Origin of the sequence: Pelistega sp. MC2 (genome assembly GCF_900099475.1) — a bacterium.
GTDB classification, from domain to species: domain Bacteria; phylum Pseudomonadota; class Gammaproteobacteria; order Burkholderiales; family Burkholderiaceae_B; genus Taylorella; species Taylorella indica.
This window is the reverse complement of the sequence record NZ_LT628274.1, coordinates 230,685-398,871: the sequence shown is the minus strand read 5'-3', so window position 1 is coordinate 398,871 and position 168,187 is coordinate 230,685. Positions and strand designations below refer to the sequence as shown.

The 168,187-nt window shown below is 38.2% G+C and carries 157 protein-coding genes, 1 tRNA gene and 1 pseudogene (1 of these 159 running past the window's edge); 93 read left to right on the top strand and 66 right to left on the bottom strand.

The window, feature by feature from the left end:
- The first annotated feature begins 289 nt into the window (after positions 1–289).
- Genes BQ4443_RS03625 through BQ4443_RS03615 form a run of 3 tightly spaced genes read left to right on the top strand, consistent with a single transcriptional unit; the run spans position 290 to position 2,587 of the window.
- Positions 290–889 carry a hypothetical protein gene (locus BQ4443_RS03625; RefSeq protein ID WP_143000544.1) on the top strand — a complete coding sequence of 200 codons (600 nt, stop codon included), beginning with the start codon at positions 290–292 and terminating at the stop codon, positions 887–889.
- Positions 890–930: 41 nt separating this feature from the next.
- Positions 931–1,842 carry a hypothetical protein gene (locus BQ4443_RS03620; protein ID WP_071058093.1) on the top strand — a complete coding sequence of 304 codons (912 nt, stop codon included), beginning with the start codon at positions 931–933 and terminating at the stop codon, positions 1,840–1,842.
- Positions 1,808–2,587, top strand: a complete 780-nt coding sequence (locus BQ4443_RS03615; RefSeq protein ID WP_083331841.1) for an HlyD family type I secretion periplasmic adaptor subunit — start codon at positions 1,808–1,810, stop codon at positions 2,585–2,587. Before BQ4443_RS03620 ends, BQ4443_RS03615 begins: the two co-directional genes overlap by 35 nt.
- 332 nt (positions 2,588–2,919) lie before the next feature.
- On the opposite strand, the gene BQ4443_RS03610 is transcribed toward BQ4443_RS03615, so the two are convergent.
- The 4 genes from BQ4443_RS03610 to BQ4443_RS03595 all read right to left on the bottom strand — a co-directional run bounded on the left by BQ4443_RS03610 (position 2,920) and on the right by BQ4443_RS03595 (position 8,297).
- The gene (locus tag BQ4443_RS03610; RefSeq protein ID WP_071058092.1) at positions 2,920–3,900 is read right to left on the bottom strand and encodes a siderophore-interacting protein; all 981 of its coding nucleotides are present in this window, start codon (positions 3,898–3,900) and stop codon (positions 2,920–2,922) included.
- Between the two features lie 94 nt (positions 3,901–3,994).
- Positions 3,995–5,563, bottom strand: coding sequence for an ATP-binding cassette domain-containing protein (locus BQ4443_RS03605; RefSeq protein ID WP_071058091.1), 1,569 nt, complete (start codon positions 5,561–5,563; stop codon positions 3,995–3,997).
- The gene (locus BQ4443_RS03600) at positions 5,564–7,159 is read right to left on the bottom strand and encodes an ATP-binding cassette domain-containing protein (protein WP_083331840.1); all 1,596 of its coding nucleotides are present in this window, start codon (positions 7,157–7,159) and stop codon (positions 5,564–5,566) included.
- A gap of 13 nt (positions 7,160–7,172) precedes the next feature.
- Complete coding sequence (locus BQ4443_RS03595) at positions 7,173–8,297, bottom strand: histidine decarboxylase (protein ID WP_071058295.1); 1,125 nt, start codon at positions 8,295–8,297, stop codon at positions 7,173–7,175.
- An 89-nt stretch (positions 8,298–8,386) separates the two neighbouring features.
- Between BQ4443_RS03595 and BQ4443_RS03590 the strand changes: the two genes are divergently transcribed.
- From BQ4443_RS03590 to BQ4443_RS03580, 3 genes are read left to right on the top strand one after another with little or no spacing between them, the layout of a single operon-like run.
- Complete coding sequence (locus tag BQ4443_RS03590) at positions 8,387–9,691, top strand: condensation domain-containing protein (protein ID WP_071058090.1); 1,305 nt, start codon at positions 8,387–8,389, stop codon at positions 9,689–9,691.
- A complete protein-coding gene (locus BQ4443_RS03585) occupies positions 9,688–10,911 on the top strand; it encodes a condensation domain-containing protein (RefSeq protein WP_071058089.1) in 1,224 nt (407 codons plus the stop codon). The genes BQ4443_RS03590 and BQ4443_RS03585 overlap by 4 nt, the downstream gene beginning before the upstream one ends.
- Before the next feature lie 16 nt (positions 10,912–10,927).
- Complete coding sequence (locus tag BQ4443_RS03580) at positions 10,928–12,250, top strand: SidA/IucD/PvdA family monooxygenase (protein ID WP_071058088.1); 1,323 nt, start codon at positions 10,928–10,930, stop codon at positions 12,248–12,250.
- A gap of 83 nt (positions 12,251–12,333) precedes the next feature.
- Here BQ4443_RS03580 and BQ4443_RS03575 read toward each other — a convergent pair whose 3' ends face one another.
- From BQ4443_RS03575 to BQ4443_RS03555, 5 genes are all read right to left on the bottom strand, one after another.
- Positions 12,334–14,484: a TonB-dependent receptor gene (locus BQ4443_RS03575; RefSeq protein WP_083331874.1), complete on the bottom strand. Its 2,151-nt coding sequence runs from the start codon at positions 14,482–14,484 to the stop codon at positions 12,334–12,336.
- A gap of 400 nt (positions 14,485–14,884) precedes the next feature.
- Positions 14,885–15,844 (bottom strand): siderophore ABC transporter substrate-binding protein, encoded by a 960-nt coding sequence (locus tag BQ4443_RS03570; RefSeq protein ID WP_143000542.1) that lies wholly within the window; start codon positions 15,842–15,844, stop codon positions 14,885–14,887.
- On the bottom strand, positions 15,834–16,616 hold the full coding sequence (locus BQ4443_RS03565) for an iron ABC transporter ATP-binding protein (RefSeq protein WP_071058086.1): 783 nt from the start codon (positions 16,614–16,616) through the stop codon (positions 15,834–15,836). Before BQ4443_RS03565 ends, BQ4443_RS03570 begins: the two co-directional genes overlap by 11 nt.
- Positions 16,609–17,559: an iron chelate uptake ABC transporter family permease subunit gene (locus BQ4443_RS03560; protein WP_071058085.1), complete on the bottom strand. Its 951-nt coding sequence runs from the start codon at positions 17,557–17,559 to the stop codon at positions 16,609–16,611. Before BQ4443_RS03560 ends, BQ4443_RS03565 begins: the two co-directional genes overlap by 8 nt.
- Entirely contained in the window at positions 17,553–18,521 is a 969-nt protein-coding gene (locus tag BQ4443_RS03555) for an ABC transporter permease (RefSeq protein WP_071058084.1), read from the bottom strand. The genes BQ4443_RS03560 and BQ4443_RS03555 overlap by 7 nt, the downstream gene beginning before the upstream one ends.
- A gap of 121 nt (positions 18,522–18,642) precedes the next feature.
- Between BQ4443_RS03555 and BQ4443_RS03550 the strand changes: the two genes are divergently transcribed.
- Together BQ4443_RS03550 and BQ4443_RS03545 are read left to right on the top strand one after the other, a co-directional pair.
- Positions 18,643–20,214 (top strand): condensation domain-containing protein, encoded by a 1,572-nt coding sequence (locus BQ4443_RS03550; protein WP_071058083.1) that lies wholly within the window; start codon positions 18,643–18,645, stop codon positions 20,212–20,214.
- Between the two features lie 10 nt (positions 20,215–20,224).
- On the top strand, positions 20,225–21,769 hold the full coding sequence (locus tag BQ4443_RS03545; protein ID WP_071058082.1) for an AMP-binding protein: 1,545 nt from the start codon (positions 20,225–20,227) through the stop codon (positions 21,767–21,769).
- Between the two features lie 7 nt (positions 21,770–21,776).
- Here the strand turns inward: BQ4443_RS03545 and BQ4443_RS03540 are convergent, their stop codons facing one another.
- Positions 21,777–23,354 (bottom strand): (2,3-dihydroxybenzoyl)adenylate synthase, encoded by a 1,578-nt coding sequence (locus tag BQ4443_RS03540; RefSeq protein ID WP_218118018.1) that lies wholly within the window; start codon positions 23,352–23,354, stop codon positions 21,777–21,779.
- Between the two features lie 80 nt (positions 23,355–23,434).
- Here BQ4443_RS03540 and BQ4443_RS03535 point away from each other — a divergent pair, with 80 nt between their 5' ends.
- The 4 genes from BQ4443_RS03535 to BQ4443_RS03520 all read left to right on the top strand — a co-directional run bounded on the left by BQ4443_RS03535 (position 23,435) and on the right by BQ4443_RS03520 (position 26,465).
- Positions 23,435–24,157, top strand: coding sequence for a thioesterase II family protein (locus BQ4443_RS03535; RefSeq protein WP_083331838.1), 723 nt, complete (start codon positions 23,435–23,437; stop codon positions 24,155–24,157).
- 15 nt (positions 24,158–24,172) lie between these two features.
- A complete protein-coding gene (locus tag BQ4443_RS03530; RefSeq protein WP_071058079.1) occupies positions 24,173–24,397 on the top strand; it encodes an acyl carrier protein in 225 nt (74 codons plus the stop codon).
- Positions 24,398–24,428: 31 nt separating this feature from the next.
- Positions 24,429–25,766, top strand: a complete 1,338-nt coding sequence (locus BQ4443_RS03525; protein WP_071058078.1) for an MFS transporter — start codon at positions 24,429–24,431, stop codon at positions 25,764–25,766.
- Positions 25,767–25,850: 84 nt separating this feature from the next.
- A complete protein-coding gene (locus BQ4443_RS03520; RefSeq protein WP_143000541.1) occupies positions 25,851–26,465 on the top strand; it encodes a 4'-phosphopantetheinyl transferase family protein in 615 nt (204 codons plus the stop codon).
- A 141-nt stretch (positions 26,466–26,606) separates the two neighbouring features.
- Here the strand turns inward: BQ4443_RS03520 and BQ4443_RS03515 are convergent, their stop codons facing one another.
- Both BQ4443_RS03515 and BQ4443_RS03510 read right to left on the bottom strand, forming a co-directional pair.
- Positions 26,607–26,957, bottom strand: coding sequence for a hypothetical protein (locus BQ4443_RS03515; protein ID WP_071058076.1), 351 nt, complete (start codon positions 26,955–26,957; stop codon positions 26,607–26,609).
- Positions 26,958–27,027: 70 nt separating this feature from the next.
- Positions 27,028–27,945, bottom strand: a complete 918-nt coding sequence (locus tag BQ4443_RS03510) for a hypothetical protein (RefSeq protein ID WP_071058075.1) — start codon at positions 27,943–27,945, stop codon at positions 27,028–27,030.
- Between the two features lie 206 nt (positions 27,946–28,151).
- Between BQ4443_RS03510 and BQ4443_RS03505 the strand changes: the two genes are divergently transcribed.
- Together BQ4443_RS03505 and BQ4443_RS03500 are read left to right on the top strand one after the other, a co-directional pair.
- Positions 28,152–28,412, top strand: a complete 261-nt coding sequence (locus BQ4443_RS03505) for a hypothetical protein (protein ID WP_176752448.1) — start codon at positions 28,152–28,154, stop codon at positions 28,410–28,412.
- Between the two features lie 93 nt (positions 28,413–28,505).
- On the top strand, positions 28,506–28,784 hold the full coding sequence (locus tag BQ4443_RS03500) for a hypothetical protein (protein ID WP_256330870.1): 279 nt from the start codon (positions 28,506–28,508) through the stop codon (positions 28,782–28,784).
- A 393-nt stretch (positions 28,785–29,177) separates the two neighbouring features.
- Here the strand turns inward: BQ4443_RS03500 and BQ4443_RS03495 are convergent, their stop codons facing one another.
- The 5 genes from BQ4443_RS03495 to BQ4443_RS03475 are packed head-to-tail and all read right to left on the bottom strand — an operon-like array spanning position 29,178 to position 33,738.
- Positions 29,178–29,852, bottom strand: coding sequence for a LicD family protein (locus BQ4443_RS03495; protein ID WP_071058072.1), 675 nt, complete (start codon positions 29,850–29,852; stop codon positions 29,178–29,180).
- A gap of 1 nt (position 29,853) precedes the next feature.
- On the bottom strand, positions 29,854–30,837 hold the full coding sequence (locus BQ4443_RS03490; protein WP_071058071.1) for a methyltransferase: 984 nt from the start codon (positions 30,835–30,837) through the stop codon (positions 29,854–29,856).
- A gap of 9 nt (positions 30,838–30,846) precedes the next feature.
- A complete protein-coding gene (locus BQ4443_RS03485) occupies positions 30,847–31,425 on the bottom strand; it encodes an NAD(P)H-dependent oxidoreductase (RefSeq protein WP_071058070.1) in 579 nt (192 codons plus the stop codon).
- Positions 31,388–32,719: an MATE family efflux transporter gene (locus BQ4443_RS03480; RefSeq protein ID WP_176752447.1), complete on the bottom strand. Its 1,332-nt coding sequence runs from the start codon at positions 32,717–32,719 to the stop codon at positions 31,388–31,390. Before BQ4443_RS03480 ends, BQ4443_RS03485 begins: the two co-directional genes overlap by 38 nt.
- 29 nt (positions 32,720–32,748) lie before the next feature.
- Complete coding sequence (locus BQ4443_RS03475; protein ID WP_071058068.1) at positions 32,749–33,738, bottom strand: formylglycine-generating enzyme family protein; 990 nt, start codon at positions 33,736–33,738, stop codon at positions 32,749–32,751.
- Positions 33,739–33,838: 100 nt separating this feature from the next.
- Here BQ4443_RS03475 and BQ4443_RS03470 point away from each other — a divergent pair, with 100 nt between their 5' ends.
- The 19 genes from BQ4443_RS03470 to BQ4443_RS03390 all read left to right on the top strand — a co-directional run bounded on the left by BQ4443_RS03470 (position 33,839) and on the right by BQ4443_RS03390 (position 58,870).
- A complete protein-coding gene (locus BQ4443_RS03470; RefSeq protein ID WP_071058067.1) occupies positions 33,839–34,249 on the top strand; it encodes an FAD synthase family protein in 411 nt (136 codons plus the stop codon).
- A 1-nt stretch (position 34,250) separates the two neighbouring features.
- Positions 34,251–35,549, top strand: coding sequence for an aminotransferase family protein (locus BQ4443_RS03465; RefSeq protein ID WP_071058066.1), 1,299 nt, complete (start codon positions 34,251–34,253; stop codon positions 35,547–35,549).
- On the top strand, positions 35,533–36,144 hold the full coding sequence (gene ribA / locus BQ4443_RS03460) for a GTP cyclohydrolase II (protein ID WP_143000539.1): 612 nt from the start codon (positions 35,533–35,535) through the stop codon (positions 36,142–36,144). Before BQ4443_RS03465 ends, ribA begins: the two co-directional genes overlap by 17 nt.
- A gap of 18 nt (positions 36,145–36,162) precedes the next feature.
- On the top strand, positions 36,163–37,869 hold the full coding sequence (locus BQ4443_RS03455; protein ID WP_083331837.1) for a WD40 repeat domain-containing protein: 1,707 nt from the start codon (positions 36,163–36,165) through the stop codon (positions 37,867–37,869).
- A gap of 579 nt (positions 37,870–38,448) precedes the next feature.
- Positions 38,449–38,571, top strand: coding sequence for a hypothetical protein (locus tag BQ4443_RS12590; protein WP_256330869.1), 123 nt, complete (start codon positions 38,449–38,451; stop codon positions 38,569–38,571).
- 8 nt (positions 38,572–38,579) lie between these two features.
- Positions 38,580–38,750 (top strand): Abi family protein, encoded by a 171-nt coding sequence (locus BQ4443_RS12740; RefSeq protein ID WP_218118031.1) that lies wholly within the window; start codon positions 38,580–38,582, stop codon positions 38,748–38,750.
- 448 nt (positions 38,751–39,198) lie between these two features.
- Positions 39,199–40,986 (top strand): ShlB/FhaC/HecB family hemolysin secretion/activation protein, encoded by a 1,788-nt coding sequence (locus tag BQ4443_RS03450; protein ID WP_071058064.1) that lies wholly within the window; start codon positions 39,199–39,201, stop codon positions 40,984–40,986.
- A 23-nt stretch (positions 40,987–41,009) separates the two neighbouring features.
- Entirely contained in the window at positions 41,010–49,274 is an 8,265-nt protein-coding gene (locus tag BQ4443_RS12520; protein WP_071058063.1) for a two-partner secretion domain-containing protein, read from the top strand.
- Between the two features lie 137 nt (positions 49,275–49,411).
- Positions 49,412–49,924, top strand: a complete 513-nt coding sequence (locus tag BQ4443_RS03440) for a hypothetical protein (protein WP_071058062.1) — start codon at positions 49,412–49,414, stop codon at positions 49,922–49,924.
- A gap of 64 nt (positions 49,925–49,988) precedes the next feature.
- Complete coding sequence (locus tag BQ4443_RS03435; protein WP_071058061.1) at positions 49,989–50,423, top strand: hypothetical protein; 435 nt, start codon at positions 49,989–49,991, stop codon at positions 50,421–50,423.
- Between the two features lie 61 nt (positions 50,424–50,484).
- The gene (locus tag BQ4443_RS03430; protein WP_071058060.1) at positions 50,485–51,102 is read left to right on the top strand and encodes a polymorphic toxin-type HINT domain-containing protein; all 618 of its coding nucleotides are present in this window, start codon (positions 50,485–50,487) and stop codon (positions 51,100–51,102) included.
- A complete protein-coding gene (locus BQ4443_RS03425; RefSeq protein WP_218118017.1) occupies positions 51,102–51,953 on the top strand; it encodes a hypothetical protein in 852 nt (283 codons plus the stop codon). The genes BQ4443_RS03430 and BQ4443_RS03425 overlap by 1 nt, the downstream gene beginning before the upstream one ends.
- Positions 51,954–53,513: a VENN motif pre-toxin domain-containing protein gene (locus tag BQ4443_RS03420; RefSeq protein WP_071058058.1), complete on the top strand. Its 1,560-nt coding sequence runs from the start codon at positions 51,954–51,956 to the stop codon at positions 53,511–53,513.
- Positions 53,514–53,782: 269 nt separating this feature from the next.
- Positions 53,783–54,454 carry a hypothetical protein gene (locus tag BQ4443_RS03415; protein WP_071058057.1) on the top strand — a complete coding sequence of 224 codons (672 nt, stop codon included), beginning with the start codon at positions 53,783–53,785 and terminating at the stop codon, positions 54,452–54,454.
- Positions 54,455–54,539: 85 nt separating this feature from the next.
- Positions 54,540–54,959, top strand: a complete 420-nt coding sequence (locus BQ4443_RS03410) for a hypothetical protein (RefSeq protein WP_143000538.1) — start codon at positions 54,540–54,542, stop codon at positions 54,957–54,959.
- Between the two features lie 19 nt (positions 54,960–54,978).
- Complete coding sequence (locus tag BQ4443_RS03405) at positions 54,979–56,019, top strand: Imm49 family immunity protein (protein ID WP_143000537.1); 1,041 nt, start codon at positions 54,979–54,981, stop codon at positions 56,017–56,019.
- A 91-nt stretch (positions 56,020–56,110) separates the two neighbouring features.
- Positions 56,111–56,728, top strand: a complete 618-nt coding sequence (locus tag BQ4443_RS03400; RefSeq protein WP_256330909.1) for a polymorphic toxin-type HINT domain-containing protein — start codon at positions 56,111–56,113, stop codon at positions 56,726–56,728.
- The gene (locus BQ4443_RS03395; RefSeq protein WP_218118016.1) at positions 56,728–57,582 is read left to right on the top strand and encodes a hypothetical protein; all 855 of its coding nucleotides are present in this window, start codon (positions 56,728–56,730) and stop codon (positions 57,580–57,582) included. Before BQ4443_RS03400 ends, BQ4443_RS03395 begins: the two co-directional genes overlap by 1 nt.
- A 253-nt stretch (positions 57,583–57,835) precedes the next feature.
- Positions 57,836–58,870 carry an IS481 family transposase gene (locus tag BQ4443_RS03390; protein ID WP_071057811.1) on the top strand — a complete coding sequence of 345 codons (1,035 nt, stop codon included), beginning with the start codon at positions 57,836–57,838 and terminating at the stop codon, positions 58,868–58,870.
- Between the two features lie 147 nt (positions 58,871–59,017).
- On the opposite strand, the gene BQ4443_RS03385 is transcribed toward BQ4443_RS03390, so the two are convergent.
- From BQ4443_RS03385 to BQ4443_RS03225, 35 genes are all read right to left on the bottom strand, one after another.
- Positions 59,018–59,899 carry a BspA family leucine-rich repeat surface protein gene (locus tag BQ4443_RS03385; RefSeq protein WP_071058053.1) on the bottom strand — a complete coding sequence of 294 codons (882 nt, stop codon included), beginning with the start codon at positions 59,897–59,899 and terminating at the stop codon, positions 59,018–59,020.
- Between the two features lie 224 nt (positions 59,900–60,123).
- Positions 60,124–60,621, bottom strand: a complete 498-nt coding sequence (locus BQ4443_RS03380; protein ID WP_071058052.1) for a hypothetical protein — start codon at positions 60,619–60,621, stop codon at positions 60,124–60,126.
- A 17-nt stretch (positions 60,622–60,638) separates the two neighbouring features.
- Positions 60,639–61,136: a pentapeptide repeat-containing protein gene (locus tag BQ4443_RS12585; protein WP_083331836.1), complete on the bottom strand. Its 498-nt coding sequence runs from the start codon at positions 61,134–61,136 to the stop codon at positions 60,639–60,641.
- On the bottom strand, positions 61,055–61,915 hold the full coding sequence (locus BQ4443_RS03370) for a pentapeptide repeat-containing protein (RefSeq protein ID WP_071058050.1): 861 nt from the start codon (positions 61,913–61,915) through the stop codon (positions 61,055–61,057). Before BQ4443_RS03370 ends, BQ4443_RS12585 begins: the two co-directional genes overlap by 82 nt.
- Positions 61,916–61,982: 67 nt before the next feature.
- Complete coding sequence (locus BQ4443_RS03365; RefSeq protein ID WP_071058049.1) at positions 61,983–63,185, bottom strand: relaxase/mobilization nuclease domain-containing protein; 1,203 nt, start codon at positions 63,183–63,185, stop codon at positions 61,983–61,985.
- 9 nt (positions 63,186–63,194) lie between these two features.
- Positions 63,195–63,863, bottom strand: a complete 669-nt coding sequence (locus BQ4443_RS03360) for a BspA family leucine-rich repeat surface protein (RefSeq protein ID WP_071058048.1) — start codon at positions 63,861–63,863, stop codon at positions 63,195–63,197.
- Positions 63,864–63,968: 105 nt separating this feature from the next.
- Positions 63,969–64,913 carry an ArdC family protein gene (locus BQ4443_RS03355; RefSeq protein ID WP_071058047.1) on the bottom strand — a complete coding sequence of 315 codons (945 nt, stop codon included), beginning with the start codon at positions 64,911–64,913 and terminating at the stop codon, positions 63,969–63,971.
- Positions 64,914–64,984: 71 nt separating this feature from the next.
- A complete protein-coding gene (locus tag BQ4443_RS03350; RefSeq protein ID WP_071058046.1) occupies positions 64,985–69,238 on the bottom strand; it encodes a YadA-like family protein in 4,254 nt (1,417 codons plus the stop codon).
- Between the two features lie 130 nt (positions 69,239–69,368).
- A complete protein-coding gene (locus tag BQ4443_RS03345; RefSeq protein WP_071058045.1) occupies positions 69,369–70,670 on the bottom strand; it encodes a pentapeptide repeat-containing protein in 1,302 nt (433 codons plus the stop codon).
- Between the two features lie 65 nt (positions 70,671–70,735).
- Positions 70,736–71,809 (bottom strand): PriCT-2 domain-containing protein, encoded by a 1,074-nt coding sequence (locus BQ4443_RS03340; protein WP_071058044.1) that lies wholly within the window; start codon positions 71,807–71,809, stop codon positions 70,736–70,738.
- 67 nt (positions 71,810–71,876) lie between these two features.
- Positions 71,877–73,844, bottom strand: a complete 1,968-nt coding sequence (locus BQ4443_RS03335) for a type IV secretory system conjugative DNA transfer family protein (RefSeq protein WP_071058043.1) — start codon at positions 73,842–73,844, stop codon at positions 71,877–71,879.
- Between the two features lie 2 nt (positions 73,845–73,846).
- A complete protein-coding gene (virB11, locus tag BQ4443_RS03330; protein ID WP_071058042.1) occupies positions 73,847–74,872 on the bottom strand; it encodes a P-type DNA transfer ATPase VirB11 in 1,026 nt (341 codons plus the stop codon).
- A 59-nt stretch (positions 74,873–74,931) separates the two neighbouring features.
- On the bottom strand, positions 74,932–75,372 hold the full coding sequence (locus tag BQ4443_RS03325; protein WP_071058041.1) for a pentapeptide repeat-containing protein: 441 nt from the start codon (positions 75,370–75,372) through the stop codon (positions 74,932–74,934).
- Positions 75,373–75,540: 168 nt separating this feature from the next.
- Positions 75,541–76,545: a JAB domain-containing protein gene (locus BQ4443_RS03320; protein WP_218118015.1), complete on the bottom strand. Its 1,005-nt coding sequence runs from the start codon at positions 76,543–76,545 to the stop codon at positions 75,541–75,543.
- Between the two features lie 174 nt (positions 76,546–76,719).
- The gene (locus BQ4443_RS12385; protein ID WP_176752446.1) at positions 76,720–76,881 is read right to left on the bottom strand and encodes a hypothetical protein; all 162 of its coding nucleotides are present in this window, start codon (positions 76,879–76,881) and stop codon (positions 76,720–76,722) included.
- Complete coding sequence (locus tag BQ4443_RS03315; protein WP_143000536.1) at positions 76,874–77,086, bottom strand: hypothetical protein; 213 nt, start codon at positions 77,084–77,086, stop codon at positions 76,874–76,876. Before BQ4443_RS03315 ends, BQ4443_RS12385 begins: the two co-directional genes overlap by 8 nt.
- An 18-nt stretch (positions 77,087–77,104) precedes the next feature.
- Positions 77,105–78,274, bottom strand: coding sequence for a type IV secretion system protein VirB10 (gene virB10 / locus BQ4443_RS03310; protein ID WP_071058038.1), 1,170 nt, complete (start codon positions 78,272–78,274; stop codon positions 77,105–77,107).
- 1 nt (position 78,275) lies between these two features.
- On the bottom strand, positions 78,276–79,115 hold the full coding sequence (gene virB9 / locus BQ4443_RS03305) for a P-type conjugative transfer protein VirB9 (RefSeq protein WP_256330863.1): 840 nt from the start codon (positions 79,113–79,115) through the stop codon (positions 78,276–78,278).
- A gap of 21 nt (positions 79,116–79,136) precedes the next feature.
- Positions 79,137–79,814, bottom strand: coding sequence for a VirB8 family type IV secretion system protein (locus BQ4443_RS03300; RefSeq protein ID WP_071058037.1), 678 nt, complete (start codon positions 79,812–79,814; stop codon positions 79,137–79,139).
- Positions 79,807–79,971: a putative periplasmic lipoprotein gene (locus BQ4443_RS12380; RefSeq protein WP_176752445.1), complete on the bottom strand. Its 165-nt coding sequence runs from the start codon at positions 79,969–79,971 to the stop codon at positions 79,807–79,809. The genes BQ4443_RS03300 and BQ4443_RS12380 overlap by 8 nt, the downstream gene beginning before the upstream one ends.
- A gap of 89 nt (positions 79,972–80,060) precedes the next feature.
- A complete protein-coding gene (locus tag BQ4443_RS12735) occupies positions 80,061–80,345 on the bottom strand; it encodes a type II toxin-antitoxin system RelE/ParE family toxin (RefSeq protein WP_071058036.1) in 285 nt (94 codons plus the stop codon).
- Positions 80,338–80,598: a type II toxin-antitoxin system RelB/DinJ family antitoxin gene (locus tag BQ4443_RS03290; RefSeq protein WP_071058035.1), complete on the bottom strand. Its 261-nt coding sequence runs from the start codon at positions 80,596–80,598 to the stop codon at positions 80,338–80,340. The genes BQ4443_RS12735 and BQ4443_RS03290 overlap by 8 nt, the downstream gene beginning before the upstream one ends.
- Before the next feature lie 129 nt (positions 80,599–80,727).
- A complete protein-coding gene (locus BQ4443_RS03285; RefSeq protein ID WP_071058034.1) occupies positions 80,728–80,988 on the bottom strand; it encodes a hypothetical protein in 261 nt (86 codons plus the stop codon).
- Between the two features lie 51 nt (positions 80,989–81,039).
- Positions 81,040–81,498: a hypothetical protein gene (locus tag BQ4443_RS03280; protein ID WP_071058033.1), complete on the bottom strand. Its 459-nt coding sequence runs from the start codon at positions 81,496–81,498 to the stop codon at positions 81,040–81,042.
- Positions 81,499–81,500: 2 nt separating this feature from the next.
- A complete protein-coding gene (locus BQ4443_RS03275) occupies positions 81,501–82,424 on the bottom strand; it encodes a TrbL/VirB6 family protein (protein ID WP_071058032.1) in 924 nt (307 codons plus the stop codon).
- 12 nt (positions 82,425–82,436) lie between these two features.
- Positions 82,437–83,081, bottom strand: coding sequence for a TrbJ/VirB5 family protein (locus BQ4443_RS03270; protein ID WP_256330861.1), 645 nt, complete (start codon positions 83,079–83,081; stop codon positions 82,437–82,439).
- A gap of 238 nt (positions 83,082–83,319) precedes the next feature.
- Complete coding sequence (locus tag BQ4443_RS03265; protein WP_071058031.1) at positions 83,320–83,706, bottom strand: HepT-like ribonuclease domain-containing protein; 387 nt, start codon at positions 83,704–83,706, stop codon at positions 83,320–83,322.
- Positions 83,703–83,993 (bottom strand): nucleotidyltransferase family protein, encoded by a 291-nt coding sequence (locus BQ4443_RS03260; protein ID WP_071058030.1) that lies wholly within the window; start codon positions 83,991–83,993, stop codon positions 83,703–83,705. The genes BQ4443_RS03265 and BQ4443_RS03260 overlap by 4 nt, the downstream gene beginning before the upstream one ends.
- Before the next feature lie 133 nt (positions 83,994–84,126).
- Complete coding sequence (locus tag BQ4443_RS03255) at positions 84,127–86,421, bottom strand: VirB4 family type IV secretion/conjugal transfer ATPase (protein ID WP_256330860.1); 2,295 nt, start codon at positions 86,419–86,421, stop codon at positions 84,127–84,129.
- Positions 86,422–86,464: 43 nt separating this feature from the next.
- Positions 86,465–86,863 carry a VirB3 family type IV secretion system protein gene (locus BQ4443_RS03250; RefSeq protein WP_071058028.1) on the bottom strand — a complete coding sequence of 133 codons (399 nt, stop codon included), beginning with the start codon at positions 86,861–86,863 and terminating at the stop codon, positions 86,465–86,467.
- Between the two features lie 16 nt (positions 86,864–86,879).
- Positions 86,880–87,188 (bottom strand): hypothetical protein, encoded by a 309-nt coding sequence (locus BQ4443_RS03245; protein WP_071058027.1) that lies wholly within the window; start codon positions 87,186–87,188, stop codon positions 86,880–86,882.
- Between the two features lie 118 nt (positions 87,189–87,306).
- Positions 87,307–88,011 (bottom strand): lytic transglycosylase domain-containing protein, encoded by a 705-nt coding sequence (locus tag BQ4443_RS03240; RefSeq protein ID WP_071058026.1) that lies wholly within the window; start codon positions 88,009–88,011, stop codon positions 87,307–87,309.
- A 9-nt stretch (positions 88,012–88,020) separates the two neighbouring features.
- Positions 88,021–88,818 (bottom strand): hypothetical protein, encoded by a 798-nt coding sequence (locus BQ4443_RS03235; RefSeq protein ID WP_071058025.1) that lies wholly within the window; start codon positions 88,816–88,818, stop codon positions 88,021–88,023.
- A gap of 20 nt (positions 88,819–88,838) precedes the next feature.
- Positions 88,839–89,492, bottom strand: coding sequence for a TrbM/KikA/MpfK family conjugal transfer protein (locus BQ4443_RS03230; protein WP_071058024.1), 654 nt, complete (start codon positions 89,490–89,492; stop codon positions 88,839–88,841).
- A gap of 48 nt (positions 89,493–89,540) precedes the next feature.
- The gene (locus BQ4443_RS03225; RefSeq protein WP_071058023.1) at positions 89,541–90,272 is read right to left on the bottom strand and encodes a nucleotide-binding protein; all 732 of its coding nucleotides are present in this window, start codon (positions 90,270–90,272) and stop codon (positions 89,541–89,543) included.
- A 260-nt stretch (positions 90,273–90,532) separates the two neighbouring features.
- Between BQ4443_RS03225 and BQ4443_RS12115 the strand changes: the two are divergent.
- Positions 90,533–90,694, top strand: a pseudogene (locus tag BQ4443_RS12115) (type II toxin-antitoxin system YafQ family toxin); the annotation flags it as partial.
- Positions 90,695–90,924: 230 nt separating this feature from the next.
- Here the strand turns inward: BQ4443_RS12115 and BQ4443_RS03220 are convergent.
- Positions 90,925–92,214, bottom strand: a complete 1,290-nt coding sequence (locus tag BQ4443_RS03220; RefSeq protein ID WP_023952209.1) for an NCS2 family permease — start codon at positions 92,212–92,214, stop codon at positions 90,925–90,927.
- Positions 92,215–92,891: 677 nt separating this feature from the next.
- Between BQ4443_RS03220 and tsaD the strand changes: the two genes are divergently transcribed.
- From tsaD to BQ4443_RS03205, 3 genes are all read left to right on the top strand, one after another.
- Entirely contained in the window at positions 92,892–93,914 is a 1,023-nt protein-coding gene (tsaD, locus tag BQ4443_RS03215) for a tRNA (adenosine(37)-N6)-threonylcarbamoyltransferase complex transferase subunit TsaD (protein ID WP_071058022.1), read from the top strand.
- Positions 93,915–94,138: 224 nt separating this feature from the next.
- A complete protein-coding gene (locus BQ4443_RS03210) occupies positions 94,139–94,861 on the top strand; it encodes an ESPR domain-containing protein (RefSeq protein WP_071058021.1) in 723 nt (240 codons plus the stop codon).
- On the top strand, positions 94,780–96,756 hold the full coding sequence (locus BQ4443_RS03205) for a YadA family autotransporter adhesin (RefSeq protein WP_143000535.1): 1,977 nt from the start codon (positions 94,780–94,782) through the stop codon (positions 96,754–96,756). The genes BQ4443_RS03210 and BQ4443_RS03205 overlap by 82 nt, the downstream gene beginning before the upstream one ends.
- Positions 96,757–96,933: 177 nt before the next feature.
- Here BQ4443_RS03205 and plsY read toward each other — a convergent pair whose 3' ends face one another.
- On the bottom strand, positions 96,934–97,569 hold the full coding sequence (gene plsY, locus BQ4443_RS03200) for a glycerol-3-phosphate 1-O-acyltransferase PlsY (RefSeq protein WP_071058019.1): 636 nt from the start codon (positions 97,567–97,569) through the stop codon (positions 96,934–96,936).
- Positions 97,570–97,913: 344 nt separating this feature from the next.
- On the opposite strand from plsY, the gene surE reads away from it, so the two are divergent.
- The 25 genes from surE to BQ4443_RS03075 all read left to right on the top strand — a co-directional run bounded on the left by surE (position 97,914) and on the right by BQ4443_RS03075 (position 122,707).
- Positions 97,914–98,669, top strand: a complete 756-nt coding sequence (surE, locus tag BQ4443_RS03195) for a 5'/3'-nucleotidase SurE (RefSeq protein ID WP_071058018.1) — start codon at positions 97,914–97,916, stop codon at positions 98,667–98,669.
- Positions 98,662–99,543: a protein-L-isoaspartate(D-aspartate) O-methyltransferase gene (locus BQ4443_RS03190; protein WP_371128773.1), complete on the top strand. Its 882-nt coding sequence runs from the start codon at positions 98,662–98,664 to the stop codon at positions 99,541–99,543. The genes surE and BQ4443_RS03190 overlap by 8 nt, the downstream gene beginning before the upstream one ends.
- A 54-nt stretch (positions 99,544–99,597) precedes the next feature.
- Entirely contained in the window at positions 99,598–100,329 is a 732-nt protein-coding gene (locus BQ4443_RS03185; RefSeq protein ID WP_071058017.1) for a peptidoglycan DD-metalloendopeptidase family protein, read from the top strand.
- 31 nt (positions 100,330–100,360) lie between these two features.
- Positions 100,361–101,134 carry a 3'-5' exonuclease gene (locus BQ4443_RS03180; RefSeq protein WP_071058016.1) on the top strand — a complete coding sequence of 258 codons (774 nt, stop codon included), beginning with the start codon at positions 100,361–100,363 and terminating at the stop codon, positions 101,132–101,134.
- A gap of 230 nt (positions 101,135–101,364) precedes the next feature.
- On the top strand, positions 101,365–101,952 hold the full coding sequence (locus tag BQ4443_RS03175) for a Spy/CpxP family protein refolding chaperone (RefSeq protein ID WP_071058015.1): 588 nt from the start codon (positions 101,365–101,367) through the stop codon (positions 101,950–101,952).
- Between the two features lie 277 nt (positions 101,953–102,229).
- Positions 102,230–103,627 (top strand): 23S rRNA (uracil(1939)-C(5))-methyltransferase RlmD, encoded by a 1,398-nt coding sequence (gene rlmD / locus BQ4443_RS03170; RefSeq protein WP_071058014.1) that lies wholly within the window; start codon positions 102,230–102,232, stop codon positions 103,625–103,627.
- Positions 103,620–104,183 (top strand): DUF2889 domain-containing protein, encoded by a 564-nt coding sequence (locus BQ4443_RS03165; protein WP_071058013.1) that lies wholly within the window; start codon positions 103,620–103,622, stop codon positions 104,181–104,183. Before rlmD ends, BQ4443_RS03165 begins: the two co-directional genes overlap by 8 nt.
- A 107-nt stretch (positions 104,184–104,290) precedes the next feature.
- The gene (sucC, locus tag BQ4443_RS03160; protein ID WP_023949203.1) at positions 104,291–105,454 is read left to right on the top strand and encodes an ADP-forming succinate--CoA ligase subunit beta; all 1,164 of its coding nucleotides are present in this window, start codon (positions 104,291–104,293) and stop codon (positions 105,452–105,454) included.
- An 11-nt stretch (positions 105,455–105,465) separates the two neighbouring features.
- Positions 105,466–106,347 (top strand): succinate--CoA ligase subunit alpha, encoded by an 882-nt coding sequence (gene sucD, locus BQ4443_RS03155; RefSeq protein WP_071058012.1) that lies wholly within the window; start codon positions 105,466–105,468, stop codon positions 106,345–106,347.
- A 340-nt stretch (positions 106,348–106,687) separates the two neighbouring features.
- Positions 106,688–107,425, top strand: a complete 738-nt coding sequence (locus BQ4443_RS03150; protein ID WP_071058011.1) for a TerC family protein — start codon at positions 106,688–106,690, stop codon at positions 107,423–107,425.
- A gap of 129 nt (positions 107,426–107,554) precedes the next feature.
- Positions 107,555–108,508 (top strand): hydroxymethylbilane synthase, encoded by a 954-nt coding sequence (gene hemC, locus BQ4443_RS03145; protein WP_071058010.1) that lies wholly within the window; start codon positions 107,555–107,557, stop codon positions 108,506–108,508.
- A 4-nt stretch (positions 108,509–108,512) separates the two neighbouring features.
- Entirely contained in the window at positions 108,513–109,361 is an 849-nt protein-coding gene (locus BQ4443_RS03140; protein WP_071058009.1) for a uroporphyrinogen-III synthase, read from the top strand.
- Positions 109,362–109,451: 90 nt separating this feature from the next.
- A complete protein-coding gene (locus tag BQ4443_RS03135) occupies positions 109,452–111,731 on the top strand; it encodes a uroporphyrinogen-III C-methyltransferase (RefSeq protein WP_071058008.1) in 2,280 nt (759 codons plus the stop codon).
- A 15-nt stretch (positions 111,732–111,746) separates the two neighbouring features.
- A complete protein-coding gene (locus BQ4443_RS03130; protein WP_071058007.1) occupies positions 111,747–113,081 on the top strand; it encodes a heme biosynthesis HemY N-terminal domain-containing protein in 1,335 nt (444 codons plus the stop codon).
- A 46-nt stretch (positions 113,082–113,127) separates the two neighbouring features.
- Entirely contained in the window at positions 113,128–113,658 is a 531-nt protein-coding gene (gene ppa, locus BQ4443_RS03125) for an inorganic diphosphatase (protein ID WP_071058006.1), read from the top strand.
- Between the two features lie 333 nt (positions 113,659–113,991).
- The gene (locus tag BQ4443_RS03120) at positions 113,992–115,335 is read left to right on the top strand and encodes a Na(+)-translocating NADH-quinone reductase subunit A (protein ID WP_071058005.1); all 1,344 of its coding nucleotides are present in this window, start codon (positions 113,992–113,994) and stop codon (positions 115,333–115,335) included.
- 2 nt (positions 115,336–115,337) lie between these two features.
- A complete protein-coding gene (locus BQ4443_RS03115; RefSeq protein ID WP_023950834.1) occupies positions 115,338–116,573 on the top strand; it encodes an NADH:ubiquinone reductase (Na(+)-transporting) subunit B in 1,236 nt (411 codons plus the stop codon).
- Positions 116,566–117,333, top strand: coding sequence for a Na(+)-translocating NADH-quinone reductase subunit C (locus tag BQ4443_RS03110; protein ID WP_023950832.1), 768 nt, complete (start codon positions 116,566–116,568; stop codon positions 117,331–117,333). Before BQ4443_RS03115 ends, BQ4443_RS03110 begins: the two co-directional genes overlap by 8 nt.
- A complete protein-coding gene (locus tag BQ4443_RS03105; RefSeq protein ID WP_023950831.1) occupies positions 117,333–117,959 on the top strand; it encodes an NADH:ubiquinone reductase (Na(+)-transporting) subunit D in 627 nt (208 codons plus the stop codon). The genes BQ4443_RS03110 and BQ4443_RS03105 overlap by 1 nt, the downstream gene beginning before the upstream one ends.
- A gap of 2 nt (positions 117,960–117,961) precedes the next feature.
- Positions 117,962–118,558: an NADH:ubiquinone reductase (Na(+)-transporting) subunit E gene (nqrE, locus tag BQ4443_RS03100; protein ID WP_071058004.1), complete on the top strand. Its 597-nt coding sequence runs from the start codon at positions 117,962–117,964 to the stop codon at positions 118,556–118,558.
- 12 nt (positions 118,559–118,570) lie between these two features.
- Positions 118,571–119,794, top strand: a complete 1,224-nt coding sequence (gene nqrF, locus BQ4443_RS03095; RefSeq protein ID WP_023950827.1) for an NADH:ubiquinone reductase (Na(+)-transporting) subunit F — start codon at positions 118,571–118,573, stop codon at positions 119,792–119,794.
- 522 nt (positions 119,795–120,316) lie between these two features.
- Positions 120,317–121,312 carry an FAD:protein FMN transferase gene (locus BQ4443_RS03090; protein ID WP_218118014.1) on the top strand — a complete coding sequence of 332 codons (996 nt, stop codon included), beginning with the start codon at positions 120,317–120,319 and terminating at the stop codon, positions 121,310–121,312.
- Between the two features lie 222 nt (positions 121,313–121,534).
- Positions 121,535–121,888: a DUF5339 family protein gene (locus BQ4443_RS12110; RefSeq protein WP_052019310.1), complete on the top strand. Its 354-nt coding sequence runs from the start codon at positions 121,535–121,537 to the stop codon at positions 121,886–121,888.
- Between the two features lie 314 nt (positions 121,889–122,202).
- Entirely contained in the window at positions 122,203–122,397 is a 195-nt protein-coding gene (gene nqrM / locus BQ4443_RS03080) for a (Na+)-NQR maturation NqrM (protein WP_023950823.1), read from the top strand.
- Between the two features lie 34 nt (positions 122,398–122,431).
- On the top strand, positions 122,432–122,707 hold the full coding sequence (locus BQ4443_RS03075) for a hypothetical protein (protein ID WP_023950821.1): 276 nt from the start codon (positions 122,432–122,434) through the stop codon (positions 122,705–122,707).
- A gap of 94 nt (positions 122,708–122,801) precedes the next feature.
- Here the strand turns inward: BQ4443_RS03075 and BQ4443_RS03070 are convergent, their stop codons facing one another.
- Positions 122,802–125,645, bottom strand: coding sequence for a valine--tRNA ligase (locus BQ4443_RS03070; RefSeq protein WP_071058002.1), 2,844 nt, complete (start codon positions 125,643–125,645; stop codon positions 122,802–122,804).
- A 196-nt stretch (positions 125,646–125,841) separates the two neighbouring features.
- On the opposite strand from BQ4443_RS03070, the gene ndk reads away from it, so the two are divergent.
- The 25 genes from ndk to rpoD all read left to right on the top strand — a co-directional run bounded on the left by ndk (position 125,842) and on the right by rpoD (position 149,534).
- Positions 125,842–126,246: a nucleoside-diphosphate kinase gene (ndk, locus tag BQ4443_RS03065; protein WP_023950817.1), complete on the top strand. Its 405-nt coding sequence runs from the start codon at positions 125,842–125,844 to the stop codon at positions 126,244–126,246.
- A gap of 15 nt (positions 126,247–126,261) precedes the next feature.
- Positions 126,262–127,416 (top strand): dual-specificity RNA methyltransferase RlmN, encoded by a 1,155-nt coding sequence (gene rlmN / locus BQ4443_RS03060; RefSeq protein WP_023950815.1) that lies wholly within the window; start codon positions 126,262–126,264, stop codon positions 127,414–127,416.
- 2 nt (positions 127,417–127,418) lie between these two features.
- The gene (locus tag BQ4443_RS03055) at positions 127,419–127,913 is read left to right on the top strand and encodes a helix-turn-helix domain-containing protein (RefSeq protein ID WP_023950814.1); all 495 of its coding nucleotides are present in this window, start codon (positions 127,419–127,421) and stop codon (positions 127,911–127,913) included.
- A complete protein-coding gene (ispG, locus tag BQ4443_RS03050) occupies positions 127,913–129,199 on the top strand; it encodes a flavodoxin-dependent (E)-4-hydroxy-3-methylbut-2-enyl-diphosphate synthase (RefSeq protein ID WP_023950812.1) in 1,287 nt (428 codons plus the stop codon). The genes BQ4443_RS03055 and ispG overlap by 1 nt, the downstream gene beginning before the upstream one ends.
- Positions 129,200–129,229: 30 nt before the next feature.
- Entirely contained in the window at positions 129,230–130,519 is a 1,290-nt protein-coding gene (gene hisS / locus BQ4443_RS03045) for a histidine--tRNA ligase (RefSeq protein ID WP_071058001.1), read from the top strand.
- Between the two features lie 5 nt (positions 130,520–130,524).
- Positions 130,525–131,172, top strand: a complete 648-nt coding sequence (locus BQ4443_RS03040) for a YfgM family protein (RefSeq protein WP_071058000.1) — start codon at positions 130,525–130,527, stop codon at positions 131,170–131,172.
- A 1-nt stretch (position 131,173) separates the two neighbouring features.
- A complete protein-coding gene (gene bamB, locus BQ4443_RS03035; RefSeq protein WP_023950806.1) occupies positions 131,174–132,337 on the top strand; it encodes an outer membrane protein assembly factor BamB in 1,164 nt (387 codons plus the stop codon).
- Complete coding sequence (der, locus tag BQ4443_RS03030) at positions 132,334–133,767, top strand: ribosome biogenesis GTPase Der (protein WP_023950804.1); 1,434 nt, start codon at positions 132,334–132,336, stop codon at positions 133,765–133,767. Before bamB ends, der begins: the two co-directional genes overlap by 4 nt.
- On the top strand, positions 133,768–134,853 hold the full coding sequence (gene hisC / locus BQ4443_RS03025) for a histidinol-phosphate transaminase (protein WP_071057999.1): 1,086 nt from the start codon (positions 133,768–133,770) through the stop codon (positions 134,851–134,853).
- Between the two features lie 87 nt (positions 134,854–134,940).
- Positions 134,941–135,180 (top strand): RNA chaperone Hfq, encoded by a 240-nt coding sequence (gene hfq, locus BQ4443_RS03020; RefSeq protein ID WP_023950800.1) that lies wholly within the window; start codon positions 134,941–134,943, stop codon positions 135,178–135,180.
- A 95-nt stretch (positions 135,181–135,275) separates the two neighbouring features.
- Positions 135,276–136,379, top strand: coding sequence for a GTPase HflX (hflX, locus tag BQ4443_RS03015; RefSeq protein ID WP_023950798.1), 1,104 nt, complete (start codon positions 135,276–135,278; stop codon positions 136,377–136,379).
- Positions 136,366–137,712, top strand: coding sequence for an FtsH protease activity modulator HflK (gene hflK, locus BQ4443_RS03010; RefSeq protein ID WP_023950796.1), 1,347 nt, complete (start codon positions 136,366–136,368; stop codon positions 137,710–137,712). Before hflX ends, hflK begins: the two co-directional genes overlap by 14 nt.
- 11 nt (positions 137,713–137,723) lie before the next feature.
- Positions 137,724–138,590 (top strand): protease modulator HflC, encoded by an 867-nt coding sequence (gene hflC / locus BQ4443_RS03005; protein WP_023950793.1) that lies wholly within the window; start codon positions 137,724–137,726, stop codon positions 138,588–138,590.
- A gap of 204 nt (positions 138,591–138,794) precedes the next feature.
- Complete coding sequence (locus BQ4443_RS03000) at positions 138,795–139,025, top strand: hypothetical protein (RefSeq protein WP_071057998.1); 231 nt, start codon at positions 138,795–138,797, stop codon at positions 139,023–139,025.
- Positions 139,026–139,125: 100 nt separating this feature from the next.
- Positions 139,126–139,908, top strand: coding sequence for an MbnB/TglH/ChrH family RiPP precursor modification enzyme (locus BQ4443_RS02995; RefSeq protein ID WP_023950789.1), 783 nt, complete (start codon positions 139,126–139,128; stop codon positions 139,906–139,908).
- Positions 139,881–140,162, top strand: a complete 282-nt coding sequence (locus BQ4443_RS02990) for an HvfC/BufC family peptide modification chaperone (protein ID WP_071057997.1) — start codon at positions 139,881–139,883, stop codon at positions 140,160–140,162. Before BQ4443_RS02995 ends, BQ4443_RS02990 begins: the two co-directional genes overlap by 28 nt.
- A complete protein-coding gene (locus tag BQ4443_RS02985) occupies positions 140,116–140,622 on the top strand; it encodes a DoxX family protein (protein ID WP_256330854.1) in 507 nt (168 codons plus the stop codon). The genes BQ4443_RS02990 and BQ4443_RS02985 overlap by 47 nt, the downstream gene beginning before the upstream one ends.
- On the top strand, positions 140,600–141,175 hold the full coding sequence (locus BQ4443_RS02980; protein WP_143000534.1) for a sigma-70 family RNA polymerase sigma factor: 576 nt from the start codon (positions 140,600–140,602) through the stop codon (positions 141,173–141,175). Before BQ4443_RS02985 ends, BQ4443_RS02980 begins: the two co-directional genes overlap by 23 nt.
- Positions 141,176–141,177: 2 nt before the next feature.
- Positions 141,178–141,384: a hypothetical protein gene (locus tag BQ4443_RS02975; RefSeq protein WP_071057995.1), complete on the top strand. Its 207-nt coding sequence runs from the start codon at positions 141,178–141,180 to the stop codon at positions 141,382–141,384.
- Between the two features lie 115 nt (positions 141,385–141,499).
- Complete coding sequence (locus tag BQ4443_RS02970; RefSeq protein WP_071057994.1) at positions 141,500–142,663, top strand: ATP phosphoribosyltransferase regulatory subunit; 1,164 nt, start codon at positions 141,500–141,502, stop codon at positions 142,661–142,663.
- Between the two features lie 72 nt (positions 142,664–142,735).
- Positions 142,736–144,031 carry an adenylosuccinate synthase gene (locus BQ4443_RS02965; RefSeq protein ID WP_023952412.1) on the top strand — a complete coding sequence of 432 codons (1,296 nt, stop codon included), beginning with the start codon at positions 142,736–142,738 and terminating at the stop codon, positions 144,029–144,031.
- Entirely contained in the window at positions 144,031–144,582 is a 552-nt protein-coding gene (locus tag BQ4443_RS02960; RefSeq protein WP_023952410.1) for a phosphoribosyltransferase, read from the top strand. Before BQ4443_RS02965 ends, BQ4443_RS02960 begins: the two co-directional genes overlap by 1 nt.
- Before the next feature lie 224 nt (positions 144,583–144,806).
- A complete protein-coding gene (gene rpsU / locus BQ4443_RS02955; protein WP_023952408.1) occupies positions 144,807–145,019 on the top strand; it encodes a 30S ribosomal protein S21 in 213 nt (70 codons plus the stop codon).
- A 9-nt stretch (positions 145,020–145,028) separates the two neighbouring features.
- Complete coding sequence (dnaG, locus tag BQ4443_RS02950) at positions 145,029–146,897, top strand: DNA primase (protein WP_071057993.1); 1,869 nt, start codon at positions 145,029–145,031, stop codon at positions 146,895–146,897.
- A gap of 129 nt (positions 146,898–147,026) precedes the next feature.
- Entirely contained in the window at positions 147,027–149,534 is a 2,508-nt protein-coding gene (rpoD, locus tag BQ4443_RS02945; protein WP_071057992.1) for an RNA polymerase sigma factor RpoD, read from the top strand.
- A 170-nt stretch (positions 149,535–149,704) separates the two neighbouring features.
- Here rpoD and BQ4443_RS02940 read toward each other — a convergent pair.
- Positions 149,705–149,781 (bottom strand) — tRNA-Val (locus tag BQ4443_RS02940).
- Between the two features lie 150 nt (positions 149,782–149,931).
- Between BQ4443_RS02940 and BQ4443_RS02935 the strand changes: the two genes are divergently transcribed.
- Together BQ4443_RS02935 and BQ4443_RS02930 are read left to right on the top strand one after the other, a co-directional pair.
- Positions 149,932–150,597 (top strand): tetratricopeptide repeat protein, encoded by a 666-nt coding sequence (locus BQ4443_RS02935; RefSeq protein WP_071057991.1) that lies wholly within the window; start codon positions 149,932–149,934, stop codon positions 150,595–150,597.
- Positions 150,598–150,682: 85 nt separating this feature from the next.
- Positions 150,683–152,125 (top strand): NAD-dependent succinate-semialdehyde dehydrogenase, encoded by a 1,443-nt coding sequence (locus BQ4443_RS02930; RefSeq protein WP_071057990.1) that lies wholly within the window; start codon positions 150,683–150,685, stop codon positions 152,123–152,125.
- A gap of 152 nt (positions 152,126–152,277) precedes the next feature.
- Here BQ4443_RS02930 and murJ read toward each other — a convergent pair whose 3' ends face one another.
- From murJ to lpxK, 6 genes are all read right to left on the bottom strand, one after another.
- On the bottom strand, positions 152,278–153,897 hold the full coding sequence (murJ, locus tag BQ4443_RS02925; RefSeq protein WP_023952396.1) for a murein biosynthesis integral membrane protein MurJ: 1,620 nt from the start codon (positions 153,895–153,897) through the stop codon (positions 152,278–152,280).
- A gap of 60 nt (positions 153,898–153,957) precedes the next feature.
- Positions 153,958–154,716 carry a 3-hydroxyacyl-CoA dehydrogenase gene (locus BQ4443_RS02920; RefSeq protein WP_071057989.1) on the bottom strand — a complete coding sequence of 253 codons (759 nt, stop codon included), beginning with the start codon at positions 154,714–154,716 and terminating at the stop codon, positions 153,958–153,960.
- 10 nt (positions 154,717–154,726) lie between these two features.
- Positions 154,727–155,380: an adenylate kinase gene (adk, locus tag BQ4443_RS02915; protein ID WP_023952394.1), complete on the bottom strand. Its 654-nt coding sequence runs from the start codon at positions 155,378–155,380 to the stop codon at positions 154,727–154,729.
- 91 nt (positions 155,381–155,471) lie between these two features.
- Positions 155,472–156,254, bottom strand: a complete 783-nt coding sequence (kdsB, locus tag BQ4443_RS02910) for a 3-deoxy-manno-octulosonate cytidylyltransferase (protein WP_023952392.1) — start codon at positions 156,252–156,254, stop codon at positions 155,472–155,474.
- A gap of 3 nt (positions 156,255–156,257) precedes the next feature.
- Positions 156,258–156,458 carry a Trm112 family protein gene (locus BQ4443_RS02905; RefSeq protein WP_023952390.1) on the bottom strand — a complete coding sequence of 67 codons (201 nt, stop codon included), beginning with the start codon at positions 156,456–156,458 and terminating at the stop codon, positions 156,258–156,260.
- The gene (gene lpxK / locus BQ4443_RS02900; RefSeq protein WP_143000533.1) at positions 156,397–157,680 is read right to left on the bottom strand and encodes a tetraacyldisaccharide 4'-kinase; all 1,284 of its coding nucleotides are present in this window, start codon (positions 157,678–157,680) and stop codon (positions 156,397–156,399) included. The genes BQ4443_RS02905 and lpxK overlap by 62 nt, the downstream gene beginning before the upstream one ends.
- Positions 157,681–158,115: 435 nt before the next feature.
- Here lpxK and xseA point away from each other — a divergent pair, with 435 nt between their 5' ends.
- Together xseA and sodB are read left to right on the top strand one after the other, a co-directional pair.
- Positions 158,116–159,510: an exodeoxyribonuclease VII large subunit gene (gene xseA, locus BQ4443_RS02895; RefSeq protein WP_023949659.1), complete on the top strand. Its 1,395-nt coding sequence runs from the start codon at positions 158,116–158,118 to the stop codon at positions 159,508–159,510.
- Positions 159,511–159,570: 60 nt separating this feature from the next.
- Positions 159,571–160,155 carry a superoxide dismutase [Fe] gene (gene sodB, locus BQ4443_RS02890; RefSeq protein WP_071057987.1) on the top strand — a complete coding sequence of 195 codons (585 nt, stop codon included), beginning with the start codon at positions 159,571–159,573 and terminating at the stop codon, positions 160,153–160,155.
- Positions 160,156–160,412: 257 nt separating this feature from the next.
- Here sodB and BQ4443_RS02885 read toward each other — a convergent pair whose 3' ends face one another.
- On the bottom strand, positions 160,413–160,553 hold the full coding sequence (locus BQ4443_RS02885; RefSeq protein ID WP_071057986.1) for an entericidin A/B family lipoprotein: 141 nt from the start codon (positions 160,551–160,553) through the stop codon (positions 160,413–160,415).
- A gap of 231 nt (positions 160,554–160,784) precedes the next feature.
- Between BQ4443_RS02885 and BQ4443_RS02880 the strand changes: the two genes are divergently transcribed.
- Positions 160,785–162,860 (top strand): PhoX family protein, encoded by a 2,076-nt coding sequence (locus BQ4443_RS02880; RefSeq protein ID WP_023949664.1) that lies wholly within the window; start codon positions 160,785–160,787, stop codon positions 162,858–162,860.
- Positions 162,861–163,537: 677 nt separating this feature from the next.
- Complete coding sequence (locus tag BQ4443_RS02875; RefSeq protein ID WP_023949666.1) at positions 163,538–164,644, top strand: high-affinity branched-chain amino acid ABC transporter substrate-binding protein; 1,107 nt, start codon at positions 163,538–163,540, stop codon at positions 164,642–164,644.
- 217 nt (positions 164,645–164,861) lie between these two features.
- Here the strand turns inward: BQ4443_RS02875 and BQ4443_RS02870 are convergent, their stop codons facing one another.
- From BQ4443_RS02870 to BQ4443_RS02860, 3 genes are all read right to left on the bottom strand, one after another.
- The gene (locus tag BQ4443_RS02870; protein WP_143000532.1) at positions 164,862–166,475 is read right to left on the bottom strand and encodes an IS66 family transposase; all 1,614 of its coding nucleotides are present in this window, start codon (positions 166,473–166,475) and stop codon (positions 164,862–164,864) included.
- 86 nt (positions 166,476–166,561) lie between these two features.
- The gene (tnpB, locus tag BQ4443_RS02865) at positions 166,562–166,954 is read right to left on the bottom strand and encodes an IS66 family insertion sequence element accessory protein TnpB (RefSeq protein ID WP_083331833.1); all 393 of its coding nucleotides are present in this window, start codon (positions 166,952–166,954) and stop codon (positions 166,562–166,564) included.
- 401 nt (positions 166,955–167,355) lie between these two features.
- A protein-coding gene (locus BQ4443_RS02860; RefSeq protein WP_071057985.1) for a sn-glycerol-3-phosphate import ATP-binding protein UgpC crosses the window boundary here: on the bottom strand, positions 167,356–168,187 show its 3' portion. The gene runs 251 nt beyond the window's last position; only the last 832 of its 1,083 coding nucleotides appear in the window; its start codon lies beyond the right edge, outside the window — the gene reads right to left on this strand; its stop codon occupies positions 167,356–167,358.

The following is a 168,187-nucleotide window of genomic DNA, read 5'->3' as shown; positions in this document are numbered from 1 at the left end:
TTTGTTTTAATTTTTTTTTTTTTTTTTTTTTTTTTTTTTTTTTTTTTTTCATATTTTCTTGTTGAATAATTGTATGAGGTCAGATTTGATTCATACTTATAACACTCTGTTTTATAAAAATTTATTGATTATTTCGAGTTCATTATGTAATATGCTTAGAGTGAAATTATTTTTAACAAAAAGTTGATTTTTGGCTTTTAAGTTACTTCATAACTATCTTCGGGTAAATAACGTAACATCTCTCTTGTTGAGCGTAGCTAGTTGCGACATGAAGGTCGTAGATTAAAGGATGATGATGGGTGTAGCGACGGTATGTAAAAAAATTTTTGGCTGGTTTTTGATTACTATTCTGGTGGGTATTATAGGTAGTTGCAGCTATATTGCGTATGGTATGTGGGAACCTTATCTAGATGATATTTATTATCCTATGCCATTAAAGGCGGATGGTAGTCAGTTTGAGTTTGAGTATAGACCAGGATGGGCGATATTGCGCAGGCAGACATTGGCACTAGGTATGAAAGCGAGTGACTTTTATGAGCATGTACAAGGATCAGGTCTTGGCGTTAAGTTAAAACTAGAAATCTATCAAGGTGGTGAAAAGCAATATGAAAATGTTTTTCTATTTAGGGGATGTAATGGGAAATATACAGAAAAGCCACAAGGAGTTCAAAAACCATTTTCTATGATGTACTGTACAGGTGATTCGTTAATGAAAAAGATAGATGCGTATGGTACAAGTTTTTTTAAGTTTCAGCCATATAAGACTTATCGTATTGTTGTGACAGATTTGGAAAACGAAAATCCTCAGTTATCACGTATTCCAATTTTTGTAGGGTTGATGGGGGCTTATGCGTTTCGGACAGTGAAATTCGCAGACTTTAGGTTTTGATGATGATTATAGATGTTTTCATGTAAGAGGAGAGTGGTTTCATGGAATATTTTTTAACAGTAAAAACCGCTAATCCTGGCACACCTTATGGTGATTCAGGTAAATCAGATGCGGGACATGTATGGTTTGAGCTTAGCCAACTACAGGAAAATGGGATACCAGTTCTATTTGAGGATAAGAAAGGTAGATTGAGACCATTTATTAGTTCTGGATTTGCTTCTAAAGCAGGTGGAGACGCTATTGGAGCGGGCTCGGTGTTTGATACAGATACCGATAATTATGGCTATGCTAACCAATCCATAAGAATCAAGATTACGGAGCAACAATTCAATGATCTACGTCAGTTTCATACAACACAATCAGTTAATGGTGTTACCTTTGATGCAAGTTACTACAATGTAGCGAACCATAACTGTGTAACTTATTTAAGTGCTGCTTTGGAAGCGGCAGGACTTAACAAAAATAATGAAGTGCTAAGTTTTAATGGTGCAGTTGGAAAGTTTAATTATCAGAAAAGATTTTTCTTCCAAAATCCATTTGGAATAAGCGAATCTGCTTGGATGTTGGTTGATGCCATAGAAGGTGCTCCAATGAACGTCAAAGATGATCTTTTAAGAGTATTAAAGCAAAACAATGCAAATATTGCTTATGTGACGGACAAGATAGACGACAAATTTGTAACAAGAGATATAAAAACTGATAGACCTATTGCTACCTCCTTCAAAGAGCCTGACAGATTTAGCGAGGCTACTGTCCTTAGCATCAAGTTGGCTAGAGATTTGAAGAACATCGCACCTAAAAATACTTTTGAAATAAGTAATCCCCGAAGCGTTGTTCTCAAAGACTTGCATGCACAAGGTTTAGATATTCCACTCATTAGCTCAATTAAAACAACGACAAGCAGAGAAAGAAACATTGATGTTTCAAATTCAGAAATATCAGGGTATTGTTAAAATTGAAAGCTCCAGGCTAAAAGACTTAGATAGACTTCAAAAACAAGCCGCTATTTCTAAACATGAGTTTTTTATTCATCAGACTAAGGTTATTGATTTGCAAAATGAACTGAAGATGAATCAAAATAAATTGCTTGAGATAGAGGAGAGCATTCGTCAAGCTGAAAGTGCTTATGATTTATTGCTATTGTCTTTTAGACGAGATACACAAGATAGTCTTCGTCAAGCTAGAGAAGATGTGGAACAATTGTTGTACGAAGAACAAAAAATGGAACAACGTCAAAAAACAACGACGATTACATCACCTGTCACAGGGACAGTGCAACAACTAGAGATTCATACTGTCGGTGGAGTAGTGACCGAAGCACAAAACTTAATGGTAGTGGTTCCAGAGCAAGATAGGCTAGAAGTAACAGCTTTAATCACAAATCAGGATATAGGGTTTGTAGGGGTTGGCCAACCTGTAACGATTAAATTAGATGCTTTTCCTTATTCTCGATATGGTTATGTGACTGGTGTAGTGAAGTCTGTGAGTTTTGATGCGATAGAAGACAAAGTATTGGGACTGGTTTTTTCAACGGTGATTGGTATCAACCAGGATTACTTGATGGTGAACGATCAAAAAGTTCCTTTTAGTGCTGGGATGCGAGTAACGGCTGAAATTAAGACGGGAGAAAGACGAGTGATTAGCTATTTATTAAGCCCATTGAAGGAAACAATTAGTGAAAGTATGAGGGAACGATAATATAAAGAGTTTGTATTTTTACCATTTTGATTGTATATATAGGTGTAGGTTATTTTTTAAAGTGAAAACTTATTAAAGCCAATATTATGAGGATGGTTAGAAGAATAAACTCTAACCATCCTATTATGCTCTTTTATGCTATATTAAAAAGATTGTTTGAATGCCAGGGTAATGGTGCGTCTTCGTCCATTGAAATCAAATTTGGTATTTTTGTTCACTTAGCCATGAGAGCATGAGTCGTAAGTAGTTATGCAATTGGGTAAGTAATACAATCCAAATACAAGGTTATTCTTAGCAAAAAATTAATTATCTATGTTTTAGTATACTTAATACTACTTCCTTTGATTATTCCAATAGGCACGAATAATCATATTAGAGGAGGTTAAATGATATTTCTGTTCAAAAAATTGTCTCAATAATTTCATTCCAGATCTGTTAAATGCTCCCCAGACCTTTTCAATAATTAAAGGTTTTCTTTCTAAGAAATGTTTTATTTGAGTACCATATTCTTCTTCATTTGTGATAGTAAAAGTATGGATTTTAGTTCCAGGAGGAGTTTCACAATCATTGAAGTAATTTAGGTCTGCCTCATTGCGCATTTCTAGCAAAACAAGAGGTGGGCGTATATTCATCCAATTGTTTAGAATTTCAGCAATGGCAGGAAAAGCAGTTTCATCCCCACATAATAATACAATACCAGTATCCAAGTGAGTGATAGATTCGTTTTTTTCTCTTATCGTTGTGATAATACTTCCCTTTTCTTGGTGTTTTAACCATTCAGAAGTTGGCGTAACACCATGATTGAAAAAGTCAATACTGATAGATTGATTGAAATAATTTATTTGTCTGTATGTGTACGCACGAAATATATTGTCATTTATAGATATAGCGGCAAAGAATGCTGGTTGTATATTAAAGTGCAAACCGTCCAAAGATTGTAATTTTATGCGTGTAAATGAAGGACTAAGAGTATATTTTTCCTTAACGATAAATCGTCGAGTATAGCTTATGCTAGTATTACCTTGTTTTGCAAGAAATTCGTTGTATAAATTAATAAAGTAGTTTAGAGGTGAGGTTTGATATTTGGGAAAATTATAAAAATAAGGTGTACTGCGTTGATCTGTTTTGTGGGAGATATTAACTAAAAAGCCTTCATGGAAAATATCTTTGATAGTTACTTTTTGAGTCTGTTTAAAAGGAGTAACTAATCGGATGAAAAGCAAAAATTCATAATTGTTATCGTGGTTTAAACTGTCAATCCAGTAATTTTTTAAATCTGATTCAAAAGAAGTATAACAATTTAATTGAGTCATTATATTGTTCCGTATACAAATACACAGTGCTCTCTCTAGTAAGAATATATAAACAATAATTTACTTAGAGAGAGCTGTTTTAAAGAGAATTTATTCATAGGGTGATTACAGCATCACGTTCCCACAAGTGTTCATTTCTGTGTGTTGTGAATATGACAGTTGTTGGTAGTGTTTTTATGTAGCTAATCACCATTTTTTCAGTAGCTTCATCTAGGGCTGAAGTAGCCTCATCCAGTACTAAAATAGGAGTGCTTTTCAGTATAGCCCTAGCGATGCAAAGACGTTGTTTTTCTCCACCTGATAGCATGGAACCATTTTGCCCTACACACTGATTAATGCCTGCAGCATTTCTTTTAATAATAGAGGATAGCCCTAACTTAGTTAATACCTCAATTATTTGAGAGTCCGTAATTGATCTTTGACTAAGACGAATATTATCAGCAAGTGAACCCGTAAATATCATAGGGTTTTGTGGAACATAGGAAATGAGTTTTATGAATTCGTCATAATGGTATTTAGTAACGGATTTTTCTCCTAATTTTATGATTCCTTGTTCTGGATCATCAAAACGCATAAGCAATTCAAGTAAAGTAGTTTTCCCTGAACCACTTTTCCCCTTTATTTGTATTCGTTGGTTTTTCCAAATATCAAAAGAAACGTTATTTAGTACTCGGTTATGACTAATATTGTGGGCAGATAAAGGAAATATTGAATTTGGTAGATCATATTCTGCTTCATTTTTTAGCGTAGGCGCATGTGTTAATTCATCGTATTGAATAAATGCTCCCCTGATTGATGTTAGAGTTAATATTGCATTTGCCAATGCTTCAAAAGGCGAGGATGCTCTGGTAACTAAAATAGCCAATATCAGGATATTGATCTGTGAATTATCTATAACTAGTAGGTATGCAGAGGTGATAATAACAGGTAGCAGACTGCTCGTATAAGCAAAAAAAGTAGCGATTGCTGAACCAAAATTTAGTTTACCTAGAACTTTTTCATTGTCTCTCCATACTTGTTCAAGTTGCCTTGTTGAAGCTGACATACCTACGTAACTTCTTTGTACTTCAATGTTTTCAATAAATGTAATAATCTGTTGAGCTATTTCATTGTCTAAAGTTTCTTGAGATTTTGCGGCTTTTTTTAAGAATTTTTGCCCAAGCAATTGCATACCAAAGGCAGATATGAGTGCTATTGTAACTAGAGTAGCAATTTCAGTTCCCCAAAAAATGGCGATACCCAAGGTAATAAAAATAGGTAAAAAAAGGGCATGAATAAAAGTTTGTAATTGATGAGCTGGTAAACTCATAAGAAAAGGAATTTTTTGAGATGTCATACTATTGACTTTGGCCTGAGTTTCAAGACAAAACCAAGATAGTTTAGCTGTCGATAAGGTATGTTCTAGTCCTTGGTACAGGATGCCAGCAACCTTTACTCCTGTTAAATATCCATTTCTAACAACAACAGTAGTGAAAATGATGTACAAAAGAGCCAACATCAATATTTCTGAAGGTGCTTTTTTGTACATTATGAATAAACATAAAGTGATATAGAACATGCTTTCAACAAGTGCAACTAATATCCAACCAAGGGATATTTTTGCTAGTAAACCGTGAATTGATGTGGGTATCAATGCTACAAGATTTTTATTTTTGTGAGTCATTTAGGTATTTCCTAGAGTTATTTGATGATCTGCCATAGCTATTATTGAGGGACTATGGCTTATGATAATAAGCGTTTTATGAGTGGCTTGGATATCCTTACGTAATTCGGTAATAATTGCCATAGCTGTTTCTTCATCTAAATTACTGGTTGGTTCGTCTAACAAGATTACTTTTGATTTTGTTAGAAAAACTTTCGATAGTGCTAATCGTTGAAGTTCCCCCCCAGAGAGTGAGTTTAGTTTTGTGGTTAGAGAATGGAATAACATTGCTTTATTTAAAGCCCCTATAAAACTGTCGTTACTAAAGTTAGGGAAAAAAACTCTAAGATATTCCTCTATTGTTGTTGTAGATGTTTCCGTAGTTTGAATATTTTGCGGAATGTGCAATACCGTAGAATAGAAAAAATCTTCAGAAAGTTGGTGTATTGAAATTCCATTAATTTTAATAAAACCAGAGCTAAGTGGTTGTACACCTGCAAGTGCTTTTAGGAGCGTTGTTTTTCCTGTTCCACTTGGTGCAGAAATGGCAGTTATTTCGCCAGAGACAAAGGTTTGATTAAAATTTTTGATAAGTATTTTGTTTTGTACTTGTATGCATGCATCCTTTACAGAAAATATGATACCTTCTCGCATGTTGGGAGGGTGTTTTTCCCCCCAACTAATTGTTTCCTCTAGTAGAAGATTATTTAACCGATTAAGGGCTGCTTTTCCTAAGCTAACATAGTCTAATCCATGTCCTAATCTGAGAACTGGGATTACAAATGCTAGACTAAAAAATAATGAACCGAATATGGTTATATAATCTTCCTTGTAAGTTAGTAAATAGGTGATAGTAAATGTGGCGACGGCTTGCAATAAGGAAGTAGCAATGGCAGATAGTGTTGCTACTTTTTTTACCCAGGTTAGCATTTCAGTTGTAAATTTTTGGCTTTCTTTTTTATATTGCTCAATAAAATTCTTCTCAGAGCCATAAATTCTTTGAATTTTAATCCCTTTAAAATAATCATCGACAATAGAAATGATATTTTTGATAACCTGCATCCTCGCCTCTCCATCTCGTGCATTTGTATATGGCACTACTATTAAGTAATAAAGAGATGCAATGAGAGCAGGAGTAAGAATAAATAAGGATTTTAATCCGATAAGGGTTATAAGAAAATAGACAGATGTACCAGGAACGACAATGAAACAAACAAATTCACTGGGAAAATGTGCCATCAAGTAATGTATGTGATGCACATCTGTGGTCAATAGAGATTTGAGCTCTGTATTGCCATATTTGGCTAATGTAGTAGAAGGAAGGTGTGCTATGTGCTGTGCTGCGTTTAAGCGAATTTTCTGAGCAAAATTCAATTCTGCTGCGTGTGCATAATAGCTAGATAAAGCATATCCTCCTCCAGCAATAATCCAAGATAGTATACAAAACAATAGGTGTCTTGTATTTTGTGAGTCTACAAATGCTAGTAATTTCCAGAATCCATATAAAGTCGATATACCAGCAAAGGTTGCTAAAAAAATACTAAGCAAAAGAGGGAAAAACTGTTGTTTTAAATCTTTTTTTATCTTAGGTGATAAATTTTGAGGTAGTATTAGCATGATGATACGTTTATCAGGTGAGGTCAAGTATAATGTCTGAAAGAATACCAGAAAAACAGTTGATATCCTGATGGTGGGGTAATGCAATTAAGTGAGACCAATTATTTGTCGTAGCAAGGCAATGTTTCTTCCAGACATTTTCTGATGGTTTTGGAAAGGCGACAGTAATGGAGTTTCTGTTTCGTAATGTTTTAATGTTAAAACAGTTGAGTTTGCTTTCTATGCATTTTGCAAGATTTAAACAGTGTCTTATTCTTTTTTTCCATGATTCTACGGAGTACTGTTGAATAGCATACCAAAACATCAATACAGAGTGAGCATTTCGTGAACCACTAATTGTGTGATCTAGTGAATCTATATAGTCAATATGTTTAGAAATAGTGTTCAAAAAGCGTTGACGGGTAAGGACTATTCCACATGGAATAGGCATTCCAATCATTTTATGACCAGATATAGCAATTGAGTCTATACCATCGTTAAAATTAAATGGATTCGGGTTATCAACGAATGGTAAAATCATTCCACTAAGGGCTGCATCAGCGTGTAGGAAATAATTTTGTCTGGGGATTCCTAGATTTGATAATGCATTTTGTATTAGATTAATATTATCAATTGCACCCAGCATAGTACTGCCTATATTAGCAAAAATAATAGGTGTTTTATCGTTGTGTTCCTTGATACTTCTTGCTAAAAGATCATAACGAATTTCTCCGTTTGCCGAGGAGGGTATTTCTATTAGATTTATTCTGAGAAGGTTGGCTATTTTTAGTACAGAGTAGTGAGTTTGATCTGAACAATAAAGATTTCCTGTGGGAAATAAGGATCTTGCGATGTAGCATGCGAATAAATTACCTTCTGTTCCTCCGTTTGTGACATATCCCCAACTCTCTTCAATAGGCAATGAAAATAAGTTTGAAAAATAGTGAATGACCTCTCTTTCAAAAGAAAAAGTATTTAGAGCATAGTTGCTGTCTGTACGCCAATCACCACAATTGTTCATTGAAAACTGAAAAAAGCGGAAAAGAGGAGAGTAGTCAAAAGAAGCTGATTCTGGATATCCTTTATTGAAATATTGGTTTTCTTTACAGTATTCCCAGAAATTATCCAATATTTGTAGAGTTTTTTTAGATGCTCGCATAACAAAAACAAAAATAAAAATAAAAACGATTATCATTTATTTTATATGATAAAATGGTTTGCTAATAGTGTCAATTTTGGAATAATGTGATGAATAATTTGACTCCAATGCAACAGGCATGCTGGTTTGGACGAGTTAATCAACTTATTAATGCTGATGGACAAGAAACAGTATCATCTCATCTTTATATCGAATTTTTAGGTAGGAATATAGATGTCATGAAGTTAATTCAGTCTATCAAGAGACTGTATTCAATTCATCCTATGATGCGACTTCGGTTGAGTCAAGAAGGAGAAGTAGATTTTATTGATGAAGATAAAATTCCTGCGGTAGTTTGTGATGATTTGCAGGGTAAACCTGATTTAGCAAATTTATTTATTTTTGAAAAAAGAAAAAGTTGGGAACACCAAGTCTTGAATATTTGGGATGGTGAGGTTATTAAATTTTCAATCACATTACTAGATGAAGGGCAGTTTATTTTACATATAGATGCGGATATGCTGGCTTTAGACCCATCGTGCATACCTGATATGTTGGAGGATTTATGTAGATTATATAGGGGAGAAGAATTGGAGGCGATGCCTAGTAATATATTTTTTGATTTCATTTATGGTAGAACGCAAAGTCATCACAGTGGTTTCTCTTCTGCTCAGAAGTGGTGGGGTAATAAGGTTAATAAAATTGCACCATGCCCTTTAGAGAAAATAGGTAATTTTGAAGAAAAAAGAAAAGTAAAGAGTGTTAGATTGTATAAATGGTTGACAGAGCAGGAGTACATTGTTTTAGAAAAAATCGCACGAAGTAATGGTTTTACGCCTAGCGTTCTTACCATGAGTTTGTTTGCTTATGCCCTAAGTGAATATATTGGTGAAAACTATCGTTTGAGCATTCCAGTTTTTAATAGAAGGCCACCAAGGGAAGATAAGGATAGGTGTATCGGGGAGTTTGCGAACTTTACTATAGTGAATGTTAATTTAGAAAATATTAATTGTTTGCGCAATTTATGCCAGGACATAGCAGTGGATTTGTATGAGAAGTTAGATTATAGCGATTATGATGGTGTTTTAATTTTACGTGATTTGTCTCGGAAAACAGGAAGAATCGAATCTGCTCCTATAGTGTTTACTTCTGGGTTGGATATAGAAACAGGCAATTTGTATTCAGAGAGAGTGAAAGAGGTATTAGGATCATTGAATTGGACTATTTCTCAGAGCTCTCATGTTGCATTGGATGCTCAAATAGTAAGGGTCGAAAATAATGTATTGATTAACTGGGATGTTAGAGTAGATATTATTCCTGAATACATTGCCAAGGCAATGTTTCGCTCCTTTTGCCAGTATATGTTTTCAGTAATCCAAAACCTTGAGTTTCTTGATGAGGATATCCGTAAATGAGAAAAAAAGAAGGTGTAAGACAATTAACCTCTTTACAAATGAGCTATCTTTTGGGGAGAAAGTCTGTACTGCCACTAAGTGGAGTCTCAATGCAAGAGTATAGAGAATATTATGGACGTATAGATAATTCACGGTTACTTAGTAGAATAAAAGATATGATAGGCTATCACGAATGTTTACGTACCTATATTGATGAGGAAAATTATGAACAATATGTTGTTGATGAGCCGGTGCTTAATGTAGATGAAATAGACTTGAGAGAGAACTTGGGAAACGAAGAATGTTTTATACAAGATTTTAGGGAAAAATATAGTCATGAGGTTCTGGATCTTGGTAAGCCATTGTGGAATATTACTTTAATACAGCGCAGTAATGGGTATACAACTATATTTATAAAGTTTGATGCTTTAATTGTTGATGGAAGGTCTATTTCTATCCTCATTAAAGAATTATTTGAGGACAACTTTTGTATCAAAGATGTCCATGAATCCGAACAGAAAAAAATAAAAAATATAGAACATATCCGTCGAGATAAAGCATATTGGGTAAATAAATTCTCTGATTTGAGATATAACCCAATAAAATGGAATGTACCTATTACGGAAATTAAGGAGTCTAGATTCAAAAGAAAATCCTTATTAATTAATAATAGCATTGAAGAAATTAATAGGTTTTGTAGTAGGAATGGACTATTTGTTAATTCTTTTTTGATTGCTGTAATAATGGAGGTGCTGGCAACATGGAAGAATACTGAGTCTATTTGTTGCGCTCTTCCTGTATTACCGTTATATAAAACGAAGTTGTCCAATAACTCTTCTTTCATCGTAGTAAATTGGGAAAAAGAAACAAGAGGTATTACTCTGGAGTCTATAAAAGAATTACAGGTTGAAATTATGGATAGAATGGAGCATCTCCATTTTTCTGGAGTTGAGTTGGGTAGGTATTTAGCGCACAAGAACAATATACAGGCACCTTTGCCGATTGTTATTACTAGTGGGCTTTCGTGGATATCGTTATCAAAAGACTGCGGTGTGTCACAAATAAGTGGATTAACTCAAACACCCCAAATCATAATGGATGTTCGTTTTCAGGCAAAAGAACCAGAAGGGTGTTTAAATTTTGATGTTGATTTTGTTGAGCAAGCTATCTTTGATGAGGATGTTGTTTGCTTATTAAATCTAATCCAAGAGCAATTAAACACTGTGATTACAGCTTCATGATACTAGGAGTGACTATATGGATAGTATGGATATTATAGGGATAGGAATAGGACCTTTTAATCTGGGACTCTCTGCGCTATTGACAGAGCATAAAAGTATATCAAGTCTATTTTTGGATAGAAGAGAGGAGTTTCATTGGCACAAAGGCTTATTAATCAATAATACTACTTTACAAGTTCCTTTTCTTGCTGATCTGGTAACTATGGCCAATCCAACTCATAAACTGAGTTATTTGAATTATTTACATCAAAGGGGTAGATTGTACCAGTTCTATTACTATGATAATTTTTTAATTCCAAGGACAGAGTATAATGATTATTGTCGATGGGCTTTATCTCATTTGAGTAATTGTAAATTGCAGCATGATGTATATCATATTGAATATGATAAGTTACAGCAGAGTTTTGTTGTGCACAGTCGATTTTTAGATAATGATGTGCAATTTTTAGCTAAAAATTTGTCTATAGGTATAGGGACAAAACCATCATTGCCTCAGTGTATTATGGATCTGAAAATAACGCATCCACGAGTAAGGCATAGTGCTGATTTTCTGGATATAAGGGAAGATTTAAGGCGCTGCAAAATAATCACTGTCATAGGCTCAGGTCAAAGTGCAGCAGAGTGTGTATTTTCTCTTTTATCGGAGATGGATGATGAGTCTATCCAGAAGGGGGCTCGTATCCAGTGGATAACACGTTCACCTGGTTTTCATCCGATGGAGTTTTCTAAGCTGGGACAGGAGTGTTTCACTCCTGCATATATGGAGTATTTTCAATCATTAAACTTGTCTAAGAGAAAAAATATTTCAAAAACACAGGGGTATCTGTATAAGGGGATTAGTTTTACGACAATTGCAGATATCTATGATTTGATTTATGAAAAAACAGTTGGAGGAAAAGATTCAGGATTGTTGCTTTGCTCAAATTGTGAGCTAAAAACTATAGAGAATATTGATAGTAAACAAGGTAATTTACGGTTATTGTTTGAACATATACCATTAGAAAGAGAATTTAGTCTTGATTCTGATGCGGTTATTTTGGCTACTGGTTATAGTCATCAATGGCCGGACTGGTTTGAAAACCTTAAAAAGGACTTGTTAGTAACAGATGAGTATAATAATTATATAATTGACACAAATTTTTCATTAAGGTTGCAAAGTGGAGTTCAAGGGCGCATCTTTATGCAAAATGCCGACATTTTTCAACAAGGTGTTGGGGCTCCTGACTTAGGGATAGGTGCTTATAGAAACGCAGTTATTATCAATCAATTGTTATCTCAGAATTATTATCATATTCCAGAAAGAACGTCATTCCAAAATTATGGATTGCCCGAGTTATAACTGCTTGCTTTGGACTATTTAGTGAAAAACCTCTGCTGGATAAGACATATTATCAGCAGAGGTTTTATTTTTTGGGAAAGATATTAGAAGTTAATAGTACTAGAGAGTAAGAATGTTCGTCCTTGTCCTACGGTTAAGAATCCACTTCCTCCCCCTAAGACTTGGCCTTGTCCCCAATAGGCTTTGTTTGTCACATTATTGACTAGAGCTCTAAAAGTAACTTCTTTACCTGCAATTTTGGTTTGATAGCGTGCTCCAATATCAAAAATGGTTCTACTAGGAAGAGTAATTTTATTAGTTGCGTCAAAGTATTGTTTAGAGCTCCAAGTTGCGTTAGCCATTAAAGTTAGACCTGGCGTAAATGGGGTATCCCATTCAATCCCCAGTTTTGCTTGTTTAGTAGGTATACCAGGAGCTGTATTTCCTTGATTAATTCCGCCAGCTGTTTTAGTTAACTTAGGCTGAATAAACGCCAATCCTCCCATTAAACGCAAATGTTCTATTGGTTCTCCAACAAAAGTCCATTCTAGCCCTCGGTTGCGTTGCTCTCCACCAAAAGAGAAAACATTAGTATTTGGGTCTGTATAACTACTTGGTTTTTTAATCTCGAATATACTGATGGTATTTGAGAAATTAGCAATATCAAACTTTACCCCAGCCTCCATTTGTTTTGTTTTATAGGGAGCAAAAACTTCTCCTGCATTAGCTGCCGTCAGAGGAGCAGAGGCTCCTTGGCTTAAACCTTCCATATAGTTTGCGTATACAGAAACCTGAGGTGTTACCTTATAAAGAATAGCGAATGCAGGAATAGTTGCACTCTCATCATAAACTGTCTTAATATTCGTAAGAGGGTTGGTTGATTTATCAATCACTTGTTGATGGCGAAGACCTAGAGTAAACTGTAACTTATCATCAAACAATGAGATGTTATCAACAAATCCAATGCTTTTCAGCGTAAGTCCTCTTTTTAGAATGTGCATAGAAGGATCGACATAAATCTCATTTCCCCAAACTGGATTATAGAGATTAGTTTTAATCATCTGACGAGACCTTCCACCATATTCATTTTGATCATGGTGATAATAGGTGGTGTTTAAGGCGACTTCGTGTCGTACATTTCCTGTCATGAAATTACCACGAATCCCTACATCAGCAGACGTTTTTTCTACGTCAAATCCCAGACCAGCTAATGAGGTCGTGAAAGTTCCTGATGAATCATTGATAGTTGCTCCAGCTGCGCCATTATAGTGATAATCTGACTTACTATGTCCAATTTTTCCATAGATTGATAATCTGTCATTAAAATTATATTGTGAACTTAATATCACGGCTTTGTCCTGCATCCTTACAAAAGACCAATCAGGAGTTAATAACGTATCAGGATCAGGAGGAGATGGTATACGCTCTAATGTTCCTAGACTAGATATACCTCGATTAACCCCATCCACATGATTTTTGCTGTAATAACCAGTTAATAACACGCTGCCTTTTTCTCCTGTCCAATCTAAAGACAAGGAGGCTAGTTGATTTTTTTGCTTTTGATCCTTAATAGAACCCTCTCCACCTCTGGTTAGCCCATTGAACCTGATACCAAATTGCTTTGTATCCCCAAACCTTCTCCCAATATCAGTATGAACCCCGACGTTTGCATTAGACATATAACTTGTGGTTAATTGTGTTAAAGGTTCACTTCCTGCTCGTTTAGGCATTACATTGATAACCCCACCCACAGAGCCTTTTGGTGTCATACCATTTAATATTGCAGAAGGTCCTTTTAAGATTTGTATGTTTTCAAATAGCTCTGGCGATGTACGATAAAAAGGAGCCATACCTATAAGCCCATCAACTGTAACATCATTAGGATCCACGTTAAATCCTCGTATTGAATAGTTTTCACTCCATGACCCACTGGCTTTATTACTAAAGAAGCTAGGATCAGTTTTATCAATAACCTCTGTGATATCTCTAGCCTGGATATCACTTACATACTTTTCCGTAAAATTTATGACGTTGAAGGGGGTGCTTTTATCGTCTTTATTGCCCCAAAAACCTAATTGATTAACTTTGCTTACTTGCCCTCCAGGATAATAAGCATCGGAAGTATCAGCAACGATAGTATCCAGTTGTGAAACTGAAGAATTAGTATTTTTTTCTTGAGCAAAAGTGCTGCAAGCGAAAAAAGAGGAGATAATTGTAGCCAGTATAGGCTTCATTTTGAATGATATATGATTCATAGACATATTTTTCCTTATGAATGATAATAAAAATGATTATCATTGATATTATATTTTAAATAATATAAATTTACGAATTATGTCCATGATGTTGTAAAAAAACAAATTTTGGAGAAATGAAAGAAAGTAGTAGGTATCAAATTGTTGAGAGTACAAGTCAAAATTACATTGGTTAATTAGGGGGGAGGATGCGTGATAGCGAGTTTTGATATATCGAGTTTTATATATAAATATGAATGATGGTAGACAGGTAAAAGAGTATTTTCTAGTGAATGCAAGTGCAACAGAGGAAGGGCAGTAGCAGGAGCCTGTCTACCATGGTAATAGTTAGGAAAAGGATGGATGTTTGGGATTGTCTACCTGCACGCCCGATAAGTAGTTAAATTATTTCAGTGATGTGTCATTGTTGATACCCTTTTAATACATCGTGAATTATTATTTTTATCGCTGAAGGACTTGCTGCTGCAGTGTACCAGGCTTCGGCATCCACAAAAATAATATTTCCAGATTTCCATGCCTTTGTATTTTCTAGTAGAGAATTTTTGATGGAGTTTTTACTTATCACTGACTTTTTTTCCATTACTGCTGTTCTATCAATAATGTAGATAATATCAGGATTCGCTTGATTGATTAACTCACTAGAAATAGGGTAGCCATGCAAACTGTTCTGCTGAAGGTTGATGGCCGGTTTTACCCCCAAATCCTGAAATACGAAACCATATCGTGAGTTAATTCCAAAATTACTAAGACTCCCATTATTATGAAGAATAATAAGTGCTGTTTTAGGACTGTTTTGAGTAACCTTTCTTACTTCCTTAATTTCATTATCTAGTTTCTTGATAAGTTCTTTTGCTTGATTTTCCTTTAAAAAAATGAGCCCTAAATCTAGGAGATGTTTCTTTATGATTTCTACTTGATTTTGACTGTTTTTATAGTTTATATCATAACGAAGAACAGGAGAAATTTCTTTGAGTTTTTCGTAGATACTATCATGTAATGGAGACGCTAAAATCAAATCCGGTTTCGCTTTATAAATTTTTTCTATGTTGGGCTGGACAATTGCCCCAATATCTGAAACAGTTTCATTGTTTTGATATGTTTTTAGGTAATGTGGAATGAAATCCTTTGGCATGGCAATAAAAGGAACGCCTAGGCTATCTAAAAAATCTACGTCATTCATATCAAGGACAGCTACCCTTTGAGGATATTTAGAAATGACAGTATTACCCAAATCATGAGTTATACTCACCGATTGGTATGTATGAGTTTCTGTTGTTACATTTTTCCCATCAGTAGAATCTTTGCAGCCAGATAGTATTGCGAGAATTGTTAAAGATATAATCCATATTTTAGATTTCATGGTAAACCTCAGTTTGTTTAAAATAATTACAAAAAATTGAGTTGTTTTTCTGAAAAATATCAAAATTAATGCCATATAAATCAGATAGTGTGGTGTTTTTGATGATTTCTGCTGGAGTTCCTTGAGCAAATATAGTTCCCTCTTTCAAAGCCACAATATAGTCGGAATAATTACTAGCAAAATTAATATCGTGGATGACTAAAATTATGGTTTTTTTCTTGGTTGTGCAGAGGTAATTCAGGGCTTGCATTAGTTCTACTGAGTGTTTCATGTCTAAATTATTTAGTGGTTCATCAAGTAGTAAATATGGGGTATCTTGTGCTATAGCCATTGCCAAATAAGACATTTGTTTTTGTCCACCACTTAACTCATATAGTTGTTCGTTAGCAATTTCGTTTAGTTTTAGAAAATCTATAGCTTCTTCTATTATTCTTTTATCTTGATTATTTAAAGATCCTTTCCCGTAAGGAAATCTACCAAATTCAACTAACTCCCTAACGGTTAGTCGAAACTTATTGTCTAAACTTTGAAGCTGTGTTGCCACCTTCTTTGCATAATCCATAAATGCGATATATTCAATATCGCTCCCATTTAATAGTATTTTCCCTGAGCTGGGGCTGATGAGTTTAGCCATCATCATTAATAGAGTTGATTTTCCTGCACCATTGGGGCCAATTAATGATGTGATAGACATTTGGGGAAAAGAAACAGAAATGTCTTTTAATACAAATCTATTTGCGTATTTTTTTGAAATATTTTGGATTTCAAACATGATTTTTTTTAAACAGTAAAATGAGAAAGAAATAAGTGCCACACACTAGATTCACAAGAATATTGACAGTTGTTTTATAGTTGAAAAAGTGTTCCACTAGTAATTCGGTAATAATAAAAATGAGTATCGTTAATAGCGAGGCTAAAGGTAAGATATGTTTGTGTTTTGCACTGTTTGTTAAGGAATAGGTGAGATTTGAAATAAAAATGCCTATAAAGGCAGTTAATCCTATTAAGCTAGTAGATATAGCTGTTAGTATGGCGATGACTACTAACCATAAGTTAAGATAAGAGGAATAATTCACTCCAAGAGACTTTGCATGATATTCGCCCAAGGCTATAACATCTAGTATCCGCAATGAGTTTTTTATGATAAAAATAGATACTGCTGTAATTGTCATTGTAATGACTAAGGTTGTAATGTCTGCTCTATTAAATGAAGTTTGGATCATGCCTTGCAATACTGAATATTCTCCAGGGTTAATGCTAAGTTGAATGATTTGTGAAGAAGTTATTAGTACGAGGGAAATAATAAATCCAAATAATAAAAAGGTATACATATCGCCTTTACATAAAGGGAAAATGTATTTGTGTAGCGCAAGGGCATACACTAGTACTATGATGGTAGAGCTAATAAATATTCCTAAGGAACCCAATAATGAAATGCTTGTTGTTCCGAAAAATAAAATTAACAGTGACTGCCATACTAAATAAATAGCTTCATATCCCATAACCGAAGGAACCAGTAGATGGTTATTTGTTATGGTTTGGAATATTATGGATGAATTGGCGATACAAATACCACTAACAATTATTGTTGCTAATCTTAGCATCCTATGGGGTATGATGTAGCTAAAATCCATGTCAGAATCGTAGAACAGGAAAATTATTGCCAGAAATAGGGTTCCAACAATGATGCTTATTTCTAAAAATTTTTTTAACATTTTTTGTTCCCTTTTAGAATAAGAGTAATAAAAATAAGCCCTCCTGTGACTCCTGCGGTTAACCCTATAGGTATTTCGAGGGGATAAATAATTAATCTACTCAAAATATCACAGAAAACCGTGAAACATGCTCCTCCTAGTGCAATGAGTGGTAAGGTTTTGGATAGATTATCTCCGTATTTTAGTGTGATGATGTTTGGAATTACTAGGCCAACAAAAGGAATCGAACCTGCTATTACAACTGATATTGATACCATGCAGGAAGCTAGGATTAATCCCAGAATGGTGATGGTTTTGTAACGTAACCCTAAACTAGACGCTAAGTCTTTGCCAAGACGTAGTAACGTAAAATGTCGAGTGAAAAATGCAATGACAATAGTGATAGGAACTAATAGAAAAATGGCTTCATATCGGCCTTTAACTACTTTTGAAAAGTCTCCTATTAGCCAATTTTGCATATCTTGTAGCATATTATTGTGGTATGCATAAAATTCTGCGATCGAACTGAGGACGCTGCCAAACATAAGTCCAATAATAGGGACAAGAATTGTATTGTTTAAGATAATACGCTGACTGATTATGGTAAAAGTAAAACTAGCAATGAGACAAAAGCATACTGCAAACAGTATCTTAAACGTCATGCTTTCTGTCTGAAGCATAGTCAGAGATACTAAAATACCTAGTTTTGCGGCATCCATTCCTCCTGTTGTGCTTGGTTCAGCGAAACGGTTATGAGTTATATGCTGGAGTACAACTCCAGACATTGCTAGACCTGCTCCACATAATGATAAAGTTATTAATCTGGGTAAGCGGCTAGATAACAGTATTAACCATAAATTAGACGGTATATGGTGAGAAAATATTATGTCAGTGGCACCAATAAGAATGGAGGCAGTACCAAGAAGAATAAATACTGTCCATAGAGCTAAATGAGGAAGTTTCAATTTTACCAAGTTTGACATAAATGATTTTATATTAAATAATAATGATATTGATATTTATTATCAATTATAGCATTCTAAAATTTAAATAGATTTATATTCAATTATGAACAGTGAAAATACAAACGTAGGTGGAATAAATATGTCCTCATCAACAGATATTTTAGGAATAATTCTTGATGAGTTTAGGAAAGCTCTTAGCGTTCCAGAAATGAATGAGGATGACGATTTTTTTGATTTTGGTGGGCATTCTTTGCTGGCTACTCGGATACTGGTTTCTCTAAAAAAGAAGAATATTATGGTAAGTTTCAATGACTTTTTCCAATTTCCAACAGCACGTGGCATTGCTAGCGTAGCAAAAACAAAACAAGATCCAAGTGAAGAAAAATCAGCTAGTGATTCAGGTCTGAGTGATTCATCACCTTTAACGTTTACTCAACAATTTTTATGGGATGCATATGAGGCATTTGATTTCAGTCCTATATACAATCTCCCGTTTGCTATTGAATCTCAGGGTGATATAGATGAAGAGACTTTTGCGCTGTCTTTTTGCGACGTAGTAGAAAGACATCCATCATTAAGGACGATTTTCCACAAAGAGAATGGTAGGGTAGTGCAAACTATTATTCCTATGGAACAATTATCTAGATTTAAATGGTATTGGGGGAGTAATGAAAATAAAGAATTTTCGTTAGAGAAAGAATCCACTTATAAGTTTGATTTATCCAAAGAGTTGCCTCTAAGAGTTCGTTTTGTCAAATATGATAAGAGAATATTGATTTCACTATTGATACATCATATGGTTATTGATGAATGGTCTCTTAATACATTAATGCAAGATTTAAAACATGCGTATTCATCAAGAATAAAGAATCTGTCTGTAAAATGGAATCGCAATCCGAAAACGATGGTTGATTTGTGGAAGGAAAAAAATGTCCAAGGACTTAATAAACAACATTTGCAGTATTGGGTGGAGATGCTGGATGGGACAGTAGATAGGTTGAAGCAATTACATGCATTATCTGCAGATTCTATTACATTGACAGCGGCTAATTCTACTGGAATTTTTTGGGACATAAATTCATATAATCAAATTTATAGTTATGTACAAAAAAGAAAAATTTCGATTTTTACTCTTTTTTACTCTATCATTAGTATTGCTTTGATGAAATCTTATGATATGAAAGAGGTTATCGTTGGTACATCATCGTCGGGAAGAGATGATAGTCGTTTTTTTGATACAGTTGGGTATTTTACGACCATGATTGCTCATCGTTTATCATTACGAGAAAACGATAAACTTGATGGTTATATTACTAGGGTGGCAGAATTGGTAAATGAATCACTGGATTTTGCTTCTATTCCTATTGATATAGTGCAGAAACACCTGAGTAATGATAGTTTAGGATTGATATTTGATGTGTACATTCATATACATGTTAATAATGCCTTACATGGTTTTATGGATGAAGCTCAGTCAATTTATTACAAACAAATTCCTCCGCCTAAAAATATATCAATGTTCGGTATTCACTTTGAACTTATGGATAACATCACGGCATCTAATCAGCATGAATTGAGTTTGATTGTGACTTATCAAAAAAATAGATATTCAGATCAAGAAATAGAAATTTTATGTACGAGGGTTGAACAAATATTATCTTTTATTCTTCAGGGAGAAGAAGACATTTTGGTTAGTAAACTTTTTTCATAGGTGGTAAAGAATGGATATAGAAAACCTTGGGTTTGGTAACTACCTAGAAAAGATTTACTCCAACTTGTTTTGTGATGAACTTGATAAAGTCGCAATCATTTGTGGTGACAAAAAGATTAGTTATAAAGAATGCTCCCAAAATGTCTATAACATAATGTCCTTTTTGAGTAATCGACAGAATAGACAAGATATTATTATTGTTAAATTACATAAAAGTCCCGAATTTATTTTTGTGACCTTAGCGTGTGCTTTGATGGGGGTAATATGGGTTCCTATTGATATGGATTCACCTGATAGTAGAAAGGAATACTTTGTCCAGAATTGTCGAGGGACTCTTATTGTTAGCGAACAGTCTGCTTCCCACTTTGCTGGAGTGGAGAATGTGAACATACATTCCTTATTGCAGATATCAACAGCAAAAATAGACAATGTTTCCAATAAAATTCCTAGTTTGGATAGATTGGCAGCATATTACCTTTATACATCAGGTAGCACAGGTGTCCCCAAATGTGTAGTACTGAATCGGCAAGCAACATCGAATGTAATTCACGAAACAGTAAAACGCTGGGGGTTGAATAATGATGATGTATTTATTGCTATTACTCCGTGTCATCATGATATGTCCATTTTTGATATTTTTGCACCATTTTCTTTGGGAGCCACATTAGTGGTTCCTACTAAAGAGCAATTCAAAGATGCTGAAGCATGGGCTAAGTTAGTTGCTACGAATCGTGTTTCCGTATGGGTCAGTGTTCCTGCCATTGTTGAAATGTTATTTATGGTGACAGGGAAAGAGGATATAAAATCATTGCGAATAATTGCTCAAGGAGGTGATTATATTAATCCATCAATGGTATGTGAATTGCAGAAAACTTTACCTGATTGTCAGTTATATTCCTTAGGAGGGCCTACAGAAACCACTATCTGGAGTATTTGGCACAAAATTTGTTTGGACGATCAGCATTGTATTCCATATGGGAAACCATTACAAAATAATGTTTATTATATTCTTGATGATAGGATGCAGAGTTGTCCTCCTTTTAAAGAGGGAACCATGTATATGACAGGCATTAATTTATCTAATGGTTATTTAGTCGATGGAGAGATACATCATCAAGATTTTGTAGAGCTACATTTAGATAATGATAATCCACCAGAGCTAGCTTTAAAAATGAGTGATAAGGGGTATTTTGATGAAAACGGAACTATTATCTTTTGTGGAAGAGATGTTTGGTATCTTAAGGTAAAGGGTACAAGGATATCTGCTTTGGAGGTGGAAAAAGCACTGAACAGCTATTATTTAATTGCTACTAGTGTTGTTGTTTGCAGTAGAAATCCCTTAACAGGGGAAAGTGATTTGGTGAGTTTTTTAACTCTAAAACACAAAGGAGAATTTTCGCATTCTCAGTTACGAAAATATCTCCGAGAGATTCTTCCTATATCTCATATTCCTAGCAAATTTATCGTTCTTGACAAGATGCCTCTATCTAATAATGGAAAAGTAGATAGGGCATCTATTCAGAAAAAGGCGGACGAACTTTATACTAAGGAGTGAGTAGGGCTTATTTCTTGATTTTACCTACAAGAGTATACTGGAATATATCAACGATTGTGATGGAGTCTGGCATTTTATAGGCATCAATGTTTTGTGAGCTTAGAAACTCCCGGACTTCTTGCAATGTAATATATTTCTCAGGCTGCTGCAGGATGATATTGGCATGGATTCTTTCGCCTAATAGCTCGTCAGGAATGCCGACTACAGAGACGTCTTTTATTTTGATGTTTTTCAGTAACAGAGTCTCTAGCTCGCTAGGAATAATTTTTTCTCCTGCTCTGTTAATAATTTCTTTGCAACGACCAGTCACTACTATATTTCCTTTTGAATCAATAAATCCTAAATCCCCCGTTCTGTAAAAACCATCAGGGGTGAAAGATTTTTTGTTGATTTCTGGAGCATTGTAATATCCATTGATTGTATACGGGCCTTTGGTGATAATTTCGCCTATATCTCCCTTGGGTTGGGGTTGTAAATTTTCATTTATGATTAATATCTTATCATGTGGAGAAATGGGTCTGCCTTGTGTATTGGTTATGGTTTCGGTGTCGTCATCCAGTCTGGTGTAATTTACTAATCCTTCTGCCATTCCATAGACTTGTTGAAGTTTCATATTAGGGAAGTTTTTTGTAAATTTTTTGGCCAAGGTAGGGGATAATTTAGAGCCTCCTACTTGAATGACTCGTAAAGAGCTTAAATTGTAGTATTTTAGTTTTGTGCTATTTACCCAGAGAGTCACAAGGGAGGGAACTAGAGATACTTGGGTCACATGATGTTGTTGAATTAATTCAAAGCAGGTATCTGGACTACCATCACGTGCAATTACTATTTTCGCTCCTGAATATAGAGCTCCTAAAATGCCAGGTGAACTCATTGCAAAGTTATGAGAAATAGGAATAGCCACTAGTTGCACTGATGATTTATCTAAACCAGCTATTTTGGCACTTTCACGAACGGAGTAAAGATATTCATCATGTGTTCTGGGAATTAATTTGGGAATTCCTGTGGTTCCTCCTGAAAGTTGCAGAAATGCAATAGAGGTGGAGTTGTTGCGTACTGGATTTATAGTGTGATTTTGGTTGGTGAGAGTAGTGTATATTTCTCCGAGTTGAAAGTTTTTGATGACTCGTAAAGATTCAAGAGCGGCAGGCATGTTTTTTATAATTTCTTCTGCTGTATTGTTCTCATCAGGCAAAGATACTCTAACATATCCTTTTGCTGAAGCTAATTTTGCTATATGATAGATTTCATATGAATTGTGCATATGCATACAAAAAATGGGTTTAGCTCCGGTATAAAATATTCCAAATAAAGCAATAACAAAATCGGCACTGTTTGGAGCTTGTAATAGCACAAAATCATCCTTTTCAATACCTATAGTCTTTAGATACTCCCCAAAATTCACGGATAAGTTAAGTAGTGTTTCGTATGAAATAGTATAGTTGCCATCCACAATGGCGATATGATCTGCATATTTATGGCAGCTTTGTATAAGAAAATCAAAATGAGTTTGTCCTGTCCAGTAGCCTAGGGACTGGTATTGTTTAATTCTATTTTCATCGAAAGGGATATATAAGTTATTCAAAATATTCACCATAAATAATAATGATAATAATTATCATTATCTGATATAATGTCGATAATTGCAATGAATCAACGGATTTTATGAGTACGACATATAACTTATTTTGTCTTCCTTCTGCAGGTAGCAGCGCATCAATGTATGGTGAGTGGAGGAAAAATACCCCAGAGTGGCTTAAGGTTTTTCCTATTGAATATGCAGGTCATGGGGGTCGCTGCAATGAATCCTTGGCAAGCAGTACTGGAGAGATAATAGATGACATCTTACAGTGTATTTTATCTGTGGCGAGGGAAAATATCATCTTATTCGGCCATAGTTTGGGTGCAGCTTTAGCAGTAAGATTAGCTAAAAAAATGAGAGAAATTGGTATTGAGCAATCGGTAAGATTAATGATATTAAGTGGTAGACCAGCTCCTAGTTGTTTGCAAAGTTCACAAACACATCCTTCTCTTTGGTCTCATGAGGAGCTTGTTAATAGAGCGAAAAGATATGGAGGCATCCCAGAAATTATCTTAAATGAGCCTGATATCCTTTCCTTCTTTTTACGTATTTTACAAAGTGATTTATGTATAAATGAAGAGTTAATCAAAGAAGATAAAGTAATTTTTAGCTTTCCCATTTGGGGTATGACAGGCGAAGATGATTATGTTGCACCGCATAAATCTGTGCATCAATGGAAAGAATGGACAAATTGTTGGAAAGGAGTATCAATCTTTCCTGGTGGGCATTTTTTTCTAAGAGATGAAATGAGTGTTCAGCAAATTATTGAGGGGATTAGCAATATTGTATCCTCATTTGAGCAATAAATTAGGAGAATATATATGAAAAAAGAGTTAGCCACTATTGTTTCAGAAACTTTAGGAATTCCTGAAAATGAAGTGCCTTATGATACAAATTTAATTTCAGTTGGTTTACATTCCTTAGCGTTGATGAGTATCGCAGAGAAACTAACTGAAAAGTATGATCGAAATATCAAGTTTTCCGCGTTAATGGCTAATCCAACGATTGAAGGATGGGAAGCGTTAATAAAAAATTTAATAAATTAATTTAGTAAAAAGTACCCAGGGAGAGTCAAAAATGAGTCATAGGAGTTATCCTTCCTCAACTTATAGTCAGATTAGATCATTAATTGATGGAAGGTCAATCAGCCGATTTCAGTGGAAAATTATAGCCATATGTTTTTGTATTGTGCTACTCGATGGCTTTGATATTGCAATAGTTGCTTATATTGCACCTTTATTAAAAACAGAATTGTCATTAGGTTCGCAACATCTTTCGTATTTGTTTATGTCAGGTGTTTTAGGGCTTATGCTTGGTAGCATGATATTTGGATCGTTGGCAGACAAATTTGGGCGAAAAAGTGTGCTCCTTGTATCAATGTTGTTATACGGAGTAAGTACTTCTCTGTGTGGTTTGGTTGGCAATATAGACTCTCTAATATTTTTAAGATTTATTACAGGCCTTGGCTTGGGTGGTGCAATGCCAGTTAGTATAGCATTATGTGCTGAGTATTCTCCTGAAAAGCATAGAATGCTGTTGTGTACACTAGGATGGAGTGGTTTTACAGTGGGTATTGCTGCAGGAGGATTTTTTTCAAATTTTTTACTTGAACAGCTAAGTTGGAGTTGGTTATTTTATATAGGAGGAGTCCTCCCTCTACTTTCTATGCTTGTCGTGCTAAAAGAGCTTCCTGAATCTTTGGAATATTTAGTGAGGATAGGGGATAATAGGAAATTATCAATGATTTTGAAGAAAATTAATCTTCAAATGAATGATATAGTCCCCTCAAAGGAAAATATGGTTTTGAGCTATATAGAGAAGGTTCCTACAGTTAGATGTTTATTTACTAGGGACAATATATTGTTAACTTTATTATTATGGGTAGCTTTTTTCTTCTCTTTGATGGTTTTTTATTTATTAACCTACTGGATTCCTTTACTATTCGATGAGCTCTATTCTTTAAAAGAGGTAAATGTTCTTACTGCTATGATTCCTTTAGGAGGAACTGTAGGTGCTTTTATATTAGCTGTATTCATTGATAGGAAAAAAGCAGCTTTTCTGATACTGGCAATATCATATCTTGCTAGTTTTGGCCTTTTATTGTTTGTACCTTCAGTAAGTGGTGACTATTATAGTTTGCTCATTTGCTTATTTTTTATTGGTTTTACTATAGCAGGAGCACAAAACGGGCTAAATTTGGTTTCTGCTACTATTTATCAGGCATATGCTAGAGCAACAGGTGTCGGATGGGCAATGTCGAGTGGTAGATTGGGATCGATTGTTGGATCATATATAGGAGCACTTCTTGCTCAAAATAGTATAGAAACTTTCTTTAATTATCTGTCTATTGGCGGAGTAGTTTGTTCTATGGCGTTATTAGGTATTTTTCTCTATAGGAAATTAGTAGTTATCTAAAACATATGGAACAATAAATTGGTTGGGAAATATCTTAAACAATATGTTAATGCTCCAGCATACGTAGATGTCTGGTACTGTTCATTGAAAAATGATGTTGTTGATGAACTGGCTGATGAGTGTATTTCATTTCTGTCAGAGAGAGATTTAAATTCTATTACAATGTATCGTATACCGTCTTTGGCAAGGCGGATGATTGTGACGAGGGGACTGACAAGGAAAATTCTATCTTTTTATGTAGATGGAGTACCGCCTGATAGAATTTGTTTATATACGACAAGTTATGGAAAACCTTATCTGGAACCATCCTTGAATGTTTATTTTTCTCTTTCTCACTGCTCTGATGCCTTGGTTGTGGCAGTAAGTAGAAAATTTGATGTTGGGGTTGATATAGAGGATATTTATGGTCAATCTCACCAAAATATTGTTCCGTTTGTTTTATCTGATAATGAATTGGAAATCTATACAGGAGCAGATGCTGGCCATAAGGAATCTATATTTCTAACATTTTGGACTAGGAAAGAGGCTTACGTAAAATGCCTAGGGATTGGGCTAACAGATAATCTTAACAGAATAGATACTAGCAACTTCTTATCGAAACAAATAGTTTTTCAGGGAAAATATTTTGAATGTTTCTCTATTGATGTTCCTGAAATGAACTGTATATCTCATTTAGTTGTCAATGCAAATTCAACTTAAAAGAGTGTGTTAGTTATTTTGTCGTTGGTTGGTAGTTATTAGCCTTCTTATTGGAGGGATTAGATATTTTCTGGTAGGACTCATATGTTTTCCCTTTATACACAAAGAGAGTTACTTTATATAAGGAGAGTTAATATATATTTAAACTAATTCATCAATTGACTTCTTCTTTGGCCAATCAATGGTTAAGTGATTGTTTGTTTCTGTAGCAGTCGTTATTTGTTGTTCTTTTATTTTTTTGGTGGGAGGGGTAGATTGAGAGCTCGTTGGTGAAATATCTGCACCTTCCTCTTTGTGTTTTCTAATAAATTTACTTATAGCGTCAATGGTTACTTGTACTTCTTTAGTTGAAAGGTACTCTTGAATATTTGCTAGTGATAGTCCATTCTCTCTCATTAGAAGAATCTCTTCTTTGAAACGCAGCATTCTATTTCTTGCATTGGGTTTTAGGGCTAATTTTTGTTTTATAAAGGCATGAACATCTTGTTCCATACGATATCCTAGTAAAGTATATTTTTATGGTTGATGGGGTAGTTTGATCCTAAAAGGATTGATTTATTCTTTAATAAAGGGTTTTAGGTATATCAATTTCTAGTTTCTCTAAAATTGCCGTCAGTGCAGTGCGCATGAATCGCATATGCTGTAATATTTCATCCATATAGATGTCAGGATGTTGTTTTTCTGGTGTATGTTGTGCATTTTGTTCTAGGTTAGGTGAAGAATTATTAAGTAAATCCATCAATTCTACTTCAAGAAAAAAATGTCTTTTAAATGTTTCTTTTTTGATGTAGTTAAGTAAGTTTGTACAAGACTCTTGCGTGCGGTATTGATATTCATTGAAGGAAGGTAGTGATTGTAATATGCTATGGCTGTTTATTATAGATAGATGAATTATTTGTACTTTTAGTTCTGCTATAGCATCAGATAAGGGAGAATTTGGAAAGGTATCCTGGATATTCTCAATATGCTCAGTATAGAAGCTGTGAGTATGTAAAAAAGAAGAAAAGAATTGGTGTATTAACGTACAAAAATCATTGTTTTCAGTCCATTCATTCAATAGATCACAGCGGATATCGCTATCATCCTGTATAAAGTTATCTAATTTATCGGGATAAGGAATAGGGAGGGGATAGTTTAAATCGTAGAGAGTCTCTAAAAATTGTGCTGTGATGGTTTCTATCTCTTGATTGGAGAGATGGGGTAATTGGTTGTTATATTCTTTTTCCACTTTTCTTGTGATTGCAATTATAAGTTCTATCCAATTTTTTGCTTTTTCTGTGGATAAAAATGACAATATGAAGATGGGATTAAGAGTACCAATATCTATCAGCTCTCTAATTTTTTCTTCCATCTCGATTGACATATATTCGTTTTGTTTCCACTTTGTAATTTGTGTTGGCGATACTGATAGCATTGTAGCTAGTTGCTGTTGTGAGCAAGAAAGTAGTTGCAATGTTAATTTAATGAGGTGTGCATTCATAATATTTCCTTATATTTTATATATTAATTATAATAAAAATATTATTGTTATAGTTAATATAGTAAAATTTATTATAATATTTTCAGGTAAAATTATGTTGTTAAATAGTCAATATGAAGAGTAATTTATTAGTTAGTTCATTCACAAGCAGTGAAAAATGTTATACTGACAGACCGTAGTTTCATACTACCAAGTATTGGAGATTGATGATGGCAAAGAGAGTTGCAATGTCTTCGATGTTTTTCCTGACAGCGGCTGGTCGTTCTGCTTCTCGTGTGCATATGCCAGTTAGCCGACTGAAGAAGTCGGCGAGGAATATATCAAAGACTATTAGACCTCTCCGCAGTAGAATGGATTATATTAACTTTAATTTGCGTGAGATGGAAGATCGTGTAAACGGTAAGTTCGTTGAATTACCAGATGATTTACACGGAGATCAATTGATGAAATGGCTGGAGACTCGTTAATTGTTTTCGGTTTCATTTGGTGAAAAGTTTCTCCAAGAATTTAAGTGCTTTCCCAAAGCTGATCAAGAGAAGATTATTCAGTTCGTTGATTATGTGCGAAAGCATGGTTTTGTTGGTCTGGAGGGGCGGAATAAATCTTCTATCAATGTATTGAGTACTGATCCTGAGTTTTTAGCCAAGGTTTCATACGCAAGAGAACATAATTTGTGGCATTACCACATTGGAATCCCTGAATATACACCTGACACTCCATTTGGAGACCGAACGTCAGAATGGGTGTTACATTACATCCGAACTGATGACACTATAAAAATCATTGAGTTAGGTAGTCATCCTCCCTTTAAATTACCTAGGCAAGAGTATTTAAAATAAATCAACAGTCTATTGTTTTTGAATTAATATAGTTATTTATAATTATTATAATAATTATAAGCACAGCATATACTACCTCATACCTTATTGATATTTTACTAGAAGAATGGTATTAGAGCGTCTAAATGCAGGATAGGCTATCGCCGGGAAAAATGGACACATTTTTCCAAAAATTTGGCTTTGCCAAAAAACATTTTGCGGCTATGTGTACTTTTGACTCATGGAAAAAATCTTTACTTGATAGTGTCAAGTTTAAAACATCTACTTTCCTGCTATCTTAATTTAGGAAATAGTTACACTATAATTGTAGCTATTTTTCTTAGGTGTATATTTGAAAGTATTTTATTTCTTTAGCTATCATTGATTAAAGCAAAGTGAATGAAAGAGAAGATGTTATTTTTTTAAATAGCGGGAATGGTATGCGCACTTGAAATCTGATAATATCAACTCATGCGCTAAAATTTCTTTTTCTGCATGGTGATCAAAAGTTTTTATTGCATGCGTCATATAATTATCACCATAACTTACTCGTAAGTATCGATGTGCATCGTTCTTAGCAAGAGCTAGAACCGTGATATCTCCAAACCTCTGCGCATCAATTTTTTTCCACTCATTAATAAAAATATATTCATTGGGCCAGATATTTTGAGCAGTTTTTTGGGAGAAATGTAGTAACTTGTCATTTATCGGCTTGATGGGGAACAAATCAATCCCTGGATGTTTATAGTCGTCATGTCCAGATAACATTTTTAACCCGTGCTCTGGGTATAGCTTGATAGCCCCCCATTTTTCGTAAGTCTTTGTACAGGTTTTGTATCCGTTTTCCTTAAACTCATCCTCTAATCTCAATATGCGATAGAAATCATCTTGTAGAAACATGACATCCGCATCATCGTCCCAAGGAATCAATCCTTGATGGCGAACTAATCCAAGCAAACTTCCCCCACTTAATGTATACCTGATACCATGCTTATTGAAAACCTTATGGACCACCTCAAGACCTTCATAGATTAAGTCCACAACATATTGCTCAGTTTGGTTAAAAGCGTTTCTTAAATTTTGACTCATTTTAACCCCTTTTCATCTTGAAGACTAATAGATACGAGTAATTACTGACTTTATAGTCGTCGAAAAGACTAAACCCAAGACTAGTTACTAATTTCTTCAATTCGTTCTTTTTATATGGAATCCTTCTATTATTTGCGAACATGTCAAGATGCATGAGAGAACCTACTTTTGTTTTTTCATCAAACTCATGGATTATCAGCACACCAGAATCATTAAGTAATCTTTTGCTATTTGAAAGTATTGTAAGCACATCGTCTCGAGAAAATCCCATTAAAAAACGAGAAAGCAAAACTAAATCACTCTTCAAATTTTTGAATGAATATTTTTCCTTATGCAAAATGTCCATTAAGAAAAAATTAATTTGTTTGTTTATCTTCAAGGTCGCCAAGAAATTCTTGTCTTGGAGAAGTTTTCTATTGTTGTCTAGTACCTTAATACTGATGTTAGGCATCGTTTGAAGAATATGAGTGATGACACCTCCTTTAGCTCCCCCCACATCACAAATACTATCGATTGTAGGAAAGTTTTTAAATATATAATCACAAATTTTTATAGGAAAATGATACAAGCCTTCTGACATGGCCTGATAATACAACACATCATCATCTATCGTTTTTTTAGGCTTTTTATTCTTGATTTTTTCAGATAATGTATCCCAATTTTTGCTTCTTGTTGCATCAAAAAGCAATAGATTTTTGATACTTTGAGAGCTGCTGCAGTCAAAATAATTTAACAAATGAGAAGGTAGTAAATATTTACCACTTTCTTGTATCTCTAGAATGCCCCAAGCGACTAGACAGTTCAAAACCAATTCTATGCTGGTTTTGTCTGTTTGAGTGTGTGTAGCTATTTCCTCTAAGCTGCTAGCATTATGACTAACCAATACATCAAACACCCCCACCTCTAAGGCTGACAAAACAGCCCTAGACAATCTAAAATTAAATATCAGTGAATGTAATTGGGGTACATTAAGGTGAGAATTCATTTTAAATACCTACATGCCATAAGGGAATAGATTATTTAGCTCTAATAAATCAGTTCTAATTCGTGACATTGCCTTCGCCATGAGAGATAGCTCTTCAATACTATGAATCATTCTGTTATAAATTACATTTGATGTATCAAGATTATCTAAAAAATCTGAGACATTTCTGATGATAAGGTGATTAGGTGTAAATATCAGTTTGTTGTTTTTTGTTGCGCTTCCCCTAAGTTCAAAAACAGGATAACTTCCTCCCACCCCAGCAGAGACAGTTACTAATAGAGCAGGTTTGAAACCTACATCATGCGCAGTAATACCCATAAAAAAATCCTTCACAACAGGAGGAGTCATTCCCGAATATTCAGGGACAACAATAACGATTGCATCAGATTGTTGAAATTTTTTTAATAGAGTCTCCCTTTTTGTCATTTCTTCTTCAGAATAAGAGCATTTCCATGCAAGTTCTGGGTAATCTAGCAGTTTCAAATATTCACAAAAGAAATGAGTTTTTGCTTGCTGGCAAATTACTTTTGCTACTGAATCAGATGCCCCGTTATATTGCTGACTCCCTGAAATAACCAATAAATGCATAATCTCTCCTAAGTTTATTCATTACAACGACGAAAATGACTGCCCCGATTATATTAAAAATAGACAGTAGTATTATGACGATTAAAAAATCTTGAAATAAAAAGCCTACTAAGTAACAAGCAGTATGCAAACATATAATATACGCAAAGTCAATAAATAAAGATTGTCTCCCTTTATTCAGTGCCGGTAGTGTTTGAGATAATAGAAACATCATCCCTCGTCCAGCTACCGTTATTGGAATAGTCCATAGAAAAAAACTTAATAATTCTATAGCTTTGGTATTATATGAAGATATAATTATAGAGAACGTATCCTTCCCTAATAATAAAATTATTGCGAATGCAGACTGCCATGCAATAATTAAGCAAACTGCCATGTAAAAATATTTCTTTATTTCTAATATTTTCCTGTTTTGAAAAGACTTACTGATAGCGACACTTGCAGCTATAGAAATAGCAAACGAAGGAGTCATAATCAAAGGTTGTATCTTTGAAATTATTCCCATCATTGCTATTTCAGCATCGCCTAATCTAGCTATATAATAGGTGGATATTAAGACTGATATGGGCCAGAATATAGAGGAGGTTACCGTGACTAAGGCAGTTCTCAACAGGAAGAGTGTCTTTTGTATAAGCATCTCAATTTGTATTTGATGCTTCCCAAAAGAATAAGAATGATTTTTGGTAATGTAATAACCAAAAAGTACAACTGCGAATAATTGTGATAGTGCAGTGCCATATACCGCCCCGGAAATTCCTAGACCTATTGGATGAAACATCAAAATGGGCGATAGAAAAATGTTCAGTATGCAAGAGAAAATGATAATTATTGTTTGTTGTTTGTACATATCAATAACTCTCATCATTGCAGCACCTGCAAAAAACAACAAGGTTGCTCCATATGATATAACCCACGAAAGAAAATATGTTTGTGCTAGTTTGACCGTGAGTAAACTCTCCGAAAAACTTTCAATAATTTTATGAAGAATGATAAAATAGAGCGATAGTGCTATTATGCACAAGAAACAGATTCCTGAGAACAAAGGAGGGAGTATCTGTTTTAGGAATTGAGAGGAGTTTTGGTATTTTGTAGTAAAAATAGAGACAGCTAAAGCGAATCCACTAGCAATGGTGTTAAATAACCATACAAAAGGACTTATAATCCCTGCTGCAGCCAACTCATGAGTTCCAAGCAATGAAATGAAATAAATGTCAACAACTCCGTAGATAGAGGATGCTAGTAGAGATAACATCACGGACATTGCTTGTTTATTAAATACAAAAATATCTGACAAATATCTTCTCATAGAGTATTAATCTCTTATTATTTCATGATAATACGGAAGCCTACTGCATACCTATCTACTCCATCACTGCTTTTTACACCGTGCCTTCTAGACACTCTACAAAGATCAGAGAATCTACTAAAACATCCTCCTTTAGTTATTTTGTAGCGGTAACCATCATTTGTCACCAAGTCATCGACAATGAATTTTCCTTCTGGATAAGGATGGTAGTCAGAAATGGTCAATTCCTCAACATTTCCTGCCAAATCATATATGCCGTTTGGAGTGGCCCCTAATTTGAAACAACCAACTGGAGTTGTAGACATTATTCCTAATTCTGCAGTATTAGCATATTCCGGAGAATAGGTATCTCCCCAAGGATATTCTCTAAGTGATTGGCCTGCAGCCCACTCCCATTCAAACTCAGTTGGTAATGAAAATGTTTTACCTGTTTTTTTGGAAAGCCATGAACAATACTTTAGAGCAGATTCAAATCCTATAGAATACACGGGATGGTTAGATTTCTCTATAGGGAAACTACCAAACGTCCACGATGACGGGACTTCTGCATCATAATTTTCTAGCAAAAAAAGGTAATATTCTAAATTAGTAACGGGATAAATTGACATCCAGAAGTCATCAATAGTTCGCAAATGTTTTGGTGTTTCTTTCATAATCCATTCTTCTAGCACACCAACACAGCTATACTTTTCAACAATTTTTTGAATATCCTGTTCATCAATCCCTATTTTTGCTTCTCCTCCCTTAATAAAAACCATGTTAGGAATTTCTCCTGGATTTAATCTGGGGTCTCCTAGAAGACTCAATAACCTTGCGTAATGTATAACCTCGGAAAGATCGTTTGATTGATACATTTTTTTTAAAAACTCATTTCCTTGATTGTTTTTGGTCTTTCTTATATTCAGGACTTCTTTATGGATATAAGAGTTTCTTTGGATGGTCAAGATAGCATCAAAATGTCGTCCAACCTTGGCATCATCACATTTTCTTGCAATAACTTTCTTCATAATGTCTCCAAATTATAATGGTTTTTGCTTATTTTCAGATTTAAATATGTTCAGTATAACTAGTATCAAAAAAAAATAAAAGAGGGTAAAAGGGACTATTATGCGAAAGAATATTATTACTTTTGGTACTTTTGATTTGTTGCATGTCGGACACATAAATTTTTTATCTAGGGCGTCTCAGCTAGGGAGGCTTATTGTCGGAATAGCAACAGATGAATTAAGTTACAGGAATAAGAACACTATTCCTGTTATTCCTCAAGAGCAACGCATTCAAATGGTTCAGAGTATCTGTCATGTAAGTGAAGTTTTTTTAGAGGAAAATTATGGTGGATACATAAATATTAAAGGAAAAAAAGAATACATAAAAAAATATGGAGCTGATATTTTAGTCATGGGAAATGATTGGGAAGGAACGTTTGATTATTTGAATAATTATTGTGAGGTCATATACTTAGAAAGAACAAAAAATATATCAACAACACAAATCATTAATAAGATTTTGGAGCGATAGTATGAAGGCATGGTGTCATGGCAATATGGATGCATATACTCAGTCAGCTAAAGTAACTAGCGCAAAAGGAGTGCATGTTCAAATTGATAAAAGTACATTTATAGATTGTGTAGCAGGTATATTGGGTGTGACTCAAATAGGGTATGGAAATATTGTGTTGGTCAAAGAAATGTCACGTTCAGCTCAGAATCTTTCTTTTTTTCCTTTAGTTGATGGATTTTATACGGATCCTAGTATTCTTCTTGCAGAAAAACTGAATGAATTGACTCCATTTATTCATGGTAATAGCTACTCTTATTTCCTAAATAGCGGTTCGGAGGCCATTGATACTGCTATGAAGATGGCAGTCCAATTTCATAGAAATATAGGACATCCAACAAAGAGGAGATTTCTTTATGTAGAGGGTTCCTATCATGGGTCGACTATAGGAGCAACAAGCATTTGTGGAATAACTGCCATGGAGGAGGTTTACAGAGGACTACTCCCAGACAATATCAAAATTAGCAAACCATCTATATTAGAAAGTGATTTATCCAATGCAGAATTAGATCAATGGTTTCAGAATCTCCTTGATATTATCCATCTTGAAGGTAGCCATAATATTGCAGCACTTATTATTGATGCTATAACGGTGTCGGGAGGGGTTAACATATTAAATATTTACTTTTGGAGTAAATTGCAAGATATTTGTAAAGAATACGATATCCTTCTGATTATTGATGAGGTATTTACAGGGTTTGGGCGAACTGGAAGGTGGTTTGCCTCTGAGATTTGGAATATATCTCCCGATATCTTAGTGTTGTCAAAGGGGATATCTAGCGGATATTTCCCTATAAGTGCTACGGTTGCAACAGAAAGAATAAGGGCAGCCTTTGGGCAAGGAAATGAAAAAAAATTCATTCATGGAGGTACTTATTCGGGACATCCAGTCGGATGTGCCGTTGCCCTAAAAAATATTCAATTATTAACAGATCTTAATGTTGTAGAGAAAGGAAAACAGATAGAACAGTATTTTTTAGAATTAAAGAAACGATTATCAAAAGTGTTTTTTCTACAAAATATCACTGTGGTAGGAGCCATGATTAGTATGGAAATTATTTGTCCGAATTACGATATGATAAACAAATTGAGTACTAAGCTAAAGCATCTTTTTTGGAAAGAACGTTTATTAGTAAGAATTGTAAACAATATTATTTATATTCACCCTGCATTAATCATTCAAGAAAAGGATATAGTGGAAGTAATTAACCGTTTCTTATTTTGTATTTCACAAATCAACGGAGATGAATATGTTACCTAAAATTAGAAATAGTACCATATTACCTATCACTAGGGGAAAAGAGAGTACAGCTGTTTTGTATTCTTTTTCTAACTTATCAGACGGAAATGAGCATTTTGCTTTAGTATTCAAGAGGCATGATGGTATAACACCTAAACAAACTCTTGTCAGAATTCATTCAGAATGTATAACTGGAGATGTGTTTGGTTCAAAAAAGTGTGACTGTGGAAAACAGTTAACAGAAGCATTGGAATTGTTGGGAAAATATGGGGGAGTTTTAGTTTATCTAAGACAGGAAGGAAGAGGAATTGGGCTTTACAATAAAATTGATGCATATGTTTTGCAGGAATCTGGATTTGATACTTTTGAGGCGAATAACTACTTAGGTTTTCCAGAGGATAGCAGGGACTATAAAGTAGCTGCTGAGATTTTACAGGTACTAGGGGTGAAGGAAGTTAATTTATTAACCAATAACCCAATCAAAGTATCAACAGTAGAGAGATATGGTATTTGTGTGAGTAAGGTAACTCATACAAGAAAATTTCTTTGTAAAGAAAACAAAAAATACATAGAAACAAAAATCAATAAAACAGGGCATTTTTTTGATAATGTTTGAAATCTCAAGGAGACTCAAGTGATAGAACATTTTGCGCCTATAAGTGGAGTATCGGTCTACAATAAAGGATTGCATCCTTTAATAGCCACCGCAGGTTATGATAACCAAGTCATCCTTTGGGATGCTAGCTTGGGAACCTCTATTTCCAGGGGGATGCACGATCATCTAGTAAATCATTGTGACTTCTCTCCTTGTGGTAAATTTTTAGTTAGTGCAAGCAGTGATTATTCTGCCAGACTCTGGAGTGTCCCTGAAATGAGGCTAGTTGCGGTACTGCAAGGTCATACTGATGATGTCATGCAAGTGAAATTTGCACCTAATGGTAAGTATATTGCAACTTGTTCATATGATGGTTCTATCGGTTTATTTACTGCTGAAGGAGAGTCAATATGTTTTTTTAAAGGACATCAAGGGCTTATCGAGTCTATAGATTGGTCAGTTGATTCTCAATCAATAATTTCCTGTGGAACAGATAGTACTATCAGGGAGTGGGATATTCAAGCCAAGCAGCAAGTATCTCAGCTCAAAATAGATAATTATGATATTGATGCAATTGTTGTATTAAGTGATAAAAATCTTCTCTCTGGAGATGACAGGGGGATTATTACTTTGTGGGATCAAGAAGGAAAAAAATTAACAGACTACCAAGCACATAATTCAGGTATAAAAAGGATAGTTGTTGATTATAACTCTCAGCAAGTTGTTAGTCTCGGGTATGATCAAAAAATTATTGTTTGGAAGTACGAGTGCGGTGAGTTGATAGAAATTCAGAATAGTTCTTTTTTAAATTCAATATGGGCAAGGTCGTGTGCTTTTCTTGATGAGAGCAATCTAGTGTTGAGTACATTTGGTTCTACTTATGCTTTATGGTCTTTTCCTGAGAATAAGTGGTACTTAAAAAATTATCGGTCATCAAAATCTTTAAACGCCCTAGACGTACATAGCAACCAAATTTATGCTATTGGTGATGCCGGTATAGTAGTTCATCAAGGAAAACTAACTTCTTGTGGGTCAAAATCTTTATCTAATTTTATTAAAGTGACTCCAGTCGGTACTTTTGTGGGAGGACAAACAGGAGAAATCATTGAAACAACAAAGAATACTCTTATTTATAAACATTCATCTCCTTTAAATTGCTGTATAACATTTGTAAAGAACGCTACATTATATTTGGCTATTGGATGTTATTCAGGCGATATTCTAATTGTAGAATTAACACAGACAGGAGAGGTATCTGGTATTGAAAAATACACCTTGCATACTAATGCTATTAAGGGAATTGCTTTTTACAACGCACAATTATATACAGGAAGCGCTTCTGGGGAAATGTGTTCTTTTAGCGTAGAGAATATGAGTGTAAGGAAAAGGATTCATGAAGCACATACAAGTATACTGAATGGGATATGTGCATATGAGAAAGGACTTGCGACAATATCTAGAGATTTGACTTTGGCTCTTTGGGATGAAGATTTAAACCTTAAAGATAGAATACCTTCTCGCCACAAATTTTCTATCAAAAGTATCGCAGCATCATTAACGGGCAGTGTTATTGCTACAGGTTCATATGGTGGGACTATAGATTTATTTGATGTGTCAGAAAAAATATGGATTGGAAATATTCAACGCCCCTCTATGTCAGGAATTTCTAGTATCTGCTGGCATGATGGTTTACAGAAGTTTGTTGCATCTTCGTATGATGGTCATGTTTATCACGTAGATGTTTAGGGGGCTTATTGAAATTTAACTACAATCTATCTCAAATATTTGAACTTCTCTCTCAAATAGTACTACTGTCCAGATAAGAGAGATTAAGCCGCCAGTTTAACAAATTCAGCTGGTGGCTTAATTTCGTGGATTATGCGGCCTCATATAGTGTTAGAGTAAGTCAATTTGATGTATACAAGTATAAGTTTCCTCCGAAAATAATGTTTGCATTGATTGATGGGAAAATTGACAAAAAATAAACATGGATAAATACAACTACACTCAGAAAGGAATATAGGTAATGAATTTCTTTGAAGTATTTCCTGAGTCCTCGTTTTTAATTAATCCGCTTCTACTGTTTATCCTATAATTTTATAGATACAGTACATATTATCCCTATTACTGCGAAACCAATCCCGTGTTGATTATTTTTTGTTATCTTCATAATAGCGGATAATGCAAATGAGGTGCTACGTAATATAATGCATCGACGCTTGCAAACTATTACTGTTTTCTATTGTGTTCTATACAATACACTCGCTATGCCTCTTATCTTTGATAATGCACAAATCGGCGAGTTTTTTTGTATTAAGGATTGGAATGAGTACTTTTAACAAACCAGAAAAAAGTAATGCAGAACTCATTATTGAGTGGAAAAAACGTGGCTTATGCATTCCTGACGAACAACGAGCGCAGCAGCACTATTACAATCCTTCTTATTAAAGAAGCGGATTGCTAAAAATTTAGGATTAAATGCTGAAATTTTAGAGTCTTGGTTAAAAGCATTGAACAGTATTCGTAATATTTGCGCTCATCACAGCCGTCTTTGGAATAGAAAGTTAGGGATTGCCATTAAAATTCCCCAATCATCACAAATCAGATGGTTATTTGTAACGCCTTAACACTCACAACTTAATAACGTTCAGTTTGAACGCCGTATTTATTCTATTCTTGTGGCATTACAAATGTGCTTTACACTATTAGCCCAAAATCTAGTTGGGCAAAACAGCTAACAGCATTCATGGATAAATACCCAGAAATATCGCTCTTTAATATGGGAATGCCTACTACGTGGTATCAAGATCCTTTTTGAAAAGAAGCGTTAACATAAAAACATTACATTTTGATTTCTAGAAGTTGCCCATTTTAATGTAATAGTAGGATTTTTCATTTCTAGGTAGATAAGCTACAAGTGAGTTAATAACCAAAGAAAGTCTATCGTTTGATTTTAATTGGAAATATTTTTCTGAATTTAGTACTTTTACTAATGAATAGAACTTTACTTAAGTTAAAAAAACAGTAAGAATGTGAATATGCAATTAATTTCAATGTATTACGATAGAGGGTGTTATGCGCAATATTTCTACCTATACATTACTGTGCAGCGTGATTTCTTCCGCTTCTGCTTTGGCGGCTAATACGGGTGAGAGTTTTTCTCATGCAGAACAACAAAAAATAGATGCGCAGCAACAACAATTACAGCAGACGCAAGAGCAGGTTAGGCAAGCCACATTTGCTGATCATAGAGAAGTGCATGTTGAAACACCCGTAGAAAAAAGCATTTCTTTTCCTAAGGAAGAAAAGTGTTTTCCCATTAAGGAATTACATCTAACAGAACTGCATTCAGAGCACCCAGCTACCATTGAGCAACTTACTGAAGACGATTTAAAAACGGATTTTGATTGGGCATTAAAAGCAGTATACGCCCCCAAAGACTTTCAGCTTCCATATTGCGTAGGTGAAAAAGGCATTAGTGAAATTATTAAACGAATCCAGAATGCCATTATCAATAAAGGCTATGTAACGACAAGAGTATTAGCACAGCCACAGGATTTACGCACGCAGAAACTCATACTGACTGTTGTACCTGGCAAAGTGAGACATATTATTTTGCGTGATCATAGTCAACCTAAGAAAGCTCTTAGGGGGACAGTATGGTCAGCGTTACCTGTAGAACAAGGTGACATTCTTAATATACGTGATGTAGAGCAAGGGCTAGAGAATTTAAGAAGACCAGCTCATACGGAGGCTAATATTCAAATAGTCCCTCCTCAAGAGGGGCAATCATTACCTGGAGATAGCGATTTACTGATTGATTTTAAACAGCATTTTCCCTATCACCTAACATTATCATTAGATGATAGTGGTAGCAAAGCGACAGGGAGGCTACAAGCAGGGGCTACTGCTTCAGTAGAAAACTTATTCTCACTTAATGATGTATTTTATGCGTCATGGACACAGAGTATTCGCAGACATAGTGATGATCCAGGAAGGCGAGGAAGTCGTAATGGAAGTTTGTATTATTCTGTTCCTTGGAAAAATTGGCTATTTAATTTTTCTATGAGTGAAAACCGCTATTATCAAACCATTTTTGGTGCATTTACCAACTATGAATATTCAGGTCGGAGTGTGACGACCAATCTAGGTGTCTCTCGTGTACTTTATCGAGATAACTCACGTAAGACGACGGCAAATTTTGGTTTTTGGCATCGACGCAGTGCTAACTATATTGATGGAGCAGAAATAGATATTCAACGTCGTCGCATGGCAGGCTGGTATGCGGGACTGTCACATCGTGAGTATATAGGTAAAGCGACCTTAGACTTTAGTGTGAATTATAAGCAAGGCACGGGAGCCTATAAATCTATTCCTGCTCCGGAAGAACGGTTTGATGAAGGGACTTCACGCCCTCGTATTATTACGGCCTCAGTTCGTTATAAACAACCTTTTACATTGGGTAATCAGCCTTGGCAATTTCAGTCTAGCTGGCAAGCTCAGTGGAATAGAACGCCGTTGATTTTACAAGATATGTTTAGCATTGGTGGACGTTATACCGTACGAGGCTTTGATGGTGAGCTAACACTTATGGGAGAGCATGGTTGGGTGTGGCGCAATGAAGTTGGCTGGAATGTGCTGAATAAAGGGCAAGAGGTCTATCTTGCGATTGATGCGGGGCATGTCGGAGGTCCTCATACCAAGGAGCTGTTGGGTAATAGTCTTATCGGTGCGGCATTGGGCGTGAGAGGCAATTGGAAAGGTCTCTCTTATGAATGGTTTGTGGGTACACCATTAGATAAACCACAAGGGTTTCGGACATCAAAGCTAACAACAGGATTCAATCTTAGCTATCAATTTTAGTTGGGACAGCATAGGAGAAAGCAATGAATAAACATTTTTATCGTGTGATCTTCAGCAAGACTTTACAGCGTTTAGTGGTTGTATCGGACATTACTCTTTCAGAAGGCAAGGCTAAAAGTGAGGGAATAGGTCTTCCTACTTTGTTTTCCAAGGTATGTGGATGGTCAGTAAAACCGTTAATGATAGGTCTCTATAGTTTATTGGGTGCTATTTTAGTGCCAGCACAAGCGCAAGAGTTACAAATCCGAGCCGATAATACTGCCCCTACTAACCAGCGTCCTGTTATTTTGGAGACCGCTAATGGCATTCCTCAGGTGAATATCCAAACGCCGAATGACAAAGGTATGTCATATAACAAATACCAACAATTTGATGTAGATACACGAGGGGCTATTTTAAATAATAGTCGTAAAAATGCACAAACCGAATTAGGAGGTTGGGTGCAAGCTAACCCCTATTTAGCAGGCGGAGAGGCCAAACTGATTGTGAATGAGGTCAATGCATCACGTCCTAGCCAGCTAAAAGGGTATGTAGAAGTGGCTGGGCAGAAGGCAGATGTGATTGTGGCAAACCCGAGTGGTATTCATTGCGAGGGATGTGGTTTTATTAATTCTGGACGGACGACTTTAACGACAGGGCAAGTTCAAATTGAAAATGGTTGGGTAAGTGGCTACCAAGTTGAAAAAGGGACGGTGAGTGTTGCTGGTAGGGGGATGGATTCAAGCCGTCAAGATTACACGGATATTATTGCCAAAGAGGTGAAGGTTAATGCAGGTATTTGGGCAAATAACCTTAAAGTTACCACGGGGAAAAATAAAGTCTCCAAAAATAATGATGCCGTACAGGTTATTCACACAGGAGAAGAAACGGCACAGCCCGTTGGTTATGCGGTTGATGTGGCAGAACTAGGAGGGATGTATGCAGGACAAATTCATCTTGTTGGCACAGAGAATGGTCTTGGGGTACGTAATGCAGGGCATATTGGTGCTAGTGTAGGCGAAGTAAGCATTACGACTGAGGGGCAGTTAGTGAATACAGGATATATTGGTGCACAGCAAGATGCCACTATTCAGGCTAAACAGGCTGTTGCCAACAAAGCCTCAGGAGTTATGTATACGCAGGCAGGGGATATAGCGATTACCAGCCAACAGCAAGGCATTGAACAACATGGTAGCCTCATTGCTAAAGGCAAGTCACAAGGTAAAGGCAATATCCAATTGAGTGCTAAAGAAACTATTACACAGACCAAAGATAGTCTCGCTGAGGGTAACATTCGTTATCAAGCAAAGCGGATTAAAGCGAGTCATGAGGCAAGATCGGCAAGTGGTGTGGTATTTAATAGCATGGAGAGTGCAGAGCCCAAAGCGTTGGATACTTTATCCGAGGCAGGCTCACAGACGCAACTGTTAGCAAGTGAAGTAGCGGAGCTGCATGGGCAACATCTAGCGCAGGGTAAGTTAGATATTCAAGCGAATACAGTAACATTAGACGATGCCACTTTGAATGCTTATGACATTACTGCTATCTCACGGCAAGGTGATTTACAGACCAACCGAGTGACAGCCTATGCGGAAAATCTTGCGCAATGGTCAACCCCAAATTTATTATCGACGCAACAAAGTCATTTACAAGCAAAGCAACATCTTGTCAATGCCCATCAACTGAATAATACACAGGGGATTTGGCAATATACAGGTAACACTGATTGGAGGCTTGCATTAATAGGTGGGTTGGATAATACACGAGGTATTATAGAAAGCAATAGTTCACTGGTACTACAAACATCCGTGTTAAATAATGCCAATGGGATTATGGATGTCCTTGGTACACTCAACATAGATACACAACAAGGTGATGTGAATAACACCCAAGGGATTATCAGTGCTAAGCAAAGCATGGTGATTAATAGCGGTCAATTTGATAATACTGAAGGACTTATCCAAAGCCAAGAGTCAGTAACGCTTGATACTCATCAGAAAACATTTATTAATCAAAAAACGCTTAATACTCAATATGACAAGGGGATTGTCAGTCTTGGTCATATTACGTTGACAGCTCCCATATTACAAAATGACCAAGGTTATATTGGAGCCAGAGATAGCGCCAAATTACATTTATCCAATGAGCTACATAATCAGCAAGCAGAGATTGCCACTGGAAAATCATTAGTGATTGATGGTAATCATTTAACCATTAATAATCGCTTGGGTAAATTGTTAAGCGGTGAACAGTTGACGATTCAAGCCGTGCAATTAAGCGGTGATGGTGAAGTGCAAAGCGATGGTGATTTAAGCGTTACCCTACAGTCGGATTTTACGGCTTATACAGATATTAAAGCGAAACACAATCTTTCTTTTGTGACCAGTGGCAATATTCTGAATAAGGCAATGTGGATAGCAGAAAATGAACAGAGCGTGACTGCTAACCACATAGAAAACACGCAAGAAGGTACTTTTAATGCAAAAGATGTGCGACTAACGGCACAAAACTCCTTAGTCAATAGAGGTCTAATCAATAGTTTTTCTGTAGCTGATGATAGCCTAACACTCTTAAAAGCCAACCAGATTGAGAACATAGGAACAGGGCGTATCTATGGTGATCATGTGGCTTTACAAGCTGCTTTATTGCGTAACCAAGATGAGCGAACAGACGATGTACATTCGGCGGTGATTGCTGCTCGTCAACGACTAGATATTGGTGTACAGGATAGCATTAATCACACAACCATTTATGAACCAGGTAAAAAAGGCGGGGCATCTATTTACAGTGATGGAGGCCTCTATTTTGGTCAAACATTGGATGAGGAGCATCACGCTGTAGGGCAAGCTAATACCTTACAAAATCGCAGTGCAACGATTGAAGCGGCGAGAGAGATGGTTTTAAACGTCAATAATATTGTAAACAGCAATGATTACTTTAAGACGGAAATACAACTGGATAGTGTGGATAATACTTATCGTCATTACTTACGACCAAAAGACGATGATCAGTTAATTAGTTGGGACTTGCTAAAATGGGCGAGTTATAGTCGAGCAGGTAAGGTAGTTTGGAAGGACACGGCTGAACCGACGACATTACCTGCAAATAATGATTTTGAGGGAAATCCACTACCAGCTCCAAATACACAGATATGCCAAGATCCTGCGGCTGGAACAGGATGTCAGATTAACCCTGATTCACTTTATCCACCAAATAGTCCTGTATGGGCTTACTTTGAGATAGAAGCTCCTACACCAGAACCAGAAGGCCTACCTTCGGATATGCCTGATGAAGAGGATTTAATTGCACCCATTGAGCCTACTAGAATCGATGGAGAATCTGAGGAGGCTTTTGCTCAGCGGCAGAAAGACTATCAGCAAGCTAAACAGACATATGAAGATAATCTGAAACGTCGTCAGCAGATCATGGCGACTTATGGTGATTGGATTACCGATACAGAGAATAAATATCTGCAATTAGATGCCGCGATTGAAGCACACAACAGTAAGTTTACTAAAGGTAAGACATATTATGACTTCTGGGATGTAAAAATTAATAAAACAGAAGTAAAAAAAGACAAAATTGTAGCCAGTAAGCCAGGTCAGATTCTTTCTGGTGGGGATATGACATTTAATGGTAGTCAGTTTACCAATGATAAAAGTACGGTGATAGCAGGCGGGGCACTAACAGCGTCTCATGCGATTCGCAATATTGATGGGCAAGGTATCAAAATTACGACAGACTACGGTACGCAGCAATGGACGTATAGCCGATGGAGAGGTGGATTTAAGCGTTATCACGAACGAAAATGGAAAGGTGTCCAAGATTACCAAAGAGAGAATCGAGAAACCATTACTGTGCCTGTGGTGGAATATCGACAAAACTATGATTATCGCCAGATTACCCAGGATTTAGCGGCACGTTCAGTAGCCGTGGATAATAAATTACAGCTTAATAAACCGATAGTGACAGAAAATGCACAATGGGAAATTCGTAGCATTTCAGTCGATACACGTTTACCGAGTTCAAGCCTTTACCGTATCAACCCAGCAACGGATAGTCATGTTTTGATTGAAACCGACCCAGCGTTTGCGAATTGGCGCAAATGGTTAAGTTCAGAGTATATGTACACGGCTTTACGTAGTGACCATAATCAGGTGCTAAAACGTTTAGGTGATGGTTACTATGAGCAAAGGTTAGTGCGAGAGCAGATTAATCAGTTGACTGGGCGTCAGTTCTTACTGGGGTTTGATGACTATGAAACACAATATAAGGCCCTGATGGATAATGGTATTACATTTGCACATCGTTTTAACCTTGCTCCAGGCATTAGCTTAAGCGAGGAGATGGTAGCACAACTAACGTCTGATATGGTGTGGTTAGAAACGCAACGAGTTACTTTAGCGGATGGTCAGCAAGTTGATGTCTTAGTCCCTCGTGTTTATGTTGTTACTCGCAAAGGCGACATTGATGGGCAAGGAGCGCTTTTAGGCGGTAAGCAAGTGAATTTGTTGGGCAATGAAATAGTGAATCAAGGGACTATTGCGGGACGAGATATTGTCAACCTTAATAGTCGCACTATCCAGAACCTACAGGGACGTATCTCAGGTAGTTTGGTCGCTTTAAAGGCAGAAAATATTAGCAACCTAGGGGGGCAGATTGATGCAGAAAAAGGACTGGCGATTCAGGCAAGTAAAGCATTCCGCCATGAATCCACTACTCAATCCTCTGATATTCATCTGGGGGCAGGGTTTCAACGTCAATCCACCAACTTAGACCGTAAGGCTGTCTTACGAATAAGTGGTGACGGCGATATGATGATTGCCGCCAAAGATATTCATCTAAAGGGAGCGGAAGTTGTTAATGATGGCCAAGGCAACACCTATATTCAAGCGGCTAATCTATTAAATATGACCGCCCTAGAAACAGGTCATTCCGAAAAGCTAGGAACAGGAGACCATCGTCGAACTGAGGATAAAACCACCTCGGTAGTGAGTGTCGTACAAGGCAAGGGAAATGTGACCTTGACAGGGAATGACATCTATAGCGAAGGCGCTGAACTGACCTCCAATCAGGTATTGGCTCTATTAGCAAAAAATAACATTACACTAGACAGTGCGACAGATACACAATCACTCACGGAATACCATCGTTATAAGAGTGGTTCTGTAGTATCTAAGAAAACCAAGACAATTTACTCAGAACATGATCAAAGCATTCAAAAAGGTAGTTTACTGAGTGGCAACCAGATTTACGTACAGGCACAAGATATTAGTGCAACAGGCAGTCATATTGTAGCGGATAATGATGTTACTCTAATGGCTAGCAATAATCTGGATATTAAAGCGGATACCAACACGTATCATGATCATTACGAAAAACACGTAAAACAGTCAGGTGTTTTTAGCTCGGGTGGTTTGGGCATAACGATAGGTAGTCGAAAAGAAAGTCATCGGTATGATGAAAAGGGGACAACCCAATCGGATGCAAGAGCAACTATCGGTAGTTTAGGGGGAGATGTCCACTTAGTAGCAGGCAATCATGCCAATATTCTAGGTACTGACCTTATTGCTCAAACCGATAAAAATATTGATGTTCTTGCCAAAACCTTAAAAGTAGAAGCAGGTAAAGACGTTATAGAGAGCACAGAAGACCACGAGTTTAAACAGTCAGGTTTGACCGTATCCCTTTCTTCTCCAGTGACTGATATAGCGATAAAAGCACGAGACAGCATCACTCGTAGTCAACAAGTACAAGATAGTCGTTTAAAAGCCCTTTATGAAATCAAAGCAGCTCAGGAGGGGGTATTAGCGGCACAAGAGGCCTCAAAAGCGGCTCAAGCAGTGCAATCAGGTAAAAGTTCAGACTTTAAAGTCTCCGTGTCAGTGGGCGAGCAAAAATCAGAATCACATAGTCGAACCACACAGGTGATACACCAAGGTAGTACCTTAAGTGCAGGTAATGTGAATTTGACAACCACTGAGGGGGATTTAGATATTATCGGCTCATCCATCAGGGCAGGCAATGCGACCTTAGATGCGACAGGTGACCTTAACTTATTATCGACACAAGATACGATGAGTAATCGTAGTGATAATAAGAATAGTGGTTGGAGTGCAGGGGTATTTGTAGGCTATAGCGGTGGTAGCTATGGTTTCGGAGTGGAAGGCTCTGCCCAAGTAGGAAAAGGGCATGAGAACAGCGATAGTGTTACGCAAGTAAATACTACCGTACAAGCGGATAAGGCGACACTTCGTAGTGGACAAGACACGAACCTAAAAGGTGCCGTGGTTAATGCTGACCACATTCAAGCCGATGTGGGACGTAATCTCACCATAGAAAGCAGACAAGATGAGCAACACTATGATAGTAAACAAGTTCAAGCCGGTGTTTCCGCATCGGTAGCGATTTATGGTAGCGGCTCTAATGCCTCAGTGAATGGAAACCTGAATAAAGGTAAGCTCAATTATGCTCAAGTTGAAGAGCAGAGTGGCTTACATGCAGGCAAAGATGGCTTAGACGTTACCGTGCAGGGCAATACCCACCTTAAAGGTGGTGTAGTGGATAGCCAAGCCACAGCAGATAAAAACCACTTTAGCACAGGTACGCTCACCACAGAAAATATCCATAACTATAGCGAAGTGAAGGTGGAGAATATCGGGGGAGGTTTTTCAACCGACATGTCTCAGAACATGGCCAATGGGGCAGCCGCAGGTCTGAGTGCGCTGGGTAATGTGAATCAATCCGATAGCTCTACTACCCAAAGTGCGGTAGGGGATAATATTCAGCTAACCGTTAAACAAGGAGAAGTCCCTACTGCTCTATCTCGTGATACGCAGAACGCTAATGCCAAGACAGAGCGTTTTGATATAACAGAGGCAAGAGAGCGTCAAGAGATGGCGCAGGTGATTGGTGAGATAGCCAATAATAGTGTGGCGATTGCCCTCAAACCTCGCTTGGATAAAGCAGAGCAGGATAAGGAAGAAGCCCAACGGCGTTTAGATAAGAATCCTAATGATGCACAAGCGCAAGCACAGCTTGCACAGGCCAACACCGTCATTGCCCAATATGGACAAGGAAGTGATATTCAGATGGCAGTACGGGCAGTCACGGGTGTACTACAAGGCATTGCAACGGGCAATGTAGGACAAGCAGTGGTGGGAGGACTATCCCCTTATGCGAATAAGTTAATTAAAGAGGCAACGACCGACCAGAGCGGTCAGGTCAATAAAGAAGCTAACTTGATGGCGCATGCTTTACTTGGTGCCATAGAAGCCTATGCCACAGGTAATCATGCAGGAGCAGGAGCAGCCGGAGCGGTGGCAGGAGAGTTAGCGGCAGGGCTGATTATTAAGCAACTGTATGACAAAGATAGCCCAGATGAGTTGACCGAAGCGCAGAAACAAACCGTCACAGCATTGAGCCAATTAGCGAGTGGATTAGCAGGTGGCTTGGTGGGTGATAGCACCTCAAGTGCTATTAGTGCGGCAGAGCTTGGAAAGCGAGCGGTGGAGAATAACTATCTCTCAAAAGAAGAGGCTAAGGCATTGGTTTCCAAATATGAAGCAACAGATTCTCCCTTGGAGAAACTTAAAATACTTTATGAGTACTTAGCTATATCCGAACATAACGATGAAATTTTTGATTCTGTATGTGCCAATAATCCTGTGTTATGTCTTGAATTAATTTCAGAAGCACAAGACGGTTCAGTAACTTTGATGAGGGGTAAGGATAAGTTTGCCTCATCTCCAGAATATCTTGATATTCGAGTCTCTAATGCTAGGGCAGGAAGTAACACAGAATGGACAGAGTTTCATTGGAGCAATTTAATTCCTAGTCAAAGGGAAATTACTCCAAATCAAGAGCTAGCAGACCAATTGGCTAAAGCGATTAGCGAGGGGCGGGTTCTTCTGACGAAGAAAAGTGCTGATTTATTGTATCAGTTAAATACGAATCCTGATTTAGTGGTTTTGATGGATCCTTCCAGTGTTAGTTTTGTTAGAACTAAGGATTGGGAAAATTTGGGGAAAGGAGAGCGTAAAGCAGTAGGTAGGGTATCTTATTTAGATGGAAATAACTGGTCGATTCTGGGAAGTATAGCTGTAAAACAAAGAAATAATGGGGAGTATCATTTATTTGATGATGTTTATGATTATGACATGCATTCTTTTGATGATGCGAGAGGTTACTGGGATAAAATTAAAATATGGATTAGAAATATGGAAACCAAGCAAGGAGAGCCAGGGAAAGGGGGAACATCATTCAATATTAAGATGCAAGATAAACCCATTAAGTATCAAGAGAATTAGTATGAACAATTTGCTTTTTGTTGTTAGAACTGTGTTGCTCTTATTGTGGAAATTAGTTCTTTTTATTCTTTTTTTAATTGGTGTTTCTGTTGTATGGGAGGGAATTAATTTATTAAGAATGTAGGGAGTACTTTTTCATGGTAGAAAAACTCATATTAGTTTGGAAATACATAAAACTTTTCTTTATTTGTGTAGGTGCTGTTTTTGTCGTGATTGTGGGTATAGCAGAATCTCTACCATATTATGGGGCATGGCGATTTCATAACGAAACGCAGTTGACCCTAACGTCTGGTGCTTACGGAACAACCTTTATTGGTGACTGTAAGGATGATGGTTGTATTGGTGTTTTTGGAGAGGCGATATGTTTTTGTCGGGTAGAAAATAATCATGTTATTGCGGTAAGCCATTTTATTGATTCTAGTGGTTCGGCACTGGTGATAACGCCAGAACTAAGGTACGGTATATATGACTACGTGTATAAGCGTAAAAGTAGTTTTACTCAAGATGGATTTCTTGCAACCCTTAAGAAAAGGTTTCCTAAAACATACCAAGATTTTATAGGAACGAGTGAGAAACATCTTCGATGTGCGAAAGCAACTTATATAGATCCTCCTCTGAAAGAGTGTCCGATATATTCTCATAACTCATAGAACTGAGAGGAGAATTTGATTTTCCGCAATACGCATAATTATTTTCTAGAAAAAGGAACTGAAAATGAGAAAATTAAGTAAATATTTTTTCGTTGGTATGTTCTTATTTTCAGCTCCATTTTTTATGGCTACTGTGGGCTTTGTTTTGTACGTATATTACCAGTATGGTTTGGCATATCTTAGTCTAGAAAATTTTTTAAAATTTCATGAAGATGCTTTTATATATAACTTAAAATTTTTCGGGATAATTATATTAATAAGCGCATTAAATACAGCTGTTTCTGAAAAAATTGATGCTATGGATGCGTATACCATACAGAATGCTACATACTCTTTAATATTAAGTGTTGTTGGGGCTATACTAGTTTGTGTATTGGCAAATACTTTGTATGAACAGAGAGATATATATCATCTTGTTTTATTAGGTTTTGTTGCTATCACTAATATATTTGTTATATTAGAAATTGTCAAAAGTGGTCTTAGAGGAAAAGATAATTGATGTGATTAGTCCTTACCGTTAAAAGTTTGTTGTGATGTAGAGGAGGCGCTTTGTAGTAGGCATGGGCTGGCGCAAGGCGAGCCTACTTGCAAAAGGAATGGTGCTACTTAATAGAGAAGGACTCCACTATTTAACCGTATTAGACCAGTACAGCACAGGTAAATTGGAAACGGTCTATAACATTAAAGTAGAGGATTTCAGCACTTACCATATCGGTCATTTAGGTGTCTGGGTACACAACGCAAATTGTTGTGACTTTGTGAACACCTATGGTGATATTGAAAAGAAATTTATTGAGGGTGGTTGGGTTGATAAAACCACAGGCAAAGTACAGTACCTTGATCCATTCGATGGGGTTCGCAAAGATTTTCCAGATGGCGCTAGGGCATCTGTTGACCATATTTTTCCAAAAGATGGGTTTGATAAGATTACGGGATTTGACCGCTTACCTAAAGAGGTTCAAGAAGCCTTTATCAATGACCCAATGAACTTACAACCGTTACCAAAAGAATTAAATTCATCTAAGGGAAATAAAGTGGAAACAGGAACAGATGGTTGGAGAATGTATGTTAAAGAGGGTAAAGAGATTTCGCCTGAGTATCGTGCTTATCTTAAAAAAATCCAAAGAGAGATGGAAGTGAAAGTGATAAGAGAACTTGAGAAAAAAGGACTAAGATAATGTTTTTTTCAAAGCAAGATTTATATAGACAATTTACACATATTTATACGACTTTTAAGGATATACCTTTTGAATCCTTAAATTTGCATGATATTGATAGGGAAGTCAATGGGTATCATTTTATTCAAGAGAGTAATGGAAATTTATTTAATTACCTTATTGAGCCTTTTAAAAGTTGGCAACCAAAAACTTATAGTTATTTAACTAATGGAGAGTTTTTTTATGCGGTAAAAAACTCTCCATATCCAGGTCTAATGGGAGACATTACTCAGTTAGGGATTATAGTAGGGGGGAGGGTATGCTACATACAATATACCCCATATACCTATGAAAAAAAGACAAGTAGATATCCCACTATCCCTCTAGAAATCCTTAACTCTTGGCTTTATCGAGCCGAGGGGTGGGATATGGCGGAATCAACAGTAATTGATATTCATAGAGGTGTTTTGCCTTCAGCAGTAACTTATTCTGTATCACCAATAGATTCAATAATAGGTGGTTTTACTGATAAAACAGATAAAGCATTACCTCAATATACTGAATTTTTAGAGTCTAAATTTAATCATCCTTTTCGCCAAAGCTATCACATTAAAGAGTTTATGGAGGATAAATACTTTGAACTACGGTGTTTGCTAGATACACGGTTAGATGGAGACTGGGGAAAAAATGGTTTCCAGCTATTTGTCTCATCGCATAACACCGAGCGTAATGTGTATGTCGTACCAAGAACAGATGTGATGCAAATTAAAAAACTCTCTCATCCAGCAGAAGCTATTGATAGCTATGCAGCACACCTATTGTCAGGGAAAGAAGGGGAGTTTGATTTTCTGCAATATACAGAAGATTTTTAAGTGCAAGGAGAAGTCCCTACTGCTCTATCTCGTGATACGCAGAACGCTAATGCCAAGACAGAGCGTTTTGATATGACAGAGGCAAGAGAGCGTCAAGAGATGGCGCAGGTGATTGGTGAGATAGCCAATAATAGTGTGGCGATTGCCCTCAAACCTCGCTTGGATAAAGCAGAGCAGGATAAGAAAGATGCCCAACGGAGTTTAGATAAGAATCCTAATGATGCACAAGCGCAAGCACAGCTTGCACAGGCTAATGCCGTCATTGCCCAATATGGACAAGGAAGTGATATTCAAATGGCAGTACGGGCAGTCACGGGGGTACTACAAGGCATTGCAACGGGCAATGTAGGACAAGCGGTGGTGGGAGGACTATCCCCTTATGCGAATAAGTTAATTAAAGAGGCAACGACCGACCAGAGCGGTCAGGTCAATAAAGAAGCTAACTTGATGGCGCATGCTTTACTTGGCGCTATAGAAGCCTATGCGACAGGTAATCATGCGGGAGCAGGGGCTGCTGGAGCGGTGACAGGAGAGTTAGCGGCAGAGCTGATTATTAAGCAACTGTATGATAAAAATAGCCCAGATGAGTTGACCGAAGCGCAGAAACAAACCGTCACAGCATTGAGCCAACTAGCGAGTGGATTATCAGGAGGCTTGGTGGGCGATAGCACCTCAAGTGCTATTAGTGCGGCAGAGATTGGAAAGCGGGCGGTGGAGAATAACTTATTAGCAAAATGGGATTTAGAAGAGCGTAATAAACTGTTGGACAAGTTTGAAAAGCAAGCGACTCTCTCTCGTATAGAGCAGGATGTGATTAGTGCGCTGTTGATGAAAGATGCTAGAATAGATGAATTGTTGCTGCGTTATCAAACTCATCCCGAAGAATTAACTGATTCAGACAAACAATTTTTAACTCAAATACTGAGAGACTATCTACAGTCTTATGCAGATACGGATGCCAATGTGAAGTATAAGTTAGGTTTACTTGATTGGGGGATAGATTCTGTCAGGATAGATAGCCTTATTGATGGGGGACAGTGGTTCGATCGTCCAACAGACAAGATTAAAAGTTATTTGTATCAACAGGCTCTCCGAACTAATAGTCCTGAATATCGAATTGCGGAAGGTGTGCATGATGGATTATGGTTGGTTGGACCTAAGTTGGGTATTGTGGCAAAAGAGAGTCCTATTGCAGTGAAAGTATTAGGTAATCCTGTAGTTCTTAATACAGCAGGAGGATTGGCTGCCAATGCCACAGCTCAAATTATGGTAGGTCAGCCGTTCAGTTGGGCAGAGTTGATAAGTGCTGGAGTAACTTCAGGTATGACAACAGGAATGCCTCTGGGTAAAACGCTTATTGTGAACGCAGGAATGGGAGCAGCCACGAGTTTTGCTGTCAAGGGAAATATACCTCAGGACACAGCGTTATCTGTTCTTGGGGGAGTGGCAGGAGAAAAACTACCGCATCCTGTATTGAAAATTTACACTCCAGAGATGCTTCAAAAGTTTCCTGATGTTCTTGACAAGTATTTCCCTTTTTCTGACGATAAAAGTGAGTAAACAGTGAGAATTATTATTTTCCGCATATTTTGTAGACTTTGCATACTTTTTTTATTCTCTTTATGTCTATTAGAAATAGCTGTTATTGTTCATTTTCCTAGCAAATATGGAATTGAATACTCAATCAGACATTTTTGGGAGATACAACACACTGTTTTGCAAGTTCAAATTAGAAAAGCTTTTTTGGTGATGTTGTTAGGAGATTTTATTGGAGGTAGCTTTTTTAGATATATTTACGATCTTAAAGAGGATGATTCAAGGAGGTAGTGGTGATAAAAGCTTTGCCCTATGTTTGCCGAATGATAGTTTCACTATCAAGTGTTTTCTTTGCTATGACACTATCCGCTTTGATGAGTGTTGCGTTTAACGATGCTATGACCTTGCGTCTTGATCAAATTATTTCTTATCAAAAAGAAAGGTTTGTGATTTGTCTTATCAGTGGAATGATTGTTTTTTATGTAGACAAGTTATTTAATTTGTTTCCGACAAAATCTGGCTGGTGGTTCTTGAATTCTTTGAAGTGGACAGTCCCTGTTATGCTGGTTTTGGGTATATGGGTTTATTTTAGTGTGGACTTTAAAAGTACGCTTCAAATCTTTTTTGCAGTATTTTGGGTATTCACTAATGCACTCACCATAGTTGAAATTACGAAACACATTTTGGAAGTTCCCGACAAAGCTGCATGGCATAAGAATAGCAATATAAAAAAACATGCTGATGTTCACTCTAACCACCATCTAGCCATGCAGAAAGAGTATGCAGAGTTGCTGTTAGAAGAGGAGCTTAACAATAACGCTTTTAGTGTGAATAACGTCTATTCCCAGAACAGTGAACCAACAACATTATTAACTCATAGTTCAAGCCCTTTTAAAAATAGAAGTGTTGTAGGGGAAATTTGGGAAAAAAGTAGATCTAAACACTCGGATAAGGAAAGTGAATAGAGTATAAGTTTCTGAACGCAAGAGTGTCCAGATAGGTGTGGGTCAAGTTTATCAAGTAAAAAACTGGTCAACGATACGGGAGCTTGTGAATGATACAAATAGTATTGTAGAGGCGACAGAAAAGGGATTTAATAGTCTAGCGGAACGCTCAGGGTATAAAGTACTTAAAGGCGGTAAGTATAGAGCAAATAATGGCTTTGACCATGTGTGGCAGGCCAAAGATGGCTCTATTGTTATTGTGGATAGTAAACAATTAAAAAATGGGGCGTTACAGGTGAGTACTAAAGGAGCGAAATATGGTGATGATTTTACTAACCAATTATCTGAGGACTGGATAACAGCTGTGGAGAAACAGTTGCCTAGGGATGGTGAAGTTAGACGAGCTTTTGAATTAGCCAGAGAGTCTGATTCGCCAATTAAAACTATTATCGTTGCTGTAGATAAGTCAGATAAGACTGTAAAAATTATTCCAGTCAAGATTCCAAATAAATCTAGGTCAAAGTAATTTTATTAAGGATGTATATATGTCAAGACGTAGAAAAAACCTTGTAATGGAGAAGTATAAAGTCTATTTGGGGAGTGTTGCAGAACGAAGTTACCAGGAGTCGGTAGATTTTTGTAAAGGGTATGCAAAGGAACTTAATCCTAATGATGTGAATTATGAAAATATTACTCGTAAACTAAGAATTATTGATAGTGGTGTGGGTGATCCTTTTGCTTGTATGATGACTCTTAGCTGGATGTACGAAGGACAAGCCTCAGTCGATTTGGTGGTTCATGGGGATGTGCAAGCTTTTAAGCAACATGCTTATGTGGCAGCTAAGTTGCAAATCTTATCGGAGAAAAAACCCGATTGGGGTTATTGGCGCTATAGCACAGTATATTTTTTGCATTTACTTTCTGATAACCCAGAATTAAAAGAGTTTTTAATATCGCAACAGGATATTATTTCAGGAAGCTTAGATCAACAGACTTATAAGGGAGATAATATATATCCTTATTTTAATCGTTCGACACTGTTGGCATTATCAGGGGATTGGGAGTGTTTAAAGGAACGTAGTTTACGTTTTCTTAATGATTCTAAAAGAGCAAAAAAAACAGCTCAACTAGAACCTGATTTTAAGTTTTTCCTGGCATTAGCCAACCAAGATGCGGAAGAAATGAAAAAAGTATTAGAGGAAATGTTGGAATATCGGCTATCGACAAGAGCAAAACAAGATTTGAATATACACTTCGACTTTTATTTATATCTACCTGTGCTGACCTATGCCAAAATTGCTGCCATTCACGGTTTTGACCTTGGAATAGATAGCCCTATTGCACCCAAAGAGCTCATAGAGGTGAAGCCTTTAGAATCCTACGAAGACCCTTACGATTTTATGAAAGAGTTTGATTTTCATCAACCACAACAGGTATGGATAGATAGATGGAAAGCAAAGATGGAGGCTGGGTTGGCATGGAGAGAGAGGGAATACAAGAAGCTTAAGAATAGAATCCTAAGACTCTTTGGACGTGGCGGACGCCTAATAGATTTACAACCTAGCTCACCGATAGATAAGAAGTGATGCTTATGTGCAGACCGTGAACCAAGTTTTTTAACTTTACTGTTCATGCTTTGTTAGGTGTAATAGAAGCCTATGCTACGGATGGTTATACATAGGCTGGCGCAAGGCGAGCCTACTAGAAAAAGGAATGGTGCTACTTAACAGAGAAGGACTTCCCTATTTAACCGTATTAGACCAGTACAGCACAGGTCAATTAGAGACTGTTTATAATATCAAAGTAGAGGATTTCAGCACTTACCATATCGGTCATTTAGGTGTCTGGGTACACAACGCAAATTGTTGTGACTTTGTAAATACCTATGGTGATATTGAAAAGAAATTTATTGAGGGTGGTTGGGTTGATAAAACCACAGGCAAAGTACAGTACCTTGATCCATTCGATGGGGTTCGCAAAGATTTTCCAGATGGCGCTAGGGCATCTGTTGACCATATTTTGCCACGAGCAGAATTTAAGGAGATACCTGGATTTGAACGTTTGCCTGAGAATGTTCAAAGGGAGTTATTGAATGATCCGTTGAATCTACAACCGTTACCTAAAGAATTAAATGCATCTAAGGGAAATAAAGTGGAAACAGGAACAGATGGTTGGAGAATGTATGTTAAAGAGGGTAAAGAGATTTCGCCTGAGTATCTTTCATATCTAGAAAAACGACAAGCATTTATAAAAAAGAAAGTTGAGCAAGAAATCAAACAAAGAGGGGTACGATAATGTTTCTTTCAAAAAAAGATTTATATGAACAATTTACGGATGTATATACTAATCTGAAGAAAATTCCGTTTGATACTTTAACATTTCTTGATGGTGAGAAAATTTTTGATAGTTTTCACTTGATAGAGGAAGCAGGAGACTCACTATTCAATTATTTACTTAAACCTTTCGAGGCTTGGCAACCAAAAACATATAATTATTTAATGAATGGAGAGTTTTTTTATGCAGTAAAAACCACCCCATACCCAGGTCTAATGGGAGATATTACTCAGTTAGGGATTATAGTAGGGGGGAGGGTATGCTACATACACTATACTCCATATACTTATGAGAAGGATAAGAGCGATTATGCTGTTATTCCTTTAGCAATGCTTAATTCTTGGCTTTATCGAGCAGAGGGGTGGGATATAGCAGAAAGAACAACAACAAGTATATTTCGTGGAGTCTTACCTTCAACTTCTACATATAATATGTCTCCAATATATTCATTGCTTAGAGAAATGGCAGATAAGGAACGGCGTGTACTACCTCAATATGCCGAATTTTTAGAGGCGAAATTTAATCATGCGTTCCGTCAGACATATCAAACCGAAGAGTTTATGGATACTGATAAGTATTTTGAATTGCGCTGTTTATTGGATACCCGATTGTCAGATGACTGGGGAAAAAATGGTTTCCAACTATTTGTCTCATCGCATAACACCGAGCGTAATGTGTATGTCGTACCAAGAACAGATGTGATGCAAATTAAAAAACTCTCTAATCCTGCGGAAGCTATTGATAGCTATGCCGCGCATTTACTATCAGGTCAAGCAGGAGAATTTGATTTTCTGCAATATGCAGAAGATTTTTAAGTGCAAGGTGGGGGTAGCATAGGAATAGGTTGATTTGTAGAGATTCTATTGTGTTATCTTATTTAGGCTATCTTTAAAGTTGTCTATTTAATCATTATGCAGACGGTGAAAAAATGGGTTATGTTGATACGAGATATGCATCCGACATTAAATGTAGAAGTTCAGACCAAATCTGACAAATGAGTTGCAAAAAAGAGAGTTTCCCGTTTGAATAAGAGGTGCGAATCTTTTAAACAAACAAAAGGAAACTCTCATGTTACATACTACCAATAATGTGATTAAACATAAAGCAGGACTGCTTAATTTAGCAGAGCAATTAAAAAATGTGTCGCAAGCATGCAAAATTATGGGCGTATCGAGGGATACATTTTATCGCTATAAAGAATTGGTTGAAGAAGGCGGTATAGAGGCACTCATTGATCGTAATAGACGGGTGCCTAACCTTAAAAATAGAGTGGACGAAGCCACTGAGTTAGCGGTGATAGAGATGGCGATTCATTATCCTGCCTATGGTCAACTAAGAATTAGCAATGAGTTGCGTAAACAGGGAATATTTGTATCACCTAGTGGTGTTCGTTCCGTTTGGTTGCGGCACAACTTGGAGAACTTTACCAAACGTCTAAACGCCTTAGAGGCGAAAGTACAGCAAGAAGGAATTATTCTGAATGAGCAACAAATACAAGCTCTTGAACGCAAGAAAGATGAAGAGCAAGCCATGGGTGAGATTGAAACCGCGCATCCTGGCTATTTGGGTTCACAAGATACCTTTTATGTGGGGCATTTAAAAGGGGTAGGACGTATTTATCAGCAAACATATGTCGATACTTACAGTAAAGTAGCGCATTGTAAGCTATACACCTCTAAAACCCCTATTACTTCTGCAGACTTACTTAATGATCGTGTATTACCTTTTTATGCAGAGCATGATTTACCTGTATTACGCATTCTGACAGATAGAGGAACAGAGTTCTGCGGTAAGGTAGAGCATCATGATTATGAGCTTTATCTAGTTATTAATGAAATTGAGCATACAAAGACTAAGGCTCGATCACCTCAAACCAATGGTATTTGCGAGCGCTTCCATAAGACCATTTTGCAGGAGTTTTATCAAGTAACGTTCCGCAAAAAACTCTATGCTGATTTAGATAGTTTGCAAAAAGACCTAGACGAATGGCTTGATTTCTATAATAATGAACGAACTCATCAAGGAAAGATGTGCTGTGGGCGAACACCCATAGAAACATTGATTGATGGTAAACAGATTTGGAACAGCAAAAAGCTGAGCTAAATCTAATCTGACAGACACCGCTTGTCAAACGGGGAACTGTCAGATGAAGTCTGAACTTCTACACATTAAATATGCTTGATGAGTATGTTACCAAGCATATTTAAATTTCATTTATACAAAATTTCGGACAGGCTCGACAAACTAGAATCACATGGTCATTTCTGGTTCATCGGGCTCTATTGTGGGTAGTTCCACTCCAATATTTGTTGTTTTTGCCTCAGGATTGATGCGCCATTTAGAAATATCTCCATTAAATGGACTATCTGCTAACATATATGACATCTCCATGACGTTGGAGACATCCCAGCAACTGATGTCGCCATCGAATTGACTATTGCAAAACATACAACGCATACTTCGTACATTAGATACATTCCAATTAGAGATATTTCCGTTAAATGGGCTTTCTTGGAACATATGCGACATATTTTGTACGTTAGATACGTCCCATTTTGATATGTCATTATTAAATTCACTTTCGTAGAACATCGCTTCCATATATTTAACGTTGGAGACATCCCAGCAACTAATGTCGCCATTGAATTGACTATAACGAAAGAGATCAGACATATCTGTTACTTGACTTACATCTATATGGTTAAGATCTGCGTAATATCCTAGGCGTAGAATTTCTTGTTCTACAATAGATTGAATTGTGTCATCTGTTGCGATAATTTTTTCCAAGTTTGGCAGATAACTACCAGACTGTATTTTTTGGTTGATGTCCAACCAGCCATAACCCTCAATATTGAATTCAACTTCATTGAAAGTTTGTGCTGTATTAATATTTACCTGTAATTCATGCTCCAACTCAGAGAGTGTTATTTCTGCTCCAGTTGAAAAGTATGTGTTATCTAATGCGTTTACAAAATCCCTGATAAATTCAGGGTTGTTGATTTCTCTTTTATTATTCGGAAATCTATCTTCCATATTGTTTAGCAAAAAATCGACCGAATAAAAGAGTTGTTCTTTGGAGATTCTTACTCCATTAATTTCAGCTTGAAAGTATTGATTGATTTTAGAATACATTTGTCGTTCCAAATAAAAAACCGCCTTTAGGGCGGTATGTTCAAAGTAGGGGGGATAACAATGCTGTGTTAGCTTTTTTTATTTCATACCTTGCTAGTGTCTATTGTTCATAGTCTTGGTAAGAATAAGGGGGGCAATATTTATAGGAATAAATTAACCATTACTTAGTTGTATATACAATTTAATTGTGAATCAAGTTGAATTACCTTGTTGTATCTAGGTGTTTAAAGTGTTGGTGTGGAACAAATCACATCAGCCACTTTACTGGTGTGTGTATCAATTAATTTGGATAATTCATCTAGCTTTTGGCTTGTTAAGCTAATTGGTTTGCCCTGATTAAGAGCTTTGGCGATCTGATTAATATTTTTACCAAGCTGATAAAGCTGATAGTTACTTTCCCGTAACACTTGGATTTGTGTAGCAGACATAATTTTTGTGTCTTCCGTATAATTGTTTAGTAGCATGACAATAAAACGATTTAGGCTCATGCCTTGCGTTGAAGCTAGGGCTGATAGTTGCTCCTTGTTTTTTAACTGTATTTCTAACCGTGATCGGGATAATTTTGGAAGTTGCTTATTTTGTGACTTAATGCCACTTTGACGTATCCAGTATCTAATTAATGACGACACAGCGTAAGATCCTGTTAGTTGTAAAGCTAATGCTTTCAAATTTGCATAATCCGCTTCTGATACGTTTCTGATTCTTAAATGAATTTCTCGCATAAATAAAACCCTCAGTTTTACATTACTATTTCTGGTTCTTGGTCTTGGCCAATAACGTTGTCCATTATTGCTCCTTCTAAGCAAGCACCAGGCATTCGGGTGTCGGTTAAGTCTGCTCCTGTTAGATTAGCATTCGTTAAGTTTGCTTCTTCCAAGAATGCACGCATTAAAAGTGTGTTAGATAGATTGGTCTTGGTAAGGTCAGTACTTGCTAAGTTTGCCTCAATTAAATTCGCATTAGATAAGTTTGCTCCTGTTAAATCAGCCCCAGCAAACATTATTCCAGATAATGGATGTCCCTCAAGATTTACATTTCGCATCTTGCATCCTAGAAAATTAACACCACGTAGGACTGTGTGTGTTAAATCCAGATTGCTAAGATTGGCACTAGCTAAATTTGAATGCCTTAAATTTGTTCCTGTTAAATCAGCCTCTATAAAATTGGCTTTTTGGCAGTTTGAGTGGGCAAAATCGGCTTTGAATAGCCTTGCCTCGCTAAAATTCGTGCCATACATATTTGTAGCATAAAGTTCTGGAGTGCCAGATTAGCATTGGACACATCTGCTCGATCTAGGTTGGCACCCGTGAGGTTAGCTTGATATAAATTAGCTTCTGATAAATTAGCTGATTCTAAGTTTGTATTTTTCAGATTTGTGAAAGTTAAATTCGCACCAGACAAGTCCTTGTGACCAAGATTCAGATTGTTTAAATCCATTTCTCTTAAATCTGTGTGATCAAGTGATACACCAGCTTTTACAGCAGCCATTACGGTTTCTTTAATACTAGTTGATCCTGGTAATTCAAATCGTACTTGTCCGTCAATGGTCATGAGCTTATCGACGGGTAGTGGCATTACACCAATATCTCGTGCTTCCTGTTCATGCAAAACTTCACGCTCAGGGAATTTTGCACTGGTAATGTCCACGTGCTTAAGGCTAGCGTTACCAAAGTATGAATTAGAGAAATCTGCTCCAGTAACATTAGCTCGCAAAAAATTAGTATGCTTAAAACTAGTGCCGTCAGCGACTACACCACTTAAGTTGGCATCTGTAAAATACACATCTTCAATGCGAGAACCTGATAACTTCGCCCCTGATAGATTGGCTCCTTCAAGGTCTGCTCCTTTAAGCCAAATACCTCTTAAGTCCGCCTCCTGCAAATCAGCTCCCCGTAAATCAGCAAATGCTAAATTAGTTGATGCCTTTTCCTTAATCAGGGTCTCTAGCGTTTCTTTAATGCTTTTTGCCTTTTTGTCTTCATAAATGACCTCACCAAACATATCTTTAATCTTCATCTAAATCTCCAAAAAAGAAAAACCACTTAAGAAATTCTTAAGTGGTTAGAAAGGTTATATACATAATTTAAAAAGTTAATTCGCTATCTTGTTCACGTTGTTTTTCCTGCTCAACCTGCGTTTTAGCAAAATCCCCCAATATCTTAGCTTCTGTCTTGAATCCTTCAAGGTAGAGACGTTTAGATAGAGTTTTCGCCTCCTGAGCAGTCAATTCGTGATTATCAATAAAGGTTTGAATATTCCCTTTATGTGCCTCATCAAACAACTCATAAATTCGATAGCGTTCAGGGACTTTGCCTGTCGTAATCGCTTCGTTAAACTCATCTTGTAACCGTGTAGTGGGTTCTGATTTTTCCAGTTCTCTGGTTAACTCACCGATTTCTCTTGCTTCTGTTTTATGTCCTTCTTGATATAGTAGGCGAGCCAATAACTTATATTCTTTAATCAATAGTTGCTTACCTTCTAATTGTTTTTCAAGAAAAGGAGAGAGAGGTTCTTTTCTGTCCTTAATAGCATCTTTCAGTTGTTGAAGACGTACATAGTTAATTTCTGAAAATCCTCCACGTTTTTCAATATGCTCAACCGTGCTGTTTTTGGCTTTCTTATATTCTCCACGATGTACTCGTTTAGTGGCAGTACATTCCACACCTTGCTCACGCATTTTTTCGGCAAACAGTAATCGCCATTGATGATAGGTTTCTTTGCGAGGATTAAGGCGTTTTCCATCGTACCCCATCATAGATACTGCCAAATGTACATGAGGTTCATCAGTGTCTGTATGTAATGCCATACACCATTCGTGATTCGCATCAAAAACTTGACGAGCAAATTCCCTAGAGGCGTTAAGTACTGCCTCTGGTGGAGTACCCTTAGGCATAGATAAAACAATGTTTAATTTTTGTTTCTTGCCACTAATATCCTCTACTAAACCTTTACGACGCCATTCTTCGGTAATGTCTTTACCTGTATTATGACCTGTGAGTATCCGCCCGTCTTTTGTTTCCACTTCAACCTTTCCATTACGACTGATATACTCAAGGTGGCTTCTTATAGACTTTGTATTTTCTGGTGGCGGCTTGCCATTCACTAGCTTCCGTTTAGGTGTTTTAACCACTACTTCGGGTACTTTTTTTCCTCTGCGGAGATTGGCAATACCAAAGTTACGTTTTAGCCTTACACCACCACCTTGACTACTGCCACTAACCTTTTTTCTAACCCTCCGTTCAAACCCCAGGAGAATATCTTCGGCTCGCTTTAATGCACTGGGCATAGCTTACTCCTACATGATTATTGCTTGCTCAGCATACATCTCAAGTCCTAATGTGCTTTTATCTACATCAGGATGTAAATTCCAACCTGAAATATCTCCTGTAAATGCAGATTGTTCAAAGATACTGTGCATCATATTGACATTGGAAACATTCCAACCTGAAATATCACCATTAAACTGGGACTTAGTGAACATAGCAGCCATATCTCTCACATTACTGACATCCCACTGAGAAATATCACCATTAAATTGTGAGCCCATAAACATAGCCGCCATGTCCTTTACTTTTGATGTATCCCAACCCGAAATATTCCCATTGAATGGAGAATTGGTAAACATTCCTCGTGTGCTAATAACACTAGAGGTATTCCAATTTGAAATATCACCGTTAAAGGCTGCATTAGAAAAAGTGAACCGCATATTTCTCACCTTGCTTACATCCCACTTAGCAATATCGCCATTAAAAGGGGATTGGGAAAACATAAACATCATTGATGTCACATTAGACGTATCCCAACATGAAATGTCCCCTCTAAACTGTGTTCGTTCAAATAAACGGTTCATATTTGTAACTTGTGAAGTATCAATATGATTAAGGTTTGCCTCGTTACCCAAGCGTCTAATCTCATCTTTTATAATTTGATGAATAGTGTCATCAGTAGCAATAATCTTTTCCACGATGAAAATCTCCAAAAGAAAACCGCCAAGGTATCCCTAGGCGGTTAGTGAATATGAAAAAATCTATAAAGTTGAAGTTAAAACAGTTTGGGGAAGACGTTACGACTACATTACTATTTCAGGTTCTTGAATAATGTATCTTGCATTGATTTGCTCCTTAATATGTTCAGGAGCAAAATCCAACACATAAGAACTAATCCGTTCTGCATCGTTACAGGCCTTAATCAATTCATAAGGAAAATCTTTGATGACATGAATCCAGTTAGCCACATAACTCAAGTGGTTACTGGTGTCATGTGAAATACCTAAATCCTGTCCAAGCATCATGCTAGCTATCTCTGCTCGTAATTCCTCTTTAGCATAATCTTGAGTCCCAAACATTGCTGTTGTTAATCGATTTAGACGACTTTCATGTCCAGTCCAATGCCCCAATTCGTGTAAGACAGTATCGTAGTAATTTTGTGCGGAAGGAAATTGTTGAGTATGTGGTAACACAATTTCATCACGAGATGGGTCGTAGTAAGCACAATTACCGTCCTCATGCTTAATTACTGCACCAGATGTTTTAATAATTTCATCAGCAATCCTATGTACATCCCAGTTTTTTTCTGTTGGGTCAAGTTGTAGAGGGGGAATTCCATCAATTTGATCAGCATTGAACACTGTAAAGTAATTTATAATGGGTTTTTTCAGTTTTACTCTTTCTTTAATAACGTTGCCATTATTGTCTTTGATGGGGTTGCCTTGCTCATCTTTTTTTATGTCGTCTTTCTCCCAGATATACTTCTGCAATGGAATTCCTCTAGATCCTTTTCTAACTGCATAACCAGCCTCCTTGGCTTGATTAAATGTCAAGTAGCGAGGATCTTTATAAATCTGTACCATTAACATCAATCGATTGGCTCCCCGGTAAGGTTTACCAGTGATTGCATTGTATGGGCGAGGAGAATTAGTCCATGGCTGTTGCCATGGTGCAGTTCCTTTTTCTAATTCAATAATGATTTTTTCAGCAAGTTGTTCAGCGAAAGACTCTTTCTTTTCGTTAGCCATACTACTGCTCCAAAAAATAAGCAGTGTGATTACTCACACCGCCTGTTAAGTTAAAAGATAAGACTTATAAACTAGTCAAAGGTATAGGTAGCGCTTACTACACCACCGTAGTGTCCACGATTGTTGCCGCTGACAGCCCCCTTGAGAAGGAACTTACCATTAGAACTCATGCGTGAAATACCTAGGGCGTATGCATTTTGGCCACGATAAGCAGATCCAGACATACTGACAGATGTCTTGCCAGGCTGGGTTGATTGACCTAGTCCAGCAATCGCCATTGCAGATGCAGTACCAGCAAAGGCATCTTTGCGTAATGTTTGCACTTCACCGCGTAACGATTGAATATCTCCAGTCATACTGTTCATACGAGCTGATAATACTTGTGTGTTGCGATCAAGTGCTTGAATCGCACCACCTACACTGTTATAAACACCAGTGGCATTAGTAGTTACATCTTTAATCGAGTAAGTTGGTGTAGTTACACGACCGTCTACCGCAGTAGCACCTCCACCGAGATGTTGTGCTACATCACCAGCTAAGCGGCTAAAGTCTGTCTTAATATTAGTCACGTCGCTTTTGTCTGCTTTAGTTTCTAAAGAAATATTCAGTGTATCGCCAGTAATCAATCCTTTATCGCCTTTGGCATTCTTACCATTCCCTAACTTCTCTTGCCATTTTTGTACATCCGTTGTGATAAGGTTGCTGGCATCCTTGTTGGCTTTGCTGTCTAAGTCTTTTTGGACTGCACCTTTAATTGTGTCATTAGAGACATTGACTGCATAAGTCTTAGCATTACCATCTGTACCTTCTGTGACGGTGGTGTTAGTTCCTGCTACCACTTTGACTGCACCCTTAGCAAGGTTCTTAATCACCGTTTTACCATCCGTAGTAAGGTTATTCAGGTTAGTGTTGGCTTTGCCATTTAATGCTGTATTGATACCGTCTAAACTAGTATTGATATTAGTAATATCAGTTTTATCTGCTTTATCTGATAATGCAGCAGTTAAAGCTGTATTTAGCGTATCGCCAGTAATCAATCCTTTATCGCCTTTGGCATTCTTACCATTCCCTAACTTCTCTTGCCATTTTTGTACATCCGTTGTGATAAGGTTGCTTGCGTCTTTGTTTGCTTTACCATCTAAGTCTTTTTGTACTGCCCCTTTAATCGCTTCATTAGAGACATTGACAGCATAGGTTTTGGCATCGCCATCGGTGCTTTCAGTCACAGTAGTATTGGTTCCTGCAATAACCTTCACAGCACCTTTGGCAAGGTTCTTAATCACCGTTTCACCATCCGTAGTAAGGTTATTCAGGTTAGTGTTGGCTTTGCCATTTAATGCTGTATTGATACCGTCTAAACTAGTATTGATATTAGTAATATCAGTTTTATTTGCTTTATCTGATAATGCAGCAGTTAAAGCTGTATTTAGCGTATCGCCAGTAATCAAGCCTTTATCGCCTTTGGTATTCTTACCATTCCCTAACTTCTCTTGCCATTTTTGTACATCCGTTGTGATAAGGTTGCTGGCATCCTTGTTGGCTTTGCTGTCTAAGTCTTTTTGGACTGCACCTTTAATCGCTTCATTAGAGACATTGACAGCATAGGTTTTGGCATCGCCATCGGTGCTTTCAGTCACAGTAGTATTGGTTCCTGCAATAACCTTCACAGCCCCTTTGGCAAGGTTCTTAATCACCGTTTCGCCATCACTCGTAATGTTATTAAGGCTGGTATTGGCTTTGCCATTTAATGCTGTATTGATACCGTCTAAACTAGTATTGATATTAGTAATATCAGTTTTATCTGCTTTATTACCTAATATCGTATTAAGAGCTTTAGTGTTACTATCAAGTGCAGTTAATGCAGCTCCCACATTACTATAATTTTGAACGGTTGGTGATTCACCTGTCACGTCTGTGATACTGTAAGTTGGGCTAGTTACACGACCATTACCGTCTACCGTTGCACCTCCGCCTAAATGCTTGGCGACATCAGCAGCTAGGTTATTTAGTGCTGTTGCTGTGGCACTGTCTCCTGTTGCACTTGTTGAACCGACACCGAGTAGGGTTTTCCAAGTTCCAACGTTCACGTTTGTACCGTTTTGTAAAATATCATAGATTTGGCTACCGTTGATAGCGTCTTTACTGGTTTGGCTAATCGTGCCGTCAGCTACATAGACAATCTTACGTTGTGCTGTGGCAGATCCGACAGATACAGTATTGTCACCGCCATCTGCACTGTTCGCTCCGAGGATTACAGCATTGTTAGCTTTTGTCACTACATTAGATCCAAGCACAAAAGTATTGTTGCCCGAGTTATGTGGGTTAGTGGCTTCACCAATGGTATTGTTATTACCAAAAGCGTAACTGCCGTCACCATAGATATAATCTGGGTCTCCGAATGCCCCAGAATTGTTACCCAACACATTGTGACCTGTACCAATAGCGATTGAGTTAGTGCCTGTCACAACTGAACCTTTACCCATAGCGATTGAATTTTCGCCAGTAACAATAGTATCTGTGCCAATCGCAAGTGAGTTAGCGCCTGTTGCGAGGGCATTTGTGCCAATGGCATAGGCATTTTCGCCAACATTGGTCAAGTCGTTTAGTGTTAAAGCGTCACGCAATGCTTGTAATCTATCTTGTTCAGATTTGAGTTCATTCGCTTTAGCAGTGAGTTGTCGCATGATTTCTTCATATCGCTGAGACAAAGCAATGTCTGCGTCGCTAGGGTTTGTGTTGTCATACGTGCTTTTCGCCTGATCTGCTGCGGTTTTTAATCGAGCAATCTCTGCTTCTTTCTCGGCAATCGCATTTTTATTAATGCCTAGAGCCTCTTCTAGCTCTTGTGTTAATTTTTGCGTAGTAACTTTATTTTTTAATAAAACATCAGAAACATTTTCTTTGTACCAAGCATTATGAGCTTGGTAAATTTGATTATCAAATGAGGTTACATCTCCATTATAGAGTGATGGGATACGTGTAATGCTCATTGCTATTGCTTTAGCCTTATTGAATGCCTCTACTTTTTTATCTAACCAAGTCGTATTTTTCGTTTCCTCATACATAGTTTGATAATAAGCTATATCTAATGCGTATTCCTTAAGCATTAGGGAGTTATCAAGATAAGAAGCATATCTTCTTGCTTTACTATTATCTTCATCTAAGAAATAGTGATTCTGATTCAATAGTTCGGGTAAACTATCCCTAATTTTCTTGAGTGCTTCTTTTTGATTTTCATATGTTGTCTTGGTTATAACTCTTTGAAACTCTATGTCGGTTGGTTGTTTGTTTTTAAACAGAGACTCAAATCTCTGAACATCATCAATTTCAGCAACAACAGTTCCCTTCACTGTTGGCATAGCTATATCTCTACCTCTAACTAATCTTAGTTTTTCCCCATCTTGTATCAACCTTGTAGTATCGTCATAATCATAAAAAGGGTCGTAGCCAACGAAAGCAACATAATTATTATCTAAATTTAGTACAGGGAGACTGATATTGTATTTGGTTATTGTGTTGTTATAGGTGTCTATAACATTTTGGGCTATTGGGGTTCCGCTGACTACTTGGCTTTTGAGAGCTTCTATTATAGGGAAGCGGATGTTTTGTTTAATATTATTACTTTCGTTTTCGAGTATTCTCGCCTCTCCTAATGCCGTATAGTAGCTACTTACGTAGTCTTTGTAAAAATCCACACTTAAATTAAGTGTTGTGCCTTCTTCTGCAATCGCCTTGAGTTGTGTGGCTGCATTTGTAAGTCCTTCGTCAGAACTAATATCTACATTTTGGATACGACTAATACCTGTTAAACGACTGTTTAAATCGTCAACCTTAGCTTGAGCGTCTTTTAAAAATTGGGCAGAGCCTGCGACTGTGTCATTATACGTTTTTAACTTGTCTTGCCATACGTTATAAGCAGATTGTTTTGCCAATCTAACTTGTTTTACTCGTTCGCCAGCTTCGATCACGTCTGCTTCGACCTTGCGGATGTTTTGTAGTTCACCTAAGAGACGGTTTGTATTAGCTTCGGCAGTGGCAATATCAGCTAGCTTTTGCTTGTTTTCATTAAGTTTTTGGGTAATGGAATCCTTGTTTTCATTACCGCCTGTTGCAACTGCATTTTTACCAATGGCTACGGAATTCTTTCCTGTAGCTATTGAGCCTTGTCCACGTGCACGTGAGCCTGTACCCATTTCTAATCCTGTATCATCACCAACATTATTAATTGTGATATTTACAACATTGGGTTGTGCGTCTTGGGCAGTCGCATAATTCATAGAAAAAACAGCACTAAGTGCTAATGCAAGTGTAGTTTTCTTCATCATAAATAAGTATCCTTAAGTAAAAAAACCTCCACCGTGAAGGGAAGGAGAGGTTAGGTAAAAAGTGAGTAAAAAACGCCTATTAGGCATGGATTGATAATCTTGATAGTTAGTGAAAATAAAAGTAATTTAGCTACATCACCATTTCTTTCTCTGGAACTTTATAGTTTCGTTCTTTGATTTGTTGCGTCTCTGGAACTTTTGGCCGTTCTTGTTCCATTCTCTTATCAACGTGTTGTTGAATTTCAGGAGGTATATTAAGCGTGCCATTACTAATTGCTTTTTCGTAATTGGTTTCAAAGTTGCGTTTAATGTCATTACGCAAGTTCTGATCCACTTTTGCTAATACTTTGTTGGCAATTTGAATAGCTACCTTTACCACGAACTGTTGTGCTTTTGATAATGTTTCAAACCCCTTGATACTTTGAGCTTGAATAAGCACTTCACTTGGTACAGTACCGTTATCCACTTGCTCATAAGTCGCATCTACATCAATATCTGCCTGCTTTGATACTTCAATTTGTGCCTCACTAGGGCGGGTTGAGGACTGCATAATTAAGGAATCAACTGTACTATGTGTTTTGATAACATCCTCTTGTCGTTCCACATCTAAAGGGATATTTTTTGCATTGTCTAACTGGTGATTTTGAAAACTAACTCCATCTATGTCTGCATTTTCAAAATTAGTACGATAAAACTTGGCATCATTTAAACTAGTGCCGTGTAGCGTTGAATCTGATAAATTAACATCTCTTAAATCAGATTTATCCAAAGATGTATTTGTAAAATCTGTAGACATAGCCACGGAGCCTTCCAGGTTTGCTCCATCTAATTTGGATCCTGTTAAGTTAGCACCTGATAAATTAGAGTTCCGTAAGTCAACTCCCCTTAAATCTATATGACTTAAATCGGCATTTGGTAAGTTAATGCGCTTTAAATCGGTCTTATTGTTAAGTGCCTCAATTAGAGCATCTTTGATTGTTATAGCCTCTTTTGACGCAGTGTATATTTTGTTGCCATCCACATCTCTTAGCGTGATAGGTAAAGCGTATCTTATTTGGTCTGGTATATAGGATGACTTATCAAATATCACATTACTAATCGTTGCGCCGTTAAGTGACCCATCAAACGTAGCTCTTGTCATATTTACGTTGATGAGTGTACTACGCTCGAATTGAGCGTTTTTACCAAAACTGGCTCCTACTAAATTAGCATCAGTCAAGTCAGCCCCTGAAAAATTAGGGTTGCGCAGGTTATGAACAAAAGCAAGATTAATACCTCTTAAATCAGCTCCTCGTAGATCTAAATTTTCAATCATTTGGTTATAAGGTGTCGCTTGTGCAAGTTCTTCGACTGCCTCTTTTACTGTTCTTGCAGTAGATGATTTATATATTTCATTACCTGCAGTATCTTTTAATATAATTGGCTCTGGCATAATTTACTCCAATAAAAAACCGCCAGGAATTGCTCCTAAGCGGTTGGTTAGAAATAAAAATCAAGTTACATCACCATCTCTGGTTCAGGTTCTTCCAATGTTGGCATTTCATACTCAAGATGTCGAAATGCCTCTTGAAAAGACTTTTTTATGTGATCTAGCCCTCGCAACTGTGCTAAATCATTAAAGTCTGATGGGGGATTCGGTTGGTTAAGTTCATCCTCGGTGAAGTCAGGTAACAATACAACAGCGTTGTTAGAAAAGATGGCTTTAGCTTCATTGGCGTACTTTTGACCTGTACCGCTACGATCAAGGTCTGCGCCAATCACGACTTGTAAGTCGGTTTGTTTAGCAAGTTTTTCTGCAACTTTTTTAAGATTGTTAGCAGAAAAGCAAACAACGACGGTTTTCCCTGTCGCTAAATGAAGAGTTGCACCAGTGGCTACCCCTTCCACCAAAATAATCTCTTTGTTTTCTTTGGCTTTTCCCCATGTACCTAACATCATGCTAGACCCACCTAGGGAAGCATTTTTATTAAAACGTTTATCTCCATCAGGAGATATGGTCTGCACGCCATGAAGCTCACCGAATTGCCGAGCAGGGACTAGTAGATTGTCTCCCTCTTGGCGTAAATATTTAGCAATCGTTAAGGCATTAATCCCTTTTTTTACCAAATACGGATGGTTAATCTGCGCTCCTTTGGCTTTTTCCCAACGTTCATTAGCGACCTTTCTAGCAGCTTCTTGCTGACGAGCTAATTCTCGTTCACTTGCCAGACGGCGAGCCTGCATTTCTTCTCGTTTTTGCCGCCACTCCTCTTTTGACAGAGGTTGCGGTTTTTTTGCAGGAACAAAACCATTTCGTTTTGCCTCAAAAAAAAGCGTACCAATATTGATACGCCCTTCTTTAAATGATTTCCACGCAGCTTTTGCATCACGAGGATTGTAGTTGGGTGCTGTTTGCGACCATTCATCCCAGATCGCAAAACCATTTTCACCATATTCACTTTTTAGCGCTGCGCCAGTTTTAATCCATGTTTGACGGTCTTCACTGGATAAGTAGGTTAAAGCCGCACGAACGTTGGCGTAGTTGTCTTCGTAGTAATTTTTTATCGATGACGACGGAGAGTTAGTATTCATAATATTTCAACTCCAAAAAAAACCGCCAGGGATTGCTCCAAGGCGGTTGTGTTTGAGCGATAAACAGCTATGCTGCTTCTTTGAGTAAAGTATCTAAGAGGGTCTCATATCCTTGAGATTCTTCCCGAATAGATTCTTTAATAAGATGACGTATATCGTCAGGTAGACTATCCAGACCAAATCCAAATTCCACCATTTTTTCCAAACCAGCAGCTGCGCTATCGACCATATCCGTTATGTATTTCACAACTTCTTTGGCCTCATCTTGTTGCTGCATCAGCTTGGGTTTTGCCGTTGTATCTGGTTTAGCTGCTGATAAATTGGGAAGATCCAGGAGTGGAATTTCTGGTGGGGGATACCCTAGCCGTTTGGTAAATTCAGGATCTTCATAATAGACAATCTTTTTAGCACGAATAGCCGCAATACCTGTCATACTGATAATGCAATCCGTCGTGGGCATTGTGCGAAGTTCTTCGGGTAGCATCACTGGTCGACGTTGGTCGCTAATGCTCGTGCTACTGTTACCGATACTACCTTTATTTCTGGATGTGCTTTTAGCTTTGAATGTCTCATGGCCAATGATTTCCGAAAACTCTTTAGCGTCCTCATTGTCCCTAGGTGGATAAATAATTTGACATTCAAAGTTAGTACTCATACTTTTAGCACCATCCTTTGTATATAGTCTGTTAAGTTGACTTAAGTTCTGAAAAATGGGCATTAAGCGTAAGTTATAACCTGCGATATAGGCGACTGATTTTTCGATGATATCGACCTTGCCCATTCCTGTAAACTCATCCAACAGCAATAGGCATTGATATTTTAGGTCTGGATTATCCTCTGGTAATTCCTCTGTATTGACTGATATTAACTGACTAATAAATAAGTTAATTAGTCTGCTGAATTTGGCAAGATCATTGGGCTGAATGCCAATATAAATACTCATTTTTTTCTTGCGTAAATCACGCAAATTAAAATCGTCTTTACTGGTGATTTTGCCGACAATCGGATCTATAAATACCGATAAAGGAGCAACCATGCTTGACATAACACTCGCCGCTGTTTGATCTGATGTAGTCGCATAGCTCAGTAAGTTATTTTTGCACGCACTACTAAAATATGGAGATTTAGCGACTTCTTCCTTAATCCATACTGCACAATTTTTATACTTGCTAGGATCGGGGGTTGTTAAGGCATTAAGCCGTGTCAATGTCGGAGTGTCTCGTGCTTCATCCCATTCTGGTGTGTCTTTATACAGTAACTCATACTCAATCATATAGAGCACTAGACCCACAAATAATTTTTGAGCCATTTCCGCAAAAAACTTTGCATTACCGTCCCCACTTTCTGGTGCGGTATATAAGATGTTGGCAATATTAAAAGCATCACCGACCATGCGGTAGGGGTCTCTTGATACGTAACTAATAGGATTCCAACAATGCGAACGTCTATTCTGTGCACTGGGATTAAAAAGAAAAATTTCTTGCTCCATCACATCATGACGATACCCTGCTGTAATTTTGAAGTTTTCAAGTTTTGGGTCAAATACGACAAGGCTATCCCGATAGTTGAGGCAGTTGGGGATAACAATGCCCACACCTTTGCCTGAGCGAGTGGGAGCTGCTAAATAAGCAAACTGTTTACCCGACCAGCGTAAGAATTTTCCATTGAATTTTCCAATCAGAATTTCAGGATCTTTCTGGTTAGTCTTGAATAGACCATGTTGGGTAATTTCGCTCATCAGTGCAAATCGTGATGAACCGTGCAATTCTCGTTTGGGTTTTTGCATCAGTAAAACGGCCATAGCAAGCGTCACTAAAACAGGGAAAACTCCAGCAACGATACAACCTAATCGATACATGAGGTTTTGCTCCCAAGCCTGACCTCCGTACCAATAGGTAACAAGCGTTAATGGATGGGCAAACTGACTGATATTATTAAACTTAAAAAATATCATCCCTCCAATCCACTGACCCAAAATGGCAGAAAATAAGAAGGTGATTATTAGGATATTACGAAGAGTTTTCTTGTTGTCCATAGCTATCCTTGCAATGCTTTTAATTTTGCATGAGGGTCGTAATAGAGTTCCTTGAGTTTTGTTTTTTCGAAAAAACAAACTACATCAATCGTTGACCTCACAATATTGAGAATGTAGTCATAGTTCATGCCTTGACCCGCCGTGCTTTCTTTTGCAAGTTGCGCAATGCGGTAGTACACGCTTCTTGCGTCGTTGGCATGAACAGAAGTTAGCCCTCCTGCATGACCTGTGTTCAAGGCTGAAAGATAATCCCAGGCTTCATCGCCTCTTAATTCTGTTAAGAAAATACGGTCAGGCTTAAGACGCATACATGATGCAATAACTGCCTTAGCGGTAACGTGTTCTTTATAAAAGAGATGTAACCTGTTTGGGTGATTAGGCAAATCAAGTTCGTGTGTGTCTTCAATAGTAATGATACGGGTGTCAAAAGGGACAAGATCTGCTAATGCCTTGGTGAAGGTTGTCTTGCCAGAGCCTGTGCCACCAACCATACAGATATTGAGCTTTTTCTTGATTGCCAGTTTAAAAAACTCTTCAATACGTTTTTCGTCTTTAAGGCGTATCAGCTCCTCTTCATAGGGTTGCAAACCCTTTTGTTGATGTAGTGTGTGTGCCACATCCACAAAACCATCTAGCCTGCCTGTATTTGCATAATCTTCTAGCTTAAAGCGGCTTGTTGAGGGTTTACGAAATGAAAATACCACTGTTCCAGTTTCACACGCTGGCGGTATGAGAATATGACAGCGTTCACCGTCTGGAAGAGTGACGCTGTGCATGGGACTTTTAGGACTGATGTGTTTTTCATTGTAGATACACAGCACATTTGCGAGCTCCATGCAACGGTTAAGTGTGAGGTTTTCTTTCTCAATGCGTTCCTTACCATTGGCTCCCTCGATAAAAATTTCGTAGGGACGATTAATCATTACTTCCGTAACACCTTTGGTGTTTAAGAGTTGTGTGATACCTAATTTGTCTAAAATATTTCTTACGCTGACATCTTTTCTTAATTCAGGCATTTTGTTGTTCATCCAAAAGAAAACCGTCAAGAAGAGGGGCTTCAAGGCGGTTTAAATTAACTTTATGCTGTTTATAGGGTTAAATCTGGTTCTTCATAATCCATAGATGGATCAAGATCCGATAATTTAAAGACAAAATCTGTACTGTTCTTTGGAATCAACTTGAGTGCATACTCATTAAATTGTGCTTGGTGCATATTATTTTGACTGAATGTTGTGTCACCCAAAAGAGCATTAATGAAGTTGGCATTAGTCAAATCGCATTTTGAAAATTCGGTGTGATTAAGTAAAGTGTTATTAAACTTGGCGTCCTTTAATTTGCAGTCATGAAAGCAAGTGCCACTAAGGTCTTGATTATTAAAGTCCATACCAGATAAATCAGCATGAGCTACATAAGCGTTATATAAAAAGATGCCCTGATTGAGCATTTCTTGTACTGCCTCTCGCTCGGTTGTGGCTGTTTGAGATTCGTATACAGGTACGGCTTCTCCATGATTGCTCCAGATAATCATATGTTATCTCCTTAAGATGAATAAAAAACCACCTAATGTATGTAGTTAGGCGGTCGTGAAAAATAATCTTATAAAGATGTTAGGTAATAGTTGTGATAGTTCGCTAAGTGCCATGAGTGATAAAAAAATTTTCCTTCAATGTTTTAAATTCAATTATTAACTACTCCATTACATCACTATTTCTGGCTCTTGCTCTCGGAATTTATCGTTAAATTTCGCTAAGTTTTCTTCTAATCGTTGACTTTGATAACTAATATCACAAAAACCATTATCTCTTGCAACAATGGTGTGCTCCAATAATGTGTAATCAAAAATTTCTAGTGCAGCATCCACATCCTCAGTGAAGCGAAGATCTGCAGGTGATGCTTCGGCATTACCTGATGGGTGGTTATGAGTGAGTACACAGTATTGATTGTCTGGATTGGACTGCATTAAATCTAATATTTTATTAGGAGATACTATCGTCTTATCTACTGTACCCTCTGATAGGGTGTGTAATGCAGTCACACCTCCCTTTTTATCTATCGTTAATAGGAGTGCATATTCGCTATACTGAGGGTTTAATTTTGCAGCTAATAAACAGTCAATTTGTTTGCGATCATTAGCGTAGTTTAATCCTACAATTTCTCTCTTTACATGGTAATCAATGTACTCATTAAACCCTTTAATGTCTTCGATAGTCGTCGTTTTTTTAGGTTGATAATAATATTCTTTAAGCTCGGTTTTATACGCAGTAAAAGGTTTAAGGTACGAGAGAAAGGCATGGCTCATAGATATACTTAACATCTGGTCGTTCTCTGCTAACGAATAAGTGTCGTTATTACCTACGGCAATAACGTCCAAGCACCTTCTGTCAAAAATAGTCAGTTTATCTGCCACTTGTTCAATAGTTTTAAGGGCTTCTTTTGATAAATTCTGCACAGAAGAGGAGACTATCAATCCTGTCCAGTCTTTGTCTTCTAAAAGTGTTTTTAGGATGTCTTTTGTATTATCGCTTGTGTCTATAAACTTAATAGCCTTAACCTGAAACCTTGCATCTAAGAGTGTGCATGCCAGTTTATTTTCTGTACTCACTGAAATACTAGTTTGAGCAAGATGCTTCATGTCGGCAGAACCACGAATACGCATTTTGTCTGATGATGTTCTCATAGGAGAGCGAATATACGATGACATCCAGGATACATATTTATTGGTATCTATTGAAAGGGGAGAGCACTTTTTGATTTTGGTGTAGAGTTCCTCATGATTGGTAGATTGGGTCAGTGTTAAAAGGTCTTCCATGGCAAAACTCCATAAAAAAACCGCCTCAGAATTTCCAAGGCGGTGCTGTTTAATCATTAGACTAGTCTATTTCTGTAGCACATTATGCTCAAAAGAGGCTCGTAGTGCTACTGCTAACTGTTGTCCTTTTTCCGTTTGTAAAAACAGCTCATCATTGAGTAGCTCCATTAACTTGATGTAGCTTGGGATTTCTTGACGTTTGCATTCATCCCAAAAATCCTTATTCATTGTGTTCTCCTGTTAAATAGCGGTATTGATCGGGTAGTTCGCAGTAGAGCATATAATTTTCCAATGAGATACCTAATGCCTGTAGTAACTGCTTGCCTTTATCACTTTCTAGGTAGGCTTTATTCTGTAAATGGGACAAAAGCGTTGGAACATCTTCAATTTTTTGGGCTTTTAGCTCTTCCCAAAAATCCAGTTTGTGTTTCATAATCATTGCTTAATTTCCTTATCTGACATAAACAAGCTCATAAACATTTCTAAAGTCCACATCACGCACCACGATAATATTTAATAGTGCGCCTTGGTTAACATAACCAGTTGGGGGTATATTAATCGTATTGCGTAATGCCTCTTCTGCCATGTTTTGCACATTTTCTTGCGTGTTTTCAAAACGGTAATCCTTATTGTCCACACGATTACTTGCTATGCCCATTACGTCATCAATCATACTCAGCATAATTGCGCCGCCAAAACGTTCCCAAAAGTGGGTATCCACCTGTGCTTCTTGACCTGCGGCACCCAAGGCGTCAGAACTTGGGCTACCAATTTCAATGCGTACGCCTTTGGGGGTTTCTACGGTATTCCACATTATAAAAATACGCGCCTGACCCTGAGTTAATCCTGCCGTTTGCTCACCGATAACTTCTGATCCTCGCTCAATCAAAAGTACTTTACCGTCGGCGCTGTAAACGTCCTTATTCACAATACAACGAGCAAAACCTGGTTGCGTCGTGATGATTTTACTGTGCAAAGTGCAAGCGATAGTTGTCCCCTTACGCAGTAAATAAGTTAAATCTGTGCGTTTTTGGGCAATCACAGACGGAGTAACCGTACGTGTCATCTTATCATTCAATGGGGATCCTGTTTCAGTCTCTGCACGTGGTTGGTCTTGCGATGCCTCTTTTGACTTCGATGTTAAATCAATAAGCACATTACCGCTCAAGCGGCGTACTTCATTCTCATCAATACTAGGCGTTTCTGGGGTTGTTGCTGGCAGTGCCTCAACTGTTGTTGAGGGTGGCTCTTGCTCTTCTTTGGGTTCGGGCTTTTGTTGATTCTGCACCATTTGCTGTCGTTGTTCTGACAACAGTCGGTTCATCTCTTCGGAGAAATTTGCTTTGGGTGCAGTATTAGCAATAAGATCTTGTTGTACTACCGCTGTCTCATCTTTTGTCTTAAAAGACAAAATTGATATGACTAACATTGCCAGAGCAATCAATATGCCGACAGAGATAAACAATATCCTAATTTTGCTTGTTGCTTTTTTTGACGAGCTAGCCAACGTTTCTCCTCTCTCTACGGATATATCGTTTACTTTTTGGTCTAACGTTGTATAGTCCGTCGTTGAATCAATCGTAGGCTCTTGCTTTTGTTGCTCTTTTTTTCTACCGAACATATTAATCATCTCCTGTAACTGTGGCTGGCTTAACTATGCGGACAGCGTTATCACTGCTTGTACCTGTATGATTAAAATAACCCTTACCATCAAATCCTCTATTATCAATGCCCAGCACATCATTGCCGAGACGCAAAATAAACGTTTTTGCTAATTCGTGTACTATGACTGTATAACCTTTAACGTGGTAATTTACCAACGATTCTGTGCCGTCTGGCATCACTTTATAAACGGATGGCAAATCCTTATTATTGTTAAATTCCAAATATGTAAAGCGACCATCGTCATACATAGCGGTTGGTGCAAGGACTTTGTCACCGTACCCCCAGTACTCTGTATTAGATTTATCTGCATGCACATGATTGCCGTCAAGGACGTTCTGTGCTTGTTGCTGTTTTGCTAGTTCAGCTTGTTGTTTCGCTTTGGCCGTGTCGGGGTAATAAAACCGTAGTACATAGGTATCTGCTTGACCGGCTTTTCCCTCCACTGACAACTGAAAAACATAAGTACGTTTATTCGTATTAACGATGAGATTGGTTTCTGGGTTATTAACGAGTGGCTTGAATAAAATATTATTGCCTTTAACGGCTAAATTCCAGGCCTGACTATCCCCCATCCCCAATAGGCCAGATTCTTCATCCAGGATTTCACCTTCCTCGAACTGCACTAATACTGCTCGACCTACTGCTGCTTTAATGTGATAAACCTGGCTAGGATTATAGGTGGCTGTTTGTATACGTGGATCAAGTTTAGACCCTTGCGGTACTATCAGCGCATTAGCTGTACTAACGCTCAATAAAAAAGCTGTCGCAATGGACAGCTTAGTCATCATATTCTTCATAATGTTATCCTTAGTTTTCACTTAGTGTTCAATATCTGTCGTGTAACTGGTGATTTTAAAGCCAAGAGGGTTTACTAATCGTTCCTCTTCTGGTACTGCTTGGTTTTGGTATTCGTAAGCAATAGTGGCAATAATCTTTTGAATAACAGGCTGTTTATTTAAATCACGTAAATCCTGTAACTTTCGCTCAAACCTTACTTGCGCAAGTTCACCGACATAACTAATAGATATAATCTTAATATCAACCCGATAGTCATTTTTAAATATCTTATAAGGAGCTTGCTCGCTCGAATAAAAGTTTTCTATCTGCTTACGTTCCTTGTTAGATGAGAATGCCATCGTCGTGTTGTAATTACTTTGTACTGTATTCCAATCATAGCTTTCTCTGAACATCACATAATTTCTAAGCCAATACCGATCCATTGCCTGTTCTTTAGCAATCTTTTGTTCTTTGAGTGCATAAACGATATCTGTTTGTCCTGTATTATTATCCACACGGATGACGTATGGCTCCACTGTTTTGAGCGGAGCTAGAAATGCAACGGCCGATATAGCAGCTAAAGTGGTAATAAGGCTTAAACCACATATACGCCAAGCTAGTTTATTATTGTGCTTTATTACATCAATTTTGGCGCTCTCAAACTCTTTAGCAGCGTTAATCATCTTTGTTGCGTCCATTGATGGGTTTGTTTTACTCATTTATATTTCCTTTATTAGTTAGAACAAGAGGGGAGGTAGGTTTTTCTATCTTTTTGGGGTTGATAGGGAAGGGGGCACCTGATGGCATTTTGGCAGGTTTGTGTGTTGAGCAAGCACTTAGCAATAAAGCGATAGCTATGGCGAATAAAGTTTTCATTTAAATACCTTTTGAAATAACTAAATTAGACAAAAATTTTAAAAATGATGGACAATAAAAAACCGCCTATAAGGCGGTTGGTAAATATTTTAGATCCCCAGTTGTGAATGCGAACCCATCCGAACAAGTACTACCGTATTTTTATCCGGTAACTCATATAGCAACACAAGATCAGGTCTTAGGTGACAATTTCTTAACCCTTTAAATTGACCTTTCATTGCATGGTCACAATATTTTTCTGCTAACGGTGTATCTGTACGCAGTAGGGTTAGAACGTTCGTAAACTCGTTCGAGTTTAGAAATAATCTATGTTCGCTGGATTTTTCTCGTTTAAAGTCTTTTTTAAAACGGGAAGTAAAAATTACCTCACGCATTTAAGTCTTCCATTAACGCATTTAGGTCAGAATAGCGTTTAGCTGATTTGTTTTCACGTGCTTCTTTGATAGCAAGCAGAGTTTCTTCACGAGGGGTACGGAATTTGACAGGAAAACTTTTTTCTTCAGCAATAGCGGTTAAAGTAATCCTGATAGCATCTGATAAGCTCATGCCAATGCTTTGTAACACAATAGAAGCATTTTCTTTAATGTCTGGGTTTACTCTTGCTTGAACGATAACACTTGCACTCATAGCTCACTCCTGTATGACAATGTATATACAAATAATATAACTTATTTAAACAAGAATCAAGAGGCATTCAAAAAATAAGTGATAAAAAACCGCCTTTGACATTTGAGGGCGGTTAATCTTTATAAATTGTTAGTTAATTAATTTTTTAGGGGGATGTTCTTTTTGCCATTCATCAATAATTTCCTGACAACCAGGAGGGAGTTCTAAATTAACTGCCTTTTTGTTATAACAACTATTATATTTTGCATATTTCTCTTTTAATTCCATTTGAGCTAATTGTTTTTTAGCCAATTCTTCCTGAGCACTTTTCTCGTCATTGCAAGCAGTCAATAGTCCTGTAGACATTAATAATAAGAGATATACAAATAACTTTTTCATAAATTGTTTCATGGAAAGGTGAGGTTCCCTACAAGGGTAACTCACTTGTTGTTAAGTATAAAACTACCAAAGCTGTAACTCTTCAAATGCACGCTTGTGGTATTCATAGCTGTATTTCATGAATAGACCAGCTAACATAACCCCCATACCTGCACTTACGTAAAAATTATCAATGCCTGCTGCACCAACAATACCACCAGCCATCATCATGGATAGCATACCTGTCAATCCACATCCCATAAGGATAGACATCCACTTGTGCAGAACGATCAGTTTCTTTGCAATAAGAAAGAAGGGCAATACCAACGCATAAGATAATCCAAGAGAAGCGTACCCAAACTTCTGTACTTCTTCTGGTGTCCCATGTGGATATTGTCCTACACCGAGTATTTTCAATGTAATAAAAGAGGTAATCCCAGCAAAGATTATGGCGTAAATGAAAGCATAAAACAAGAATAGCCATGAAGTATTTCTTTTACGCTCGTAATCAAATAGCTGCTTTTGTAGATTTAATTTGTCCACAATTATTTTCCTTTCTTGATTGCATTTAAAACTTTTAATGCAGGGTTTGCCATTGCAGCTAATTTTCTAACTCCACTTTCGGCTGTTGCACCTCCAGTGAGAGCGGCAACAATATTAGGTACATTCGTTGCAATAATTAAAGACAGTATAACAAAAACAGCAAAGAATACAACTATAAAAAATACGTCTGCAATACCACCTATCTCAGCTCCAACACTACTGCTTGATAATTGAGTTAACTTGCCTTTAATCCATGTTAATTGAATCGTGGATATAGCTGCAAACATGGCTACGGTTAAACAAAAATTCAAACATTGCCCAATCCAGTTCATCCCATATTGCCTGGTACTTGGAAACATCATACTCCCAAGAAAAATCGGTCCAAATAAGAGAACTAAAGCTAATGATAATTTGGTTACTAAATAGTAGAACCATAAAACAAAGAGATTAACAGATCCTAAAAAGCCGACCAATATCCCCCCCAGGATTGATACTAATGGTATTACAATTTCGGTAAATCCTATTTGCTCACTTCCCCAATTAATGAGAGACATCGCTATTTTAATTACAGTATCAAAACTGCTTCTAATAGCTGATTTATCTAAAGATGAACCAACAATAACACTAGCCAACTCGTCAGGAAATTGGTAAATTACTTTTGCTAATTCAGTATACATTTGTACATTAAATGCAAGAGCAGTAATTATTAGCAATCCAACTACTTGCTTAGTCATTGTTACAGCGACATCATCAAAACCACTTTTGTAGTATTGCGCTACCAAGAAAATCATATAAATTGATAATGCTATACCAAAGACAGGGGCGTATTCATAAGCCAGTGTTGCTGATTTATCAAACAACTCTGTCCCTAATGAGACTTTGAAGAGGTTATCTATGGCATTAACTAATTCCAATAGAAAATTCATAATGCTCTCCGATTAATTGCAATCTTTAAGAGGTAAACCTGCTGCTTTCCTGTCGTGACATACTACATTCTTAATATATTTTTTATGCTGTAGTTCCTTTTGTAACTCATATGCTCTTTGCATTTGATCTAGCTTAACCTGTTGATTAGAAATAGCAGTCTGTTCTGCTGCGATACGATTTTGCAAATCTGCGCTTGCTTTAATGTCTGTCGTAGTGTTAATTTTATTCGTTAGCTCTTCAATACGAGAAATACGTTGTTTTATGTCACTAAACGTTTGATCGGTACTATCTAGCATAGACAATAAGCCTTTTGTTCCTGCTTCAGGATCGAATTTGTCGTTTAATCGTGTGTTATTAGCTATATCTTGTGTTTTACTGTAAATCTCTTTCCAACTATCTGGGACATTATCAATGACGTTGCGTGCAATATTACCCATTCCACGTCCTCCTGTCATGGCGGATACTTGGTTTTTAAGTTCTGTAAGCTGCTTAATTTGGTTTTCGACTTGGTTTTTCATCTCAGCTATCTGTTTGACAAAATTAGCAGCATCTTGTGCAAGTGCTGCGCCATCAATGACAGGGATGCCTCCAGCCTTCGCAGTGGTAATTGCAAAAATACTAGAAATTACTAAAACAATATTTTTAAATTTCATCATGATAAAAGTTCCTATTTAGAGACATAAAAAAACCGCNAAAAAAATATTTTAAATTTTAATAATAAAAAAATTTCTTATTTAAAAAAAAAAAAAAACCGCCATAAGCATGCATCCTTGTGGCGGTTGGTTAAAAATTTGTGTTTTGGGCTGTTAATTATTCTTCTTAAGGCAGGGGGGCATTTTCCCATAAAAAAACCGCTTTGTTTAGCGGTTGTGGAATACTTTAGAGACTTATTTCTTATTCTTCAGGAGACTGATTTATTTCCTCATTATCTAGATTATAAATTTGCTCTTTAAATGCAGGAAGGGATAGCTCAATCGTTCTGTATACTATGTTATAGTCTACCTCAATGTAGCCATGTATCACTGAATTACGCATTTCATAAGCTGACCTAAGTGTTTGTGCTATTTCAGTATGATTTTCTAAAAATTGAGGATATTCTTTTCTGATATTATTACTAGCCTCCCCAATAATTTCAATATTACGAATAACGGCATCACATATCATGGGGTTAGCTAGAAATTCATCCAGACAACTTACATTTTGAGTGTAGTTCTCTATTTTCTCAATAGATTGTTTAATGTGAGAAAAATATTCTTGAACTGAAAATCTCTCTTTTTTCATAATGGAACTGCCATATCTAAAACTTTTTGTCTGAATTTCTCTGGCAATGCACGAGGAGTGGCAATATCCACTCTTATATTAAATTTTGTTTTGATCTGGTCCAACATTGTACCAATATCCATGTAAGTTAAATTTGGAGTTGGCTCAATTAAAATATCAAGATCGCTATCTTCAGTATCTTCCCCACGAGCTACAGAACCAAAAACACGAGGACACATGCCTTTATTATTCAAAATAAGCTGTCTGATTTCTTCACGGTGAGCATTAAGTACTTCAGAAGGTTTCATAATCTACTTCCTTAATATTTAATTAGTCTACATCATACCATGTAATCAAAAAAGCGTCACTCCCTCGCTAGGGATAGGTAAGGGAGTGACAAAAGACCACCTATGGAGAAAAGTGGTCTCAGGGAGGAAGAGGTTATGCTAATTTACGCTTAGCTTCCTTGGTTTCGTGTAATCTCTTTTTAAAAAGCGGATACCACACTTCTGGCAGAGCATCTTGCCCAACTTCCATCAACAATTCATCAAGCATTTCGTTATTGTTTGATGATCCTGACAATACTGCAATTTCATCTGAAAAACCGTACAAATCTAGTTTTGCAAAGGCACTTTGTTTGGATTGTTTAACTAAAAATGTGCGGCTATCCAATGATAGTTTAACTAGTTCATCAAACTCCTTGCGTGTCATACCGCATTTTTCGTATCTCCCTTCATATGTTGCGTCGGGGTTAGGTAGAAAAATTTTGGTAGGTGTCTGTTGAATGATGGCAGGAAAGATGTCGCTAGTAATGGCGTCCTCTGGTGATTGGCTAGTAAGTATCATCCAGCCACCAAGTTTACGGTCGGTTTTGAGGATTTTAAGCATCAACTCAGCTGTTTTTTTATAGCGAAGCGGAAACCAAAACTCCTCAACTACCGTACACAGAATGCTATTTTCTTTTGCTACACGTTCCATCATGAGTGTGCGCAGGTGGAATAAATACATTAACACTGGTTCGGTCGGCGGATAGTTATCTTGTAAAATATCTGTTAGGTCAAAACCAATCTTGGTAAAGTCATCAGGATTAAACTGATTGACAGGGTTATCTAGACACCAAGCAAAACGACCATCTTCACTTGCACACCATTTTTGTAAACGAGAACGAAGTGAGTTTTCTTTCTCATGTTCATGGGGAATGCTGTCTAACAACCTCGAAAAACGTCGATACTCAAAATCCACTGAAAAAACGGTGTCTACAGCAACTTTAATTTGTCGCTCCTCGTCCGCTGTTACTTTACCATTGACATCTTGGCCGCACGTCGCTACCAATGAATATAAAAACTCACGATTGACAGGCGTATCTGGCAACTGAAATGGATTTAACCCAGTAGGTTTACCGCTCTCAAGCGTAAAATAACTACCGCCAAGCGCTTGAATGAAGATGCGCATACCTGCGTCCAAATCTATCACAAATAGGTATGGATTAAAACGTGTCGTGAACGTAAGTAATGCTGTCTCTAGCGTAGTTTTACCCGTGCCTGTTGCTCCCAAAATCAGAGTATGTCCTGCGACTTTTTCGCCCAGGTTGTTTTCGTTTAGATTTGAAAAGTGAAAATTAAAGTCGTAAATTGTCCCAGATACTGTTACTAGTGGAATAACTGCCGTCCCATCTCCGATTGGATTGCCAAACTCTTTGCCCGTGGAGTAATTGTGCATGCCAAAAGAGGTCGCCAAGTTTTGAGTGGTTTTGGGGTAGCATCTAGGCTTAAGTTTGCTTCCTGGTATTTGTCCAAAATAAGTGGCTGGCGCTGATAATCCAGCTTTACTAAACCGATAGCCTCCGCAATTCAAAAAGCGGCTAACAGCTTTAGATCCATTTGCCGCTGCTAGCTGAGGTGTTTCACCGTATACAATGAGTACGCAATGATATTCCCCGAACATGAGTTCGCCTGCGGTTAATAAGCCTTTGCCGTATAAAAGCTCTTCTTGTTGGTGTGTTGCCTGATCTCCTACAGAGGCTAGGTTGTTCAACTGCCGCCCAATTTGTCCCTGAATATCAGAGTTATTCAAAAAAACAAGGCTTTGCGTTAGCGTAAACTCAAAAGGCAAGTTGAGTATATCAACTAATATCTTGGGGCGACTGATGCCGTAGTCTCTTAAATCATAGCTAACACAATATAGCGTCTCTGTTTGTGAGCGAATTTCGCAAATGTCCGTGCCAAAATGCAAGTCGCTAGAACCTAATATTTCGGAGATGGGAGTAAAAGTGACTGGTACTGGCTCTTGGTGGTGGTTAATAAGCGAAGCTAAAAACTCACACACCTCACTAAACATAACCCCTTGATTATTTTCATAAGTGGTGAGTAATTGAGGTGCATACGGCATTAGCCCATTTTGCATTAATGATATAAGCTCCCCAGCCTCTTTGATGCCCTCATCCAGACCTCCGTCTACTTTTAAAACAGCCGTGATATAAAACACGTTATTAAAATAAGGATCCCGCTGAAATCGGTCAATATATTTTTGCCCAAACTCTTTGGTAAAAATATTATCAAATTTATAATCACGATCAAAACTACGTCGTTGTCGTTTCAGTGTCGTCCATAGTCCAAGACGATTACCAGTTGTTTTACCAAGACTTGTAAACAACAAGTTAAGCTGTTGGAAGTGAGATTTAATATGCGCATCAGATAAGCTCTCAAACGGCATCCCATCCATTTTAAATACCCACATAACGTGACCGTCACAACTAATAATATTGGGGGTCACATGATAATTAATTTTTGGCAGATAACTTGCGTGGGACGGTTGTGTTTTCAGTAGTTTGTTGATAAAGTCGCTGATAATCATTTTTTTGTCTTCCATATTGGGCTGCTAGTACGGTATTAGTTCCCCAAAACGCTTTGGTATTTTTTCGCTTGAAGAAACACATTAGTTCGTACGCTAAAATATTGAGGGCTCGATCGTCAGTCTGTGAAATTGCTCTTAGCATAAAGACAAGTGGCAAGGCAACTGCAAAGACTAATAACGCTCCCAGTCCAATTGTTGCTAAACCAATTAATGCAATAAATGTTGAGACAACTCCAATTATGATTAGGGGCACCAATGGTACCCCCATAACCATAGCAGACCGAGCAAGTGCTCCAAAGGTAGGATATTCTTCTAGCTCGTTCATGCGTAACCTCTATCTGCTAGAATGTGAGACCTTGTCCAGATCCAAAAATCCATTTGGCGAGTGCTGGTGCAGCACCAAGCGCTAAAATCCAAGCGCATGTGGTAAACACCTCAGGCCATGTTTTCCGCTGCATCACACCTTCGGCGATTTGCCAAGCTAAGGCAATTGCTGCGACAACACCAAAAATAATCATAAGACCAGTTAAGATATTATTCATCATTGATGAAGCAGTAGATGCGAATGCAGCTTGAGCGTAGGTTGCATTAGTAAGGGTTGCCAGAATTAGGGCAATCATTGAGTCTTTGAGAGCTAGTTTTAATTTCATTTTCAAAATTCCATAAAAAAACCGCCGAGGTTTCCCAAGGCGGTTGGTTAAAAAGTAAGCGTCGATATAAGGTCTAGCTTTTAGCTAATCAGGTCATAGTGTTTCTCCTCTCGTTTTATCAATTAAAATCTCCAAAAGCATCCCATGTCGCTTTAGATTGATGAGACACGTTTACCGTACTAGGTTGTGTTTTGACTGGTTTATTAACGACCTTTGCCACAACTCTATCTGCAGATGGTGCATCAAGTGGTTTGGGGGCGGTGGGATTAATGGCAGGGATAGTGATTTTGGCATCGGGTGTATTTTGTAAACTGGCTGTTTTTACTCTATCCACATAAGGTGCTTGTCCTTTGAGGTCGTGTGTAAAACCAGTTTTAAAATTGCCGCTATAGTAGCAACTTAATGCCTTTTGTAAAGCATCTTGCTCACCGCCCGATGCTCGGTTATAACAATCCGATAAGATGTAACTAGCAGCAGCTAAATTGGCACATGGATCAAATACCGTTTTAAAATCCAAACCAAGTTTTGTTAGATTGTGTACATTAATTTGACCCAAGCCTAGGCTAAAGTTCTTCCCTTGCTCGGATAGTTTTTGTGCCACTAGTGTTGCTTCCTCCAGCGACGTGGGTTGCTTCACATAATCCCCCACTACGCCGATTGCATAAGGGTTGAAACTACTTTCTACTCGCACAAGTGCTTGTAGAGTGTCTGGGTGTACCTCTTTAGCGCATTGTTTAGCCAAATCGTTAAATAACACACTGTCTTGAGCATGGGCACTTTGCGCTGTTATTAACAAAGCACCTATTAGATATAGTTTTTTCATTGTCATTCATCATAAGAAGAAATTTAGAATGGAGGCAGCAAGTACCCCCAAAAGCAAATATTTCATTGTTTTAAACTCAGAAACTGCATCGTCAGGTTGGGCTTGTCCAATACCTGCTTTTTCTAATGCTAGATTAATAGCATCAACAATAGCCTTATCAATTTGTCCGACTGTTTTCCGACGTTGCTTTGAGTGTTCCACAATAATTTCAGCGATAAATTGCTTTTTGCGTTCCTCCATTTTTTCGGAGAACTCATATATATCTTTGAGCTTTTTATCCAAATCAAGCGTCACTCTTGTTAGGGCTGATTCATAATCAGTTAAAGCACTTTCAAAAATGTTTTTGTTGTAAAGTAATGCGTAGACAATAGGGTCATCCGCACCAATGGTGATACCAAATTCACCAAACATATATTTTTGAATGTCCGAAATATCTTGCCGGATAGTTTCCTTGTTTTCTGCTGCCTTCTCTTGCGTTTTGAGGCGATTGTTAAAGATAGATAGGATTTCAGTGATTTGCTTTTGTTGTTTATTATTTTCGGAGGCAATTTCAGACAGCCTTTCAAGTAATTCTTTCTCATTGAAAGAGACGTTCGTTTTTTCTTGAAGAGCATCTTTTGTTTGTGATTCAGTTTTCTCTTTGGGTTTAACACTCTTAACATCATTTATTAAATTATCAGCATCCTCTGGATAATCTTCATTACCCTCTGGATACCCATCAGTATCTACAGGATTAAGCTCATCGCTAAAGTCCTCATCATCTGAGAAATCTTCAGTTTCTTTTAATTGCTCATCATGCTCTTTCATGTTCATCCTCTTAATCTTTATTAATCAGAGTTTCTAAGCCGCTGCAACAGCTTGCGCCCTGATCTCGTCTTACCCAACTCTTCCATGCGGCGGTTGTACTTTTCCAGTGCAGTTTGATAATCTTTTTCTGTCACCCAATGCCCACCAGCCTTTGGAGAGCCCACATACTTAAGTCCAAGTTCGTAGCTCCATTGATGATTTGTGTAATTTCCACAGTATTTTGGTAGCGTTTGGGAAATTGCTGTTTTGGTCACCGTACGACAACTGGTATTATCAGAACGTCTGCCATAACCTGTATATTCACAAATAGTCTCTTTATAAGTGTAGGTGTTGTACTTATTGAGGTAGTCTGCATCACAGCGGCCAGCACCATGAGCAATGCTACTGATACGATCACTCATCCCCGGTTCTTGTCCTGCTGGGCATAAATTCAAAAAATTAAGTCGTGCTTCTACAGTATCCGACCAGTATTTATGATGGATACCAAAGTAACGATCTAAGCTGGGAGTACACTCTCCTGGTCGTACTCCGCTTGATAAACATAAAATAGCTTCACAAGCCAGTCTAGTATCACCTGTTAGCACATCTCCTGCGTATGCTGTTGGCACTGTAGTTGACATAAAAAAAGCTGCCACGAAGGACAGCCTAGTAGTGTGTTGGATTAAATATTTCATGTGTTATCTCCTTATTGATAGCCTTGTAAAGAGGTTATGTAACTCACTTCATGTATGAGTAAATTCGTTGTATAACTTATCAAGTTGTCCAAAAATATCTTTCTGGAAGGTCTTAAGTCTTTGTTTTGTCATGATGCCAAGATTGTTGCTTCGCATAATTTCGTCAAATGTCATTGCATCTGTTGTCATTGTTGATACGTCTTTTCCGAAAGTGTCTGGATTGTATTGTTTTAGATGTATCACACCTAAAATCTTATTTTTATGTTTTTTTATGATGTTCCATTCTTGTATTGGTTTTTCTTTTTCCACTGCTCCCCAGTAGTGGTTAGCCCAAATGATTACATTGTCCAGCATTTCTAGGACATCACTAAGATTACTAATAGTGTCTTGGTATGCTTGTGCTCCAACGATAGGTACATGTATATAAGACGATATTTTGTTTTCTTTCAAAAAAGAAATAGCATTATTTTCTTTCAGGTATGCCATCAATGGGACAAAAGTAGCGGCGCCATTATCAATAACAGCTACACCTTCTGCTGAGCCAATAATTTTTTCCATAAGTACATCAAATTTTGACGTATCAATATTTTTTTGAGACGTTAAAATATCAATAGGTTGTGTATGAAGGCCTGTATACCTACTAAATGTTTGATTTAGTGGGTCGGTATCAAAACAATGAACCTTTTCCTTCTTGCTTAATAAGAATTGAGCAAATAATGAGGCGATTAGACTTTTTCCAACGCCTCCTTTTCCCTGAAGAATCATATGAACTTCTTTCATGATAATGTCCTTTTTTATGAACGTTTTAGATAATAAGATAGTAATAAGGGGGATGATTTATTACAAAAAGTAAATCATCTGAAGAAAGGATATTTAGCTAATATTCTTTCTTTGTGAGCCATGTTTGGTTGGTAATATAGTATTTTTGACGGTACTTATGACGGTATAAAATGGGGGTTTTATATTGACTTTTTCAGTATTTTTTCATATAATTCAATGGATTATTTTGGTTTTTAGGAAACTACTGTCACTTATTAAATGGCACTGCTGTGCCTGAAAAATATAAAGATCACCCTCTAAAAGGTCAGTTTAAAGATTTCCGTGACTGCCATGTTAAGCCTGATTTAGTCTTAATTTATAAAGTAGAGGGCGATACAGTAGTGTTGTATCGATTAAATACGCATAGTGAATTGTTTAGCTAAAATAAAACCCACTCGGTGGACTGATACCTGAAATAAATTGCCCCCATAAGTAGGACACTACTTATAGGGGACACAGTTCACGGATGAGTGGGTTAATTCAAATGTAGTTAACGCTTAAACTATTTATTATCTATGATTTAGTTAATTTAACCTTAAACTTAAGCTTACTGCTTTTATAGTGTAAGCTGTAAGATTGATATTTGCTCTTACCTAGCTTACACTTGCACGCCTTAAGCAATCACAAAGCGTAAGATAAATAATAAAGCAATAATCACTGTCGCTGGGTGAATTTCACGGATACGACCAGTAAAGGTTTTTAAAATAACATAGCTGATAAAACCAAAGGCAATACCTTCTGCAATTGAGTATGTAAATGGCATCAAAATAACAGTAATAGCAGATGGAACTACATCTGTCATATCCTGCCAATTGACTTCTGTTAATTCACGTAACATAAGAATAGCGACATACACAAGTGCTGGTGCTGTTGCATAGGCTGGAACAATACCTGCCACTGGTGAGAAGAATAGTGCTAATAAAAAGAGTACACCAACCACAAGAGCCGTTAAGCCTGTACGACCACCAGCTTGCACACCAGCGGTACTTTCAACATAAGCAGTTGTACTACTTGTACCGATAAGAGAGCCAGCCAAAATAGCAATTGAGTCAGCGAATAAAGCTTTGCCTAAGCGATTAGGTTGACCAACAGGCATTAAGTTAGCGCGTTTTGCGACACCAATCATAGTACCAGTAGCATCAAAAATTTCTACTAGTACAAAAACAAGCACAACATTTAATAAGCCTTTTTCCCAGATACCCGCTAAATCAAGTTGTAAGAAAGTAGGGGCAACTGACGGTGGCATAGATAATATGCTATCAGGAGTGGTAGTGTGACCTGTGATAATAGATAAAATGGTAATACTTAAAATACCAATGAGAATCGCGCCTTTAACTCGTAGCACATCAAGTACCACGATAATAAAGAAGCCTAAAATAGCATAAAGTACAGAAGCTGATTTTAAATCGCCATGACTAGTGAGGGTAGCAGGGTTGTCCACTACCACGCCAGATGTTTGTAAACCGATAAAGGCTAAAAATAAACCAATACCTGCTACGATAGATGAGCGTAATGAAGCAGGAATGCCATCAATCAACCATTGACGAATACCAGTCGCCGTTAGAATCAAGAAAATAATACCTGAAATAAATACAGCTGCTAATGCTTGTTGCCATGTATAGCCTAAGGCACCAACTACAACAAAAGCGAAGAAGGCATTTAAGCCCATACCCGGAGCCATACCAATCGGCCAATTCGCCAAAAATGCCATAATAAAAGAACCTACAGCAGCTGCTAAGCAGGTGGCAACAAAAATAGCCCCCGAATCCATACCTGTAGTACCTAAAATTTTAGGATTAACAAAAATAATATAGGCCATTGTCAGGAAAGTTGTTAAACCCGCTAAAATTTCTGTACGGACATTGGTGCCGTGTTCTTTTAGCTTGAATAGCGATTCAAACATGATGGAAAAACTCCAGAAAGTGAGATAGTAAAAAAGAGACGGAAAAGAAATAGTAAAAAAATGTTATTTTACAGCTAAATGACACAAAATGTGTGGTTATTTCGGATAGGTGATGATGAGTTTAGCCTTGATTCTTAGTCTTGATCTTTCTCCTTGATCATTAACGATTGATGTTTTATGTTTAATGTGTATTTAGAAACGTGTATTTAGAAAAGTAGGCTCAATCAAGTATAATGCTTCGTTAGTGGTGTAGCAGTGGAATATAAGTGGGGTATTAGTGGCGTGTAAGTATCGCTGCGACGGTATTGGTATATTCTGTATTGATATATTTATCAATATGCTCAATAGTATTAATATGACTAGCCAACTAGCACGCCAACCACTAAATAGTTAGTGATTTAATAATGAATAGTAACTGATAATATAACCGCACTAGGCATTAGGCGTTAGACATTAGACATTAGACATTAGACATATTAATATTAATTAACTACTTATATTGAAAAACTAGGCACTAGCAAACTAGGAACTAAAACTAGGCACTAGCAAACTAACAAATTAGGCGTTAGTAAACTAGTAAACGAGAAGCTAGCAAACGAGAAAAGAGCACTTGGCAAACTAGCAAGCTAATACAACAGAAAATATACAACAGAAAAGATCAATCTAGGATTTAGGTAATGAAAATTTTAGGCATAGAAAGTTCATGTGATGAAACAGGTGTTGCAATTGTTGATACTACCAAAGGATTACTGTCTCATGCCTTACATAGTCAAATTGCGATGCATCAAGCTTATGGAGGAGTGGTCCCTGAATTGGCGTCCAGAGACCATATCCGACGTGTCATTCCACTGATTCATTCTGCACTCACTGAGGCAAAGCTTTCGCTCAATGATATTGATGCTGTTGCCTATACCGCTGGTCCTGGATTAGCAGGAGCGCTGTTAGTTGGCTCTTCCGTGGCGCAGGCGTTTGCATGGAGCCATCAGCTACCTGCTATTCCTATCCATCATTTAGAAGGGCATTTATTATCACCTATGTTGGCAGATCCTGTGCCAGAATTTCCTTTTGTCGCCTTATTGGTTTCAGGGGGGCATACCCAAATTATGCTTGTGAAGAAAGTAGGTGATTATGAGTTATTAGGCGAAACCTTGGATGATGCCGCTGGAGAAGCGTTTGACAAAACAGCCAAATTACTGGGTTTACCTTATCCCGGAGGTCCTCACCTAGCAAAATTGGCGCTAAAGGGAGATGCTAGTGTATATGAACTTCCTCGACCCATGAAGCATAGTGCCGATTTGGATTTTAGTTTCAGTGGCTTAAAAACAGCCGTATTGACCACATTACGCAAATTAGAAGCTCAGGGTGAAGTCACAGAGCAAGATAAAGCTAATCTAGCAGCGAGTGTTCAAGAAGCTATTGTGGATGTATTGGGGTTTAAGGCGATCAAAGCGATTAAGCAAACAGGTAGCAAGCGACTAGTTGTTGCTGGGGGAGTAGGGGCTAATTTGCAGTTGCGAGAGTTCCTACAGCAGCAAATACATAAATTAGGTGGTACAGTGTATTTCCCACCCTTACATCTCTGTACGGATAATGGCGCCATGATTGCACATGCTGCCAGTGCTCGAATTAAAGCAGGGTTAGTCAATCTCAGTGAAAAAAAATACGATACGAGTATCCAACCTCGTTGGGAATTAATTTGACTTGACTCATTTAAATATTAAAAATAGTAAAAAAAACAAATTAACAAAAATTAACAATTGTTGCAATGGATATTCTGTCAAAAGTAGGAATAATTTTGTTTTATTTGTTAATTTATTTGTTAAAATTAACAGCATAAATGCTATAGCGACAAAAGCTGTAGAGTAAAAATTATTTGAAGTTCTATAACAATTCCCGATAGCTTAACAGTTGTTAGAGAGGCAATATGAACAAAATTTATCGCAGTATTTACAATTCTAAAACACACACGTTTGTAGCAGTTTCAGAGCATACGAGTGCACGAGGCAAGAAAATCAGTAGCCAAGGAATAAATGGAGGCGCATCATTGGTTCAATTTGCTTTGACACCAGTAAGGTTTGCATTTACAGCACTGACGTCAACCTTATTATTGATGAGTGGACAAGTTCTTGCCGCGACAGGTACAACACCTACTTATACAGGTACGCCAACGGCACCAACTGATGGTACCACAGCAATTCCAACAACTACACCAACAACAACAACTGGTAATCTTTGTTATTTTGATAGTGGTAGTAAAAGTGTTATTTGTGGTGATAGCACGACAGGAACAGGCACAACAGGAACTTCTGCTGTAGCACTAGGTATAGGTGCAAATGCGACGGCAGCTGGTGCGGTAGCGGTTGGTTCTTCTGCTAAAGTAGAAAATCCGCAAGGTATCGCTATTGGTACCGATGCAAGAAGTTATTCTGAAATGTCTCCCGGTAATGGTGTTGGTGTTGCAATTGGTCTTAGATCCGCAGCAAGTAACGACAGTGTGGCTGTAGGTGCAGGTGCTAGTGCTACAGGGGGGGTACGGATAGTAATTACAAAGGCTATGCAACTGCAGTGGGGCGTCGTTCCGCTGCATCTGGTCGTGGAGCAGCCGCATTTGGTAATGGAGCTACGGCGGTGGGTATTGACTCTTTAGCAATGGGGACAGCAGCAGAAGCGGTAGGACGCCATAGCCAAGCAAGTGGATATTATTCTAAAGCTAGTGGAAATTATAGTATTGCTTCGGGTGACAATGCTAGTGCTAGTGGAAGTTCTAGTATTGCTTCGGGTCGCAAAGCTAGTGCAGTAGGCGTTTCATCCGTTGCATTGGGAGCAAATGCAACAGCACAGAATGAATCTGCTACGGCTGTTGGTGCGTTTTCAAAGGCAGAACAATTTAGTTCAACAGCGGTTGGTAAAGGAGCATGGGCTTTGTCTTATAATTCAACAGCAATAGGTAGCTTTGCTTCTACAGGCTCTGATGCTCAAAGTGCGGTGGCTTTGGGGGATAGTGCTGACGCTGGGGGTTCACAATCTATTGCTATCGGTAAAGACGCACAGGCTCTTGCACAAAATGCGATTTCCATTGGTACTGGTAATATTGTCAAAGGTGAAAACTCAGGTGCTATAGGAGATTCAAGCATTATTGATGCAGCGGATTCGTATTCTGTGGGTAATAACAATACGCTAGCGACAGGGCAAGATAATGTGTTTGCTTTTGGTAATAATATTACGCAAACGGCAAGTAACTCAGTAGCCTTAGGCTCAAATTCTGCGATTACATCAGGAGCAGCGATTGGTACAGCGGTTTTAGACTCAACGGGGACAGCGGGAGCGACGACCACGGTAGGTGCTACTGGTACAGTGACAAATGCGACAGTTAATGGTGTTACCTATGGTAGTTTTGCAGGTGCTACAGCGGTAGGTGCTGTGTCAGTAGGTGCAGCAGGAGCAGAGCGTCGTATTCAAAACGTGGCAGCAGGTGAGATTTCAGCTACATCAACTGATGCGATTAATGGTAGCCAATTATATGCGGTGGCATCATCGTTAATGACAACAACACCATCTACTCAACCATTAACGTTCAAAGGTGTAAATGGTGGAAGTGCATTATATTCTGGTGCTGAATATCAATATAATCCGAGTGGTACAAATCCATTTGATGTGACCTTTGAAGCAGGTGACGGACTAAAATTGGAAATGAGTGCAAATAATCAATTTAAGTTTTCTCTTGATCCGGATAGTGATTTGTATAAAAACTTAAAAGGTGCAAAAGGTGATACAGGAGCTGTAGGACCAGTTGGACCACAAGGCTTACCGGGTCAAGATGGTAAGAATGCCGTAGCGTCAGTGACTAATAATAACGATGGTACTCATACTATTTCGATTACTGATGGAAATGGTCAAGTGACCAAAACTATTGTCAAGGATGGTGCTGCAGGCAATGGTGGTGCTAGTAGCTTTACTGTTATTGGTGGCACTACGCTAAAACCTAATACAGCTACTCCGATTACTATTAACTCAGCAAATAATCAATTGCGTGTATTAGGTGGCTCAAATATAACCACACAAGTAAGTGGAAATAATACAGTAGAGGTATCTTTGAATGATGTGGTCTCTGTTCAAGAGGTGAATGCTAAAACAGTGAATGCATCCGAAGTAAATGTTGGGGCAGTGCAAATTAATAACCAAGGTATTAATGCTGGCGGACAACGTATCACTAATGTTGCTCCTGGCGTTGCGCCAACAGATGCTGTGAACGTTGGACAGCTAAATGCTTCTATGGGTAATATTCATAACAATATTAACCGTGTAGAGCGTAAAGCTAATGCAGGTTCTGCCGCTGCACTGGCAGCAGCTGGTTTACCTCAAGCGTATAGCCCAGGTAAGAGTATGGTGGCATTAGCTGGTAGTACGTTCCAAGGTCAAGCAGGCTATGCACTTGGGGCATCAAAAATTTCTGACAATGGTAAATGGGTCTTAAAAGGATCTGTTGTTGGTTCTAGCCGAGGTCAAGTAGGAGGTGTAGTTGGCGCTGGTTATCAATGGTAATTGATACAAACATTCCTATCGGCTACTAGCTTAAGATAATTATTGATTTCTTAAGCTAGTGCATGCACCAACGATTAAAAACTGACTAGTTAACGTATTAATTAGTCAGTTTTTTTATGCTCGTTAGTCTGAAGTGAAGTAGGTACTCAAAGTATATCTACTCCTGCTATGGTTTATTTATTTTTTCTTTTGACCAATTTTTGATTCTTTACCTATTAATAAGTTATGAATATTTTTTTTATGTTTATAAATTAAAAATAGACTAATAAAGGCAATGGCTACAAAGATTTCACTAGAGAATGAGGGAGAGGAAAAATTCAATGTTAAGTAAAGAAAAGGAGCACTAGCAGCAGCAACTAATGCCGCGAGAGAAGAGTATTTAAACAAAAGAGCCACTAATAGCCAGATGACTATCAAAATAAGCGCTAGGCTAGGATCTAGACCTAGTAAGACACCAATTCCAGTCGCAACACCTTTGCCACCCTTGAAACCCAGAAAAATAGAATACACATGTCCTAAAAAAGCCGCTACAGCAACTAAACTGATGGATAAATTATCTTGAACAAAAAATTGACTAGTTATAAATACAGCTAGCCAGCCTTTAAAGGCGTCGCCAATTAAAGTAAGTATGGCAGCTTTTTTATTGCCACTACGCAAAACATTGGTAGCACCGGGATTGCCCGATCCAAAATGTCGAGGGTCTTGAAGCCCAAATAAACGACTTACCAAGATAGCGAAAGGGATTGATCCCATCAAATAGGCGATGAAGATAGCAAAAACATAGGCAAGTATTAATGTTGGCGTTAATGACATAAGATGTTTATAGGTAATTTAAAAGAAGTCTCTATTATAGAAATAATGTCGGATTATTGACAAACCTTTTGTGTATTTTGCTGTGCAGTTTTTACTGATGAGAAAAACCTATGTACTGAAAATAGCTATATCCATAGTCTGATATTATTGCCAAATTTATTGTGCAAGATATGTTGATTGAAGAGTAAAAATTGGTTTGTTTTTAAGTGAAAAACTGAATCTGCGATAAGGTAAAGCTTTGCATTTTTTCACATTTTCATTCTGTCAAAATGAGGACTTTTCTTGTTTCTTGATGGGAAAAAAAGTTAAAATATCAGCTACGATTAAACAGATGGCGACGGCTAATGAAACCCAAGATTTTACTTTCTAATGATGATGGTTACTCTGCAAAAGGGATAGAATTACTCTATGAAAAGCTTTCTACATGGGCAGAGGTGACTGTTTTTGCTCCTGAGGTAAATCATAGTGGTGCTTCAAATTCACTCACAGTTAGTCGTCCATTAAATGTTAGACAAGCCACCAATGGGTTTTATTATGTCAATGGTACGCCGAGTGATTGCGTGCATATTGCCTTAACAGGTGTAATGCAGGAGTTGCCCGATTTAGTGGTTTCTGGTATCAATAATGGTGCTAATCTTTGTGAGGATACGCTTTATTCTGGTACAGTAGCCGCAGCGACAGAGGGTTTTCTATTTGGTATTCCCTCTATCGCATTTTCATTGACAGCACGTAATTGGCCGAATATTGAAGCGGCAGCAGACATTGCCAATGAAATAGTAAAATTTGCTTCGGCACATCCTCAAGAAAAGCCAACCTTATTAAATGTCAATATTCCTCCCTTACCTTATCATGAGTTTGATCAGATTCAAGTAACTCGACTAGGTAAACGTCACCCTAGTCAAGCGGTGATCCAAAGTACAAACCCTCATGGTGAGCCTATTTATTGGATTGGTCCTGTGGGTGAGGTATTGGATGGTGCTGATGATACGGATATTGCAGCAATTGCTCAAGGAAAGGTATCAATTACGCCATTACGTCTTGATTTAACGCACTTTGATCAGCTAAATCAAATAGAAAAATGGATCAAAGGAAATGTATAAAAAAAATAAAATAACCGCAAGTAATAGTAATACTCGTATTGTGACGCCTTCCAAAGTGTCAAAGGCTATTAGTGCGACAATGTCAGGTCCTTTATCAAAAGCGTCTGACAAACGTATTGTGAAGAAATATAGTAATACCAAACTTATGACGGGTAATCGTTTGCTTGGTCCTATACCGTCAGATACGCTAAAACAGCAAATTAATACGGTGTTATCGCGTAACTCTGGTATGAATTCAGATCAGCAAAGAATTAATATGGTTGCTCGTTTAAGGACGCAATTTAATATCACTGATGAACGTGTGTTACGTGCAATGGTGAGGGTTCAGCGACAGTTCTTTATGGATCAGGGGACAGCAATTAGAGCTTATGAAGATGAAGCGTTACCAATTGGTTACGGACAAACCATTTCTAAGCCATCTGTTGTCGCAAGAATGATATCATTACTAATTAAAGATAAAACTTTATCGGGTAAGGTTTTAGAAATTGGCTCAGGCTGTGGTTATCAAGCAGCGATTTTGGCGTGTATTTTCAAAGAAGTTTACTCAATAGAGCGAATTAACGGATTACATGAATTAGCTAAGCATAATTTAGCCAAGTTTATAGATATGCCTAAGGTGCATTTAGTCTTAGGTGATGGGATGCTGGGGCTACCAGATGTAGCGCCATTTGATTCTATTATTATTGCAGCGGCAGGTTTACAAATACCTAAAGCGTTATTATTACAGTTAAGTATTGGTGGACGCTTGATCGCTCCGGAAGGTGAGCGAGAACAGAAATTGGTTTTAGTTGAGCGTAAGGGACTTCAAGAATGGTCTCGTACAGAGCTAGAGCAAACACGTTTTGTTCCCCTAAAGACAGGGATTCAGGCCTAAGCTTTTGATTACTTAGGATAATGTATAAGTTTTTACAGAAAGGTTTTAAAAAGTATGTTTAAAAAATCAAAGATTTTGGGTTTGACGCTAATTACTGTTGTATTAGCAGGTTGTGCAGGTTCAGGTAACAAAGCACCTATTTCAACGATTGGTAGCGGATCTTCAGGTGGATCATCTGCTGTGTCTGGCAATGGTATACACGTCGTACAACGTGGTGATACGATGTATAGTATTGCACGTCGTTATAATGTGCCTGTTAGTCGTTTGCTCAGTATGAATAATCTTTCAAATCCATCTCAAATTGAAGTGGGTCAACGGATTCGAGTGGGTGTAGGATCAGGTTTATCGGGAGGCAGTAGCGCTGTAACTCAACCTAAAGATTCTTCTTATGCGAATGTGACTCCACCTAAAGCCGCCGATGCCTCTGCGATTTCGTGGACATGGCCGCACAAAGGCAATATTATCTCTTCTTATTCAGAAAGCACTCGTGGGATTGATATTGCAGGTAATCTTGGTGATCCAGTTAAAGCAGCAGCATCGGGTACAGTATCTTATGTAGGTAATGGTTTAAGAGGCTTAGGCAATCTTGTCTTGATTACTCATAGCAATGGTTTTATTTCTGCCTATGCACATAATCAACGTCTGTTAGTGAAACAAAATCAGCGTGTTAGTGCAGGGGATAAGATTGCTGAGTTAGGTCAATCAGATACAACATCACCTCGCCTACATTTCGAAATTCGTCGAAATGGTACGCCAGTTAATCCAGTTTCTTATTTGCCTCGCTAATCAAGCGTAGCTAGTAGTGATAGGTAAGTTTATGATTCCTCATCTCGTTTTCGACTTAGAGACTATTCCTGATGTTGAGGGTTTGCGGGCGCTGTATGAACCCGCAGAATCGCTTAGTGATGCTGAGTTTATTGCACAGGTTTTAGCAGAGCGCAAAGAGAAAACGGGAACGGAATTTTTACCTCATCACCTACAAAAAATAGCTGTTATCGGCTGTGTGTTTAGAGATGATAACGGCTTTAGAGTTAAAACGCTTGGCGATGATGAGGCAGATGAAGCAAAAATGATTCGCCAGTTTTTTAAAACAATTGATGTCTATAAACCGCAAATTATCAGTTGGAATGGTAGTGGTTTTGATTGGCCAGTCCTACATTATCGTAGTTTAATTCATGGGGTAAGTTCTCTAGCCTATTGGGATACCGGTGAAGAGGATAGGGACTTTAAATATAATAATTACCTCAGTCGTTACCATACCCGGCATACAGATTTAATGGATGTGCTCGCTGGCTATTCTGGGCGAGCTAATGCACCCCTTGACCAATTAGCGAAACTTTGTGGATTTCCCGGTAAGTTAGGCATGGATGGTTCACAGGTATGGACAGCATGGCAAGATGGGCGTGCTGATGAGGTGCGCGCCTATTGTGAAACGGATGTGGTTAATACTTGGTTAATGTATTGCCGTTTCCGTTTGATTAAGCAAGATCTAGATGAACAGGCATATCAGCAAGAAATTGAGCTGGTTCGTGAAACCTTGACTCAACTTGATAAACCGCATTGGCAAGAGTATTTAAGCCATTGGAAATAGCACAGAGCAAGTAAGCATTTTATTCATTCTTTTATCGTTACTCATATTGTTATCTCAAAAACAAGCATGATCTGGAGTAGCAGGTCTTTCCTTAACTCTCTATTACGATAACAATCGTTCTATATGAAAGATAATGTAATAAGTGGGTTTTAAGAGGAAATAGTTTTGAAATCAGTTCTCCTTCATAATGTACTTACTTTAGTAGCCTATATTTATTCAAGGAGAATAAGATGAAAACTCTTAATATCAAAAATTTCTTAGCGTTATCAGCCATTGCATTAGGTGTTTCAGTAGGTAGTTCTTATGCTGTTACTCCTTCAGATGCTCAAGGTAAAATGCCACAAAATCATCGATTTGAGTTAAATGGTGAGAAGCTTCATCACGAAGGTATGGGTCCTTTCCATCCACGCTTAATTGAGTCTTTAAAATTAACAGATGAACAAAAAACTAAGTTTGATGACTTACGCAAAGTTCAAAAAGAAGCTTGGGAAAAACGAGCACAAGGTTTCAAAAACCTAAAAGAATTACGTGAAAAACAACTTGAGTCAGGGGATATTAATTTCTCAGCACTATTTGCTGAAGAAGATAAAATTCAAGCTGAAGCAAGTAATGACAAACAAACTTATCGCTCTAAATTGGTAGCATTTTGGGATAGTTTGACAGCAGACCAAAAAGCACAAGTGATTAAAGATCAAAAAGAGCATAAAGATCATTTTAAAGATCGCCAACGTAGACATGGTGATGAACATTTCAAAAAAATGGAACCAAGAGATAAGCAAGCACAACCTTTACAAAAAGAAGTTAAACCTGCTCAATAATGGTTAGTGAGTGTATTGGCAAATAGCTGAAATTTAATGAAATATTTACACTAAAAGGAGAAATACTTTTGAAACTAGGTTTATTGCATAATACATACATCGATTGATGAGAAACTAATTCTTATTAAACGATTTCCCCTTATTTAAATTTCCTCTCCCTATTAGCCTCGTTTCGACGAGGCTTTTTTTTGCTTGTTTACTGAATGGATTGGTCGTGTTTACTGATAAAGTATCTTAAAATATCGGCTATCAAATAATGTCATAGGATGTATAGTATATGTCGGAAATTTTAACGATTGAATCGCTTGATAATGAAGCAAGAGGTATTGCAAGACGTGATGGTAAGGCGATTTTTGTAGAAGGTGCTTTGCCAGGAGAGCGTGTAGAAGCGACTATTTTCCGTAAAAAACCATCTTATGAAAATGCACGTGCAGAGAGAATTCTTAAACAATCGTTTATGCGAGTAGAGCCTAAGTGCCCTAATTATGGGGTTTGCGGTGGCTGTGCGATGCAGCATTTGGAGCCGTCAGCACAAGTCGCCGTCAAACAGCGCACACTAGAGGATAATTTTAAACATATTGCCAAACTAGCTATTCCACAAGTATTACCTGCAATTTATGGACCTACGTGGGGATATAGATTTCGTGCGCGTCTTTCTGTGCGTTATGTGCGTAAAAAAGATTCTGTATTAATTGGATTCAGAGAACGTAGAGGTAGTTATGTTGTCGATATGACGGAATGTTTGGTCTTACCAAAATCCGTGTCAGATTTACTGTTACCTTTACGTCAATTAATTGGTGAGTTGACAATTAAAGAGGCAGTGCCTCAAATTGAAGTTGCCGTAGGTGATGAGTGTATTGTGCTTGCTTTACGCCATATGGAGCCATTAATTGCAGAGGATATCGCTAAAATAGAAGCTTTTGCCGCACAATATCACGTTGTCTGGTGGACTCAAGCCAAAGGACCTGATACCTTAAAGCCATTACATTCAGAAGATGAGCATCGTCTGGCCTATTCATTGCCACAGTTTGGCTTGCGTATGCACTATAAACCGAGTGATTTTACGCAAGTTAATTATTATATTAATCGCAGCTTAATTGCTAAAGCGCTAAGTTTATTAGCGGTTCAAGCTACAGATCGTGTGGCAGACTTATTCTGTGGGTTAGGTAATTTTACCTTGCCACTAGCCACTCAAGCGAGAGAAGTAGTAGGTATTGAGGGGAGTTCAACGTTAACGGATAGAGCATTAGCTGCTGCCAGAGATCATCACTTAGAGACTAAAACTAAGTTTTCTACACTTAACCTATTTGAAGTGGATGTGCAATGGTTAAGAGACTTGGGCTATTTTGATCGCATACTGCTTGACCCACCAAGAGAGGGAGCTTTTGCGGTGGCAAAGGCCTTAGCACAATTACAGGAAAATGAACGCCCTAAACGCATTGTTTATGTGTCCTGTAATCCCGCTACCTTAGCAAGAGATGCTGGTGTATTAGTCAAACAGGGTGGTTACCGTTTGATCAGTACTGGTGTTGTCAATATGTTTCCTCATACTGCCCATGTTGAATCTATTGCTGTATTTGAATGGCATGAAGGAGACCAAATACCAGAGCCACAAGCTGATGATGAAATCTTACTGGATGATACGACTACTGTAGAGGTGAGTGCAAATGAGTAATGTACAGCGTACACCTATTCACCATCGTAAGATAGACATTCATTCCTTTCTGCGTGAAGATGGTTTATGGGATTTAGAGGCCACCTTGGTGGATGTGAAAGCATATGATTTCACCAAAGCAAATAATACAGTAATGAAAGCAGGGGATGCTGTCCACGATATGACAATATGCATAACCGTTACTGAGGATGGTGAAGTGGTTGCCGCTAAGGCGAGTTATGTAGCAGCACCATATGCTGAGGTCTGTTTTTCTATTCAAGAGGCTTATCAGCAATTAGTAGGGTTACATTTGCTAAAGGGATTCAGACAAAAAGTAAAAGAGCGTTTTGCCAAAACTCAGGGTTGTACACATATGTCTGAATTAACGATATTGTTGCCAACTGTTTTTGTGCAGAGCCTTTCAAAGAAACGTAATCAGCGGAATGAAGATTTAGGTAAGCGTCCCTTTCAGTTAGAAGGCTGTCATGCATTACGGCTAGACTCTGATGCAGTGAAAGAATTTTATCCAAAGTGGTATTCCAGTCATTCAAATGACTTAATGAATGAGTTACAATAGAGCGTTGTCGTAGATCAAGTGGTCTCGATTGCAGTTAGATTTTTATTTATTTCAGTGTCCTTAACTATATAGATTAAGGGCTTTATTCAACTTCTTATAGGTTATCTATGAAGATTCATGAGTATCAAGGCAAAGAGCTTCTGAAAGGATTTGGTGTGAATGTTCCTCGTGGCATTCCAGCTTTTTCTGTAGAAGAGGCAGTTAAAGCAGCTGAGCAATTAGGCGGTCCAGTATGGGTAGTTAAGGCTCAAATTCATGCTGGTGGTCGCGGTAAAGGCGGCGGCGTTAAATTAGCGCGTTCTATTGAGGAAGTTCGTGAACTTTCTTCTCAAATCTTGGGTATGCAATTAGTTACCCACCAAACAGGCCCACAAGGTCAAAAAGTTAACCGTCTATTAATCGAAGAAGGCGCTGACATCAAAAAAGAATACTATGTGGGTATTGTGACTGATCGCGCCTCTCAACGCGTTTGCGTAATGGCATCTAGCGAAGGCGGTATGGATATTGAGGAAGTGGCAGAGCGCACTCCTGAGAAAATCCTAAAAGTTTTTGTGGATCCCAAAACAGGTCTTACACAAGAAGAAGCTGAGAAATTAGCTAGAGGCATCGGCATTCCTGAGGCTTCAGTGGCAAAAGCGGCATCTGAATTCCAAAAATTATACAAAGCGTATTGGGATACTGATGCATCATTAGCAGAAATCAACCCATTAATTTTAACTGGCGATGGTGATATCCGTGCATTAGATGCAAAATTCAATTTTGACTCAAATGCGTTATTCCGTCATCCAGAAATTGTGGCTTACCGTGACTTAGACGAAGAAGACCCAGCTGAAATCGAAGCGAGTAAATTTGATTTAGCTTATATTCAATTAGATGGCAATATTGGTTGTCTAGTAAATGGTGCTGGTTTAGCGATGGCAACAATGGATACGATTAAGTTATTCGGTGGTGAGCCAGCTAACTTCCTTGACGTAGGTGGTGGTGCAACAGCAGAAAAAGTTACTGAAGCCTTCAAAATCATGTTGCAAAACAAAGATGTGAAAGCTATTTTGGTGAATATTTTCGGTGGTATTATGCGTTGTGACGTAATTGCTGAAGGTGTGATTGCTGCTTGCCGTGCAGTTAACTTAAATGTACCTTTAGTAGTTCGTATGAAAGGAACAAATGAAGAATTAGGTAAGAAAATGTTAGCTGATTCTGGTCTTCCAATCATTAGTGCAGATACGATGGCTGAAGCAGCAACTAAAGTTGTTGAAGCAGCTAAAAAATAAGGAATTAAGCAATGTCTATTCTTATTAATAAAGATACAAAAGTTATTACTCAAGGTATCACTGGTAAAACAGGTCAATTCCATACTCGTATGTGCCGTGAATACGCAAACGGTAAAGAATGCTTTGTAGCGGGTGTAAACCCAAAACGTGCTGGTGAGGATTTTGAAGGGGTACCTATTTTTGGTACAGTAAAAGAAGCTAAAGCACAAACAGGCGCTACAGTTTCTGTTATCTATGTTCCACCAGCAGGTGCAGCTGCAGCGATTTTAGAAGCGGTAGAAGCTGAATTAGATTTAGCTATTTGTATTACAGAGGGTATCCCTGTCCGTGATATGTTAGAAGTACGTAATCGTATGCGTGAACTTAATAGTAAAACATTGCTATTAGGCCCTAACTGCCCAGGATTGATTACACCTGATGAAATCAAAATCGGTATTATGCCTGGTCATATTCACCGTAAAGGTCGTATCGGTGTAGTTTCTCGTTCTGGTACATTGACTTATGAAGCCGTAGCTCAATTAACAGAGTTAGGTTTGGGTCAGTCTTCTGCTGTAGGTATTGGTGGTGACCCAATTAACGGTCTAAAACATATCGATATCTTAAAAATGTTCAATGATGATCCAGATACTGACGCTGTGGTGATGATTGGTGAAATCGGTGGTCCAGATGAGGTTAATGCAGCTATGTGGGCTAAAGATAATATGAAAAAACCAATCGTTGGCTTTATTGCTGGTGTAACAGCTCCTCCAGGAAAACGTATGGGTCACGCCGGTGCACTTATCTCTGGTGGTGCTGATACAGCAGAAGCCAAATTAGAAGCAATGGAAGCTTGCGGAATCAAAACAACTCGCAACCCTTCAGAAATGGGTAAATTATTAAAATCTATTCTGTAATGGAATAAGACTGTTGATGACGTAAGTGTTTCGGCGTGCAGGTTTTCTGATGTAAGCAGAAAACCTGCACGTCAAAATTGACAAAAGTAGTTAATTTTGAGGTTGGTGCAGAAAACCTGCACGTCAAAATTGACAAAAGCTTTATCAATAGTTTTAATCTTTAAGAGAAAAACTAATTAGTTTTACCTATGCAATTAAAGCCGTTTTCATTGATTGAAAACGGTTTTTTTTATTTGTAAACATCATAAAAATATAGGTGTTAAAGAAGCTTTCTGCTTTATAATAACTTGTTCGCAAGTACTTAAATTGTGAAGAATTGATTTAAATTTGAAGGGGTATTATGTTAGATTGGTTAGAACATATTAATTGGGGTGTCGTAGCAAGTATTGTGCTTATTGACATCCTATTGGGTGGTGATAATGCTGTAATTATTGCATTAGCGTCACGTAATCTTGAAAAATCAAAACGATTACAAGGGATTTTATGGGGGACGTTTGGTGCCATCATTATGCGTATCGTCTTGATTTTCTTTGCGATGCAATTGTTAAATATCCCTTTCTTAAAAGTGGTAGGTGGCGTGTTATTGCTATGGATTGGTATCAAATTATTACTACCCCATGATGATGACCATAATAATATTCATGCAGGTACGACCGTATGGTCTGCTGTTAAGACTATTTTAGTGGCAGACTTTGTGATGAGTTTAGATAATGTGATTGCTATTGCCGGTGCCGCTGAAAAAACACATTCGGATCACCAAATTGCTTATGTTATTTTTGGCTTGCTTGTATCTGTTCCAATTATTATCTGGGGTAGTACATTAGTACTTAAATTAATTGACCGTTTCCCTAGTGTTGTTATTGGTGGTGCTGCTTTGCTAGGCTGGATTGCAGGTGGTATGTTAGTGACTGATATTAAAATTGTCGAATGGTTCTTCGCCAATGGTGGAACAGTAGCAGATTCTAATTCGGCATTAGCGTTAGTACCGTCAACCGTTAAATATGGTGCTGAAATTGCAGGGGCTATTTTTGTCGTTGCTGTAGGTCTACTTTGGGCAAAAAGCAAAAAATCAGCTTAATTCGTTATTGGGATATCCAATGCTATGAGTAAAAAACAAACGTTATCACTATTACAATGGTTAGCTATTGTCTTTGTGCTAGGGGTGATTCTAGCCGTAGCAGCTAATTATTTACGCTAGGAAAAATCAATGGCAGTTGTTCCTTCTATGACTAAAGTGGTTATTGCGACTCGCGAAAGTCGTTTGGCACTCTGGCAAGCTGAATTTGTACGTTCTCAATTGCAAGCACGCTACCCTCATTTGACTGTTGAGCTTCTTAAAATGACGACAAGAGGCGATCAGATTTTGGATAAAACATTATCCAAAGTAGGGGGTAAGGGATTATTTGTCAAAGAATTGGAGACGGCTTTGATGGATGGTCGAGCTGACTTAGCGGTACATTCTCTCAAAGATGTGCCGGTTGATTTGCAGTATCCATTCGCACTAACGTGTGTGATGGAGCGTGATGATCCAAGAGATGCTTTTGTGTCTAATCAGTATTCAGCGCTTGCGGAGTTACCAGCAGGTGAGGTTGTTGGGACATCAAGTCTACGTCGAGAATCTCAAATTCGTGAGCGTTATCCTCATTTAGAGGTTAAACCTTTGCGAGGTAATTTGGATACCCGTTTACGTAAATTAGATGAGGGTCAATATGCAGCGATTATTCTCGCCGCAGCTGGCTTAAAACGTCTAGGTTTAGCTGAGCGAATCAAGGCATTTATTGATACAAACGATAGTCTACCGGCAGCTGGTCAAGGTGCCTTAGGTATTGAAATCATGGCAGATCGTCAAGATATGGTTGATTTATTAGCCCCGTTAGTCGATACTGATACATTGGATTGTGTGACGGCTGAACGAGCTGTATCCTTAAGTCTTGGAGGTTCTTGTCAGGTTCCTTTAGCGGCATTTGCTCAATTGACAAACAATGATTTACATATCCAAGCATTAGTTGCCTCTACTGATGGCAAAACCATTCTACGTGCTGAATTAACTGGGACGAGAGACAAAGCGTTTGAGTTGGGTCAGCAAGTTGCCTCAATGCTTAAATCAAGTGGTGGGCAAGAGTTAATTGACCAAGCGTTAGCATTAGCTAATAATCCATAACGGCATGATATCACGTTCAATTATTCTGTTATCACGATCAGAAGCCAAGAATAAACTCTTGGCTTCAGCTTTATCACGGCAATTGCCAATTAATAAAAATGTCGAGATACTGTCTGTTCCCGCCTTATCGCTGAAATGTCGTCAATGGACTGATTTAGCTAGTGAAGAGCAGGCTAGTATTGAGCAATTAGCAGATATTGATCTGGTCTTTTGTGTGAGTGCTTTTGCCGCAGAGTGTTTTTTTTCGTTATTAGGAGAAAAAGGATTAGTATTTCCTAAACAGCTATATTTTGCCTGTGTGGGTTCAGCAACCAGAGATTTTTTACGTCAAAAAGGCATTGCTGAACAGAAAATTATTTATCCTCAGGATGGTAATGACTCTGAGTCAGTGTGGCCCTTACTTGAACCTTATATTCCATCGTCATTCAGTAAAATTCTTATTCTACGAGCAGCTACAGGTAGAGAATGGTTAGCTGATAAGATCAGAGAAAAAGGGGCTATTGTTCACTATGTAGCTACTTATCAGCGGCAAGAGAATATGTTAGGGGCAGGAATAGTAGAGGACTTACAAAAGTCTATGGATAATAGCGCTAAGATATATTGGCTATTATCTAGTGGTGAAGGAGTGCAAGCCTTATTTCATCAATTAGCCCCCATTTTTCAGAATCTAACATTAGCAGAGATTCGTAATCGTCATCATTTTTTTGTTTTTCATCCACGCATTGCAGAAAGGCTTCAGCAGTGCTTATTAGAAATTATGCCGTATCACTTAAAGCAAGAGGATTTATTGATTGATGTAGTGCCAGTTGATAATGATCTAATTGCCCATCATATTTTAGAAAAATTAACATAATCTATGATAAATATTGTCTAAATTCCTTAAAACATCACATCCTGTATCGTAAAATGTGTATAGTTAATCCAATTACTGTGAGAGGTTTATATGACGCAAAGAAATAAATTTAGAACAGGGAAAAGGAAGCATTCTCAACATCATGCTAGTCAGTCAAAAGGGGCACAGGATACCTCTAGTATCCAAGAAGAAACCGTTAAGTTTGCTGAGCAAGTAGATGGCGTAGAAGAGCCTGCTGTTTTAGAACAAATAGAAACACGTCATCCTATTATCGGAGAAACTGTATCATCAGTTCAGCATGACAAGAATAATCATCAGACAATCAATCCGAGTATTACGCTGAAAGAAATTAATAAGCCTAAGAATACTGAAATTGTCACAGAAGCACTCTATGATTTGTCTGATGAAAACGTAGAGCCCGTTGTTGCTGGAGAGGTGCTCAATGAGGGGGATAATGGGGTAGATATGACGAAAACAAAAGATAGTCCAGATCAAGAAAAACAAGAAGTCATTCTTAACGTTACAGAAGAGGTAGGGCAAGAGTTGTCGGGGTCCATATCGTCTGTAGATGAATTGAAAAAAGAGGAAACTATTGAAGTGACAAATGAGAAAATAGAGACAGAAGAAAAAGTAGAGACAGAGGATAAATCATCGGAGAGAGGGGTGGATATTAGAGAAGAAGATAAATTCTCTGTGGAATCTGATTTAGGACAAAAGCAGGGCGAAGACGGTAATACAAGTGCTTCTGTTCCTTCATCAGCGAAGGGTAAAGGTGGATCAAAACTATTTTTAGGTACGGTGTTACTTGCTGCCTTGGCTGGTGGCGGTTATTACTATTATGGCCAGTTACAATCTACGCCACCAGAAAGCAGTGCTAACCAATCCACTTCATCAGAAAGTAGTCCTAGTCAATCTACTCAGAGTGAAGCAACAAGCTCTTCTTCGACACCTACAGTATCGGAAACACCTAGTACATCAGCAAGTGCTACATCATCAAGTACGGCAACAAGTTCAGCCGTTCCTAGTACTGCAACTGAGGCATCTGAGAACGCAACAATGGTAACAGACTCTACCACAGGGACTACTACTAGTACTGAACCAACTGTAACATCTGAAACTACTGGCGTGGCAGTAAATACTACAACGGGTGATGCGACGGAGACTAATAAAGAAGCATCGGCAGACGCTAATAAAGACACAGAAGTAATCGCAGAGTCTACTAAAGAGTCTGTAGATACGTCTAGCACGAGTACAGCTGCTTCAACAAGTACAGGTGACATGGCAAATGCTACTGGCACAAGCAATCCATCTGTAGAAACAGCAACTGTAGATACAGCGACAGAGGCATCTAGTACGGAAGTAAGTAGCAATTCGACACAAACTACCAAGACTACTTCAACAGAGTCAACTTCAGCGACATCCACTACGCCTTCAGCAGATTCTACCACCGTTAATGAAGCAGAAGCGCCTGCCAAGGAAGTCGCCAGTGAGCACAAATTAACGCTAGAAGATCGTTTTATAGAGCAAACTAAACAAATTGCACAACTTACCTTAGAGCTTGAAATGACTAAAAAGCAAGCACAACAGCAGCTTGCTGAAGCGAAAGTTAATCAGTCACAACAATCGTTATTAACTGAAGTAACTCGTTTATTTAATGCGGCAGATTTTGAACGCTCCGTGACGGTTAGTAAAACCAAGACGCTACAAACGTTAGCATTGATTAAGTCAAGTGTAGCTAACCAACCAGAAGCTGTTTGGGCTGGTGTTCGTCAAGCCGTGGAGGAAGATGAGGCGGCGATTAATGCATCTAATGATGTAGATTTAGATAGCACCTATAAAGCGACGCAAGAGCTTGAGAAATTGTTAAAAGTAGCGCCATTTGTGAGTGCAGAAAATAGTTCAGGCACCGCATCTAACTATGAGCCTGAAAAAGTGGCTGTACCAGATACAGAGCAAGGACCTGATAGTACTTGGTTGGACAAGGCGGTTAATCAAGTACAGAAACTACCAGCTGAGGCTTATAATGCTATCCGTTCTGATCTAGGTGGCTTAGTTAAAGTTGAAAAACTATCTAATCCAGATACCGCTTTGCTATCAATAGATGACGTGAATAGGCAAAGAATGGAAACAGCGTTACAGTTAAGTATTGCCCAACAAGCGTTATTAAAACGTGATGAGGGTATTTGGCAAGAGGCATTAGCGAAGGTCGGACGCCAATTAGAGACATATTACAATCTCAATATTGAATCGACTCAACAGGCTGTTGCATTAACCAAGCAGCTACAATCAGTTTCTGTCAAATCAACGTTGCCCGCTTTATCGCATACACAAAGAATACTTGAGCAAGTGGCTCGTGAATTAGGCAAATAATAGAAGGAAAATAGCATGCGATCATTAATTAAATTACTCATATTATTTGGTTTAGTCATTCTAGCCGTATTCTTTTTTAAAGACTATAACGGTGCTGTCATGCTTATTACAGGTGATGAGAGACGTACGGTTTCATTATTGACGGCATTGATTTCGTTGATTATTTTATTTGCCGTTTTATATGTTATTTTTAGACTGATTGTAAGAGTGTTTTCTGCGCCAAAATATTTTTCAAAATGGTCAGAAAAACGTCGTGAAGTGAAAGATGTCGCTTTATTAGAAAAGGGCTGGATTGAACTATTGGAAGGTAGAACTGATAAGGCAGAGAAAAATTTATTGCGCCTTATTGATAATACTAAAGATGATAATCGTCAGATATTAGCTAGTATGGCGGCGGCTAGGGCGGCGCATGATTTAGGGCATTTTGAGCAACGAGATAAGTTGCTAAAAGAAGCTCGTATTTTGAGTAAAGATAATAATAAACTACAAGCCGCTGTGGCTACTGTTCAAGCCGAATTGCTACTACAGCAAGGTCAAGGAGTACTTGCTCTTGAGCACTTAGAGTTTGTTAAAAGCATTGATAGCAAAAATACCTACGTTCAACAATTATTGTTGTCAGCGTATCGTCAAACCAATCAAACAGTCAAAATGTTTGATGTGGCACGTCAGCTTTATAATAAGAATGTGCTCAGTGATAATGAATTAAATACTCTTGTTGAGCATTATGGTACTTTACATATTGCGTATTCGGATTTTGAAGATGCTCAGAAATTCTATAACAGCTTGTCACGTACTGAAAAAGCTATTCCTGATATTGCCTCAATGATGGCAACACGTTATCAGTATCTTGAAGACTATGCTAAAGAGGGTGAGGTCTTAGAAGTTGCTTTAAATCAGAAATTTGATAATCGATTATTAGCACATTATGTGAAATGTCCAGAGTCTGAGGTTAATACTCGGTTGAATAAAGCACAACAGTGGTTAGCGGCTGATGAGAATAATCCAGAGTTATTAATTGCACTTGGTCAACTTTGTTTGATGGTGAAATTATGGGGACAAGCAGAGCGTTACCTGAATAAAAGTTTAAGCATTCAAGAATCATCAAAAGCACATGCTTTGTTAGGTATTTTGAATGATAAACAAGGACGTCCACAAGAGGCGATGGCACATTGGCGTTTGGCATCTAATACTACAGCCGTCCTTGGCGAAGGTGTATCTTCAGTGCTAGCTGCGGCAGATACTAGTAATGACCCAGCACCTCCTGATGTGAAAGATTCTCGACATTATGATGATCACTTGCTAGCAAATAAAGTCGAAACTATTACACCTAGTTCTGCTTCTAAGCGTTGATTACAGATTATAATTTTTGTTTATTTATTTTTATAAAGGTCTAAAAATGAGTTTAGCTAATGTTCCTGCAGGTTCAAAACTACCTGAAGAATTTAATGTTGTAATTGAAATTCCTATGAATTCTGATCCCGTAAAATATGAAGTGGATAAAGAGACTGGGGCGGTATTTGTAGATCGTTTTATGCTGACAGCAATGCATTATCCTTGCAACTATGGATATATTCCACAAACATTATCATTAGACGGTGATCCTGTAGACGTGTTGGTTAAGACACCTTTCCCTGTACAAGTCGGCTCAGTGATTAAATGCCGTGCTTTAGGTGTTTTACAAATGGAAGATGAAGCAGGTCAAGATGCGAAATTATTAGCTGTTCCTGTTGATAAATTATACCCAGTGTACAGTAATATCAAATCTGTTGATGATTTACCTGAAGTTGAATTAAAACAAATACAACATTTCTTTGAACACTATAAAGATTTAGAAAAAGGTAAATGGGTTAAAGTAACTGGTTGGGCAGGTCCTGACGCAGCTAAAGAAGAAATTCAAACAAGCGTACAGCGTTACCAAAAAGCTTAAATACATTTGGGATGCTTCACGACTTGTTGAGAAAGGTGTGAATGTAGAAAAACAACTTTGTCCTAGTCGTTGATGATTAAAGACTGGTTTTGTGTAAAGCAAAACTGGTCTTTTTTTTGTTTTCAGATTGATAAATAAATACTTTTAGACACAATTAATAGTTATTTGGTAAGCCATGATGAATACTCATTCTAGTCCCTTAAGAATTCATCAGCTAGAATGCTAATTTACAGTTTTTTTACAAAATTTTAAGGTAAAATCTATGGGTTATTTATTGAGATAATGGCTATAAATGCGATTATTGTGTTGTTAATCTAATTAGAGTATTTACACATGATTAGAATAAAAAAAGGTCTAGATTTGCCTATCGCTGGTAGCCCAGAGCAAAAGATAGTTGGCACTAAGACGGTCACAGAAGTTGCAATATTGGGTGAAGAGTATGTGGGTATGCGTCCTTCAATGAAGGTAGCAGAGGGCGATATTGTCAAAAAAGGGCAAGTGCTTTTTGAAGACAAGAAAAATCCCGGTGTAGTGTATACAGCACCTGTAGCAGGTACTATTAAAGCTATTCTTCGTGGAGAAAAAAGGGTTTTGCAAGCAGTTGTTATTGCTGCGCAAGGAAATGATCAGGTTTTATTTGAAAAGTATACCAGTGATGCACTTTCTCAAATGGCTAATGATGAGGCTCGTCGTCAATTAGTAGCCTCTGGTCTTTGGACGGCTTTTCGTACCAGACCTTATAGCAAGGTTCCCTCTATTGATAGCGATCCTAGCGCTATCTTTGTGAATGTTATGGATACTAATCCACTTGCTGCTGATCCTCAGGTGATTATCGCTGAGAGAGAAAATGATTTTGTAGCAGGTTTAACAGTCATTAGTCGTTTAACACAAAATAAAGTGCATGTCTGTAAAAAGGCGGGGGTCGCTATTCCAACCCCAACCATTGCCAATATGGACGTTCATGAGTTTGCGGGTGTTCATCCTGCAGGCTTGTCTGGCACACATATTCATTTTATTCATCCAGCTAATCTTAACAACATTGTTTGGACGATTAATTACCAAGATGTTATAGCCATTGGTCATTTATTTACAACAGGTGAGATAGATTCGACACGAGTGATTGCTTTAGCGGGTCCTCAAGTGACTAAGCCACGCTTAATTCGTACAGTGATCGGTGCACATATTTCAGAGTTGGTGGCTGGCGAGCTAAATTCAGGCGATAATCGTATTATTGCGGGATCTGTCTTGCATGGTACTAAGGCAGAAGGTCCTCATGATTATTTAGGACGTTACTATTTACAGATTTCGGTGCTCGAAGAGGGTAGAGATAAAGAGTTTATTGGTTGGGTTAAACCAAGCAGTGATAAATATACAATTACCCGTACTACTTTTGGTCACTTTCTCAAAAACAAACTATTTAAATTCACCACAGCAATGCATGGGAGTGAACGAGCCATGGTACCGATTGGTACATATGAGCGTGTGATGCCATTGGATATATTACCAACGTTATTATTGCGTGACCTTATCGTTGGCGATACGGATAGTGCCCAAGCCTTAGGTTGTTTGGAATTAGATGAAGAGGATTTGGCTTTATGTAGCTTTGTCTGTCCTGGTAAGTATGAATACGGACCTCTACTACGCAAAGCATTAGAGACGATTGAGAAGGAAGGTTAATCATGGGATTAAAAAAATATTTAGAAAAGATTGAACCTGATTTTTCGCCCGGTGGTAAGAGAGAGCGTTGGTATGTAGTGTATGAAGCTATCGCAACAGCGCTGTATACACAAGGCAATGTAACTCGTCGTGCATTACATGTGCGTGATGTGCTTGATTCTAAGCGCATGATGATCTTGGTATGGTTAGCGCTATTCCCAGCGATGTTCTATGGTATGTATAACGTAGGACATCAGGCAATTTTAGGCTTAACACAAGCCGCGGGCTTATTGGAGCAAAATGTGTCACATAACTGGCACTATGCGTTGGCTCAGTCAATGGGTATTGATATGAGTGCAGAGGCTGGGGTAATGAGTAAGATGGCACTTGGTTCAATCTTCTTTTTACCAATTTATGCGGTAGTGTTTATTGTTGGTGGTTTATGGGAAGTATTATTTGCCATTATTCGCAAGCATGAAATTAATGAAGGTTTTTTTGTTACCTCAATTTTATTTGCTTTGATTCTTCCCCCAACCATTCCATTATGGCAAGCGGCGCTAGGTATTACATTTGGTGTAGTGTTCGCTAAAGAGGTATTTGGTGGTGTAGGTAAAAACTTTATGAACCCAGCTTTAGCAGGGCGTGCATTCTTATTCTTTGCTTATCCAGCGAATATGACGGGTGATACAGTATGGACAGCTGTGGATGGTTTTTCAGGGGCAACAGCGTTATCACAATGGGCTCATGGTGGTGAGGGTGCGCTAAAGCATGTGATTACTGGTCAACCAATTTCATGGATGGATGCTTTCTTAGGTAATATGCCGGGTGCGATAGGCGAGGTTTCGACCTTAGCACTATTAATTGGTGGGGCATTTATCATTTTTGCACGTATTGCATCATGGCGTATTGTTTTAGGTGTCATGATTGGTATGGTTGCTACGTCTCTTTTATTCAATACAATTGGTTCTGAAACAAACCCTATGTTCTCTATGCCATGGCATTGGCATCTTGTATTAGGCGGTTTTGCGATTGGTATGTTCTTTATGGCGACTGATCCAGTTTCTGCCTCATTTACCAATGTGGGTAAATGGTGGTACGGTATTTTAATTGGCGTGATGTGTGTGCTCATACGTGTGGTGAATCCAGCGTATCCTGAAGGTATGATGTTGGCAATTTTATTTGCTAACTTATTTGCCCCAATTTTTGATTTCTTAGTGGTAAAAGCAAATATTAAACGTCGGAGTGCTCGTCATGGCTAAGTTTAATAAAGATAGTTTTGGTGGCACCGTTGCGGTAGTATTAGCCGTCAGTTTATTGTGCTCTATTGTGGTATCGGGTGCGGCTGTTGGGCTAAAAAATACTCAAGATGCACAAAAGGCATTAGATAAACAAAAAAATATTTTACGAGTGGCAGGGCTGTTAGAGGCAAAAACGGATATTCCAAAAGTTTATGCAGAGCGTATTCAACCAAAAATTGTTAATCTAGAAACAGGCGAATACGTTGAGGGCATTCAACAGTTTGATATGCAAGCTGCAGCCAAGGATCCTAAACAAAGTATGGCGATACCTAAAGAACAAGATTTTGCCGGTATTCAGCGTCGAGCTAACTATGCCGAAGTTTATTTGGTTAAGGATGAGGCTAATAAGGTTAATCAAGTCATTTTACCTATCAAAGGTAATGGTTTATGGTCAACGATGTATGGATTAGTTTCTTTAAAAACTGATGGTACAACTGTTAATGGCATTACTTATTATGAACACGGTGAAACGCCAGGTTTAGGTGGCGAGATTTCAAATCCTATTTGGCAGCAGAAATTTGTCGGTAAACAAATTTACAACGATCAAAAGCAAGTGGCTATTCATATTGGTAAAGGTGCATCTGCAGATACCAAATATGGAGTTGATGCTTTATCGGGAGCTTCCATGACATCAAAAGGTGTGGATAATACATTTAAATATTGGTTCAGCCAAAATGGTTATGGTCCTTATTTAGATAAAATTAAAGCAGGGGCACAATAATGGCAGATACAAAGCGTTTAAAGTATTTATTAACTTCACCGATTGTTGAAAATAACCCAATTGCCTTACAGGTTCTTGGTGTATGTTCTGCATTAGCGGTAACAACAAAACTAGAAACAGCTGTTGTAATGGCTATCTCTGTTAGCTTGGTAACAGGTTTTTCGAGTATGTTTATTTCAATGATGCGTCACTATATCCCTAATAGTATTCGTATCATTGTGCAATTAGCCTTAATTGCTTCTATTGTGACACTCGTGGATCAAGTCTTAAAAGCATATGCATTTGACCTTTCTAAGCAACTCTCTGTCTTTGTTGGTTTAATTATTACTAACTGTATTGTGATGGGGCGTGCTGAGGCGTTTGCTATGAAAGAGCCTCCGCTTGAAAGTCTTTTAGATGGGATTGGTAACGGTTTAGGCTATGGGTGTATTTTGGTTATTGTAGCCACGATACGTGAATTGCTAGGGTCTGGTAAGTTATTTGGTTTTACTATTTTTCAAACTATTCAAAATGGTGGTTGGTATCAAACTAATGGCTTATTTTTATTAGCACCGAGTGCCTTTTTCATTATTGGTCTGTTGGTCTGGGCATTACGTACATGGAAACCAGAGCAGGCGGAGAAATAATCATGGAAAACCTTATCAGTATTTTTGTTAAGTCTATCTTTATTGAGAATATGGCACTTTCCTTTTTCTTGGGAATGTGTACTTTCTTAGCTGTATCCAAAAAAGTAACAACAGCATTTGGGCTTGGTGTCGCCGTAACTGTGGTGTTGGCGATTTCTGTGCCTGCTAATCAACTAGTCTATTCACTTATTCTTAAGGACGGTGCATTAGTTGAAGGTATAGATTTGAGTTTCTTAAAATTTATTACCTTTATCGGTGTGATTGCCGCTATTGTTCAAATTCTTGAAATGATTTTGGATAAGTTCTTTCCTGCTTTATACAATGCCCTAGGTATTTTCTTGCCGCTGATTGCTGTAAACTGCGCTATCTTTGGTGGTGTCTCTTTTATGGTTCAACGTGACTATAACTTTGTTGAATCTATTGTTTATGGTACTGGTGCTGGTTTAGGTTGGATGCTAGCGATTGTGGCATTAGCGGGTATTACTGAAAAATTAAAATATGCCGATATCCCTAAGGGCTTAAAAGGGCTTGGTATTACTTTTATTAGTGGTGGACTTATGGCACTTGGTTTTATGTCTTTTTCTGGTATTCAGTTGTAAGGAGAACATCAGATGGACATTATTTTAGGTATTGTCATGTTCACTGCGGTGATCTTGGCGTTGGTATTGATTATTTTATTTGCTAAATCAAAATTAGTGAGTAGTGGCAATGTCACTATTACTATTAATCATGACCCTAGTAAATCTATTAGTTTACCTGCAGGAGGGAAATTATTAGGTGCCTTAGCTAGTAAGGGTATTTTTGTTTCATCGGCATGTGGTGGCGGTGGCTCATGTGGTCAATGTCGCGTTATTGTAAAAAGTGGTGGCGGGGATATTTTACCTACGGAGCTTTCACATATTAATAAACGTGATGCCAAAGAGGGCTGTCGTTTGTCATGCCAGGTAAACGTAAAAAATAATTTAGATATTGAGCTTCCAGAAGAAGTGTTCGGTGTAAAACAATGGGAGTGTACTGTTATCTCTAATGATAATAAGGCAACTTTCATTAAAGAATTAAAATTAGCCATTCCTGAAGGTGAGGAAGTGCCTTTCCGTGCGGGTGGTTATATTCAAATTGAAGCACCTCCACACACAGTTTATTACAAAGATTTTGATATTCCTGAAGAATATCATGAGGACTGGGACAAATTTAATTTATGGCGTTATGTCTCTACAGTGGATGAGCCTATTGTGCGTGCTTATTCTATGGCTTCTTACCCAGAAGAAAAGGGCATTATTATGCTTAACGTACGTATTGCAACGCCACCACCTAAAGATCCAGATGTACCACCAGGGCAAATGTCGTCTTATATTTGGTCATTAAAACCAGGTGATAAAGTGACAATTTCTGGTCCATTTGGTGAGTTTTTTGCTAAAGATACGGATGCGGAAATGGTATTCATTGGTGGTGGAGCAGGGATGGCGCCGATGCGTTCACACATCTTTGACCAATTAAAACGTTTGAAAACTAAGCGTAAGATTACATTCTGGTATGGTGCACGCTCTAGAAGAGAGATGTTCTATGTAGAAGATTTCGATATGCTAGCCCGTGAAAATGATAATTTTGAATGGCATGTGGCATTATCAGATCCACAACCAGGTGATAATTGGGATGGATATACTGGGTTTATTCATAATGTTCTTTATGAAAACTACCTTAAAAATCACGAGGCACCAGAAGATTGTGAGTTCTATATGTGTGGACCTCCAATCATGAATGCTTCAGTTATTAAAATGTTGAAAGACCTCGGCGTCGAAGATGAGAATATCCTCTTAGACGACTTCGGCGGCTAAGAGGATATTCCGGGTAAACCTCCTCACCAGCTAGTCTGGTGGGATATAAGCGAACAAAGAGAGCGTATATAAAAATCGAAGATTTTATGAGGATTATCAAGATATCAGACGACTTTGGTGGCTAATAAAATAGTTAGATGGGATACCAAATCACAAAGTGATAAAAAAGGCGAGTGAGCGGTCACGAAGCCACAAGTCCATCGCAAGATGGGCAGCCGGTATCCCGTCACTCCCCCCAGTTACGGCTAAAACCCTTTCCCTTATAGTGCTATGTGGCACACAAGAATACGTCTACTATAAGTCAGTAGTTATTAAAAATAATTAAAAAAATACTTAAACTTTCATCAGAAATAGACTTATAAAATCTTCTATAATGGTAGTCTTTTGACTCAAACATAAGTTAATACGATGAAAGTGGTTCCTAGACTTGCCAAAATGCTCATAATGGTGCTATGCGTTTCAGTACTCAGTGCATGTTCTGATTCGGAGAAGCCCGAAATAGTAACCATTGAGGGGAAAACAATGGGTACGACTTATACCGTTAAATATCTCATTGAGGAAGAGAAAAATATCCCTACACCAGAACGTATTAAGCAAGCCTTGGATCAACGGTTGCTCGATGTGAATCAGTCAATGTCAACTTTTATTCCTGATTCAGAGATAAGTCAATTTAATCAATTAGATACAACAAATAAATCATTATCTTCTTCTACTAGTCAAGGCATAGACTTAGTTCCATCGTGGGTATATCAACCAATTTCTGCTGATTTTGCTACGGTAGTCGCAGAAGCGATTCGTTTGAATAAAGTAACCATGGGAGGGCTTGATATTACAGTTGGTCCTCTAGTAAATCTATGGGGATTTGGTCCAGATAAGACTGTGCAAACAATTCCAACAGAAGAACAAATAAAAAATGCTATTAAAAAGGTAGGGATAGAGAAGATAACTCTACAAGAAACTTCCCCTAAGCAATATATCTTAGGGAAGTCTCAAAAAGATGTATATATAGACTTATCGTCTATTGCAAAAGGTTATGGTGTCGATGCATTAGCTGAATACTTACAAAATATTGGTATAAAGAATTACCTAGTTGAAATTGGTGGTGAATTACGGGCTAAGGGTCATAATGCAAGTAATCATCCCTGGAGTATTGGTATAGAGCACCCTGATATGATCCAGCATTCAGCTAATCAATTAGTGATTGGTTTAAAAGATTTGGCTATGGCCACATCGGGGAATTATCGTAATTTTAAAGTGGATGCTCAGGGGCACCGTCTTTCACACATTATTGATCCTAAAAAATTTGAACCAATTAGCCATAATCTGGCATCCATTACGGTTATTCATCCTAGTACGATGACTGCAGATGGGCTATCAACGGGGTTATTTGTCCAAGGTGAAGATAAAGCATTGGAAATAGCTGAAAAAGAGCACTTGGCGATATTTTTAATTATTAGCACAAAAGATGGTTTTGTAACCAAAATGTCTTCAGCATTTACTGATTTACTCAAAAAATAACTTTTATATAGATTTGAAGAGTCATGTATTATCTATAGTGGGAAGTAAATATTCTTTGTGTAAAGACAAATATATAAATTATCATATTCAGTTGAATCTTTATAACCTAATGTAATAGTGTGTATAACTCTTTGAGTTTAATTGAATTGTCATGAAAATCCTATAAACTTCTTCTAGTTATTTGATAACTATTATTTAGTTTTTACTGTAGGAGTCAAGACGATGAAAAAGTCTATATTAACTGTATTAACGCTTGTGTCTGCTTTAGCTTTAGCTGGTTGTGGTGATGATAATAAAGAAGCACCTAAAGCAGCAGAATCAGCAGCTCCAGCGGCTTCAGCTCCAGCAGCACCTGCTGCTGAGAATAAAACAGCTGCTGCTGATATTGCGCCAGAGTGCGAAGAGTACATCAAAGAAGTTGAAGGGTTAATTGCTAAAAATCCAGCTGCTGAAGCTCAATTTAAAGCTATGTTAGATCAAACTCGTAGTCAAATTGCGACTATTAGTGATAAATCTGTTCAAGCTAATGCTTGCAACCAAGCAAAAGAAGCACTTAAACAAGCTATGCCTAAATAAGGTTCAGCCTATAAAAATAGATAAAAGTACTATCTGTTTGGATAAACCTCTTGCAAATAGCAAGAGGTTTTTCTATTGATACAGTGCTACTTTCGGCGAGCTGCTTTTCAACCAGAATGATCAATAGGTGGTTTTTGACATACACAAGAAAAGTTGCGAGCCAAAATTCCCCACTAGAACTAGTGCGTTAATAAACCTCTTGCAAATAGCAAGAGGTTTTGTTTTTATGGATTTTTATCTTTAAAATTTTAAAGATTGGCATAAATGGGCATTGAATAGGTACAATCATCATAATGAAGAAAAAAGGTTGAACCATGAAAGTTTTTTTGATTACATTTGTATTTTTTATTTTACTTATTGTGGCGATGGCAATAGGCTATATTTTCAAAAAACGTACGATTAAAGGTAGCTGTGGTGGTATTTCGTCTTTAGGCTTACAGAAGGTTTGTGATTGTGATGTTCCTTGTGATACCTTAAAAGCAGAATTAATTAAACATGAAAAACTTTAATTGCTAGCTTGTTTTTGAATAGGAGTGAACTAAAGTGCGATATGCTAGGAAAATCTCTTTATTCAGTCTATTAAGTGTAAGTGTATTGCTTGGTGCCTGTGCAACGCCTAAATTACCAGATGAGTGTGAAACCTATTTAGGTGAGCTAGAAGGGTTGTACAAAATAGTTCCTTCTGATAAGCAAGCGTTATTACCTAAAATCACCAGTGTACGTGACTATATTAGTAAAGTTGATGAGGACTATCAGGCAGGCGTGTGTGTGCTAGGTAGAGAAGCGCTTAAAGGTATTGTTAAATTACTGGCTAAATAGCTTTCCCCTAAAATCAATAGACGATAAAAAAATGGCTAAGTATAGAGAATGAGTAATTCGCTATACTTAGCCATTAGCTAATTTTGCTAAGATATTATTTCAGTTTACTTAATTGCTCCTGCACTTTGTTTAATAGTGTAGTGAAATCAATAACACGTTGTTTTTCTTGCTCAATGACGGCAGCAGGCGCTTTTTGTACAAAGTTTTCATTTGTTAATTTGCCATTTGCTTTAGCAATTTCACTTTCTAAACGCTTAATCTCTTTATTCAAACGAGCAGTTTCAGCTTCAATATCAATTTTGATATTTAGCATGAGTTCACAATGCCCAATAATTTGGCTTGGTGCGCCAATATCAGGTAGCTTTTCAACATGCTGAACTTCATTAATTTTACCTAATGCGATAATGTATGGTGTTTGGAAATTGACTAATGACGATTCTCCCACCATGTAAATACCCACTTTTTCGGCAGGAGAAATATTCATCTCACCACGTAAAGCACGAATTGCCTCAACTGTTTGTTTTAGTTGGGCGACCGTATTTTCAGCTTCTGTATTAATTAAGGCTTCTTGGAAGAGAGGGTAAGCCTGATTGCTTAGTAAAACATTACTAACAGCGGAATTACGTTTGCCCGCAAGAACAGCGACTTTTTGCCATAGTTCCTCTGTGATAAAAGGAATAATAGGGTGTGCGACACGAAGAATACCTTCCAGTATTTGAATCAATGTGCGACGTGTTCCGAGCTGTTGCTCTGCTGTGCCTGTTTGTAATTGAACTTTTGCTAATTCAACATACCAGTCACAGTATTCGTCCCAGACAAAACGATAAATGGTATTAGCAATATTATCAAAACGATACTCTTGGAAGCCTTTATGAATTTCTGCGACAAAACGCTCGTATTGGCTAATAATCCATTGATCAATAGATGATAACTCTGCTTTGCCTTCAATAATATTATGTCCTTCAACGTTCATCATCACGAAGCGTGTAGCATTCCATAACTTATTGCAGAAGTTACGATAACCTTCGCAGCGTTTGAGGTCAAAGTTCATGTTACGACCAAGTGTGGCATAGGCAGCCATTGTAAAACGTAGTGCATCAGCACCATAGCTGTTAATGCCTTCAGGGAACTCTTTACGAGTATCCTTTTCAATTTTTGTGGCTTGTTTAGGATTCATCAAACCTTGCGTACGTTTGGCAACTAAAGGCTCAAGAGCAATACCGTCAATTAAATCTACAGGGTCAAGCGTATTTCCTTTGGATTTACTCATTTTTTGACCTTGAGCATCTAAAATTAAGCCATGTACATAAACAACTTTGAAGGGTACTTGTCCAGTAAGGTGCATGCTCATCATAATCATACGAGCAACCCAGAAAAAGATAATATCAAAGCCAGTTACTAATACGTTTGATGGCATATAGCGTTGATAGTCTGGTGTTACTTTTGGCCAACCCATTGTGGTAAAAGGAACTAGTGCTGACGAGAACCATGTATCAAGAACGTCTTCGTCACGTGTTAATTCACCCGTAACACCTGCAGCGACAGCTTTCTTCTTAGCTTCTGCTTCGTTACGTGCGACAAAGATTTGACCATCTTCACTAAACCAAGCTGGAATTTGATGCCCCCACCATAATTGACGAGAAATACACCAGTCTTGAATATTTTCTAACCATTGGTTATAAGTGCTTGTCCAGTTCTCAGGATAGAAACTGACACGTCCATCTTTAACTACTTCTAATGCCATTTCCGTGATTGATTTACCAGGGTTGAATGTACCCTCTGGTGCAGGTTTGCTCATAGCAACAAACCATTGATCAGTTAGCATAGGTTCAATGACTGTTTTAGTACGATCACCTCTAGGAACCATCAGTTTATGGGGCTTAATTCCTGCTAATAAATTTAGTGCTTCTAAATCAGCTACAATTTGTTTACGTGCCTCAAAACGATCTAAACCTTGATAGTTACTTGGTGCATTTTCATTGATCTTAGCATCTAAACTTAGAATACTAATCATCTCCAATTGATGACGTAAGCCAACTTGATAGTCATTAAAGTCATGAGCAGGCGTAACTTTTACAACACCTGTCCCAAAATTTAAATCAACATAGTCATCCGCAATAATTGGAATTTCACGATTGACTAAAGGAAGAATAACAGTTTTACCAATTAAATGCTTGTAACGTTCATCTTCTGGGTGCACCATAACGGCTACGTCACCAAGCATTGTCTCAGGACGTGTAGTGGCTACCACAAGATGTGTTAAATCACTCTCAGGTGTGGCTAAAGGATAGCGAATATGCCAAAGTTTACCTTCTTCTTCGACACTTTCCACTTCTAAGTCTGAAACAGCCGTTCCTAAGACGGGATCCCAGTTCACTAAACGTTTGCCACGGTAAATAAGCCCTTGCTCATACAGACGAACAAATGTTTCAATGACACCAGCAGACATTTGCTCATCCATGGTGAAGTATTCACGACTCCAATCAGCAGAGCTACCTAGACGACGGACTTGTTGATGAATGCTACCACCAGAATATTCTTTCCATTCCCAAACTTTTTTTAAGAATGCTTCTCGACCTAAATCATGACGTGAAATATTTTGGGCATCCAGTTGTCTTTCCACGACAATTTGTGTGGCAATCCCTGCATGGTCTGAACCAGGAACAAAAACAGTATCGCATCCATTCATACGATGGTAACGAACCAAACCATCCATAATCGTTTGGTTAAACGCATGTCCCATATGTAGGGTTCCAGTTACATTTGGAGGAGGGAATTGAATGGTAAAAGGCGTGCCTGATAAGGGAGAATTGGTCTGAACATGTTGACCGGCTGTGAATGCGCCAAGGGATTCCCATTGCTGATACCAAAAAGATTCAATGTTTTGAGGGTCATATTTGGCAGCTAATTGCTGATTATCTACTGATTCCGTTGTCATACTGTTGTGTGCACTCTTGCTAATAAGTGAGAATAAAGTATTTATGAAAGCCATTATTTTAATGGATTTATAAGCTAGATTTAGTTATTAAGGCGTTAAACCTTTAAATAAATATCTGCTTATATGCTAAAATTACGGTTTATTTTGTGCATAAAAAGTACAAAAATTTTTAAAAATATTAATTAGGAGCTTTTAAATGGCTATCGAACGTACATTATCAATTATCAAACCAGATGCAGTAGCTAAAAATGTTATTGGTGAAATCATCTCTCGCTTTGAGAAAGCAGGCCTTAAAGTAGTTAATGCTCGCTTACAACAATTAACTCGCGAAGAAGCAGAAGGTTTCTACGCTGTTCACAAAGAGCGTCCATTCTTTAACGACTTAGTTGAATTCATGATTTCTGGTCCAGTATTTGTACAAGTACTAGAAGGTGAAAATGCAATTGCTAAAAACCGTGAGTTAATGGGCGCGACTGATCCTAAGAAAGCTGCTCCAGGTACAATCCGTGCTGATTTTGCAGAAAGCATTGATGCCAATGCTGTTCATGGTTCTGATGCACCAGAAACTGCTGCTGTTGAAATCGCTTATTTCTTTGCTTAATTATTCATCGAAAGAATGAATGAACGCCTTAATTTGTTAGGCTTAGATAATGATGCCCTCACTGCGCAAGTAGCAGAGTGGGGGCATAAGCCATTTCGAGCCAAACAGCTTGCTCGTTGGGTTCACCAGCGAGGAGCTAGTCGCTTTGACCAGATGACGGACTTAGCGAAAGATTTTCGTGCCCAGTTAGAAAGTTGCTGTGAAATTAGTACACCAGAGGTTATAACAAGAAAAATATCGTCTGATGGGACTCGTAAATGGCTATTTGATGTGGGCAATAATAATGCAGTAGAAACTGTATTTATTCCAGAAGATGATAGAGGGACACTTTGTATTTCTAGTCAGGCTGGTTGTGCTGTGGCTTGTCGATTTTGTTCGACAGGGCATCAAGGATTTAATCGTAATCTGACTACTGCAGAGATTATTGGGCAGCTATGGCATGCTCGCGCAGATATCATGGCGAGTCAAGGGGCGGCAAGATTAGGTACATCTTCTAATGCTCAAGCGACGGAAAATGATCGAATTATTAGTAATGTCGTCATGATGGGGATGGGAGAGCCTTTGCTGAACTATGATCAGGTTGTTCCTGCCCTAAAGCTCATGCTGGATGATAATGCCTATGGTTTATCAAGACGTAGAGTCACTGTGTCTACGTCTGGGGTGGTTCCTTTTATTGATCGTTTAGCTAAGGATTGCCCTGTGGCATTGGCGGTCTCTCTCCATGCGCCAAATGATGATCTTCGCAGTCAGCTAATCCCTCTTAATAAAAAATACCCATTAGCAGAATTGATTGCTGCTTGTAATCGTTATCTTGACTATGCTCCACGTGATTTCATTACGTTTGAGTATATTATGCTAGATAATATTAATGATACTGAAAAGCATGCTTTAGAATTGATTGAAATTACTAAACAGATTCGTTGTAAAATCAATCTTATTCCATTTAATCCATTCCCTGAGTCAGGTCTGGTGCGCTCTAGTAACGCACGTGTTAAGCAATTTGCACAGATATTGATGGATGCTGGTGTTGTGACAACGGTTCGCAAAACTAGAGGGGATGATATAGATGCTGCCTGTGGTCAATTGGCTGGTGAAGTCAAAGATCGTACAAAAATTAGTGAACGTATGCAATTGCGAAAAACTATCCCTATTAAAGAGGAGCGAATGTAATTATGGAAATGCCAGATTTGAACAAAGTATCAGCAAATGCACCTGATGTTGATACCGTTGGTGGCTACTTAAAAAATGCACGATTAGAGCGCCATCTTGAGCTTGCTCAGGTGAGTGATATGATTAAATATCATGCTAGCCAGCTACGTGCGGTAGAAGAGCAAAACTGGTCTGCTTTACCAAATGGTTTTGTATTGCGTAGCATCATCAAAAAATTTGCGGTAGCGGTTGGTGCAAATCCAGATATCGCTCTTGAAAAATTAGCGCAGGCAACTGGAAATGTTGCTCCACCAGCAAATAATAAATATCTCAAATCCAGTCATAATTTAAAAGTTAATGAGAAATTAAATGAGCATATTTCCAGTGGTAGTGGTGGCACTTGGCTATGGATTTTATTAATTCTAGCTATTCTTGTGGCTGTTGCGTACTTTGCCTTTACTCAGGGTATGTTCAATATTGATGATGTTGAATTTATCAAAAAATGGTTTAATCAATAATGTCTGACGTTAATACTCTCAATTCATCTCCTTTCCCTGTTGGACCAACTCCTCGTCGTCAAACGCGTGCTGCGGTTATTTCGTGGGGAAATAAGCATGTACAGGTGGGTGGGGGAGCCCCTGTTGTTGTGCAATCAATGACAAATACGGATACGGCTGATGCGATTGCTACCGCTATTCAGGTTAAAGAGTTAGCGTTGGCTGGTTCGGAATTGGTCCGTATTACTGTCAATACGCCAGAAGCGGCAGCAGAGGTTCCGAAAATTAGAGAACAGCTTGATAAAATGGGTATGGATGTTCCATTAGTGGGAGATTTTCACTATAACGGACATAAGTTATTAACTATGTATCCAGAATGTGCACAAGCATTGTCAAAATACAGAATTAATCCTGGCAATATGGGTGGTGGCAAAAAGCGTGATGATAATTTTGCTCAGATGATTGAAGTGGCTGCCAACTATAATAAAGCTGTACGTATTGGAGTAAACTGGGGAAGCTTAGATCAGGATCTCATGGCACGTATGATGGATGAAAACAATAAACGCCAAAAGCCATGGTCAGCACAAGCTGTTATGCGAGAAGCTTTAGTGATTTCAGCTATTAGCAATGCTAGACGAGCCGAAGAGCTAGGCTTAGCAAAAAATAAGATAGTGCTATCTTGTAAAGTCAGTCATGTACAAGATTTAATTTCCGTTTATCGTAATTTATCTGCTCAATGTGATTATCCACTTCATCTTGGTTTGACTGAAGCTGGAATGGGAAGTAAGGGTATAGTGGCCTCTACAGCGGCGTTATCCGTGTTGTTGCAAGAAGGGATTGGCGATACTATTCGTATTTCATTAACCCCAGAACCAGGGGGCGATCGTCGTAAAGAAGTGATTGTTGCCCAAGAAATTCTCCAAACAATGGGGTTAAGAGCATTTACTCCGATGGTAGTGGCTTGTCCAGGCTGTGGACGCACGAGTAGTACTTTTTTCCAAGAGCTTGCAGATAGTATCCAGACTTATCTTAGAGAGCAAATGCCTGTTTGGCGTCTTCAATACCCAGGTGTGGAGACCATGAATGTTGCTGTGATGGGCTGTGTGGTAAATGGTCCAGGAGAGAGTCGTCATGCGGATATTGGCATTAGTTTACCCGGGACTGGAGAGGTACCGTCAGCACCTGTCTTTATTGATGGTGAACGTACTGTTACCTTAAAAGGCGACTCTATTGCCCAAGAATTTCAACAAATTGTTTTAGATTATGTTCAACGTCGTTATGGTGCTAAAACAATTTCATCAACATGAAAATAAATAATTTAAATTTAAACTAATAATATGAGTAAAACGTTTGAAAAAGTCTCTGCGATTCGTGGAATGAATGATATTCTTCCTAATGAAAGTTGGCAATGGGAGAGACTCGAGCAGATACTAAAAATGTGGTTGGCTCAGTATGGTTATTTGAATATCCGTACGCCAATTCTAGAACAAACTCGTTTATTTGCCCGTGGTATTGGTGAAGTCACTGATATTGTCGAAAAAGAAATGTACACATTTAGAATGGGCGAGGACTCAGAGCAGTTAACCATGCGTCCTGAATTTACAGCAGGAATTGTACGTGCTGCCATTGAGCATCATATTACCTATGATAGACCTCAACGTTTGTTTTCTATGGGGCAAGTATTTCGCCATGAGCGTCCTCAAAAAGGGCGTTATCGCCAGTTCCATCAAGTTTCAATTGAAGCGTTAGGGTTTGAAGGTCCTGATATCGATGCGGAGCAAATTATCATGCTATCGCGTTTATGGAAACTTTTAGGTTTAAAAGATATCCATCTGGAGCTTAACTCTTTAGGTCAGATTGATGAGAGAAAAGCTCATCGAGAAGCACTGATTAAACATTTAGAGGCACATATTGATGTCTTAGATGAGGATGGTAAGCGCCGTATGTATACCAATCCTCTACGAGTGTTAGATACTAAAAATCCAGCCATGCAAGAAATGGCTAATCAAGCCCCTAAATTATTTGATTTTTTAGGTGAACAATCTAAAGCACATTTTCAAGAAATTTGTACACGCTTAGAAGAGGCTGGTATTAGCTATACTATTAACCCTCGCTTAGTTCGTGGCTTGGATTACTATAATCTCACCGTATTTGAGTGGGTAACTGGTAGTCTAGGTGCCCAAGCAACTGTTTGTGGTGGTGGTCGATATGACGGTCTGTGTGAGTTATTAGGTGGAAAATCCACTCCTGCGATTGGTTTTGCGATTGGTTTAGAGCGTCTATTGGCGTTGATGAAACAAAGTCAAGGATTTATAGCACCAAGTGAAACGGATATTTATATTATTCACCAAGGTGAACTAGCGAGCCGTAAAGCATTACAAATAGCTGAGTTATGCCGAGATCAAGGATGGCGAGTATTGGTGCATGCGGGAAGTGCGTCTTTTAAAGCGCAATTCAAGAGAGCTGATTCAAGTGGTGCTAAGTTTGCTTTGATTCTTGGCGAATCAGAAGTTAATGAGGCAACGATTAGTATCAAACCATTACGTTTGGATAATGATGGTATGATGGCAGAACAAGTCACTATTGCACAAGCTGAGCTTATTGAAGAATTACAAAAAAGGATTTAATTATTATGGCATTTGATTTAGAAGAACAGGAAAAGATTGACCAGGTAAGAGCGTGGTGGGATCGTTTTGGTGGTTTGGTTACTGGCTTATTAACCGCTATTCTTCTGGTACTTGTGGCGTATTATGCGTGGGGCTGGTATAAAAACTATCAAGCAGAGAAAGCATTAGGTTATTATGAAACAATCTATACAACCACAAAATCATCTAGACCAACAGATTCAGATAAAGTACGCATACAAGAAGCCTTATCTGTATTACAAAATGATTATACGAGTACAGCCTATCCTGCACGAGCGAGTCTTATTGCCGCTAATTATTTTGTGAGCAAAAATGATTTAGAGGCTGCTCAAAAAGCCATGCAATGGGTTGTTACTAACGGTAAAGAGCCTGAAATTGTTCCAGTTGCACAATTGCAATTATCTGCTATTTTAATGGATCAGGGTAAGTTGGATGAGGCATTATCCTATGTTTCTGGCTCTGTTCCTGAAAGTTTTAAAGCATTATTTTTAGATAGACAGGGCGATATTCAAATGGCAAAAGGCCAAAAAGAAGAAGCCGTGAAATCTTGGAAAACAGCATTAAATGAAAAAGGTTTAGAACCATCATTTTCAACATTTATGCAAAATAAAATAAAGGTATTAGGAGGGGAGTAAAATGTCGCTTTCAACACGTTATCTACGTAATTTTACCTTAGCTGTAGGTGCGGCTCTCACACTAAGTGCTTGCGGCTTATTTGGAAATGATAGTCGTTATGAACCTGTGGATTTGACAGAGTATCAAGCTACTATTACCCCTGTTATTCATTGGACAGCATCAATTGGTAAGGGCAGTGGTTATGGTTTTACCCCTGTTGTTGATGGCAATAATGTCTTTGCGGCTACACCAGATGGTAAAGTATCACGTCTTAATTTAGATACAGGCGCTATTATTTGGCAACGTGACTTGGATAAAGACCTTGCTAGTGGTGTTGGCGTAGGTGAAGGTGTTGTTGCTGTGACAACTAAAGACGGTCAGGTCGTTTTATTAGATGCAAATAATGGTAATCAGCGATGGGAAGTTCGTTCATCTACAGTCGCCACCACACCTCCAATGATAGCAAATGGTGCCGTAGTTGTACGTGCAGATGATTTTCGTGTACAAGGCTTAAATATTGCTGATGGTAGTCTATTGTGGAGTTACGTTAGAGCACAAGCAGAGCTTGCTCTGAAAGCCCATTCTAGGATGGTATCTGCAGGGGCATCTACAGTATTAGTGGCGTTACCGGTAGGGCGTGTTGTGGCATTGAATACACAAACAGGTAGACCGCTTTGGGAATTATTGGCTTCAACAGTTAAAGGACCTAGTGATTTAGATAGTGTGGCTGATGTTGTTGGTGCTCCTATTGTGAATGGTAATGATATCTGCTTAGCAAGTTACCAAGGTAATGTTTTATGCTATGGTGTAACAGCAAAAGGCGCTCAGGCTCGATGGTCTCAACCATTTTCAACGGCTACTGGTGTTGATGCGACACAGTCAAGTGTCTTAAGTGCTGGTGTAGACGGTACAGTAACGAGTTTTTCTCGCCAAGATGGTCAAGTGCTATGGTCAGATAAAACCCTACGTAATCGTGGATTAAGTAATCCTATAGCCTATGATAACCATGTCGTAGTGGCAGATTATGAAGGGTATGCACATTTTTATGATTTTAATTCAGGGGCACTTCAAGGACGTATTTCATTAGGAGATAGCGAGCCTGTCGTATCGCCATTAGTAGCCACACCTAAAGGTATTCTTGCTCAAACAGGTGATGGTGATTTAGTTTTATTTGGTGCTAAGTGAAGAAAACGCAATTTAAACCAGTAGTGGCGCTTGTTGGTCGCCCAAATGTAGGTAAATCCACGCTATTCAATCGTTTAACGCGTTCGCGTAATGCATTGGTTGCAGATTTCTCGGGATTGACACGAGATCGTCACTATGGGGAAGGTCGAGTTGGTTCTTATCCGTTTTTAGTGATTGATACGGGTGGTTTTGAGCCTGTAGTAAAAACAGGTATTCTCAAAGAAATGGCACGTCAAACAGAACAAGCTATTGCTGAGTCTGATATCGTAATTTTCTTGGTGGATGCTAGAGCAGGTGTTAATGCCCATGATCATGAAATTGCGGCATTGTTACGTAAGACCAATGCCAAGATTATCTTAGCTGTGAATAAAGCTGAGGGAATGAATCAAGTTCAAGCAACAGCTGATTTTCATGAGTTAGGATTGGGTGATCCTATTCCAATTTCTTCTGCTCATGGGGACGGCGTTGTGGCAATGATTGAAACAGCATTAGCTACATTGGTGAATCCTGTTGTAGAAGAGGAAGAAGCCGAGACAGAGGTTGACATTGATGAAAATGCCCTTGAGTCTGAATTAGCGGCTGCTGAAAAAAATGAGCCTGAAGAGGAAGAATCAGAGGCCTTTGAACATAGAATTAAATTGGCTATTGTAGGTCGTCCAAATGTAGGTAAATCGACGCTGATTAATACCTTATTAGGTGAACAAAGGGTTATTGCCTTCGATATGCCGGGTACCACACGTGATGCTATTGAAATTGATTTTGAACAAGGCGATAAAAAATACACCATTATTGATACAGCAGGTTTAAGAAAACGTGGTAAGGTATTTGAGTCAATTGAAAAATTCTCAGTGATTAAAACCTTACAAGCCATTGAAGCATGTAATGTGGTGGTCTTGGTATTGGATGCTCAAGCGGAAATCTCCGAACAGGATGCACATATTGCGGGTTTTATTTTAGAAAGTGGTCGAGCTTTGGTGGTTGCTATCAATAAGTGGGATGGCTTGGATGAAGATAAGCGAGATTGGGTAACACGTGAATTTGAGCGTAAAATGCGTTTCTTATCTTTTGCCAAAATGCATTATATTTCTGCCCTAAAGGGACATGGAGTTAAAGCGTTATTGAAGTCTGTTAATGAAGCACATGCCGCCGCTTTCCGCAAATTATCAACGCCTAAATTAACTCGTGAGTTAAGAGCAGCTGTAGAGCAACAGCCACCTCCACGTAAAGGGATTTTTAGACCTAAGATGCGTTATGCTCACCAAGGGGGGCAAAATCCACCGTTGGTGATTATCCATGGCAATGCCTTAGATGCGATTAGCGAGTCGTATAAGCGCTATTTGGAGTCTCGTTTCCGTCGTGTATTCAAACTAGAAGGTACACCGATGCGAATTGAATTTAAGTCGTCAACTAATCCCTATAAGGATGCATAAATGAATCAGTTTTGGAGTGATTTTGTTAAAGAGCTTAAGCCTTATGTACCGGGAGAGCAGCCTAAAGAGGGTGAGTTTGTTAAATTAAATAGTAATGAATCACCATATCCTCCATCGCCTAAAGCTGTGGCAGCGATGGATAAAGCGCTAGCAAAAGGGTTGGAGCTATATCCAGAAGCTGAAGCAACGCCTGTGAGAGAGACTGTAGCTAAATATTATGGCTTAACACCAGATCAAGTGTTTGTAGGAAATGGTTCAGATGAGTCTTTGGCGCATTTATTTAATGGACTATTTTGTCATAATGGAAAGAAAATTTTATTTCCTACTATCACGTATAGCTTTTATCCAGTATATGCAAAACTGTATAGCATTCCCTATACAGAAGTGCCACTCGCAGATGATTTTAGTATTGATATAACACCGTATTTAGCGGCTTCACCAGATGAGGTATGTGGGATTATTTTTGCTAATCCCAATGCACCAACTAGCATAGCGCTAAGCTTAGAAACTATCGAACGTCTATTAAAGGAGCAGCCTAATATATTGATTGTTGTGGACGAGGCGTATGTAGATTTTGGTACACAGACAGCGATTAGTTTAATTCAGCGTTATCCTAATCTAATGGTTATTCAAACATTATCTAAATCACGTTCATTGGCGGGTATTAGAGTAGGTTTTGCATTTGCTCAAGCAGAGTTGATTCAAGCACTGACTAGAGTGAAGAATAGTTTTAATTCATATCCTATTGATAGAGTGGCACAAGCAGGTGCAATAGCCGCTTTTGAGGATGAAGAATACTTTAACAAAACTCGCCATATGATTATGGCATCACGTGAGTATTTGATTAAAGAGGTTAGGGGGTTAGGGTTTAATGTATTGCCTTCGGCCGCTAACTTTATTTTTATGAGCCATCCTAAATTAGATGCTACTAAAATTGCGTCTGAGTTAAGAGAGCGTAAATTATTAGTACGCCATTTCAAACAAGTGCCTATTGATCAGTTTTTACGTGTAACAATTGGGACACAGGAAAATTGTGAAAATTTAGTAAAAGCCTTGTCTGAAATCGTTTCTAAGGGTATTATTTAACCTAAGCCAACATAAGATTGCGCTGCAACAAAAGGCTCGCAATCATATTTAACAATTTTTATAAATTATATTATGGAGCTTTCATCAATGAGCACTAAAGGACAATCATTACAAGATCCTTTCTTAAATGCTTTACGCAAGGAACATGTACCAGTTTCAATTTATTTAGTAAATGGTATCAAATTACAAGGTCAAGTTGAATCATTTGACCAGTATGTGGTGTTACTTCGCAATACTGTGACACAAATGGTTTATAAGCATGCTATTTCGACTGTAGTTCCTGCTCGAGCAGTCAATTTCCCAATCGAAACTCCAGAAGAAGAATAATTTACAGGCAGTTGTTTGCCTATATTTTTTTATGACTTATTAGTTAGATGCCTACCCGCTAATCAGTGGGCGGGCATTTTATTTACTTAAATTTTATGCGTGCTATTATCATCAGCGTTGATTTTGGAAATGTAGATTATCCAGCTCATGCACAAGAATTTGCCATGCTTGCCAAGGGAGCAGGGGCAGAGATTGTGGCAACTGTCGTGGCGAAAAGAGATCGTCCAGATGCTAAGTTTTTTATTGGTTCTGGCAAAGTTGATGAAATTGCTTTATTGATTCAAAGTACCAATCCCGATATTGTCCTATTTGATCAACCGCTAAGCCCCGCACAACAACGTAACTTAGAGCGAGTGTTTAATTTGCGTGTGGTAGATAGGGTGACATTGATTCTGGATATATTTGCATTGAGAGCAAAAAGTCACGAAGGTAAGCTACAGGTTGAGTTAGCACAGTTACAGCATTTAGTGACACGATTAACGCGGATGTGGACTCACTTGGAGCGTCAACGAGGTGGTATTGGCATGCGTGGTCCCGGTGAATCTCAATTAGAGATGGATAAACGTATGATTGGTGATAAAGTAAAATCACTCAAAGAACGTTTAGCTAAAGTGGAAAAACAGCGTGCTACGCAAAGACGATCACGCGAGCGTTCTAATACGTTATCTGTTTCATTGGTAGGGTATACGAATGCTGGTAAATCTACCTTATTTAATGCCTTAACTAGGGCTGGAGCCTATGCGGCAGATCAGTTGTTTGCAACCTTAGATACGACAACTAGACGAATTTGGCTTGAAAATGCTGGACAAGTCACCATCTCTGATACGGTAGGCTTTATTCGTGATTTACCCACCACCTTAATTGCTGCTTTTAAAGCTACCTTAGAGGAAACTGTGCATGCTGATTTGTTATTGCATGTGATTGATGCGGCTAGTCCTCAACGAGATGAGCAAATTATTGAGGTAAATAAAGTTTTACAAGAGATAGGGGCGCAAGACATTCCCACTATTCTCGTTTACAATAAAATTGATATGCTATCGTATGATCCCAAAGTTGAAAGAGACGAAGAGGGCAACATAGTACGCGTATTTGTCAGTGCACAAAAACGTGAAGGTTTAGACGGTTTGCGTCTTGCGATGGCAGAAGCAAAAACACAACTATTAGGAACTACTAACATTGAGACTGATGAACATTTTTAATCTTAATGATCCAGGTTGGGGGAAAGGCAATCCTCAACCCCCACAAAACCAGCAAGGCAATGAGCCTCCTCGTCGTCCACCACAAGACAATGATACGCCACCAGATTTGGATCAAGTGTTTAATGATTTGTCCAAACGGATTAAATCTGTATTTGGTAATGGTGGTAAAAAAGATGGGAATCAACCTCTTGGGCAACCACCGCGTCGTGAGCCACCACAAAAATTGTTTAAAGTGGGGGCAGTAGCGATTGCTGTTGTTGCTGTAGGTGCTTGGTTGGCTAGTGGATTTTTTATCGTTAGAGAAGGTCAAGTGGGCGTTGTTACTCAATTTGGTAAATATAACCGTACCGTGATGCCTGGCTTTAAATGGCATATTCCCTCACCTTTTGAGTCAGTGGATTTAGTTGATATTTCTCGTGTACGTTCTTTCTCTGTGGGATACCGTGATAGTGCTCGTAATAAGGTATTGCCAGAGGCATTAATGCTAACCGAAGATGAAAATATTGTGGATGTGCAGTTTGATGTCCAGTATCGTTTAAAAACGGGTATGCCAGATGCGAATGATAAACCGTCTGCGGCAGCCGATTATCTTTTCCAAACGGTTTCTCCAGATGAGTCCGTACGACAAGCAGCAGAAACGGCGATGAGAGAGATTGTGGGCAAACAATCTATGAATAAAATTCTTTATGAAAGTCGTACGCAGGCAGCGATTGATGTGCGTCAATTAATGCAAAATATTCTTGACCGTTATCGCACAGGGATTGAGGTTATCACTGTAGCGATTCAGAATGTTCAACCACCCGAGCAAGTTCAAGCAGCTTTTGAAGATGCTATTAAAGCAGGTCAAGATAATGAACGTCAGAAAAATGAAGGTTATGCTTACGCAAGTAAAGTGATACCGGAGGCAAGAGGTCAAGCTTCTCGTATTTTACAAGATGCTGAAGGTTATAAGGCGGCTATTATAGGTCGTGCCAAGGGTGCAGCAGAACGGTTTGCACAAGTAGAAAAAGAATACGCCAATGCACCGCAAGTAACGCGTGAAAGGATGTATTTATCGACATTAGAAGAAGTATATGCTAATGCGTCGAAAGTGATGATAGATACAAAATCAGGTAATAATATGCTTTATTTACCGATTGATAAAATTCTTGAGCAAAACACTAGCTTAAACGCTTCAAGCTACGGTAGTAGTGAAACATCATCTGCTTCTCGTGCTTCCAATGAGAGTATTACAACATCTAATCGTGCTAAATCAGCTTCTACAACAGAAGCAAGTAGTACGGAGGTATCTAGAGACCGTAATGCATTAAATCGTTCCCGTTCAGCACAGTAAGAGGTATTATCATGAATCGTTCAACGTTAACGTTTGTTGTATTGGCCATCGTGGCATGGTTAGCTTCTTCAATGCTGTTCATTGTGGGGGAGCGTGATTATGCGTTGGTATTTAAATTGGGTGAATGGCAACGTACTGTAACTGAGCCAGGTCTAAATTTCAAATTACCGTCACCACTTGAAAATGTTGTATATTTAGATAAACGCATACAAACGATTGAGTCAGGTGATACAGAGCGTATCCAAACGTCTGAGAAGAAAAACCTAATTATTGATTCGTATATCAAATGGCGTATTCAAGATCCAAGACAATTTTATATTTCATTTGGATCTGATGCTAAAGCAGCACAGAATCGTTTAAATGCTCAAATTCGTGATGCACTTAATGCCTCTGTAAATACCCGCACAGTACGTGCTGTGATTTCGCAAGAACGTGATGTCGTTATGGCGGAGATTTTACAAAATGTTGAGGCACGTGCTAAACCTTTAGGTATTCGTGTAGTTGATGTGCGTTTAAAACGTATTGAATTCTCACAGGAAGTATCAGATTCAGTGTACACACGTATGCAAGCAGAGCGTAAGCAAGAAGCGAATAGCTTACGTGCTAATGGTGCGGCAGAGAGTGAAACTATTCGAGCGGATGCGGATAGACAAGTTCAGGAAGTGTTGGCAGAAGCTAATGCTAAAGCACAAGCTATACGTGGTTTAGGTGATGCACAAGCCTCTAAAATTTATGCTGATGCTTATAGCAAAGATCCTGATTTTTATAGTTTTTATAAGAGTTTGGATGCCTATAAAAATATCTTCTCATCAAAACAAGATTTGTTAGTAGTAGATCCTAGTTCAACGTTCTTTAAATTCTTAAAGCAAACGAATTAGAAAGACACGTCAAAAACTAGCTTTTAATTGAGCAAAAACAATCCCCTAAATGAATTTTCTTTTAGGGGATTTTTTAGGAAAACTAAAAAATCCAATTTTTTTTAAAAAATATTGTCAGGATTGTTGTTGCCTATCGACTTAAGAGGTAGCTAGAGATTTTTTACGAAAAACTCTACATTTATATTTTTTTAAAAGGAAATTTTTATGAAATTAAAATCTATTGCTTTATTAGCCTCAGCGTTTATTGGTTCAACAGGTGTTGCAGCAGCTAACCAAGCTCAACAAGGATGTGGTGCTTCTACAGGTACAAAAGCAGAAGCAAAAAAAGATCACTCTTGCGGCGCAAGTTCTAAAAAAGAGACTAATGCAATGCCTGAGAAAAAAGATCAATCTTGCGGTGCTGGTTCTTGCGCAAAAAAAGAGAAAAAATCTTAATGATTATCTAGTCTTAACAAAAGAGGGCTTAACGGTGAAATCTATTAAGCCCTTTTAATTAGTTGGTATTGATGATTCATGTAGTGAGATTGGGATAGCTATGGTAGGTGTTGGTTTTCGACGAGAAATGCGAGAGTGGTCTTTTCAGGACATTCAAGCTGATTTTTTTGAAATTGTGCCTGAAAATTGGTTGCAACGTGATAGAGCTATTTTGCATCAATTATTAGCTTCTAATCGACCTATCTATATGCATGGTGTTTCTCTAAATTTAGGAGGGCATTCAGTCATTAATAAAGAATTTTTAAATCAGATAAAAGCACTGAAGCAAGAGCTAAATGCCCCTTTTTATTCTGATCATTTAGCGGCTAGTGGTGATGCACATCAATTATATGATTTGTTTCCTATCCCTTTTACATTAGCAGAGGCAGAACGGATTAGTCACCGTATTCAAGAAGTACAGGATATATTGGGTTTTCCAATCGCTATCGAAAATAGTACTTGGTATACCAATATCGGTGAAATGAGTGAAACTGATTTTATTAATGAAATTCTCAAAAGGAGTGGTTGCCAACTTCTTTTAGATATAAACAATATTGCGGTAAATGAAAAAAATCATCATCTTATTAGTGTACCTGAGTTTATTCGTCAGATTGACCTAGAAAAAGTCAGTTATATGCATGTGGCAGGGCATGAATATGATGAACGGTTTGATATGTATATTGATACACATAGTCAGCCAGTTGAGGTAACAACTAGAGAGGTTGCTAAGCAAGTTGCACAGCAACAAAAAATCCCTATTTTATTAGAGTGGGATAATGATGTACCGTCTATAGACGTGATTAATCAGGAGTTAGTATGGTTGCAACCTTCTATGACTATGTAAGAGGTAAAACGGATGAGGTTCCTGATGGGTATAGCGAAAAGGGACTCAACGTATATCGCTATTTGGTGTTTTTAGGTGCTAGTCAAATGATTGAATCCTGTTACCCAGAGTTAAAAAATCATTTGGGTGAGGAAGATTGGACAGCATTAATACAAGCATTTGTTAAACAATCGGCGTGGACCTCACATTTTTATGGAGATTTAGAACATGAATTTAATGTTTTTCTTGCCAACACAATCTCAGAACAAGAATAATTATTTGGGAGAGATTACATTACTTCTTTTACGCCTATGGTTGGCACAAGAGTTTATCTATGCGGCTATACGTAAATTAAGTGGGGGGGTTATTGCCCCAGATTGGTTTGCAGGATTGGAATTTCCTTGGCCATTTAATCAATTTACTAGTAATTTCAATTGGTCTTTGGTGAGTTTAACAGAGCTGATTGTGGGGATTATGCTGTTAGTTGGATTATTCACACGTCTATCAAGTGTGGTTTTACTTATCGTTACTGTGGTAGCAATTTATTCAGTTCATTTTGATTTAGGATGGATGGGGTGGGACCAAATTGAAACAGATGATGGTCAGGGGTTTAAAGTGCCATTAATGATTGGTCTGATGCTCATTACACTCTTAGGGATGGGGGCAGGTAAAATATCTATAGATTATTTACTCAGTCTTAGGAAGACAAATAGTGACTCAACAGCATCATCATGAAAATTTAGATTGGTTGGATGATTCGTTAAGAAAATCCATGTTTAGATTTGCCTGTATGCATATTCAACCTGATGAAGAGGCGGAGGAGGCTGTACAAGATACTTGTTGTGCTTTACTTGAAAAAAGAGCAGAGCTATCACAAATCACGCATTTATCTGCTTATGCTTTTGGGATATTAAAGTATAAAATTCTCGATAGACTACGATTAAAATATCACCAGCGAACCACGGTTATCGTTGAACAAGAAGAGGATATTGATAGTTTATTATTTACCGAAAATGGGCACTGGGAAAAGGGTGTCCTAAGCACTGATTGGGAGAGTCCAGAATCCTTAGTCGAGAATAATGATTTTTTACGAATAGTGGATTTGTGTATCGATAATCTTCCTCAGAAAATTGCCCAAGTTTTTAGCTTAAAAGAGTTTTTAGATTGCCAGCCACAAGAAATTTGTGACTTGATGGGACTATCTAAAAGTGATTATTGGCAGTGTCTAAGCCGTGCTCGCAAACGACTTCAGCTTTGTCTTAATGAAAAATGGTTCAATAGGATTTAAGGATGAATTGCAAAACATATACCTACTTACTGAGTTCAGGACAGTTGGATAGCAAAAACAAGTTGCAGCAAGCTTGGATCAGAAAACATTTACTGATTTGTTCTGGATGTCGTCGTTTTACTCGAAATCATCAAATTCTAACCAGTGTGTTAAAACATAAGAAACAACAGTATTTAGGTCAATCGGTATTGCCTAAGAATGACAAGTAAATTTATTGTTTTCGCTGATTAAGCAAATTTAGCTTTGTTTTATTGTTATAATGATTTGTAAGTTAACGATACGGGCTACTTACATATAAGTGGCTCGTTTTTTTATGTCTGTGTTATGAATACTCAAAACTGGCTATTACCTGATTATTTATCTGATATCTTACCAGCAGAGGCTCGCCGTCTTGAAGAGTTGCGTCGACGATTACTTGATTTGTATCGCCAGCATGGCTTTGAAATGGTGGTGCCACCATTAGTTGAATATATCGAATCACTATTGGTGGGCGAAAAAGACACGTTATCATTGCAAACGTGCCAATTAGTAGATCAAATTTCTGGTCGTAGCATTGGTGTTCGTGCCGATATGACCCCACAGATTACACGTATTGATGCCCATCTTTTAAATAGAGAAGGGGTCACTCGTTTATGCTATTGTGGCAATGTGTTTCATGCTCGTCCAGCAGGCTTATTAGCTGAACGAGAGGTATTGCAAATTGGTGCTGAAATTTATGGTTATGCAGGTGTGGCTGCAGACTTCCAAGTCATTCAACTTGCACTTGAGAGTTTATCTGTTGCTGGTGTAGCTAAAGTACGTGTGGATTTAAATTATCCAGGTATTACCAAAGCAATGATTGATGCCTATCCTCGCTTAAAGTCTGTTCAAAGTACGCTGTATACTTATTTAAAAGACAAAGATTTCACTTCTTTAGTAGCGTTACTTCAGCAGTACCCAGATATGCCTCCAGCCATTCAAAAAGGATTGTTAGCATTGCCTACACTTTATGGTAGTGTTGATGTATTAAGCAAAGCGAAAACATTATTACCTGCTTTAGAAGGGGTTGAAAAAGGTCTTGATGCCTTACAACAGATTACCCAAGCCTTAAAAGGTTATGATGTAAGCATCGACTTAGCCGATGTGACGGGATATGATTATCATACAGGGGTGATTTTTGCTTTATATGCAGATGGGTGGCATGAGGCACTTGTCCGTGGTGGGCGTTATGATAATATGAGTGAAGTTTTTGGTCGTGCTCGTGCAGCGACAGGATTTAGCTTAGATCTCAGAAAATTGGCATCAGGGTTACCACGTGCACAGGCAAGTAAGGCTATCAAAGCACCATGGTCTCAAGATCCTGAATTGGTACAATTTATAAAATCATTAAGAGAGCAAGGGCATATTGTTGTTGAAGAATTACCTAATAGTGCCTTAGCTGTTGATGAATTTATTTTTGATCGTGAAGTGGTTTTAGATAATAAGCAGTGGATACTTAAAGCCATTTAGTAAGTTCATTTTTTCGTTTTCAAATTGGTGCTTGTTAATAGACAAGTTAAGTTTTTTTTTAAGTAAAATACTATGAGTAAAAATGTTGTCGTAATTGGTACCCAATGGGGTGATGAAGGTAAGGGCAAAATTGTTGACTGGTTAGCTGAAAATGCACATGGTGTAGTTCGCTTTCAGGGTGGTCATAATGCTGGTCATACACTTTGGATTAACGGTAAAAAAACCATTCTTCGCTTAATTCCGTCAGGCATCATGCATAAGCATACAACGTGCTACATAGGTAATGGCGTAGTGCTATCACCTGAAGCATTATTAAAAGAAATTGCTGAGCTAGAAGAGGCAGGTGTTGATGTCAGAAGTCGTTTAAAAATTTCTGAAGCAGCAACATTGATTCTTCCTTATCATATTGCTATTGATCAAGCTCGTGAAGCTGCAAAAGGAGATGGTAAAATCGGTACGACAGGTCGTGGTATCGGCCCTGCGTATGAAGACAAAGTGGCTCGTCGTGCTGTACGTGTTCAAGATTTATTTCAAGAAGATGTGTTAGAAACCAAACTGAGAGAAGTGATTGATTATCACAATTTTATTTTGGCAAATTTACTCAAAGCCCCAACAGTGTCTTATGATGAAATTCGTTCTCAATTAAAAGAATGGGCAGAGCAAATCAAACCGATGGTAACGGATGTTTGTGCTGAGCTTGCTGCCGTTCAAAAAGCAGGTAATTCATTATTATTCGAGGGTGCTCAAGGTGCTTTATTAGATATTGACCATGGTACTTACCCATTTGTGACAAGTAGTAACTGTGTGGCTGGACAAGCAGCAGCGGGTGCTGGCGTAGGTCCTTCCTCATTGCACTATATATTAGGAATTACTAAAGCGTATACGACACGAGTGGGATCTGGTCCTTTCCCAAGTGAGTTGTGCAATGATACAGGCGAACATATTGCTAAAGTGGGTCAAGAATTTGGGTCAGTGACTGGTCGTCCACGTCGTTGTGGTTGGTTTGACGCTGCGGCACTCAAACGCTCAGCGTTAATCAATGGTATTTCTGGTCTTTGTGTGACTAAATTGGACGTTTTAGATGGTTTACCTGAAGTAGGTATTTGTGTAGGCTATAAACTTGATGGGCAGCAACTTGATGTGCTTCCATATGGTGCCGATAAAGTTGCTCGTGTTGAGCCTATTATTGAAATGATACCTGGTTGGACAGAGTCTACAAAAGGCGTTACTGAATACGATAAATTACCTGAAAATGCACGCAAATTCTTGACTCGTATGCAAGAGATTTGTGAAGTGCCTATCGCTATGATTTCTACTGGTCCAGATCGTAATGAAACAATTATGTTGAATAATCCATTAAAAGGTTAATGATGAGTAGTTTACCGCAAAGTACAGATACAGATTTATGGGTAAGTTGGAGTGATTACAATCGCCTGATTGAAAGACTTGCGTTAAAAGTGCATCAATCTGGTTGGAAGTTTGATCAGATTGTATGCTTGGCACGTGGTGGTGTTAGAGTAGGTGATGTATTGTCACGTATTTTTGATGTACCACTTGGTATTTTAGCGACTAGTTCTTATCGTGAGGCTGCTGGTACTGTTCAAGGTCAATTAGATATTGCTAAGTTCATTACCATTACACGAGGCACCTTAGAGGGAAAAGTTTTGTTGGTTGATGATATGGTGGATACTGGTTTGACATTTAGTAAAGTGCATAACCACTTATTAGAACAGTTTCCAGCGATTGAAGAGATGCGCTCAGCAGTTCTTTGGTGGAAAGGGCACTCCAAGGTAGAGCCTGATTACTTTGTTGATCAATTACCCACTAATCCTTGGATTCATCAGCCTTTTGAAGATTACGACAGCTTGCGTCCACATCAATTAGAGGCATGGATTCGTAAAGGGGTTCAAAACGCATAATTTTTATGCTAAAATCCTAGATTAACACTAAAACCGACTATTTAATAGTTGGTTTTATTTATCTAATTTTTTATAAAAAGGCTAGGTGATTTATAATTTCGTCTACTTGGTAAGTCAATATTTAGCACGCCAATAGACACTTTGCTAGATAAGTTCTAGCACTTTTTAATAGAACACCGTTGGTTATGCTTTAATAATCAACAATTACTTATAGGACTAATAGAATGCCAAGCGTTCGCTTAAAAGAGAATGAGCCATTTGAGGCTGCTTTACGCCGTTTTAAACGTAGTATTGAAAAAACGGGTTTATTAACAGATTTACGTGCTCGTGAATTCTACGAAAAACCAACTACAGAGCGTAAACGCAAACACGCTGCTGCTGTAAAACGTCACTACAAACGTATCCGTAGTCAACAATTACCAGCACGTTTATACTAGTTCTCTAGTATGTCTATTCCTGAGTCATTTATTCAGGATTTGCTCAATCGCACCAATGTTGAGGATGTGGTTGGGCAATACGTCAAATTAAAGAAGTCAGGGGTCAATTTATTTGGCCTCTGTCCTTTTCATAACGAAAAAAGCCCTTCTTTCTCGGTTTCTCCCCAAAAACAAATTTTTCATTGCTTTAGTTGTGGGCAAAGTGGTAATGCTATTGGCTTTGTAATGAAGCATTTGGGACTCTCATTTCCTGAAGCCGTTAAAATGTTGGCAGGGCGTGTGGGTATGCAAGTCCCAGAAGAGCGTCCTCAAACACCCGCTCAACGTGCTCAGGCGATAGAACAAAAAAGCAAGTCTGATTATTTGCATGATTGCTTAGAAAAAGCACAAAAATATTTTGTACAGCAACTTAAACAATCGCCTCAAGCAATTGATTATTTAAAGGGGAGAGGATTAAGTGGTGAAATTGCCAAAAAATTTGGTTTGGGCTGGAGTGGTACAGAGCGTCAAGGATTAAAGTCTGTTTTTGAAAATTATGATGATTCTAATTTGGTTGAAGCAGGTCTAGTTATTCAAAATGAGGACTTACGTAAGTATGATCGCTTTCGTGAACGGGTGACTTTCCCTATCTATAATACAAGGGGTAAGATCATTGGCTTTGGAGGCAGAATCATTGGTAATGGTCAGCCAAAATATCTGAATTCTCCAGAAACACCGATTTTCCATAAAGGATCTGAATTATATGGTCTATTTGAAAATCGTTCTACCATAAACAAAGAGGGATTTGTTCTCGTTGTTGAAGGTTATATGGATGTCGTTAGTTTGGCACAATTAGGGCTAGCTAATGCTGTTGCAACTTTAGGGACAGCGACGTCAGAAGAACACATCAAAAAGCTAATGCGAGTTACTCACAAAATTGTTTTTAGTTTTGATGGTGACAAAGCAGGGCGTAGAGCTGCATGGAAAGCGCTAACAATCAGTTTGCCGTTGTTGCGCGATGATATTGCCATACGATTTTTATTTCTACCTGAGGAACATGATCCTGATACTTATATTCGTGAGTTTGGTCAGGCACAATTTAGAGAACAGATTGAACAGTCATTATCATTATCGGGCTTTTTGATTAGTGAGTTACAGCATCAATTTAATTTAAATGAGATTGAAGGGCGAACAGCTGGGCTACATGAAATTCGTCCATTGCTAGTGAGTATTCCTGAAAGTAGCATGATGCGTTTGCAAATTGAAAAAGAAATTGCAAAAGTGTTGTTGCTTACTCATGATGAATTAAAGCATGATTTGCAACAATATCAGCACAACCAATCAACTAAAGTGGTGAGTCGTGCGGATGGATATGCTCCAGAAATAGACCAAACAGCCGCACAAATTTTCTCTGATCTTCCTTATGCTAGGGATAATAGAAAAACTCATAAAAAAACGACAAGAAATACTATGCATCAAGTTGATCCTTTGGGGATGCGTATTTTTCGTCTCGTTATACATCATCCTGAGATTTTGAAACATATTACGGATAGACAAATTGAGTTACTCAGCCAGCAAGGGCAATATCAATTAGTTGCTGAATTTTTGGCACTTTGCTTGCGAGAATCTTCTGCCGAATTGCGAGTTATTCAGCCAAAACTGGAAGGAATGGATGAAATTCAACGTATTGTGAGTGCTGTATCACATGATTCACTTTCCCAACAAGTATTGGATGATCCTTTAGCAGAGTGGCAAGGTGTCATAAACAAAGTTGAAATTGAGAGTTTAACCCATACTATTAATCAATTAATGCTAGAAGGATTGCAGGATGACTCACAGAAAAAGCGATATAGATTACTACTAGAGCGATTGAAAAATCTTAAGAAAGCATCCATATAAGATAAATTCAAGTGTATAATGGAAGATTATTGACAAATCAGTAGACTCCCTAATGTTTGCACTTGTTCTGTACTTTATTCATGGAGAATAGAGTTCGACTAACAGATTACCTCACTTAAGGGTTCCAGAATGGCTAAATCAACTAAAGAGACAACAGCATCTGCTGCTAAAAAGCAGGCTACTAGACCAGCGAAAAAGGTCGCTTATAAAGAGAGTAAAGTTAAGCCAGCAGAGCAGTTAGCAACGGCCTCCAAAGCAGTAAAGAAAGAAAGTGCAAGTCAAACAAAAGTCGCTCAAAAAGCAGCTCCCGCCAAAAAGGTAAGCAAAGAGGCGCCTGCTAAGAAGTCAGTAAAGACAGCAGATGTCAACACTTCTAAGGAAGTGAAGAAAGTTAAAAATTCTCCAATAGATAATAAAACCGTGGAAAAGAAAACTAGTAAAAAAACAACTAAAGCAGATGCTTTAGATGTAGCCGTTGAGCCAAAAGCAACTAAGACAAGTGCTAAAAAAACAAGCACCACAGAAGTTAGCACAACCGCTAAAAAAACTGTAAATACTCCGAAAACTACTAAAAAAGCGGCTAAACCTGCAAAAGAAGTAGATTTGTCAGATGATGATTTTGATGAGTTTGATGATGGTTTTGACGAAGCACCTAAAGGTAAAAAAGCAGGTCGTCCTAAATCATCAGCACCATCAGACGATTTAGATTTTGATGATGACGGTGGAGATGATGATAGCGTTGATATTGATTTTTCAGACGCCAAAAGCTCTCGATCAAAACGTCGTGGCACTGACTTAGGGTCTCGTGCCTCAATTACGCCAGAGCAGATAGAAGCGAGACGTGCTCAGATGCGTCAATTAATCAAGCAAGGTAAAGATCGTGGTTATTTGACTTATGCAGAGATTAATGACCATTTGTCTGATGACTTAGTAGATATTGATGCGATGGATAGCATCATCAGTACCTTTAGCGAAATGGGGATCCCTGTTTATGACCAGGCACCTACAGCAGAGGATTTAATTCTTAATGATAATACCCCTATCAGTGATGACGATGTAGAAGATGAAGCAGAAGCTGCATTGACGACAGTTGATTCTGAATTTGGTCGTACAACGGATCCTGTCCGTATGTATATGCGTGAAATGGGCTCAGTAGAGTTATTAACACGTGATGGTGAGATTGAAATTGCTAAGCGCATTGAAGATGGGCTTAAAGCGATGGTTATGGCAATTGCCGCATCTCCAACTACGATTGAAGAGATTCTTAACCATATACAACGAGTCCGTGATGGTGAAGCGCAGATTGATGAGGTTGTGGATGGTCTTATTTCCGAAGATGGAGAAGACTATGCCGGCTCTGGTGTAACCATGGAGGAAGAGTCTGATGACGGTCCTGCAGGTGGAATGAGTAGCAAACAGATTGAACTATTGCATGAACAAGCCTTAGCTAAGTTTGATATTGTTGAGAAAGCTTTCAAAAAAATGAAAGCTGAGTGCGAAAATGGTCATTACCAATCAAAAGCATACGAAAAAGCCCATCAAATTATTCATGATGAGTTATTAGGTGTTCGTTTTACGGCAAAAATTGTTGAACGATTGGCGGATACCTTACGCTCACAAGTTGAACAAGTACGTTCATTAGAGCGTCAAATGCTGTCAGTATGTGTGGATCGTGTTGATATGCCACGTGAACACTTCATTGAATCTTTCCCTGGTAACGAAACTAATTTAGAGTGGGCGGATAAAGAGATTAAGTCTGGGGCGCCTTATGCAGAAAAACTTGAGCGTTTTATTCCGGATATCCACGAAATTCAACAAAAATTTATTGAATTAGAAAAATTAGTTGTTTTACCGATTCAAGATTTGAAAGACGTCAATAAACGCATGGTAAATGGTGAGGCAAAGGCCAAGAAAGCCAAACGTGAAATGATTGAAGCAAACTTGCGTCTAGTAATTTCTATTGCTAAAAAATATACTAATCGTGGTTTACAGTTCTTGGATCTTATCCAAGAGGGTAATATCGGTTTGATGAAAGCCGTTGATAAGTTTGAGTATCGCCGTGGTTATAAGTTCTCTACCTATGCGACATGGTGGATTCGACAAGCTATTACACGCTCAATTGCAGACCAAGCACGTACTATCCGTATCCCTGTTCATATGATTGAAACGATTAATAAGATGAACCGCATTAATCGCCAAATCTTACAAGAAACAGGTGTTGAGCCTGATCCAGCAACATTGGCACAAAAAATGGATATGCCCGTTGAAAAAGTACGCAAAATCCTCAAAATTGCCAAAGAACCTATTTCGATGGAAACACCAATTGGTGATGACGATGATTCACATTTAGGTGATTTTATTGAGGACTTAAGTACCTTGGCTCCTGCTGATTCAGCCTTACAGCGCTCTATGAGTGAAGTATTTGAAGAAGTGATTAACTCATTAACACAGCGCGAAGGCAAAGTATTACGTATGCGTTTTGGTATTGGCATGAGTTCAGACCAAACACTTGAAGAAGTGGGTAAACAGTTTGATGTGACACGTGAACGTATTCGTCAGATTGAGGCAAAAGCATTGCGTAAATTACGCCACCCAAGTCGTGCGGATAAACTTAAGAGCTTCTTAGAAAATTCTTAGTACTATCTTAAAGTCCCTAATAGCATTTATGTTTTTATTAATATAAGTACTATAAGTGGGCTAAAACGATAAAAAGACTATTTATTGGAATTAATAAATAGTCTTTTTTTGTGGTTGGTATGTACAAAATAAAACCCGTGATGAGTATTCAGCACGGGTTTCGGAGTTCTTGGTAGGCGATACTGGAGTCGAACCAGCGACCTCTACGATGTCAACGTAGCGCTCTAACCAACTGAGCTAACCGCCTAGATAAGCTGACTATTATAATGATTTTTTATCTATCAAGCAAGTTTTTTTAGTTATTAATCTAGCGTTTATTAAGTGCTTATTAATACTTTATAATTCAAAGAGCAACCTAGTATTTTATATAGTCAATTTAAATAAGTAGATTATAGATATGCTGAAATTCTTATACCAAAAACTGATGCAATTTATCATGGCAAAGCCTGACGGTCCAGAAGCATTGGATATGAAGATGGAAATGTTGATGGAAAAAGCACAGTCAGGTGATGCACAAGCGCAATATGAAATTGGGTATCGCTATATCAATGGCAGCTATTATCTTAAAGATATTCCTGCAGGTCTGAGATGGTTAGAATTGGCAGCCAAACAATATCATGTAAAAGCACAGTCCTTTCTCGCTAATTATTATTTTAATCATCAACAAAGTTACCCAGATAAACAGCAAGAGATTATCTCATGGTGTGAATATGCAGCTTTACGAAAAGATGCTGATGCTGAGGCATTATGGGGAGAAATACTTTGTTCTGGTTTTGCTACATCAACTCCATCAAGTGAGGGGATCTCTTATTTGCAAAAGCATGCAAAACAAGGACATTTACGCAGTCAATATATACTTGCGCAGCAATATCTATCAGGAGAGTTAATTAATAAAGATTTCTCACAAGCAAAGTATTGGGTTGATTTAGCGGCTAAAAGTGGCTATGCACCAGCTCAGCAGTTACTAGGCAAAATGTATCAACAAGGTAAAGGTGTTGCTGTCAATCCTACTGAAGCTCGTTATTGGTTTGAACAAGCACAGAAAAACAATATCTCTAGTTGAATCTGATATATTAACTATATACGAAATATACGAAGTATCTTATCTTATTTAGGAAAACCGTATTGCTACGGTAAAAGGAGAATTTATGTCGTTCAATTCTTTGCTATTTAAAACTCAAGCCTATATTGATGGTAAATGGTTAAATGCAGATAGTGGAAAAACGATTGAGGTTACTAATCCTGCGACAGGAGAAGTGATTGGCACTATCCCAAATATGGGTAAAGTAGAAACAGAAAGAGCAGTTAAAGCCGCTGAAGCGGCATTACCTGTTTGGCAAAAAAAGAGTGCAAAAGAGCGTTCAAATATTCTACGTAAATGGTTTAACTTGATGATGCAGTATCAGGGTGATTTAGCGTATATTTTGACTTGTGAACAAGGCAAACCTCTCGCTGAAGCTAAAGGTGAAATCGCTTATGGTGCCTCTTATATTGAATGGTTTGCGGAAGAGGCTAAGCGCATTTACGGAGATACAATCCCAGCACCCTCATCAGATAAACGTATTATCGTGATTAAACAAGCTATCGGTGTGTGTGCTGCGATTACGCCATGGAATTTTCCTAATGCGATGATTACTCGTAAAGCAGCTCCTGCATTAGCAGCTGGTTGCTCTTTTATTATTCGTCCTGCCTCACAAACACCATTTTCAGCATTGGCTCTGGCTGCTTTAGCTGAAGAGGCTGGCATTCCTGCCGGTGTTTTTAATGTCATTACTGGTGGCTCTGCAGAAATTGGTCAAGTACTTACAGAAAGTCCCATTGTCCGTAAATTTAGTTTTACAGGTTCGACAGCAGTAGGGCGTCAGTTGATGCAACAATGTGCCTCAACTATCAAAAAAATCTCCTTGGAATTAGGTGGAAATGCACCATTCCTAGTGTTTGATGATGCAGATGTTGATGCCGCAGTGCAAGGTGCTGTTGCTGCTAAATTCCGTAATGCAGGTCAAACATGTGTATGTGCTAATCGCATCTATGTTCAATCAGGTATTTATGATGAGTTTTGTGAAAAACTTACCAAAGCAGTGGCAAAAATGGTTGTGGGTAATGGTCTTCAAGATGGGGTGGAAATTGGTCCTATGATTGATCAAAAAGCAGTCAATAATACCATCAGTTTATTAGAAGATGCGACTTCCAAGGGGGGTGAAATCTTGGGCGGTGGTAAATATGAAGATTTATTCTTTAAACCTACAGTGATTAAGAACGCTACTCATGAGATGAGAGTGTTTAGTGAGGAAATCTTTGGTCCTTTGGCGCCTGTCTTTAAGTTTGATACGGAAGAGGAGGCTATTCGTTTGGCGAATGATACAGAGTTTGGACTGGCTTCTTATTTTTACAGTGAGAATATGAATCGAGTTATTCGTGTGTCAGAAAAACTTGATTATGGGATTGTTGGTGTTAATACAGGACTAATTTCCAACGAAGCAGCGCCATTTGGTGGTGTCAAACAGTCTGGTTTGGGACGTGAGGGCTCTAAATATGGTATTGAGGATTATTTAGAGATCAAATATATCGCCATTGGCAATATTAACTGATTTAGCACTGATGGATAAAACCTAAAGAATCTTGCTTACACATATGAAACATGGGGCTATTATATTTTATATATATAGCCCCAGATTTCTTGGATAATGTTATTTTTTAACGTAGAGTATCTTAATCAATTAGAACATAAAGATTCCACACATTAAGCACGCTGTCTAGCAAAGTCACGTAATCTAAATCCTGTAATAAATAATCCACCAAAGTAGACAATAGCACTCCCTATTAAAACAACTAATAGCACTAAAATTCTACTGATTGAATGTACCCAACGACCGTCACCTAACCAAGTGCTTAATTGAGTAGATAGTAATTGGTTAATACTAGTAGCATCTTGCATAGACCAGTTGATATAGTGTTGAATAAATATTAGCCATGCTGCCAGTAAAACAAGGGCAGGGAGTACACGTAGTATGAAACTTAGCCATTGGATATGGGGTAGATAAGTCTTACTGCATCTTAGTCCAATATAGAGGCATAATGCATTTAAGGTTGATCCTAAGCCTACAGATAATGCTAGGCCAGCATGCGCAAAGAGAGGTACAAAAACTAAGTTCATGAGCTGTGTGCATATTAGGACAAAAATAGCAATTTTTACCGGTGTCCTAATGTCTTGTTTAGCATAGAAACCGGGGGCTAAAATTTTGACCGATAAAATACCAATTAATCCAACCGCATAAGCAATGACAGCACTTTTGGTCATTAATACATCGTGATGATTAAATGCACCATAATTAAATAAACTAGCTACGAGTCCTTCACTGAGTAAGCCTAATCCAAGGACACAAGGTAGGCCTAATAAAAAGACTAAACGTAATCCCCAATCTAATAAATGGCTATAGTCTGCTACATCACCTTTAGCGTTAGCTGCGGCAAGACTAGGTAATAATACGGTTCCTATGGCAATACCTAATAGTGCCGTAGGGAACTCCATTAAGCGGTCAGCAAAGGATAACCAAGTTACGCTACCTGCGGGTAGCCAAGTCGCAATATTGGTATTGATAAGAATAGAAATTTGAGCAACGGATACGCCTAAAATAGCAGGTCCCATTAATTTGATAATGCGACGTACATCAGGATTTTTCCATGCCTCTGATAATTTGTGTCTAAAGCTAGGTAGTAAACCAATTTTGGCTAATGCTCCCCATTGAACAGCAAGTTGAGCGATACCTCCTAACATCACCCCTACGGCTAAGGCATAAATAGGGGTATTAAAAAACTGTGCCAAGAATAAACTGGCAAAAATCATGGAAAGATTGAGTAAAACTGGCGTAAAGGCGGGAACAGCAAATTTTTTCCATGTATTAAGTACCCCAGAGGCAAAAGCGACTAAAGACATACACAAGATATAAGGAAACATAATCCTTGTCATGGTAATGGCTTCTTGATAGCCACTGCTTGCTCCATCGGTTTTCATCCCAGAGGCCATTGCCCAGACAACTAAGGGCGCACCAATTATGCCTATAATAGTGACAACTAATAAGGCAAAAAATAGTACCATGGCGACATGATCTAGCAGAGTTTTTACGCTTTGTTCTGATTGAGTGGCTTTCTTTTCACCAAGAATAGGAACAAATGCTTGTGAAAAAGCACCCTCGGCGAATAAACGGCGTAAGAGGTTAGGGATTCGGAAGGCTACCCAAAAGGCGTCGGTTAAAGGGCTAGCACCGAAAGCACGTGCAATAAGAATATCACGAATAAGACCTGTAATACGTGATAAAAGTGTTAGCCCACTAATTGAGGCGGCAGAGCGTAATAGACTCATAATAATAAAAATACGCCCGAGAAAAATCCGGGCGCATTGTCAAAAAGTTAAGTGTAAGACTTATCGAGGTTGCATGCGAATTGCGCCATCAATACGGATGGTTTCACCATTAATCATATCGTTAGTGATAAGGCTGTGTACTAACTTGGCGTAATCTTCTGGGCGACCTAGGCGTGAAGGGAATGGAATCATGGCGGCTAATGAATCTTGCACCTCTTGAGGCATACCAAACATCATTGGCGTACCAAAAATACCAGGAGCAATCGTGTTGCAACGGATACCAGAGCGAGATAAGTCACGAGCAATAGGAAGTGTCATGCCAACCACCCCCCCTTTAGAAGCAGAGTAAGCAGCTTGTCCTACTTGACCTTCAAAAGCAGCTACAGATGCTGTATTGATTAGAATACCACGTTCACCAGTTGATTCTGGTGTATTTTTTTCCATTGCTTCAGCCGCAAAGCGAATCATATTAAAGCTACCAACTAAGTTGATATTGATGACTTTTTGGAATAGCTCGAGTGAATGAACGCCATTTTTGCCAACTATTTTTTGTGCAGGAGCGATACCAGCACAGTTAATAAGACCAAATAAAGATCCTAGCTCAACGGCTTTGGCAACAACAGCTTTGGCATCTTCCTCTGAACTTACATCACAATGGACGAATGTTTGACCAAGCTCAGCGGCATATTTTTGACCTGCCTCATCTTGGACGTCAGCAATAACAACTTTAGCACCATTATCTACAAGCATTTTTACCGTGCCAGCACCTAAACCAGAGGCACCACCTGTGACGATAAATACTTTTCCTTCGATTTGCATCAATATCTCCCTATTTTAGAGCATCTGAAATACGTTGAGTAATTTCTTCTACTTTGCCTACGCCTGATACTTTGACATAGCGAGGAGCAGAAGCAGGGTCTTGGTTTGCCCAAGTTGAATAGTAATCAACAAGAGGACGAGTTTGTTCTTGATAAACATCTAAACGTTTGCGAACAGTTTCTTCTTTGTCATCATCACGTTGAATAAGTGGTTCACCAGTTATGTCGTCTTTGCCTTCTACTTTTGGTGGATTGAATTTGATATGGTAACTGCGACCACTCTCTGGATGGATACGACGACCACTCATACGTTCAATAATCGCTTCACTAGGGACATCAATTTCTACGACATAATCTAATTTGACGCCAGCTTCTTTAAGAGCATCTGCTTGTGGAATAGTGCGAGGGAAACCGTCAAATAAGTATCCATTAGCACAGTCAGGTTGTGTTAAACGATCCTTAACTAAACCAATAATAATCTCGTCAGATACTAATTTACCAGCGTCCATCACTTTTTTCGCTTCTATACCTAAGGGAGTTTGAGCTTTGACGGCAGCACGCAGCATATCTCCAGTAGAGATTTGAGGAATGCCGTATTTTTCGGTAATAAAGCTCGCTTGAGTACCCTTACCAGCGCCTGGAGGGCCAAGAAGGATTAGACGCATAAGTTTCTCTCCTGTAAATTAATCATATTTGGTTTGTCCATTATAAAAGTTTTTTATGACAAAAATGGCAAACAAAGGTAATTTGTGTTTATTAAATAGCGGTGTCTATTTTTGTCGCTAAATAGTGTCTCACGTGTTCCAAATCTTCAGCTGTATCTACTCCGGGTAAAGGGGCATGGTCTGTCTGGAGAACCACAATTTTAAAACCATTTTCTAAAGCGCGTAGTTGCTCAAGTGATTCTAATTGCTCTAATGGTCCCATCGTCAGTGTTGGAAACTTACGTAAGAAACTTGCACGATAAGCATACATACCAATATGATGCAATGCAACCATAGATGTAGGTAATAGGGATTTATCCTTATTAAATGCATCTCTTGCCCACGGAATAGGGGCACGTGAAAAGTAAATAGCGTAGCCTTGTTGGTCGCAAACGACTTTAACCACATTAGGATTAAAAAATTTCTCAGCTGACTGGATAGGATAGGCACAAGTTGCAATGGCGGCTTGAGGATTGTCATTCAAGGTCTGTGCGACTTGATTAATTAACGTTGGGTCAATAAGTGGCTCGTCACCTTGAACATTAACAATAATCGTATCATCAGCAAGGTTAAGTAAGTCAACAACCTCCGCTAGACGATCGGTCCCTGAGGGGTGATTAGGTGACGTGAGTAAAGTCTGAAATTGCTGATCACGGGCTACATTCGCAATGGCTTGATCATCAGTAGCAATAATGACCTGTTGTGCCTTGGAGCGGCGTGCTTGTTGGGCGGTACGGATAACCAATGGCGTACCATGAATATCCATTAGCATTTTGCCCGGTAAGCGAGTGGATGCGGCTCTCGCAGGAACTATGGCGATAAAAGAGAGATTCATTATTTATTTTGCTACGTTAGAATCTTGAGATGCGTCCTGTTGTTCTAAAGGACGTGCCTGCTCTTTTAATAAAATTGGGATGCCATCTTTAATCGGATAGGCCAATTTGGCTTCTACAGAAATGAGTTCTTGTTTTTCTGCATCATATACCATTGGTTTTTTGGTTACAGGACATAGCAGTTTTTTTAGATAATCTGGATTCATAGAGTTTGCCTAAAATCAAATTTTTTTTAAGAAATATGGGTAAGTGTTTTATTTTATCTTCTAAATGGTCAAAAAAAGTAGATGGGATAAATTCAGCCTTTGTATGGACGCACCACCAGTTGTTTTGACTAAAGTGTCGACATTTTATGGCATCCTTGGTGGTCATGACTACTATAGCATGATTAAAAGGCACTAAATCTTGGACAGAATAGTCGTGGTGATCAGGAAAATCTTTGGTACCATTTAATGGTACGCCTTGATTACGCAAACTTTGGTAAAAACGTTCAGGATGTCCAATGCCAGAAATTGCATAGATGTTTTGTTGCTGGTGTTGTTGAATAAATTCGGTTATTGTGTAGATTTTGCCAGTTAGTAAATGTTCAAACTCAGCCAGAGTAAGATACATACCGATTTGTTCAGGTACTTGCGTCTCATCAAGAGTGCTCTGGGAATCATGACTCTCCGTGTTTTTAGGAGGAGAGAGCTGGGCAGATAATGCTTGCTCACGAGTATTATAATTTGTTACAACGTAATTAACCGTATTTAACCGTGATGGCGATTCGCGTAAAGGTCCTGCTGGTAATAAATAGCCATTACCAATGCCTCTAGTATCTTGCACAATGATTTCAATATCTCGGTCAATCGCATAATGCTGTAGACCGTCATCACTAATTAAAATATCTACGGTTGGATAGGTCTTGAGTAATAATTCGATAGCTTTTTGGCGTCTGGGGTGAACAGCCACAGGAGCGTATTGTGCAAGAATACTGGGTTCATCACCAATCTTTTCTGCCCACTTGATGGGAGCAGAGGGCGAAGTTTCTGTCAATGTTGATTCTTCTGCTGGAGCAATTATGTGCTGTGTTACAGGCACTTTATCCCCTGAGGTGGATGAAGCGTTTGGTAAATAGGCACATATTGCCTCGTGTTTAATATCAGCACCATAGCCACGACTAATAACACCAGGAGTGAATCCCCTTTGTTTAAGGGCTTGAATTAATGCGATACTTACAGGTGTTTTGCCTGTTCCACCAATAAAAATATTGCCTACTATAATGACAGGCACGGGAGCGCGATAGCGTTGAAACTGTTGATGAGTAAAAGAGGTATATTTTTTGTCGGTATGCCATTTGACTAGTCTAGCAATAGGACTGAGAGCGATGCTAAATAGTCCTTTTTTTAGCCATTGTTGCTGGATGTACTGTATAACACTAGAAAGCATAACTAAATAAAATAAAAATCGAGAGCCATGTAAAGTAATCGTATAAAATAGATTGTAGACCAAAGGTTACTAACTAGCGTTATTTTTCTCTTATTAAGTAAATTTTTTGCTTGTTTATACCCATAAAGTGGATAAATTGTGGAAAAGTATTTATCCCCAAAAAATGTGGAAAACTTTGTGTAAAACCTCTAAAAAATGAGTGTTTATATAAGGCAGCTTACTATTGCTTAAAAATTGTGCAATTTAGATGAAATATTTAAATTCATTAAAAATCAATAGGTTATAGTGTTTATTTGATAAAAGAGTTTATTAATCTTCGCTAATTATAAGAAAAATTCGCTATGTGATTGATTTTTTCTTCTTGTGGAAAATTTAAAAAATATTTTTATAAAAATGATGAATTTCAATAATTTTTATGGTATGGAGAGAGAATTTATGTCAAATTCCTCCACCCCAGCAGAAATGATGACTGTTGCGCAATTAAATCGTGCTGTGTCACGTTTATTGAATGAGCATATGTCACAGATATGGGTTAAGGGTGAAATATCAAATTTTGTACAAGCAGCGTCAGGGCATTGCTACTTTACTCTTAAAGATGATGATGCCCAAGTAAAAGCCGTGATGTTTAGAGCAAAGGCAGCAGGGTTGAATTTTCGTTTACAAAATGGTTTAGCTGTAGAAGTATTGGCTACAGTAACCATGTATGAGCCACGTGGTGATTATCAAATTCAGGTAGAGCAAGTCCGACAATCGGGGCAGGGCAATTTACATGAAACTTTTTTACGCATAAAAGATAAATTGTCTAAAGAGGGATTATTTGATTCAAAGCGCAAAAAACGCTTGCCATCTTTTGTACAGACTATCGGTATTGTTACCTCTCTTGGTGCTGCTGCATTACACGATGTACTAACGGCATTAAAACGCCGTGCCCCCTATATTAAAGTAATTGTGTATCCTAGTTTAGTACAAGGAAAAGAGGCGCCCCAAGCATTAATGAAAGCACTAGAACAAGCCGAACTCAGGCATGAAGTTGATGCGGTTCTATTGGTGCGTGGAGGAGGCAGTATTGAGGATTTATGGGCATTTAATGATGAAACATTAGCACGTTTTATGGCTAGTTTATCTCTACCTATCATTAGTGGCGTGGGGCATGAAACGGATTTTACTATTGCTGATTTTGTCGCTGATGTGAGAGCGCCAACGCCTACAGCGGCTGCAGAAATCGTTTCTAGTAGCAAAGAGGAATGGATAAATACCATTCAGCAGTCAATGCAACGCCTTTCTCAAGGAATAGTGCATCATATGCAAATGGCAACTATGCGATTGGATAGGGCAAGTAATCAATTAATTTCACCGACACAACGTTTACAGCAATATGGACAAAAGCGTGATTATCTTGTGAAATCATTAAATCAAGCGATGCAAAAAACGTGGCAAGATAAGAAATATTTGTTAAATCATGAAATAAGGGCGCTACAACAGCTATTACCTAATACGCGGATACAAATGCAAGAAGTAACTAATCTGACTCATCGATTGAGAACGAGTGCGCCTAAACAGTTACAACCATTGCACCAAAACCTTGTTCAGTTTAATAATAAATTGCAAAAACTTGGATCACAGTTACTTGTTAGCAAACAGTCACAATTAAGTGCTAAAGTAGAGACCTTGCAGGCGTATAATCCAAAAGCTATTTTAAAAAGGGGTTATTCTATAACCTACAATATGCAGTCTGATATTATTAAACAATCCCAACAAGTGGTTACAGGAGAAAAACTGAGAATTGAGTTAGGTAATGGTAAACTCAATGTGATGGTTTTGGATGAATAAAAATCCTATATCAGGTAGAATTTAACTATTGGTCAACTTTAATCAATGAAAGGAATTTATATGACAACTCATACTTTACCAGCGTTACCATACGCTTTAGATGCTTTGGCACCACATATTTCAAAAGAAACATTAGAGTTTCATTATGGTAAACATCACCAAACTTATGTGACTAATTTGAATAATCTAATTCCAGGCACTGAGTTTGAAAATGCATCGTTAGAAGAAATCGTTAAAAAATCATCAGGTGGTATTTTTAATAATGCTGCTCAGATTTGGAATCATACTTTTTACTGGAATAGCTTATCTCCAAATGGTGGTGGTGAACCTTCAGGTGCGTTAGCTGAAGCAATCAACGCTAAATTTGGTAGTTTTGCTGCCTTTGTAGAGGCTTTTAACAAATCTGCAGCGGGTAATTTTGGTTCTGGTTGGACATGGTTAGTGAAAAAAGCTGACGGTTCAGTGGACATTGTTAATACAAGCAATGCAGCTACACCATTAACAACAGCAGACAAACCATTATTGACCTGTGATGTATGGGAACATGCTTACTATATTGACTACCGTAATTCACGTCCTAATTATTTAGGCGGTTACTGGAAATTAGTTAACTGGAAATTTGCAGAAGAAAACTTTGCATCATAATCTAGTTTCTAAGATTAACAGAGCCTTTTCAGATCTCGTCTGATGAGGCTAAAAAGAGGGTAGGGAAAAATTCCTATCCTCTTTATTTTTCATGGCTATGGAAAAGTGATACGCCAAAATTCAAATAAAGTATTAGGGAGAGAATACTGAAATGATTGATAGGAGGAAGGTTTGGCAATAAAAAAAAGCGATGTAGCGACATCGCTTTTTTTAGCTCAGTGGAATTTGCGCTAGAACGAAAATCATCTCTCAGGAGATTATGATTTTTTGCCTTCAACAGCTTGTTCCATTTTTTCGCCAGCGTTTTGGATATCTTTACCCACACCTTTTGTTGTTTCACAACCTGCTAAACCAATTGCAAAAACAGCTGTTAATAGAACTAGGATAGATTTTTTCATAATAAGACTCCTGTTAAAAATGCTTTTAATTCATTCTATGTGATTTATAAATGCTTTGCAAACATTAAAAGTTAATGTTAATTCTTAATCTACAGCGATTACCCTTAAATTGTAACAATTTGGCTATTCTAAAAATAGACTGAACATAGAAATTACTTTGCCATCAAACTGACATAATCAATCGGTATCATCATGGTTATAACTGATTTTAATGTAAAAGAGGATTACACCATGCAACAATTTATTGATCATGATGACTTTTCAACTAACCATAGTGGTAACGAGGAATTCAATACCCTTTTAGCGACTCAAGTCTCTCGTCGTACTATCTTAAAAACAGGGGTAGCCTGTAGTACGATGACTTTCTTTGGTTCAAGTTTAATCGGGGAAGTCGCACAAGCAAAGGAAACAGCTAAAGCTGTTGCAGCGACAATTGGTTTTAAAGCAGTAGAAGCAGGCACAGGCGATAAAATCGTTGTTCCCGAAGGTTATAGTTATCAAGTGATTTCTCGTTGGGGTGATCCTCTTTTTGCTGATTCTCCTAAATGGAAAGGGGATGCAACAGAAAGTTCTGCAGATCAAGCAAAACAAGTGGGTGATAACCATGATGGTATGAAATTTTTCTCTATTGATGGTAAAAATGATGAGGGGCTATTAGTTCGTAACCATGAGTATATCAATCCTGATTTTATTTTCCCTAAAGGCGTAGAAGTAGCAGGTGCAGGTTGGAATGAGGACTGGGTAAAAAAATCTCAACGTGCTCAAGGTGTTAGCGTTGTACATATCCGTTTAGAAAATGGAAAATGGAAACCTGTTTTAGACTCTAAGTACAACCGTAGTATCAATGCACACGATACGGAAATGGTTATTGTTGGTCCAGCAGCTGGTACTGAGTCTATGAAAACAAATGCTGATCCTAGTGGTACAAAAGTGATTGGTACATTTGGTAACTGTGGTAATGGTTTTACTCCATGGAATACTTATTTAACATGTGAAGAAAACGTTACAGATTATTTTGGTAGTTTAAAAGAGGGTGGAGCAGAGAGTACAACGCATATGAAACGCTATGGTGTTTCTTCTAAAGACTCTGAGCCTGAGTACCGTTGGGAGACTTTTGATAAACGTTTTGATGTGGCTGAAGAGCCAAATGAGTGGAATCGTTTTGGTTGGATTGTTGAGATTGATCCTTTTGATCCAACATCTAAGCCTAAAAAATTGTCTGCATTAGGTCATTTTAAACATGAAAATGCGGCTGTGGTAATCGGCAAAGATGGGCATGTTGTTGTTTACATGGGCGATGACCAACGCAGTGAGTACATTTACAAATTTGTTTCTAAGAACAAATACAATCCAAATAACCAAGCAGAAAATCGTGGTTTATTGGATGAGGGTACATTATACGTTGCTCAGTTCTTAGACGGTGACACTAAAGGTGATTTACAAGGTGTAGGTAAATGGATTCCATTAACACTTGAATCTGTTGGAACAAACGGTAAACCATTAAGTGAAACATTTAAATCAATGGGTGAGCTTTTAGTCCATACACGTGAAGCAGCTGACTTAGTGGGGGCAACACCAATGGATCGTCCTGAGTGGATTGCGGTTCATCCTCAAACAAATGAAGTATATGTTACGTTAACAAATAACTCTGATCGTGGCTCAGATAAAGAACGTAAAGGCATGGGTGGTGTTAAACATCCTGGCGTTGATGATGCTAACCCACGTGTGAAAAATCCGTATGGTCAAATCGTACGTTGGAATGAAAAAGAGTCTGATCCAAGTGCAATGTCATTCACATGGGACGTTTATTTCTTAGCAGGTAATCCAAAAGTACATCCTGCGGGTGATTTAATGGCTGGTACAGAAAACATTACGGACAAAAATTTATTTAATAGTCCTGATGGTTTAGCATTCGATAAAGACGGTCGTATTTGGATTCAAACAGATGGTAACTTCTCTAATAAAGATATTTATGAGGGAATGGGTAATAACCAAATGCTCGTGGCTGTACCAGAAGCGGGTGATAGAAAAGGCGAAATTCGTCGTTTCTTAGTGGGTCCATCTGGTTGTGAGATTACAGGTATTACTTTCTCTCCAGATTATAAATATGTGTTTATCAATGTACAGCACCCTGGTGAGTACGGTAAACACCCTCGTGCACCAAAAGATGTTAAGCCACAAGATGATCCATTAGCATTCTCAAAATGGCCTATGGGTGATAATGAGGATACAGAAAATAGTGGTGGTCGTCCACGTGCAGCTACGGTTGTTATCTGGCGTGATGACGGTGGTGTTGTTGGTGCATAACCACTATCACTAAAAGAAGGTGAATTGTTTGATGAGTTTTAAAAAAATTCATCAAGCACTAGAGTAGAGGGCAAAGTCTGTGATTTTGCCCTCAGTTTGTTTTAGCAAACTTGTTAATAAGTTTTGTATCTCAATCTAGTTTGCCTCTTATTGTGTTGATTTTGACGTACAGCTTTTCTATGATAATGAAAACCTGTACGCCGAAATGCTACTATTGTTAACGGTTTTGTATCTCAATCTAGTCTGCCTCTTATTGTGTTGATTTTGACGTACAGCTTTTCTATGGTAATGAAAACCTGTACGCCGAAATGCTACTATTGTTAACGGTTTTGTATCTCAATCTAGTCTGCCTCTTATTGTGTTGATTTTGACGTACAGCTTTTCTATGGTAATGAAAACCTGTACGCCGAAATGCTACTATTGTTAACGGTTTTGTATCTCAATCTAGTCTGCCTCTTATTGTGTTGATTTTGACGTACAGCTTTTCTATGGTAATGAAAACCTGTACGCCGAAAATACCCATTATTAACAGTCTGATGGCAAAGTCTGTGATTTTGCCCTTTTTTAATGCATTTTAAGGGGTTTGCATCAGGGTAAACACTAGAGATTTTGCTATATACAAAAGAGTGTATTTAAGTTATTCTTATTGAAACTTTTTTGTTATTGGAGTCTTCTTTATGAAATACCATTTATCTGTTTTAGCCGTTTCTTTAGGATTGGCTTTATCAGCTACTGCTCAAGCTGATGTTGTTAAAATTGCTACAGTTGGCCCAATGACGGGTGCATTAACTCAATATGGCGTTATGGTACGCGAAGGTGTTGATACAGCTATTGAGAAAGTAAATGCGGCTGGTGGTATTAATGGTCATACATTTGAAGTAGTTAATGTAGATGATGCATGTGAACCAAAACAAGGTCCAACAGCGGCTAACTCTGTCGTTAACCAAAAAATTGGTTTTGTTGTTGGTCCAGTATGTTCTGGTGCAACTAACGGTGCTGCCCCGATTTTTGATGAGCAAGGTATTGTGATGGTTACACCATCAGCTACTTCTCCAACCGTAACTGAAGGTAAAAATTTCGAGTTTATCTTCCGTACAATCGGTCGTGATGATCAACAAGGTCCTGTAGCGGCAGAGTTTATCGCTAAACAAAAACCAGCAAAAGTTGCTGTTTTACATGATAAACAATCTTATGGTCAAGGCGTAGCAACTTCTACACGTGATAGCTTAGAGAAATTAGGCATCAAAGCAGCTATTTTTGAAGGTATTAATGCAGGTGAATCTGATTATTCATCAGTGATTACTAAACTTAAGTCAGCAGGTGTTGATTTTGTTTACTACGGTGGTTATCACCCAGAGTTAGGTCTATTACTTCGCCAAGCGAAAGAGCAAGGCTTAAAAGCACGCTTTATGGGACCTGAAGGTGCTGGTAATGCAGATATCAATGCGATTGCTGGTGATGCCGTTGAAGGAATGTATGTAACTTTCCCACCTGATTTCTCTAAAAATGCAGAAAATGCTGAAATTGTTAAAGCCTTTAAAGACAAAGGTCGTGATCCATCTGGTGCTTTCCAATTAACAGCATATGCAGCTACTCAAGCTATCCTAGAGGGTATCAAAGGTGCAAACAGTACTAATCCTGCCGACGTAGCTAAATGGTTACATGCTAACAAAGTAAACACAGTTATTGGTGAAGCTAGTTGGGAGCCTTCTGGAGACTTAACAAGCTTTAAATTTGACGTAGTAGAGTGGCACAAAGACGGTTCTAAAACTGTAGTGAAATAATATCTCTACTGAACAAATAGTATAACTAAGCTCTATAGAGGCACCTGAATATTTTTATTTAGGTGCCTTTTTTGTGGTTATACATACGCTTTACTTTAGTATGTGAGCTGTTTATATAGCATCATAGTTAAAAATAGTTACTTCGTAAGCGTCCGGTGAACTCCGATTGACTTCCGTTTTTAAACGTTCAATGCCCCGATTTTGTCGGGGCATTGTGTTAATTCTTGGTGTCGTTTGGCGCTTGCCAACGATGAGGCAGAAGCTCAGCAATGTCCTTCGCTTTCTGTGTCGGCAATCGTTCCAACACATCCTTAAGGTAAGCATAAGGGTCATGGCCATTGAGCTTAGCCGATTGAATTAACGACATCACCGCAGCCGCACGTCGACCCGCTTTCTCTGAACCTACAAAGAGCCAATTCTTGCGACCAATCGCGAGTGGACGTATCAAATTCTCTACCGCATTATTATCCATCGGCAGTTGAGCGTCTTCCAAGAGGCGCGTCAAGGCAAGCCAATTGTTCAGGCTGTAACGAATGGCTTTGGCGATCGCCGAGTTCGGCGGCACCAGCTCAAACTGACTACGCAACCACCTTTCTAATTGCTTAAGTGCCGGCTCCATGTGGCGTTGTCGATGGGCTAATCGCTCCGGTGGACTTAAGTTCCTGGCCTCGGCCTCGTAGTGATAAAGTCGTTGGATTTGTTGTAAGGCCTGTTCAGCCACTGAGCTGCCGTTGGCTTGGTAAATATCGTGGAATTTGCGACGCGCATGCGCCCAACATCCCCCCTCAATCACTTGCTCATCGGCAAAGAGGGCTTTATAACCGGCGTAATCATCACACATCAGACTACCGCGCCAATCGCCTAAGAATTCGCGGGCATGAGCGCCTGAGCGACCTGGCTTAAAGTCATAAATCACCGCTTTCATCTGCTCATAAGCACCCGGGGCATAGACCCAGAAATAACCACGTTGCGTTTTGCCCTTTTTATGGTGCATGTAAGTGATGGGGGTCTCATCGGCATGCAATACCGAATGCGAGAGCACCTCTTGGCGTAAAGCATCAACGAGCGGTTGTAACTGTGCGCCACAGGTGCCTACCCAATCCGCCAGCGTAGAACGGGCAATGCGTACACCGCTGCGCTCAAAGATGGCTTCTTGACGGTGCAACGGCAGATGGTCAGCATACTTCATGATCAGTACTGTCGCCAGCAGTCCGGTCGTTGCCAACCCCTTATCAATGATGTGAGGAGGTACCGGCGCTTGATTGAGGGTCTTGCAACAATCACACACGTATTTCGGACGAATGTGATTCTCCACGCTAAAAGTACCGGGCACATAATCCAGTTTCTGACTCACCTCATCCCCAAGATGACGCATCTCAGCACCACAACCACAGGTCGTGCTTTCCAACGTATAATGAATATCCACCGAGGGCAATTCCGCCGGCAAACGCATACGAGACGGTGTGCGAGGTGTGTGCTCTTGACCACTCATGGACGTTAATTGCTGACCGATGTTGTCTAACATCGTTTCTAGCTCAGCCAGATCCTCATGGGCGTCATCTTCAAAAAGTTTCGCTTGTAGGTCAGGGAGCTGTTCGCTACGTTTAGCAAAGTTGATGCGTCTTAAGATCGCCAACTCCATCTTCACTTGTTCGTAAGCGCTCAGAACACGACGATAGGCCAGATCCTTTTCTTCCACCTGTGCTGCTTTTTTTACAATCAATGCGTCTTGTTGAGCAATTAAGGCTTGTTGTTGCAGCACGAGTTCGCGCAACTGCTCAGCAGTTAACTGGGATAAATCAGAGGAAAGAAAAGCAAAAGAATTCGGCATAAGACGTAGTATGCCTTATGCCGATAAAATAAGCGATCCCGAGAATACCTAATTGACAAGATCGCCCCACTTAGCTCACGATCAAACTAACAATAACGATAGATACCGGCTTCACCTAAACGATGCCAAGGCAGCCCCAAGGCTAAGGCCTGCAGTTGTTCTGCTGACAGTGCCGGATTCATCCGTGAGCCTGCACCGTGAAAGCGTCCTTCATGTAGTCGACGAACACATAGCCACGCCCCCATCGCATCGTGCATGAGTAATTTAAGAAGCGTGTGCGTGCGATTCATAACCACATAGGCTTCGTGAGGTGCCACCTGACCAAAGCGCTGAATTGCCTTAGTGCGCAAGGTATCCATCCCCGCTCGTAAATCTGTCGCCTCACTCACCAGGATGATTCTATCTAGTGCCAGTAGGCTAGACGCTTGCTCTTGAATTCCCACTCGTTGGGCGGTCTCGATACGCATTAAAGACGGCATTGATTTCTCCTAACATACACAAAACCTTAGTGTCGCGCAATTTAGCAGGAATGAATACATGTGTTCACCGGACGCTTACGAACAAATAGTATAACTAAGCTCTATAGAGGCACCTGAATATTTTATTTAGGTGCCTTTTTTGTGGTTATACATACGCTTTACTTTATTATGTGAGCTGTTTATATAGCATCATAGTTAAAAATAGTTACTTCTCATTATGGATAATACCGATGATAAAAATAGTGTCTATTTGCTGATGATGTAATGCAGATAACAAAACACAGTTCATACAGACGTATTAGAAAACTTATACAGTTTGCCGATAATGTAGATAACAAAAAAACCTGTACTTATCAACTGACAGTACAGGTTGGGTGGCTAGTAAGACGACAATCTTCTTCTTAATCTATTCGACGACCAGTTTCTTTATTAAACCAGTGTAATGGGAACTTTGGATTGCTACCAATCTTAATCATATCACCCGCTTTGATATTCATGCCATCTGTTTCATGCAAATCAGCACGGAGTACTAATGATTGATTATCTAACTTACAGTGAATTAATTGTTCCGAACCTAAGATTTCTACCATCTCTACAGATACAGGAAATTGTGGTATATGTAGGCTGAGGTGCTCAGGGCGAATACCTAAAATAACATTTTGCCCTTTAACAGATGAATTGATAGCCTGATTATCAATGTTCATCAACATACCAGATTCGCTTTTAATAATACCTTGTTCATCAACCGTCACATTGATCAGGTTCATTGGTGGAGAACCAATAAAACTTGCCACAAAAGTGGAAGCTGGTCGTTCAAAAACCTCAACAGGTGTACCTATTTGCTCTGCATAGCCCTTATTCATGACAACCATTCGGTGTGCTAGAGTCATCGCCTCTACTTGGTCATGAGTAACGTACAGACTGGTGGTCTTTAAGCGTTGATGTAATTTCTGAATTTCAAGACGCATTTGTACACGTAATTTAGCATCAAGATTCGAAAGTGGTTCATCAAACAAGAAGACCTTGGGTTCGCGGACAATAGCACGACCCATGGCGACGCGTTGACGTTGTCCACCTGAAAGCTGGCGTGGACGACGATCAAGTAGATGGCTTAGTTCTAGAATTTTAGCCGCTTCTTGAACCCGTTTATCAATTTCTTCCTTGCTAAGTTTACGAATTTTAAGACCATAGGCCATATTTTCATAAACAGACATATGAGGGTAGAGTGCGTAA

Excerpts from the sequence above, each read along its gene's own strand:
- BQ4443_RS03570 (WP_143000542.1), bottom strand. The coding sequence starts at position 15,844 with ATGAAATCTAAAATATGGATTATATCTTTAACAATTCTCGCAATACTA.
- virB11 (WP_071058042.1), bottom strand. The coding sequence starts at position 74,872 with ATGAACAACAAAATGCCTGAATTAAGAAAAGATGTCAGCGTAAGAAAT.
- BQ4443_RS03425 (WP_218118017.1), top strand. The coding sequence starts at position 51,102 with ATGTTTTTTTCAAAGCAAGATTTATATAGACAATTTACACATATTTAT.
- BQ4443_RS02880 (WP_023949664.1), top strand. The coding sequence starts at position 160,785 with ATGCAACAATTTATTGATCATGATGACTTTTCAACTAACCATAGTGGT.
- BQ4443_RS03240 (WP_071058026.1), bottom strand. The coding sequence starts at position 88,011 with ATGAAAAAACTATATCTAATAGGTGCTTTGTTAATAACAGCGCAAAGT.
- BQ4443_RS03115 (WP_023950834.1), top strand. The coding sequence starts at position 115,338 with ATGGGATTAAAAAAATATTTAGAAAAGATTGAACCTGATTTTTCGCCC.
- hisC (WP_071057999.1), top strand. The coding sequence starts at position 133,768 with ATGAATCAGTTTTGGAGTGATTTTGTTAAAGAGCTTAAGCCTTATGTA.
- BQ4443_RS03470 (WP_071058067.1), top strand. The coding sequence starts at position 33,839 with ATGCGAAAGAATATTATTACTTTTGGTACTTTTGATTTGTTGCATGTC.
- virB9 (WP_256330863.1), bottom strand. The coding sequence starts at position 79,115 with ATGAAGAATATGATGACTAAGCTGTCCATTGCGACAGCTTTTTTATTG.
- nqrM (WP_023950823.1), top strand. The coding sequence starts at position 122,203 with ATGAAAGTTTTTTTGATTACATTTGTATTTTTTATTTTACTTATTGTG.
- BQ4443_RS03575 (WP_083331874.1), bottom strand. The coding sequence starts at position 14,484 with ATGAATCATATATCATTCAAAATGAAGCCTATACTGGCTACAATTATC.
- BQ4443_RS02875 (WP_023949666.1), top strand. The coding sequence starts at position 163,538 with ATGAAATACCATTTATCTGTTTTAGCCGTTTCTTTAGGATTGGCTTTA.
- BQ4443_RS02985 (WP_256330854.1), top strand. The coding sequence starts at position 140,116 with ATGAATTTAATGTTTTTCTTGCCAACACAATCTCAGAACAAGAATAAT.
- BQ4443_RS02885 (WP_071057986.1), bottom strand. The coding sequence starts at position 160,553 with ATGAAAAAATCTATCCTAGTTCTATTAACAGCTGTTTTTGCAATTGGT.
- bamB (WP_023950806.1), top strand. The coding sequence starts at position 131,174 with ATGTCGCTTTCAACACGTTATCTACGTAATTTTACCTTAGCTGTAGGT.
- BQ4443_RS03220 (WP_023952209.1), bottom strand. The coding sequence starts at position 92,214 with ATGTTTGAATCGCTATTCAAGCTAAAAGAACACGGCACCAATGTCCGT.
- BQ4443_RS03550 (WP_071058083.1), top strand. The coding sequence starts at position 18,643 with ATGTCCTCATCAACAGATATTTTAGGAATAATTCTTGATGAGTTTAGG.
- hfq (WP_023950800.1), top strand. The coding sequence starts at position 134,941 with ATGAGCACTAAAGGACAATCATTACAAGATCCTTTCTTAAATGCTTTA.
- BQ4443_RS03485 (WP_071058070.1), bottom strand. The coding sequence starts at position 31,425 with ATGCATTTATTGGTTATTTCAGGGAGTCAGCAATATAACGGGGCATCT.
- BQ4443_RS02965 (WP_023952412.1), top strand. The coding sequence starts at position 142,736 with ATGAGTAAAAATGTTGTCGTAATTGGTACCCAATGGGGTGATGAAGGT.
- BQ4443_RS03580 (WP_071058088.1), top strand. The coding sequence starts at position 10,928 with ATGGATAGTATGGATATTATAGGGATAGGAATAGGACCTTTTAATCTG.
- BQ4443_RS03230 (WP_071058024.1), bottom strand. The coding sequence starts at position 89,492 with ATGAAATATTTAATCCAACACACTACTAGGCTGTCCTTCGTGGCAGCT.
- BQ4443_RS03590 (WP_071058090.1), top strand. The coding sequence starts at position 8,387 with ATGAATAATTTGACTCCAATGCAACAGGCATGCTGGTTTGGACGAGTT.
- BQ4443_RS03250 (WP_071058028.1), bottom strand. The coding sequence starts at position 86,863 with ATGAACGAGCTAGAAGAATATCCTACCTTTGGAGCACTTGCTCGGTCT.
- BQ4443_RS03130 (WP_071058007.1), top strand. The coding sequence starts at position 111,747 with ATGCGATCATTAATTAAATTACTCATATTATTTGGTTTAGTCATTCTA.
- hisS (WP_071058001.1), top strand. The coding sequence starts at position 129,230 with ATGAGTAAAACGTTTGAAAAAGTCTCTGCGATTCGTGGAATGAATGAT.
- BQ4443_RS03090 (WP_218118014.1), top strand. The coding sequence starts at position 120,317 with ATGGGTACGACTTATACCGTTAAATATCTCATTGAGGAAGAGAAAAAT.
- BQ4443_RS03340 (WP_071058044.1), bottom strand. The coding sequence starts at position 71,809 with ATGAATACTAACTCTCCGTCGTCATCGATAAAAAATTACTACGAAGAC.
- lpxK (WP_143000533.1), bottom strand. The coding sequence starts at position 157,680 with ATGCTTTCTAGTGTTATACAGTACATCCAGCAACAATGGCTAAAAAAA.
- BQ4443_RS03430 (WP_071058060.1), top strand. The coding sequence starts at position 50,485 with ATGGGCTGGCGCAAGGCGAGCCTACTTGCAAAAGGAATGGTGCTACTT.
- BQ4443_RS03300 (WP_071058037.1), bottom strand. The coding sequence starts at position 79,814 with ATGAGTAAAACAAACCCATCAATGGACGCAACAAAGATGATTAACGCT.
- BQ4443_RS03105 (WP_023950831.1), top strand. The coding sequence starts at position 117,333 with ATGGCAGATACAAAGCGTTTAAAGTATTTATTAACTTCACCGATTGTT.
- BQ4443_RS02990 (WP_071057997.1), top strand. The coding sequence starts at position 139,881 with ATGGTTGCAACCTTCTATGACTATGTAAGAGGTAAAACGGATGAGGTT.
- BQ4443_RS03465 (WP_071058066.1), top strand. The coding sequence starts at position 34,251 with ATGAAGGCATGGTGTCATGGCAATATGGATGCATATACTCAGTCAGCT.
- hflX (WP_023950798.1), top strand. The coding sequence starts at position 135,276 with ATGCGTGCTATTATCATCAGCGTTGATTTTGGAAATGTAGATTATCCA.
- sucD (WP_071058012.1), top strand. The coding sequence starts at position 105,466 with ATGTCTATTCTTATTAATAAAGATACAAAAGTTATTACTCAAGGTATC.
- BQ4443_RS03235 (WP_071058025.1), bottom strand. The coding sequence starts at position 88,818 with ATGAAAGAGCATGATGAGCAATTAAAAGAAACTGAAGATTTCTCAGAT.
- BQ4443_RS03055 (WP_023950814.1), top strand. The coding sequence starts at position 127,419 with ATGGAAATGCCAGATTTGAACAAAGTATCAGCAAATGCACCTGATGTT.
- BQ4443_RS02975 (WP_071057995.1), top strand. The coding sequence starts at position 141,178 with ATGAATTGCAAAACATATACCTACTTACTGAGTTCAGGACAGTTGGAT.
- BQ4443_RS03510 (WP_071058075.1), bottom strand. The coding sequence starts at position 27,945 with ATGAATGCACACCTCATTAAATTAACATTGCAACTACTTTCTTGCTCA.
- BQ4443_RS03285 (WP_071058034.1), bottom strand. The coding sequence starts at position 80,988 with ATGAAACAATTTATGAAAAAGTTATTTGTATATCTCTTATTATTAATG.
- BQ4443_RS03620 (WP_071058093.1), top strand. The coding sequence starts at position 931 with ATGGAATATTTTTTAACAGTAAAAACCGCTAATCCTGGCACACCTTAT.
- BQ4443_RS03505 (WP_176752448.1), top strand. The coding sequence starts at position 28,152 with ATGATGGCAAAGAGAGTTGCAATGTCTTCGATGTTTTTCCTGACAGCG.
- BQ4443_RS03210 (WP_071058021.1), top strand. The coding sequence starts at position 94,139 with ATGAACAAAATTTATCGCAGTATTTACAATTCTAAAACACACACGTTT.
- BQ4443_RS03495 (WP_071058072.1), bottom strand. The coding sequence starts at position 29,852 with ATGAGTCAAAATTTAAGAAACGCTTTTAACCAAACTGAGCAATATGTT.
- BQ4443_RS03385 (WP_071058053.1), bottom strand. The coding sequence starts at position 59,899 with ATGTATTCTAAAATCAATCAATACTTTCAAGCTGAAATTAATGGAGTA.
- BQ4443_RS03335 (WP_071058043.1), bottom strand. The coding sequence starts at position 73,844 with ATGGACAACAAGAAAACTCTTCGTAATATCCTAATAATCACCTTCTTA.
- BQ4443_RS03560 (WP_071058085.1), bottom strand. The coding sequence starts at position 17,559 with ATGTTAAAAAAATTTTTAGAAATAAGCATCATTGTTGGAACCCTATTT.
- BQ4443_RS03110 (WP_023950832.1), top strand. The coding sequence starts at position 116,566 with ATGGCTAAGTTTAATAAAGATAGTTTTGGTGGCACCGTTGCGGTAGTA.
- BQ4443_RS03165 (WP_071058013.1), top strand. The coding sequence starts at position 103,620 with ATGAGTAATGTACAGCGTACACCTATTCACCATCGTAAGATAGACATT.
- BQ4443_RS12520 (WP_071058063.1), top strand. The coding sequence starts at position 41,010 with ATGAATAAACATTTTTATCGTGTGATCTTCAGCAAGACTTTACAGCGT.
- BQ4443_RS03070 (WP_071058002.1), bottom strand. The coding sequence starts at position 125,645 with ATGACAACGGAATCAGTAGATAATCAGCAATTAGCTGCCAAATATGAC.
- nqrF (WP_023950827.1), top strand. The coding sequence starts at position 118,571 with ATGGACATTATTTTAGGTATTGTCATGTTCACTGCGGTGATCTTGGCG.
- adk (WP_023952394.1), bottom strand. The coding sequence starts at position 155,380 with ATGCGTCTAATCCTTCTTGGCCCTCCAGGCGCTGGTAAGGGTACTCAA.
- ispG (WP_023950812.1), top strand. The coding sequence starts at position 127,913 with ATGTCTGACGTTAATACTCTCAATTCATCTCCTTTCCCTGTTGGACCA.
- BQ4443_RS03040 (WP_071058000.1), top strand. The coding sequence starts at position 130,525 with ATGGCATTTGATTTAGAAGAACAGGAAAAGATTGACCAGGTAAGAGCG.
- BQ4443_RS03565 (WP_071058086.1), bottom strand. The coding sequence starts at position 16,616 with ATGTTTGAAATCCAAAATATTTCAAAAAAATACGCAAATAGATTTGTA.
- BQ4443_RS03260 (WP_071058030.1), bottom strand. The coding sequence starts at position 83,993 with ATGAAACCTTCTGAAGTACTTAATGCTCACCGTGAAGAAATCAGACAG.
- BQ4443_RS03595 (WP_071058295.1), bottom strand. The coding sequence starts at position 8,297 with ATGCGAGCATCTAAAAAAACTCTACAAATATTGGATAATTTCTGGGAA.
- BQ4443_RS03190 (WP_371128773.1), top strand. The coding sequence starts at position 98,662 with ATGTATAAAAAAAATAAAATAACCGCAAGTAATAGTAATACTCGTATT.
- BQ4443_RS03355 (WP_071058047.1), bottom strand. The coding sequence starts at position 64,913 with ATGGCTAACGAAAAGAAAGAGTCTTTCGCTGAACAACTTGCTGAAAAA.
- BQ4443_RS02970 (WP_071057994.1), top strand. The coding sequence starts at position 141,500 with ATGAATACTCAAAACTGGCTATTACCTGATTATTTATCTGATATCTTA.
- BQ4443_RS03140 (WP_071058009.1), top strand. The coding sequence starts at position 108,513 with ATGATATCACGTTCAATTATTCTGTTATCACGATCAGAAGCCAAGAAT.
- BQ4443_RS03545 (WP_071058082.1), top strand. The coding sequence starts at position 20,225 with ATGGATATAGAAAACCTTGGGTTTGGTAACTACCTAGAAAAGATTTAC.
- surE (WP_071058018.1), top strand. The coding sequence starts at position 97,914 with ATGAAACCCAAGATTTTACTTTCTAATGATGATGGTTACTCTGCAAAA.
- rpoD (WP_071057992.1), top strand. The coding sequence starts at position 147,027 with ATGGCTAAATCAACTAAAGAGACAACAGCATCTGCTGCTAAAAAGCAG.
- BQ4443_RS03390 (WP_071057811.1), top strand. The coding sequence starts at position 57,836 with ATGTTACATACTACCAATAATGTGATTAAACATAAAGCAGGACTGCTT.
- BQ4443_RS03185 (WP_071058017.1), top strand. The coding sequence starts at position 99,598 with ATGTTTAAAAAATCAAAGATTTTGGGTTTGACGCTAATTACTGTTGTA.
- BQ4443_RS03365 (WP_071058049.1), bottom strand. The coding sequence starts at position 63,185 with ATGCCCAGTGCATTAAAGCGAGCCGAAGATATTCTCCTGGGGTTTGAA.
- BQ4443_RS03000 (WP_071057998.1), top strand. The coding sequence starts at position 138,795 with ATGAAATTAAAATCTATTGCTTTATTAGCCTCAGCGTTTATTGGTTCA.
- sodB (WP_071057987.1), top strand. The coding sequence starts at position 159,571 with ATGACAACTCATACTTTACCAGCGTTACCATACGCTTTAGATGCTTTG.
- BQ4443_RS03615 (WP_083331841.1), top strand. The coding sequence starts at position 1,808 with ATGTTTCAAATTCAGAAATATCAGGGTATTGTTAAAATTGAAAGCTCC.
- BQ4443_RS03320 (WP_218118015.1), bottom strand. The coding sequence starts at position 76,545 with ATGTCATCGTATATTCGCTCTCCTATGAGAACATCATCAGACAAAATG.
- BQ4443_RS12110 (WP_052019310.1), top strand. The coding sequence starts at position 121,535 with ATGAAAAAGTCTATATTAACTGTATTAACGCTTGTGTCTGCTTTAGCT.
- BQ4443_RS03530 (WP_071058079.1), top strand. The coding sequence starts at position 24,173 with ATGAAAAAAGAGTTAGCCACTATTGTTTCAGAAACTTTAGGAATTCCT.
- BQ4443_RS03535 (WP_083331838.1), top strand. The coding sequence starts at position 23,435 with ATGAGTACGACATATAACTTATTTTGTCTTCCTTCTGCAGGTAGCAGC.
- rpsU (WP_023952408.1), top strand. The coding sequence starts at position 144,807 with ATGCCAAGCGTTCGCTTAAAAGAGAATGAGCCATTTGAGGCTGCTTTA.
- BQ4443_RS03150 (WP_071058011.1), top strand. The coding sequence starts at position 106,688 with ATGTTAGATTGGTTAGAACATATTAATTGGGGTGTCGTAGCAAGTATT.
- BQ4443_RS12385 (WP_176752446.1), bottom strand. The coding sequence starts at position 76,881 with ATGAATAAGGATTTTTGGGATGAATGCAAACGTCAAGAAATCCCAAGC.
- BQ4443_RS02905 (WP_023952390.1), bottom strand. The coding sequence starts at position 156,458 with ATGAATCCAGATTATCTAAAAAAACTGCTATGTCCTGTAACCAAAAAA.
- BQ4443_RS03315 (WP_143000536.1), bottom strand. The coding sequence starts at position 77,086 with ATGAAACACAAACTGGATTTTTGGGAAGAGCTAAAAGCCCAAAAAATT.
- BQ4443_RS12590 (WP_256330869.1), top strand. The coding sequence starts at position 38,449 with ATGAGTACTTTTAACAAACCAGAAAAAAGTAATGCAGAACTCATTATT.
- BQ4443_RS03525 (WP_071058078.1), top strand. The coding sequence starts at position 24,429 with ATGAGTCATAGGAGTTATCCTTCCTCAACTTATAGTCAGATTAGATCA.
- sucC (WP_023949203.1), top strand. The coding sequence starts at position 104,291 with ATGAAGATTCATGAGTATCAAGGCAAAGAGCTTCTGAAAGGATTTGGT.
- BQ4443_RS03245 (WP_071058027.1), bottom strand. The coding sequence starts at position 87,188 with ATGAAATTAAAACTAGCTCTCAAAGACTCAATGATTGCCCTAATTCTG.
- BQ4443_RS03270 (WP_256330861.1), bottom strand. The coding sequence starts at position 83,081 with ATGATGAAATTTAAAAATATTGTTTTAGTAATTTCTAGTATTTTTGCA.
- hemC (WP_071058010.1), top strand. The coding sequence starts at position 107,555 with ATGGCAGTTGTTCCTTCTATGACTAAAGTGGTTATTGCGACTCGCGAA.
- BQ4443_RS03600 (WP_083331840.1), bottom strand. The coding sequence starts at position 7,159 with ATGCTAATACTACCTCAAAATTTATCACCTAAGATAAAAAAAGATTTA.
- rlmN (WP_023950815.1), top strand. The coding sequence starts at position 126,262 with ATGAATGAACGCCTTAATTTGTTAGGCTTAGATAATGATGCCCTCACT.
- BQ4443_RS03265 (WP_071058031.1), bottom strand. The coding sequence starts at position 83,706 with ATGAAAAAAGAGAGATTTTCAGTTCAAGAATATTTTTCTCACATTAAA.
- BQ4443_RS03135 (WP_071058008.1), top strand. The coding sequence starts at position 109,452 with ATGACGCAAAGAAATAAATTTAGAACAGGGAAAAGGAAGCATTCTCAA.
- BQ4443_RS02870 (WP_143000532.1), bottom strand. The coding sequence starts at position 166,475 with ATGCCGAATTCTTTTGCTTTTCTTTCCTCTGATTTATCCCAGTTAACT.
- BQ4443_RS03350 (WP_071058046.1), bottom strand. The coding sequence starts at position 69,238 with ATGATGAAGAAAACTACACTTGCATTAGCACTTAGTGCTGTTTTTTCT.
- tnpB (WP_083331833.1), bottom strand. The coding sequence starts at position 166,954 with ATGCCGTCTTTAATGCGTATCGAGACCGCCCAACGAGTGGGAATTCAA.
- BQ4443_RS03450 (WP_071058064.1), top strand. The coding sequence starts at position 39,199 with ATGCGCAATATTTCTACCTATACATTACTGTGCAGCGTGATTTCTTCC.
- BQ4443_RS03225 (WP_071058023.1), bottom strand. The coding sequence starts at position 90,272 with ATGAAAGAAGTTCATATGATTCTTCAGGGAAAAGGAGGCGTTGGAAAA.
- BQ4443_RS03290 (WP_071058035.1), bottom strand. The coding sequence starts at position 80,598 with ATGAGTGCAAGTGTTATCGTTCAAGCAAGAGTAAACCCAGACATTAAA.
- BQ4443_RS03605 (WP_071058091.1), bottom strand. The coding sequence starts at position 5,563 with ATGACTCACAAAAATAAAAATCTTGTAGCATTGATACCCACATCAATT.
- BQ4443_RS03175 (WP_071058015.1), top strand. The coding sequence starts at position 101,365 with ATGAAAACTCTTAATATCAAAAATTTCTTAGCGTTATCAGCCATTGCA.
- hflK (WP_023950796.1), top strand. The coding sequence starts at position 136,366 with ATGAACATTTTTAATCTTAATGATCCAGGTTGGGGGAAAGGCAATCCT.
- BQ4443_RS03475 (WP_071058068.1), bottom strand. The coding sequence starts at position 33,738 with ATGAAGAAAGTTATTGCAAGAAAATGTGATGATGCCAAGGTTGGACGA.
- BQ4443_RS02960 (WP_023952410.1), top strand. The coding sequence starts at position 144,031 with ATGATGAGTAGTTTACCGCAAAGTACAGATACAGATTTATGGGTAAGT.
- BQ4443_RS03370 (WP_071058050.1), bottom strand. The coding sequence starts at position 61,915 with ATGAAGATTAAAGATATGTTTGGTGAGGTCATTTATGAAGACAAAAAG.
- ndk (WP_023950817.1), top strand. The coding sequence starts at position 125,842 with ATGGCTATCGAACGTACATTATCAATTATCAAACCAGATGCAGTAGCT.
- rlmD (WP_071058014.1), top strand. The coding sequence starts at position 102,230 with ATGTCGGAAATTTTAACGATTGAATCGCTTGATAATGAAGCAAGAGGT.
- plsY (WP_071058019.1), bottom strand. The coding sequence starts at position 97,569 with ATGTCATTAACGCCAACATTAATACTTGCCTATGTTTTTGCTATCTTC.
- BQ4443_RS02930 (WP_071057990.1), top strand. The coding sequence starts at position 150,683 with ATGTCGTTCAATTCTTTGCTATTTAAAACTCAAGCCTATATTGATGGT.
- BQ4443_RS03440 (WP_071058062.1), top strand. The coding sequence starts at position 49,412 with ATGGTAGAAAAACTCATATTAGTTTGGAAATACATAAAACTTTTCTTT.
- BQ4443_RS03435 (WP_071058061.1), top strand. The coding sequence starts at position 49,989 with ATGAGAAAATTAAGTAAATATTTTTTCGTTGGTATGTTCTTATTTTCA.
- hflC (WP_023950793.1), top strand. The coding sequence starts at position 137,724 with ATGAATCGTTCAACGTTAACGTTTGTTGTATTGGCCATCGTGGCATGG.
- xseA (WP_023949659.1), top strand. The coding sequence starts at position 158,116 with ATGTCAAATTCCTCCACCCCAGCAGAAATGATGACTGTTGCGCAATTA.
- BQ4443_RS02920 (WP_071057989.1), bottom strand. The coding sequence starts at position 154,716 with ATGCAAATCGAAGGAAAAGTATTTATCGTCACAGGTGGTGCCTCTGGT.
- tsaD (WP_071058022.1), top strand. The coding sequence starts at position 92,892 with ATGAAAATTTTAGGCATAGAAAGTTCATGTGATGAAACAGGTGTTGCA.
- ribA (WP_143000539.1), top strand. The coding sequence starts at position 35,533 with ATGAATATGTTACCTAAAATTAGAAATAGTACCATATTACCTATCACT.
- BQ4443_RS03345 (WP_071058045.1), bottom strand. The coding sequence starts at position 70,670 with ATGCCAGAGCCAATTATATTAAAAGATACTGCAGGTAATGAAATATAT.
- BQ4443_RS12380 (WP_176752445.1), bottom strand. The coding sequence starts at position 79,971 with ATGAAAACTTTATTCGCCATAGCTATCGCTTTATTGCTAAGTGCTTGC.
- BQ4443_RS03515 (WP_071058076.1), bottom strand. The coding sequence starts at position 26,957 with ATGGAACAAGATGTTCATGCCTTTATAAAACAAAAATTAGCCCTAAAA.
- BQ4443_RS02995 (WP_023950789.1), top strand. The coding sequence starts at position 139,126 with ATGGTAGGTGTTGGTTTTCGACGAGAAATGCGAGAGTGGTCTTTTCAG.
- BQ4443_RS03255 (WP_256330860.1), bottom strand. The coding sequence starts at position 86,421 with ATGTGGGTATTTAAAATGGATGGGATGCCGTTTGAGAGCTTATCTGAT.
- BQ4443_RS12585 (WP_083331836.1), bottom strand. The coding sequence starts at position 61,136 with ATGTATGGCACGAATTTTAGCGAGGCAAGGCTATTCAAAGCCGATTTT.
- BQ4443_RS03585 (WP_071058089.1), top strand. The coding sequence starts at position 9,688 with ATGAGAAAAAAAGAAGGTGTAAGACAATTAACCTCTTTACAAATGAGC.
- BQ4443_RS03555 (WP_071058084.1), bottom strand. The coding sequence starts at position 18,521 with ATGTCAAACTTGGTAAAATTGAAACTTCCTCATTTAGCTCTATGGACA.
- dnaG (WP_071057993.1), top strand. The coding sequence starts at position 145,029 with ATGTCTATTCCTGAGTCATTTATTCAGGATTTGCTCAATCGCACCAAT.
- murJ (WP_023952396.1), bottom strand. The coding sequence starts at position 153,897 with ATGAGTCTATTACGCTCTGCCGCCTCAATTAGTGGGCTAACACTTTTA.
- BQ4443_RS03625 (WP_143000544.1), top strand. The coding sequence starts at position 290 with ATGATGATGGGTGTAGCGACGGTATGTAAAAAAATTTTTGGCTGGTTT.
- BQ4443_RS03275 (WP_071058032.1), bottom strand. The coding sequence starts at position 82,424 with ATGAATTTTCTATTGGAATTAGTTAATGCCATAGATAACCTCTTCAAA.
- BQ4443_RS12735 (WP_071058036.1), bottom strand. The coding sequence starts at position 80,345 with ATGCGTGAGGTAATTTTTACTTCCCGTTTTAAAAAAGACTTTAAACGA.
- BQ4443_RS03395 (WP_218118016.1), top strand. The coding sequence starts at position 56,728 with ATGTTTCTTTCAAAAAAAGATTTATATGAACAATTTACGGATGTATAT.
- kdsB (WP_023952392.1), bottom strand. The coding sequence starts at position 156,254 with ATGAATCTCTCTTTTATCGCCATAGTTCCTGCGAGAGCCGCATCCACT.
- BQ4443_RS03120 (WP_071058005.1), top strand. The coding sequence starts at position 113,992 with ATGATTAGAATAAAAAAAGGTCTAGATTTGCCTATCGCTGGTAGCCCA.
- BQ4443_RS03380 (WP_071058052.1), bottom strand. The coding sequence starts at position 60,621 with ATGCGAGAAATTCATTTAAGAATCAGAAACGTATCAGAAGCGGATTAT.
- BQ4443_RS03610 (WP_071058092.1), bottom strand. The coding sequence starts at position 3,900 with ATGACTCAATTAAATTGTTATACTTCTTTTGAATCAGATTTAAAAAAT.
- BQ4443_RS03180 (WP_071058016.1), top strand. The coding sequence starts at position 100,361 with ATGATTCCTCATCTCGTTTTCGACTTAGAGACTATTCCTGATGTTGAG.
- BQ4443_RS03490 (WP_071058071.1), bottom strand. The coding sequence starts at position 30,837 with ATGAATTCTCACCTTAATGTACCCCAATTACATTCACTGATATTTAAT.
- BQ4443_RS03325 (WP_071058041.1), bottom strand. The coding sequence starts at position 75,372 with ATGATTATCTGGAGCAATCATGGAGAAGCCGTACCTGTATACGAATCT.
- nqrE (WP_071058004.1), top strand. The coding sequence starts at position 117,962 with ATGGAAAACCTTATCAGTATTTTTGTTAAGTCTATCTTTATTGAGAAT.
- virB10 (WP_071058038.1), bottom strand. The coding sequence starts at position 78,274 with ATGTTCGGTAGAAAAAAAGAGCAACAAAAGCAAGAGCCTACGATTGAT.
- BQ4443_RS03405 (WP_143000537.1), top strand. The coding sequence starts at position 54,979 with ATGTCAAGACGTAGAAAAAACCTTGTAATGGAGAAGTATAAAGTCTAT.
- ppa (WP_071058006.1), top strand. The coding sequence starts at position 113,128 with ATGAGTTTAGCTAATGTTCCTGCAGGTTCAAAACTACCTGAAGAATTT.
- BQ4443_RS02935 (WP_071057991.1), top strand. The coding sequence starts at position 149,932 with ATGCTGAAATTCTTATACCAAAAACTGATGCAATTTATCATGGCAAAG.